Raw genomic sequence first — 229656 nt, 5'->3', positions numbered from 1 at the left:
TTCTTATGACACCGCGCAGGCCAGCTTTGAACTGCTTGCCCGCGAAGAGTTGGGCACGTTGCCTGATTTTTTTGAAGTGAAACGCTATCGCGTGACGATTGAGCGCCGCAAAAACAAGCGCGGCAAGATGGTATCGTTGTCAGAGGCGGTTGTCGTCACCAAGGTCAATGGCGAACGGTTCCTGAATGTATCCGAAAGCCAAGGCCCAGACGGTAGTGACCAAGGTCCGGTGAACGCGCTGTCGCGTGCATTGTCCAAAGATTTGGGCCCTTATCAGCAATATATCGAAGATATGCAGCTGGTTGATTTTAAGGTGCGTATCACGAATGGCGGCACTGAGGCTGTGACACGGGTTATTATCGATTCAGAAGATGGTCAGGGCAGACGCTGGTCAACGGTTGGTGTCAGCGCCAACATCGTAGATGCTTCGTTTGATGCGCTGGTTGATGCGATCAATTGGAAACTGATCCGTGATGGCGCAAAGGTCTGATTTTTGAGTATTTTTGGCAAGATGATAGTGCGATGAGCCTGAATGCTTGTGCCGCTTTAGTCGAGAAGGCTGACCCAGAACGTTTCCGCGCGACGATGGCGGCACCTGTTGCTGCGCGTCGTGTATTGTTTCCGCTGTACGCCTTTAACGTTGAGGTCGCGCGCGCCCCTTGGGTAACCGAAGAGCCGATGATCGCCGAGATGCGTCTGCAATGGTGGCGTGACGCGCTCGAGGAAATTGCGGGTGATGCGAAGCCGCGCAAGCATGAGGTTGTTGATGCCCTTGCTGAGGTTTTGGATGTCGAAGGTGCGACATTACTGGATGGTTTGATCGCCGCCCGTCGTTGGGACGTTTATAAAGACCCATTCGAGGATGCCGCCCATTTCGATAGCTATATCGATGCGACATCGGGACATTTGATGTGGACTGCAGCGCGGCTGCTGGGGCAGGGCGATGAAGCTGTTGTCCGGGATTTTGCCTATGGTGTGGGCGCCGCGAATATGTTCCGTGCAATTCCTGATCTCGAGGAACGCGAGCGCAAGCCGCTGTTGGACGGGTCCGAGGCTGGCGTCCTGTCCCTTGCTCAGCAGGCGGATGCGCGGTTGACGGCAGCAGTTAAAAAACGCAAGATAATTGTGGCTGATGCCGCACCCGTTTTGTACTCTGGGTATCTTGCTCGGCCAGTCCTGCGCCAAATTCACAAAGAACCCAGTAAAGTTGCCCGTGGCGCGCTTGGGCTGCCGCCGCTACGCGAACACTTGCGGTTCGCTAACGTCGCGTTGCGGGGATGGTGGCGCTAATCGGCGGCATGTTCTTTGATCGCGCGTTTTAACGCCTTTTGTCCGCGTGGGTTTAAGCGACGCAGCGCCTCTGCCGGATCAATGTCGTGCCGCGCGAGGAATTCTGCCAGCGCATAGGAACGCGATTCTTGTGTCATATAGCCAGACCACCCTATTTGCGCCGGCCCCTCGATTGCAAAGAGCCCAAAACCGTGCGTGATACAGTGTAAATCAGTCGAGAGTTCATGCATTGGTTCACCACCGGGCATCGCGTCAATGTGATTGGCGAGACGGCCATGCATTAATTCATGCGTCATGGTGTTAATAAAGCCAATCGGTTGGCGCAAAAGAGCAGGGTCATAGTTGATCATGGGCGCATCATCATCATGATGGTACAGGCCAGCTACTGCCGACAGATCTTGATAGTTGTGCCTATATTCAGGGTCGATTGATCCTAGTGGCAATACAGGAATAGATGGTAATGGGAGCAAACGCGCAATATCATCCGCGATTTGTTGTGCAACTTCTGGGCTGTCACCCGCCTTGGCAGTGAAGAACTCTTTGGTTGCCTTGATGAGTTGGCGCGAGCTGCTCCAGTCCGGCCCGAATGTGGTATCTGCCCAATCGAAGCTATCGAAGATCCATTCTTTCAGTTCGTCACTGATGCTTTGAGAACGACGCCAGAACATCTACTTTACGCCTCTTGGCTGTCGCGCGAGCCAGATCAGCGAACAGCCGGCAAGAACAAGAAATGGGATCATTGCAAGGTTTACTGCGGTCCAACCTTCGACTGCGGTCCCGCCTGAGCAGTTCATTAACCCGCCTGATGCAAGAGACGCGATGGTCACCATCCCGAAGACGATCATGTCGTTCATACCCTGAACGACGCCGCGTTCTTCGGGGCGGTGTGCACCCGCAAGCATAGTTGTTGCGCCAATAAATCCAAAGTTCCAGCCAAGCCCCAGCAAGATTAGTGCCGCGTAAAAGTTGGTAAGTGTCACGCCAGTCAGCGCGACGACACCAGCACCGGCAAGGATCACGAGGCCGGTTGCGACGATCCGTTCGACTCCAAAACGCGCGATAAGATGTCCGGTAAAGAACGAAGGGACGAACATGGCCAATACATGAGCAGATACAATGTCATTGGCGTTGTTTTTGTCAAAGCCACACCCCACAACGGCAAGTGGGGTTGATGTCATGACGAGGTTCATCAGCGCGTATGATACCATGCCGCAGATGATGGCGACCATCACACGGGGTTCGCGCAACAATGCCAATCTGCCGCGACCAACCGGAGTGTCGATTGCTTTTGGGGTGCCGTTTGTTCCTTTTGGTAGGTCTAAGAAGAAAAACAGCAGCATGCCGCCCAAGTTCAATCCCGCTACTGCGAGGTAAGAGCCGAGAAACGGCACTGCGTAGGCGTCTTGGACGACTTTGTTGAGCTGTGGTCCAATGATTGCGGAAAGCAGTCCGCCTGCCATGACATAAGAAATGGCTTTAGGTCGAAAAGCATCGGATGCCGTATCAGTCGCTGCAAATCTGAAAAAACCCTGTGCAGACATGTAGATACCGGTCAAATATGATCCAGATAAAAGAATGGGAAAGGATGCGATATATAAACCATACGCAGAAACGAGCGCTCCGACTGCACCCGCGAACGCGCCGATGAAAAATCCGAAACGGCGGCCGTTTCGCTGCATCAATGGGCTAAGCCATGGTGCGGTGGTCATCGAGCCAAAGACGATAAATGAAATAGGAAGCGTTGCAAGACAGGGGTTGCTAGACAGCATCCCACCGGCAAGACCGCCAATGACAAAAATCATCGGCATTTGGGCGCCTAGAATTGCTTGGGCCATGACCAGAACGGCAACGTTCCGTTTCGCGCGGGTATCGTCTGTGTAATCCATGTGCCTATCGGTAAGCACCGATTAGGGCAGTGGCAATGCCCTTTATGTCGCGTCGATTAAATGCGCGAAGGAACCCGATACGTTGTCGTTAATGAGCCCCATGGGGGGAAGGTTATTGCCTTCTGCGTCTTGGGCTTGGAATAGCGGTGTACCCTGCGCGCGTACTGTTGTTGCGTAGTGGAACTCGTGTCCGGCCCAGCGACCTTGGAGTGGTCCATCAGTCGCGTGCAATAGTCGGTAGCCCAGATGTAGTTTCCGTTTTGCAAAAGATGTTTCTAGCCGCAACAGTCCCGCCATTGAATGCCTGTTTCCGTCAGCGTCCGTTAGGCTGTCGCCTAAGACCATATAACCTCCGCATTCGCCGAAAATCTGCGCGTGCGTGGTTTTCAGGCTGCTAAGGAAACGGTGGTTACCAGAGAGACGCCCTGCGTGAAGTTCGGGGTAGCCGCCGGGTAAATAGATGAAATCAACATCTGGCGCAGGATCGTCGTTGAGCGGCGAGAAAAATGAAAGTGAAGCACCTGCAGAATGCCAATCGTTGATAAGGTGGGGGTAACAAAAAGCAAAGGCTTCGTCTTGGGCGATTGCGATGGTGTGGGCTGGTGGCTTGAGTGTCGTGGATTGACGCGCGGGAAGTGTCGCAGAGCGAAGGCCGATTAGCGCCTTAAGATCAACTGAATTTGAAATGAGATCAGCTGCGGCATTAAGATATGCGTCAAGGTCAGGGCGCTCTTGGGCTTGGACGAGGCCAAGGTGACGAGACGGTTGTGTCAATCCCGCTGTGCGCGGGACGGCACCAAAGACAGTAATCCCCACGAGTGCGCGTCTGAGCATGGCTTCGTGTCGGGGGGAGCCGACATTATTCAAGATGATCCCTGCAACGTGCAGTTTTGGGTCGTGGTTGATGAACCCTTGTGCAAGGGCTGCCACTGAACCGGCCATCCGCCCCGCGTCAATGACGAGCACCACCGGCAGATCCAGAATGCGTGCGACATCGGCTGTAGCACCTTTTCCATCCGGGCGCGCGCCGTCGAATAGACCCATCGCGCCTTCGACAATCAGTGGGGTTGTGCCTGCTGCCAAAGATTGAACGCGCGTCGGCGACATCGCCCAAGCGTCCAGATTCAGACAAGGTTGGCCGCAGGCGGCTTCGTGAAAACGGGGGTCGATGTAATCGGGACCGGATTTGGCGGCGCGTATGGGGGTGATCCGGCTGATTGCGCGGAGCAATCCAAGCGTTATTGTTGTTTTGCCGCTTCCCGATGATGGTGCGGCAATAACAAAGCTCATGTTTGGGCGAGGCGTTGCGCTGCCTCCGGCGGGAGTATTTTGACCAAAGCGAGGTACATTTATGCTGTTTCTGCGGGGCGGCCGCGCCCTAACGGGTCAAGGTTACGCGGTTTTTCCCCTAAGGCCATGCCCTGCCAATCGAGAACTTGGCGCATGAGAACGGATTTGCCGACACAGATGATTGCAGGTGGCTCTAGTCCGGATTTGGCGATGTCATCGACCATTTTTCCGAGTGTCGTTTCGAGCACCTGTTGATCGGATGTCGTAGCCGAGGTAACGACTGCCACGGGTTCATCCGATCCGCGTTCGGCATCCAGCAGCTTGGTCGCGATCTGGGCGATATGTTTCATACCCATATAGATCACGAGGACCTGAGAGCCTTTGGATATGCTATCCCAATCAAGCGATCCGGGGGTGTTCCCCGATTGATCATGCCCGGTCACAAACGTTACCGATTGGTTCACGTCGCGGTGCGTGACTGGGATGCCAGCATAAGCTAACCCGCCGATACCTGCCGATATACCCGGAATAATCCGCACAGGGACGTCGTGTTGGATGAGAGTTTGTGCCTCTTCTCCGCCGCGTCCAAAGACAAAGGGATCGCCGCCTTTGAGCCGGAGTACTTTTTTGCCTGCGCGTGCGAGATCAACCAGCTGTAGGGAAATATCGCGTTGTTTGGCCGACGGTTTGCCACCGCGTTTGCCCGCATAGACGTGCTCTGCCTGCGGTGCCCAATCTAAAATAGCCTCTTGGACGAGCGCATCATAGATGACCACGTCGGCTTGGCGTAAGGCGTTTGCCGCGTGCAGTGTCAAAAGCCCCGGATCGCCGGGGCCCGCGCCACAAAGCCAGACCCAGCCGGGTTCCATTTGGGGCCATGCGAAGGCGGGGAGGTCTAGTGTGTTTGTCATGTACCCTTTATGCCGCCGAACGCAGAGCTTGGAAAGGTGTCAAACGACCAACGATTGCGGATTGGCGGCATCGTTATGCCCGCTTATAGTCGCGTTAATGACAAGAAAGCCAACCGGAGAGTTGCGCCGTGGTTGGACCACAGGTGCTTGTGCGACCGCAGCTACAAAGGCTGCGTTGATCCGCCTTTGGGGTGGGGCGTTTCCGGGCGACGTTGGTATCGTTTTGCCAAGAGGGGAAACTCCGCAATTTCCGTTAGCATTGGCCGATGCCGGTGAGGGCTGGGCGCGCGTTGGGATTACGAAAGATGCGGGCGATGATCCCGACGTTACGCATGGCGCATTGATCATCGTAACGGTCCGTCGCTCTGAGGGAGGCGTACGGTTCAAAGCAGGTGCGGGTGTCGGTATTGTCACACGGGCAGGTTTGCCCATCGGAGTTGGGGAGCCAGCAATCAACCCAGTCCCGCGTCAGATGATGCAGGGCGTTGTTGCGGAGATCGCCGCCCAGTTTGGAGAGGCCGCCAATGTTGAAATTGAGATTTCTATTCCAGATGGAGAAGCGATCGCGCAAAAGACTTGGAATCCGCGGCTAGGGATACGGGGTGGCCTTTCTATCCTTGGGACGACAGGTGTTGTTCGCCCGTTTTCATGTGCGGCTTGGATCGCATCGATCCATCGCGGGGTTGACGTGGCGCGTGCAGACGGGCTGACGCATGTCGCTGGATGTACGGGCGCCACATCTGAAAAAACGGTACAGACCTTATTTGGCCTGCCGGATCACGCCATGTTGGATATGGGTGACTTTGCGGGCGGTTTGCTGAAGTATCTGCGTAAGCACCCGGTTGATCGCGTCACGATTGGCGGTGGGATCGGTAAGATGGCAAAGTTGGCGCAAGGGGCTATTGATTTGCATTCTTCGCGGTCGCAAGTCAATTTCTCGGCGCTGGCAGAATGGGTCAATACGCCAGAGGTGAATAGCGCAAATACCGCTCTGGAAGCTTTTGAAATATCAGGAGAAAAGCTTTCTTTAGAGATTGCGGATAGGGCCCGAGTTAAGGCTCAGTCGTTGGTTGGTGATCAGGCGATTATCGACACAATCGTCATTGATCGGGCGGGAAAAGTTATCGCAAGGTCTACGGCATGACTGTTTTAATTTTAGGGGGAACCAGTGACGCGCGCCGCCTTGCCGAGGCGTTGGTTGGGACCAATGCGATCATATCTTTGGCAGGCGCAACACGTGCACCAGAGCGGCTACCGTTACCAACGAGGGTTGGCGGTTTTGGTGGGAAGCAAGGGTTTCAAGAATACCTAGAACAATATTCCATTTCTGCCGTTTTAGATGCAACCCATCCTTTCGCGGATCAGATCACAACCCGTACTGCCCAGATTTGCAGCCAGTTAAATATGCCTTATCTTCAGCTTCTGCGTCCGGGGTGGTTAGCGGAACCGGGGGATCACTGGATTGAGATACGTTCAGAAAAAGACGCTGTCGATCATGTGCCAATCGGGTCTACCGTATTCTTAGGTACTGGTCGTCAAACGCTTGACCGGTTTGCAAATTTGAAAGGTAGGGAGCTTATCTGCCGTCAAATTGATCCGCCAAACGGTCCGTTTCCATTTTCAGGTGGCCGATTTTTAGTTGGTCGACCACCGTTTTCTGTCAACGATGAAGTATTGCTATTTTCGGAATTAGGGGTCGACTATTTGATCGTCAAGAATGCCGGTGGGGCGGCAAGCCGGACCAAGCTGACTGCGGCAAACCGTTTGGGAATTCCGGTATTGATGATCGCCCGACCGCCGCGCGGGAACTGGCAAATTGTCGAAACTGTTGATGCGGCCCTTGAATGGGTGCGAACGTTGTGAACGAACGGGTTATCATGTCTTTGGATTGCGTCGCAGAGGGCGCGGAGTGGCTGTGTCGGCATGAGCCACGTTTTAGACGCGCAATGCAGGGGTTGCCACCATTGCCGCTACGCCGAAAGCCAGATGGCTTTGCTGAATTGTTGAACGCTATTGTCAGCCAGCAGGTCAGCGTGGCGTCGGCGAATGCGATTTGGGATCGGCTTCGAGGTGAGGGGATGATTGCCCCGGATGTGATTGCACGCGCTTCCGATGATGATTTGCGGTCGTTAGGGCTCAGTCGTCAGAAAGCAAGATATGCTAAAGCCTTGGCAGATGCCGGAATTGATTTTGACGCGCTGCGGCTGCTGCCGACAGATGATGTGGTGGCGACACTGACTGCGGTCTCTGGCATTGGTGTTTGGACCGCTGAAATCTATGCGATGTTTTCACTGGGCCGCGCGGACGTGTTTGCGCCGGGTGATTTGGCACTTCAGGAAGCCGCGAGGCTTATATTTGAATTGGATGAACGCCCCAAAGACCGTGCGTTGCGGGACATGGCGCGCGATTGGTCGCCTTGGCGATCGGTTGCAGCGCGGATCATGTGGGCCTACTACAAGCAAAGTAAACAACGGGAAGGTATCAGATGACACGGGCACTCGATGCGCAGCGGCGCGAGCCAATTTCGGGCGAAATACGATCTTGTGTGGTGTTTTTGCATGGATATGGTGCGAACGCTGCTGATCTGATCGGCCTTGCCGATCCGCTAAGTGAACACATGCCCGATACTTTGTTTATCGCGCCAGATGCTCCAGAAGATTGTGCTGGGTCCCCAATGGGGTTTCAGTGGTTTCCAATCCCATGGATCGACGGGTCGTCCGAAGAAGAAAGCCGCGCAGGGCTAGAGCGTGCAGCCGCAGATTTGGATGCGTTCTTAGACGGTGTCATGGTCGACGAAGATCTGTTGCCCGAACAAGTAATCGTTCTGGGGTTTTCGCAAGGCACCATGATGGCATTGCACGTGGTGCCGCGCCGCGAAGATCCAGTTGCGGGAATCGTCGCGTTTTCAGGTCGATTGCTGGATCCTGAACTGCTCGAAGACGAAGCGAAGTGCCGTCCGCCCGTTTTGCTGATTCATGGCGACGAGGACGATGTCGTACCGCCGCAGTCGCTTCCTCAAGCTGCAGAAGCCTTGCAGGGCGCTGGTTGGAAAGAAGTTTTTGCCCATGTTATGAAGGGTACCGGTCACGGCATCGCGCCGGATGGTTTGCAAGTTGCGTTGGCATTTATGCGCGATCGGTTCGGAATGCGTTAGAAGACCTGTCCTGTTAACGAAGCCGTTACCGGTCATGTGCAACAAGATTGCATGTGACCGCGTCAAAAAGGCTTTGATATATGTTTCATCCGCAGGTGATTAACACGCTCGCCCCGAATTCGGTGCTTGGATGGGTATTGCGGATGCCAATATTTGCTGCGGTGTTTATCGGTTTGGCGATGTCGCAGCATGTGTTGCTTGGCAAGATTGGGCTAGAATCGTATGCCCAAGCAGTATTGATTTTAGCTGTTGTTGCATTGTTTGGGACGTTTTTCTTTGTCGTCTTGCGCAAGGTTAAGTCGCTTGAAAGCAAGGTGCAGGCCGTAGGTTCTGCCGACCCGTTGACAGGGGTTTGGAACCGAAAGGCATTTTGTGAGGCCGCTGGTCGCATCATTTCGCAAAATGGCGTGCTGCTTGTTCTTGATATTGATCATCTTGGCGCGATGAACAGTAATCATGGGCGCGGCGCGGGTAACGTTTGTCTCTTGGCGCTTGCGCAGCGATGTCGTGAATTGACGCGCGAAACAGATATTGTGGGCCGTCTTGATGGGGCGTCAATCGCAATTTACTTGCCGGGTGTACCCGCCGAGATCGCGAAGGAAATCGCGGACCGATTGAAAGACGGTATTCAGGTGTGCTCGGGTGGGCAGATTCTCGAAGCGACAATTTCTGTTGGTGCTGTTGTTGTCAGGGGTAAGCCTTCTATCGAAACGCTTTTGCGCTTTGCAGAACGCGCCTTGGATCGCGCCAAGTCAGAGGGCAGGGCACGTGTCATCATGCGAGGTTGGCCTAAAGCCGCCTGATTCGCCCATATTTTGTACAATTTCCGGTAGATGCTGGGGGTTGTCACATTTCTGACGCGATATATAGTCCTTAATTAAGAGGACTGCGGGAACGCCGCTTTGCACAGTTCCCGCACTTCGTGGTGTGGGAATTGAGATATGACGCAGGCAGAATTTCGAATTGACTTCGTACGGGAACCCGCAGCGCTAAAGCAATATCCAGCTTTGGTGTTGAACGCGGATTATCGTCCGTTGTCATACTATCCTTTGTCACTATGGCCGTGGCAAGACGCGATCAAGGCAGCATGGTTGGAGCGGGTGGATATCGTCAGCGAATACGACGAATACGTTCATAGCCCAACGACAAAAATACGAATCCCAAGCGTGGTCGTCCTGAAAGATTTTGTAAAACCGCGCAAACAGGTCGCGTTCACCCGCTTCAACTTGTTTTTAAGAGATTCGTTTTGCTGTCAGTATTGTGGTGCAAAAGGCGATTTGACGTTCGATCACGTCGTTCCGCGCGCTGCAGGTGGGGTGACAAGCTGGGAAAACGTTGTGGCCGCCTGTTCGCCATGTAATTTGCGCAAAGGGTCAAAGTCTCTCAAGCAATGTGGTATGAGTTTGCGAAAACCGCCGCGTCAGCCCGTAACTGAACAGCTTCATAATGTGGGGCGCAAGTTTCCGCCAAATCATTTGCATGAAAGTTGGGTCGATTTCCTTTATTGGGATGCAGAACTAGAAGCTTAGCGTTATCTGGTGCTAGACTTGCCTAGCTGCGCGGGTTAGATACGCGGCGTTAGCGCTAACGTACCTAAACTAAGCGGAGTAAGCTATGGTTTCTCGCGTCATTCCCGTCGAAACTTTTGATCTTGTCATTTTTGGCGGGACCGGTGACTTGGCTCGCCGTAAAATTCTACCCGGCCTGTTCCGTCGGTTCCGTTCGGGGCAAATGCCCGAAGGATCACGCATTATCGGCGCGGCGCGTTCTGATCTTGATCAAGCAGGATACCGCCAGATGATAGCAGATGCAGTTGCGGAATTCGGCGGTGAGGAAAAGAAAGATTCCAAGGGCTTGGATGCTTTCATCGAAACCCTAGATTATGTTGCAATTGATGCCAAGGGCGAAGGTGGCTGGGCGCAGCTTGCGCAAATCGTTCGAAAAGATGTTGTTCAGGCATTCTATTTCTCAGTCGCACCATCGCTCTTTGGTGATTTGGCCGAGCGTCTACACACAAATAACATTGCGAACGCGCAAAGCCGGATTGTTGTCGAGAAACCGTTCGGTCGCGATCTTGAAACAGCACGGGCACTGAACGAGACTTTGGCGACACATTTCGATGAAAGCCAAATCTACCGAATTGATCATTATCTAGGCAAAGAAACCGTTCAAAACCTGATGGCCGTGCGCTTTGGCAACATGCTGTTTGAGCCGCTTTGGAACAATCACTACGTTGATCATATCCAAGTCACAGTAGCTGAGACAGTGGGCGTCGGTGGCCGTGGCGCCTATTATGATAAATCAGGCGCGATGCGCGATATGGTACAGAACCACCTGATGCAGTTGCTATGCCTTATCGCGATGGAACCCCCCAGCCAATTTGGCGCGGATGAGGTTCGTGATGAAAAATTAAAAGTTATCCGCGCGTTACAGCCAGTTGAGCCGCACCATATCGTGCGTGGGCAATACGACGCCGGACCGAATGGTCCAAGCTATCGCGAAGACGCTGAAAATGCCCGTTCGTTCACCGAGAGCTTTATCGCGATGAAATGCGAAATCGCGAACTGGCGGTGGGCAGGCGTACCGTTTTACCTGCGGACCGGGAAGCGTATGAAAGCGCGATCTTCTGAAATTACAGTTGTTTTTAAGGATCTTGGGCATTCGATTTTCGAAGGCGACGAGGCCCGTCATCGTAACATTCTGTCGATCCGGTTGCAGCCAAATGAGGGTATGGATTTGCAGGTCACCATCAAAGAGCCCGGCCCCGGAGGCATGCGCTTGATTGACGTTCCGTTGGACATGACCTTTGCAGAAGCGCTTGGCCCGGATGCCGAAGAAGTGCCGGACGCTTACGAGCGTTTGATCATGGATGTCATTCGCGGAAACCAAACACTGTTTATGCGAGGTGATGAGGTCGAAGCGGCATGGCGTTGGACCGATCCGCTGATCAATGGTTGGGAAGCACGCAATGACGTACCAAAGCTTTATGATGCTGGCTCTGCCGGGCCGGAGGATGCATTAGCGATGATGCATCGTGACGGCAGAAGGTGGCGTGAAATCAAAGCGTAACGCCGCGATTTTAATCTAATAATTGATCACATGAAAGGCGCTGCCATATGAAGCTGCTTGAATATCCCGATGCGGAAATGATGATGATGAACTTGGCGGATACTTTGGCCGGAGAGCTGAAGAATGCGCTGCTGACACATGACACTGCATCGCTTGCGGTGCCGGGGGGAACAACGCCGGGGCCCATATTTGACAGCTTGTGCAGTGTTGATCTGGACTGGTCACGCGTGCATGTGATGCTGACAGACGAACGTTGGGTACCTGAAGATTCCGAACGATCGAACACACGCCTTTTGCGTCAGCGCCTGCTGGTCGATCGTGCGGCGGTGGCGCAGTATATGCCGCTTTATGCGAATGCAGAAACACCGGAAGAAAAGCTGCCTGAATTGGCTGCGGACTTAGATTCGGCGCTGCCGATTTCCGTTTGCCTGCTGGGTATGGGCGCGGATATGCACACGGCTTCGATCTTTCCGGGGGCGGATCAGCTTGATTTGGCATTGAACGGAGATGACCGTTTGGTCGCCATGCGCGCTCCGGGCGCGCCAGAGCCGCGCATTACATTATCTGCGGCGGTTTTGAACGCGGCGATCAGTCGGCACATTGTGATCGTTGGTACGGAAAAACGCGCGGCATTGGAACGTGCGCAGCAGTTGACATCAAGCGAGGCACCAGTTGCCGCGATCTTGAACGGCGCAACAGTACATTGGGCGGAGAAATAGCATGTGGAACGAACTTAAAGCGCATCACGATACCGTTGCAGATCGCCGGTTTGAAACCTTGGTCGACGCGTCGCGTGCCCGCGATTTTTCTGCTCAAGCCGGCGATATGCTGTTTGACTATGCCAAGACGAACATTGATGCGACGGGGCGCGCGCTGTTGGTCAAGCTGTTGGATGACGCCGGGGTCGCGGACAAACGCGACGCGATGTTTGCTGGCGCACCGATAAATGAAACCGAAGGCCGGGCGGTGTTGCATACAGCGCTGCGCAACCTTGATGGCGGGCCTGTCACCGTTGATGGCACCGATGTGATGCCCGAGATATTAAGTACGCTTGATCGTATGTCCGCATTTGCAACATCCGTGCGTGACGGTAGCTTTGCGGGGCAGGGTGGTAAGATCACGGATGTGATCAATATTGGTATCGGTGGCTCTGATCTGGGTCCTGCAATGGCGGTTAAGGCACTGGCGCCGTATCACGATGGGCCGCGTTGCCATTTTGTAAGCAATGTCGATCCGGCAGATATTGCGGGTGTTCTGCGCCAATGTGATCCGGCCACGACGCTCGTCATCGTTGCTTCTAAGACTTTTACGACCATTGAAACCATGACAAACGCGCGCACGGCGCAGGCATGGATGGGGCAATCTGTGACTGACACAGGCGCGCAGTTTGCTGCATTGTCCACGGCTGAAGACAAGACCGCCGCGTTTGGGATTGATCCAAGCCGCGTCTTTGGATTTGAGGATTGGGTCGGCGGCCGCTATTCAATGTGGGGGCCGATTGGTCTTTCGCTGATGATTGCGATTGGTGATGATGCCTTTCGGGCGTTTTTGCGCGGCGGTCAGGCGATGGATGTCCATTTCAAATCTGCTGCGTGGGATGAAAACGTACCCGCTTTGCTCGCGTTGGTTGGTATTTGGCACAATCAGATTTGCGGATACTCAACCCGTTCCGTCCTGCCTTATGATAATCTTCTCAGTCGATTGCCTGCCTACCTTCAACAGTTGGAAATGGAGAGTAACGGCAAAGGTGTCAGCATGGATGGTGCTGATTTGGATGTAAATTCAGGCCCCGTTGTGTGGGGGGAACCCGGCACGAATGGCCAGCACGCTTTCTATCAGTTGATCCACCAAGGCACGCGCGTCATACCTTGCGAGTTCCTTGTCGCGGCGCGTGGTCATGAGGATGATCTACATCATCAGCATCAGTTGCTTGTCGCAAACTGCTTGGCGCAGTCCGAGGCATTGATGCGTGGCCGTGATTTGGACGAAGCACGCGGTAAAGTCGCTGATAAGTTTGAGGGTGCCGAGCTCGAACGACAAGCGAAGCATCGCGTGTTCCCCGGCAACCGCCCGACTGTCACGATCGCTTATCCGCAGCTTGATCCGTTTATGTTGGGGCAGATTATCGCTCTCTATGAACACCGCGTATTCGTTGAAGGCGTGGTTTTGGGGATCAACTCTTATGATCAATGGGGCGTTGAGCTTGGTAAGGAACTTGCCACAGCGTTACAGCCTGTTGTTGAAGGGACACAGGGCACGGATGGTAAAGACGGATCAACGGCTGCGCTTGTGAGTTTCTTGCAAAAGAACGGGGTTTAGCGCAAAGCTGGGTAACCGAATAACGAAAGTAACACGATGATTACCCAATATATTCCGTATGCGATGTCGGCAATTTTGATTGTCGCAGTCATGATTGATTTGCGTACTGCCCGTATGCCAAATTGGCTGACGCTTTTGCCTATGGTGCTGTTCATCGTGCAAGTTGGGGCCGCAGGAACGCCGTCGGTATTTACATGGCAACTGGTGCAGGGGCTGATCGTTTTCATACTGGGTATTGGCCTTTTCGCAGCGGGCGGTATCGGTGCCGGTGCTGTTAAATTAATGGCTGGCACAGCCTTAATTGTACCAACGTCCAGCGCATTTTACGCGATCCTTGGATTTGTTGGGTCTGTTTTTGTGCTGTTCCCGATTGTCATCATAGTCCGTAAGGCAATTGGATCAGACGACAGTAAGTGGGCAGTGCTATCGCGGCAGATTTTGCCAATGAGCCTGCCAATCGCTGTGGCAGGCTTGCTGGGTATGTTTGCGGTATAGGTGGATCGGGATCCACCCTACGTTAAATCGCTGCAGTTACGATAATTTCAACGTTGTAGTCTGGCGTGGCAAGTTTTGCTTCGCCAGTCCAGCGGGCAGGGGCGTGTCCTTCGGGTACCCAAGCATCCCAAGCTGCGTTCATTTCCGCGAATTCATTGGCGATGTCTGACACCCATACTTGGGCTGTTAGGATGTTTGTTTTGTCAGTGCCAGCCTCGGCGAGGAGCGCGTCGATCTTGGACAGAATATCATTGGTTTGATCTGTGACAGATGCGCCGGCAATGCCGACCTGTCCGGCTAAATATGCAATTCCATTATGGATCACCATTTGGCTCATCCGGGCGTTTGTGTGCTTACGGGTAATTTCGGGCATCGGGGCCTCTTTGCTGTTGGAAAACATGGAGCGGGTAACGAGAATCGAACTCGTAACTGAAGCTTGGGAAGCTTTCGTGATACCTTTTCACCATACCCGCTCGTGCGCCATCGTCTAAGCCGCGGTGCGGCCTTCGTCAACGGCTATTACGTGGTTGCGCTTACGCGTAAATATCCTCGCGAGTGGCGGGTGGCCCTGTGACTCCGATACGTCGTTTCGACGACAGTGTTTGGTATAGGTTGACCACGTTACGTTGGAAACCAACCTCAAACAGCGCAAAGTAGGCCAACCAAAGACGAACGAGTTCATCCCCCACCAGTTCTTCGGCTTCGACGCGGTTTTCCCATAATTTATCGTGCCAAAGTTCGAGGGTAAGGCGGAAATGCTCGCGGAGCGATTCAGTGTCGTGTACTTCAAACCCGTGGCGTTCGAAGTCTGTGATTGTGCGACCGATATGGTCCAATTCACCGCCCGGGAAAATATATTTGGTGATGGTTTTTTGATAGCCTGTCGGGTGATCGAAGTCCGCCAAGTTGGGCGTGACCCGACGCGTGGATGCTTGGTGTAAGCACAATCCGCCGGGTTTTAGCATACGATGGATGTTCTTGTAGTAGCTGTCGTAGTTGTCGGCGCCAATATGTTCAAACATCTCGATCATCGAGATTTTATCAAAGTGGTTGCGCTCTTTAAGATCGCGGAAGTCGGTGAGTTCAACGGTAACTTTGTCTTCTAGGCCACGTTGTTTGATACGTTCATTGACCAACGCAAACTGCGTTTCAGACAGCGTTACGCCCTTGACGGTCACGCCGTAAAATTCTGCAGCATGGCAAGCAAGACTACCCCAGCCGCAACCGACATCAAGCATCTGTTCGCCTGGTTTCAGCCGAAGCTTGCGGCAAATATGGTCGAGCTTGTCGATTTGCGCTTGGTCAATATCGTTATCCCAATCCTTAAAGTACGCGCAGCTATAGACCATGCCGCTATCAAGGAAGAGTTTGTAGAAATCGTTAGAGACATCGTAATGAAATGCGATCATCGCCTTGTCGTCTCGTTTACCTTTTTGGAAACGATCTAAAAAGGCCCGCGGCGAAAACTTTGCGCGTTCTTTGAACACAAATGGTGCCAATGCCTTGGCCAATTTTGCCTTAGAATAAGACTTGAAAAACTTGATAATACTGACGTGATCAGTCGCCTTGAGTAGTTGCAGCGGGGACGCGTCGGTAATGCTGATGTCACCGCTTCCGTATAGCCCGAATAGTGTTGCGATATTTGGTTTGAGCAACATTTGGCGGATTGTATCCGAGGAATTGATGACCACTTCGATATTTGGTGCATCGGTACGGTTGTAATCTATCGTGGACCCATCCCAAAGTTTCACCGTCAGGTCGGCTTTGACCGAATCTTTTGCGGCGTTAAGGAGGGTGCTAATCGATTGAAGTTGAGCGCTCAAAATAAATACCTTCTGCTTTGTTGGCCCGAAGTTATCGACGTGGCGTAACCGCGTCCATAGCTTCGGTTCAAAAAACAAAAAATGGTGTTATCGGACTGAGAAACGTTGTTTTAGCTCGCGCTGGTGGGGCGTTTGCGTCGGCGTCGTGCTTGCCCGCTACCTTCGTTAAATTTCACATCGGGCAGGGGCACGATTGATCGCAATATTTCGAATGGATCAACGGCGTTCGGCATGGCTGACGCGTTTACGAAATGCTCTTGGAAGCGCGGTTCAATCGCTGTTTCGATTTTATGGATTTGTCGCACGGTTTCTTCGATTTCGCGACGCGCGTCGGTGTTTAGAAGCGCAATTCTAGCGCCTGTGCCTGCGGCGTTGCCGGCGCTCGTGACCTTATCTAGGGGCACATCGGGGATCATCCCAAGAACCATCGCGTGTTTTGGGCTGATATGTGCGCCGAAAGCACCGGCAAGAATAACCCGATCGACTTGATCGACGCCGAATTTGTCCATCAATAGCCGCGCGCCTGAATACAACGCTGCCTTTGCCATTTGGATTTGCCGGACATCATTATTGGTCACCGTGATTTTAGGGCCGTCGTTTTCAGTGCCGTCAAACAACAAATAGGAATTCGTCCGCCCATCGGTAAAGCAATTCGGTGACCCTGTTTGTTCTGCCGATCCGATAAGGCCGGGCGCATCGACGATGCCAGCCATGCGCATTTCGGCGACGACTTCGATAATCCCAGAGCCGCAGATGCCGGTAATTCCTGTTTGCGCGACAGCGGCGTCAAAGCCTGCGTCGTCAGACCAAAGATCAGAACCGATGACCTTGAAACGTGGCAGTTTGGAAATTGGATCGATTTCGACATGTTCGATTGCGCCAGGTGCTGCGCGCTGACCTGAACTGATTTGCGCACCTTCGAATGCAGGGCCTGTTGGTGAAGAACACGCGAGAACCTTTTCGCGGTTACCCAATAAAATTTCGGCGTTAGTCCCGACATCCACCACGAGCATGAGGTCATCGGATTTGCCCGGTGCCTCTGATAATGCCACGGCTGCGGCATCCGCACCAACGTGCCCGGCAATGCAAGGAAGAATGTAAACGCGCGCTGCAGGGTGCAGGTTTAGGTCAAGGTCGACGGCGCGAAGTGATAGGCTATCAGACGTCGCGAGCGCAAAGGGCGCTTGGCCAAGTTCATAGGCATCAATGCCGAGGAATAAGTGGTGCATGACGGGGTTACAAACGAACACCGCATCAACGATCAGCGTTTGATCGATGTCAGCTTCTTGCGCAATTTGGACAAATAGCGCGTTCATCCCTTCACGCACGGCCGCAGTCATTTCATTAGAACCCGTTGGGTTCATCATGCCATAGCTAACCCGGCTCATCAGATCCTCACCAAAGCGGATTTGAGGGTTCATGATACCAGATGATGCGACGACTTCTCCGGTGCGTAGATCGCACAAATGACCGGCAATGGTCGTTGATCCCAGATCAATCGCAAGCCCGTAAATCGCGCCATCGTAATAGCCGGGCCAGACGTTGATAATACGTGGGCTATAGCTGTCATCCCCAAGATGCACAGCGACGGTGACTTTCCATTCACCTTTTCTTAACGCGGGTTGAAGAGCCCTGAGCACGCCCAAATCCGCCTCAAGCGGGGGGAGTTCCCATTCGCGGCGCAGTGCATCAACAAGGCGTTCAAGATCGCCTGACGGATCGTGCATGTCGGGTTCTGCGACCTCGACATAATACAGCCGCGTTGATGGGTTCATGACGATATCACGCGCCTCGGCACGTTTGCGGACAACCTGTTTGTGAACTTGGCTTTCGGCAGGAACGTCGATCACGATGTCGCTTTGCACCGTTGCCTGACAGCCAAGGCGGCGACCCTTTTTCAGTCCACGAATAGTATCATAGCGTTCTTCGACACTGTTCCATTCAGATAACGCGTCAGGCGCAACGGTCACGCCGTGTTTGGAAAACTCACCATAGGACGGCGTAATTTGGCATTTCGAACAAATGCCGCGCCCGCCGCAGACACTATCAAGGTCAACGCCAAGCTGGCGTGCGGCCGTCAAAACAGGGGTGCCAACCGGAAAGCGCCCGCGCTTACCAGAGGGGGTAAAGATAACAAGTGGATCGGTGCTCATGAACGCGGCCTTGGATTGTTTGTGCCTAGATACCGTGGTGCGCGGCAAATGTAAGGTCAGAACCCGTCATAATCATTATGCGATGCGGCATTGAACGACATTCTATGACCGAATGGGGCATATGCCGGATGGATATTGGTTCTTAACGCAGGACAGAGTGGCCATAAAAATACTGAGGTGATTTTGATGAAACGTTCTGTCTTATTTGTTGGGCTTCTTGCTTTTGCGTTCTTGGTCGTGTGCGCGCTTGATGTCATGCATGAATCGCCGCCTTGGGACGTGGTCGATATTGCGCTCGATGTTGGGCAGACTGCAGTGCTTTTGCTGATGGTTATTGTTGTTGCGTGGTCGACTCAGAGCGTCGCGCAGATGCACGATGATCAGCAAGCATTTCGTGATTCCGTTTTGCGCAATAATGCGCAGGGTGACGATTGGCGGGCCGCCAGATCCCAAGAGATTGGAGCAATGAGCGATGCAATCGCGCTTGAGTTTCGTGCATGGGGCTTGAGCAGAGAGGAAATGGATGTTGCCGAGCTTTTGCTAAAGGGGGCGTCATTGAACGAAATCGCGTTGGATCAGCGAACATCGCTCACTGATATCCGCGACAGGGCGCAAGCGGTTTACCGCAAGGCAGGCATTTCTGACCGGGTCGCGCTGTCTGCATATTTTCTGGACAGTCTGTTTTCAAATGCCAATGCGCAGCCTGTTTAACGTAGATTTGCGCGTTCTCAACGCTTTGGGGCTTTTGCTGCTTGCCTATCCATGCGATAGCGCAGTGCCAACGATGCCACCCAAGGAGACGGTTGATGGAGATTCGCGAGGCGCTTACCTTTGATGATGTGTTGTTGGTGCCGGGGGCATCAAACGTGATGCCATCTACGGCTGACACACGCACACATGTAACCAATTCGATTGCTTTGAATATTCCGGTTTTGTCCAGTGCGATGGACACAGTAACCGAAGGACGGATGGCGATTGCCATGGCCCAAGCAGGCGGAATGGGTGTTATTCACAAGAACCTAAATGTTGAAGAGCAGTCCAAAGAAGTACGCCGTGTAAAGCGCTTCGTATCTGGGACCGTCTATAACCCGGTCACATTGCGCCCCGATCAGACATTGGCGGATGCCAAGGCCCTGATGGAACGTTACCGCATCACCGGTTTCCCGGTTGTAGGCGAGGGCGGCAAGATTGTTGGCATTGTGACAAACCGCGACATGCGCTTTGCCCAAGACGACAACACACCGATCAGCGTCATGATGACGACCAAAGACCTTGCGATTTTGCAGGAGCCTGCGGATCTGGACGAAGCCCGTTCACTGATGCAGGCCCGTCGGATCGAAAAGCTGCTGATCACGGATACGGCTGGTAAGCTGACAGGTCTGCTGACATTGAAAGACAGCGAACAGGCGGTCCTGAACCCCATTGCATGTAAAGATAGCCTTGGCCGTTTGCGTGTCGCTGCGGCGTCTGGCGTTGGCGATGCTGGGTTTGAACGCACACAGGCGTTGATCGAAGCGGGCGTTGACATGGTTGTGATCGACACCGCGCATGGCCATTCAGAAGGTGTGGCGCAGGCCGTAGAACGGGTAAAGGCACTGTCAACCGACGTGCAGATCGTTGCGGGTAACATCGCTACGGGCGAGGCGGCCAAAGCCTTAATCGGTTCGGGCGCAGATGCTGTTAAGGTCGGTATCGGCCCTGGGTCCATTTGTACGACGCGTATGGTTGCTGGTGTTGGCGTTCCTCAGTTGACTGCGATCATGGATTGCGCGGCGGCTGCGGGTGACGTTCCTGTCATCGCGGATGGCGGCATCAAATTCTCGGGCGATTTTGCAAAAGCAATCGCCGCGGGTGCGTCCTGTGCGATGGTCGGTTCAATGATCGCAGGCACAGACGAAAGCCCGGGCGAAGTTATTTTGTACCAAGGTCGGTCGTTCAAGTCATATCGTGGCATGGGCAGTCTTGGCGCAATGGCGCGTGGTTCTGCTGATCGGTATTTCCAGAAAGACGCGGCGAGTGATAAATTGGTGCCGGAAGGTATCGAGGGTCAAGTGCCTTACAAAGGTTCAGCAAGCGCGGTTGTTCATCAACTGGTTGGCGGTTTGCGTGCGGCGATGGGCTATACTGGCAACGCCACCATCCCTGAAATGCGCAAAAATTGCAATTTCGTGAAAATCACAGGCGCTGGTCTGAAAGAAAGCCACGTGCACGACGTGCAGATTACGCGCGAAAGCCCGAACTACCGGATTGGTTAATGGAACACATCGCACACCATAAGGTCGAAGGGGTAGACGTTTTCTGTCTGACCGATGGTGGGCTGGAGTTTCCGCCTAAAATATTTCCCGGCGTAGAAGAACAGCGCCGGGAAACGCTTTTGAAGGATGCAGGCCTAACCGGCGTGCAGACCGTATTCAACTGCTACGTGTTGCGGTTTTCTGACGGTCGCATCGCTATGGTGGATACTGGTTGCGGCGCGGAATTCGGCGAAAAGGGCGGGCGGATGCGTCGCCTTTTATCTTGGCTGGGTATTTTACCTGAATACGTGTCGCGGATTATCTTTACGCATTTGCACAGCGATCACTGTGGTGGCGCGGTGACTGGTGATGAATTGACCTTTCCAAATGCCGAGATCACGCTGCATGTCCGAGAAGCTTTGCACTGGAGCGGGAAAGCCTCTGTCGCTGGACGATTGTTGGATCGTGTTTCCTCTGTTCGTACAGTGCGCGGTGGTGACGATTTGGGGGATGGCATCACTGTGTGGTCATTGCCGGGTCACACGCCTGGCCATATAGGGCTGCGCTTGGGAGATTTGGCGCTTGTTGGGGACGTCGTGCACTCAGAGGCGCTTCAGTTGCCTGACCCAGCCACACGTCCAATCTATGATGAGGACCCGGACCTAGCGATCCAAAGCTGTAATCTTGCGCTGAACGCGATTGTTGATGACGGACTTGTGTGGTCAGGCTGTCATATGCTTGGCCCTGAAAAATTCGCGCGCCTCGAGCGGCAGGGACGGGGATTTACGCGGATGTCACTTTGATGCTGACGCATCAAGACGCCCGCCGATATGAATGTCAGCGTATAGGCTGATCGTGGAATGATTGCCGTTGTTTCGCGGCATTTGCATTGCGGCGCAGGACAAATTTTAGCGCTGCAAGTGCGATTAAGAGCAGCGCGATGCAATTGAGCATTTGCGAAAAGGTCATTTCTTGGGATGCGCGCGGTGCAAGTGCTGCGGCACGGCCACTGACCCAAGGCTCAATGTAAAAGAACCGAGACGCCCGCTGAAGGCCTTCTTTTTCAATCGCTTCAAGTGCGACATCGTCGTAGGAAACAGTACTTTGGTACGCTCCGTTAAAGTGAAATACTGGTCCGAGCTTTCCTTGATCATGGATATTTTTGAATATGCAGCCAAGAAATTCGTCAGCGTCTGAGTTAGGGGTAACGATTGCGGCTTTTACTTCGCGCTCTGATCCGTTGGCTTGTGGATCAAACAACAGCCACATTGCTCTTGCGTTGCTGTCCTCGCCCTCTCCTCTGTGTAGCCGATAGTTATAGTTGGTGTTGATCTGCGCTGCGATGTTGATCTCGTTTGCGAGCCCGATATCATCCCAAGTGAAGTCACCCAGCGCAATTGGTTTCGGGGGAGGCGCGGCAAGGGCCGCCGCACGCGTTTCTGCAGCGGCGATCTGCCCGTCGCGTGAATTCATTCCGAAGTAGATCGCTATGGCCGCCAACACGATGTAGCCTAGTGGTGGAAGTCTGAAAAATAGATGTAATAAAGGCTGCACGAATACGCTTTCTTGGATAGTAGATGGTTTTATGTTTCAGCTAAAACATGTCAAGAATTTGTCCCGCGTGGCGAATTTACGTATCGATCAAAAATTTCCCTGACGTATCTTTGAAAGTTGGGAAACCGTGGTTATACCGACCCTCTCGCTCTTGATCGTGAAGGTTTTTGATAATGTCTGCCCAACATCAGCTTTCGTCTAGGTCACAGCCATGACCCCCGGTGCACGTGTCGCTGCCGCAATAACTATTCTAGATGTGATACGCGAAGGCCAAGCGGCAGAGCAGGCGCTGACAAGTTGGGCGCGTGGAAGCCGATTTGCTGGATCCAAAGATCGGGCCGCTATCCGCGACCACGTATTTGATGTGCTGCGTGCACGGCGTTCGTTAGGTGACGGGACTGGGCGCGATCTGATGATACAGCTTGTTCAGCGTGATGGCTTATCAATAGACGCCCTATTCTCGGGTGAAGGGCATGCACCCGACCCGCTGACAGAGACAGAGCGCGCGAATCTAGATACGCCTGTGTCGTTGTCGCCGGCTGCGATATGTGATGTGGCTGACTGGCTCTGGCCGCATTGGAAAGACAGCCTTGGCCGAGCCTTTGAAAGCGCGGCTTTTGCCCAACAGGCCCGTGCGGACGTATTTTTGCGGGTGAACCAGCGCCGTGCGACCGTACAGGACGCAATGGATATGTTGTCAAAGGACGGTATATCGGTTGTGCCTCATCCCAACATCGACGGTTGCTTGCGCGTGACTGATAATCCGCGCCGCGTTAAAATCGCTGAGGCGTTTGTCGATGGCATTGTCGAATTGCAGGACGCGTCGTCGCAATTCGCGATCAACGCAGTGACCGTTTCCGAAGGGGCGCGGGTGCTAGACTATTGTGCGGGTGGCGGCGGTAAGGCGCTTGGCTTTGCTGACAGGTATAACGCTGCTGTGTTCGCACATGATATTGCGCCAGCACGTATGAAGGATTTATCGACGCGTGCTGCGCGGGCTAAGGTTGAAATTACGCAGGTGGCGACTGATAGTTTAACCAACCACGATAGATTCGACGTTGTGTTTTGTGACGCGCCATGTTCCGGCAGCGGGACGTGGCGGCGAACGCCTGATGCAAAGTGGCGACTTACCCAAGAGAGGCTTGATACTTTGAACGCGATGCAGGCCGAGGTTATCGCAAGCGCCGCTGAACTAGTCGCCGATGACGGCGTATTAGGCTACGCAACCTGTTCTGTTCTGTCTTCCGAGAATGATGGAATTGTTGATGCGTTTTGTGCGACGAACCCGGACTGGCAAAGTGTGCAACGCCATCAGCTGTTTCCAGGACCTGATGGAGATGGTTTCTATTTGAATTTATTGCGTAAATTCTAAGCAGCCTCTTTTCGCGGATGCGTCGTCACGGTACGCATTAAGGATTGGTTAAGCATTTCTAAGCTAAGCCAGTCCCGAGCGAGCAGTGAGGTTGATAGTGTCCGCAAATCAAATGGTTAATGTTCCGCGATTGTCGCCGATCATTCCAATATCGAGACGTCTTTTGTGGTGTGGTAGTGCCGGATTGTGCCTCGTTGCGTCAGTCTTAGCACCTGACATCGCGCTACGGCTTGGCTTGATCGCCTTAGGCGTCGGGCTTGGTTACATCGGTATGCGACCGTCTGGGATTGAACAACGTACTGCGCGGCTTATCGCGCATGACCCAGATCATGCCTTTATCACGGATAGGCTTGGGAAAGTTGGATACACCAATCATACTGCGGTCGGTCGCTTTGGCGATTGTCATGGGCGTAGGCTGTCTGATGTGTTTGAAAATCTGATTGCGGACCCCGTTTCGCTGCTCGACCGTATGCAGCGCGCAACAGAGCAACAGCATTCATGCAAAGAATACATCATTACCCGGCGGGCACATTTTCGGCTTCGCATATCTAAACTGGACCAAGAACAGTTCTTGTGGCGGCTAGATGAGCTGGGCGGTATTGACGCGATCCAAGGTGAAGGGCTGATGTTTCCGTTGGTCACGGCAGCCTCTGATGGTGTGATTTCGCATCAAAACAAAGCCTTCCGCGAACTTTATGGCGGATCTGTGAATCACCTGCGAGATGTGTTCGATGAACTGCCGCTAATGTCAGGCCAAACCGTATCAATGAAAACGCTTACTGGGCGTGTTTCCGTTGTCATCGCTGAAACCAAAGGTCAGGCAGGGCGTCGCGATATTATCGTTATGCCATCTGATAAACTGCCCAAAGTGCTGCCAACGCTTGGTGCGGGATGGGATGCAATCGAAGACTTGCCTGTTCCGCTTTTGAAAATCGGTGCAGAGGGCGCGATCCTTGCATCGAACCGCGAGGCGCGGCAGCTACTCGGGATGGAGCTTTCGCGAGAGCAGCGAATGGCTGACGTCCTAGACGGGCTAGGGCGTCCGATCAATGACTGGCTGCGTGAAGCTGCAGAGGGGCGCGGCGGACATGTATCACAGTTCTTACGGGGGCGCGCAGATCGCCAAGGTACTTTTGTTCAAGTGACGCTCAATATCGCGGGTAAGGCAAATGATCCTCATTTGATCGCTGTCTTAAACGATGTCACTGAACTAAAAACGCTAGAAGCCCAGTTTGTACAAAGCCAAAAAATGCAGGCAATTGGTCAGTTAGCTGGTGGTGTCGCACATGACTTTAACAATTTATTAACCGCAATTTCAGGGCATTGCGATTTGTTGTTGCTGCGCCATGATGAGGGCGATCAAAACTACGGCGACCTTATTCAGATTCACCAAAATGCTAATCGCGCGGCAAGCCTTGTCGGGCAGTTGCTTGCATTTTCACGAAAGCAAAACCTACAACCAGAGGTCATTGATCTGCGTGACACGCTGTCCGACCTGACCCATTTGTTGAACAGGCTTGTCGGTGAGAAGGTTACGCTGTCGCTGCACCACGATCCGGCATTGGCGCAGATCAAGGCGGATAAGCGCCAGCTTGAACAAGTGTTGATGAACCTCGTGGTGAACGCCCGGGACGCGATGAACGGTGCAGGTGAAATTCAGGTCGAAACTGAAAACCTTGTCCTGACAGAACCGATGATAAAAGACCGCGCAGTGGTGCCGCCCGGCGAATATGTATCGGTCAAAGTTATTGACGAAGGGCATGGGATCGCCCCAGAGAAGCTCCCTAAAATATTCGAGCCGTTCTACACCACCAAGCGTACAGGTGAGGGGACAGGGCTTGGGTTGTCGACGGCCTACGGCATCGTCAAGCAAACCGGCGGCTATATTTTCGCAGATAGCGAAGTTGATAGTGGGACTGAATTTTCCTTGCTGTTTCCAAGCTATGATCTGCCGGTGGCAGAGCCTTTGGCAACTGTCGTTGATACCGCTGAGCTGATGGCGCAGCCTGTTGATGGTGTTGTGCTCTTGGTCGAGGATGAAGCACCGGTGCGTGCGTTTGCATCACGCGCATTGCGTTTGCGTGGCTACACCGTGCTAGAGGCTGACTGTGCTGAAGCTGCGATTGATTTGCTCGCTGATCCTGAGCTGCATGTCGATCTGTTCGTCACGGATGTGATTATGCCCGGGATGGACGGCCCAACATGGGTGCGCCAAGCGTTACAGCAGCGTCCAAACACAAAGGTTGTCTTTGTTTCTGGATATGCAGAAGATGCATTTGGGGACGGCGAAACGCGTATCCCCAATTCTGTATTTCTGCCAAAGCCGTTCTCTCTCAATGCATTAACGCAAACAGTTCAAGCACAGCTAAATGACGCGGCTTAGGTAACTAGTGACCTTTAGAAAGGCTTACAAGGTGCGCAGCTGAGCCTGTTAAAGCGGCATAGTCATCGTGAACAACATGTACGCCAAAATTGGTCATAAAGCCTGCAAAGCGCCCCTTATCACGGAATGCGTCGCCAAACCCTAGCGCAGTCAAATGTGCTGAGATCGCACGTGCAACGCCACCAACCAAATATACCCCACCAAAGGGTAACTGGATCAGGGACAGGTTGCCGCAAACGGTCCCCAAAATACGGGTAAACAAACGTGCCGCTTCGATCGCGCGTGGGTCTGTTCCATTGTCACAGTGTTCCATGATGTCTTTGGCTGACAGTTCACGCGGATCGTCGGCCTCGACACCTAAGAAGGCATAAGCGCGTTCAAGCCCACGTCCAGAAAGAACGTCTTCGACGGCAGGAAAGCCATGTGCTGTGGAAACAAACTGGCAAAGACGCAGTTCCATTTCGTTGCGGATCGGTAAATTCGCATGTCCGCTCTCAGATGGGGGGACAACGCGTCCGTGTTCAAGATCAAACACAGGCGCTGCGTTAAAGCCTGTTCCGACACCGACAACCAGCTTTGCCGCGTTGTCGGGTACTTCAGGCCCTTCAAGCACGGTTTGGATGTTTTCTGGGTCAAGGTGCCCCAAGGCGTGTCCTTGCGCCTGAAGGTCATTCAGGATCGCCACAGTTTCAGCGCCAGTCGCACGCAAAAGCGTATCTTTGTCGATGGTCCAATCGAGGTTGGTCATCGTCGCCTCGCCGTCGCGTACAGGGCCTGCTACGGCCACACAGGTTGCGATTGGGTCAACGTCACCTTCGTCACTGATGTATTGACGCAATACAGATTCCAATCCGGGGAATTTGCTGTTGCTGTAGCGCCGGATTGTATGTGTTAGAACTTTCTTACCATCGGCAAGCGCGACACGGGTGTTTGTGCCACCAATATCAGCGACGAGTGAATAGATGTTGTCTGGGTGGCTCATGGGGGGACCTAACGCGCGATAGCTGTTTTAAGTGCGTGATAAGACGCTTTTGGCGTCCGCTTCAAGGTGTCAAAATCAACATGGATCATGCCGAAACGTTTCTCATATCCAAACGCCCATTCATAGTTGTCGAGAAGGGACCAATAGAAGAAACCTTTGACGTTTGCGCCTTCTGCGATGGCGTGCTTTGCGGCCATGATGTGGTCTGAAACATACTGCATCCGAACCGGATCAAATACAGCGCCATTTTCAACGCGGTCGTCCCAGGCCATCCCATTTTCGGTCACATAGATCGGCATATCACCCACATAATCCTGCGACATACGGGTTAGAACGTCTTGCAGCCCTTCTGGATAAATTTCCCATCCCATTTGCGTCAGATCTAATGTTGGCTCAGCCGCTTTTAAGCTTGGCCATACGGTATCGGGGTCGTGTACGATTTCATGCCGGGTGTAATAGTTTACACCAAGCCAGTCCATTTTTTGACTGATCTGGGTCATGTCGTCTTGCCAGCCAGCAGGCATATGATCGCCGAATCCATCAAGAACCTCTTGGGGGTAGGTACCTTTGGTCGCAGCTTCGATGAACCAGCGATTATAGATCGCGTCTTGTAGGTTTGCGGCGGCAATCGTGGCGGGTTCATCATTCGCAGGCGGGCTATGTTCAAAGTTCAGAACGATACCGCAATTATCCATTCCTTTGGCGCGCAGCCGTGTCATGGCCTCACCATGAGCAAGCATGATGTGATGCATCGCGCGCGCGGTCGCGCGTAAGTCGCGTAGTCCCGGCGCATGGTGGCCAAGGAAATGCGATAGGAATGACACGCACCATGGTTCGTTGATGGTTGCGATGGATGCCATTCGGTCGCCGATTTTGTCGGTGATGACATCCGTGTAATCGCCAAAGTACTTGGTCGTGTCCCGATTGGTCCAGCCGCCTTTATCAGCAAGCGCCGAGGGAAGTTCCCAATGATAAAGTGTTTGGAATGGCTTCAGCCCGCGTTCGAGGATCGCGTCGGTCAAGCGGTCGTAGAAATCTAACCCTTCGGGGTTCACTGTGCGCCCGTCCGGCATCACGCGCGCCCAAGATGTTGAAAACCGGTAGGCGTCCATCCCGGCATCTTTGAGCAGATCAAGATCCTCTGGGTAGCGGTGATAGTGGTCGCAGGCCAGCGCACCGTCTTCGGCGCGGATAACATTGCCCGGCGTGGCTGCAAACGTGTCCCAATGGGTTGAACCTGCACCACCAAATTTGTGACCTTCGATTTGATAGGCGGCCGTTGCAGCCCCAAAAAGAAAATCCTTTGGGAAATCAGAGCGTTTAAAGTCCATCTTAATCCTTTCGGGGGGCAGGGCCCGTTGACTGCCCAACCACAAATTCACATTCAAGAATGACGCGTTGTGGCGGTTGCATTGTGTGTTGGATTGTATTCAAAAGCACCTCTGCCAGTCGTCGTCCGGCGGTGCGCACGGATGATCGTGTCGCGGTGAAAATCGGGGTATCGCCCCCGTTTTGTAGGTATGACAGAACGTCATCGTGGGTGATGACCGATACGTCTTTGCCCATAGTCAATCCGTGATCTTCGATCGCTCGGCGCACACCAAGCGCGCTGATCAATGACGCACAAAGATAGGCTGTCGGGGGATTGGGCAGCGCAAGCTGCTTGTAAGCAGCCTCATATCCGATGATCTCGGTCATTTCGTTAGAACACATCAATGCGGTGTCAATCGGAATGCCATGAGAGCGTAACGAGGCTTCGTATCCGCGACGGCGCCGATGCGCAAAGTCCATGTTTTCAAGGCCGTTAACGAGCGCGATCCGGCGATGGCCCAGATCAAACAAATAATCCGTCGCTTGCTCGAAGGCTTCGTGGTTGTTCACGTCCAAAAACGTATATGGCAGGTCGCAATGTGTGACCTGGCCGTGTACAGCAAAGGGCAGCCCAAGGTCGTTTAACAAAGCAATGCGCGAATCGTCGATCCGTGGACCGTGCACGATGACACCATCAACCGCGCGCCGGGATTTTAGGCTGCGGTAAATTTGTTCCTCGTTTTGGTCGTCAACAATTGATAAGATCATTTCAAAACCGTTGCGCGCGTATGTTTCGCCCGCGCCGGCAATGAAATCACCGAATACGGGGTTCACCATCTCGTGCTGGGTGGATACGGGAATAACGTGGCCAATCGCCAAAGCACGGCCTGTTGCAAGGCCTTTGGCGCGCGTGCTTGGATGATAATTGAACTCTTTTGCGGCGCGTTCGACCCGATGACGGGTAGCCGCGCTCACCTCTGGATAGCCGTTTAGCGCGCGGCTAACCGTTGTTTGGCTCAAGCCAAGGTTCTTTGAGAGCTCTTTAAGGTTCATCGTTGTTCAGTGTGCCGTTTGCATAGTGTGTTTTTGCAATAATAGCCCAATTTTTGGGCGCAATATTGCGGCGTAATCGTTTCAGTAGTCAGCATTTTGTTAAATTCCAAGTACTTTTTCGATTGAGGCTCTTGTTGACTTTGGTTCGCTGTTGGCGGAGTGTAAACAAATCCAAAGCGCTTTGGGAAGCATTGATTCCCATCGTGTCCGGACGAAATGAATGCACGTCACGTGCTTTTTAGATTGCGTGCCGCTTTGGCGCGAATGGGAGGACAATCAATGAAAACGAAACTTTATGCAGGTGTTGCAGCTGTTGCTTTGTCAGCTGGCATGGCCCACGCAGGCAGCCACGTTGAACTAACACCGGGTGAGGGTGACTATACTTGGGATAGCTACAATGATTTCGCTGCTGCAAACGATTTTGCCGGTGAAAGCGTTACAGTGTCCGGCCCTTGGTTGGGCGCTGAAGCTGACAATTTCTCTAACATGACAGCCTTGTTCGAAGCCGCAACAGGCGCAAGCGTATCGTATGTCGGTTCTGACAGCTTTGAGCAGCAGATCGTTATCGACGCCGAAGCCGGTTCTGCGCCAAACGTTGCTGTGTTCCCGCAACCAGGTCTGGCGGCAACAATGGCTGCACGTGGTTTGCTGACACCGCTTCCCGCGGGCACAGGTGACTGGATTGCAGATAACTATGCTGCGGGTTCTTCTTGGGTTGATTTGGGCAGCTATGCAAACGCAGACGGCGCAACAGAAGCTTACGGCCTCTTCTTTAACGTCAATGTAAAATCACTGGTTTGGTACATCCCGGAAAACTTTGAAGATGCGGGTTATGAAGTTCCGACAACAATGGAAGAGCTGCTCGCCCTTTCTGACCAAATCGTTGCTGATGGTGGTACACCATGGTGCATCGGTCTGGGTTCGGGGGCTGCAACAGGTTGGCCCGCGACTGACTGGGTCGAAGACATCATGCTGCGCACTGCGTCATTGGAGACATATGACGGCTGGACAACAAACGAAGTTGCATTTGATGATCCTGCTGTAATCAACGCGATCGAAGTGTTCGGCAAATTCGCACGTAACGACGCATGGGTTGCTGGTGGCGCTGGCGCTGTTGCAACAACCGATTTCCGCGAAAGCCCAAAGGGCATGTTTGACAGCCCTCCACAGTGCTACATGCACCGTCAGGCGTCGTTCATTCCTGCGTTCTTCCCAGAAGGCACAGAGCTTGGCGAAGATGCTGACTTCTTCTACTTCCCATCTTTCGAAGCCGAAGATTTGGGTAACCCGGTTCTAGGTGGCGGTACATTGATGGCGATCACATCTGCATCTGATGCGACAAACGCATTCATGGAATTCATGAAACTGCCAGTCGCACACGAAGCAATGATGGCCCAAGGCGGCTTCTTGACGCCACACTCTGGCGTGAACACAGCAACCTATGCTGACGACACGCTACGTGGTCAGGGCGACATCCTGCTGAACGCGACATCTTTCCGCTTTGACGGTTCTGACCTGATGCCGGGCGCTGTTGGCGCAGGGTCTTTCTGGACTGGTATGGTTGACTACACAGGTGGCAAAGACGCCGCCGAAGTAGCCTCTGATATCCAAGCGTCTTGGGATGCGATCAAGTAAGTCATTCTTACTTGTGCGGTATGGGACAGCGCAGCACATGCTGCGCTGTCCTCCACAATTTTACCCGGGGGGGGACAGACGATGCATCCGGCGTTACAGGGTCTTCTGACTATTTTTCTAGGGGTAGGTGGCTGTATCGCCTATTTCTACTTTTCCAACCAATTCTTGGATAAAGTTCTGTTTCCTGCAAAAGGAGATAATGCTGGCCGGAACATCAACCGCGCCAACATGGTGCGTCCTTGGTTGTTTCTATTCCCCGCAATTTTTGCCCTTGGTCTTTACCTCGCTTATCCCGTCTTCGCGACGCTGTGGTATTCATTGACGGACCGTGATCAAGGCGGCGCATTTGTTGGGTTGGCCAACTATCGCCAGATGTTTGACGACCCCAAATTCTGGGAAGCTGTTCAAAACAATATGCTGTGGCTGCTTGTGGTGCCTGCTGCATCGACTGCGTTTGGTTTGCTTGCTGCGCAACTGACTGACCGGATCAAATGGGGCTCTATCGCGAAATCGCTCATCTTTATGCCGATGGCGATCTCCTTCGTTGGTGCTTCGGTGATTTTTAAACTGATCTATGACACGCGACCCGTTGCCCAAAGCCAGATTGGTGTGCTGAATGCAGTTTGGTTGCAATTTGATGGTGGTGTCGGGTCGTTCTTGATCCTGCGTTTGGTGCCAGGTCTGTTGATGATCTGTGCTGCCGCTGCTGCATTATTTGTCGCGTGGGGCATGATCCAAGCGGCCCGCACTGGCAAAGGCGGGAGCCTCGCAACTGTGATGCGTGCGATTGGCGCTTTGATCCTTACCGCTATTGGGTTTGTCGCGCTTTCATTGGCTTATGGGGCCTTTACCAAGACGTTTGATTACGGTGTGCCGCAGACGTGGCTGACAATTCCGGGCTGGAACTCGTTCTTCTTGATGATCGTACTGATCTGGATCCAAACCGGTTTCGCGATGGTGATCCTGTCCGCTGCGCTGCGCGGCATCCCCGAAGAAACAGTTGAGGCCGCAATCGTCGATGGCGCGAACCCGTTTCAGGTTTTCTTTAAAATCAAGATGCCACAGATTTCTGGGACGATTGTGGTCGTTTGGACCACGATTACACTGGTCGTTCTTAAGGTCTTTGACATCGTGTTCGCGATGACAAACGGTCAATGGGAAACCCAAGTTCTGGCCAACTACATGTACGACAAACTGTTCCGGGCAAATGACTGGGGCCTTGGATCAGCGAGCGCGATGGTCATCATGTTGCTTGTGTCACCCATTCTAATCTGGAACGTCTATAACGCCCGCAAGGAGATGCGCTGATGGATAATATTGCTGGCAGCAAGTCCTCTTTAACGTGGATCGTACACATCTCTGTGGCGCTTCTTGTGGCACTATGGTTGTTCCCAACCGTTGGTCTTTTGGTGTCGTCATTCCGGACGACTGATCAGATATCAAGCTCTGGTTGGTGGCAGTCACTGTTCCCGACGGAACAGAACGTCACACTGCGGACAACCGATCCCGACGACGAAGGTGTGCAGACACTTGTAGACGGCGTTTATACAATCACAGGCAATTTGTTTGAAGAAGCCGGCGCGGAAATCAGCGTCTGGGGGTCATCGTCACGTGCGATTGATGCCTATACGGCGGGCGAAACAGTTGACCTTGGTGATGGCGAAACGATTACGGTGCAAGCAAACGGCGATTACGTCTGGACCGGAACAGAAGAATTATCCGGTCGTGGGCAACGTGTTTTTGCAACAGCGGAAACACCGCCAGAGTTCACGTTAGATAACTATAAACGTGTGCTGTTCAGCGGGTCATCGACAGACAGCATGGCCAAAGCGTTTTTCAACACGCTAACCGTCACAATCCCTGCTACGATCATTCCTATCGTTATTGCGGCCTTTGCTGCCTATGCGCTGGCTTGGATGGATTTCCCAGGTCGTGCGATTCTTATCGCGCTGGTCGTTGGGTTGCTGGTTGTGCCGCTGCAACTTGCGCTGATCCCGCTGCTGCGCTTGCACCTGAACATCGGTATCGGCAAGGGGTATCTGGGGGTCTGGCTCGCGCATACTGGCTTTGGGCTTCCGCTCGCGATTTATTTGCTGCGGAACTATATGGTCGGATTGCCGCGTGACATCATCGAGAATGCCAAGGTTGATGGCGCGACTGACTTCCAGATATTCACCAAGATCATTCTGCCGCTGTCGTTTCCCGCCCTTGCGTCATTTGCGATTTTCCAATTCCTGTGGACTTGGAACGATCTACTGGTGGCCAAAGTATTCTTGATTGATTCAACCGGGCAAACGACGGTGATGACCAACCAAATTGTCGAATTGCTTGGGACGCGGGGTGGTAACTGGGAAATCCTTGCCACGGCGGCCTTTGTGTCCATCGCCGTGCCGCTGGCTGTGTTTTTTGCCATGCAAAAATATCTCGTGCGCGGTCTATTGGCCGGTTCGGTTAAGTAAACCTGTCTTGGGGCGGTCCCAAGGCTTTCATCAAATCCACCCAGTGGCTTCGCGGTCGATCGCGAGGCTGGGTGTAGTAGGAACGACACTATGACTACGGCTCTTGCCACAAAACCTGTAAACGCCAACGACAAAGATTGGTGGCGCGGTGCGGTGATCTATCAGATTTATCCGCGTAGCTATCAGGACAGTAACGGTGACGGCATTGGCGATCTTTTGGGTATCGTTCAACGGCTTCCGTACATCGCGTCGCTTGGCGTCGATGCGATCTGGATTTCACCATTCTTTATGTCGCCCATGAAGGACTTTGGCTATGATGTAAGCGACTATTGCGATGTTGATCCGATGTTTGGGTCCTTGGCGGATTTCGATGCGGTTATCGAAACGGCACATCGACTAGGCGTGAAGGTCATGATCGACCTTGTGCTAAGCCACACCAGCGACCAGCACCCGTGGTTCATCGAGAGCCGTGCGAACAAGACAAATGATAAATCCAATTGGTATGTGTGGGCAGACCCGAAACCAGATGGGACCGCTCCAAACAATTGGCTTTCGATCTTTGGTGGCTCTGGCTGGCAGTGGGATGCGCGCCGCGAACAGTATTACATGCACAACTTTCTTGTGTCGCAACCTGACCTGAATTTCCATGAACCCGAAGTTCAGGAGGCGTTGTTAGACGTGGGCCGTTTCTGGTTAAATCGCGGTGTTGATGGTTTCCGTCTGGATACGATCAATTTCTACATGCACGACGAACAGTTGCGCGATAATCCCGCGTTGCCGCCAGAACGCCGGAACGCAAACACTGCGCCAGCGGTGAACCCGTATAACCACCAAGAACACCTTTACGATAAAAACCACCCAAAGAACGTTGAGTTCCTGCGCCGTTTGCGTGCAGTAATGGAACCCTTTGGCGCGGCTGCGGTCGGAGAAGTCGGCGATAGCCAGCGTGGTTTGGAAATCTTGGGCGAATACACGCGCGGCGATGATCTCATGCAGATGTGCTACGCGTTTGAATTTCTTGCGGCGGATATTCCTACGGCTGATCGCATCGTTGAGGTGATGGAAGAAGTCGACACGGTGGCTGGCGAAGGCTGGGCATGTTGGGCGTTTTCCAACCACGATGTGGTGCGCCACGCGACACGGTGGAATCTTGCCCCCGGTGCGCAACGGATGTTCACAACATTGATCATGTGTTTGCGCGGTTCGGTTTGCATCTACCAAGGCGAAGAACTTGGCCTACCAGAGGCCGAAGTCGCATTTGAAGATCTGCAAGATCCATATGGCATCGAATTTTGGCCTGAATTCAAAGGTCGTGACGGGTGTCGTACCCCAATGGTTTGGACTCCTAACAGCCAAAACGGTGGCTTTTCGGATGCAAAACCTTGGCTTCCAGTCGCGTCCGAGCATTTGCCTCTTGCCGTGTCAGCACAAGAAGACGAGCCGGGCGCGCTTTTGCATCACTATCGCAAAGCAATTGCATTTCGCCGTGCCCATTCGGCGCTAAGCCAAGGTAGCCACGATAAATTGCGTGCCAAGGGTGACGTTATCTATTTCACCCGGACCGGCGGGGAGCAGACGATTTTCTGCGCATTCAATGTAAGTGAAACACCATCCGATTTTGATTTGCCAGACGGCAACTGGACCCCAATTGGGGCCGAGTTAGGAAGCGCACATGTTTCAGCGGATGGACGTTTACATCTTGGCCCATGGCAGGTTTGCCTTGCGCTGAAGACAGATATTTAAGGGAGTGAGACATGGCTGATTTAAAACTGACGGATATCGCCAAGACATATGGTGGCACTGTCGAGGTGCTGAAGCACATCGACCTTGATATCAAAGAAGGTGAGCTGATCGTTTTTGTCGGCCCGTCGGGCTGCGGTAAATCGACATTGCTGCGGATGATTGCAGGTCTTGAAAAGATCACCAGCGGCACGCTTGAGATCGACGGACAAGTCGTCAATGACGTGCCCCCGGCGCAGCGTGGTATTGCGATGGTGTTCCAGTCCTACGCGCTTTATCCACATATGACAGTTCGAGAGAACATGTCGTTTGCATTAAAGTTGGCCAAGAAATCTGCGTCCGAGATCGAAGAGGCCGTGAATAAGGCCGCACAAATTCTTCAGCTAGAAGAATACTTGGATCGGTTGCCAAAGGCGCTGTCGGGTGGTCAACGTCAACGTGTTGCTATTGGCCGGTCGATTGTACGCGACCCAAAGGTCTATCTGTTTGATGAGCCGCTTTCCAACCTTGATGCGGCGTTGCGCGTCGCCACCCGGATCGAGATTGCGCAGCTCAAGGAATCGATGCCCGAAAGCACGATGATCTATGTCACACACGATCAGGTCGAAGCGATGACGCTTGCGACACGTATCGTTGTTCTCGCGAACAAGGGTATCGCGCAAGTTGGTACGCCGCTTGAGCTGTACGAGCGGCCAGAAAACGAATTTGTGGCGCAGTTTATCGGATCACCTTCGATGAACCTATTGGCCGGCGAAATCATTGAAACAGGCACGCAAACGGTCGTGACGCTTGATGGCGGTGGCACAGTGACATCTGCCGTGCCGACACGCGATAACGAAAAGGGCCTTAGGGTAAACGTTGGTGTTCGCCCCGAGGATATGTTGGCGACGACCGGCGATGATTACTTGTTTGAAGGCAAGGTGAACTTTACCGAAGCTTTGGGCGAGGTGACATTGCTATATTTTAACAAAGTGGGCGACAACGATGCCGTGATTGGTAAACTGCCAGGTGTCCATGCCGGGTTGCGCGGCCAGTCTGTTCGCATGAAGGCGGAGCCTGAAAAAGTTCAGGTGTTCCATAACGGTAAGTCGCTTTATTATCGTTAAAGAATCGTAAAAACAAAAAAGGACCGCTGAAAAGATCAGCGGTCCTTTTGCATTGCCGAATTCCAATTGATTATCCGCGACGGCGACGTCCGGTGCGCGCGCGACCTTCGCCGGCTTTCACAGGGGCGCGGTTGAACTTGATCCAGTCCGACCCTGATGGATCGTTGTCTGTCAGAAAGTTCGCTGCGCGGATGGCTTCCATTTCAGAGCCTGCCTTGGCTTTGGTTGATCCCATGCCAAACAGCGTTACAAACAATTCATCATCGATGTCTTCGGGCAAGATGATCCCGGCGGCGGCGATTTCTGCTTTCTTTTCCGCGATCTTTTTTGGACCGACGGGCAGGGCGATTGGGTTCATGATCGCAGAAGTCATACCAGCTTCCATTGCCATTGGCAGGAATGCGTTGTTCACGCCGTGACGGTTTGGCAATCCAAAACTGATGTTGGACGCGCCGCATGTTGTGTTCACGCCTAATTCTTCGCGCAAGCGACGAACCAATGTGAACACCTGCAAACCAGCCGTGGCCATTGCGCCAATTGGCATCACAAGTGGATCAACCACGATGTCATGCGCGGGGATGCCGAAATCAGCGGCGCGTTCGACGATCTTTTTTGCGACAGCAAAGCGCACGTCGGGATCCTCGGAAATGCCTGTGTCATCATTAGAGATCGCGACGACAGGCACGTTGTATTTCTTAACCAGTGGCAGCACGAGCTCCAGCCGTTCTTCTTCGCCAGTGACCGAGTTCAGCAGCGGGCGGCCCTCGGCGGCGGCAAGACCGTTTTCCAACGCGCCTGGAACAGAGCTGTCGATGCACAATGGTGTGTCGACAACGGCTTGAACGCGTTCGATCAGTTCTTTCATCAACGGTGGTTCAACAAAATTGTTATCGGCGTAACGCGGATCTTCGGCCATTTTGTTCGAAAACACAGCGCCAGAGTTTACATCAAGAATGTTGGCGCCAGCGGCGGCTTGTGCAATTGCGTCGGCTTCGACGCGGCTGAAATCGCCTTGTTCGAGTTCAGCAGCCAAAATTTTGCGTCCCGTTGGGTTAATCCGTTCCCCGATCACACAAAAGGGTTGGTCGAACCCGATGATGGCAGTCTTTGTTTTAGATTCGACAATCGTGCGGGTCATAAGATTTCCTTGGTTTTATTTGCGGGGACAGCTGCGCTGCCGCCGTTATCAATTGCCCAATTTGCATTCGTCTTAATCCCGCCCAGAGGGAAGAAATGCACATTGGTGATATTGAACTCTGGGTTTGCCGCTTTGTGCAGGGCGAGTTCGGTTAACACATCTGTTGGCTCATATGGCAAAAGAAGCTTTGTCACATCCATAGCGCGCTTTTGCAGAACCTTCAGCGAGGGGCCAACACCGCATGCAATCGCAAATTTAATCAAGGTTTGCAACTTAGCCGGACCCGCGATCCCAATATGTACGGGGATTGTGATACCCGCATCACGCAAGGCATCGGTCCATGCGATGATTGGCTTCGCTTCAAACGCGAATTGTGTCGCTAGCGCCATTTTGGCGTCAGTCGTTTCCGAGAAGCGTTGCTTCCAATGCAGTGCTTCCATGACGTTTTTGTCGCTGCCATCTTTGTCGATGTCGCGGTTACCTTCGGGGTGACCGGCTACGTGCAGGCGTTTGAAATCGCCGAACAGCCCCGTTTCCAGCAGCTGCATTGAGCTGTGAAAATCACCCTTGGGTTCCGCAACACCACCGGCCAGCAACAAGGCCTGATCGACATCTGCTTCGCCTTGGTAACGGGCAATCCAATCAGCAAGCATTGCTTTGTCTTGAATGATCCGTGCAGGGAAATGCGGCATGACCTTGTAGCCATCGCTAGCTAGACGCTTTGCAGTCGCAACCATATCTTCAATCGGTGTGCCGTCGATATGCGCGATGTAGACACGTGTGCCAGCGGGCAATAGGTCTTTGAAGTCGTCAACCTTCTCGGCTGTCCGCGGCATTACCTCGATCGAATAATCTTGCAAAAATGCTGCAATTTCGGGAGTTTCCCCTGAAATCGTGGCATCTTTGCGTTTTAAAAAGGGAAGCAGGGACATGGCGACCTCCGTAATGCGCGCTGGTATTTTGACCGGTGTCTTCAATTCCAGCCATCGTTTGCAATAAGCGTTTTTAGGCGCTCTTGATCATATTCGGTTTCAATGCGCGCGGCCTCTGCTGTGGCGGCTTCAATATCTGTACCGTCAACGGGATAGGGGGCGGCTTTGCGGAACCCAGCCAGATAATCGTCAGACTCAGCTGCGCCAGATTTCATCGCAGCGCGGTCAATCGCCTGTTCGAACCGTTCCGGCAGTGGCATTTTAGTGCCTTTTCGCCCACGGCCGACGATGACTTGGGCGGGCATATCGCGCCAGTAGACAATTGTGACGTCGGGCATGCGGTGATTCCCCTCATTGCTGTTACTTCGGTTCTAACATTCGATTTTTGTCCCCGACGTCGGTTTTCGACATCACGGACGCAATCAGCGACCGAGACGTGCTAACGTGGTAGGCCTGCGCGGGCTAGGGCTGCGCAGGCTCATAATCCTCATGTTCCAGATGTGTCTTATTCAGATAGCGCCGGTGGCACGATATTGATCTGTCACAAAGGCGACGATCCCAAACCCGACCAGCACAACCGCCAGCGTGGCCAGCATTGCCCAGCCAAGCACCGCAAAAACGACACCCGACGCGAGCGACGCAACTGCTGCACATATGGCTAAGATCATATCGTTTATACCTTGAACCAAGGGGCGGTCTTCGGGGCGCAGTGCGGTTTGCAGCATATAGGTGCCGCCAACAAAACCGAAATTCCATCCGACGCCAAGCGCGATCAAAGCTGCATGGAATTGAAACGGTGTTTGCCCCGTCAGCGGGATCACAGCGGCGACAAGCAGCAGTATTAGCCCGCTTATGGCGATCTGCGTGCTTCCATATTTTTGGATAAGCTTCCCGGTAATAAGGCCGGGCGCAAACATAGCGACAACATGCCAACTGATCACGGATGCGGCTTGGTCTTCATCTAAGCCGCATCCGACCATTGCGAGCGGGGTAGGTATCATCAAAAATATCATGATTGCATGTGCAAATGCAGCCACTGCAATGGCTGTCACAACCTGCGGGTTCTCACGTAAAACTGCGACCGTATTACCGGTTGCTCGCGTGGGTTTTGAAAAGTCGTGCGGAATACGTAATGCGGCCACCGGGATGATCCCCAGCGCACCTAGCGCGGCGATCCCGATATATGCGCCCGCAAAGGGAACTGGCGCTAGCAGATCCTTTAAGCCGCTAAACAGTTGTGGCCCCACCAAGGCGGCCACAAGGCCGGATGCAATCGTCACTGACATTGCTTGCGCCTTGTGTTGATCATCAACAACGTCTGCCGCAGCGAACCGAAAATAGTTCACGCAGATCAACCCGGCACCCAAAATGATGTGACTGATGCATAGCAGTGAAAAGCTTTGTTGTACCAGCGCATAAGCCCCCAGGGCGCCACCTGCAATCGTCAGGCACGCGGCGATCAGGAACCCAGCCCTGCGACCATACCTGCCCATAAGCAGCGAAATCGGCGTGGCGACTGCAACGCCGACAATCAATTGCACGGTTGGCGGGAATGTTGCCATCCATTTCACCGGCGCAAGATAACCACCAGCCAGAGCCCCTAATATAATCAACATTGGCATCGCAGCCCCAAGCAGGATATTCCCGCATAAAATCAGTGAGAAATTTCGATTAAACATCACCTATGTCCTTTGATTAGTTTCAATGAACATTATTGATTGCCCGTGTTGTCTAAAATGACATAGTATCTTCAATTATGGACAATACTGATCGACGCATTGATGTGCTTTTATATGACGGTGTGAATGCGGTTGACGTCACAGGGGCAGCGCAGGTTTTTAGCTCTGCGACTGATCTGGCTGACGCTCGGTATGCAATCCGCTATGTATCGATGGCCGGGGATCCAGTGCAAAGCAGTTGCGGCCTAAGGTTAATGGCCGATGCGGCGTTTGATATAGGTTCAGATGCCGATGACCTGATTGTTCCCGGCGGGCAGGGTGTTGATCGTGCCTTGGAGTGTACACCGATATTAGATTTGATTGCGGGGTGGCAAAGCCGCGATGGTCGCAGGGTTATCTCGGTGTGTTCGGGGGCTTTGTTGCTTGCGAAGGCTGGGTTGCTGAATGGGCGTGTTGCGACGACTCATTGGCGACGAACCAGCTGTGCGGTGTCGCAGTTCCCAGATGTGGATTGGCAGATTGATCGGCTTTATTGCTGCGATGGAACCGTGATGACCGCTGCCGGGGTAACGTCAGGTATTGATTTGGCCCTTGCCATTTTACGTAAAGATCATGGTGATGATACTGCATTGCAGGTGGCACGTGAAATGGTGGTCTATCTGCATAGGCCGGGTGGGCAGCACCAGTTTGCCGACGTCCTAACGGCGCAGTTCGCACAAACTGAAGACCTGCGTGTGTTGGTCGATGCTATGGTTGATAATCCTCAGCACGAATGGACTTTGGACCAGATGGCGGACGTTGCTTTTATGACGCCGCGCACGCTCACACGGCGGTTTGCAGCAGGATATGGGCTTTCGCCGGTGAAATTTTTGGAACGTATTCGCGTGAAATTGGCCGAAGCTGCATTGGGGGCCGGTGCGCCCGTTGCACATGCATGCACTGTGGCTGGCTTTCGCGATTTTCAACAAATGCAGCGTGCGTTTAAACGTCACAACAACACAACCGTTGGTGAATATCGCAAGCGATTTGGACCAAATACGCGGGCTTAGATCGGTTATCTGGTCACGAAGTTGAGACGGCCCTTGCGCCACGACGCCCAGAGGCCTAGCTTGGGGATAACTCGAAAATGGAGGGCGTGACTATGGCGCCCAAGCGTCCCAAAGGTGCGGGCGCGTTCCCAAAAGCGGTCGATACCCCCGCGCCAAAACGACCTGATCCTGAATCGCTTTATGCGGCGCTGGATTTGGGTACAAATAGCTGTCGTATGTTGATTGCCCAACCAAAGGGCAGCCAATTTCATGTTGTCGACAGCTTTTCAAAATCTGTGCAACTTGGCCATGGCCTTGAAAGCACAGGACGGTTGTCGCGTGCGTCGATGAACCGAACAATTTCTGCTCTGCGGATTTGCCGGGAAAAGTTAAAACGCCACGGCGTAAAGCACATGCGTCTTGTCGCGACCGAAGCCTGCCGGCGCGCGCATAATGGTAGCAATTTCATTGCGCAGGTGCGGCGCGAAACGGGGATGGAGCTTGAGATCATCAAGCCCGAAGAAGAAGCCCGGCTTGCCGTGATTTCCTGTGCGCCTTTGGTCAGCGTGAACACGGAACAACTGCTTGTCGTGGATATTGGCGGTGGTTCGACCGAGCTAGTTTGGATTGATCTTACCAATGTTCCCAAACGCGAACGGCCGCGCGCCATTATGCGGCTACATGCGGGTTTTAAATCTGATCCCGGTCCTTTTGCTGCGGCGAAAGTGGTCGACTGGATTTCTGTTCCGTTGGGTGTCGCGACGCTGCGCGATCAATTTGCTGATGTCGAAGATGACGCCGCACGGTTTGCACTGATGAGCTGGTTCTTTGAGGAAAACCTAGAAGAGTTTTCACCCTATGCTGCGGCCCAAGCCCGCGAAGGATTTCAGATTATCGGTACAAGTGGAACGGTAACAACCGTCGCGGCGAGCTATTTAGGGTTGAGGCGCTATGATCGGACCAAGGTCGATGGGTTGCGCATGACGTCTGACCAGATTGATACCGTCATCCGAGACTATCTGACGCTTGGTCCCGCCGGTCGACGTGCTGACCCGCGCATTGGCAAAGATCGCCAAGCACTGATCATGTCAGGGTCTGCAATTTTGCAGGCGTTGATGCGCCTTTGGCCGACAGATCGACTGTCTGTGGCGGACCGTGGTTTACGCGAAGGGCTACTTTATGCGCAAATGTCCGTAGATGGGGTCTTGGAAGACGCGCCGTTTTAAGCGATAGGCAAGAGTATGGCCAAGAAAACAACAAAGAACTCATCCGGACGCGGACAACGCGATCTGACCGTTAAGGTAAAGACAGCGAAAGGGCGCAAGCTTAGCTCGACCCTTTGGTTGCAGCGGCAATTGAACGATCCTTACGTAAAGCGTGCGCAGACAGATGGGTACCGCGGGCGGGCGGCCTATAAGATTTTGGAACTTGATGACAAGTTTCGGTTTCTCGTCCCCGGTGCGCGCATTGTTGATCTGGGTTGTGCGCCCGGTGGTTGGCTGCAAGTCGCTGTTAAACGTGCCAACACCTTGGGCGAACGCAAGAGCAAGGCGCAAGGCTATGTTCTTGGCGTTGACCTGCAAGAGGTTGATCCGATTGCGGGTGCCGAAATCCATCAGTTGGATTTCCTAGAAGACGATGCGGATCAAAAGGTTATGGGCTGGCTTGGCGGTACGGCTGATGTTGTGATGTCTGATATGGCGGCCTCTGCGTCAGGCCATAAGCAGACGGATCACCTGCGGATCATGACGCTGTGCGAAGCTGCCGCCTATTTTGCGTTCGACGTTCTGACTGAAGGCGGCACGTTCGTTGCCAAAGTTTTAGCTGGTGGGGCAGAAGGCGATTTGCAAAAACTGCTCAAGTCGCGATTTACCAAAGTTGCAAACGTAAAACCGCCTGCGTCGCGGTCTGACAGCTCTGAAAAATTCGTTGTGGCGACAGGTTTCAAAGGTCGGGTTCACGACGAAGTCTAAGCTAAGACTGCGCTTGTTCCCAAATCGCGAATTCTTCGCCGCGCTTTTCGTGCAATCTTTGTTTGATGTCCGGTGATAGCTGTAGATCAAGGACCGGAGATACGTTCCTAATCGGTAGATTGATTTCAACATCAAGGCGTCGTTCAAGGAATTGAACGGCTTTGTTGAGGGCCTCGTATCGAAATAGGTGATCTACACCAAGATTATCATCATTCAGGCGCACGAATTTATTTTGCGATCCGATTTTCGCAAATTCGGCTGGCTTACCTTTGCAATATTCGAGCACAAAGTCGTCAAAGCTAATGTTGGCAGTACTATTTTCGTGGCCCAAAAGCGCATCACGCGTGCGGTAGCGATACCAGCTTCCCAACCAATCAATAGGGTGTCGAATGATTGCCATTACCTCGGGGTTGTTGCCCTGCGACTGGTTAATCAAAGGCCGTAAGAATCGCTGATAACGACGCATGTTTACATGTTTGATTGACGGTGGATTCCGTAAAACCATAGACGCGCGCGGTGCAAGTGCGGCAGACAAAGCGGATGTTCCGGTCTTTGGAACGGCAAGGACAACAAGTTGTTCTTTGGCAAAAACAAGCATTTACGAGGTAATTCTCCATCAGGTTGGGGCGGAGCATAAGTCATCAACATAATTTTAACCACTATCGAGAAAGCTGTGGATAGGAAATTTTTAGTTGCAATGTTCTTCTTTTGGTCTCATTGGTAGGGGAACATAAAAAGAACAAAGCAGTGATTGCCGCCTTGGCGGGCGCGTGAAATAAGGACTGGAAACATGGCAACGGCAGAGCTCCTCAAAATGGCTGACAAGAAAACGGCAGATAAAGAAAAAGCGCTAGAAAGCGCGTTGGCGCAGATCGAACGGCAGTTCGGTAAGGGCTCTATTATGAAGCTCGGCGGTGACAACAAGATGGCCGACATCGAGGCGACATCGACAGGTTCGTTGGGGCTTGATATCGCGCTTGGTATCGGTGGATTGCCCAAAGGGCGCGTTATCGAAATCTATGGCCCTGAATCGTCGGGTAAAACGACGCTGACTTTGCACGCGATTGCAGAAGAGCAGAAAAAGGGCGGCGTTTGTGCCTTTGTGGATGCGGAACATGCGCTTGATCCGTCGTATGCAAAGAAACTTGGCGTAAACCTTGATGAACTGCTGATCTCGCAGCCTGACACGGGCGAGCAAGCGCTTGAAATCGTTGATACGCTGGTGCGCTCCGGTGCCGTTAGTATGGTCATCGTCGACTCGGTCGCTGCACTTACGCCAAAATCAGAGCTAGAAGGTGACATGGGCGATAGCAGCGTCGGCGTGCACGCCCGCCTGATGTCGCAGGCGATGCGTAAACTGACCGGTTCGATAAACCGGTCTGGTTGTATGGTTATCTTTATCAACCAAATCCGGATGAAAATTGGCGTTATGTTTGGCTCGCCTGAAACAACAACAGGTGGTAACGCGTTGAAATTCTACGCGTCTGTCCGTTTGGATATTCGTCGGATCGGTGCAATCAAAGACCGTGATGAGGTTGTGGGTAACGCGACGCGGGTTAAAGTTGTCAAAAACAAGGTCGCACCTCCGTTCAAGCAGGTTGAATTTGACATCATGTATGGCGAAGGCATTTCCAAGATGGGTGAATTGCTTGATCTTGGCGTGAAAGCGGGTGTCGTCGAAAAATCAGGCGCTTGGTTTAGCTATGGCGACGAACGTATCGGGCAGGGCCGTGAAAATTCTAAGACGTTCTTGCGTGAAAACTCGGCCATCGCGATTGAGATCGAAGATAAGATTCGTGCCGCGCACGGTCTAGATTTTGACACTCCAGTGGGCGGTCCTGGCGACGACGATCTTGTCGAGGTCTAGTTCCGCGCGATGAATTGGACCGAAGGCGTCGCGGTTGCGGCGCCTTTTTCGTTGCTGAACCCGTTTTATCTATAGCAAGAATTGCCTGCGTACTGTGGACAGTGGGCCGGTGCATCGCTATTTCTGCGCAGGACTATGACGCATTTATGAAAGTCTGCCATGACAAGCCTTGCTGACATCCGATCCACCTTCCTGAATTATTTTGGTAAGCAGGATCACGAAGTTGTGGCCTCTAGCCCGCTGGTGCCGCGCAACGACCCAACCTTGATGTTTACGAACTCGGGTATGGTGCAGTTTAAAAACTGTTTTACCGGTGTCGAAACCCGCGACTACACGCGTGCGACGACCAGCCAGAAATGTGTGCGTGCTGGTGGTAAGCACAACGATCTTGATAATGTCGGGATGACCGCGCGCCATCTGACATTTTTTGAGATGCTCGGTAACTTTAGCTTTGGCGACTATTTCAAAGAACAAGCCATCCCATACGCATGGGAAATGGTGACCAAAGAATTGGACATACCTGCGGAAAAGCTGTTGGTCACCGTATACCATACGGACGACGAAGCCGCTGACCTTTGGAAAAAGGTTGCTGGTTTGCCGGATGAGCGGATTATCCGCATCCCGACAGATGATAACTTTTGGCGGATGGGGCCAACTGGACCGTGCGGTCCTTGTACTGAAATCTTCTTTGATCACGGGGATCACATTTGGGGCGGCCCTCCCGGTTCGCCTGAGGAAGATGGCGACCGGTTTATCGAAATCTGGAACCTTGTTTTCATGCAAAACGAGCAGTTCGAAGATGGATCGATGAAGCCATTACCCAAGCAGTCGATTGACACTGGCATGGGGCTAGAGCGTATTTCGTCGCTGCTACAGGGCACCAACAACGTCTTTGAAACTGACCTGATGAAGGCGCTGGTCGAAGCATCTGCAAATGCAACGTCCACTGGCACCGACGAAAGCATTGTAACGCACCACCGCGTGATTGCAGACCACCTGCGTTCCACGTCATTCTTGATTGCCGAAGGCGTGCTGCCATCAAGCGAGGGCCGTGGTTATGTGCTGCGTCGCATTATGCGCCGCGCCATGCGTCATGCGCATTTGTTGGGTGCAAAGGACCCAGTCATGCACCAGTTGGTTCCTGCATTGGTTCAGCAGATGGGCGCGGCTTATCCTGAGCTTGGTCAGGGTCAGCATTTGATCGAAGAGACACTGCTTAACGAAGAAGTCCGCTTTAAGCAGACCTTGGATCGCGGTCTGAAATTGCTGGATGATGAGGTGTCAAACCTAGCCGAGGGCGCTGCGTTGCCCGGTAAAGCGGCCTTCAAACTATACGATACGTATGGTTTCCCGCTGGATTTGACACAGGACGCGCTGCGTGATCGTGGGCTCTCTGTTGACACAGATGGTTTTGACACTGCGATGGCCGAACAAAAGGCTTTGGCGGGTGGAGCATGGTCTGGCACGGGCGACGCCGCCGACAGCACGATTTGGTTCGATGTTGCGGACCAGCATGGCACAACTGATTTTCTGGGCTACGATATGACTTCGGCCGAAGGTCAGGTTGTTGCGCTGATTGCCAATGGTGCACTGGCCGATAGCGCCGATGGCGATGTGCAAATTGTGCTGAACCAATCTCCTTTCTATGCGGAATCGGGTGGTCAGGTTGGCGACGCTGGTCTGTTGACGACTGAAACAGGTACTGCGCAAATATCAGATACGAAAAAGGTCGAAGGTGTTTACATTCACTTTGCAAAAGTGACTAAGGGCACGATTAGTAAAGGGCAGGGTGCGACGTTGGTCGTCGATCCTGCGCGTCGTGATGCCATTCAGGCGAACCACTCTGCGACGCACCTGTTGAACGAAGCCCTGCGTGAAGTACTGGGTGATCATATTGCACAGCGCGGGTCATTGAATGCGCCTGATCGCCTTCGTTTTGACTTTAGCCACACCAAGGCATTGTCAGCGGCTGAGCTGGCGCAGGTGGAGCGCGATGTGAACGCGGTGATCCGACAAAACACAAAGGTTGAGACCCGTATCATGACACCGGACGATGCACGCGCGATGGGGGCGCAGGCGTTGTTTGGTGAAAAATATGGCGACGAAGTTCGCGTGGTATCTATGGGCCGTCAGGCCGGGTCTGGAAAAGGCACGTCGGGTGATACCTATTCGCTTGAGCTTTGCGGTGGTACGCACGTTACTCAGCTTGGTGAGATCGGGGCGTTTGTTGCGCTTGGCGATAGTGCATCAAGCTCTGGTGTGCGCCGGATCGAGGCGCTGACTGGTCAGGCGGCGCTTGATTATCTACGTGGGCAAGACGAACGGTTGATGGCTGCGGCAGCGGTTCTAAAGGCACCTGCATCAGAACTTGCAGACCGCGTCAGAGCCCTGATGGATGAGCGCAAGGCGCTTGCTAACGAAGTGGCGCAGCTACGTCGCGAGGTCGCGATGGGTGGCGGCGCGAAAGAGGCCGCACCATCAGAGGTTATCAACGGCGTCGCGTTCCAAGCGCAGGTCTTGCAAGGCGTAACGGGCAAGGATTTGCCCGCGCTGATCGACGAAATGAAAACGGCCATGGGCAGCGGTGCTGTTCTGTTGATCGCTGACACGGGCGGCAAGGCTGCCGTTGCTGTTGGCGTGACCGAAGATTTGGTGGGACGTGTTTCTGCTGTCGACATTTTGCGTGCTGTCACGCCGGAGCTTGGCGGCAAAGGTGGCGGTGGCCGTCCGGATATGGCCCAAGGTGGCGGTGCTTCTGCTGAAAACGCCGAAGCTGCAATCGCTGCCGGTAAATCTGTCTTGGAGGGACTGAAATGAGCGCACTTTGGATTGCCCACGTTACTGTAACGGATGACGCGGCTTACAAAAAATATGCGGAGCTAGCAGGCCCTGCAATCGCAGACCACGGCGGGACATTCATTGCCCGCGGTGGTCGCTATGTGCAACTGGAAGGCAAAGAGCGTCCGCGCAATGTTGTGGCGCGTTTTCCATCCGTTGATGAGGCGGTGGCCTGCTACCATTCAGATGCCTACCAAAAAGCGCTGGATCACGCCCGTGGCGCATCCGAGCGCGAGTTAGTCATCGTCGAAATTTCGGAATAATAAAAAGCGCGGTACTGACCGCGCTTTTTTATTACTGCGATAGGCTAGGGGCGCTGTCAGCGACGAGAGCTTCGATCGCATCTGCCAGATGCACTTTGTCGATGTGATCATCACCTGCAGCGACACGGATCAAATGCGCACGGTGTAGTACATCTGTGTGCGTATACCCCTGCGGCGGTTCAAAGCGGTAGCTGGCCAATTCAATCAGCATCCCACATGGATCGCGGAAATAGATACTGTCCATAAATCCCCGGTCCTTTGGGCCCGAGTTTGGGATTTTGCGTTCTTTTAGCCGATCAACGGCCTGATCAAAGCTGACCTTTGAAACCGCAAAGGCCAAATGATGTAGATAACCTTGGCTTTGGTCAACGATCTGGCGTTTGGGTGTCCGGTCTTCGGAAGTGAAAACGGTGATTAGCCTGCCGTCGCCGGGATCGAAATAAAGATGCCCTTGGTTCGGGTCGTCCAAATTGGGCTGTTCGAACACGAACGGCATACCCAGAACGCCCTCCCAAAAGTCGATGGTAGACTGCCGGTCAGCACCGGTAATGGTGATGTGATGCACACCTTGGCTTTGTAGCTTTTGCATGGTCGTCTCCTGCGGTTTGTGCACAAGATAGCGGAGATCGCGCAAAGAAAAAGGGCGGCCCATGCGGACCGCCCTGTGCAAAAATGCAGTGTTGCCGCGAATTAGGCGGAGCGTGACTGACGCTTGCGCTCGTGCGGGTCAAGGTAACGCTTACGCAGACGGATCGCGTTTGGCGTGACTTCGACCAGTTCATCGTCATCAATATAAGCGATGGCTTGTTCCAGTGACATGGTCACAGGCGTTGTCAAACGAACTGCTTCATCCGTGCCAGAGGCACGCACGTTGGTCAGTTTCTTACCTTTTAGTGGGTTCACTTCGAGGTCGTTTTCACGGCTGTGTTCACCGATGATCATACCTTGGTACACAGGTTCTTGTGCGCCGATGAACATCTTACCGCGATCTTCGAGGTTCCACAGGGCAAACGCAACAGAGGTACCGTTTTCCATGGAAATCAGAACACCTTGACGGCGGCCATCAATCTTACCTTTGTAAGGCGTTGTTCCGTGGAAGATACGGTTCAACACGCCCGAACCGCGCGTGTCGGTCAGGAATTCGCCGTGGTAACCGATAAGACCACGTGACGGCACATAGGCGATGATGCGGGTTTTACCAGCACCGGCGGGCTTCATCTCGATCAGCTCGCCCTTGCGTGGGCCGGTTAGCTTTTCAACGACAACACCTGTGTATTCGTCATCCACGTCGATGGTGACTTCTTCAACAGGTTCCATGCGCTGGCCGTCTTCTTCGGTAAAGATAACCTGAGGACGTGAGATGGATAGCTCAAAGCCTTCACGACGCATGTTTTCGATCAAAACACCCATCTGCAATTCGCCACGACCGGATACTTCGAACGCGTCACCACCCGGAGTGTCAGCGATTTTGATCGCAACGTTGACTTCGCATTCTTTTTCAAGACGGTTGCGGATCACACGTGATTGCACGTGTTTGCCGTCACGGCCAGCAAGCGGGCTGTCGTTGATGCCAAATGTCACAGTGATGGTTGGCGGGTCAATCGGCTGGGCAGGGATCGGCTCGTCGATGCTGACGTCACATAGTGTGTCAGCAACGGTTGCTTTGGTCATACCTGCGACGGTTACGATGTCGCCAGCTTCGGCAACGTCGATTGGCTGCTGCTGCAGACCACGGAACGCTAGGATTTTTGAAACGCGGAACTGTTCGATCTTTTCGCCAGTACGTGACAGGGCTTTGATTGTGTCACCAGCTTTCAACGTACCAGTTTCAACACGGCCTGTCAGAATACGGCCGATGAATGGGTCCGCAGACAATGTTGTCGCGAGCATTTTGAACGGTTCGTCTTTGTGCTCAATCTGCTTTGGCGTTGGGACGTGTTCGACGATTTTGTCGAACAGCGCGTCCAGGTTCTCGCGTGGGCCGTCCAATTCATTATCACACCAGCCAGAACGGCCAGACGCAAACATCGTAGGGAAATCAAGCTGATCGTCGTCTGCTTCAAGTGCAGCAAACAGGTCGAATACGGAATCAACAGCCTGATCAGGTTCACCGTCTGGTTTGTCGACTTTGTTCACAACTACGATTGGGCGCAGACCCAGCGCAAGCGCCTTGGAGGTCACGAATTTAGTCTGTGGCATCGGGCCTTCGGCCGCATCAACCAGCAGCACAACACCATCAACCATCGACAGGATGCGTTCAACTTCGCCACCAAAGTCGGCGTGGCCAGGGGTGTCAACGATGTTGATACGTGTGCCTTTCCATTCGACAGACGTACATTTCGCCAAAATCGTGATGCCGCGCTCGCGTTCGATGTCATTGCTGTCCATCGCCCGTTCTTGGGTGGCTTCGTTTTCCCGGTATACGCCGGATTGTTTTAGAAGTTCATCAACAAGAGTAGTCTTGCCGTGGTCAACGTGCGCGATGATCGCGATATTGCGGATATCCATAGGTTTGCCTTTTGGGTAAGTTGTCGCGCGGATACCGTGCAATTGCAGCAAAAGCTACCCCTTATTCGCAAGACCGGGCGTTAGTGTGCCGAAGTGTTTGAAAATAGATGTATGATTATGATGCCAATCAGGATCAGCGCAATGCCAATGACGGCGGGTAGGTCAAGCTTTTGGTCAAACACGGCATATCCGATACCTGCGATTAATACGATCCCGAGGCCGGACCACATGGCATATAGGATGCCCACCGGCATGACCTTGAGCGCCAGCGCAAGTAGGTAAAACGACGCTGCATATGACACAACCACCAATACAGATGGCCAAAATCGCGTAAACTGCGCGCTGGCTTGCAAGGCTGATGTGCCAATCGTTTCTGTGATGATTGCAAGGATAAGGTGAATATAATGTGCTGGCATATGTCTGGCGTAGCTGAGTTGGTCGTTGCTGTCATTAAGCAATACGGCGACTTTGCGCATAAAATGACGCTGCAGTTCGATCATCTATAGTGGTCGCATGGTTTACCGTTATAGTATTCTAAAATTAGAAACAGCGCTCGTACGGTTGTGCGGCTTTGAGACGAAAGAATAGGACCTCTGGATGAAGCTTCACTTTGCTAAACCATTGATGACCACGTTATTTTTAATGACAACCGCTTGTGGTGGCGGAGGCGGTAGCGGCGAAGATGAGGACCCCATTGTTCCCGGCGATGATCCTACCCCGGGTTCAAACGGGTTAGATTATGCCGTGTCGCAAAATCTTACAGATGCAGAAGGCAATGAAATGACATTGACGTCTGCATCATTTGAAAATGGTGCAGGGGCATCAGCACAATCAGGCAGTGTTACCCTAGATGCTGGTTTTTTGTCCGGAGGCGCATTGAGCGGTAGCGTTGATGTGTTGGGCGAGACCGTAGCGATTACGAATGGCACTGGCAATCTGGCGAATGGTCAAGATGTGACGCTCATTTACGAAGCGGGCCGTTCAGGCGATTATGTTGGCGCTGTTGAGCTGGTTGCGTTTGAAACGGGTGGCGCTGTTGCGGGCGAAACACATTACGTATTCGGATTTGAAACTGATCCGGCAGAAATCACCTCTGGTACGGCGACTTATTCTGGGGGCTTTCAGGCGTCAGGGCTGCTGAATGGAACGACAGAGGCGGAATACGAAGGGGACGCAACTTTCGACGTGAATTTCGCAGGCCGTGTTGAGGGTGCTTTGGACGGGCGCTTGAATGACACAACCGATGTTGATCTGACGCTTGGTCAGACGTCCTTTGGCGGGAATAGTTTTGAAGGTGATCTTTCGTGCGCAAGTGGTTGTTCTGGCGCGGCGGGTAGCGTTGGCGGCACGTTTTATGGTCCAGATGCCGAAGAACTGGGTGGGGTTCTTGCGCTTGAGTTCGGTAACTTTGAAGGTGCAGGAACGCTTATTCTAACCGTGGACTAACCCTAGCGTGCAACATAGCGGTCGGGCCGGTGATTGACGGCGATACTTAAGTTGATGATCACCGCGCCCAGCAGCGACCAAATGACCAAGTGAAATGGCAATATGAAAAACGCGGCGCTAAATAAAATTGCGTCGACAATCAGTTGAAAGTAGCCAGCGCGAAATCCTGTCGCGTCCTGTATGATCAGGCCCAACACACCAAACCCGCCCAGCGATCCGTTATGGCGAAACATCACGATCAGCCCGACACCCGTGACGCAGCCCGCCACTACTGCGCCGAGCCACGGTGTAATTGTTCCCATCTGCCAGCCCATTGGAAGCAGTTCGGTCACGACTGACAGAAGGGTTACTGACACAAGTGATTTTATAGTGAACGCAACGCCCAGTCGTAGGTATGCGAGAATATAAAACGGAATGTTAACCACGAAAAACACAGCGCCGAATGACCAGCCGGTCAGATAGCTAATAATCACCGCGAGTCCGGCAGTTTGGCCAGTGATTAGGCCAACGTGGGTTAAAACATGTAGGCCAATGCCGCATAGAAACACGCCGAGGGCAAGGCCCTGTGCGTCATCAATGCGGCTGTGTTTTGGTGGGGTGGGGGAATCAGTCATAGGGTGATCTTAGGTCAATAGTGTTGACCCTCACAATCCAATTCTGATGGTGTGCCGGAGACAGTCAAAACTGCCCCCGACACAAATATTACATAGCGGCGTTTAGGTTTTCGTCGATCTTTTCGAGGAAGCCTTCGGTCGTCAGCCAGCTTTGATCTGGGCCAACCAGCAGCGCCAAGTCTTTGGTCATGTGTCCGCTTTCGACGGTATCGACGATGACTTTTTCCAAAGTCGACGCAAAACCCATCAATTGCGCATTGTCGTCGAGTTTCGCGCGGTGCTTTAAACCACCTGTCCAGGCAAAGATCGACGCGATAGAGTTCGTCGAAGTCGCTTGGCCAGCTTGGTGTTGGCGGTAGTGACGTGTCACTGTCCCATGTGCGGCTTCGGCTTCGACGATTTTCCCATCCGGGGTCATCAATTGTGATGTCATCAGGCCAAGTGAACCAAAGCCTTGCGCAACAGTGTCAGACTGCACATCGCCGTCATAGTTCTTGCATGCCCAGACGAATTTACCTGACCATTTCATCGCAGAAGCAACCATATCGTCGATCAAACGGTGCTCGTACCAGATACCCGCTTCTTTGAACTTGTCTGCAAATTCTTCTTCATAGACCTTTTGGAATAGGTCCTTAAAGCGGCCGTCATAGGCTTTTAGGATGGTGTTCTTGGTGGATAGATACACAGGCCACCCAACGTTTAGGCCGTAATTGAACGATGCGCGTGCAAAGTCGATGATTGACTGATCAAGGTTGTACATACCCATTGCGACACCAGCAGAAGGGGCGTCATAGACCTCTTTTTCGATCACAGTGCCGTCTTCGCCAACGAACTTCATTGTCAGCTTACCAGGGCCGGGCATCAGGAAATCTGTCGCTTTGTATTGGTCACCAAACGCATGACGGCCAATAACAATCGGGTCAGTCCAGCCAGGAACAAGGCGCGGGACGTTTTTACAGATGATCGGCGCACGGAAAACAACGCCACCAAGGATGTTGCGGATCGTACCGTTCGGGCTACGCCACATTTGTTTGAGGCCGAATTCTTCAACGCGTGCTTCGTCAGGTGTGATGGTCGCACATTTTACGCCAACGCCGTATTTCTTAATTGCTTCGGCCGCATCAATCGTGATTTGGTCGTTGGTCTCGTCACGAACCTCCATCCCAAGATCGTAATACTTTAAATCGAGGTCCAGATAAGGCAGGATCAGCTTTTTCTTGATGAAATCCCAAATGATACGAGTCATTTCATCGCCGTCTAATTCGACGATCGGGTTTTCTACCTTGATCTTAGTCATGTGTCTCTCCGTATAAGGATGGATTCTGTTTATCCCATAACGCATAATTATGGCCGCAGGAAGGCTGTATACATTGGTATACCTAATATTTTTAAGGCGATTTATACCCAAAGCGGCGTGCTGATATATTAGGCGAATTGGAATCACGGTGGGGTATAAGGTGGTAGGCCCGGCAGGACTTGAACCCGCAACCAAAGCGTTATGAGCGCTCTGCTCTAACCAGTTGAGCTACAGGCCCCCCGTGGCGCATGAAGTAACAGAACATGCAGAGGCGTCAAGCAGCAGTTACGCAATCTTTTCAATCTATAGGGAAGCGCGTGCTTTCAGATAAACGGCGGGAACTATTTGGTTTGAACCGTCAGTTTCCGCCGTTTCGTTTGTCTAGAGATACCATTGAAGTTGAGGAGGGCTTCGGTCTCTGGCAATGAATACGAGTGAAAGGGTTAATAAACCGTATGTGAAACGCATTTTATTGTGGTTTCAGCGCGCGAGTGCGTTGCGCAATCGCGGGGGTTCGGCTATCGCAGCTTCAACGTAAAGATGGGGTGTCACAATGACCAAAAACGGCCTGACCTACGCAGATGCTGGGGTAGATATCGATGCTGGCAATTCGCTGGTAGAGCGCATCAAACCAGCAGCAAAGCGCACGGCCCGTCCGGGTGTGATGGCCGGACTTGGCGGTTTTGGTGCTTTGTTTGATCTAAAAGGTGCGGGTTACACCGACCCCGTTCTGGTGGCCGCCACTGACGGCGTTGGCACCAAGCTGCGTATCGCGATTGACACAGGCAACGTTGATACCATCGGGATCGATCTGGTCGCGATGTGTGTGAATGATCTGGTGTGTCAGGGTGCAGAGCCACTGTTTTTCCTTGATTACTTTGCGACTGGTAAGCTCGAACTAGACGAGGCGACCCGCATTATCGAAGGTATCGCTGCTGGATGTGAAGCATCAGGTTGTGCGTTGATCGGCGGCGAAACTGCTGAAATGCCCGGCATGTATCACGAAGGTGATTTCGATCTGGCTGGTTTCGCTGTTGGTGCGATGGAACGTGGCGCTGAATTGCCAGCCGGTGTTTCCGAAGGCGACGTGCTGTTGGGGCTCGCATCTGATGGTGTGCACTCAAACGGTTATTCGCTGGTGCGCCGTGTTGTTGAGCTTTCTGGTTTGGCCTGGGCCGACGATGCGCCATTTGCTGATGGCGCATTGGGTGAGGCGCTGCTGGCGCCAACGCGTCTGTATGTAAAACAAGCACTTGCTGCAGTACGGGCAGGGGGCGTGCATGCGCTGGCCCATATCACTGGTGGTGGGCTGACTGAGAACCTGCCGCGTGTTCTGCCTGAAGGCTTGGGCGCGCAGATTGATCTGGGTTCATGGGAGCTTCCTCCGGTCTTCCGTTGGCTCGCTGAAACCGGCGGCATGGCCGAAGCAGAGCTGTTGAAAACGTTCAACGCGGGCATCGGCATGGTTCTGGCCGTGGATGCTGCAGAAGCTGAGGCATTGACTGTCTTGCTGGCCGAGGCCGGCGAAACTGTGCATCACCTTGGTACAGTGACCAAAGGCGAAGGCGTTTCCTATTCGGGTGCTCTTTTGTGACTAAACGCGTTGCGATCCTGATTTCAGGCGGTGGTTCTAATATGGTGTCGCTGGTCAATTCCATGACCGGCGATCATCCGGCGCGGCCCGTTCTGGTGCTTTCAAACGATCCAAATGCTGGTGGTCTTGCCAAAGCGCGTGCATTGAATGTGCCAACCTTTGCTGTCGATCACAAACCGTATGGCAAAGATCGCGCCGCGTTTGAGACCGCTTTGCAAAAGGCCTTAGAGATCGCAAAGCCTGACATTATTTGTCTTGCAGGGTTTATGCGTATTTTGACGCCAGAATTTACGCGCAACTGGGAAGGACGGATGTTGAACATCCACCCGTCACTGCTGCCGAAATACAAAGGTCTGCACACACATGCCCGCGCGTTAGAGGCAGGCGATACGGAACACGGCTGCAGCGTGCATGAAGTCACCGCGGAATTGGATGGTGGTCCGATTTTAGGGCAGGCGAAAATAGCGATCACCGCTGATGATACTGCCGAAACGTTGGCCGCCCGTTTGTTACCTTTTGAACACCAAATATACCCGCAAGTGTTGCAACGTTACGCTGCTGGGGACCGCACGCCGGTAATGATTAACGGCTAATGCACAGCCGACCTTTTCATTTTTGGGTCAATCGCTTATCAAACGTCACCACTGTGGCCTAGTATTGAACGATTGACGGACGACCTATGAAAAAGATCACTACGACCGAAGCTTTGGCAGACTTTTGTAAAGAGGCGGCAAAGCGGCCATATGTAACCGTAGACACTGAGTTTTTACGCGAGCGGACGTATTATTCTAAACTATGTCTCGTGCAGTTGGCCTATCAGGATGAAAATGGCGAAGATGCTGTTCTGGTTGACCCACTTGCTGATGGTCTGTCGCTAGAACCACTATATGATCTTTACCGTGACGTTGGGGTGGTCAAAGTATTCCATGCTGCCCGCCAAGATCTTGAGATTTTCTTTGTTGATGCAGGCGTTATCCCTGAACCGCTGTTTGACACGCAGGTCGCCGCAATGGTCTGTGGGTTTGGCGAACAAGTGGGCTATGAGACTTTGGTGCGCAAGATCGCAAAGTCGGATTTGGACAAATCGTCACGCTTTACTGATTGGTCGCGCCGCCCGTTGACAGATGCACAGGCCAAATATGCCTTGGCTGATGTGACACACTTGCGCGATATCTATGAGTTTCTATCGGCCCAGTTGGACAAATCGGGGCGCAAGAAATGGGTCGCCGAAGAAATGGCAGTTCTTAAGGATCCAGCGACGTATCAGGCCGACCCTGATGCTGCTTGGAAGCGTGTGAAAACCCGTACGCAGTCAGGTCGTTTTCTTGCAATCGTCCGTGAATTGGCTCGCTTTCGCGAAATTTACGCTCAAGAGCGCAACATCCCACGTAGCCGTGTGTATAAAGATGATGCCTTGGTCGAATTGGCGTCAACCAAACCACAAAATGAAGCAGATTTAGGCCGTTCGCGCCTGCTGCTGCGCGAGGCGCGCAGAGGCGATATTGCTCAGGGTATTCTGAAAGCTGTCCAAGATGGGGTGAACGTCAAACCCGAAGACATGCCAACTGTCGTAAATCCACGGGCGAAACTGCAAGTGAACCCTGCTTTGGCCGACATGTTGCGTGTTCTTCTGAAGGCGAAGACAGATCAGGAAGGCGTCGCGCAAAAGCTTGTCGCGACATCTGCTGATTTGGATGCTTTAGCGGGTGGTGAACGCGATGTTCCTGCACTTAAAGGATGGCGCCGCGAAGTGTTCGGTCATGAAGCTCTTCGTATGTGTGATGGGCTTGTTGGTCTGGCTGTAAAGGGACAGAAAGTCGTCACCGTCACGCTTTGATCTGGACCAGCGGGGGCCGGGCCCCTACATGGGTGACAGGCACGCAAAAGGTACTGCAATGGCAAACCCCGACTTTGAAGAACTTGTTGAAACCTTCGAATTTCTTGACGATTGGGAAGATCGCTATCGTCATGTGATTGACATGGGCAAAGCGATGGAGCCGCTTGAGGATGCATTGCGCGTTCCAGCGACCAAGGTGGACGGTTGCGCGAGTCAAGTTTGGCTTGTTCCGCAGATCAAAGATGATGTGTTTACCTTTCGCGGTGCAAGTGATGCGATGATCGTGCAGGGGCTGATTGCGATACTGCTGACGCTTTATAACGACCAACCAGTGGCAGACATTGCGCGCATTGATGCGCCAGCGGAATTGGCACGGCTTGGGTTGAACGACCACTTGTCAGCGCAGCGTTCGAATGGATTGCGTGCCATGGTTGAACGCATACGGGAAACCGCAGCGGCTGCCTAGGCAGATCGTAACGCGGCAGTCAGATCGCCGTAACCTGTAAATCTATATTCGAACTGAAGCCCCAAGCGATCAGCGCATGCGCGTGCTCTTTCTATCAGTTCTGGGTTTTTTGTTTGCCCCTGATAGACCAGCTTTTCGTAATTGCCAAAGTACATGTCGCGCAGCTCTGGGTGCTTGTCTAGGCCAAGTGGCTCCCAGACGAAGGCATCGAATTGGCGCACCAAAAAATCAGTGAGATAGAATGATGTGACTTCATCAAGCGCATCAAATGCCGCGTTGCCTTCAAAAAATGAATAGCAGTGGGGGCCAGCGATCATCTTGACGCCCAATTCAGAACAGGCGGCTTCCAATGCGCCGCCAGTGCCACAGTCAGCATAGACAACAAATATGCGGTCGTAATCCGAACGATGTTTTTCAACAGCGGCGCGGACAGCGGGAACAATTTTCTCGGGTCTGGCGTGATAGATGGCCGGCAGGCACTGCAGGTCCAGATGATCCCAGCCATTACCTGAACGCAGCGCGATAATCTCGCGGGCCAATGCACCGCAGGCGATTAGCAGAACCTGCCCACGCCCATCGGGCGCCAGTCCGTCACGGGTAAGGGTCGCGTCGCTGGTCATTGGTTTCTGGCGATGATGAAACGTGCACATAATGCGACGCTGATAATGACAAAGACGCTGACAGCACCAAAGGTCGCGCCAAAGGCGGTCGCGAGCCAAATTGTGAACGCGGCAAATGCGATGACGCAAAGCAAAAGCAAAGCAAAAGTCGTGCGCGGCATCTTAAGTCCTTATTCTTTCGAACGGATGCCGCGACCGAGTTGGGTTAGGCCGAGGCACCCTGATTATGTTTACGGGCAACAAGCGCTTTGGCCGTTTCAACGGCAACAGCCGCATCACGGCAATATGCGTCTGCGCCAATGGCTTTGCCGAACTCTTCGTTCAAGGGCGCACCACCAACAAGAACGATATAATCATCGCGCATGCCTTTTTCGACCATCGTGTCGATCACAACCTTCATATATGGCATTGTGGTCGTCAGTAGGGCGGACATCCCCAAGATATCAGCATCTTCGGCTTCGATGGCTTCGATATAGGCTTCGACGGCGTTGTTGATGCCAAGGTCGGTGACTTCGAAACCTGCGCCTTCCATCATCATCGCAACAAGGTTTTTGCCGATGTCGTGGATGTCGCCTTTGACCGTGCCAATGACCATTTTGCCCATGCGCGGCGCGCCAGTTGCAATCAGCAACGGTTTCAAGATGGACATGCCACCTTTCATCGCATTCGCTGCAAGTAGAACTTCGGGAACGAACAAGATGCCATCGCGGAAGTCATGGCCAACAATCGTCATGCCGCCAACCAAGGCTTCGGTCAGAACCTTATATGGGGCCCAGCCACGTTCGATCAGGATGTTCACACCCTCTTCGATCTCTTCTTTCATACCATCGTAAAGGTCGTCAAACATCTGTGCGACGAGATCCTCGTCATTCAGTTCGGACAGGATGATGTCATCTTCTTCGTCGGACATTTGGCACCTCTATTGCATTTCGTCCTTACGTAATGCGCCTTTATTGATTTGACCAGCCAGTGATTTGCGACATTCAAAAATTCAAGACCGACCAGCACTTGCTGATGTTCGTTATTTGTTCTAATTTGGCGGAATGAACAATGACCTAACCCAGCGACATAATCGGACGCCCGGTAGGGCAGCAGCGTCCAATCCTGACGTGCGTTATGACCGTTATACAACGCGGGCGGTGGATGATGGGTGGTATCAAGACGATGAGTTGCCTGTTCTACGGACAGAGGTAAGCGATGAAACAGCGCGCAAGGTCATCACGCGCAATACGTCGCCTGACTTATCATTCGACAGGTCAATCAATCCTTACCGGGGGTGCGAACATGGCTGCATCTATTGCTTTGCGCGGCCTAGCCATGCGTTTCTTGGGCTGTCACCGGGGCTTGATTTCGAAACGAAACTGATTGCGCGTCCCAATGCGGCCGAACAATTGCGCAAAGAGCTATCAAGCCCGCGATATGTCCCGGCAACGATCGCGATTGGGACAAATACCGATCCGTATCAACCCATCGAAAAAACGCGCGGCATTATGCGCGAGGTGTTAAGCGTCTTGTCGGATTTTAATCATCCCGTTGCGATTGTCACAAAGGGCACGTTAATTGAACGTGACATTGATATTCTAGCGCCGATGGCGGCGAAGGGGCTGCTGCGTGTCGGGGTTTCAGTGACCACGCTTGATCCCAAAACATCGCGGGCAATGGAACCGCGTGTACCGTCACCCGCTGCGCGCCTGCGCACGATATCAAGGTTAACCGAGGCTGGGGTGCCGATACGTGCAATGGTTTCACCCGTGGTTCCCGCGCTTACCGATCATGAGCTAGAGGCAATCCTAGAGGCCTGCGCAAAGGCTGGTGCCGTTGCGGCCTCTTCAATTGTGCTGCGGCTTCCCCGAGAGGTCGCTGGCCTGTTTCAGGATTGGCTACGTGATCAATACCCTGATCGGGCGGATCGCGTGATGGGCCGCGTGCGCGAATTGCACGGCGGAAAAGAATACGATCCAGACTTTGGAAAACGCATGACCGGGCAGGGGGAATGGGCTGTGATGATCAAGCAGCGGTTTAAGCTCGCGACGCGTAAGCTGGGGCTTGATCGGTCATTGCCCGCTTTGCGGACTGATCTATTCGCGCGGCCCCCACAGAGCGGGGACCAGCTTTCGCTTCTTTAAGCTTATTTGCGGCGACGACCGCGGCGTGGTGCGGCCTCTGGGCCTGCACCATCGGTGCCGTCAGATGCAGACGAAAAGCCGCCCAAGCTTTCTGAAATCTGTTCCAGTGTCGGGCGTTCACCGCGTGGCCGTGTTTCGAGCGCTTCGCGCATGGCGCGCAGGTGCTCTGGGGTTGTTCCGCAGCAGCCACCGATGATGGTCGCACCGCAATCGCGGGCCAATACAGCGTAATCACCCATTAGTTCAGGCGTGCCGTCATAGTGGATGTGACCGTCGTGGTACTTTGGAATGCCCGCGTTCCCTTTTGCGATGATCGGCGCAGTCGGGCCAGCAGCGGTAAAGCCCAAGACAGTCCGCAGCAGGTCAGAAGCGCCAACGCCACAGTTGGCACCAAATGCGAGCGGCTGATGCGCGATCTTGCCGACTTTTTTAACCATGTCAGCCGACGTGAGCCCCATCATGGTGCGCCCGGCGGTATCAAAGCTCATCGTGCCACACCAAGGCATACCGGCAAGCGCGAATGCTTCGGCGGCAGCATCAAATTCTTCGGCCGCACTGATGGTTTCAACCCAAAGCACGTCTGCGCCGCCTTCTTTTAGGCCCTCTGCTTGTTCGTGGAACATCTCAACGGCGCGTTCGTGAGTTAAGGTTCCCATAGGTGCCATGATCTCACCGGTTGGTCCAACAGAGCCGGCCACGACGATCTTGCGACCAGAGGCGTCAGCGACTTCGCGCCCCAGTTCAGCGGCGGCTTTGTTCAATTCGCGTACGCGGCTTTCTGCGCCGTGCAATTTTAGGCGTGATGCGTTCGCGCCAAAGCTGTTGGTCAGGAAGATATCACTACCCGCGTCGGCTGCACCGCTGTACAATGCTTTGATTTTGGCCGTTTCATCAACGTTCCACATTTCAGGCGCATCGCCGGACATAAGCCCCATGTTGAACAGGTTCGTTCCGGTCGCACCGTCGGCCATCAGCCAGTCGCGCGTTTCAAGCAGTTCTGAAAGGACGTTCGTCATGATCTCTCGGGGCTCCCGTTTTGTTTGAATAGTCGCTTGTCACGTCTTGGGGATAACTTCAATTCCAAAGCTGCTATTTTGATGAGGCGTAACGCTTTCCAAGGCAAGTTTTGCAATGGGCGGTGTATCGCGACAGCGATGGCCAGTCCGCTCATCCAAAACATCAGCTTATTGGGGGCAGCGTGGTAGCGCGGCAGCCAAACTGGTGAAAAACTCCGTTTGAATTGAATTAACCCACGTTTTCGATCCGACCAATATGACGGTGTGTGTCGTGGGTCTGGCACTGTCGCAAGCGATACAAGCGTGACGTTTTCCGTCGCCGCGGCGTCAATAGCGGCGACAATCGCGGCATGTATGGCCCCATCAGGAAGACGACCCCGGTGGCGGATTAGATCAAGGTGCCAGTTATCCTGGCTGACACAAGATGTAACAAAGCCAATAATTTTGCGGTCATTTTTAATTAAAAATACACGCTGTTTCGCGACCAGGTCGGTTGAAAACCGACCCATCGAGAACCCCATTTCACCGCCATGCTGAATTGCCCAGTGGCGCGCAATTTCCGCTAGAACCGGCATGGTGTGCGCATCATTGGCCTGTTGGATGTGAACGCCCGCCAATTCGGCACGGCGCAATTTGCGCCGTAAAGTTTGAAACCGGCGTCCTTCGAGTGTCCAGTGTTCGGGGCGAATGACAGCCTCCATCGCGATGCGACGCACGTACCAGCCTGCCCGATCTGCGACTGCGGCAAGTCGTGGTGAGCAATTATAAAAAACACCGCATTGGCCCCGGCGTCGTGCGACGCGGCCGATTTTTCGTACATCTACAGGGTCACCGTGCTGTTGATCATGTGCCCCAATGCTACAGTGAAAAAACGGCAACCGCCCGATGAACCAATCGCGCCCTGCGATGTGCCGCAGGGCGCCGGTTTGATGTGCAAGCATCCAAAATGCGGGGCCTTTGATGTCCGCAGTGGTCGGTCTTTTGCGTGACATGATGGCAATGAATGCGATTGCGGCTGGGATGATGTAATAGATCACCCGGAAAACGATAAGACCTGCGACCATATCTTCTTGGCCGGAGAGCAGTGTTAGTAGGGTAAGGTCAAATGCGCCGCGCCACCGGGACTGCTTGATAAAAGCCCTGCACCCAACGCGATAATGTAGGCCGCGAATAACATTGTGAACGGCGTTTCAGCACCGGCTGGTAGCAGAACGTAAAGCGCGGCCGCCGCGCATAACATGTCAAACCCGGTCCAGCCCAGAAGTTGAAAAAGCCGTGTCGTTGTAAGCGCTCCCTTAAACTTACGCCGTCCAAAAGCGACAGTTCCTAGCATGATGATAGATGTCAGTGCGATGAGTATGATCCAAATCTGCGTCGTTGCGCCGAGCCACCATGCTGCGACAAGCGCATAAAGCGCCCAACATGCCATAAATGTTAAGGATATAGCCGCCGAAAGCTGCGTCACCTGCCAGAGCGAAAGTTGCGGTAGCGAACGCAGCCGTGCCAAGCTGGCCGTTATTGCGCCAAACCCAAGTGTTTGAGCAATTGCAACCGATGTCGTGCCTGCGCGCACGGCAACATGAGATGCAATCCCCGTCCGCAGAATTTGATGCCAGATTGCGTCGTATTGTCCGACGGCCCGCAAGCTTAGCCAAGTCGCCAACGCTGCAATGGCGCACGATTTGAGATCGACAGCGATTAATGCGCTTTTAATAGCGCTGATGTCCATTGCGACGATTTTTTGCCAAAGCACAGTAACGCAAATCGCCAAAATAAGGGTGGGCAGGGCGATTTTTATCCCTTTCGCAAGAGCGAAACGTGAAGCTTTGTTCGGTGGTTTTTTCATGCTTGCTCCGGCTTACTAATTCCGGATTACGCATATGTGATGAATTGCAAATTAATGCGAGAGTTAAAAACGTAAAATGTGCAGTTACAGTGTAGCCGTGGCGTGGTTTTAGGTTTCTGACAGTATTTGTTCTTTTGCCTCAAGCAGCAATACGGCCATTTGCGCACGAATGGTCGTTTCATCCGCACGGTCGCCAAGGTCGGCAACCAGTTTATTGATCATGTCGGTGTCGTCAGGGTGTGTCATATCAGCTGCAACGATTTCACTTGCGTAAACCGCAGTTTCTTCGGCGGATTTATTCATGAGCGCGGCGGCCCAAAGGCCGAGTAGACGATTTCGCCGCGCAACGGCTTTAAACTGCATTTCGGCGTCATGTGCGAATTTGGCCTCGAAGGCGCGTTCGCGGTCTTGAAACGTGTTCATAATAACCTCATGGCTTTGTTGAACAGATATATAACATATGGTTTCGCAGGTGCTTGCTCGCAAGGTGTGCTTGCACTATGACGCGCGTATGACGCGGCCCAGGGCGGGCAGGCGCATGTAAAAAGAGGTGAGCATGGCACGCCGCAAGAAAATTTACGAAGGCAAAGCAAAGGTCTTGTACGAAGGTCCTGAGCCAGGGACGCTTGTCCAGTACTTTAAGGACGACGCGACCGCTTTTAACGCGGAGAAGAAGGCTGTAATCGACGGCAAAGGCGTGTTGAATAACCGTCTTTCAGAGTTCTTTATGACCGGCCTGAGCAATATCGGTATCCCGACGCATTTCATTAAACGTTTGAACATGCGCGAACAGCTAATTCGTCAAGTTGAGATCATCCCGCTTGAGGTGATCGTGCGCAATGTTGCTGCCGGCTCAATGGCGAAACGTCTTGGCATGGAAGAAGGTACCCCGTTGCCGCGTCCGATTGTCGAATTTTCGTACAAAGACGATGCTTTGGGTGATCCGTTGGTTCCAGAAGAATACATCGTTGCATTCGGTTGGGCGAGCCAGCAGGACTTGGATGATATTATCAGTCTTGCCCTGCGTGTGAATGACTGGATGTCCGGCGTCATGTTCGGTGTTGGTATCAAACTGGTTGATTTCAAAATTGAGATCGGTCGCGTTTGGGATAATGAATTTCCGCGTCTGCTTTTGGCCGATGAAATTAGCCCCGATAGCTGCCGGTTGTGGGATATCGAAACAGGTCAAAAGCTGGACAAAGACGTGTTTCGGCGCGATCTGGGCGATCTGGCCGATGCATACACCGAAGTTGCAAAGCGTTTGGGCGTTATGCCATCCAACGTGACTCATGCAACAAAGCCAACATTGATCAACTAACGTTGGTTTTTGACTACTTGAAACGAACCGAGACAAGGGAATGCCGCTGATGAAAGCCCGCGTATATGTAATGTTGAAAAACGGTGTACTTGACCCGCAGGGAGAGGCCGTGCGTCACGCGCTCGGGAGCCTTGGCTTTGATGGCGTCGAAGGTGTGCGTCAGGGTAAAGTGATTGAACTTGATCTCGCCGAAGGCACTACCGAAGCGACGATCGAACAGATGTGCGAAAAATTGCTCGCGAATACTGTGATCGAAAGCTACCGGATCGAGGTGCTTTGATGCGCGCTGCTGTCGTTGTTTTTCCCGGTTCCAACTGCGACCGCGACATGGCGGTCGCCTTAAAAGCGGCCGGCGCTGATGTAAGTATGGTATGGCACAAAGATGCAGCGTTGCCTGACAACGTTGACCTTGTTGCTGTTCCTGGCGGGTTTTCATTTGGCGACTACTTGCGCTGTGGTGCGATTGCTGCGCAGTCTCCGATTTGCAAGGCGATTGTGGATCACGCAAACCGTGGCGGTTACGTTCTTGGTGTCTGCAATGGATTTCAAGTCTTGACTGAAACGGGATTGCTTCCGGGCGCGTTGATGCGCAACGCGAACCTTAAGTTCATCTGTAAGTCCGTTGATCTGAAAGTAGAAAGTTCAAATTCTGAATTCACCTCGGGTTACGCGGTTGGTGATGTGGTTGACTATCCTGTTGCACACCATGATGGAAACTATTCCATTGACACCGACGGCCTGAAAAAGATCGAAGCAGAGGATCGCGTCGCGTTCCGGTATGTCGTAAATCCGAACGGGTCTGTTGCCGATATTGCGGGCGTCTTGTCTGAAAATCGTCGTGTTCTTGGTATGATGCCACACCCAGAACGTGCCGTTGACGAAGGTCACGGTGGCACGGATGGGCAGGCGCTTTTCCGCGGACTGATGGATCAATTGGTTTCCGCCTAAGTTGCGTCCTTGCTGTGGGGGTACCGTGGCCATAGAGTGCGTGCATGAGCACGACAAAGACAACGAACGGGCGGCACGGTCAGGGCAGATGGTTTCTGCGTCTTTCGATTTTGGTCGTCTGCCTGTTTGCACTGATTGTTATCTATGTTTCGAACCAGCTTTTAACAAAGCGGTTTACAGAATCGATTAGCGATAGCTCTGAGGTTAGGCTTGCGCTTTACGTGACGAACCTCACTAGTGAATTACAGCGAAATTCGGTCGTGCCGCAGCTTTTGGCGCGTGATCCAGAGCTGATCCGCGCGCTCGAAGATCGCGATTTTTCAGAATCGTCAGATCATCTACTATCTTTTGTGTCCGAAATTGGATCTGCTTCGCTGCTGCTACTTGATCGTATCGGAGAGACTGTTGCTGCTACGGCCCATGATGAAGTTGGCGTCCTGCACACGAATGAACCTTACTTTTTGAATGCACTGAACGGCGATCAAACTGTCTATGCAACGACGCGCAATGCGGATGGTGATTTTACTTACGTGTTTTCTCGTAAAATAGAAGTTTTTGGTCAGGTGCGTGGCGTGATTGCCGTAGAAGTGAATTCCGCGTTACTGCAAGCGGGCTGGGTCGGCGGCTCAGAAGCCGTTCTTGTTCTTGATAGCGAGGGCCAAATCATCATGGCCACAGAGCCACGCTGGCGCGGTTTGACAGAGAAAGAGGCGTTAAGCGATAGCCGTAATGTAACATTTTGGGACGTTATGCAGCGCAGTTTTCGCGCGCTTACAGGGCTTCCGGCTGATGCGTATTTGTCGGGCGAAGCTGTGCTACGCCGCGAGGCACGTGTTCCTCATGAAGGCTGGAAAATGGTCAGCTACACGGCTTATGCATCGGTGCGCGAGCGTGTGAACGGTATTCTTGCTATCGAAGGCATGGGATTTGCGATTCTCTTGGCTGTCATGTTTTGGTTCATGTCGCGCAAGACAGCATCACGGCTGGTGTTTTTTCAGCGTGAGTCAGCTGAACTTCGTGCGTTAAACCGCCGTTTGCAGCGGGAAATTGCCGAACGTGAGAAGGTTGAGCAGACGCTTCAGGTTGCAGAGCAAACGATTGCGCAGTCGTCGAAATTGGCAGCGTTGGGGGAAATGTCCGCGGCGGTAAGTCACGAGCTAAACCAACCCTTGGCTGCGATGAAAACATACCTAGCTGGTGCGCGGCTTTTGCTGCAACGTGAACGCCCAGAAGAAGCAATGTCATCCTTCCAGCGTATCGACGATCTGCTTGAACGCATGGGCGCAATTACTCGTCAGCTTAAGTCATACGCGCGAAAAGGTGCTGACGCATTTGAACCAATGGATATTCGCGCGGCGGTATCAACTGCGCTTGCGATGATGGAGCCTCAGTTAAAGATAAGAGACGTCAATATCATCAGGTCACTGCCAAATGAACCGGTGATGATTTTAGGTGATCGGTTGCGATTGGAACAGGTTATTGTGAACTTGCTTCGCAACGCATTGGACGCGACTAAGGGGGCAAGTAACCCAACGGTTGAAATTTTGCTCGCGGCTGGTGATACAATCAGTCTACAAATTCGAGATAACGGAGAAGGTATCGAAAACCTCGATCAGCTGTTTGAGCCGTTTTACACGACCAAACAGCCGGGGGATGGGACCGGATTAGGATTGGCGATTTCATCAGGGATCGTTGGCGACCTTGGCGGGCGACTGATGGCGCGGAATGCCGTAGATGGCGGGGCTATATTCGAGGTCCAGTTGCCGCGTTTGAAAGATCACGTCGCTGCGGCGGAGTAGGTAGGAAAGAAAATGAGCATGAACAAAGCCATGAAAATTGCAATCGTGGATGACGAAACGGATATGCGGCAGTCGATTAGTCAGTGGTTGACGCTATCTGGCTTTGAAACTGAAACATTCGCGTCAGCCGAGGATGCCCTAAAGGGTCTGGGGACGGATTATCCAGGTATCGTCGTTTCTGATGTGCGGATGCCCGGTATGGACGGCATGCAGTTTTTGAAAAAACTCAAAGGTGTCGATAGCACGCTGCCTGTGATCATGATCACAGGTCACGGTGATGTGCCGATGGCGGTTGAGGCAATGCGCGTTGGGGCTTTTGATTTCCTTGAAAAGCCGTTTAATCCGGATCGGATGACCGAACTTGCGAAAAAGGCAACGCATGCGCGGCGTTTGACACTGGATAACCGTGCGCTTCGTAAGGAACTGTCAGACGGGTCCGCGCTGATCAAAAAATTGATTGGTCAGTCGCCACCGATGGAGCGTTTGAAAGAAGACATTTTGGATCTGGGGCAGGCCGATGGTCATGTGCTGATCGAAGGTGAAACCGGTACAGGTAAAACGCTTGTCGCGCATGCTTTGCATGCCGTTGGTGCCCGCGCGTCTAAGAAATTCGTACTGCTAAGCTGTTCTGCGTACGATGAAGAGACACTTGGTCGTGTGATCTTTGGCCCCGCCCGCGATGATGAGCCGATCCCTGCGATCGAAGAAGCTCGAGGCGGCACATTGGTGCTTGAGGATATCGAGGCTCTCAGCCACGCATTGCAGGCGCGGTTGTTAACTGCGATCAATGAGCAGGGGACGCCTGCCGAAACGCGCATCGTTGCGATTTGTAACCTGCAAGAGCAGGATAAAACCTGCGAAAGCGTGCTGCGTCCTGATTTGTTTTACCGGTTGGCGGCGTTGCGCATCACTGTTCCGCCACTGCGGCAGCGCGGCGAAGATATCCTGACGCTATTCGCCCGCCTGAGCGAACAGTTCGCCGATGAATATGGGTGTGATGCCCCAGAGGTTAGCGCGCAAGAAGCCGCCCAGCTTTTGCAAGCCCCTTGGCCGGGTAACGTTCGGCAGCTTATCAATGTGGCAGAGCGTGCAGTTCTTCAAAACCGTCGCGGAACCGGGTCGATTGCGTCGCTACTGATGGCTGATACCGAAGAAATGAAGCCCGCAATTACGACTGAAGGGAAACCACTAAAGGAATTCGTTGAAGCCTTTGAACGGATGCTTATCGACAACACAATGCGCCGCCACCGCGGATCGATTGTTTCTGTCATGGATGAACTTTGTCTGCCGCGTCGCACGCTGAATGAAAAAATGGCTAAATATGGATTACAGCGGTCTGACTATCTTGGGGGTTGATGTCAGATCTCTACAGTAAATTTGGGTGGCAGGAATGATGATACATTCCTGCCATTTTTCTTTTGAGCCTCTGAATGTCGCTTTTGATGCACATTTTATGCTTATTTCAACGCTTTGCGTTTGGTCGTGAACGGAAAAGAAACAGTTTCCGATTGTAATCGGTCACTGTCCTCCCTTATGTATGAGGGACGGGTGACGTGGGAATGTCCTGCACCTTTGAAAGATTCTCTGCATCAATGGTGTTTCACACATGTTGATCGCAGCTGATTTGATCCCAAGGGGTCAGAAGAACGCTCTGGTCATGCGGTAAAGACGCTGACCGGGCCCTGAATGGGCCTTAGGCTTGACCTGAGGTCGGAGAAGAAACGCGATGCAACGCGCGACGTATATAGGCAAGGATGCAGTGGCCCTGAGGGGCCCCGTATTTGCCCGCGCGCAGATCGCCTTAATCAGACACGTAACACGAACAACTGCTCCCCCAGGGGGGGCTATCGGGTTATGTGCGAACGGACAATATGCCAAAGAAAATGTTAATCGATGCGACACACGCGGAAGAAACCCGCGTCGTTGTCGTCGACGGCAACAAGGTCGAAGAATTTGATTTTGAAAGCCAGTTCAAACGCCAGCTAGCTGGCAACATATACCTCGCTAAGGTTACGCGCGTTGAACCATCCCTGCAGGCTGCATTCGTAGACTACGGTGGAAATCGTCATGGGTTTTTGGCGTTTTCGGAAATTCATCCCGATTACTACCAGATCCCGGTCGCTGATCGCGAAGCGCTTATGGCCGAAGAAAAGGCCTATGCCGAAAGCCTAAAGGCTGAGGCAGAAGCAGAGGAAGAAAAGCCTAAACGCCGCCGCAGCCGCGCGAAACCAAAGCCAGCAGTTGTTGAAACTGAGGATGCCGTCGTAACAGCCGAAGCTGCACCTGCAGAGGATGCCGCCGACACTGAATCCCCGGCTGTCGCGGATGTTGAAACACCCAAAGTTGAAACGCCAGAAGAGCAAACCTCTGGCGATATTGCGGGTATGGAAACCATCGATCTTGGCGACGACGATGAAGGCAGCTCTCCTATGGTGCTGGTCTCTGACACACCGGTTGAAACGCCGTCTGCCGATGATGCGGATGACGAACAGCCGCAGTTGGATGCGCGCAGCAAAGATGACAGCATCGAAAGTGTCGCTGAAGAGGATGACACCGACGAAGTGCGCCCAGTGCGCAAGCCGCGCCCCAAGCGCTACAAAATCCAAGAGGTCATTAAGGTCCGTCAGGTTCTTTTGATCCAAGTTGTTAAAGAAGAACGTGGCAATAAAGGTGCTGCGCTTACGACCTATCTGTCGCTCGCTGGTCGCTATTGCGTTCTTATGCCAAACACGGCCCGCGGTGGCGGTATCAGCCGCAAGATCACAAATGCTGCTGACCGTAAGAAGCTAAAAGAAATTGCCGGCGAGATGACCGTGCCTGATGGCGCTGGTCTTATCATTCGCACGGCTGGCGCGCAGCGTACGAAGGCCGAGATCAAGCGCGATTATGAATACCTGCAGCGTATGTGGGAACAGATCCGCGAACTGACTTTGAAATCTGTCGCACCCGCGAAGATTTACGAAGAAGGCGATCTGATCAAACGCTCCATCCGCGATCTTTACTCAAAAGAGATCGACGAAGTGATTGTTGCAGGTGAGGCGGGTTACCGCACGGCAAAAGACTTCATGAAGATGATCATGCCGTCGCATGCTAAAAACGTGAAATTCTACACGGAACAGCTTCCGCTTTACGCGCGTTATCAGGTCGAAAGTTACTTGGGGGGGATGTTCAACCCCACCGTTCAACTGCCTTCGGGCGGTTACATCGTAATCGGCATCACAGAGGCGCTTGTCGCGATTGATGTGAACTCTGGCCGTGCCACGAAAGAGGGTTCTATTGAACAGACCGCGCTAAAGACTAACCTAGAGGCGGCTGATGAGGTCGCACGCCAATTGCGCCTGCGCGATTTGGCCGGTCTGATCGTGATCGACTTTATCGACATGGACGAACGCAAGAATAACAGCGCCGTTGAAAAGCGTTTCAAAGACAAGCTCAAGACTGATCGTGCCCGTATTCAGGTCGGCCGTATCTCGGGCTTTGGTCTGCTGGAAATGTCGCGTCAGCGTCTACGCCCCGGCATGCTTGAGGCAACGACACAGATGTGTTCGCATTGTCACGGCACGGGTCTGCTGCGGTCTGACGATAACGTGTCACTTTCGATCCTGCGCCAGTTGGAAGAAGAAGGCGTGCGTGGTCGTTCCAAAGAAGTACTGGTTAAGGCGCCCATCGCGATTGCCAACTTCTTGATGAACGGCAAGCGCGAGCACATCGGCGATATCGAAGCACGTTACGGACTGTCAGTGCGTATTGAGTGTGATCCAACGCTGGTGTCACCTGACTTTGCGATTGAGAAGTTCAAAACCGCAACACGCGTTGTCCCAGAGGCCGCACCTGTTGTTACGACCACTGTTATCATGGACGACGATGATGACATCGCAGTTGAGACCGAGGTCGAAGAAAACGAAGCGGTTGCTAACGATGAAAACGGTGAAGGTGAAGACAAGCCGAAGCGTAAACGCCGGCGTCGTCGCCGTCGTCGGGGGGGCAATGGAAATGGTGAAAACCAACAGACTGAAGGTGCCGAAGCAAACGACGTTTCTGAAACTACCCCAGCAGAAGCACCTGTTGACGCCACAGTTGAAGCAGATGCACCTGTAGTAGAAGCCGAGGCTGAAGCACCTGTCGCCGAAGAAAAGCCAAAGCGCACCCGTTCGCGGACACGTAAGGCAGCGCCCAAGGTTGAAGAGACTGTTGCGGCGGATGATGCAGCAGAAGCAGATAAAGCTGCTGCTCCAGAAGCCGAAGAGAAACCTGCGCCGAAAAAGCGGACTCGTACCCGTAAAAAGGCGGAACCGAAGGTAAAAGAAACCACAGAAGAGACACCGGTTGAGGCTGCTGCGACAGACGATACTGTTGTCGCTGAAAAGCCAAAGCCAAAGCGCCGCAGTCGTGCAAAGCCCAAAGCGGCCGTTGTGGCTGAGGATGCTGTTGTGGCTGAACCAGCGGCAGAGGTAGCGGCGACGCCAGCTTCATCAGATCCTGATGCAAAAGCACCAGCGGCTGATGTGAAGTCCGAGCCTGTTGCTGATGTGAAGTCCGAGCCTGTTGCTGAGGTGAAACCTGAGCCTGTTGCTGAGGTGAAACCTGAGCCTGTTGTCGAGGTTATACCGGATACTGTTCCGGTCGCTGAACCCGCTCCGGAACCGGTACCCGTTGTTGAAGCCACGCCTGTTGAAGCCACGCCTGCTGAAGTATCTGATGAACCTGCGAAGCCAAAGCGCAAAGGTTGGTGGTCATTGGGCCGCTAAGCTTCAATACCATCATGTAAAAAACAAACGCCGTCCCTTAGGGGGCGGCGTTTTGCGTTTAACCTTTTTGGATCAAATATATTTGGCCGTCTTTAGAATCTGCGGTGCTGATCAGGTTATGGCCCGCCTCGGTGCAAAAATGTGGCACATCTATAACCGCAGCGGGATCATCCGCAACCATTCGTAAAACCTGTCCGCTTTGTAGCGCTAGCAATCGCTTGCGCGCCTTTAGAACGGGAAGGGGGCACAGCAGGCCCCGTGCATCTAGATCAGCATCATGTGTCATATCTTTCGATTAGGGCCGATGTTTCAATATGTCCACTAAGATGTGACAAAACGGCAGGTGACCAATGCACCGACGTCGCTTAGGAAGGGACACAAGAGGTTACCTAATGTTCGAAACAACTACAATTTTTGATGCTGGCCTGCTGCCTGCGATGCTGGTCGCGCTTGCTGCTGGTGTGTTGTCATTTCTAAGCCCATGCGTGCTGCCCGTCGTGCCGCCCTATTTGGCTTACATGGGCGGCGTATCTGTCAGTGAGCTTGAGGAACAGCGCCACGCACGGCGCCGCGTTTTTGTTGCCGCGTGGTTTTTTGTACTTGGGCTGTCGACGATATTCATCCTGCTTGGCATCGCCTTTTCGACCATGGGCCGGGCATTGCTTCAGTATCAGGACTATTTTAGCACCGTCGCAGGCATTGTCGTTATGATCCTAGGCGCACATTTCTTGGGTGTATACCGGATCGGATTTCTTGACCGCGAGATGCGCTTGGATGCAGGTGACAAAGGCGGGTCGGCTTTTGGAGCTTATCTTTTGGGATTGGCGTTCGCGTTTGGATGGACGCCGTGCCTTGGCCCTATTCTTGGTGCAATCCTAAGTTTGGCAGCATCCGAAGCTAGTATCGGACGCGGAACGATATTGCTTGCAGTCTACGCGATTGGTCTTGGCATCCCGTTTTTATTGGTTGCTGCATTCTTTCCGCGTTTGAAGGGCGCAATGGGTTGGATGAAACGGCATATGGGGCGCATTGAACGTACTTCTGGCCTATTGCTCTGGACCGTTGGTCTGATGATGCTGACAGGACAGTTCGCAGCGATAAGCTATTGGCTGCTTGAGAATTTTCCAGCGTTAGCCGCAGTCGGATAAGACTTATGTTTTTGGTTTTGATCCGCTAACTTGTCCCAACAAAGGATCAATAGGGATCAACAATGACCGACCAAGCCATGCAGGTCAAACGACGCCGGGTGTTTCACATTCCGGGCTATGATCCCATTCCGCCAAGGCGTTACCGCGAACTTTACCGGACCGAAAGTGAAGCGCAGGCTGCGATCAGTGGCTACGAGATCGATGTGCAGGCGCGTTCATCTGATAAGACCTTTGGCTGGACTGTGAACGCACATATTGATGATCGAGATGTTGCTGCACGCGTCGATGTCTTGGTCTGGTCTGACATTGTACGTGACAGCATGGCGCAGTCTATTCCAGCGACCTATTGGCAGCTGTTTCAGACTGCGTGGATATATATCAGTACAGGAACATTGCGCCGACTAATGTGGATGCGCAAAGGGCCAGTGATAGCCGCACTGTATCCGGTTGGGATGCTTTTGCTACAGTTGTTCGCAGCAGTTTTCATCGGTCGCGTTATTGGGGGGGCCGTTCAAAGCGGATTGATGTGGATCGGCGCGCTGGCTGAAAGCGCGATTGTCGCAGATAGCGTCGGGTGGTTTGCTTGGGGGGTAAGATATATTTTATGGGCGGCCGTCGTGATCGTCCTACTTCGATGGTTTAAGTCAAAAGACGGCAGGCTTTTCGCCTATTATCTGATGCATGATTACGCATTTTCTGCGCGGTCCTATGGTGCAATTCCAGCAGCGTTGGATGAGCGTATGACAGAATTCGGGGACACCATCGCAGAGGCATTTTTAGGAAATGTTGATGAGGTGCTGATTGTCGGTCATTCGTCTGGGGCGCATCTGGCTGTGTCAATATTGGCCGATCTGATCCGTGCGGGCAGGGTCCCTGCCGATGGTCCAAAGCTGGCTTTTTTATCTTTGGGGCATGTGGTTCCGATGGTGTCGTTCCTTCCACGTGCGCGCAGATTGCGGACTGATCTTGCATACCTTTCGGCGCAAAACCAGCTGACTTGGGTTGATGTGACCGCGCCGGGCGATGGGTGTTGTTTTGCGCTATGCGATCCCGTTGGGGTGACCGGAGTGTCACCACCCGGTAAGCATTGGCCGCTTGTTATTTCTGCGGCCTTTACCCAAAGTCTAACACCGGCCCGTTGGAAGGCGCTTCGCTGGCGGTTTTTTCGGCTACATTTTCAATATTTATGCGCGTTTGATCAGCCAAAGGACTATGATTATTTTCAGATCACAGCTGGCCCGGTAACATTGCAGGACCGCTATGCTGGGCGGCCGCCTTCGAAATCGCGCATTGATGTGGCGGTTTCAAAGTACACATCGGTTATGCCTTCATGACCGCGATCCCGCCGAAACCAAAAGCGCGCCCTGAACGCGTGTCGCTTTTCCGGTATTTGCGTTTGTTTCGGCGCGATATCTTATCGGCGCAACCAGCAAAGCTATATCGTGCTTGGATGGCAGAATTTCGCACGCCGTTTTTTCGCAGTTACATGATTAACGACCCAAAGTTGATCCAAGAGGTACTAAAGGCCCGCCCGGACGAGTTTCCAAAGTCAGAGCGCATCGGTGCGGGATTGCGCCCGCTGTTGGGCGACAGTGTCTTTTTGACGAACGGCGAAACATGGAAACGCCAACGCCGTATCATTGATCCCGCGTTTGAAGGTGGGCGGCTGCGCGATACGTTTCCGGGTATAATGGCTGCAGGGGAGGCGGCAGCGCAGCGTCTTGAACCCATTGCTGACGGTTCACCGCAAGAAATCGAAGCACTGACCAGTCATGCCGCCGCTGACGTTATTTTCCGCACGCTGTTTTCACTACCCATCGAAGATAAGATCGCCCAACAAGTATTTCACGAATTCAGGGCATATCAACGGTCGCAACCCATTCTGAATCTAGCGGCATTTATACCGGGGCCGCGATGGATGCCGCGGTTCTTTAAATCAGAAACACGCCGGACTGCGCGGAAAATCCGTTCTTTGATTACACAGCTCACGCAGGATCGTTTAGCGTTAATTGCCGCTGGGACCGCGCCAGATGACCTTGCGACCAAGATAATGACGACACCTGATCCAAAGACAGGCGAAACATTCACCGTGTCAGAGATGGTCGATCAGGTCGCTATTTTCTTTTTGGCGGGGCATGAAACCAGTGCGTCTGCACTGGCATGGACGCTTTATTTATTGGCGCGATACCCTGACTGGCAGGAAAAAGTGGCCGCAGAGGTTTCAGGCTTTGATGGAAATTTTTCGGACCTTTCAAAGCTTAAGGTGACAAGAGACGTGTTTCGCGAAGCATTACGATTGTATCCGCCGGTGCCAATGATGGTCCGCGAAGCCACTAGCCGGTCTACATTTCGAAATCGGTTGATTCGACGTGGTGCACAGATCGTGCTGTCACCTTGGCACATGCATCGACATAATCGACTGTGGGATAACCCTGATGGTTTTGATCCAAGTCGTTGGGATACTGAAAATGGAAAATCCTGCGCCCGAGATGCGTACATGCCATTTTCAAGCGGTCCGCGCGTATGTTCTGGCGCAGGTTTTGCGATGATCGAAGGTGTGGTTTTATTGGCATCTGTGTTGCAAGATTTTGAGTTCAAGACAGTCGAGAATCGTGAACCAATACCGGTCGCATATCTTACGGTCCGTGCAAAGAATGGTATCTGGCTGAGAATCAACCGACGGTGATTTTGCTGATTCTGACTAAATGATCAAAAAATAGGCGGTGTCAGTTGAAGTGTGTCTGCATTGCGGCATAAGCGCGCTTTGATTGTGTTGGATTGTGCAACTTCCCGCTCACAGTTGCTTGAACGTGGCGTTTTTGTCGACACATGGCTGCATTTACATGTATCGTGAACATAGGAAGTTTGATTTTCATCTGAACATCAATCTGCCCTCGGGAATATCGAAACCACTCGCGAAACGAGGACAATCATGACTATCGCACTACCAGGTTCGTCCAAAAAAGGTATTGGCGGACTATTTGGACGTAAGTCTAAAGCTGAGAAAAAGTCACCTACTGCTGAAAAGCAACTGACGCCGCAAGAAGTTGCGAAAATGTTTAAGGGTCCAGCTGCTGTTAAAGCGGTGAAGCCAACCAAACTGAACGACGTTGAAAAGAAAGACGTTGAACGTTTGGGTAGCCTGCGCGGCGCGCTGTATTCAAAAGACTAATCGCGCGATAACGCGCGCTCTAATACATAGACACGCAAGGCTGACGCAAGACCGATGTCTTCGCGGCTTTCGTCTATTTCAGCGGCTAGGCCATTGATTGTTTTGCCATCTTGGTCCGCTATTTTCCGAAATTGATCCCAGAAAATATCTTCGAGCGACACGCTCGTTCGATGCCCACGTAGTGTGAGCGACCGTTTCACCGGGCGTGCATGCTCAGTCATCGTCGAATTTCAACTGGGATAACCGATCATTTGTCTGCTTATCGCGGGATGCCTCCAGCAGGCGTTCGGCCTTGGTACGGCCAAAGCGAACGGCATTTTCGTCCGCTTTGGCTTTGGCCTCGGCGCGGGTGCGCGCTTTGCGGGCCTGGTTTAGGTTGATCGGTTTCACTTAGGACCGATCATGTCTTCGGGGCGCACGACCTTGTCGAAGGTTGCTTCATCCACAAAGCCCAGTTTGATCGCTTCTTCTTTCAGGGTGGTCCCGTTTTTGTGCGCGGTCTTCGCGACGGTTGTCGCGTTGTCGTAACCAATGGTGGGGGCCAGCGCTGTGACGAGCATCAGGCTTTCGCGCATCAGCTTTTCGATACGTGTGCGATCCGCACGGACACCAACAACGCAGTTGTCTGTGAACGCGGATGATGCATCACCCAAAAGCTGCATAGATTGCAACACGTTATAGGCCATCATTGGCTTCATTACGTTCAGTTCAAAATGACCTTGTGAACCGGCAAAGCCGACAGCGGCGTCGTTACCCATGACATGCGCGCAGACCTGCGTGATCGCTTCGACCTGCGTTGGGTTAACTTTGCCGGGCATGATAGATGAACCCGGCTCGTTTTCTGGCAGCATTAATTCGCCTAGGCCGCAACGTGGGCCAGAGCCAAGCATGCGAATGTCACAGGCGATTTTGTAAAGGCTCGCAGCAACTGTTTTCAGCGCGCCGGACATTTCGACCAATGCGTCGTGTGCGGCCAGTGCTTCGAATTTATTAGGTGCTGTGACAAACGGTAGGCCAGTGATTTCTGCCATGTTCGCGGCAACTGTTTCGCCCCATCCTTTGGGCGTGTTCAGGCCAGTGCCCACGGCTGTGCCACCTTGTGCTAATTCATAGATCGCGGGCAGGGCGGCTTTGATGCGGCGCAGGCCCATCGCGACCTGATGGCTGTAACCGCTGAATTCTTGACCCAATGTGAGCGGCGTTGCGTCCATTGTGTGGGTGCGACCGATTTTGATGATGTCAGCGAATTCTTCTTGTTTCGCGGTCAGTGCTGCATGCAGTTTTTCAAGGCCGGGGATCAGAACGTCACGTGCAGTCGTCGCAACTGCGATGTGCATTGCCGTTGGGAAAGTGTCGTTAGAAGACTGGCCCATGTTGCAATGATCGTTGGGGTGGACCGGATCTTTGGATCCGATTACGCCGCCCATTATTTCGATTGCGCGGTTGCTGATCACTTCGTTGGCGTTCATGTTTGACTGGGTACCGGAACCTGTCTGCCATACGACGAGCGGGAAGTGATCGTCCAGTTTGCCCGCGACGACTTCGGCCGCTGCTGCGATCATTGCGTCTGCTTTATCAGCGTTCAATTTGCCGCGTTCTTTATTCGCCATAGCGCAGGCTTGTTTAATCACACCAAGCGCACGCACGATTGCAACTGGCTGCTTTTCCCAGCCAATCGGGAAGTTCATCAAAGAACGCTGGGTTTGCGCACCCCAATAGCGGTCCGCTTGGACCTCAAGTGGGCCAAAACTATCGGTTTCTGTGCGTGTCTCGGTCATGGATGAACCCCTTTTGAAATAATTTCAAAACAGGGTTTAAGCTGCAGCCCGCAGGATCGCAAGATCGCAGCGTTACTTACGGAACTGATCCAAGCTAACGACTTCCGCTTCTTGGCGTTCTTCAGGCTCTGCCGCGGGTTCGACCATCTCTTCCATCGGCGCTTCTTCGATATCAAGGATATTGGCGTCTTCTTCCTCGTCTTCGGGGCTCTCAAAGCGCAGGCCGAATTCGACAGAAGGGTCAACAAAGGTCCGAATGGCGTCGTAAGGGATATAAAGCCGTTCAGGGCTATCGCCAAAGTTCAGGGTGATTCCGAAACCTTCGTCAGTGACATCAAGGTCCGCAAACCAGTGCTGGATAACAACGGTCATGTCGCCGGGGTAACGGTCTGATAGCCAATCTGCGATCTCGACATCGGGATGCATTGTGTCAAAGGTCACAAAGAAATGGTGTTCGCCGGGTAGCCCATCTTTTGCGATATCAATCAGCACATTTTGGATAAGGCTCCGCATGGCGCGATGCATTAGATTTCCATAGTCGATTGTGCTGGTCACGGTGTTTTCCCCAAATATCTGTTGTGACCAGCATACGTGGTTTTTGTCGGGTGAAAAGGGGGCGCTGTCATAATGCGCCCAACATCAACCCCGCGATCGCTGAGATGAATAAAACAAGGGGTAATGACCAGTTTTTCCAAAGCAACAAGATGCCGGACATTGTGGCAAGCGTCACAGCGACGGGTTGAACCGTGGTTAGACTTGGCCAGATCACGGTCATTGCCCCCCAGTGCAGTGTCGTCGTTTTCGCAAAAATAACATGAAGCGCGAACCACAGCGATAGATTTGCAATAACCCCAACCACTGCTGCGGTGATGGCGGCAAGTGCGCCGCGCAAACGTGGCCGCCCATCCAGCCAGTCGATAAGTGGCGCACCTGCGAAAATCCAGATAAAGCACGGAACAAAGGTAACCCAAAGGGTCAGCACACCAGCAATAAGCGCGAGCCCTATGCCACCTTTCGCCATGCCAGCGACCATCCCAACAAATTGCGTCACAAGAATAAGTGGTCCGGGCGTCGTTTCCGCAAGGCCAAGCGCATCCATCATCTGCGCAGTCGTGAGCCATTGATAGGACACGACCACCTCTTGGGTCATATAGGCCAAAACCGCATAGGCCCCCCCAAATGTGACGACAGCAAGGGTCGAAAAAAATAGACCTATATCAAGTAAAAATTGATGATTTGTGAGCGCGATAACAACCAGCGGTGCAGCCCAAATTACGGCCCCAATCAAGACTGTCACAACAGTTTTGCGCAGGCTGGGCAGCTGTGCTGTTGTTGTGACTTGATTGGGTGATTTTGAAATCGCTCCGATAATGCCAGCCGTCAAGACAACAATCGGAAACGGTATCGCAAAAAAGAACAGTGCAATGAATGCCCCAACGGCGATGGCAATATGCGCCGACCGGACAAGAGCACGTTTTGCAATTTTGATGAGCGCTTGAATAACGATGACTACAACGCAAGCCTTCACGCCCATGAAGAATGACTGCACTAGCGGCAATTCTCCGTATGTCCCATAAGCGAGCGCAAGTAGAACAATAACTAGGGCGCCGGGAATGACGAATAACCCGCCCGCGATCAGCCCGCCGATGACGCCCATCCGTTTCCAGCCAGCATATGTGGCAAGCTGCATTGCCTCCGGGCCGGGAAGTATCATGCAAAATGACAACGCCTTAAGATATTCGTCTTCGCTCAGCCAAGGGCGGTCTTCGACCAATTCTTTGTGCATCAACGCGATTTGCGCTGCTGGCCCCCCAAACGACAGCAAACCTATGCGTCCAAAAACGCGAAAGAGTTCAAAGATCATGCGTTTCATCCTGCCGTCAGGTACCCAAAGTTAAAGCGCGTCGTGAATTACCATGCCTGAACAATGTTAGTTGTCGCCGTGATGACACACAGGTCGCAACCATAAAAGCTATTAGGTTGAAAAGAATAGCGCGCATAAACCGGCAATGGCACTGCGCACGATATTTTCAAAGAATAGCGGGATAAGATGAGGTGCAGGTTTCTGTTGCCAGGTACCTGCGGACCCCGCCATAGACTGCAAGCCTATGGACTTAAGGTTTCGATATTTCGCACAGCTTACGCTGCGAGAGCCATCGGTGCTTTGTTGTCATTTGCAACTAGCTTTGATGAACCGATAACGGTGGTGTCTCACCGAAACAAAGCAAACCCCTTTAGACGTTCGTCGATCCTATTTCGTCCCCATGGCTGCCAAATGAGCAGTTTTGGTGGAGACGCAGGGTACCGCCCCCTGGTCCGATCCGCTTATTACGAGCGCGTTTATGTTCATAGTCCCGAAGGACAAGACACAGATAGGTGTTCATGCGGGGTTGTGCAAGTGGGCGAATGCAGGTGGGTAGGATATCTAATGCGATCACATCTTAGTGCTTTTGACACTTTTGTGCTGGTTTTGCCCACGTCGGGGTGGTCATCTTTTTAATGAACCGCTACGCGTCCCGAAAAAATCGCGAGTGCTTAAGTTAGATGTTAAAAACCAACTCGGCTGTGACCTATGTCGCCGCAATCTTTGTCGTTGTTAGCCCCTTTGGGCAGGCGTTGGCAGAAGATACCAACCAAATTTCTTTGGGCCATTTAAAGACGGACACCTTTGACGGTGGATATTTTTTTGGCGATTTTAACCTATCGGTGGGCGAGGGGGCTTGGGGCGCCGAACTTGGTGTGTTTGGCGTTGTCGGACGCTTGCATGAAACATATGCCTCTGTGACATGGACTCAGGATGATCACAAAGTCGAACTAGGTTTTCCGCGACCCGCATATGACCGCTTTGCCGTTTCCGGACTGGCGCAGTTGATGCCGCGTCTCGCGCTTTTCAGTATTAGCACAACCCGTAGCCGGGCAACCGACGGGGTTATGACTGAATCTGAATTTCTCCCCTATGGCGCGGTCTACAGCCATCAGGCGCGTGACCTTAGCATCTCAGTGCATGGGGTGCCGGATACTGATATTACCATTTACGGAATTGGTACCAGCGTTGCGTCAGGCCGATGGGGTGTCGATTTGGCGGCCGAGGCTGTATCAGAGAATTCAGATTGGGATTGGAATGCAAAAACGCATTTGCGTTATGATGCTGGGCCTGCACGCTTAGGTTTCGGGCTGTATGCTGCCGAGGCAAATGATGCTGGACATACTGCTGAAATGTTTGCCGAATTTGACATTCATGATGATACAGAGCTCACCGCATTGCTGCGCCAAACCGAAGACGCAGACCCCGCGATTGGGGTAGGCGTTACATATGCGTTTGATCTTGGGATCAGCACTGATTTCACAATGGTCCATGCCGCAGATGCAGGGCTTGCTGTCGCTGCGGCTGTTTCTTACGGATTTTGATCAAGACGCCTGTGAATACTGTGCCGTTGTATCGTTAAAGCCGTCATAGCGTTGTGCGATGATACGGGTGAGTGGTCGGCCTTCGGGTGTGATCCGCAGAATAGTGCCATCACGCACAACAAGGTCCGCAAAATCGGCAAGCACCCTATCGTGGACCCGGGTAAGCGTATGTGCGTTGGGAAATTTATCTAACGCGCTCAGATCAATTTCGAATTGGCACATCAACATATTGATCGCCGCAGCGCGCGGTCTGTCTAATGCGGACAGGTGATAACCACGATGACCAGCAAGGTTTCCGCCGCTGATCCGCTGAATATAGGCCGCTGTCGCGGATGCGTTCTGCACATAACCTTGCGCGAATTGCGAGATTGACGAGGCGCCGATTCCAATCAGGCTTTGACTGGCGTCGTCGGTGTAGCCCTGAAAATTGCGGCGTAGTTGTCCGTGATTTCGCGCAATCGTGAGCGAATCTTCGGGCTTTGCAAAATGGTCGATACCGATGGCTTCGTATCCGCTTGCTCCAAACGCGCGGGCGGCTTGTTGGGCAAGGTGGTAGCGTGTTTCTTCGTTTGGTAATGCCGCGTTGGGAATAAGCTGTTGGCGTTTCGCGAAGTTTGGCACATGGGCATAGCCAAACAAGGCAATGCGGTCGGGATCCAGTTGCATGACTTTTGAGATCGTATCATCCAGCTTTTTAGCGTTTTGATGAGGTAACCCATAAACCAGATCGGCGTTTAATGATGTGATCCCTGCCGCACGTAGGCTTTCGACGCAGTCACGCGTGGTCTCAAAGCTTTGTTCGCGGCCGATAGCCGCTTGGACATCAGGTGCAAAATCTTGAATGCCAATGCTTGCCCGCGTCATACCCGTTGCTGAGAGTGACTCAATTTTGGCGTCATCGACAAGTGTAGGATCAATTTCAACTGAGAATTGAAAGTTTGCGGTAGGAGAGATGACATCCTTGATTGCGGTCGCGAGGTGCCGGATCATGTCTGGTGTCAAAATGGTTGGCGTGCCACCACCCCAATGCAGCTGCCCCATTTTCAAACCAGCGGGCAAAGTTTTGCGCAATAGTTCTAGTTCTGCTTTTAGGCATGTCAGGTAGGTTTCAACCGGTTTGAGTGTCGTTGTGCCTTGCGTGCGGCAGGCGCAGAACCAGCATAAGCGTTCACAAAATGGGATGTGAACGTAGACAGACACGGGGGTGTCGGTATCGAGGGTGCGCAAGCATTCAGACTGAAATGCGGCTCCGGTCTGTGCGGAAAACGCGGTTGCAGGCGGGTAGCTGGTATAGCGGGGCACACGGGCGTCAAATAATCCGTGCTGGCGAAGGCGTGACATATGATCCATGTCGTCTGAAATGGCATATCCCCGCGCCTGTGTATTTGCGCCAGATCAAATGGCGCGGGGAAAATTTCTAGACCTCTGTGTCCATAAAACATGCCGTGATTTCAGCGATTTGTTCGGGTGTGTGGTCGCGCTTAAAGAATGTCGCGAACCCGGTGTCAGGCATCATCAGATATGTCTGCGTTGAATGATCGACGAGGTAGTATTCGTCGTCACCATCTTGTTTACGGTAGTAAGTACGGTACGCCTTAGAGGCGACACTGACTTGCTCTGCCGATCCGGTGAGACCGATCATGTTTTCGTGAAAGTTTTCGGTGAAGTCACCAACGACCTGTGGCGTATCGCGGTCAGGATCAACCGATATGAACACAGTGCCGATGTCATACCCTTCATCTTCCAAAAGGTAAGCGGCTTGCGCGTTCCGTGCGCTATCAAGTGGGCAAACATCGGGGCAAAAAGTGTACCCAAAATAAACGAGCGTTGGTTTCGTGATAACGTCTGTATCTGTGACGGTTTCACCTGTTTCAGATACGAGTTCGAATGGTCCACCAATCGCTGAGGATGCGACTGCGGTATCACCGCAAGGGGTTTGCTTGGCGTTTTGCGATACATTCCAAGTGTATAGACCCAACCCCGCCGCCGCAATGAGGGTTGTTGTCCCGATAATGACAGCTTTCATTGCCGTCTCCTTTGGTTTGGCGCCTTCGTTAGGCCGAAGGCGCGTGTCGGGTTATCAGTGATTGTGTTCCATGGTGCGTTCGACCACTTCAAAAGTGATATCCACTTCGCCAGCATGTTCAAAAATCAGCGTTGCGGGAATGGTTTCACCGACCTCAAATGGGTCGCCCTGGAGCCCCATGAACATCACGTGATAGCCACCCGGTTCGAGCGCAACCATTCCGCCCGCCGGAACTGGGACACCTTCGACATGCATCATTTTTGCGACGCCATCGGTGAATTCTGTGGTGTGCAGTTCAACACGTGGAAAATCTGCTTCGACGCTCAGAAGGGTATCATCTGTGTCGCCATCGTTTGAAATATGCATGAAGCCACCGCCAGCCATCGCGGTTGGCGCTGTTTCAAAAGCGGTGGGATGCATCACTGTGATGTTGGATTCTGCCCATGCAGCTGGTGCGACGAGAATCAGAAATGCGCTTGCGATAAGGGTATTCAATTTCATGGTTCGACTTTCTTAAGGGTCCGCGCCAAAGGCCGGACGATAGCATTGATGTTGATTGTCGGCGTTATGCCAATGGAGGCGCACGTGCGGCGTAGGCCCAATCAAGAATAGAAAGACGTGAAATTGATGCGCTTTTCCCAATCCAAAGCGTGGATGTCGCAAGCTGAAGAGCAGGAAACTGTGCAGGAGTAGGCGTCAAACAGCCATGTGAAACAATGCATGCAAGGCATTGGTCTGCTCTGGCGTGACGCGGATCACCCGTTTGACCACAGATGTCGGCCCAGTCACCGCCAGCAAGAACGTAAACAGTCGCTTGGGCATCAACAGCAGGTGTAAGAGCGCGATGCCCAAAGCCAACAAAGGCAAGGGCGATTATAACGATACAAGAGATAAGGCCGCGTCTGGTCATGTCGCAAGAGTTAGGCGATATGATCGCAAGATACAAAGGTTAAACCGTCGCAGGTGCGGTCGATCAAGATCCACCCTACGCGGTAAAGGCGGCACTTAAGGCACCGCCTATGCGATAGCTATTTAGAAGCCAGCTTTGATGAGCTCAAACGTTTCTGCTTGGCGTTCGCGCATTGCGTTGCTCATTGGGAGTTGCGCCAAAACAGGAACATCTATTGTGCCAAGGCCGGATGCAATCAGGTCGTCCTCGCTAACTTGGGTCGAAAGCGCGACTGCGTTTGCAGAGCCGTAACCGGCGTCAAGCAGTGGCACCACCGATGCATCTGCAAGCATTGCATTCATATAGTCATAGGCTTTGTCTTCGACGCCGGGACTGTCAGCGAGGTTGACGTAGCCGCATAGCCAAAGAGATGAACCTTCTGTGGCCTCGCGTTGAAAGGCAATTGGTCGTTCTTCTTCGACCATGGCCGGATAGGTTTCGTTCCATGCCCAGCTAATTAAAATTTCGCCAGATGAAAGCAGCTGTGCCAGCTCTGCGGGGTCCGTCCAATAGGTGCGCAGGTTGGGGTGAACTTCACGCAACCAATTTGAAGCGGCTTCAAATTGTTCATCAGTTGCATCGGTCCAGTTATCGACCCCAGTTGCAAGGTAGGCCAGCGCGTAAGCATCATCGACGTTGTCTGGCAAGGTAAGTCGGCCAGCATAAGCGGGGTTTTTGAAAACTTGCAGTGTCGCAACGTCATCTGCTGGAACTTGTTCAGGGTTATAGGCAATGGCTGTTGAGCCAAAATCAGTTGGGATAAAATAGACTGCTTCAGCGGCGGCAACGTCTGTGCCGGTTAGATTGCTATCCAAATCACCATATGCGGTGATTTTATCGATATCCCATGCTTCGATTATACCGCTTTGTGTCCATTTGCTTACCGAGCCAGCGCAGATATGCGCGACATCTGCCTTAAAACCGGACCGAATTTTTTGAAATGCTTCGTCTTCGTCCCCAAAAAACGCGAAGGTTGGGGCGTCGCCGTGCTGTTCCACATATCCACTGTGGAAAGCTGGATCTTCAAAGCCGGAATAGTCAAAGACCAGTAGATCAGCGTCTTGCGCCGCGGCAGCGGATGTAAGCGCAACACATGAAACAGCGCTAAGAAGTGTTTTAGATTTCATAAACCGTACTCCCGATTAAATTCTGAAATACAGATTAGGTCTGCGCCAAGCGTGCGGCAAGAGGGATTTGATTGTCAGCTGATGCCATATTCGAAAGGCACAGCATTTGAGCGATTTAAGTGATATTGCGCCTTGAAATGCACGGCTGAGATTTCTTGACATAATTGCGAAACTTGCTTTTTCTAGCTTTGTCCCCCTGACCTGTGATTGATTTTAGCAAAAGGAATTTTCAAGGTGATTACTCCTGAGTACTGCCGCACGATGGCAGCTTATAACAAATGGCAAAACGATGGGTTACGTGAAATTGTTAAGAACATGGCCCCACAGGCGCTTGAGCAAGATCGGGGCGCGTTTTTTGGGTCAATCTTTGCGACACTGAACCATTTGCTTTGGGGTGATACGCTTTGGATGAGCCGATTTGACGGTGGTCCGGCGCCAGATCAAACCATTCGAGATAGCACCCGATTTATGCCGACGGGGGCGACTTGGGCGGCGGAGCGGTTTCGTATGGATGGACGGATTACACATTGGGCAGAACATTTGCATGCCGTTGATCTCACTGGCACCTTGCGTTGGTATTCTGGATCTTTGCAACGGGATTTTGAAAAACCGGTGAGCTTATGTGTGACGCAATTGTTTAACCATCAGACACATCATCGCGGACAGGTACATGCAATGTTAACGGCTGCTGGCGAAAAACCTAATGATACTGATCTTCCCTTTATGCCAGAAAACTGATCCTCTGACTGTATCGCAATGAGGGAGGTGCATATGTTCAATGCTTTGATCGTTGAAAAGGACGAGGATGGGAAAACTGCAGCGGGCGTGCAGAGAATTGAGATTGATCAATTGCCTGCTGGCGATGTGACCGTTGCAGTTGAATATTCAACTGTGAATTACAAAGATGGGCTTTGTATTGGTCCCGGTGGTGGGCTTGTTCGGAATTACCCGCATGTGCCCGGCATTGATTTTTCTGGCACAGTCGAGGCATCTGATGACCCGCGCTATGCACCGGGTGATAAGGTTGTTTTGACCGGATGGCGTGTCGGAGAGGTGCATTGGGGCGGCTATGCCCAAAAGGCCCGTGTGAATGCCGATTGGTTGGTGCCACTCCCCAATGGGATCGATACGCGTCATGCGATGGCCGTAGGGACAGCAGGTTTTACGGCGATGCTCGCGGTTATGGCGCTCGAAGATCATGGGATCAAAGATGGTCCGGTGCTTGTTACTGGGGCAGCTGGAGGGGTAGGGTCAGTTGCAACCGCAATTTTGGCAAACCTTGGCTATGATGTTGCAGCAGTGACGGGGCGTCCTGAAACTGCAGATTATCTAACATCGTTGGGTGCCACGCAGATCGTCGCACGTGAAGACATTAACGAAACGACCAAACGCCCGCTTGAGGCGGAAGCATGGGGTGGCTGTATCGACGCAGTCGGGAGCGCCATGCTCGCGCGCGTGCTAGGCCAGATGAAATATGGTGCGTCTGTCGCGGCTGTGGGTCTTGCGGGTGGGGCTGATTTACCTGCGACTGTGATTCCATTTTTGCTGCGCGGGGTGAATCTGCTGGGGATCGATAGTGTCATGCAACCTTATGAAAACCGTTTACGCGCTTGGGAAAGGATCGCAAAAGACCTTCCGATGGCGAAACTTGATGCCATGATCCAGCCTGCGATCCTGTCAGACCTACCGGATTTGGGACGCGATATTTTGCAAGGTAAAGTCAAGGGACGCATCGTTGTGGATGTAAACGGGTAGGCCGCGGCGCACGTCAGAAACGTTGACTGCGCGGAAATAGCCCCAAAACTGTTTGAATATAGGGTTTTGATGTATTTGCGTCAGGGCCCTTTTTATGACACGGGCTTGACCTGCGGCAATCGACGCTAAATCAGATGAAAACAGATTCAGGACGCAGCGCTGATATGAATAACTCACCCATTATAGTTTGGTTTCGGCGTGATTTACGCCTGCGCGATCACGAAGCATTGGCGGCGGCCTGTGCAACTGGGCGGCCGGTGATCCCTGTCTTTATCTTTGATGAGTTGGTCGAAAGTTTAGGTGCTGCGCCGAAAATGCGGCTGGGTCTTGCTGTGGATCATTTTGCACAGCTGCTGAAATCGCACTCAAGCAATCTGGTATTGCGAAAAGGTGATGCCTTAACCGTCTTAAGAGAGCTCATCGCCGAGACCGGGGCAGGGGCTGTGTATTGGTCACGCCTATATGACCCGCAGCATAAATCGCGTGATACCGTTGTTAAGTCCGCGCTTAAGCAAGACGGAGTAGATGTCCACAGTTTCACCGGGCATCTGTTGTTTGAGCCGTGGACAGTTGAAACGAAAACCGGCGGTTTCTACAAGGTATTTACGCCGATGTGGAAGTCTGTGCGTGATCGTAGCTTAGCGATTTCATTGCCTGCACCTGATGGGATTGCATCTCCGGAGCAGTGGCCACGATCGGAAAAGCTTGAAGATTGGCACATGAGTGCTGAGATGAAGCGCGGTGCGGATGTTTTGGCAACCTACTGTGTTGTCGGAGAGAGCGCTGCAATAGATCGCTTACGCCAGTTTTTAAGCGAAAAAATTGACCGTTATGTGGAAAACAGAAACATACCGGGCGTGGCTGGAACATCTGGGCTGTCGGAAAACCTAACCTATGGAGAGATCAGCCCGCGCCAATGTTGGCACGCAGGTTGGAAGGCGCTGCATGATGGACATGCGGGGGCGGAAACGTTTTTGCGCGAGCTAGTCTGGAGGGAGTTCGCATATCATTTGGCTCACCATACTCCGCAGTTATTGACCGGGAATTGGAAGCCCGAGTGGGATGCGTTTCCTTGGAATACCGATGAAACAGAACAGGTTATGGCGTGGAAGCAAGGTCGGACAGGTGTCCCGTTCGTGGACGCTGCAATGCGTGAAATGTACGTAACTGGCGTTATGCATAACCGTGGTCGTATGATTGTTGCATCATATCTAACAAAGCATCTGTTAAGTCATTGGAAAATAGGTCTGAACTGGTTTGCTGATTGCCTGATCGACTGGGACCCGTGTAGCAACGCAATGGGATGGCAATGGGCGGCGGGGTCTGGTCCCGATGCCGCGCCTTATTTTAGGGTTTTTAACCCTGTGACACAGCTCGATAAATTTGATCCGCAACGCGCATATGCGGATCGGTGGATCGCCGAGGGAAAAACCACCCCCAGTGCTACGGCACAATCTTATTTCGATATGGTGCCAAAGTCTTGGGGGATATCACAACAAGATCGGTATCCCTCACCGGTTGTCGATGTAAAGGCAGGGCGTGAGCGTGCGCTGGACACGTATAAAGCACGTTAATTGGGATCGATAACGGCAAACACGCAACACATTTGATGTTGGGATATCACATCATATGTGTCATTTAATTATCTGATAATGTTTGTTTATTTTTCAAATTGAAGTCAGATTCGAGGCCGTTATTTCGCATCTAGGCGCTTTTCTGCATGAACGATCCGATTGTTCATGTGTGCCTCTTGCATGGATTAAGATCATCGCTGAAAATAGGGATGAAAAATTTTGCCCGAGCCCTTGGTCTTTGGGCCGGAACGATAAGGACAAAGATTTATGCCTACTGCTGGACGGCTTGCCGGTGCCGTGTTTCTTGCTTTGTACGGTTGGTATATCGCGGGTATCGCAATTCCATATTTTCCAGAAGAAAACGCACCGGGATATCTAATACCTTTATGTGCTGCTTTAGGGGTGTTTTTTGGGTGGCGCATGTTGGGGCGTCATGCGGGGCTTGGGTATCAGGCTGCGATAGGACAGGGCTTAACGGTAGCGCTAGTTTTCGGTTTTAGCGTTTTGTTCGTTCTCGGCTTTCTCCAAATGATAAATAAGGCGATGCGGAATCACTATGATGGGCCAATGGAAGCATTACTTGGGTCTTTTAATGAGGCAGGTGAGATCGCGCTATATTTTGTGAATATCAATATGATTGCATCTATTTTGATTGGCGGCGTTCTATGTGCTTGGGGCACAGAGTATTTCGCGAAACGGTACCCGTAAACTCATGCATATTTTCGTGTACGGGACATTGATGTCCCCTGATTTGTTTTGTGCCGTATCTGGTGCGTCAGATCCATCAAATTTGTCGGCACGGTTGGATGGTTACACCCGTCTTATGGTCGATGGTGATGTTGTGCCATTTGTTGCGCCTGAGAAAACTGGGCAAGTTACAGGGCTTGTCTGGCTTGACGTGACAGAGGCACAGCTGGCCCGCCTTAGCCTGTATGAGGGGGCCTTTGGATATGAATTGCATCCTATGTCCGTGATCGGGCCCGACGGCGTACTTGAGGTAATGTGCTATATGCCACCTGCGGGGATCGCTGCTTCTCAAATACCTTGGTCGCTTGACGAATGGGAAAAAACCCATCTTGTGCCTGCGTTATTGGCTGCGGAAGAGCTTTACTCGCATGTTCCTTTGCCTAGACCTGACACGTTACGCCGGATGTGGCCGATGATTGAAACGCGTGCATGGGCCAAACATCGTGTGCAGGTCGCGCCCGCAACTGTACGGTATGACGCAAAGCCAAATGATGTTGCGCTGGTGTCAAAACGTCCTCCTATGGGCGAGTTTTTTCGGTTGCAGAATATCGATGTGCATCACCGGACCTTTGATGGCGGGCGGTCAGATACTTTGAACAGGGAAACGTTCCTCGTTGTCGATGCCGCTATGGTTCTGCCTTACGATGCCAAGCGTGATAAGGTGCTGTTGATTGAACAGTTTCGGGTTGGTCCCGCGATGCGCCATGATCCTAATCCATGGATGCTAGAGCCGATTGCGGGAATCATTGATGCGCGTGAAACGCCAGAGCAGGCGGCGCACCGCGAAGCCCAAGAGGAAGCTGGGCTTAAGATCGATCGTCTTGAACCCATCGGAGAGTTTTACGCCTCTCCCGGTGCGAACACCGATTATTTTTATACCTATGTTGGCTTGTGTGAACTATTGGTCGACGCGCCATATTTTGGCGGTTTAGCGGACGAAGGAGAAGACATTCGTCTGCATCCTATGCTTTTTGACGACGCTATGGCGCTTGCGGATAGTGGCGAAATTCAAGTTGGGCCACTTTTGCTAATGCTGAATTGGCTTGCACGCCATCGTGACCGACTTCGCAGCATGGCTTGAGTTCACGCGAGCGCGGTTCTACACAGGTAGAACGTAATGAAAGGCGCCGCTATGACCATCCGAAATGACCTTGCCGATGCAGTTGGCAACACGCCACTTATTAAACTTCGTGCTGCATCCGAGGCGACAGGGTGCACGATTTTAGGCAAGGCTGAATTTTTGAACCCCGGTCAATCCGTTAAGGACCGCGCGGCGCTTTATATGATCAAAGATGCAATCGCGCGTGGTGACCTAAAGCCGGGTGGTACAATCGTTGAAGGCACTGCCGGGAATACTGGTATTGGGCTTGCGCTTGTTGGTGCATCCATGGGGTTCAAAACTGTAATCGTGATTCCTGAAACGCAAAGTCAGGAAAAGAAAGATATGCTGCGCCTTGCAGGCGCGCAATTGGTCGAAGTACCAGCCGCACCGTATCGTAATCCGAACAATTTTGTTCGTTATTCCGAACGCTTGGCGATTGAACTTAATAAGGTTTTACCGAACGGGGCCGTTTGGGCGAACCAATTTGATAATGTCGCAAACCGCCAATCACACATCGAAACCACTGGGCCAGAGATTTGGGAGCAAACCGATGGTAAAGTGGATGGGTTCATCTGCGCTTGCGGATCTGGTGGCACGCTGACAGGTGTTGCTATGGCGTTGCAGCCGAAGGGTGTGAAAATTGGATTGGCTGATCCTGATGGCGCGGCGCTGTATTCCTTTTACACAACAGGCGAGCTGAAGATGGAAGGCGGTTCAATCTCGGAAGGGATTGGCCAAGGGCGCATCACCAAAAACCTTGAGGGTCTAAAGCCTGATTTTTGCTACAATATCAGTGATCAAGAGGCCGTTCCTATTGTTTTTGACCTACTGCAAGAGGAAGGCCTGTGTATGGGCGGGTCAACGGGTGTGAACATCGCGGGCGCGATCCGTATGGCACGCGATATGGGGCCGGGCCACACTATTGTGACCGTATTGTGTGACTATGGTACACGCTATCAATCAAAGTTGTATAACCCAGATTTCCTGCGGGAAAAGGGTCTTCCGGTTCCTGAATGGCTTGAGGCCGAAGTGAACCTTCCCTCTGTTTTTGAGACCACATGATCCGCAACTTCTTTATCGTCTTTTGCCTTGCTGTGATTTGGCCTTTGGCCGGGTTCACGCAAGATTTGCCCGAAGAGGCAGCTCAGACATGGGAACAAGTTGCGACACGTGCCGAAAGTGTTGCGCTACGCGATGACGTGTCGCAATTCGCTATGAAACGCTTACGTGCAGAGCTGGTCGTCTGGCGTGACCGGTTTCTTGAACGGACAACGCTTAATGCGGGCCGGGTGGCCACTGTTGATGCGCAGATCGCGGCGCTGGGGCCGGTACCCGAAGATGGCGAAGAAGCGGCTTCAATCAGTGACCGGCGTGCGGCACTCGCGGAACAAAGGCAGGCTCTGGTTGCGCCTCGAATTCTTGCTGAGGAATCCTATGCGCGGGCGAACGGGTTAATTGGTGAATTTGATGCTTATGTTTTACAGCAGCAAACTGATGTTTTGACGCAAAGGGGGGATGTTCCGCTGAACCCCGTTTATCTGGCGCCTGCAATCACTGCGGTTTGGACGATGTTTGAAAACTTGGTCGTTGAAACGCGTGCAGGTTTTTCTGTCCAGATTGAACAGGGTATGTTGTTTCCAAAACTTTCAAAGGCTGGTTTTTTTCTGCTCATTGCAATTACGTTAATCGGGGCAGGGCGTCGTCGCGTAACAGCATGGCGTGCTGCATTGACTGGAATTGACGGGCGGCTGATGCCGCTGTGGTTGTTTGGTCTCTCTCTTTTGCAGATATTGGTTCCGGTATTAGGTCTTGCGGCACTGACCGCAGGGCTAGAAACACTGGATGTGTTTGGTGTCACCAGCAGCGCCATTGTCGCGCGGATGCCTTGGGCCGGGTCTGTGGTTGTGTTCGCATGGTGGCTTAGCCGTCAAATTTTCCCCACCGGCCAGCGGTGCGGCTATTTGGGGTATGACGCGGACACCCGTGCGGCAGGGCGACGTTGTGGCCTGACTATCGCATGGGTCGTTGCAATCACCTCGTTGTTTGATGCTGGCATCAATACGATAGATGTGACCAGCGGTGTTGTTGGCGCGATCGAACTTCCGGCGATGATTATCGTTTCATTGTTACTATCGCGGCTGGGTGTCGCCGTTAAGGCCAAGCCAGTCGCAGTCGATGGACAAACTTTATCTCAGGGACGGGTCCGAGGTGTCGTTGGCAAGGTGTGCATCGTCTTTGCTGTTGTGACACCGATAATGGTGGCCATTGGATACGGTGCTGGTCGCAACTTAATTTTCTCTTGGCTTCTTACGCTGGGCGTTATCGGTGTTGTTCATATTCTACAGCGATTGGTGCACGATCTCAGCACGCCAGATGACGCGTCAGAAGAACAAGACACCGGGGTTCTTGCATTGGTGCCAGTGTTGATAAACTTGGCACTATATCTTGCAAGCCTTCCTGTTATTGCGCTGGTATGGGGCGCGCGTGTCGATGATCTGGTCGAAGTTTGGGCGCGCTTTCGCGAGGGGTTTGCTCTTGGTGATAGCCGCATTTCCCCGATGGATTTTGTAACCTTTGCGCTGGTTTTTGGACTGGGGTATCTGCTGACCCGCACGATACAAGGCACGTTACGCAAGACGGTTCTGCCGCGCACCAGGCTTGATCTTGGTGGACAAAATGCTGTCGTCGCTGGGTTTGGTTATGTCGGTATTATTCTGGCCGCGATTGTCGCGATCACGAGTGCTGGGATTGACCTGTCAAATCTTGCGATTGTTGCTGGTGCGCTATCTGTCGGTATTGGTTTTGGCCTTCAGAACATCGTTTCAAATTTTGTGTCTGGGATTATTTTGCTGATCGAACGACCCGTCAGCGAAGGTGATTGGATCGAAGTCGGTGGGCAGATGGGCTACGTCCGTTCTATCTCTGTCAGATCGACACGGATCGAAACTTTTGACCGAACAGATGTGATCGTTCCGAATGCTGATTTGGTTAGCGGTCAGGTGACAAACTGGACACATGGTAATTTGGTTGGTCGTGTCATCGTTCCAGTCGGCGTAGCCTACGGAACTGACGTTGAAAAGGTCGCGACGATCTTGCGTGAAATCGCAGAGGCGCATCCATTGGTAATCATGACGCCGCCGCCAAATGTATTGTTCACTGGTTTTGGTGCGGATTCGCTCGACTTTGAAATTCGTGCAATTTTACGCGATGTGAACTTTGTGCTGTCCACAAAGTCTGAGATTAACCACGCAATTGCGAAACGGTTCGCCCAAGAGGGTATCGAAATCCCATTTGCACAGCGCGATATTTGGTTGCGAAACCCTGAAGTCCTAAACGGAGGAAAAGAATGACCGACCTGCTATTTCGCGAAGATGCGTATTTGCGTGAAGCAAAGGGCAGGGTGGTCGCCATAACCTCTGAAGGGGGCATCGTGCTGGATCAAACCGTCTTTTATCCAACCTCGGGTGGGCAGCCGGGCGATAGCGGCGCGTTGATTTGGGATGGCGGTGCCATTGATATTGCGACCGCTGTGAAGGGGGAAGCCGACAGTGTCGTTCTGCTCCCTGCTGAACCCGCTGCATTGCCATCAGAAGGGATCGTTGTAACTCAAAGCATCAATTGGGATCGGCGTCATCGTTTGATGCGTGTTCATACGGCATTGCATCTCTTGTCGGTTGTTATTCCGTTGCCGGTGTCTGGTGGGGCGATTGCATCCGATAAGGGGCGTCTTGACTTTGATATGCCAGAATCGCCCGAAGATAAGGCGGCGCTTGAGGATGATTTAAACCGTCTTATTGCGTGTGACATGGATGTGAGCGCTGAGTGGATCACAGATGATGAACTTGATGCGCAGCCTGATTTGGTAAAGACCATGTCGGTCCAGCCCCCGCGTGGAAGCGGTAAAATCCGCTTAATCCGGATCGGGGTTGGGACTGAAACCGCAGATCTGCAGCCTTGTGGTGGTACTCATGTCGCCAACACGCAGGAAATCGGGCGTATTCGGCTGGGGAAGATTGAAAAGAAGGGTCGCCAGAACCGGCGCGTCTATCTACATCTGGAGTAAACGATGAAACCCTTTGGTATTGCTGTCATAGCGACGTTTTGTTCATTTCCGGCTTTCGCTGATGATTTTGTTGGCTGTAGCAAAGAAGAAGCGCTCTTCGTTGATGCGGCATTTCGCAACGCGAAGGCGTTGACCTTAAAGGCCGCAACAACGGTTGGTGACACGCCCGAATATGCGCGGTGGTTCGGCGAATATTCGGCAGTGAATGCAGAAAATGTACGTTCAAACCTTAAGGCCGTAGTGGGCGCGATCCGTTCCGGTAGTGTCACCGCGCAGTGTAACCAGCGTGCAGAGGATGGTTGTGATGCAGGTGAATATGCTTGGGTCTACCCGAACGAGGCTTATTTAATGCACCTATGTCCGCCCTTCTTTACGCTCCCGCAGTTGACGGCGTTAGAACCCGGTGCACATGAAAGCAATAGCGGGACGCAAGAGGGAACAATCGTTCATGAATTGTCTCATTTCCTGCGCGTTGCGGGAACGGATGACCATTGTTATTCGCGTAGCGCTTGCGCGGATATGGCGGAAATCGACACACAAAGGGCGATAGATAACGCCGATAGCTATCAGTATTTCACAGAAGATGTGACATACTACGCGCGTCAACCCATTTCTGGAAAACCTTCGCGGTAAGGCTCTGGTTACTGCGGTTTCATCGTCGGCGTTCGTGGCCGAATAAATCATGCTCGAGCGGTTGATCAAGCATCTGTTCTGTTTCGGCCAACCCTTCACGTGACAATAAAATCGCAAGGGGGCGCAAGCCAGGTACATAGCTGCAAACGACCAGCATCATAACCATGATGGGGACAGACAAAAACATCCCAGGCACGCCCCAAACAGCGCCCCAGAACGCCAGCGACAAAATAATCCCGAATGATGAAAGTCGCAGCGCACGCCCCATAAGCATCGGATCAATAATGCTGCCATTTACAAATTGAATAACCGCAGAGACCGAAAAAATAGCCAGCGTAACGGCTGAATCCCCAATTTGTACATGCGTGATAAGTGCAATTAGGAACGTTGCGATGATGGACCCGATGTTTGGGATAAAGTTCAAGACGAATGTGATGATCCCGATTGATGAGGCAAGCTCAAGTCCAAACGCCTTTGCCAGCAAATACACCATCCCACCCGTGATGGCGCTAATCAGCGTTTTGACAAGTAAATAGTAGTTCACGCGGTGAATGATAGATTGGATGATTTTGCCAATCCTTACCGCTTGGGCTTCGTTGCCGACGAAATTGTTCAGTTTGGTTTGAAACCAGATGCGTTCCGCGAATAGGAACCCGACAAACAAAATAACAAGCACGGTTGCTTGCATGATGCCACTGGCTTGGCTCGCGGCGGTGCGCGCATAGCTTTGTACGTCGATGGATCGGAGCGCATTTAGGACCGCGAGCTCACTATCCTCGCCCATCCAAGCAAATAAAGACGCGATCGCCGATGGCGCACGTTCTGTATACGATAGGGTTGTCACAAGGACGGTGTTCACCTGTGCCAATAGAACCGATGCAAGCATCAACAATGCGGTGGCAATCAGAACCATTGCGACAAGGCTCGCCAATGCATTGGGAATGCGAAATGGCCCGATACGCTGGCGTGCGATGAAAGTAATGACGTCGCTTGTTAGACTGAAAAGAATGATCGCCGTAGCAAGGGTGATAAGCATGAAACGCGCTTGCACAAGCAAAAACAGGACCACAGCAAAGGCAATGATTACAACAGCACCCGTCTGCAACCGGTTTGAATCACGCTTTTCACCAGCGCCTGTTACCTGAGGGTCATTGTGCATATGAGCATGCCATTGGTCATTTAAGTTACCTAAGTATATGGTTCAGATGATGGCAGGGTAAACACCTGCAAAAACATATCTATTTGGTCTTGCAAAGGGAGGGCAGATAAGGCTAAACCGCGCCTCACGGACAGGTGGCCGAGTGGTCGAAGGCGCACGCCTGGAAAGTGTGTAGGCGGGAGACCGTCTCCAGGGTTCGAATCCCTGTCTGTCCGCCATTACCATCTAGATCAGATAAATTCTTGTTGCCTTAGGCTGCTTTTTATCTTGATGTTTGGCACGGTCTTAGCTGGGTTTCATGGATCAGCAGACTGGTAACGCTTTCCATTTCTATAGGGCTTAGATCTTAGATATCTGGCGGCTATTTTCTGGTGTTCTTGCTAAGGATTGAGCAAAATAAATCGGGATCGCAAAGTACAGGTTTACGTGCGCATATATCGTGTGGGGCACGCGCATTCTGTTTTTATGGTGATTTTGGTAAGGTTATGGTGGTCCCAGCTGGATTCGAACCAGCGACCTCTCGCTTCGGAGGCGAGCACTCTATCCAGCTGAGCTATGGGACCATCTAAGTTGGTTCGTATCTGTTCGGTTTTCGCGAGGTTCCGACTTATACGATCCGATTTGTACTTTACCTTTCAATACGTTGCAACCAGGGTCGTTCGGCTTTCGACATTGACGTTTTATTTAGCTGAACGACCGATGATTGGGGTCGGGTTAACATTCTGCTTTCTGTCCTGCAATGGAGAAATTGGTGCATTGTAAACTTGGCGAGCGCGTCAGTTCGATAAACATCACAATATGTAATACCCAGCTAGGCAGAGGAAACAGGGTATACACGGATTTAATAGGGAAAATCCTAAGCGTAGTTGGCCAACATCACATGTGGTCATCGGCCAATCCTATCGCGCGATAACGAGTTCGGCCTTTAGGCCGCCTAGTTTCGTGCTTTTTCCAAGACGTAGAATGCCGCCATGTGTGCGGGCGATGTCGGCAACGATGGACAATCCAAGGCCAACGCCACTGCCTTTGTCTTGGTTGCGCGCGGGGTCTAGTCGGACAAAAGGGCTGATGGCATCATCATATTGTTCCGGGGGGATACCGGGCCCATCATCTTCGACCCAAAATCGCACGGCACGGTCGGTCACACTCACTCCGATTTCCGCGTGATTACCATAGCGCAATGCATTGCTCACAAGATTATCAAGCGCGCGCCGGATTGCAGTGGGGCGTAGCGGCACCAATTCATGTTCACCTTCGACACCAGACAAGCCTAAATCACGGTTCATCCGTTTGTTGTCTTCAATCACCGCATTGATGATGTCGCCTGGGGCAAGCGTTTCTATTTTGTCACCAGCGTCACTCCGGGCGAAATCTAGAAAGGCATCAACAAGCCTTTGCATCTCGTCAACGTCACTGATCAAGGGTGCCGCGTCTTCCTCATCGATAAATGACAATCCAAGGCGCATACGAGTCAGTGGAGTACGTAAATCATGGCTGACACCTGATAACATAAGGGTGCGGCTCTGGATCTGGCGCTCTAGCCGGTTGCGCATGTCTAGGAAAGCCATGCCTGCGGCGCGTACTTCGACGGCACCTGTCGGGGTGAAAGGTGTGATGCGCCCGCGTCCATAATCTGTTGCGGCTACTGCCATTCTTTTGATGGGGCGCAGTTGATTGCGCAGAAAAATAAAGGCAACAGCTGTCATCAATGCACCTGTCACAGCCATAATCACAAGGAGCTGATGCGGGTTCGAAGCAGATACGCGACGGCGGCTAAATTCCATCCGCAATGGGCCGTGATGGGTTTCAACCCAAACAACGACCAACCGGCGGTCCGCGAGCGAAATAGACAAAATGTCTGGAATACCTTTGCGAATTGTCTCGATCACCGTGCTCCCGGTGAAGTCGAGCAACGGCTTGGTATCGTTTGTCGGCACATCAGTTGCTGGCAGCGCTGTCCTGATCTGAAGCGGGATACCAATGTCCGACAGGGCATCTTGGGCATCTATAGTGTCGATTGCTCGGTTTGTATTCTCAATGAGATAACGTAAATCAATGTTTTCAGCGCTTGTCATCATGCGTGTCACACCGTCAAAATGGCGTTGAATGAATACGACAGAGATCAACAATTGCAGCAGCAACACCGGCAATATCAGGATCAAGGCGGCGCGCGCGTAGATGCCGCGCGGCATATAGTTTTTAAGCCAGCGAAAGAACATGGGCGTAGGCTAACCTTCACGTGGCAAAACGGAAAGCTAAGAAAGTGACCACAACGTCAGATGATATCCCGCTGGTCGGAAAAGCGATAGACTTGGCACCCGACCTTCAGCGAATTCTTGCGCCAAATGCGTCACCGATGACCGGCTGGGGGACGAACACGTATATAATAGGTGATCGTGAAGTGGTCATTATTGATCCCGGCCCCGATGATACTGCGCATCTTGCTGCAATTTTGTCTGCCCTGAAAGGGCGACATGTTAGCCGTATTCTTGTCACGCACAGTCATATCGACCATTCAGGCCTCGCGTCTACCCTTAGCGGCGCGACCAGTGCGCCAATCGCGGCCTTTGGCGATAGCCGGGCCGGCCGGAGCGAAGTCATGTCTGACTTAATCGCGCGTGGATTAGCGACTGGTGGTGAAGGTGTGGATCATGCGTTTACACCCGACCAAACACTTGCGGATGGTCAAATCATTGATGGCAGTTGGGGTAGGGTGACCGCGATTCACACGCCGGGGCATATGGCCAATCATATGTGTTTTCACTGGAACGAAATAATTTTCACAGGTGACCACGTTATGGGGTGGGCGAGTTCGGTGATTTCACCCCCTGATGGCGACCTAACCCAATTTATGCTGTCTTGTAAAAAACTTGCCGTAATACCATGCGCAGGATTTCTGCCTGCGCATGGCGCGCCGATCGAAACCCCCGCTGAGCGTCTTGAATGGTTGTTGGCGCATCGCTACGCGAGAGAATCGCAAATTCTTTCTCGGCTTGAGGAGGGCGCAGCAACCATTTCGGAGCTCACAGATTCGCTTTATTGCGATCTGTCGCCCGGGTTACGTGCGGTGGCGCAAAGAAATGTGTTCGCGCACGCAATTGATTTGACGGTCCGCGGTGAAATTGTTCCAAAACCAGATTTACGGTTCGACGCAAAGTACCAACTTTTTAAGGCCCAAGACGTTGAATGAAAATGAATGTAAAAAACTAGCGAAATGCCTCTAGACGCCACTGAATCACGTTGCTATACGGCCCACAGTTGTTCCGACGTAGCTCAGCGGTAGAGCAGTTGACTGTTAATCAATTGGTCGTAGGTTCGATCCCTACCGTCGGAGCCAATTACCTTCTAAGGTATTGGTATTATACGAAAAAGCGCCTCGGTTCGGGGCGCTTTTCGCGTTCTGGGCACATTCTCTGACACATCCGATGACACAAACCGCATGCGGGAGTCGGAGCATTGAGACGAACAACCAGCCATCTGCACTTAGAGCGCCGCACTTCGGCTTTCTATTGGCGCAGGCGCATCCCAAAACTTTTTTCAGAAAACGCCTCAAACCCGTTTTTCGTTTTTTCCTTGCAGACACATGTGGTCCGTGAGGCTGATGGGCTATCTCATGAAATGGAGCATGACGCTTGCTAAGCATATGTTGCGTTCCGACCTTTATGGTGTTGCAGAGGTCGCAACCCGTACTGGCTATGGTTCTGTAAGTGCTTTTAGCACAGCATTTGCACGCAATGTCGGCCAAGGGCCAAAGCAGTATGCAAGAGCCTGTCGTCGATCGTAAAAATTGCCGTGGTGCTTGGGTTGTATAGGTCAAAGTGCCAACATTATCGTATCAATACGCTATCGTTTACCGTGTGGTCATGATCTGCTATGTATCTTTGACTGACGTCGCATGACAACATACCTTGACCCTTCAGCGTATGATGTGACGCGCCGCACTGCGCTACTAGTGAAAGGAAAGTCTTTGACCGATAACTTGAACGCGCCTAGCTCTGACGTACCTCATCCCATCGATACTGAATATGAAATTGGACAGGACAACGTACAACGTTTTGGACTCGATATTCATAACCCCGTTTTCGCGATTTCGAGCATCGCCATCGTCGCTTTTGTAATCATAACGTTGATGTTCCAAGCTCAAGCAACTGAATTTTTTGGCTGGTTGCGTCCGTTTCTTACCAAGACATTTGACTGGTTTTTCCTCAGTGCAGGGAACGTCTTTGTGCTCTTTTGTCTCTTTCTTGTGTTGTCACCAATGGGCAAAATCCGCCTTGGCGGCAAGGAAGCACGACCCGATTATGGGTACCTAGGTTGGTTCGCGATGTTGTTCGCTGCGGGCATGGGTATTGGGCTTATGTTTTTTGGTGTTTCCGAGCCGATGTCGCATTTCGCCTCGTCGATTGGAGGTACGGCATTAGACGACGGTGTCCGGACAGATTGGGCTCCGCTCGGGGGTGCTGCTGGCGACGCTATCGCTGCGCGTGACCTTGGTATGGCTGCGACGATCTTTCATTGGGGGCTTCACCCTTGGGCGATCTATGCAGTCGTCGCTTTGTCGCTCGCCTTTTTTACCTTTAACAACGGATTGCCGTTGACCTTACGTTCGGCATTCTACCCGCTTTTGGGAGAGAAAGTTTGGGGCTGGCCTGGGCATGTCATAGATATACTTGCCGTGTTTTCAACGTTGTTCGGGCTTGCTACGTCACTTGGGTTTGGGACAGAGCAGGCACTTGCAGGTTTTAACTTTCTGTTTGGCTGGGGCACGGGTAATGGTGCAAAGGTTGTGCTTATCTCTGTGATCACTGGGCTCGCGACGATCTCGGTTATTCGCGGTCTTGATGGTGGTGTGAAGATTCTATCGGAGATTAATATCGGACTCGCGGTGTTGCTTTTGATCTTTATCATCGTGGTCGGCCCGACTGGTGTCATCTTTGACACGGTGGTGTCCGGCGGGGTCGCATACGCCCGCGATATTATCCCGCTTTCAAATCCGTTTGGCCGTGAAGATACGAATTTTTCACAAGGATGGACCGCATTTTATTGGGCGTGGTGGATTTCCTGGTCACCGTTCGTTGGTATGTTTATCGTGCGCGTTTCCCGCGGGCGTACGGTGCGAGAGTTTTTGATTTGCGTCATTCTGATCCCGATGTTGGTCAGCGTAATCTGGATGGGTGCTTTTGGCGGGACTGCGGTGTCGCAAGTTATGGCCGATGCAGAGGCTCCGGTCGTTAGCGCCGCACAAGAGTTAAAGCTTTTTGTGATGCTTGAGCAATTGCCACTGGCGGCGATTACCTCGTTTATTGGTATCGTACTTGTGCTGGTATTCTTTGTGACCTCTTCTGACTCGGGATCGCTGGTGATTGATACGATCACTGCGGGAGGAAAGGTTGATGCGCCAGTTCCACAGCGCGTATTTTGGTGCATCTTTGAAGGGGTGGTTGCCGCAACGCTTTTGTTGGTTGGGGGGAGCTCCGCGCTCACAGCGTTGCAGGCAATGGCGGTTTCAACGGGTTTCCCGTTTACGATTGTGCTGCTCGCAATGTGCGTCAGCCTTTATGTCGGAATGCGTCGCTATCTTATCGCGTTAAGGTGATTAATTCGTCTGGCCGCTATTTGCGGCGGCCAGACGCGGATGCGCATAGGCTCCAGAAAATGAAATCGTTTAAGGTCATGCAGGTTACTCAGTAGGTTGCGTATTTTCTGAGATACATTTTGAAAACGCATCGACTTCAGGGGCGCTCTGCCGTGCTTTTGGGGTAAGTATATAGTGACGCTCTCGCGGTGTGAGCCGCGCTATATCCAGTTTTACCAACCTGCCGTCAGCGAGCGGTCTTTCAAAAACATGCGTCCAGCCAATCGCTATTCATGGCTGCGTCAGTCGCGCCGCTATAATTGCTAAAATGCAGTTTTTTGGGGGCAAATTTTTCTTGCCATCCGACTTGATAAAACCAACCTAGAAATGGTGGAACTTGTAAAACGTTCAAGCACTCCGTCGAGGTCACAATGATACATCAAGCTGGCATTCGTCAGCGTGAAATTTATCGCGGGTTTATATTGCCTTGTGCTAGTCGGCCGCTCACAGACATCATTCTTGACTGTTAACAAAGCAGTGACGGTTTAGGAATTGTTCAACATCTGCGGTAAGCGGGGATAATCCGGAAAAGAGTTCGACGTAGTGGGGGACCCGTTTCAATCGGTCATTCCAATCTTCTTCGACATGCATAGAAATATAGCCGATTTGCGTGTAAACTACGGTAAGGCTGCGCACTTGCGCTTGTTCGCTTGAATAGCCAAAGCGGATGAACATATCCGCCAATGCTTGAATGCGAAGATCATCGGCTTGACTTAGCCTATGCTTGAGACCTGTATCGATCCGCGCCCAATTACGTATAGCCAGATCAAGCTTCGCATCAAACAACGCAGGATCAAGCCAGCAGTCCATCACATTGAACAGCGCATCGCCAATGTTTGCGGCAGCTAGATTACAACGCGCGACTAGGTTTCCTGTGTTCTTTTCTTCCCATCGTTCGATCATAGCACGGTGGAGCTCTGCTAAATCTTCGAAATACCAGTAAAAGCCTGTGCGTGACAGGTTCAGGCGTTTGGCAAGCGGCATGACCTTTACCGCATCAATGCCACCTTCAATCAATAGTTCATAGGCCGCATTTAGCCATACATCTTTGGACCCGCGGGGGCGTTTTACGTTTTTCATAGTGTTGTTCTAAATTACTTGACAGGTATGTCAATTGAGGTGATCAATGAGTAAATTGACATAGGTGTCAATTAAATCAGTGCATAGCCACAAAGGTTTCCCGATGTCCAAAGATCCCCTTTTGCAGCCATACCAGTTGAAACATCTGACGCTGAAAAATCGGATCATGACCACTAGTCATGAACCGGCGTACCCAGAAGACGGTATGCCAAAAGAGCGATATAGGGCCTATCACGAAGAGCGTGCGAGGGCAGGGGTGGCCCTTGCTATGACAGCGGGATCAGCGGCCGTATCTAAGGATAGCCCGCCCGTATTTAATAACATTCTGGCCTATAAAGACGAAGTCGTTCCGTGGATTAAAAATCTGTCAGATGGGTGTCACGAGCATGGTTGTGCGGTGATGATCCAACTGACCCACCTTGGTCGCCGCACAGCATGGAACAAGGGCGATTGGTTACCATCTGTATCGTCGTCTAAACACCGTGAGCCAGCGCATCGTGCGTTTCCAAAGCTCATAGAGGACTGGGACATTGAGCGCATTATAAGCGATTTCGCGGATGCGGCCGAACGCATGCAGGCAGGCGGCATGGATGGGATCGAATTGCAGGTCTACGGGCATCTGCTTGATCAGTTTTGGTCACCGCTTACGAATGATTTGGTTGGACCTTATGGTGCGGATACATTGGAAAACCGCATGCGGTTCCCGCTAGATGTCTTGGGCGCTATTCGTAAACGCGTTGGTGATGAATTTATTGTTGGTTTCAGGTATACAGCCGACGAAGCTCAAAAAGGGGGGATCACCGCCGAAGATGGTTTGCTGATATCGCAAAAGCTAGCACAAACGGGTCAGCTTGACTTTTTGAATGTCGTCCGCGGGCGGATTCATACGGACCCTGCAATGACGGACCTTATTCCAGTTCAAGGCATGGCCAACGCACCGCATTTAGATTTTGCAGGGAAAGTAAAAAAGTTGACCGGAATGCCAACATTTCATGCCGCCAAAATACCAGATGTTGCGACTGCACGGCACGCGATCGACGCTGGTTTGTTGGATATGGTTGGGATGACCCGTGCGCATATGGCTGACCCACATGTGGTGCGAAAAATCATCGAAGGTCGTGAAGACGATATTCGCCCTTGCGTTGGTGCAACCTATTGTCTTGATCGTATTTATCAGGCCGGGGACGCCTTGTGTATTCATAACGCTGCAACAGGGCGCGAGCTGACAATGCCGCATGACATTGCCCCAGCACAGGAAAAACGGAAGGTCGTGATTGTTGGCGCCGGACCTGCGGGTCTTGAGGCGGCACGCGTCGCGGCTGAACGCGGTCACGAGGTGATTGTATTCGAAGTGCAACCTGATCCTGGTGGCCAGATACGTCTTACTGCGCAAAATCCGCGTCGACGTGAAATGCTGTCGATCATCGATTGGCGCATGGCGCAATGCGCGGCGCGGGATGTCACCTTTCACTTTAATACATATGCTGAAGTATCTGATATTGCTATGTTAAATCCAGATGTTGTAGTCATTGCGACGGGCGGAATGCCAAACACGGAATTATTCGAAACAGGCGGTGATGTACCGCATGTTGTGACGTCGTGGGATATCATCGCTGGTGATGTTAAACCTGCTGACAATATACTAATCTATGATGAAAGTGGTGATCATCCTGCGTTACAAGCTGCGGAGGTTGCCGCAACTACTGGCGCCAAGATCGAGATAATGACGCCTGACCGAACGTTTGCGCCTGATATTATGGCGATGAATTTGGTGCCATATATGCGGTCACTACAAGAACACGATGTTACCTTTACAGTGACACGGCGGTTGCTTTCGGTCGAACCCAACGGCAACAAGCTTAGTGCAGTTATTGGCACTGACTATAGCGATCAGTCATATAAAAAGGACTACGATCAGATCGTCATTAATTACGGTACGATGCCGCTAGACGATCTTTATTTTGATCTTAAGGGGCAAAGCTCAAATGGTGGCGCAATAGATCAACAGGCATTGATTTCTGGCTTGCCGCAAAACGTTTTGCGTAACCCAAATGGAGCGTTTCAATTGTTTCGGATCGGGGATGCTGTTTCAGCGCGCAATACGCATGCGGCGATTTATGATGCGCTTAGGCTTGTTAAGGATATCTGAATCTGTTGCGGCTGGTGTAGAAATGAAAAAGAGGGCTCAAAGCCCCCTTGTGTGGTGTCGTTTGGTGCTTAGGTGTTATCCGCGCCAAGTCCGTATTGGGCCGCAATCCATGTGAACAAAGTTTGAACCATTATATCGGCCGACACCGCCAGCATGACAGGCAACAGCTGCGCTTGCCATTTGTGCGGTTGACCGGCTTTGCAGTCGTAGGTCAGCGGCTTGTCCGCGCATATGCAGGGAATTACGTGCAACGCCAGATGACTGGCCACGTAACATCGCGTTAGTTTGCGGCGATCTGTAACCCGACAAGAGTAGGTAAGGTTCATTCGCTTCCATCAGGTTGGAAGCTGCAGCCATAATATCAATGGTGCGTAAATCCATCTGGACTGCTTCGCCTGTCCGCCAGTCGCGCATGTGGATATTAATTTCGCGGACGGCTTCAGCGATATATTCGCCTTCGATCCAATAAATGGTGTCTAAACTTTCGCCAGTCCGACCCGAGTACATAGAAATGCGGCGAATGTCGCCTGCGCCGCGAAGAAATCCGGCTGCGTTCGCATATGTTGGAGTTGCCGCTACCGCCGTTGCCGCAAATGCACCAAGCAAACCGCGACGTGTGATCCCAGAGGAGTTTTTGTTCGTCATTGAATTGCGCCTGTCCCGTCGCTCAACTGTGCCGCTTTGCGGCTTTTTTCATCGTGTCCCCAGATGTGCACATTTTATGGCACATTTTGATTCGTTGACCAAGGGGTGTTTGGATCAATTTTATCGAATAAAGGGGAAATAAGCGAGAAATAGCGCAGAATATATGCTGGAACCTTACGGGCGCTTGAAAGTTAGGCTGTATTGGCGCAACACCGCATGCGTTGTGTCGGCGGCTCGCGGGATTATGAATGGACTTCCTCAAAGTATGGATATTCATACTCTTATTTAAGTATGTTGCCTAATAGACTAGGTTTAGAACGAGATTTTCTTAGGGGAATAGTAATGTTGATGAAGAGTATGCCTCGCGGCGCGCGCGTTTGGCTTTTCATGAGTGCGATTGCGGTGATGTTGTTTGCCGCTCAAACGGTACAGGCGCAGGTAACAGATTTTCGTCAAGCCGTTGCACAGGCTGCTGCATCTGATGATGATATTGCCGCATTCTATCGCGAGCGCAATTATGAAGGCATCTGGAGCACAAGCGGTGACCGTCGTCGCCGTAACGCGCTGATGACGGCATTTGCCTCTGCTGGTGATCATGGGTTGTCGTCTGACCAATATGACCCTCAGCCGCTGATGGCGCGCTTGCAAGCGGCATCAACTGCCGCCGAGCAAGGCAGCGTTGAGGTGGAACTCACTCGGATGTTTTTGCAGTATGCAAGGGACGTGCAGACCGGTATTCTTGTTCCTTCACGGGTTGATAGCAATATTCATCGCCAAGTGCCTTATCGTCCACCGCTTGCCACAGCGCGCGCGTTTGTGCAGTCCAATCCCGACGCATTCTTGCGTGCGCTTCCGCCGAGCTCGCCAGAGTATACCCGTTTGATGCGCGAAAAAATCGCGATGGAACGCCTACTTGCGGCCGGTGGCTGGGGGCCAACTGTCCCGGGCAGTAAGTTAGAGGCGGGAAGCAGTGGCGACCGTGTTGTCGCGCTTCGTAACCGTTTGATCGCGATGGGCTTTCTTGAGCGTACCAATACCCAGACATATGATGCATCTATCGTGGCCGCAGTGCAGCGGTTTCAGCAGGCTCATGGTCTTGCGATTGATGGCACTGCCGGTCAGGGCACTTTGCGTGAAATTAACGTGGCTCCAGAAAGCCGCTTGCAGTCGATCATCGTCGCAATGGAGCGCGAACGCTGGAATAACCGCCCGCGCGGCACACGTCATGTTTGGGTGAACCTCACTGATTTTACTGCTAAAATCGTAGATAACGATGTGGTAACGTTTGAAACGCGTTCTGTGATCGGTGCGAACCATCGTGATCGCGTCAGCCCTGAATTTTCTGATGTAATGGAGTTCATGGTCATCAACCCAAGTTGGTATGTGCCGCGTTCAATCATCACGAAAGAATACCTGCCACAGCTTCAGCAAAACCCAAATGCGGTTAGTCAGCTACAAATCACCGACTCGCGGGGGCGGACTGTCAACCGTGGTGCAGTTGATTTTACACAATATACCGAAGCAAATTTCCCTTTCTCTATGCGCCAGCCTCCGAGCCGGGGTAATGCTCTGGGTCTTGTGAAGTTTATGTTCCCGAACCGATACAATATCTATCTACATGATACGCCATCCAAAAGCCTGTTTGGTCGTGAAACACGTGCATTTAGCCACGGCTGTATTCGTCTGGCGGACCCGTTTGACTTTGCCTATGCGCTGTTGGCACGTCAGGTTTCTAACCCGGAGGAGTTCTTTCAAAGCCGCTTGCGGACGGGCACAGAGCAGCGTGTTAATTTGAACGATCCGGTTCCAGTACACTTGGTCTATCGGACAGCTTTCACAAAACCAGAAGGTCACATGCAATATCGCCGTGACGTCTATGGCCGTGATGCGCGTATTTGGAACGCACTTTCACGCGAAGGGGTGGCGGTTCGCGCCGTTCGCGGGTAAATCTGACCTCGGAATTTAATCCGAGGGTATGATGGCACATTCAATCAGAGACATCGCAGCGGCGCTCGGGGCTCAGGCCTTTGGCGCCGTTGACATTTTGGTCGATGGGGCGTCTGAACCCGGAACCGCAGGGCGCAGTGATTTGGCGCTAGCGATGACCCCAGCGTACGGTGACGCACTGTCCCACGGTCATGCGCGGGCTGCCGTTGTTTGGCCCGGGTCCGATTGGCAGGCATTGGGGCTGGAGGCTGCGATTTACGCGCCACGTGCCCGTTTGGCGATGGCCGGCCTGACGCAAATGTTAGACAAGCCGCTGTCTGGTGCGGGAATTAGCCCGCACGCGGTCATCGATCCTTCGGCGCAGATTGGCGAAGGTGTTGTCATCGGTGCATTTGCAGTCATCGGTGCTGATGCTGTGATCGGGGCAGGGACATGGATTTCCGATCATGTGAGCATAGGTTCCAACGTGGTTATTGGCAAAAACTGTCAGCTACATGCCGGCGTCCGGATACAGCGGAACGTGGTCTTGGGCGCACGCGTTATATTACAGCCAAACGTCGTGATCGGGGCTGACGGGTTTTCCTTTGTAAGCGTCGAACCATCAAATGTTGAGCTCGCCCGCGAAACACTAGGTAATGTTCCCATGACAGCGCCTGATGACCCGACATGGCACCGTATCCATTCTTTGGGGGGCGTTGAAATCGGGGATGATGTGGAAATTGGGGCAGGTTCCACTGTCGATGCCGGAACAATCCGGGCAACGCGTGTGGGCAAGGGCACAAAAATCGATAATCTGGTGCAGGTTGGCCACAATGTGATTGTTGGCGAACACTGTTTGCTATGCGCCCAAGCTGGCGTTGCAGGGTCCACGGTCGTCGGTGATCGCGTTGTCGTCGGGGGGAAGGCAGGCATCGCAGATAACGTTACAATTGGCGCTGATGTCGTATTGGGGGGCGGTTCTGTCGTGCTATCAAATGTACCGGCAGGAAGGGTCATGATGGGGTATCCGGCAACCAAAATGAATACGCACTTAGAAAGTTACAAAGCGCTACGTCGGTTGCCACGATTGTTGAACAGTTTGGCAAAGCGTTAAGAAACTGTTTCATTCTTAGGCAAAACGACCTAAATCGCATTAAACAATAACGGATCTCAGACCATGAGCATCAAAGAACAGGTGATCGCAATAATAGCAGAGCAGGCCATGCTTGAACCATCTGACGTTAAGATGGAGCACACGCTTGCAGATTTGGGTATCGATAGTCTTGGCTTAGTCGAAAGCATTTTTGCAATAGAGGAAAGCTTTGACATTACGGTTCCATTCAATGCGAACGATCCAACCGAAAGTGATTTCGATATATCGTCCATCGCGTCGATCGTGGATGCTGTCGATAAACTTAAGACCGAGCAATCCTCATAATGCGCCGTGTCGTTATTACTGGCGCAGGGACAATCAACCCGCTTGGTACAGATGTTGCCAGCACGTTCGAAGCATTCCGCGAAGGGCGCTGTGGCATTGGGCCGCTTGATATCAAGGATGTGGATCGGCTGTCTATCCAGATTGGCGGGCAGATCAAAGGCTATGAAGAAGCGAGCCACTTTAACCGCCAACAGCTTGCGCTTTACGATCGCTTTACGCAATTTGCATTGCTTGCCGCACGTCAGGCCATCAGCCAGTCCGGCTTAACGTTCTCTGGTGATTTGGCGGATAGATCTGGTGTAGTTTTGGGGACATCTGGTGGGGGGCTGACAACCCAAGATGAAAACTATCGCGCTGTTTATGAAGAAGGTAAAAATCGCGTACACCCGTTCATCGTGCCGCGGCTGATGAACAATGCGGCGGCCAGTCATGTTTCCATCGAATGGAATTTGCGCGGACCGACCTTCACAGTTGCGACGGCCTGTGCATCATCCAATCACGCGATGGGGCAGGCGTTCAACATGGTTCGCAGTGGTATGTCTAAAGTCATGATAACTGGCGGCTCAGAAGCGATGCTTTGTTTTGGCGGGATAAAAGCTTGGGAAGGTTTGCGCGTTATGTCCAAAGACGCCTGCCGTCCATTTTCGGCGACTCGGAACGGTATGGTCCAAGGTGAAGGCGCTGCGGTCTATGTTTTCGAAGATTATGAGCATGCGGTGGCGCGCGGTGCAGACATACTGTGCGAAGTTGCTGGCTTTGCAATGTCATCTGACGCGTCTGATATCGTGACCCCTTCAAAGCAAGGTGCCGCGCGGGCTATCGCGGGGGCGGTGAACGACGCGGGTGTCGCGCTGGACAGTGTGGGATATATTAATGCACACGGCACTGGCACGGCGGCAAACGACAAGACAGAATGCGCTGCCGTGGCTGACGTATTCGGCCATCACGCTGACCATCTCATGATGTCCTCGACGAAATCTATGCACGGTCATTTGATTGGCGGTACGGGCGCTGTGGAGCTACTTGCCTGTATCATGGCACTAAAGGACCGCGTGATTGCCCCAACAATTGGCTATGAAGAATCCGATCCAGAATGCGCAATGGATGTGGTGCCAAATGAGGCACGTGATGCAAAGGTTGACGTTGTGTTGTCCAACGCTTTTGCATTTGGCGGATTGAACGCAGTAATCGCTCTGCGCAACCTAAATTAGGGAATAGCACCCGACCTTGCGGTCAGGTGCAATCGATCTTATTCGCTTGGGCCAACTGACCCTTCGTATCCCGCGGTAAAGCCGGTCAGCGATAAATCGAGCATGATTTCTTGGTTTGGATTTGCAGCATGCACAAGGCGAATTGTAGCGCCGGCACCACGTTTAAACTGGTTTATCTCTGCTTCGGTAAAACCAAGTCGCGCGACACAGCCGCCTTGATTGCAAAAGCGAAACGGGTAACTGCGCGCATTTTGCCCATCAACCGCAAGAGTTAACTGTTGGGTCAGCAGTGTTTCAAGTGGAACAACAACTGTTGCGCCGGCTGCGGCGGTTGCTCCCTCTGGCAGGCGGAAGAAGTTGAACTCAGCGATGGCGTTGCCTTCGCTGTCACTTAGCAGTTGATACATATTGCAGGGGTCTGCTTCACCCTCAGGCGCACGCACACAGCGCATCGCCCAGTCGCCGAATTCTTGCAGAATGTAGGCTTGGCCGACCGCAGGGCCAGCAGGTTGACCAAGATCAAGGTCCGCTGCAGAATCAGTGACTTCTTCGGTGGGCGTTTCTACTTCGGCTTCTGTCGCGTCTTGGGCGAAAGCTGTTGTTCCTTGCATCAACAAGGCGGCAACAACGATTGATTTAAATGTACTGCGCATACGATAGGTCCTTTAGCTTTTGAACCTGCTTATCATGGGCGTTTAGGGCTGTCAGTGGGGGAATGGCCTGTCAAGGCTATGTTCCGCTCACAAATGCGCGTGCTGAAATAGAAAAAGGGTCCCCGAAGGAACCCTTTTCCATTTTTCCCTGCCGGACTTGGCCGACTAATTGTCATGAAAGTTACGCAATGTGACAGGGTGCGTCAACATTAAATAGGAATCGCACAGCCTGAAAAAAATCGACTGTATTGAACGTTGTAAGGTTTACGGGGAAAATTTAGGTGAGGCGACGCAGGGCTGCGTTTGTGCCATGCTTTAGGCTAGCATCAATTGGCCAACGATGTATTTTGATACAAACTTAAAATGAGGGACGGTAGCATGGCAGATCATATTTTTATCGGTGGCGGCGCGCAGGATTACGGCGTGGCGCAAACCATGCTGCTGGATAAAGCCAACCGTCACGGGCTGATTGCCGGAGCGACCGGTACAGGTAAAACGGTGACGTTACAGATCATGGCGGAAGAGTTCTCTGCCGCTGGTGTGCCGGTGTTTTTGTCAGACGTCAAAGGTGATCTATCAGGCCTTGCCGCGGCAGGCAGCCCAAATTTTAAATTGCACGAGGCATTTACAAAACGCGCCAAGACCATCGGCCTTGATCTGCAATACGACAGCTTTCCTGTAACGTTTTGGGACTTGTTCGGGGAAAAAGGTCACCCCATTCGTGCGACTGTGGCAGAGATGGGGCCATTGTTGTTGGCGCGTTTGATGGGCCTCACCGATGTTCAAGAAGGCGTATTGAACGTCGCATTCCGCGTAGCCGACGAAGAGGGTCTTCCTCTATTGGATCTAAAAGACCTGCAGGCGATGCTCGTGTGGGTCGGGCAAAATGCGAAAGAACTTTCGCTGCGCTACGGCAATGTTGCGTCATCTTCTGTCGGGGCAATTCAGCGCGAACTGCTTGTGCTCGAAAACCAAGGTGGGTCCGCGTTGTTCGGTGAGCCGGCTCTTGATTTGTCAGACATGATGCGCACCCGAGATGGTCGCGGAGAGATCAATATTCTTGCCGCAGACCAACTGATGGGTAGCCCGCGTTTGTATGCGACGTTCTTATTGTGGCTTTTGTCAGAGTTGTTCGAAGAACTGCCCGAAGTCGGTAACCCGGATAAACCCAAGCTTGTTTTCTTTTTTGATGAGGCGCATTTGCTGTTTGACGATGCACCGAAGGTTCTTGTTGATAAGGTCGAACAGGTCGCGCGTTTGATCCGGTCGAAAGGGGTTGGCGTCTATTTCGTCACGCAAAATCCGGGCGATATTCCTGATGATGTCCTGGGGCAGCTTGGTAATCGTGTGCAGCATGCGCTGCGGGCGTTTACGGCCAAAGACCGTAAAGAGCTAAAGACGGCAGCAGAAACTTATCGTGATAATTCTGCATTTGATACCGCCGAGGCGATCCAAGAAGTCGGCACAGGCGAGGCGGTCACGTCATTCCTTGACCGAAAAGGGATTCCGCAAGTTGTAGAACGTACCCTAATCCGTCCGCCGTCCTCACAGCTGGGCCCGATTGATGATGCGACCCGCAAGGCGGTAATGAATGCATCGGCAATGGCTGGTAAATACGATACGCCGCTTGATCGTGAAAGCGCACATGAGATGTTGGCGAAAAAGGCAGAAGCCGCAGCCAAAGAGGCCGAGGCAGCAGAGGCGGCCGAAGCTGAAGCGGATGAGAAAGAACGGGAATTTCGCAATGCGCGCCGTTATGATGGCGGGCGTAGCGAAGGCCGTCGCAGTTCGTCGTCGCGAAAATCGTCGGGTGGCGGTTTTGGTGGGGCATTAGCGTCTGTTGTCGCCAAAGAGCTGAAGGGCACGACAGGCCGTCGGATTGTTCGTGGGATTTTGGGCAGCCTGTTTAAGGCGCGGTAGTTGTTCGTAGGGTAGATTTCAATCCACCCTTCCTAAATCACAACTGTCGAATTTTCAGCGTCGCGATCCGGTTTTCTTCTTTCTTGAGAACCTCAAATCGGAAGCCATGGAACGAAAACACTTGCCCTTCGACGGGGATCATTTGCGCCTCGTGAATGACAAGGCCTGCGACTGTATTTGCTTCGTCGTCTGGCAGGCCCCAGTCATGCGCGCGGTTCAGATCACGGATCGTCATGCCCCCATCGACGATATAAGCGCCATCGGCGGTGGCTTCGATCATATCTTCTTCGTGATCGTCAAATTCGTCAGCGATTTCGCCGACAATTTCTTCAAGGATATCTTCAAGGGTAATCAACCCCTGCAATCCACCATATTCGTCCACAACCAACGCAAAATGGGTTTGGCGTTTCAAGAAGTTACGCATTTGGTCGTCTAGTGTCGTCGTTTCCGGCACAAAGTAGGGCGGCATGGCGACCTTCATCACATCAAACGCGGCAAGGCCTTGGGCGTCTGATCCAGCCAGTAACTTATGCATTGCGCGCAGCAAGTCTTTGGCGTGGATCACACCAACAATGTTTTCCTGATCACCGCGATAAAGCGGCAAACGCGTGTGCGGGCTATCTAGAATTTGCGTCAGCATATCTTGTGGGCTCTGGTCCGCATCGACCATTTGGATGCTAGAACGGTGCAACATGATTTCTTCGACTGCGCGTTCGTTCAGGTCTAGCGCACCCAAAATCCGGTCCCGATCTTCTTTTTCAACGATCCCTTCGGAATGGCCCAGTTGCAACGCGCCAGCAATTTCTTCGCGCACGGCAAGAATGTTACTGTCGGGGTCGGTTCTCACGCCAAAAAGATACAGCACGCCGCGTACGAGGTAACGTACGGCGGCCACCATCGGCGAAAACACCAAAACAACAAGCGCAATGGGTCCAGCCACCTTTGAGGCGACAGTTTCCGGGTAAGTTATGGCAAATGTTTTAGGCAACACCTCGGCAAAGATCAGCACCAGCAATGTCATAATCAGCGTTGCCGCTGCCACGCCGTTTTGACCAAATATTTTCGTTAGTAACGCAGTGGCAAGTGATGTCGCTAAGATATTCACAACGTTGTTGCCCAGCAAAACAGAACCGATCAGGCGTTCGCTGTCTTCGGTCACCTGAAGCGCAGTCTGTGCACCTTTCGAGCCCTTATCGGCCGCCGTGCGTAATTTGCCGCGTGATGCGGCAGTCAGCGCCGTTTCTGATCCCGAGAAAAAGCCGGATAGGATAAGTAAGATCAGGATTGCGCCAGCTGTTATCCAAAATGTGGCGTCAGAAGTCAGGGTGTCCATTACGGTCTTTCGGTTTTGCCGGCTTTTGCAAGCGGATGATGTTCGAGCACCAGCTCTTTTAGTCGTTCATCTAGAACATGTGTATAGATTTCTGTTGTCGCCACGTCCGCATGGCCCAACATTGTCTGAATAGACCGTAAATCGGCACCGCCAGCCAACAAATGCGTCGCAAATGCGTGGCGCAGCGTGTGCGGTGTGACCTTTTCAGGTGAAACACCACCAGCTACGGCGAATTCCTTGATCAATCCAAAAAAACGGTGCCGGGTCAGGTGGCCTAGTTTTCCGCGCGAGGGGAACAGAAATGATGAGGTTGGTTTGCCGTCTTTACGTCCTGCGTCTTCGGCGGCATCACGTGAAATCAGATAAGCCGCCAATGCGTCCCGGGCAGGGGGTGACAGCGGAACAAGACGTTCTTTGCCGCCCTTACCGCGGACCAACAGCATCCGTGGATCACCGCGCGCGGCTGAAACTGGCAGGCTGACTAATTCGGTTACGCGCATTCCCGTCGCATAGAGTAACTCCATCAGGCATGTGTTGCGCAATGCCTCGCGTGGGGTATTGCGTGCAGCGTCTAAAAGACGGTCGACCTCTACGATCTCAAGCGTTTTGGGGAGGCGTTTTGCACGCCCCGGTCCTTTGATTTGGATGGCAGGGTTGTCTTCACGCCATCCTTCTTCAAACGCGAACCTGTATAATTGTTTGATCGCTGATAACCGGCGCGCGCGCGTTGCTTTGGATAGCCCTTCGTTTTCGCAATCAATCAAATAACTTTCCACATGATCGCGAGTTGTAGTTGAAAAGTGCAAATTTTTATCGGCAAGCCATGCTGCCAAGTTTTGCAAGTCGCGTGCGTAGGCCAACTGAGTGTTCGTTGCCGCATCCAATTCAGCGGCTTGCGCCTCGAGAAAAACTTGAATCCAACGTGCCATTGATCGGTCTGTTGCTGTCACGTCGCACGTTCCAAAATCAATAATTGAAGAGCCGCCCTACGCGCAACGTCTTCTAAGCCAACGGTGCGCATCAATGACAATGCGTCAGTTAATGATCGAAAATCGCCTGCATAGCCTTGGTTAAAGATCGCAGTAGCACGCAACAGTGCCTCACCAAGCTTGCCATCGTCGACCAAAGTTTGCAGTACAGCAGGCGGTTGGGCACCGTTGAATGCCGCTTGAATAGCGAGCGCAGTTGGTGACGTAACGCGAACCTCTTGAGGGCGCCCACGCGCAAGGGCGATTAAGAATGGATCATATGACGTGGTCTCTGCGTTGATCGCGACTTCTTCATAGTTGGGGGATAAAAGCCCGATGGTGATCGCAATCAAACGTGCATCGCCTGACAACTCCGTATCTTGAAGCGCTAGGGTGTATAGTTTTGCAAATTGAATTTCTGTGCGCGCTTGCTTCATCGCGGCCCAAGCCGCAGGAAGTGTCAGCGCAATCGCATCGGCGTCTTGGTTTGTGACCGCACGGTCAAACCGCTGTACCGCCCGCGCACGGTCCCAAACACCTCCAGACGCGGCCGGCGTGTGTGCTGTGTAGAAATCCTGTAAGACATTCTCTGAGACTGCCCCATGTCGTGCTAAACGTTCGGCTGCCTCTATCTGAGATTTCCAACCCACCGTGGGCCGTAAATCTGCGTGCGAAAATGCCAGTGGTAAATCAGCGGTTATCAAGCCTTCCCCGATTGCTTCGTGCATGCGGAACATAAGTGGACTTATCCTGGCAGGTGGATCAAGCGGCGGTTCACCTTCGAATATATCAGGATCAAGAAAGCGAGTGAGTAGCATTTCTTCGGATGCTGTGATGTCGCCAAGGACCCGGTGTGTGTTCAGCGTCAACGCCGCGGTCGACCAGTCACCATTACGCGCGAGGCAGAAAATGCGTGCGGAATAGGTCGGTGCGATTGATGGTTTTTGTCCCATGACATCGCAGGCATCATTTTCGGTGCCAGTCAGTAGCGCGACGTCAAACCAGCGGCGAAACAGGTCGGCGGTATCCGGTTCGGCCTGTTCGATCAGCGCCTTGGCAGGTTCAATTGCGCCAAGGTCCAATAATTTATCAACGCGGGCCAAAAACAACGTGCCGCTGGGGCTGGCATTCAGTGGTGGGTCTGCCTCGGCGAGGATAAGTACCTTTACGAATTCTTGAATTGCGGGCAGCATTTCAATGCGTTCCGCCATCAACAGCGTGACAAGCGTATCTTCATTACTGGATGACCAGATGGTCGGGGGTAACCCCGTTACATCAGTCGGCAGCAGGCCAATGGGGTCCTTTGATGGGCGATCAAGCGGCGTCACGGTAACATGTGGCGATGTCGCACCGTGGCTAACGGGCGGTTCCATCACGACAATGTTTGGCTGGACGCTACGCGACAGCCAATCGATCGCCGACAAGGGTTCGTCTTGTGCAAAGACGGGCGTGCTAATGACGCAGCAAAGAAGCGCGGCGCGTTTAGTTTGTTTCCAGCGTAACAGGGCGTGTTACCTCGCTTGAAGGGGCCGCAAAATCAGCCGGAAAAAATATCGGTCCGATATAGGCAAACGCGATCAAACCGACGCCTGCCAAAACGAATAAAAACAAAAGTGCCTTGATGAGCCGCAACATTATCTGCCCCGTTCCTCTTTATATGCCTCATTATGTGGTCTTAATGCCAACTATTGAAGTGTTTATATATGGCCTTTTCCGCAAGATCACGGCATTCATTCATTAATTTTACGTGAGGCGGCAAAATGCCGAATGTCGGGGGGCAAAAACGAATGACAGACGGGCCGGAGTATCAGCTGCATCGCACAGTTGTGTTGGTGGGGATGATGGGGTCTGGCAAGTCGGCGATTGGTCGCGCGATGGCAGATCGGTTGCATGTTCCGTTCGTCGATAGTGACGCCGCAATCGAGGCCGCAGCCGCTCTGTCGATCGCTGAAATCTTTGAGCGCGACGGCGAGGCGTTTTTTCGCGAGCGCGAAGCCGAGGTGCTGCGTCGGCTGCTTTCTGGCCCTCCGGGTATTGTTTCAACGGGCGGCGGCGCGTTCTTGGCTGAAAGAAATCGGGCTGCGATTAGCGAAATGGGCGTTGCGCTTTGGCTTGATGCTGATCTTGAAACGCTTTGGGATCGCGTACGTCACAAAGACACCCGCCCCTTGCTGCGAACCCCGGATCCCAAGGGAACGCTGACAGCTATCTATAACGAACGTCGCCCCATCTATGAACATGCCGGTGTTCGTTTGCAGGTCGCACGCGACGCAACCATCGAAGACACAACACAAAGCGCGCTAGATGCTTTGACCTCACGACCCGACATCATGGAGATCACTTAATATGACCGCCACAGTACACGTTGATTTGCCCGGTCGCGAATATGACATTCATATTGGTCCGGGTCTTTTGGATCAGGCCGGCACCTATGTCGCGGCGTTTGGTGGAAGAAAACATGTTTGTATCCTGACAGATGAAACCGTTGCTGGTCTGCATCTGGCAGAGCTTCAGGCCGGATTAGAGCGGGCAGGGCTCACGTCCGAAGCGCTTGCCCTTCCGCCCGGAGAAACAACGAAATGTTGGGCGCAATTAGAACGTTCGGTTGAGTGGTTGCTCGCCCAAAAGGTCGAGCGCGGCGATATCGTCATCGCCTTTGGTGGTGGCGTCATCGGTGACTTAGCTGGCTTTGCGGCAGCGATCATGCGGCGCGGCGTGCGTTTCGTGCAAATTCCGACCACGCTTTTGGCGCAGGTGGATAGCTCGGTTGGCGGTAAGACAGGCATTAACTCTCCGCATGGGAAAAACCTGATTGGCGCGTTTCATCAGCCAAGTCTGGTTCTGGCTGACACAGCGCTATTGGGTACGCTGACCGCACGCGATTTTTTGGCTGGTTATGGCGAAGTCGTGAAATACGGCATGCTCGGCGATGCTGCGTTTTTTGACTGGCTCGAATCCCAAGGGCCAGCATTGGCTGCGGGCGACATGGATGCACGGATTCGTGCGGTGACACGATCATGCGAGCTGAAGGCCGACATTGTGCAACGTGACGAGACAGAGCAGGGCGACCGGGCGTTGTTGAACCTTGGGCACACGTTTGGGCACGCGCTCGAATCTGCGACAGGTTATTCTGACCGCTTGCTGCATGGCGAAGGCGTCGCGATCGGTTGTGCGATGGCGTTCGAACTGTCGGCACGTCTGGGGCTTTGCAGTCAAGAAGACCCAAGCCGCGTGCGTGCGCATTTACGTGATATGCGTATGAAAGTGGATGTCGCTGATATCGAGGGAGACCTGCCGGATGCCGAAGGGCTCTTGGCCCTGATGGGGCAAGATAAAAAGGTCATTGATGGCAAGCTGCGCTTTATCTTGGCACGTGGGATTGGCGACGCTTTTATCACCTCCGATGTCCCGTCAGATCAGGTTCTCGCAGTATTGAACGATGCGCTCGCGTTGAAGCGCGCTCGCACGTAACGGAAGGGCAGCGTTAACTTTAAACGCTGTTGCCTTCTTACGCCGCCTTGTCTAAACGGCGCCCCACCGGTCGCAGCCTACCCGGTCAACAAAACAAGGACTGAAAAATGAAGACGATTGTTATCTGCTCAGGCGGACTGGACTCCGTTTCGCTTGCGCATGTGGTTGCCAATGACGGCAATCTTTCTCGGCTGGTGTCCTTTGACTATGGACAGCGCCACCGCAAAGAGCTCGACTATGCGGCAGCATGTGCCGTTCGGCTGGGTGTGCCGCATCACATCATCGATATGCGCCAAATCGGTGCCGCACTTAGCGGTTCCGCACTGACGGATGATATCGATGTTCCCGACGGCCACTATGCCGAAGAGACCATGAAAATCACAGTGGTGCCGAATCGGAATGCGATTATGCTGACCATTGCCTATGGTATTGCCGCCGCGAACGGTGACGACGCGGTGGCGACAGCGGTGCATGGGGGCGATCACTTTATCTATCCCGATTGCCGACCTGCATTCACAGAAAGTTTTGACCGGATGCAGCGCGCAGCGCTGGACGGTTACGCAGATGTAACACTGTCGACCCCATTTGTGCACCGATCGAAGGCCGACATTGTGACCGAAGGTGCGCGCGTTGAGACGCCATTTGCCGAAACATGGTCGTGCTATAAGGGCGGCGAAAAACAGTGCGGACGCTGCGGAACCTGTGTTGAGCGTCGCGAGGCGTTCTATTTGGCAGGTGTCGAAGACCCGACGGATTACGAAGACCCAGATTTCTGGCAGGCCGCTATTGCGGCGCATGAGGGCAATTGATGTTTCGCATATCTAAAGAGTTTCACTTTTCGGCGTCGCATCAACTGTCGCATCTGCCACAGGATCACCAATGCGCGCGTTTGCATGGTCACAACTACATCGTGGTCGTTGAACTGGCCGCTGCGTCGCTTAACTCGGATGGTTTTGTGCGTGATTATCACGAATTAAAACCGCTGAAGGATTATATCGACGGGACCTTCGATCACCGGCACCTAAATGATGTTCTGGATGGACCATCAACGGCCGAAAACATGGCGCTTCATTTTTACGAATGGTGCAAAGCACGCTGGCCGGAAACGTCGGCGGTTAAGGTTTCTGAAACTCCGAAAACTTGGGCCGAGTATCGCCCATGACCTTACGAATTGCAGAAATATTCGGACCGACAATTCAGGGCGAGGGCGCGCTGATCGGTGAGCCGACCGTATTCATCCGCGCTGGCGGGTGTGATTATCGCTGCGTCTGGTGCGACTCGATGCATGCCGTGGACAGCGCTAATCGGCACGATTGGCACGTCATGGAACCGCAAGAGGTCTGGAAAGAAGTTGCCCGGCTTTCTGGTGGACGGCCACTGACTGTGTCGATTTCTGGCGGCAACCCTGCGATCCAAGACTTTGCGCCAGTGATCGCATTAGGTAAAGCCGACGGTTATAAATTCGCCTGCGAAACACAAGGCTCGATTGCCAAGCCATGGTTCGGCGATCTTGACACATTGGTGCTAAGTCCAAAGCCGCCTTCTAGCGAGGAAACCGTTGACTGGGCCGCATTCGACAAGTGCCTTGCTGCTGCAGAAGGTGGGCCCGAAATAGTGATGAAAATCGTGATCTTTGATGACGAAGATTACGCTTGGGCCAAAGCTGCATCCGAAAAATATCCGCATCTGCCGCTATACCTGCAACCGGGTAATTCAGAGGTCGACCCAAACGAGCCAGTGGACTTAACGGCCACAATCGACCGCCTACACTGGCTGATCGAAAAGGTGACGGCTGACTGTTGGTTCACCCCTCGGGTCTTGCCACAGTTGCATGTTCTGGTCTGGGGCAACAAACGCGGCGTTTAATCATTCCGATAGGAGAAATCGTATGAGTGACGATATCTATAGCAATCTAAAGCAACTGGGCGGCGCGACGGTTATGCCAGCCACCCCCGAAGAGGCCGAGTTGGAACGCGTTCCAAATCCACAGGCCGACGTTGCATATAACGTGCGCTTTACCGCGCCCGAGTTTACGTCGCTTTGCCCGATGACAGGTCAGCCGGATTTTGCCCATCTGGTGATCGACTATGTGCCCGCTGCGTGGTTGATCGAAAGCAAGTCACTCAAGCTGTTCTTAGGTTCGTTCCGGAATCATGGCGCGTTCCACGAAGATTGCACCGTTTCTATCGCCCGTCGTTTGGCAGAGTTTTTAGAGCCTCAATGGCTGCGCATTGGTGGATACTGGTATCCGCGCGGGGGCATTCCAATTGATGTGTTCTGGCAAACAGGTGCGATGCCCGAAGGCGTCTGGATACCCGACCAAGGGGTCCCACCTTATCGCGGTCGCGGATAATCCTGCCTGTGGTCTTAGTTATGAGAAAAAAATAAAGGCCGCGCACAATGCGCGGCCTTTATTTTATGATAAAATGCCTGAGACTTAAAACGGGATTTCGTCGTCCATGTCGCTACCGCCGCCACCCGCAGGGGCGCCACCGCCTTGACCGCCACCGTAGCCACCGTCGTTGCCGCCATAGCCTCCACCGCTACCGCCGCCATAACCGCCGCCGCTTTGACCGCCACCATAGTTGCCGCCGCCGCCACCTTGGCCGCCACCTTCGCCGCGTCCGTCCAGCATAGTAAGCGTACCGTCGAAACCTTGTAGAACGACTTCGGTGGAATAGCGGTCAGCACCTGACTGATCCTGCCACTTACGTGTTTGCAGTTTGCCTTCGATGTAAACCTTTGATCCTTTGCGTAGGAACTGTTCTGCAATGCGAACCAGACCTTCTTGGAAGATCGCAACAGAGTGCCACTCTGTTTTCTCACGGCGTTCGCCGGTGTTTTTATCTTTCCAAGTTTCAGATGTAGCGATGCGCAGGTTGCACACTTTGCCGCCGTTCTGAAAGTTGCGGACTTCAGGGTCGGCACCCAGATTGCCGATGAGAATAACTTTGTTCACTGATCCGGCCATAGCGGTATCTCCCACGATTCTTGTTTGCGCTTTTGTGACAGACTGGGGATGCCGCAACAAGGTTATCGAATGGTTACATTGCAAGCCTTGGCGGATTGATTAAAAATACCTAAATAGGGTCAACAGATTTTAAAGCGGTATAGGATCGTGCGGATGAAGACACCGATTGTTGGGGCCGTTTTTCTTTTGGTTGCTTGCCCACTGTGGGCGCAAGAACAAGTATCGACAATGAACCGGACGCGGTTGTTGCAAAGTCAAACGTCCGTTTTAGATAACCGCGCTGCAACACAATACTCAAATTCCGAAAGGCTCTTACCGCCAAGCGCAGAGGGCGTCGCGTTTATCGCGCCCTATAACGGATCGTATCGAGGGCCCTATCTTGCCATGGCGCGCGCTGCTGCCGTGCGTCACAATATACCCGCCGATCTATTTTTGCGCCTTGTTCAGCAAGAAAGCGGTTGGAACGCAAATGCGATTTCCGTCAAAGGTGCGTTAGGATTGGCCCAGCTCATGCCGCAGACGGCGGCAGTTCTGGGGGTGGATCCGGGTGATCCAGCCCAAAATCTGAACGGTGGCGCGCGTTATCTACGTCAGCAATATGAAAAATTTGGCGATTGGCGGCTTGCCTTAGCGGCTTATAATGCGGGGCCGGGGGCCGTTGACCGCTATCGCGATGTGCCACCCTATGCAGAAACCCAAAACTACGTTCGGGTAATCTGGGGGCGTTGATCCGCCCGAATTACAAAGCTTTGCGGAAGTGTGTCGGCGTCTCACCTGTTCGATCTTTGAATGTGCGCGTGAAATAGGCTGCAGACTGAAATCCAAGTCGATCGGCGATATCTTGTACGGAACTCCGGGTTTCGCTTAGCAGAATGCATGCTTCGAAGTGAATGCGTTCGTTTAACAGCTTCAACGCCGATCGGTTGCAGGTTTGCTGACAGCATCGTGTGAGATGCGTTGGCGTGACGCTTAAGTCAGCAGCATAATCTGCGACAGTCCGGTCTGACCTGAAATCATGTGCAATAAGCGCGGTGTAGCGTGCGACTAGTTTCGCCGAAGCAGAATTGCGTCGCGCGTCGCTGCTCGTGTCGTGATGATTGTTCAACTGGCGTTCAACGAAAATGCTGAGCAGTATTCGGTGGCAATTCACAGCGCGCGGATCACCGCTGGGGAGTAGTTCACGTTCAATAGCTTCGAACAGAGCTTGAAGCTCTTTTTGAGGCCCGACATCACGCAATCTCAGATGAAAGGGAGAGATCGGCATGCCGCCATCATCAGGTAAAGACATGATTTGTGCAAAGACCGTCGGCCCGACTTCCATACCGTACATTGTGTGCGGTGGGATATAGATCAGGTTATTGGGTCCGTACCCGTTTGTCAGGCCTGCAACCGTAATGCGGCCTTGTCCCTTAGTAATGTGAATGAGCCGCGGGGTTGCGTGGCTGCGCATGGCCTCTGTGCGCCAGCGGCCATTCATTCCGTAGTGCTTCATAGGCGCGAGTGTAAGCGCCGCTTTCACTTCCGACATCATAGTCATCAACGTTGTCCCAATGTTGACTCTTTCAATCAGTTTGACGGAAAATTGTTTTAAATCAACGCGTCTGTCATTTCGTAAATTCCACTGTTGCGGATATGTCGGCTTGATCAATCTCAAGTTGAAACCAGTTCCTGTGGCGTGAACGAAACCACGTTCTTTGGCGCTTTGCGTACTGTCTGGAACCAATAATCGCCGCGTCGCGTGCTTCTGAAAGTGTCATTTCATCCTTCAGGTGGGCGATAAGTTCTGGGGCGCCGATAGCCTTGGAGGATGCATGCGTCGGATTCCATATGTCCAGCATGGCACGCGCTTCGTGAATGGCTCCTTGATCAAGCATTTGGTCAAACCGGCGCGTGATCCGATCGTTCAGCCAATCGGTGTCGGCGTTTAGATTGATGCAGGCGGCTTGGTCAAAATTGAGCAGCGGCGGAGGCGTGTTGTCTTGCCATGTTGCTAGCGGACGTCCGGTTGCTTTTAAAACTTCCCATGCGCGTTGGACACGCATCCGATTGTTCAGATCAATGCGTTGCGCTGTTGCCGCGTCAAGTTCGTCGATAAGAGTATCAAGCGGTAGCTCATTTGCCTGCGCTCTGACTGATGCGGGTGTCTCAGGGATCTCGGCCAAGCCATTGAGTAAGGCATTAAAGTTTAACCCTGTACCGCCGACGATGATTGGGCGTTTTTCGCCGTGAATAAATGGGGTCACGTCGCGCAGCCAATGACCGACAGAATACGCTGCATCAAATGGAATATGGCCGTATAAGGCATGGTCTGCCAATGATAGGTCGTCATCATCAGGGCGGGCCGTAATAATCCGCCAGCCGTCGAAAACCTGTAATGCGTCTGCGTTTACAATAACGCCGCCTTGGCTTTGCGCGATATGCAGTGCAAGCGCAGATTTGCCCGAGGCCGTCGGCCCCGCAATAAGAACGGGTTGGTTGGGATGAATAGTGATCATAACTCTATTTGCGCAGCTTCGTGTTTTGTCGGCAAGGTGCCATTGAATTCGGTGTCGTTTTGCGACATTTTGCCCGACAGAACAACATAGAGCCGGGGGCCGCCATGAGTGACACTGAGAAGACAGCGTATAAGCGCGTAATGCTTAAGATCTCGGGTGAGGCGCTGATGGGCGATACCACCTTTGGTTTGCATCCCCCAACAGTGCAGCGCATCGCCAAAGAAGTGAAATCCGTCCACGATATGGGTGTTGAAATTTGCATGGTCATTGGTGGTGGTAACATCTTCCGCGGCCTTCAGGGGTCAGCGCAAGGGATGGAGCGGACCACCGCAGATTATATGGGGATGCTCGCGACAGTGATGAATGCGCTTGCTATGCAGTCTGCACTTGAAGAGTTGGGCATTCACACCCGCGTTATTTCCGCGATTACGATGAACGAGGTGGCCGAGCCCTATATTCGCCGCCGTGCCGTGCGTCACTTGGAAAAGAAACGCGTTTGCATCTTTGCTGCAGGCACGGGAAACCCTTATTTCACGACTGACACAGCCGCGACATTGCGTGCCAATGAGATGGCGTGTGAAGCGATCTTTAAGGGTACAAAGGTCGATGGGGTTTACGACAAAGATCCCGCGAAACATGACGATGCAGTTCGGTATGATGACGTGACATATGATGAAGTCCTGCAAAAGCATCTGGGCGTGATGGATGCCAGTGCCATTGCTTTGGCGCGTGATAACGCGCTGCCAATTATCGTGTTTTCCTTAGATGAACCCGGCGGGTTCCGCGGAATTTTGGCGGGTGAGGGGACCCATACTATCGTTCACGAGTAACGTATTGAGTAAGGTTGGTACCTGTTGCACCGTGGTGTGATCTGCACAAACGCTGCACATTTGCTAACCTATACAACCAGCACTGTTTCCCGTAAAACGATCAAAAGTCGGGCAATGCCCGCCAAGAAAGAGCAGTAAAAGATGTCAGAAGATTTTGAACTAGATACCGATGATTTGGCCCGCCGCATGGATGGTGCAATTGCGAACCTGCGGACAGAGCTTGCGTCACTCCGGACAGGTCGTGCGTCTGGTTCGATGCTCGAGCCGGTTATGGTTGATGCCTACGGGTCAATGACGCCTGTGAACCAAGTCGGCACAGTCAACGTACCAGAGCCGCGCATGGTGACGATCAATGTGTGGGATAAAGGGCTTGTCGGTAAAGTTGAAAAGGCCATTCGTGAAAGTGGTTTGGGTATTAATCCGCAACTGAATGGCACAATAATCATGTTGCCGATCCCTGAACTAAACGAAGAACGTCGCCGTGATTTGACCAAGGTCGCCGGTAACTATGCTGAAAGCGCGCGTGTTTCTATTCGTAACCTACGCCGCGACGGTATGGATCAGATCAAGAAAGCCAAAAACGATGGCATGTCAGAGGACGACCAGAAATTCTGGGAAGCCGAAGTGCAAAGCTTGACCGATGATCACATCAAAAAAGTTGATGAAACACTTGAGACCAAGCAAGAAGAGATCATGCAGGTTTAAGATTAACCAAGCCATCGTCGCTGCGTAGTGGGAAAGCCAGAATGCCTAAGGATCAAGACGACCCAAAGACAGGCCCTGACCATGTTGCGATTATCATGGATGGCAACGGACGGTGGGCGCAGCAACGCGGGCGCCCACGTCTTTTTGGCCATCATGCCGGCGCGCGCCGCGTTCGTGAAATTGTTGCAGCATGCCCTGAACAGGGCGTTAAATATCTGACGATTTTTGCTTTTTCGACGGAAAACTGGAAACGGACACAGTCCGAAGTGTCGGGCTTAATGACCTTGTTTCGCAAATACATCGAACGCGAAGCCAAGGCGCTATTGGCAAATGGCGTGCGCGTCCGATTCATCGGTGACCGCATCAGGCTCGATGATAAGCTTGTTCGGCTGATGGATGATCTTGAACTGCTGACCGCTGATAATGACTTGGTGCATCTGACTGTTGCGATCAATTATGGTGGTCGTGACGAAGTCACGCGCGCGGCGCAACGCTTGGCGTTTGAGGTCGAGCAGGGGCGCTTGTCGTACAAAGACGTTGATGCCGAAACACTGTCAGGTTTTCTAGATACCCATGTGCTACCCGATCCGGATTTAGTTATTCGAACCAGCGGCGAAGCACGCATTTCTAACTTTTTGCTATGGCAGTCGGCCTATTCTGAATACGAATTCATCGATACGCTTTGGCCTGACTTTACAGCAGACATATTCGCGAAAGTGCTTGCCAGTTACGGCAGCCGTGAACGGCGGTATGGTGGAGTAATTGCTTAAGATGACGACCCCTAAATCTTCGAATTGGGATGATCTGACCGTTCGGATCATGTCTAGTGTGGCGATGACCATGATTGGTGCCGCTGGGATCATTATGGGCGGTGTTTGGTTTCAGATGCTGGCTGTTTTTGTGACTGCGGTCATGGTTTGGGAACTGTGGATGATGATCCGCGGTGATGAACCCACAAAGGGTATGCTTTTGGCTGCACTCGTTGCATCAGTTTTGTCTGGCCAAATTGCTGACGGCACCTTGTTTGGTTTGCTTTTGTTTTTTGTCGTGCCTTTGATTGGTGTCACGCAGTTGAAAAACGAACGCGTGACATTCTTTGTATTCGCACTCGGAATACAAATTGCAGGTTGGGGGCTTGTTCATTTTCGGATGGACTACGGCTTTGTTTGGCTGCTTTGGTTAATGCTTGTCGTGATCATCACAGATGTGTTCGGCTATTTTGCGGGGCGGAGTTTTGGTGGTCCAAAGTTTTGGCCGAAAATCAGCCCTAAAAAAACATGGAGCGGCACAATAGCAGGCTGGATTGGCGCAGCGCTTGTTGGCTTTGTCTTTACCTTATTCACGAATGCAGGGCCTTGGATCATTGTGATTTCAATGGTGCTTAGTTTTGCTGGACAGATGGGTGATATTGCTGAAAGTGCTCTCAAGCGTCGCATGGGTGTCAAAGACAGCTCGACCTTAATCCCTGGGCATGGCGGGCTGTTCGATCGCTTTGATGCGCTATTGGGCGCTGCTTTGTTTATGTTGCTAGTCGCGACTGTATTTAATGTTCCAGGAGTAGCCTTTTGAGGCAAATAACGCTGTTCGGCGCGACAGGATCGGTTGGTCAAAGTGCCATCGACCTGATTGAACGCGATCTTGATAACTATGATGTTGTTGCCTTAACAGGTGGGCGCAATATTTCTAAATTGGCCGATGATGCAAAGCGCCTTGGCGCTGATGTGGCTGTCACTTGCTATGATGACTGCTATGCCGAGTTAAAGGATCTCCTTTCAGGCACAGGTATCGAAGTTGCATCAGGCGATGCTGCAATCGCCGAAGCAGCAGCGCGTCCTGTCGATTGGGCGCTGTCAGCGATTGTGGGCTCTGCCGGATTAGTACCGGGCCTCGAGGCGTTGGCGCATGGTACAACGCTTGCGCTTGCAAATAAGGAATCTTTGGTGACGGCGGGACCGTTGTTGCTTGGGCGGGCCAAGGCACACGGCGCGACAATTTTGCCTGTTGATAGTGAACACTCTGCTGTATTTCAGGCGCTTGTTGGTGAACATATGGCAGCGGTAGAGCGGGTCATTATCACAGCCAGCGGTGGCGCATTTCGGGATTGGCCGCTTGAAAAACTGGCGACCGCGACATTGGCGCAGGCCTCTAGCCACCCGAATTGGGACATGGGGCAGCGGATCACAATCGATAGCGCATCCATGTTTAATAAGGCGATGGAACTTATTGAAACAAAAGAGTTCTTTAGCGTAGATCACAAAATGATTGAGGTGCTTGTGCACCGTGAAAGCACAATTCACGCGATGGTTGGTTTCAATGACGGGGCGTTGATGGCACATGTCGGACCGCCGGATATGCGTCATGCGATTGGGTACGCATTGCATTGGCCTGAACGTCGCACGCTCCCGGTTGAACGGCTCGATTTTGCGAAATTAGGCAAACTCACCTTCGAAGCACCAGATACCCAGCGGTATCCGGCGCTCGATTTGGCGCATCAGGTTATGGAAACTGGCGGGTTGTCGGGGGCCGTGTTTAACGCAGCTAAGGAACGCGCGCTGGATGGGTTCATTGATGGGCAAATCGGGTTTTTAGACATGGCAAACGTGGTTGCCCAGACGTTAAACAAAATGTCATCTGAACAGGCGATCACTGCGGGTGCCATTACGCTTGATAATGTCTTAGAGACAGACAAACTGGCGCGAATTCATGCGGCCGAAGCCATTGCAAAGCTAGGATAAGATTTTGGATTTACTTAACCAGATTGTGCCGATTTTCGGTAACGCCGCATTTGCAATCGTTGCGTTTGTTGTCGCGCTGTCCGTGATCGTGACAGTCCACGAATACGGGCATTACATCGTCGGCCGTTGGAGCGGAATCCACGCTGAGGTGTTTTCCTTGGGCTTTGGCCCGCGTTTGTTCAGTTGGGTCGATAAGCACGGTACACGGTGGCAAGTCGCGGCGCTGCCTCTTGGTGGGTACGTGAAATTCTTGGGCGATGCGAATGCCGCTAGTGTTGGGGCCGAAGATGTTGCACCTGAAATCGACCCAAGGCGCACAATGCTAGGTGCTCCGCTTTGGGCGCGTACCGCAACTGTTGCGGCTGGTCCGTTTTTTAACTTTATTCTTGCGATATTGGTCTTTGCGGGATCAGCCATGGTACAAGGACAAGCGGTTGAACCGCTGACATACAGCGACGCAAAACCACTACCGCCAAGTTACGAAAATAATCTTGAATACGGTGATATTCTTATCGCGATTGAAGGCGTGAAATTCGACGATCCGACACGTACCGTCGGCATGATTGACCTTCTGCCTGATGAAAAACAGCTCGACTACACGATTGTCCGCGACGGTGAGGAAATGATCGTGAATGGGCCATTCCCAATGCCTTCGATGGTCGGGCAGGTCACACCACGATCAGCGGCTGATGAGGCGGGGCTAATTAAGGATGACGTGATTACGGCGATCGATGGATCGCCTGTATTTTCATTCAAGCAACTGCAAGAACGTGTTATTATCGCCGCGGGAACACCGGTGACTTTAGATTTATGGAACGCAGGTGCCACGCGCGAGGTGACGTTGACCGCGCGTCGCACTGACACACCCAAGGCCGAAGGTGGGTTTGAAACCCGATATTTGATCGGTGTGACGGGCGAATTTTTCTTTGAGCCTTTGACCCAGAACATAAGCCCATGGGCTGCGTTAAAATATGGCGCAAACGGTGTTTGGCTATCCACAACAACAACACTTTCCGCGATCAAGCACATGTTTTTGGGTAACATTTCGACCTGTAGCCTGTCTGGACCGGTCGGTATTGCCGAAACGAGCGCATCTATGGCGCGAAAAGGGGCCCATAGTTTTATCTGGTTGATCGGGGCATTGTCAGCCGCTGTAGGGCTGATGAATTTGTTGCCGATCCCGGTTCTGGATGGCGGTCACTTGGTTCTGTACGCCTATGAAGCTGTCGCACGGCGCAAGCCAAATGATAAGGCGATCAAAGTGTTCATGTTCATCGGTCTTGCATTTATTCTGACCATGATCCCATTCACGATCTTAAACGATACCGTGTTGTGCCCTTAAGGCGGGGTTTGGCCGTTTGTCATTTTGACATTGGGCCTTAATCCGGCTAGTTCCGTAGATAACTGGATATTAAAAACAGGCGAGCAAAATGCATAAAAATTGGGGGCGCGTTATTGCGCAGGGCGGGGCGACATTTCGCCAGATAAGCATCGGTGCGGTTGTCGCTGTTCTTGCCGCTGGCGCGGTATCCGCACAGGGCTTTGTTTTCAATAACGTATCCATCGAAGGTAACCAGCGTGTCGCCGATGGGACCATCCTTACGTATGCGGGTATTTCGCAAGGTGAATCGTTAAATACTGGCGCATTAAATGATGCGGCACAGAAAATCCGTGCGTCAGGTCTGTTTGAAACGGTCGAAGTCGTTCCAAGCGGGTCAACGTTGACGATACGCGTTACTGAATATCCAACCATCAACCGTATCAATATCGAAGGTAACGCACGCCTTCGCGATAGCGAGTTGCTGCAAATCGTCCAATCCGAAAGCCGCCGCGTTTATAACCCGACGCAGGCCGAAGCCGACACGGCTGCAATTACCCAAGCATACGCGCAGCAGGGTCGTATTAACGCTACCGTAACACCAAGCATTATCCCTCTTTCGGACAACCGCGTTGATCTGGTCTTTGTCGTGACCGAATCCGCTGTGACCGAAATTGAGCGGATATCTTTTCTTGGAAACCGGACCTATTCTGAGTCGCGCCTTCAACGGGTGCTGGACACGAAACAAGCGGGCCCTTTGCGCGCTTTGATCCGCCGCGACACATATTCACCTGATCGTGTTGCCGCTGACCGCGAGCTTCTTACTGATTTTTACCATTCGCGCGGATACCCAGATTTTGTTGTTCAAAATGTTGATGTCACGTTAACCCGTGAACGCGATGCCTATTTGGTGACATACAATCTGCGCGAAGGGCAAAAGTTCGAATTTGGCTCGGTTACGGTCTTAAGCGAAATCGAAGGTCTTGATCCGGCCCCTTATCAAGATGCAATCCGCGTGCGTGGTGGTGCGACCTATTCACCTGTTCCGATCGAAACTGATATTACGCGTATTGAGCGTTTGGCCGTCAATCGGGGTGTTAACTTTGTTCAAGTTGACACGCGGATCACACGGAACCCACGCGATTTGACGCTTGATCTTGCTTATGTGTTGGTGCCAGGTCCGCGTATTTTTGTCGAGCGTATCGACATTGAAGGCAACGGAACAACGCTTGACCGTGTTATTCGTAACCGCGTCGAAGTGGTCGAAGGTGATCCATTTAACCCTCGCGCCATTCGCGATAGTGCAAGCCGTATTCGTTCGCTCGGTTTTTTTCAAAACGTTGATGTAAACGCGCGCCAGGGTACTACTGAAAACCAGGTTATCGTTGATGTTGATGTGGTCGAAGGCCCGACTGGTAGCCTAAGCTTTGGTGCGAACTATAACAGTGATACTGGTGTTGGTTTGATCGCATCATACAAACAATCAAACTTTCAAGGACGCGGCCAGCGTTTGAATTTTGACCTGTCCACTGCTGAATCAAATCGCCGTTTGACCTTCGGTTTTACGGAACCACAGCTTTTGGGTCGTGATCTGCGTTTGGGTGTCGATCTATCCTATGCGACGACAAACAACGAAAACGCGCTTTATGATACAGAAAGCCTGCGGTTCAGCCCTTCACTTAGCTTTCCGGTAAGCGAAAATGGTCGGCTGACCGTACTATACGCGCTCGATTACAACGATCTGACTGATGTTGACGCAGATGCAAGCCAAATTATCCATAACGAATCTGCCGAAGGCGCTGTGACGACGAACTCGCTGGGTTATACGTACAGCTATGACACGCGTCGCACAGGGTTGAACCCAAATGCGGGTGTATTGTTACGCTTTGGGCAGGAATTCGGGTTTGGTGACACGCAATTTATCAAATCCACCGCTCTTGCTGGTGCAGAGGCAAAAGTTCTGAACGAAGAAGTCACGCTGCGCGCGACCTTAGAAGGTGGTTATCTTGAGTATCAAGACGGCAGCAGCCGCGTAACCGACCGTTTCTTTATGGGAAGCCGTGTGATGCGCGGGTTCGAAGCTGGCGGCATTGGTCCACGTGATGATGATACGGATGATGCGCTTGGTGGTAACGCCTACGCCGTTTTGCGGTTGGAAACTGAATTTCCACTTGGTTTACCGAGCGAATATGGCCTGACGGGCGGCGCGTTTGTTGACTACGGTTCCGTTTGGAATGTCGGTGAAACATATGGTGAAGACGTGATCTATGACGACTTTACCCCGCGTGCTGTTGCGGGGGTATCGGTCTTCTGGACGACGCCAATTGGCCCGCTGCGTTTTAACTTTACCGAAGATTTGGATTCGCAGGACCGCGATAATACCAAAGCGTTCGATGTGACCATTTCAACGAGCTTCTAATGAATCTGTGGCGTGCCATTCTTGCTTGGCTGTTGTTGGCAATACCTGCTGCTGCACAGGATGGCGCGCCACAAATCTTGATCATTGATAGTGATCGTATTTATTACGAAACCTTGTACGGTCGCCGTATTGCTGCGGACTTGAACGCGGCCATACAAGCGGTACAGGCGGAAAACGAACAAATTGTTGCAACGCTTACCGAAGAAGAACGCAGTCTGACTTTGCGTCGTCCAGACATGACACCAGAAGAGTTTCGCGCCGAAGCCGATGCTTTTGACGTGAAAGTCGAAGAGGTACGGCGTGTACGCGATGCAAAAAATATTGAACTGCAAACAGAAAACGCAGAACAGCGCACAGTATTCGAAGATCGCGTTCAAGGCGTGATCGCCAATCTTATGATTGAACGAGGGGCCGTGATTGTTATGGAACAGCGCAGCGTTGTCATGTCCGTACGCGAGGCTAACATCACGGATGACGTTATTGTCCGTGTTGATGCAGAATTGGGTGACGGAACACAATAAGCGCGTGCTTGCCCGCGCGGCATTCCCTTGGTACTCAGATCAGCAGCAATAACAAGGAATACCATCCGATGTCTGATCCCGTCACCGAAGCCGACATTCTTTTGATTCAAAAAATTCTACCGCATCGGTATCCATTTTTGTTGGTGGATAAGGTGCATAGCATCAATGGCACAACTTCGGCTGTCGGCATAAAAAACGTGACAATGAACGAGCCGCATTTTCAGGGCCATTTTCCGGGCAATCCAATTATGCCAGGTGTAACGATCGTTGAAGCGATGGCACAGACAACAGCCGTTATGGTTGGCGCGACTTTGGGGCTCACTGATGGCAACCTACTTGTCTATTTCATGGCAATTGATGGATGCAAATTCCGCCGCAAGGTTGTGCCGGGCGATGTGCTGGAAATGCATGTTGAAACAACACGGGGTAAACCGGGCGGTAAGGTTTGGAAGTTTAAAGGTGTTGCAACCGTTGACGGTGAAATGGCTGCCGAAGCAGAGTTTACCGCGATGATGGACATCCCAAAAGAATGAGCAATATTCACCCTTCCTCTGTGATCGCAGACGAGGCTGTGATCGGGGCAGACTGTACCATCGGTCCATTCTGCGTGGTTGGCCCTAACGTCGTGTTGGGCGAACGGGTAACGCTGAAAAGCCACGTTGTGATTGATGGCGACACACATGTTGGCGATGACACTGTCATTTTTTCGTTTGCGGTGATCGGTGAGATCCCTCAAGATTTGAAATTTGACGGCGAACAGACCCGCTTGCGTATCGGTGCGCGTAACCGCATTCGTGAACATGTGACAATGAACACTGGGACCGCACAAGGTGGTGGTGAAACGCGTGTTGGTGATGACGGGCTATTTATGGCCGGTTGTCACATTGCACATGACGCCAGAATTGGTGACCGTGTGATTGTCGTCAATTCATCGGCAGTTGCAGGGCATTGTGTGATCGAAGATGATGTGATCATCGGCGGGCTTTGTGGTGTGCATCAATGGGTGCGGATCGGTAAGGGCGCCATTATCGGCGCCGTTACTATGGTTACAAACGATGTTGTCCCACACGGGTTGGTCCAAGGCCCGCGTGGGGTGTTGGATGGGTTGAACCTTGTGGGATTAAAGCGCAAAGGCGTTGCGCGTTCCGACATTACGGCGCTACGGGCTGCATTTCAGATGCTGAAAGATGGCGAAGGCACCTTTCAGGAGCGCGCGAAACGTCTGGCGGCAGAAAGCGACAGCGACTATGTGCAGCAGATGGTTGCGTTCATTTTGGGTGATTCCGACCGCAATTTTTTGACGCCCGGCTGATGCTTGCGTTGATTGCAGGGACGGGGGATTTACCGCCCGCGTTGGTCGCACGGTTGCCCAATCGACCGCTTGTTTGTGCCATGCGAGGTTTTGAACCAAGCCTGACGCCTGATATTACATTCCGAATGGAGCATCTGGGCAGTTTCCTTGCCGATCTTAAGACGCGTGGCGTAACCCAAATTTGTATGGCTGGCGCAGTACGACGCCCGCAGATTGACCCCTCACAGATTGATGCCGCGACAATGCCGCTTGTGCCAAAGGTTCAAGCAGCCTTAACCCAAGGTGATGACGGGGCACTGCGCATCATCATCACAATCCTCGAAGAACACGGATTTAAGGTCATGGCAGCCCATGATGTTGCACGTGACCTTCTACCACGTTCCGGTGTGTTGACAAAAACTGGACCTGCGTCTGATCATACCGTCGACGCGTTTACAGGTGAGGCATGCGTTGCACAAATGGGACTCGCGGACACTGGTCAAGCCTGCGTCATTCGTTCCGCTGAAGTTATGTTACGCGAAGATGCGAACGGTACTGACGCGATGCTGGCCCGCGCGACCCGGAAAGGCGGTATTTTATTTAAGGCCCCAAAACCTAATCAGGACTGGCGTGCTGATTTACCGCTTATCGGGCCAGCGACAGCAAAAGCCGCGGATGGTTTAGATGGTATTGTGATCGAATTTGGGGGCGTTATGGTTCTTGATCTGCCTGCTGTCCGCCGTATCCTTGACGCACAGGGTATGTTTTTATGGGTGCGTCCCAGAGGTGGGGCATGAAGGTCTTTGTCATTGCTGGCGAACCTTCGGGTGACAAACTGGGCGGCGCGATGATGGCTGGCCTAAAGACATTGCGCCCTGATGTGACATTTGACGGTGTTGGGGGGGCTTTGATGCAGGCCGAGGGGCTGGTTTCGCGGTTTCCGATGGATGAGCTGAGCGTCATGGGCCTAGCTGAGATACTGCCAAAGTACCGTGCATTAAAAGCGCGTATTCGCGAAATGGCAGATGCTATTATTGCAACGCAACCTGATGTGTTAATCACAATTGATAGCCCTGATTTTTGTCTTCGGGTTGCCAAATTGGTGAAAGCAAAAAGCGATATTAGGACAGTGCACTATGTCGCTCCCACCGTATGGGCTTGGCGTGCTGGACGGGCTGCGAAAATGGCCCGTCACATCGATCATGTACTGGCGCTGTTCCCGTTTGAGCCAAAATATATGCAGGCCGCGGGCATGGATTGCGACTTTGTCGGTCATCCCGTTGTGGCTGAACCCATCGCGACGCAAGCTGTGGCCGACGCGTTGGGGCAGGGCACGGTGGTACTTGTTTTGCCCGGCAGTCGTAAAGGTGAGGTCGGACGGCTCGCTGAGCGCTTTGGTATAGCTGTTCAGCAGATTGCCGGGCAGGTACCTGACGCCATGTTTGTGATCCCGACAACAAGCGGTGTTTACGATCTTGTTCAGGAAAAAACTGCCGACTGGGAGGTGCCGGTTACCGTCTTACCGCCTGATAGCCCCGATAAAGCAGGTTGGTTCAAGCGGGCTGACGTTGCGCTTGCGGCTTCGGGTACTGTATCGCTCGAATTAGCAGCGAACGGTACACCAATGGTCATTGCCTACGATATGTCATGGCTTAGCCGGATCATTATCAGCCGTATGTTGTTGGTTGATACGGTCACGCTAGTTAACCTTGTTTCTGACACCCGCGTCATTCCAGAGTTTATCGGAAAAAACTGCGTCCCATCAAAGATCGCCGATGCTGTTATGTCTGTATTGGATGACCCAAGTCGGCAAAACCAAGCGATGACCGTCACGATGGAGCGGTTAGGGCGCGGTGGCGAAGCCCCCGGTTTGCGCGCGGCACGCGCCGTTTTGAAACGAATAGAACCGTAACGTTGTTACGGCGACTAAATCCCATAAGAGGTGTTTAGGTCTGATTAGTTCTCGCGCCAATTTCTGTGCGCCGTGGTTCGCCAGAAATTTGATCATGAGACCAAGGGAGCACAACCCAAGTATGCAAAAAGCCCCGCCTGATTAGGCGGGGCTATGTTCTAGAGTTATGTTTAGCGCTTAGAAGCTGTAACCGATCGTCAGGCCAACACCGACTGCTGAGTTGTCTTTGAACTCGACGCCAGATGCATCTGTTGCATCACCAAGCATTGCGTATTCAATACCACCAGTGAATTCGACGCCGTTCATTGTGTAGCTACCGCCCAAACCGATGCTTGTTGATCCATCAGTTGGTGAAAGACGTGATGCGTCACCGCCGCTCGCATCTTCGTATGTCACGCGACCGAATACGGACAAGTCATCATTGATGCGACGGCCAAGCCCGATGCGGTATGTGAATACATCGTCGTCAATACCTGTCACACGGTCGTTTGCTGCGCCTTGGTAATATGCGGGGCGCACTTCCCAAACTGACCACTCGGACCAACGAACCGAACCAAAGAGAAGCGTATCTTCAGCGATACCAGATTGGAAATCTAGCGTAACTGCTTGCGGCATTTCGATGTCAGTTGTGCTTTCGAGCACAGTGCTACCGTTTACGGCCTCTGTTGTTTCAAAGTCATGCGTCATTCCGCTTTCGTAGGTCAAAGCTACACGCAAAGCGATTTCAGGGCGTTCGTATGCAGCGCCAAGAATATATCCGACCTGTGTATTCTTTTCAGTCTCAGCTGAATACTCGGCTCCGCCAAAAAGCGCCGGTGGAATGGTAATTGTAGCCTCTGACTGAACCGCACGAATACCACCATAGACAGATACGGCGTCTGATGTTTGATATTTACCAACGACAGAAAGCTGCGTGCTGTTCCATTCCGCGGCTAAGCCCGTGTAAGGCCCACCGGTATAATTAGCATCGGCACCGTAGGGTTGGCTTAACATTACAGCGACATCGACATTATCGTTCACAGCGTATTTCAGTGCAACACCCGCGCTGAAATAGCTTTCCGCCATGTTTTCAGTGGAACCGCCACCGAAGCCTGCTGGGTAGTCGCCAGACACATCTGGCGTCGCAGAGCTAAACGATAGTTGCACATAGTTGCCATCCTCAAAAAGGATAGAATACGGGTTCCCCGACCGATCAATCCCTCCTGCGTTTGCGATGCTTGTTGTAAGCAGCAAAGCTGCCCCTGCTGTAAATACGTTTTTCATGTCCTCATCCCTGTCATGAATCTCCTCGTGGATCGACACTAAGGAGTGGGTTGCCTTTGCGTCAATTAATGACGCTGCGTCACCCGAGCCACGCCAACGTGGCGTCATAAAACGTCAATAAACTGAACAGTTTAGTTAATTTTATGCCTCGGTTTGTTCTGAGCAGACCCATAACTGATGTTCAAATAGTTTGCACCGAAGATTAGTGCTGCACCGACAAAAATTATGAGTTGGATGGGTTCATGATAGACAAGCATGCCGACCACAGCGATCGTCGGGAGCCGAATGAAGTCGATTGGCATGACGATGCTTGCTGGGGCAAGACTGAGCGCGCGCGTAAGACAAAAATGCGCGAATAGACCCGCGAAGCCAATCATAATGATAAGAGGGAGGGTTTGCATGGATGGCAACTGAATATCTCCGTCGTATCCGGCGCAAATCAGCCCAAATGCCGCTTGCAGTGTAGTAAGGTAAAACATGATAACGGTGATCGGCTCTGTCATGGTCAGTTTGCGTGTGAAAATTGCAGTGAGCGCAAAGAATATCGCACATATTGCAGCTGAAATCAGGCCCGGGCTCATTGTTGCTGCATCGGGCCGCGTGACAATAAGTACGCCGATAAACCCTAAAAACGCACTTAATAGCCCAATTGGAGTAAGGCGTTCACGCAGTACCAGCGGCGAAAGTAGGATCACCCAAATAGGCGTTGTGAACTCTAGCGCAAAGACTTGGGCAAGCGGAATTGTCGCGATTGCATAGAACCACAAGTTTTGCCCGGTGAAATGGAAGATATTTCTGATAAAATGCAGACCAAATCGTTGACGATTAATCTGTTTTGCAGTGCCGAATCCAAAGGCTAGTATCAGTACAACCACGATACCTGTAATGCTGCGAAACAGCATAATTTCAAAGGTATCTAGCTCAAAGCTAACCGCACGTCCGGCGATTGCCATGCTGGTAAACGATGCAATTGCGCCAAGCATCCAGAGCCCGGCCTTCAGGATATTATTCATCAGAGCAGTTGCACCTGACGCTAGGGAAATTGCAAGCCGCTACAATGTCTCTTTGTGGAAATCTCGGCTCAGGTTGGCGCTGGCAGGACCCCAGCGCCGCGCCGCGCCATTCTTTTGATGTGCGGCAAACGCGTTTTCACATGTGAACAGTTCGCTGACGTGGAACAGTTCGTGGGTTTCGGCGTCTTGCGTCACGTCGAAATGAAGGCAGCCCGGTTCCTTGCGTGTCAGCACGATATGTTCTTCCAGAAGCGGAACCAACTCTTCGAGTCGGTCCGCAGGAATCACTATCGTGCCAGTGAGGCGCACATTGCCGGGCTTACCCATTATTCCCATTCGATCGTTCCCGGAGGTTTTGATGTGATGTCATAGGTTACACGGTTGATACCTTGGACTTCGTTGATAATCCGCGTTGCGGTTTCACCTAGGAATTCGTGGGTAAATGGATAGTAATCCGCTGTCATGCCGTCCACGGATGTCACTGCACGCAATGCGCAGGCGAAATCATACGTACGCCCATCGCCCATAACGCCAACGGTACGTACCGGAAGGATCGCAACAAAGGCCTGCCAGATATCATCGTACAACCCGTGTTTGCGGATCTGGTCGATATAGACGGCGTCAGCTTTGCGCAGGATTTCCAGCTTTTCGCGTGTGATCTCACCGGGGCAGCGGATCGCAAGGCCCGGCCCAGGGAATGGGTGACGCCCGATAAAGCTGGGTGGAAGTCCCAGTTCTGCACCAAGTGCGCGAACTTCGTCCTTGAATAATTCGCGCAGCGGTTCGACGAGCTTAAGACCCATCTTTTCTGGAAGGCCACCGACATTGTGGTGCGATTTGATTGTGACCGACGGACCGCCAGAAAACGACACAGATTCAATCACATCGGGGTAGAGGGTACCTTGTGCAAGGAACTCAGCGCCTTCGATGTCGTTCGCGTATTTCTGGAACACGTCGATGAACAGTTTGCCGATGATTTTGCGCTTTGTTTCAGGGTCGTCTTGACCTTCAAGTTCGCCCAAGAATAATTCTTGTTCGTCAGCGTGGATCAGCTTCATGTTGTAGTTGTCGCGGAACATTGTCACGACTTCTTCGGCTTCGCCTTGGCGCAGCAACCCGTGGTCCACGAATACGCATGTCAGTTGATCGCCGATGGCTTCGTGAAGCAAAACAGCAGCAACAGATGAATCGACGCCGCCGGATAGGCCGCAAATAACTTGTTTATCACCAACCTGTTCTTTGATCGCAGCGATTGCCTGTTCGCGGTACAAACCCATTGTCCAATCACCAGAAAAACCAGCGATACGTACAAAGTTTTCATATAGCTTTGCGCCGTTGGGCGTGTGGTGGACTTCGGGGTGGAATTGCACAGCATAGAAGTTACGCGAAACATCGGCTGTGACGGCAAATGGTGCGTTTGGCGATGTGCCGTAAACATCAAAACCCGGTGCAATTTCAGAGACATGGTCGCCGTGGCTCATCCAGACCTGTTCTTTGTCGGTTAGGAACCAACCATCAAGAAGCGCCAGCTTTTCTTTGGGTGTCACATAGGCGCGGCCGAATTCGGCAGTGCCGTGACCCGATTCAACTTTGCCACCCAACTGGGTCATCATGGTTTGCTGACCATAACAAATGCCAAGGATCGGGACGCCAAGATCAAAGACAGACTGCGGCGCGCGCGGCGATCCTTCGCGGGTCACACTATCAGGACCACCGGACAGGATCACGGCCTTGGGTGCGAATTCCGTAAGGAATGCATCTGTGACCAACTGATAGGGGTGAATTTCACAGTAGACGTTTAACTCGCGCAGGCGACGCGCAATCAGCTGCGTGACCTGGCTGCCAAAATCAATAATGAGAAGGCGTTCGTGGGTGCTGTTTTCCATGGCGCTTCGGTAAAGCCAGTCACGGATTTGTGCAAGAGGCGTGCGGGCATTCTAACGTGGATGAGGAGGCTTTGTTCGTTTTTTATGCTTTGCGACGCATGATGTCGTTTTCGCGCCTGAAACGGCGCAAAAATGGCAGGTCTCACGGGGCGCGTTCTGTAATTGATGTGCAGGATAGCGTTAAAGGAATGTTTCATGTCAGATGCACCAGTCAGATCAGGACGCCGCGCACGCGGTGGTGGTGGCGCGGCCCGCCGGGCAGAGCGCACAGCCGTTAGCATCGAAACCGCTAAGTACATCGAGCGGAATATTCCTAATTACGAGGTGCTGAACGAAGAAGCGCTTCAGGTCATCGAGGCCAACGCTGAAACGGTACTTGCCGAGATCGGCGTGAACTTTGTTGATAACCCTGCAGCACTGGAACGTTGGAAAGCTGCCGGAGCAGACGTTGTCGGCGAACGTGTTCGTATTCCACGAGGTTTGGCACGAAAGCTATGTGAAACGGCCCCATCAACATTTACCCAGCACGCACGTAATCCCGAACGCAATGTTGTCGTTGGTGGAGATAACCTTGTGCTTGCGCCTGTCTATGGTCCGCCGTTTGTGCGCGATGCAGAAGGTGGTCGCCGCTATGCGACAATCGCGGATTTCGAAAAATTCGTGAAACTTGGTTATATGTCGAAATGGCTGCACCATTCAGGTGGGACAGTATGCGAGCCAACCGATATCGCTGTGAATAAACGCCACCTCGATATGCTTTTGGCGCATATGGTATATAGTGACAAACCATTCATGGGCGCGGTGACAGAACCTGTTCGCGCACAAGATTCGGTTGAGATGTGCGAAATCTTGTTCGGCAAAGAGTTCGTTCAAGAAAACACCGTCATGACATCCCTGATTAACATCAACTCTCCGTTGACGTTTGACAGCACAATGATGGGCGCACTTGAGATCTACGCCGCAAATAACCAAGCCTGCATCATTAGCCCGTTCATTGTTGGTGGGGCCATGGCGCCTGTTTCGGTCGCGGGGACATTGACGCAAACATTGGCCGAGGTGCTTGCTGGCGTCGCCTATTCACAGTTGGTGCGCCCGGGCGCGCCTGTGATTTTTGGGACGATGGTCACATCCATCGACATGAACTCTGGCGCGCCGACATTTGGCACACCAGAGGCAGAGCACATTACTTATGGGGCAGGGCAATTGGCCCGCCGTATGGGGCTGCCGTACCGTTCGGCCGGGTCATTCTGTGGTTCCAAATTACCCGATGCGCAGGCAGGTTATGAAACGGGCAGCAGCCTGAAGATGGGTTTGCTATCTGGGGTGAACTTTATGCTGCACGCTTGTGGTTGGCTCGAAGGTGGTATGGTCGCTTCATTCGAGAAATTCGTAATGGACGCGGATCAGCTGGGTACTTTGCACCACTTTGCACGCGGCGTGGATATGTCTGAAAATGGCCAAGCCATGGATGCCATCGCAGAGGTCGGCCCCGGTGGCCATTATTTGGGCTGCGCACACACGCAAGCGAACTTTAAGACTGCATTCTGGCGGACAGATTTGTTGGACTACAAACCGTTTGAAACATGGGACGAAGAGGGCGCACGCGATACACAAACGCTTGCCACTGCAAGGGTCAAAAAGATGCTTGATACGTACCAGCAGCCCGCGCTCGACCCTGAGATCGAGGCACGGTTGCGGGCCTACGTCGCTGAAAAAAAGGCAAGCATGCCTGACGCATTCGGTTAATCCGAAGGTTCAACAAGCCGCAGGCGGGTCGCACGCATCAACTGTGCCTCGCCTGCGATTGCGATCAGAACATCGACATGTCGGGCGACGCGATATTCGCCCGACTGTTGGATGCGCTGGGTGTTCATCTCCGCTTCGATGTCAAGCAAACGCATAATTGCTTCGGCATGGCGTGGAAGGCGATCTGCAGTAATTATGCGGCGCAAATGCACATCGCGACGATAGTCATCCATTCCAAACCGCGCGGCTCTTGCCAGTAAAGTTGGACGTTTGAGTGTGCGAATGCGTGTTTCCAGATCAAGCATAATCGTTCCCTTCTCGGTGTATTGCTGAGTCGGTGAAACATGCCACAGCCCCGATGGGTGTTGCGGGATGACGATTTGTTAAGAACGCATTGGTCAGACTTGTTTATCTTTTGGCAAGAATAGTTGACGGGCCAATATGGTCGTTAACACTTAGGTAACCAAGCACGCATAGGTTGATTTTTCTATGTGTCACCAGTGTTTAGGATCAAAGGTGGCACATTGAAACCTGCGAAGAGGACGCGTGACATGACATTACAGAAGGGACCGCTGCGGTCTGAACTGCTTCCGGTTTGGATACCGGATGCCGCGCGTAATTACCTAGCCCACACACAAAAAGGTCTATCGATACGTGCTGTTGCCCGCGCGAACGATTGCCATCCGTCAACAGTATTGCGGCAGGTCCGTCGTTTCGAAGGGCGTCGTGACGACCCCTTGATAGATGCGGCGCTTGATGCGTTATCCAATCAGGTTTCATCAGTTGATATTGCGAATAAACGGGGAAAAACTGCAATGATCGCTAAGTTACGATGTACACACGAGCGTCCTACCGAAGAGTTAACACAGCGCCGAATTGACCAAGAAGCAAAGCGTGTTTTACGTAGATTATGCGAGCCGGGCGCGATCCTTGCGGTGGCGCGGGACATGGAATCAGCCGTTGTTGTGCGTGAAGCCGGTAACGAAGATCAATTGCGAACAGCGGGCGTTGATCGCGAAATTGCGCAAGCCATGGCGTTGAAAGATTGGATTAGCTGCCCTGATCCCGAAAGTCGTGTCGCGCGATATTTTATCACCAATACAGGTCGTGCTGCGCTGCGCCGCCTGACCGCCGAAGATGAAAACCGTGCGCATGGTTTAGGTCACAACCGTGGTGACCCCGAGGCTGAAGCGGCGTGGGATTTAGATGTAATCGACGGCGGTTCGCGTCGGATTCGCAGGTATCATGGGACCGAAAGCCCCCTTGTTGGTCTTGCGCGGCGCAAAGACCGCGACGGAAGCCCCTTTTTGGATCGTGCGTTGGTCGCGGTCGGTGAACGCCTGCGTGAGGATTTCGAACTGGCCCAATTGGATGGCGCACATATCACAAGTTTAGACGATATTATGAATGACACGTGCCCGACTGATAATGCGCGGCAACGGGTGAAAGCCGCGTTATCTGACTTGGGTCCCGGACTGGGGGATATCGTATTGCGCTGTTGTTGCTTTCTTGAGGGGCTGGAACAGACAGAAAAATCTATGGGTTGGTCTGCGCGTTCTGGCAAAATCGTCCTGCGGATTGCGCTAGAGCGGTTGCAAAGGCATTATGAAATGACCAATGGAAAGTTCGCGCCGATGATCGGTTAGGGCGCGGTCCATGCGTTTTGCGCAGTGCTGGCATGTGCTGGGCCATCAGCGTTGGACAATTCCTCGTACCGACGCTAGGTAATCACCAAGAGCCATCGGAGACCGACATGCCAACACGCGATCTGAAAATTCCGGCGCAGCGTCACCCGGAAAAGCAGCGCCGCCCAGATGCGGCGCAGCCCAAAAAGCCAGACTGGATTCGTGTTAAGGCTCCCACGTCCGAGGGGTACAAACAAACCCGCGATATCATGCGTGAACATAAGCTGGTTACAGTGTGCGAAGAGGCGGGCTGCCCAAACGTGGGTGAATGCTGGTCGCAAGGTCACGCCACCATGATGATTATGGGCGAGGTTTGTACGCGTGCCTGCACATTCTGCAACATTGCTACGGGTAAACCGCCCGAAGCATTGGATGTCTTTGAACCGGGCCGCGTAGCCGACGCAGTCAAAAAGCTGGGCTTAAACCACGTCGTCATTACATCCGTCGACCGTGACGATGTTGAAGACGGCGGGGCCGAACATTTTGCCCAAACGATCCGGGCCGTTCGCCGACAGTCACCAAAAACGACAATTGAAATTCTGACGCCCGATTTTATTCGTTGTGAACCCGAAGTGCTTGAGATTGTGGTCAAAGCGCGTCCGGATGTGTTTAACCACAATTTGGAAACCGTGCCGGGCCTTTATCCAGAAGTACGCCCAGGTGCGCGTTACTTTCATTCGCTGCGGCTGTTGCAGCGCGTGAAAGAGCTCGACCCGACGATGTTCACAAAGTCCGGGATCATGGTTGGACTGGGCGAAGATCGCCAATCAGTCATTCAAGTGATGGAAGACATGCGTGCCGCCGACATCGATTTTGTCACAATCGGTCAGTATTTGCAGCCAACACCAAAGCATCACAAAGTGGATCGCTTTGTAACGCCTGAAGAATTTGCAGCCTATGAAAAGGCCGCATTCGGCAAGGGTTTCTTGATGGTTTCGGCTACACCGCTGACACGGTCATCCTATCACGCGGGCGATGATTTTGCGCGTCTACGCGACGCACGGATGAAAAAGCTGGGCATGGCTTAGTCCATAGGCTTGGGGCGTACCCGCTGTATCTCGTTAGGCGTTAACCATTCGGGCCAGCCGATAAAACGTTCGATCCCGTAAAGGATCGCACAGAACACGATAATCCCGACCACCATTTTAAACATGGCTTCAGATGGTGGTCGTGCGGCCAACCTTTTGGCGCGTAAAAGAAAGCGGATATTCATGGTTCGTCGATGAACCGCACCTTGCCAATAAAGGGCAAGTTGCGGTTACGTTGTGCAAAGTCGATACCATAACCGACAACAAATTCGTCCGGAATTTCAAAGCCAATCAGGTCAGCCTTAAAATCAACCTCGCGACGTGCGGGTTTGTCGAGCAGTGCAATCGTACGCAAGCGGGCAGGGTGACGGGTTTGCAGGTATTCGGTCACGTGCTTCAATGTGTGACCGGTATCAACGATGTCCTCAACGACCAGCACGTCGCGCCCTTCGATCTGGCCGCGTAGATCCTTAAGAATGCGCACTTCGCGGCTGCTTTCCATTCCGTCACCATAGGAAGAGGCCTCTAGGAAATCGACTTCGACGGGCAGATCAATTTCACGCACTAAATCTGCAATGAACACAAACGACCCGCGCAGTAGGCCCACTACAACCAATTTGTCAGTATCCGCGAATTCGCGTCCAATTTCGCGCGCAAGATCTTCGATCCGTGCTGCAATGGCCTTGGCGCTGATAAGTTCATCAATTTTGTAAGGGCGGTGCGGCATAGGGGACTCTGTAATAGACAAGGGTTGATTTTCCGGGCTCAGTTTACGACATCAGGGCGTGAAGTCACCCGTGAAAGACCCCATATGCCATCCCATTCGGAAACTAAGACGCTCCCTTATACGGCAAAGCAAATGTACGACCTTGTTGGTGATATAGGGAATTACCCCAAGTTCCTACCTTGGACGGCAGCAGCGCGCGTGCGCAGCGTCGATGATCAAGGTGAAAAGCAAGTGATGCTGGCGGATTTGGTTATTTCGTTCAAAGTATTCCGCGAGACTTTTGGTAGCCGGGTGACGCTTTGGTCTGAAGCAATGAAAATCGATACTGAATATTTGGACGGCCCCTTTCGTCATTTAGAAAGTCAGTGGAATTTCAAAGATATCGATGGCGGTTGCCAAGTTTCATTTGATGTGGATTTTGAGTTTAAGAATCGTCTACTGCAGGGCGCTGCTGGCGTGTTCTTTAACGAGGCAATGCAGCGTGTCGTACGCGCATTTGAACGCCGCGCTGCTGAGCTTTACGGCGCATAGGTAAGAGGCGCTGCGCTTTTTCGCGCAGCACCCCTGATTTTCTTAAGAGTCGAAGTGATAGGCGCGCTCACCATGAACGGTGATATCAAGGCCTTGAACTTCGGTGTCTTGGTCAACGCGCAGCGGTGTAATTGCTTTGCACACGTAGATCAGAATGATCGTGACGACTGTGGTAAAGACGCCAACGATCGCAAGCGAACCCAATTGTGCAGCCCATGTTCCCGCACCAAACAGCGCGATCATAAGTGTACCAAAGATCCCGCCGACACCGTGAACGGCGAATACATCCAGTGTATCGTCAATCTTGAACGTGTTGCGGATCAGGTTGACCATCTCTTGGCAAAGCACACCAGCAACAGCACCGATGATCAGCGCTTCGATAGGGCCGACGAAACCGGACGCTGGGGTGATGGATGCAAGACCAGCAATCGTACCAGTCACGATACCAACCAAGGATGCGCGACCGAACTTAATCCGCTCCCAAAGCGCCCAAGTCAGTGATGCCGTCGCAGCAGAGATATGTGTGACTGTCAGGGCCATAGCTGCGCCACCGTCTGCAGCAAGCTGTGAACCGCCGTTAAAGCCAAACCAGCCAACCCAAAGCATCGCCGCACCGATCATTACCATTCCGGGGTTATGCGGGGGCTTTGTACCTTCGCGACGTGCACCAAGGAAGATCGCAAGGATCAGGGCAGCAAGACCTGCCGTTTCGTGTACAACGAGACCACCGGCAAAGTCGCGCACGCCAGTTTCACCAAAGATGCCGCCATCAGACAAGAAGCCGCCGCCCCAGATCCAGTGGGTGACAGGTGCATAGCAAAGCAGCATCCAAAGCGCAGAGAAAAGCAGCACAAAGCCAAAGCCGATACGTTCAACATATGCACCAACGATCAGAGCGGGCGTAATGATGGCAAAGGTCATTTGGAAGGCAAAGAACAGCACTTCGGGAATTGAACCGCTAAGCGTGTCGGCATCGATCCCAGACAGGAACACTTTGTCCAGACCACCCCAGAAGGCGTTGCCTGAGCCGCCAAATGCGATGGAATAGCCCAGCGCGAGCCAAAGAATGCTCATTAAACATGCGATTGCATAGCAATGCATAAAGACGCTGAGAACATTGCGTGCGCGCACCAGCCCCCCGTAAAACAATGCCAGTCCTGGCAATGTCATAAATAGTACAAGCGCCGTGGCTACGATGACCCACGCTGTATCCGCTCCGTTCATAATGTCCCCTCCGTTTGGGTTTTCCCATTGAGGCGGCGTTAATGCGGATTCGGAACGCTAAGAAAAGTAGCAAATAAGCAAACTATATGCCTAAGTTTACATCGGTTCGCGCACTGCGGGAATTGTGTGCATAAAATAGGCGATTTGATTAAAATATATACTTAATGTGAATTAATTGTAGCCAGCAGTAACGCCAGTGCGTGATTGCGTGCAGCTAGCCTGACATTGTCGCGCCCCAGAGCGCCAAATTCCATGGTTTCAGTTTTGCAATTATCAGATGTTGCGATCCCAAAACAAACGCGCCCTTCGGGTTTGTGTTCTGATCCACCGGGGCCCGCGATGCCCGTGATCGACACCGCAATCTGTGCATCGGAATGCGCAATCGCACCGCGCGCCATTTCGTCTGCGACCTGTTCGGATACAGCGCCATAGACGGCAAGCGTCTTATCACTTACCTCCAACATCTGCATTTTCGCGGCGTTGGTGTAGGTCACGAACCCGCGGTCAAATATCGCAGAGCTTCCGGCTGTATCCGTGATTGCAGCCGCAACCATGCCGCCCGTGCAGCTTTCTGCGGTGGCGATCATCACGCCCTTGGCGCGGGCGGCGTCGATCAGCGTTTTCACATCAGTAACCCGTGTGACAGACCTGCAAGCACGATAACGACGATTGCGGCGAAAAGACCCGCGATCACGTCGTCCAGCATCACGCCAGTCGCGTCATTGCGGCGATCTGCCCAGCCAATCGGGCCCCACTTGGTGATGTCGAAAAGGCGAAACAGTAAGAATGCCGCGACCCAGCCGGGCCATAGTGCGGTGATGTCGGCTGACATCATATGTGCGCCGTAGGCGACAGGCAGCAATGCGATCCATTGACCGCAGACTTCATCGATAACAATTTCCGATGGATCGTGGTTTTCTTTTCCGCGGGTTTCTTCTTTGGTGGCCCAGGTGCCGACGAAATAGGAAATCACAGCGCCAGCCAACAGGCCCCATGGGCCGAGTAGCGTATAGATCAGCCAAGCAGCGGGCAGGGCGGCCAATGACCCCCACGTTCCGGGTGCAGGGCGCATGTGTCCGACATAAAAGAAGGTCGCGATTAAATGAGTCATGGTTTCACCAATGTTGCTGTTGCGAGTGCCGCGATACCTTCACCGCGCCCCGTAAATCCAAGGCGCTCTGACGTGGTTGCTTTGACGCTGATCCGGTCAGCAGCAAGCCCCATGATTTGCGCCATGGCTAATTTCATTGCGGGTTGATGTGGGCCGATTTTAGGGAATTCGCAAACAAGTGTGCAGTCGATGTTGCTGATGCGAAAGCCCTGTTCAATGGCAAGTCCAACGGCATGTTCAAGAAAGATATGACTCGCGGCACCTTTCCATTGCGGATCAGTTGGCGGAAAGTGCTGGCCAATGTCGCCCATCCCCAAGGCACCATAGATGGCGTCGGTCACTGCATGCATGCCAACGTCGGCGTCTGAATGCCCCTGAAGGCTACGATCAAAGGGAACTTTTACACCGCAAAGCCAAACGTGGTCGCCGGGACCAAAGCGGTGTACGTCGTAACCATTCCCACATCTGATACCCATCTCGCGCCTCATGAGTTTTTCCGCGCGCGCAAAGTCGCTCGGGGTCGTGATTTTGATGTTGTCTTCATCGCCTGCCACGATGGCCACGTCTAGTCCTGCGGCACGTGCGACTGAAACATCATCGGTTGCGGTAATGTCGCTTGTTTCATGTGCGGAAAGCAGCGGCCCGAGCGCAAAGCCTTGCGGAGTTTGTGCGCGGAAAAGGCCATTTCTGTCTTGTGTTCCAGTAACTTGCGTATCGGTACCATGCCATAATGTATCTGTCACTGCGACGGCGGGGGCTGCGCCCGGGTGGGTTTCTAGGGCATCGATTACACGGTCGATGATCCGTGATGTGACCATTGGGCGCGCTGCGTCATGAATAAGAACATGGGTCGCTTCCGTCACTGCCCGAAGCCCTGCAAGAACAGATTCTTGCCGGGTTGAACCGCCTTTCACAATCGTGGCTGGCGGCGTGTCGTCCCAAAGTGGGGTGTCGCGATCATCGGGATGCAGCACCAATACTATCTGTCCAACATTTGGATGGTCCGCGAATGGTTGCATTGCATGTGCGGCAATTGTTTTGCCGTGAAGTGATTGCCACTGTTTTGGCAGATCGCCACCTGCACGAGTTCCGCGCCCCGCTGCTACGATGATTGCGGCTGTTTTCATATTGCTGCATCCTTTGATCGGCACTGGTTTAGGCTTCTAGGGGCGAGGGTGCAATTCGACAATTTGCGTGGCTATTTGCACAATAATTAGGCGCTTGCTATTATATTTCGTGATTTTGGCAGGGGTTTCGTTGTGAAAACAGGCATTTCGACTTAGGTCATGCACGACGCACACCCTTTAAGCGAATGACTGTTCCTTTGGCAAATAACGAATCGATCACGCTCAATGATGTGGCTTTGCAGCCTCCCGTCGCGCTCGCGCCGTTGGCGGGAATCACGGATTTGCCGTTCCGGCAGTTGGTCGCGTCTTTTGGCGCGGGCTGGGTTGTTAGCGAAATGGTCGCCAGTCAGGAAATGGTGCAGGCCAAGCCGGGCGTGCGCGAACGCGCTGAACTTGGTTATGATCAAGAAGGTACGGCAGTACAGATCGCTGGGCGCGATGCCTATTGGATGGCCGAGGCCGCCCGTATGATCGAAGCCAATGGCGCGGCCATGATTGATATCAACATGGGTTGCCCTGCAAAAAAGGTGACAAACGGTTATTCAGGCTCTGCATTATTACGAACACCTGATCATGCCTTGTCGTTGATCGAGGCCGTCGTGAATGCCGTAAACGTACCCGTCACTTTAAAAACAAGGCTTGGTTGGGATGATGACAGTCTGAATGCCGCGGATGTGGCCAGACGTGCCGAAGGTGCTGGGGTCAAACTGGTCACGATCCACGGGCGTACGCGATGCCAGTTTTATAAGGGTGCAGCCGATTGGTCTGCTATAAGCGCGATCAAAGATGCGGTCACAATCCCAGTTATCGCGAACGGCGACATCATTGATGCAGTCACCGCACGTCAGGCGTTGGACCTGTCAGGTGCGGATGGTGTCATGATCGGGCGCGGTGCGCAGGGGCGACCTTGGGTCTTGGCGCAAGTGGCAACCGCACTTCATGGCGGGCCGGATGTGGAAGTCCCTCAAGGGGACGCTTTGATCAATCTGGTCAGCACGCATTACGAGGCAATGCTGTCGTTTTATGGAACAGAATTGGGGCGCAAAGTCTCTCGTAAGCATTTGGGGTGGTACATGGATGATACCCAAATCGACCCTGCTCTGCGCAAAGCTATTTTGACCCACGCGGACCCGCGCGATGTCTTACATGATCTTCCCGAAGCTCTTAGCCAAAAGGTACCCGCATGATACTTGATACTGCTCTTTGGTCCTCTTTGCCTGTGCCTGCATTGATGCTCGATGGAGATGATTTGATCATCTCGAGCAATCCAGCCGCGGAAAGTTTTTTAAATATGTCGAGCAAATCGCTGACAGGTCAGCGAATTTGGGAAAAGGTCATGATTGACGCACCACTAGAGGAACCGTTTGATCGTGCCCGCGAGAACCGGTCATCGCTGTTTGTAAACGACGTGAATGTCGGTAGCGGTGAACGTGCGCCGATGATGTGCAATCTTCAATTCTCACCATTGCAGGGCAGCGAAGAGGTCATGATCGTGATGATCAGTCCACGCGAAATCGCGAGCCGCGTGAACCAACACCATTCCTCTGAAAAAGCTGCGAAATCTGCGATTGGTATGGCGGAAATGCTTGCCCATGAAATCAAGAACCCGCTTGCGGGGATTACTGGTGCAGCTCAACTTCTTTCGATGGGACTCAGCACTGAAGATCAGGAAATGACAGATCTAATTGTCGAAGAAAGCCGCCGTATCGTGAAACTGCTTGAGCAGGTTGAGCAATTCGGCAATTTGCGCCCACCATTATTAAAACCGATCAATATTCACGATATCTTAGACCGTGCACGACAATCGGCGTCGGTTGGGTTTGGTGCGCATATGCTTTTCATCGAAGACTATGATCCATCATTGCCGCAGACTTTGGCTGATGGGGATCAGCTGCTGCAGGTCTTCTTGAATCTTTTGAAAAATGCATCTGAAGCGAGCAAAGAAGGTGGGACAATTCGATTGCACACCTTTTATGATACCTCACTGCGCGTGCGTCGTTCTGATGGTACGCAAGCGCGTCTGCCGCTTCAGATCGAAATCATCGACAATGGTCCCGGCTTACCGCCCGAGATTGCAAACGACATATTTGAACCATTTGTGTCTGGTAAGGAAAACGGCACCGGTCTTGGGTTGGCGCTTGTGTCCAAATTAATCAGCGATGGGGGCGGCTGGATTACAGTTGATAGCGTCCCTGGTCGCACTGTGTTCCGCATATCTTTACCACTGGCACCAAAAGAGACCGAAGTAGGAGAAAACTAATGGACGGTACCGTTCTTGTTGCAGATGATGACCGGACAATCCGGACCGTACTGACCCAAGCACTGACGCGGGCAGGGTGCAAAGTACACGCAACATCGTCACTTGTGACCTTGATGCGCTGGGTTGACGAAGGCAAAGGCGATCTTGTTATTTCGGATGTGGTGATGCCTGATGGAAATGGGCTGGATCAGCTTCCTAAAATCGCAGCGGCACGGCCGGGTTTGCCGGTCATTGTCATATCGGCGCAAAACACGATTATGACCGCAATTCAGGCCGCTGAGGCCGAAGCCTATGATTATTTGCCAAAACCGTTTGATTTGCCTGATCTTATGAAGCGCGCAGCGCGTGCATTGGAAGTAAAGCGTCGCGCGCCTAACACACGAAACGTTGATACGGTTGCGTCTGAACAAGCCGGTGATTTGCCATTGGTTGGCCGCACGCCAGTCATGCAGGCGCTGTACCGGCTTGTTGCGCGCGTGATGAATACGCAATTGCCAGTTTTGATTACTGGTGAAAGCGGTACAGGGAAATCGCTGATTGCGCGCGCCGTGCATGACTTTTCGGATCGTCGCAGCTTACCGTTCGTGGTGGTTTCCGCTGCTGACTTAGAGGGTATGGATGGCCCTTCTGCGGTTCTAAGCCGTGCAAAGGGCGGGTCGATCCTATTTGATGAAGTCAGCGACCTTTCAGATGATGCACAAGGGCGGATCGTACGGATGCTTGATGCGCTTGGCGACAACGCGCCGCGCATCATGGCGACGTCTCAGTCTGACCTGATGGTCCGTATGGAAGATGGAAAATTTCGTGAGGATCTGTTTTATCGCCTCGGGGGCGTGACGGTTGATGTGCCTTCGTTGCGTGAACGCGTGGATGATATTCCATTGCTGGCGGAACATTTCCTTGCCCGGTCTGAACGTGACGGAGCGCCGGTGCGTCGCTTTGGCGAATCTGCGCTAGAATTGGTTCGCGCCTACAGTTGGCCGGGCAACGTACGTCAGCTTGAAAATGCGGTGCGTCGTCTGGTCTTTACAGCCGCCGAGGAAGAGATCACCCGTGCCGAGGTCGAAATGGTTTTGGGCAACCAGCCCGCGATAGAACCACTGCGATCTGGCGGCGAGGGTGAAAAGCTTTCTGCAAGCGTCGGAAAACATCTACGTCGTTATTTTGATTTGCATGGCGGGGTGCTGCCGCCGCCGGGCCTTTACAATCGCATTTTGAAAGAGGTCGAAGGGCCGTTGATCGAAATTGCGCTGGATGCGACCGGCGGAAATCAGGCCAAATGTGCTGATTTACTTGGTATCAACCGTAATACTTTGCGCAAGAAGATCACCGATCTCGATATCCGCGTGACACGGCGCCGCAAATTGATGTAAAACCGCAACAGGACCGTGGCTGATGTACGTCAATGATGCACATCAGTCACGTGCACCGGCGGTAATGTGGGAAAACCCACCTAAATAAAATGAGACTGAGGCGTGCGGCGTACCTTTTGGGCCTCTTATATGATGCGGTTTGCGCGTTGGCAGCGCCAACGGCACGTGCAAAGCTTGTTCACCGGCGCATTGATTGTCGCGGGGCCTGTTCTTGCTGTTATTACATACGTCATCATCGGTCCTTGGGGGCAGGGCGCTTCCTCGCCGCAGTTGCGGCTGATTCTTTTATCCGACCTTGTGTATGTGTTGGTTGTTATGGCCGTCGTCATGCGCCAAGTCGCAAGGATGGTTGCCGCGCGACGGGCAAAATCGGCCGGATCGCGATTGCATTTGCGGCTGACTGGTGTGTTTGCGGTTTCCGCTCTGATCCCAACGGTCCTTGTTGCGGTGTTCTCAGTTCTACTGATTTCTGTCGCGCTTGATGGTCTGTTTTCCGAACCCGTTGGTAATGTTTTACGCACATCACTCACCACCGCGCAGGCCTATGAGGAGGAACATCGCCAAGAGTTGACGCGCGATGCAACAGGTCTGGCCGGGTTTCTTAATCGTGAACGACAAGCAAACCTGTTTATGGATGATGGAGAAGTGCGGCGCGCGCTTGGGGATGTGCAGCCGCAAATCGACAGATCACTGTCTGAAGCCTATGTCATTGACGGTGACGGCGAAATATCCGCACGCGGGTCGGGGTCATACGATTTTGATTATGAGCGACCAAGCGATGAGAATTTTACAGATGCCGATGCCCTTGGCCTAGCGATTATCGAAGACGTGGCAAATAACGAATTTCGTGCGCTAATGCCGCTAACTGCATTTCGTAATCGGTACCTTTACGTCACACGAAGTGTGGACGGTAACGTATTGTCTTTACTGAATGATACGACGCAAACGGTTGAGCAATACGAGTTGTTGGCGAATGAACGCGGTAAGATGTTGTTCCAGTTCGGCCTATTGTATCTTGGGTTTGCAGTCATTCTGATACTTGCAGCGATTTGGGGCGGGCTTTGGTTCGCAGAGCGCTTGTCACGGCCCATTGGTCGTTTGGTGTCAGCATCACAGCGCGTTGGTGCGGGTGATTTGGATGTTCGCGTTATCGAAGACGATGGCGACGATGAAATTTCGCAGCTCGGGCATTTCTTTAATTTGATGACAGGTCAGCTTAAGGGCCAGCGCGACGAGTTGTTAGAGACCAACCGCCTAACAGAACAACGCCGGCGGTTATTCGATTCCGTACTTAGTTCAGTGACGTCAGGTGTTGTCGGGTTGGATGCTGATGGTCGTGTTACGCTTGTGAACCCGTCAGCACAGCGGCTTCTGTCTGTGAACCCCGATCACGGCCCAACCGCGCTGCCGCTTGCGATCCCTGAATTTTCAGACCTATTTGGTCAAATGATTGCTGCTGGTGCGGATAATGTACAAGATCAAGTCAACCTGATCCGTAAAGGGCAGCAAGAAAGCCTATTGGTACGCATGTCGCCACGTCGAAACGCTGATGGGGCGCTTGAAGGGTATGTTGTGGCATTTGATGACGTGACCGACCTTGTAAGCGCGCAGCGCATGGCGGCCTGGGGTGATGTTGCACGTCGTATTGCGCATGAAATCAAAAACCCACTTACGCCAATCCAACTATCTGCTGAACGGATTAAACGTAAGTTTGCAAGTCAATTGGGCGATGATGCGAGCAAGCTTGAACAGATGACGGATGTCATCGTACGGCAAACGAATGATCTGCGTCGCATCGTCGATGATTTCTCAAAGTTTGCGCGTATGCCAGAGCCACAGATGGCTGTGGCCGATTTAACGCAGCTTGTCGCTGATGCAGTTGCTTTGCAAAAGGCCGGTCAACCAGATGTTAAGATCACAGCAACCCTTCCTGTTGAAACCATCTTGGCTGACATGGACGGTACAATGATTAGCCAAGCGCTGACAAACTTGATCAAGAACGCTGGCGAAGCTACTGAAACCTTTATGGAAAAAAATGAAGTTGGGGATTACAAGCCGCAAGTGCGTGTTGTGATGTCGCAGCATGACGGCCATGTGCGGATTTGTGTGTCCGACAACGGGATCGGGCTTCCAGAAGATCGGACGCGGTTGTTTGAACCATATGTGACAACTCGCGACAAGGGGACGGGGCTTGGGCTGCCAATCGTGAAGAAAATTATCGAAGAACACAGCGGGACACTGACCCTAACAGACGCTGAAATCTTCAAAGGACAGGACCATGCGGGAGCCTGTGCGATCATTCAACTACCATTAATGTCTGCCGACGCGCAGACTATAAAAATACCAGCATGAGGACGATGATGGGCGATATTTTAATTACCGATGATGAACGCGATATTCGAGAGCTCATTTCCGATATTCTAAAGGACGAAGGCTATACAACCCGGCTTGCGGGAACGTCTGACGAGTGTATGGCGCAGATTGCCAAGGCGCCTCCGGCGCTGATGATCCTAGATATTTGGCTGAAAGATAGCGGCATGGACGGGATCGATATCCTGAAATCCGTCAAAAGAGACCATCCTGACATCCCGGTCGTGATCATTTCGGGGCACGGCAATATCGAAATTGCGGTCGCTGCAATTAAGCAGGGGGCTTATGATTTTATTGAAAAGCCGTTTAACATCGACCAGCTGCTTGTTGTGATCCGTCGCGCGATGGAAACATCGCGTTTGCGGCGTGAGAACGTTGCGCTGAAACGTGGGGATGTCGCGAGCGCTGAGATGCTTGGAGATAGTGCTGCGTTCCGCACGTTGAAATCGCAGTTGGACAAGGTCACAAAGTCAAATGGCCGTGTGATGCTGACAGGCCCTGCTGGTGTCGGTAAGGAAATCGCGGCGCGTTACATTCATGCGAATTCAAACCGTTCAAGTGCACCATTCATCACGGTGAACTCGGCTTCGATCGAACCTGATCGCATGGAAGAAGTGCTATTTGGGCGCGAAGACAGTGGGCGCGGCGTTGAACCCGGTTTGCTTGAAGAGGCAAATGGTGGTGTGATCTATTTTGACGAAATCGCTGATATGCCACTGGGAACGCAGTCAAAGATATTGCGTGTTCTTGTAGATCAACGGTTCCAGCGGGTTGGCGGTACTGATAAAGTTCAGGTCGATTTGCGCGTCGTATCAAGTACGAACCGTGACCTGCCCATGGCAATTGAGGCAGGTACATTTCGCGAAGAACTGTACCACCGGCTGAATGTCGTGCCGATTGCAGTGCCTTCGCTTGAAGAACGTCGGGAAGATATTCCTGTGCTTGCAGAGCACTTTATCGAAGTCTTTAACAAAGCGCAGGGGTTGCCACTGCGCCAGCTTGCGGATGATGCGCGCGCGTTGCTGCAAACAATGCTGTGGCCGGGGAATGTGCGTCAGCTTAAGAACGTGGTTGAACGTGTTCTAATCCTTGGTGAAAACACCGGTGACATTGCTGCACGTGAACTGCCAACCGGTGAAGAAAGTGGTGGTAGTGACGAAGGGCGTATTGTGCTTGCTGGTGGTCTCGCGACTTTGCCGTTGCGCGAAGCGCGCGAGCTGTTCGAGCGGGAATACCTACTGACGCAAATCAACCGATTTGGTGGCAATATCAGCCGGACAGCGACCTTTGTGGGCATGGAACGGTCAGCGTTGCACCGCAAACTTAAGTCGCTTGGCGTAGTGACAAGCAATAAGGCCGGCGGGCGTGTCGCCTATGTCGAGGACGAAGCATAATGAAAGTCATTATCTGTGGTGCGGGGCAGGTTGGCTGGCAAATTGCGCGCCATTTGTCCGGGGAAAAGAACGACGTTACGGTCGTGGATAACAACCCCGAACTCGTCCGGCGTGCCACTGATACGTTAGATGTTCAAGGTATTGCCGGGCACGCAAGTTATCCAGATGTGCTTGACCGTGCGGGCGCGCGTGACGCTGACATGATTATTGCTGCGACCCATTCTGACGAAGTGAATATGGTGACCTGTCAGGTCGCGCATTCGGTATTTGCGGTCCAACGGAAAATTGCGCGGTTACGTGCCCAAAGCTATCTTGATGCGATCTATTCGGACTTGTATCGACGTGATCATTTGCCAATTGACGTTGTGATCTCTCCCGAAAAGGAAGTCGCGGAAGCGGCGCTGCAACGACTTGCTGCGCCTGCTGCTTTTGACACTGAGAGCTTTCTAGAAGGCCGCGGTCAGCTGCTTGGGATTACGATTGATGCAGACTGTCCTGTGATTAATACACCGCTGCGGCAGCTAACTGATTTGTTCTCAACGCTGCGAGCTATCGTTGTTGGCATTCGTCGCGATGGCGCATTATTTGTCCCGTCACCGGGCGATCAGATATTTGCGGGCGATGATGTCTATCTGTTTACCGTAACCGAAGACATGACGCGTACGCTCGAAATCTTCGGTAAAACCCATGCCAAGCAAGATCGTATTGTGATCATTGGCGGCGGTAATGTTGGTTTGGGCGTCGCGCAGTCATTAGAAGCACGGACCGAACGGGTCAGAGTTAAGGTGATTGAAAAAGATCGTACGATTGCTGAAAACGCCGCTGATGCACTGGATCGGACAATCGTGCTGCATGGTGATGGTTTGAATAGCAGCTTGCTAGAAGAGGCGAATATTTCAACAGCAGACGCTGTTCTGGCTGTAACTGACGACGATAAGACCAACATGCTTGTGTCGGTGCGCGCCAAAGAAATGGGTTGCTCTATGGCGATTTGTTTGATCAACGACCCAACATTAGTGCCGCTGATGGCACCGCTTGATATCGACGCCTATATCAACCCACGCGCAACCACTGTGAGCTCGATCCTTCGTCACATCCGGCATGGACGTGTGCGTGGGGTTTATTCTATTGGTGACGCAGAAGCCGAAGTGATTGAGGCGCAAGTGCTTGGCACATCGCCAATCGCAGGACAAAAAATTAAAGAGATTTCATTCCCTGAAGGTACCTTGATTGGTGGGCTTATGAAGCAGAACAAATTCATCAAACCAACAGGTGAGACACGTATCGAAGAAGGCGATGTCATTGCGATTTTCGCGATGAGCAGTGATGTGCCAGAGGTTGAGCGCCTCTTGCAGGTTTCGATCGATTTCTTCTAATGAATTGGATCGTTAAGCTCCCGTTTTTTGTGATCTTGATGGGGTTGGGTGCGATTGCCATGCTCGTTCCCGCTGCGCATGGCGCGATCATGGACGACTTTAACGCCATGCGCGTATTCTTTTATGGCTTTGTTTTGTTTTCGATCCTGACACTAATCGTTGGGCTGACGACTGCAGGATATGCCCCGACCAACGTTGCGCGCAGCCAATTGATTGGCCTGCTGTCTGCGTTTACGTTGTTGCCACTGATGTTTGCCGTTCCGTTTTACGAGGCTATCGGCAACACGACCTATCTGAACGCATGGTTCGAGATGGTGTCGAGTTTCACCACGACCGGCGCAACAGTTTACGACACCTCGGGGCGGTTAACGCCGTCATTGCATTTATGGCGCGCATTGGTCGGTTGGCTTGGTGGTTTGCTGATATGGGTGACTGCGGTTTCCATTTTTGCCCCGATGAACCTTGGCGGGTTTGAGGTGCGCGCGACCACAAATATTGGTAAAGGCGCCGCGGTAAGCCTGAGCCAGATTTCTCGTATCGCTGACCCGTCCGAGCGTCTGGTGCGCTACACGCTGTCCTTGACGCCGATTTATGTTGGCCTGACATTTATGCTTTGGATCGGTCTCGTGGTTGCTGGGGAATTCCCCTACATCGCTTTATGTCACGCAATGTCGACCCTTTCGACTTCGGGGATATCGCCGATTGATGGGCTGTATTATGCCGCATCTGGTTTTTGGGGCGAAGTGTTGATTTTCGCCTTTTTCATTTTTGCGCTGTCGCGATTGACGTTTAGTCGTGGTTTGATCGGGGAACGCGAACAGGGCCTGCTGCGCGATCCTGAATTCCGAACAGCTTTAGTTCTTATTGGGCTTGTGACGGCAGGGCTATTCCTGCGTCACTTCCTTGCGGCGACTGACCGGCAGACTGTGGTATCGTTTCAGGAATTTATTGGTGCGTTCTGGGGGACGTTGTTTACCGTTACTTCTTTTCTCACGACAACGGGCTTTGAATCGCATTTTTGGGATGGTGCTGCTTCGTGGTCGGGGTTGCAAACGCCTGGGTTGTTTTTGACTGGCATGGCACTGATTGGTGGTGGGGTCGCAACCACTGCTGGCGGTGTGAAACTGTTGCGAATTTATGCGCTTTATCGTCATGGTGAACGCGAACAAGAACGGCTGTTGCACCCGTCTTCTATCGGTGGTGGCGGTAAAGAAGCACGCCGTATTCGCAAACAGGGTGCCTATATTTCATGGATTTTCTTCATGCTGTTCGCGCTGAGTATTGCGGGCGTCATGACGTTGATGTCGTTGACTGGCGTCCAGTTCGAAACCTCTATGGTGCTTAGTGTTTCTGCTTTGTCAACAACCGGACCGTTGGCTGCAGTTGCAGCAGAGGTGCCGATCGCATATTCTGGCATTCCGGATGTCGCTAAGGTTGTTTTGGCCGCTGCTATGGTGCTTGGTCGTTTGGAAACACTGGCAATTATTGCGCTATTTAATCCTGAAATTTGGCGCGGTTAACACAGCTTGCGTTGATTTTCTTTTGGGGCTGGAAACTCTGTCAGGGTCGCGACATACTGCGGCTAACAGCGAGGGGCCGATGCGCGGCCGTAATAACAAAAAAAGGGTGTCACAATGGCCGCCGACAAAGCAAATTTACAAGATGCATTTCTTAACCACGTTCGTAAGACGAAAGTTCCGGTGACGATCTTTCTGGTGAATGGGGTGAAATTGCAGGGTGTAATCACATGGTTTGATAGTTTCTGCGTCCTCTTGCGTCGCGACGGGCAGGCCCAGCTTGTCTATAAAAGCGCGATTTCAACAATCATGCCGGCGCAGCCTATCAGCCTATATGAAGGCGAAGAATAAGATTGCTAGAACATGATCGGCCCGTAACGCGGGCCTGGGTATTGCACCCAGATCTAAAGACCGACCACACGCGCCGTGCCGCAGGCCCCGCGCTTGAAGAAGGCGTGTCGCTTGCGGCTGCCTTGCCTGATTTGCAGGTTGTTGGTTCAGACATTGTGCGATTGCCAAAAATCCATCCCGGTAAGCTGTTTGGTAAAGGTAAAATCGCCGAACTAAAATCAGTGTTCGAAACCAACGAAGTTGAACTCGTTCTGATCGATGGTCCGGTGACGCCGGTCCAGCAGCGCAACCTTGAAAAGGAATGGGGCGTTAAACTGCTCGACCGGACAGGGTTGATTTTGGAAATCTTTAGTGACCGCGCGCGGACCTCTGAAGGTGTGTTGCAGGTCGAAATGGCAGCGCTGTCCTACCAGCGCACGCGTCTGGTGCGGGCTTGGACCCACCTTGAACGCCAGCGTGGTGGGCTTGGCTTTGTTGGTGGTCCGGGTGAAACCCAGATCGAGGCTGACCGCCGTGCGATTGACGAACAGCTGGGGCGCTTGCGCCGCCAATTGGCAAAGGTCGTTAAGACACGCGAATTGCACCGTGCGTCTCGTGCTAAGGTGCCATTCCCGATCGTTGCTTTGGTTGGCTATACCAACGCGGGAAAATCGACGTTGTTTAACCGGCTGACCGGTGCCGAAGTTTTCGCTAAGGACATGCTATTCGCGACGCTTGACCCGACAATGCGCAAAATCGTTTTGCCAACGGGTGACGAAGTCATCATGTCAGATACTGTGGGATTTATCAGTGACTTGCCCACAGAACTTGTTGCGGCATTTCGTGCGACGCTTGAAGAAGTGCTTGATGCCGATCTGATCGTGCACGTCCGTGACATCAGCCACGAACAGTCCGAAGAACAGTCGCAAGACGTGATGACCATTCTGCAAAGCCTTGGCGTTGCTGAAGAAGCACCATTGATTGAAGTTTGGAACAAGATCGACCAGCTATCGCCGGAAGATCACGATGCAATGGTGACGCAGGCAGCGCGTACGGATGATCTATTCGCGGTGTCAGCGATCACCGGCGAAGGTATGGACGCGCTGCTGGCGGCGATCCCGGATAAGCTCAAAGACCCACGTACCGAAGGCAACATCCAGCTTAGCTTTGCGGATGGACGAAAACGCGCGTGGCTGTTTGACGCAGGTATCGTCACCAACGAAGAACAAACCGAAACAGGTTACGATTTGACCGTGTTCTGGACAGCGCTACAGCGCGAACGTTTCGCCCGGCTTTAAGGTTTGGGGGTCAGTACTGTGACCCCCACAGCCGCTGCCCGCGCCAAAGCAGGGTCGAGCGACATCGGTATGTATTCACCACGTCGCCACAGTTCACCCAGATTATCATAGTATCGCGATAGAGGATGGCCGGATTGGCCCGTGGCAGTGATAAAGACAGAACTGTCAGGATCCGCAAAATCGTAAACGCCCCGATAGCCGGCTGCATGGACGTTTTCAAATGGATCAGACCCAACGCCTGATGTTTTGCCGCGCTGCAGAGTATTGTCGCCACCACTGGTCGATTGACGAATGTTCACGAGCCAATGCAATAATGGCGTCTTGCCCAGAACTGGATGATCATGCGTGGCAACATGAGCGTCACCCCAGCGCACAGCCTCAATGGCGGTGCCGTGGTTTTCTGTGATCCAGATCAGCGCTTCGTCCAGCGCCTGTCGCGCAATATCTGTGCATGTTTCGACCGGGGCGGATTGGATGACGTCACACCAAACTGCCGCACCATCGATGTTGCGAAAAACGCGTTCAATAAACACGGGATCGACATGGGTAAATTCCGCCGCAAGCGGCCCGAGCTCATCACGGATCAGGCGTTGTTGTACAGCGCGCACCCATGCGGCATAGATTAAAGGCTCTGGCAGATGTTCGTTCATTTCGCCGTTCCAGGCGGACAGTAGGTCAAGCGCGATTTGACGCCGTCGCTCTGGCGTTCCCTCTGGGGCAGCATCTCCCGTGTACCAAAGATTCGCGCCCATCAGCGACGAAAGCGTGCGTGCCGTAAAGCTAACGGTATCAAGCTGCGCTTCGATAAAGCTGTCTCGCGTGTGCACTTCGCGTGCTTGCATCAGGCGACGCCAGCGGTTGATCCGTTGGGTATCGCCCCACAGGTAGGACACGTGGCGAGGGAATTCGCGATCAACCGTTTTGTTGTTGGTATTCCCGATGATCCCGCCTTCGGGGTTTAGAAAAATAGGGTTGTCGCTGTAGGGAAATCGGCCCTGCCATCGGTTTTCACTGAGATAACCAAACGATGGAAAACGACCGCGGCTTTGATGGTTCGGGTCACGTGCCGGGATTGCGCCAATCGTTTTCATTGCAATCCGATTGCGGTCTGCGAGCGTCAGGTTCAGTGCGGGTGCAATGTAGGTTTCGCCTGCGCGAATGGCTTCATTGACTGTCCGCGCACGCATGATGCCCATGGCAGCTGAAATCGATGTGTCGCGATCTGATAGCGCGCTCCACGCAATTGCAGTTACGTGATCAGGCGGGGTGATTGTTCCAAGGTTGAATTGATCGCCTGACATCACAGGACCATTTGCCGTCCACCGTAAGCGCAATGTGACGGCTGGTGCGTCCTTAATGTTGACGATGCTGTCACGTGTGCGGAAGGGCACCCAACCATCAGGTCCGCGATATTGGTCGCGGTTATCAGGGTTTACTTCTTCGATCATGATATCAAGATCGTCGACATAGGCCGCCGTAATACCCCAACCAAGGCTATCGCCGCGTCCCGACATGATGAGCGGCAGCCCAGGAATAGTTGCGCCAATAACGCCACCGCTTTCTAGCTCTAGCCGGGCAAGGTACCAGATGGTCGGCGCGGTCAGGCCCAGATGCGGATCATTGGCAAGCAGCGTTGACCCGGTCGCCGATCTGTCGGCATTTGCAGCCCACGCGTTTGATGCACCGGCAAGCTCTGGTGGATGAAATGGCGACAATGGATCGGACGCCAACTGTGTATCGGGTGTGAACGACAAGACGCCGGGCACAAGGCTCGCGTATGCGGGCAGGGCGGCGATGCCGCTTGTGGGATCATCTGGCATGATGTCATGCAGACGATCATTGTCGATCAAAAGCGAAGTCCGCGCGCGTAATACTTCATTCGCCAGATTTGGCGAAAGTTGCAGAGCCATAAGTTTTAAAATTGCGATGGAATCCGCTGGCTGCCAAGGTGAAACGGGATGGCTAAACATCCACATCTCTGGTGCGCCACGGCCACGCGCGCCTGCGTTCACCTCGTTCATCCAGGCATTTACACCAGCGGAATAAGCGTTGAGCGCTGCCGTCGTTTCCTCATCTTGCGCCTTCTCCGAAGCAACAGAGAGGTTGTAGATGTCATAGCGGCGCATCGCTTCGTCGATCTTTAGCGTACGTTCGCCGAATAGTTCAGACAGACGCCCCTGAACCGTACGGCGCAACATCGTCATCTGCCAAAGCCGGTCTTGGGCATGGGCATAGCCAAGCGCAAAGAACACGTCTTTGTCGTTGGCACCAAAGATATGCGGCACATTTGCATTGTCGCGAACGATCTCAATCGTTGCGCTAATTCCGACAACATCCGTTTGTGCATCATAGTCTGGCAAGGACCGCGACGCGAAGTAGTAGGCCAGTGTAACGGTCGCAACGCAAAGAACAATCAATGCAGTTGCGAGCCGGATAAGCCAACGGAAAATCAGCGCCATGAGAACCTCGGGGTTTTTTGTTGGCCCCGTTGTACCAATGCTATCAGGAAGAACAAGCTAGCGTTCGGGGATCAGGCCTTTTGGGCTAAAACGCAGTACCAATAACAAGACAAGCCCCATAGTCAGAAGGCGCATATGCGCTGCAGATTCAATCATCCGCTCCTTGAGTTCACTGCCGTCAGCCAAACCGCTGGACAGGATATTCATCAAGCCAAGGCCCATTGGTTCAACTTGAACCCATAGCCACCAGATCAGGATACCACCAAGAACAGCGCCAAAGTTATTGCCGGAACCACCAACGATCACCATGACCCAAATCAGGAAGGTAAAGCGTAGTGGCTGATAGGTGCCCGGTGTCAGCTGACCATCAAGCGTGGTCATCATCGCGCCGGCAATCCCGCAGATTGCGGAACCAAGGATGAAAATTTGCAGATGGCGCGCGGTTACGTCTTTGCCCATCGCCTCGGCTGCTGTCTCATTGTCGCGAATTGCGCGCATCATACGGCCCCATGGGCTGTTCAGTGCCTTTTGCGCCAACCAAAGCAATACCAGCAGCACAATCGCGAACAGGACTGTGTAGCACAATTTTGTATAGATCGTAGATGCAGTGAGAGGGTCCAAGCCAAAGCTAGCCGCGCGCGCGATAAAGCCCGGATCGCTTTGTAGCGTGACCTCATAGGGAACAGGACGGGGCAGGCCGTTCACGTTTTTCACGCCACGTGCCAACCAGTCTTCGTTTTTCATGACGGCGATGATGATCTCTGCAATGCCAAGTGTCGCAATCGCCAAGTAATCAGACCGCAGGCCAAGCGCAGTTTTCCCGATGATCCAAGCAGCACCAGCTGCCAGCAGACCACCCATCGGCCATGCAAGCAGGATGAAGTAGTCGGGCAGCAGCATGTCGTTGGCATTCCGGTGCGGACCAAAGATGTTCAGACCACCAAGATAACCTGTGGAAGCAGGATCAACCGCCTCAATCCCCGCGACGCCTGCATCATAGACAGCACGGTAGATCACGAAACCAACGATAAGCGCCGCAATCGTACCCAATGTACGCGCACGACCTGTTAGCTTTTTGCGAAGGAACACAACGGCCACGACCGTCGCAACACCCAGCAGTAGCCCTGCGATAACTTGCAAGCCGCCAGCTGACCATGCCTCGCCCACTGGGGGCATGCCGATCAGAACGGTGGCCAACCCGCCAAGCGCGACAAAGCCCATGACGCCGATGTTAAACAGCCCGGCAAATCCCCATTGCAGGTTTACGCCAAGCGCCATGATAGCCGATACAAGCCCCATGTTCAGGATGAACAGGGCAGAGTTCCAGCCTTGCACAAATCCTGTACCAACGAGTAGCAGGCCAACGAATGCGAAAAGCAGTGTGTTTTTTAATGCAGGGTTCATACGGATTGCCCCTTGAACAGGCCGGTCGGTTTAAACAGCAGCACGATAATCAAGATCGCAAAGCTGACGGCGAATTTATAATCGGTAGACATCAACTGGACGAGGCCATCAGGCTCGAGGCTGTCAGGCATCATATACACCAGCACCTTTTTCCATGCGTAGGTGATCGTGACTTCGCTGAATGCGATGACAAAACCACCTGCGATGGCGCCCAATGGATTGCCAAGGCCACCAACGATGGCAGCAGCAAAGATCGGCAGCAGCAGCTGGAAGTATGTGAAGGCTTTGAAAGACTTATCCAAGCCGTATAGGACGCCTGCTGTGGTCGCGAGTGCTGCAACAATCATCCAAGTGACCTTGACCACCCAATCAGGGTTAATGCCGGACAAAAGCGCGAGATCTTCGTTGTCTGAAAACGCACGCATGGATTTCCCGGTGCGCGTTTTGTTAAGGAACCAAAATAGCAGCGACACTGCGATAATCGCGACGACCACGGTGATTGCTTGCGTCGTTTTGATCGCAAGACCTTCGCGAAGGCCGGTCATTTCTTTGAAGTCACGCGCGGTGATCAGGAAACGTTCACCATCGGCAAAGCGGATATCGCGTACGCCAATGACAAAGCGCACAACGCCGTTCATCACAAACATCACGCCCATAGACACGATGACAAGGATGACAGGCTTGGCCTTTTGGTCACGGTAGAATTTGTAAACCAGCCAATCGGTGAGCAGCACCAAAAGGATCGTCGCACCAATGCCAAATGGCAACGCGAGAAGGGCGGTCGGCAGCGGCCCAAAGGTAATCCCAAGCGCAAGCAGCGCATTGGTCCCGATGATCGTCATCGCGGTCCCAAAGGCCATGGTATCGCCATGGGCAAAATTCGAGAACCGCAAGATGCCATAAATCAGTGTGACGCCAAGCGCACCAATGGCGAGCTGAGCACCATAGGCGAGGCCCGGTACGATGACAAAGTTAGCGAGGGCCACAAGGGCGTTTAAGAAGTCCATTAGTGTCCAGGTCCTCTGGTGCAGGTTCCGCTATATTGACGATAACCAGTTACGACTGGTTCGTTTGCAGTGTATTCGACGATCATCTCTTCGAACCGGGCTAAACCACTTTCATATACTGAAAGAGTATCACCGCGCCCGATATGTGACTGCCCATCATGATGGTATATTTCAGCACCATTGACCGATGACCTCGAATAGCATTTCATGGCGTCACCGATAAAAGAGCTTTCGCAGTACATTCCCGGACCGCTGGAATTTTCATTGTGGAGAAGAAGCGTCATGGCTTTATCGTCACCCTGTAAATCACAGCGATAGACCTTAGTATCAATGTGTTTTTCGCTTGTTAGAGATGCCGATCTGGCTGCACCGTTATTATAAACTGCATACGGTCGCTCCGAGATACATCCGGGCAGCATGAAAGCTACGGCACCTAATGTGGATAACTGCTTCATCCGCCCAAGAAACTCCGCCGTACATCTTCGTCCGCTAACAATTCTTTACCGGTACCAGTATGCGCGTTGCGCCCCTGCACCAGAACATATGCTTTATCCGCAATTTCAAGTGCTTGTCGGGCATTCTGTTCGACCATCAGGATTGGAATACCTGTGCGGGCAACCTCAATGATCCGGTCGAACAGCTCGTCCATCACGATGGGTGACACGCCAGCGGTGGGTTCGTCCAGCATCAGTACTTTGGGTTGTGTCATGAGTGCGCGACCGACGGCAACTTGCTGACGTTGACCGCCCGACAATTCGCCCGCGGCTTGGTTGCGCTTTTCTTTGAGGATCGGGAACAGGTCGTAAACCTGCGTCATTGTATCCTTGAAATCGTCGCGACGGATAAAGGCACCCATTTCTAGGTTTTCTTCAACCGTCATCGACGTGAAAATATTGTGGGTTTGGGGGACAAAGCCCATCCCCTTAACGACGCGTTCCTGCGGCGACAGTTTGGTAATGTCTTCACCATCCAGACGCACTGCGCCTGAATTGACGTTCAACATGCCAAAAATGGCTTTCATCGCGGTGGATTTGCCAGCCCCATTGGGGCCAACAATCACTGCGATCTCGCCTTTTTCGGCGGCAATCGTACAGCCATGCAAGATATCAGGACCTTTGCCATAACCACCGGTCATGGCGTCGCCGATCAGAAACGGTTCGCTCACTTGTTAATGTACTCCGACAAGAAGGGCAGATAGGTGGTTAGCGTGTTGCGCATCAGCGCCTGCTCGGATCCATCCGCGTGATAGAGGTAGATGTAGTAGAATGTGCCGGCTGCGCCCAATACGGCACCGAGCAACACAGTTAGTAAGAATTTCATGTCATAACCTTATCTTTGTTTTTTAAGCCGGTGCCGAGGTAAGCCTCGATCACCTGTTCGTTGGCTTTGATTTCGGCCAATGTTCCTTCGGCCAAAACGTGGCCCTCGGCCATACAAATAACTGGGTCACAAATGCGGCCAATAAAATCCATGTCGTGTTCAATGACGACGAATGTGTAATTACGTTCTTTGTTCAGGCGAATGATCGCGTCGCCAATGGTGTTCAAAAGGGTGCGGTTCACGCCTGCGCCGACCTCGTCCAGAAAGACGATCTTGGCGTCGACCATCATGGTCCGGCCAAGTTCGAGCAGCTTTTTCTGTCCGCCGGACAGGTTCCCTGCTTTTTCGTCTTTCAGGTGGTCGATTGTCAGGAATTCAAGAACTTCATCCGCTTTGGCAAGCAAAGCGCGTTCTTCGTTCGCGATCCGTTTGCGGCCAAACCATGCGTTCCACAGCGTTTCGCCAGATTGCGCGCCGGGTACCATCATCAGGTTTTCACGCACAGTCATAGACGAAAATTCATGCGCGATTTGGAAGGTGCGGAGCAGCCCCTTGTGAAATAATTCGTGCGGCGGCAGACCTGTGATGTCTTCGCCCATCATGGTCACACGGCCAGATGTCGGTTTAAGAACACCCGCTATCACATTGAAAAGTGTTGTTTTCCCGGCTCCGTTAGGTCCGATAAGGCCCGTAATTGATCCTTGTTCGATGCGTAGCGACGCACCGTCTACGGCGCGAAAACCACCAAAGGTTTTCACCAGATTTTCAACAACAATCATATCTTCCCCTCGCACGCCTTTTTGGCATGTCTATTGTGCAAAACGGCGCAGTTTCCCGCGCCGTTTTCCGTCGTCTACCGCGTTATTAGCGATATTTAACCGTGGAATATACACCATCAGTGAATTCGATTTCCTGAAAGTTTCCAGCAGATTCGCCGGGCCCGATCAATTCAACGGCAGATGCGCCGACATAGTCGATGTCTTCGCCAGCAGCGAGAAGCTCTAGACCTTTGGCAATTTCACCTGGGAAAATTTCAACACCTGGTGCGTTTGCAACGTCAAAGACGTGGTCTTTGAAGTCTGCTGATGCCGAAGAACCCGCTGCTTGCATTGCCAGCATGATCAGGGCTGCCGCATCATAAGATTCTGCGGCAAAGGTGCTTGTGCCGTCAAAGCCTGCGGCCTCGGCCATGTCAAAGAACGTCGCCGCGCCAGTGCTGTTTGTGCCGGGGTAGCTCCCGATTGATCCGTTCAGCTCATCACCGAAGTTTTCATTCAGCGCCGCGCCAACCATACCGTCTGGGAAGAAAAACGTATCAAATGCACCTGAATCAAGCGAGGAGCGCACAACACCAGAACCGCCTTGATCGACATAGCCCGCTACAACCAGAACTTCGCCACCAGCGGATGCTAGTGCGCCAACTTCAGCCGAATAATCTGCTTTGCCGTCTTCATGTGCAGCAGAGATGGTTACTGTTCCGCCAGCCGCTTCAAATGCCGCTTGGAACGCATCAGCAAGACCCTTACCGTAATCGTTGTTGGTATATGTCAGAGCAACCTCGGTGATGTCGCGATCACCCAGAATTTCTGTCATGATTTCCCCTTGGCGCGCATCAGATGGCGCAGTGCGGAAAAATAGGCCGTCATCTTCGGCTGTTGAAAGCCCCGGTGACGTTGCCGAAGGCGAGACCATTACTACACCGTTCGCACGCGCGACGTTTTGCAAAATCGCGCCTGTGACGCCTGAACAGTCAGCGCCCATAATCGCGTTCACATTGTCGGACGTGATCAGTCGCTCTGCCGCTGTGGTCGCCGCACTGCTGTCGATACATGTGCTGTCGCCACGGACAGGTGTCACGGTTGCGCCATCTAGCAGAGCACCTGCTTCGGTGACTTCTGCCATTGCAAGTTCAGCGCCAGCACCCATCGCAGGGGTGATCGATTCAAGCGGACCGGTAAAGCCAAGGATAACGCCGATTTTGACTTCTTCAGCGTGGCCAGCAGCCATTGCGCCACTCGCAATCATTGTCATGGCAGATGTCGCCATAAGTAATTTTTTCATTTTAGACTCCCCGTTGGTTTTTTGTATTCTGGGCGGCAGCTTATCAGCGTGTTTCCAAAAGGAAAGTCTGAACGAAAGGTCAATTTCTTCGAAATGGTAAAGTTATGCTGCGCACCACGGCTTTGATGCATGTTTTAGAACAATCAGATCAAGGATTTGGTTTTGTCCATGATTACGCGCGCGATGCGTGACTGCCACGTTCGCGGTAGGGTGTCGTATCATAATGCGACCGATAGCATTTTGAAAAATGCGATGGTGATGCGAAACCACAGGCCAAGGCGACATTAATGACGGTCATATCTGTTTGCATCAGCAGATTACGCGCCTTTTGTAGGCGTAGTTCCATATAATAGCGCTTTGGGCTTCTTGATAAATAACGTCGAAATAGCCGTTCTAACTGCCGTGTCGACATACCGACATCAGAAGCAAGCGTCGTCGGGCTGATCGGTTCTTCGATATTTTCTTCCATCATTTTAATAACGCTGGAAAGTTTCGGGTGTCGGACGCCAATTCGCGTCGGGATTGATAGCCGCTGTGTATCTTGGTCCGTTCGGATCGAAGAATAGATCAAAATATCGGCCACAGCATTGGCTAGATCCTCACCGTGATCGTCCGCGATGAGCTTAATCATCAAATCAAGCGATGCTGTGCCCCCGGCCGTTGTGATACGGTTACCGTCGACAACAAAGACTGATTTTGTGAGTGTAACATCTTCGAATTCTTCCAGAAAGCTGTCGTGATTCTCCCAATGGATTGTGGCGCGCTTTCCATCCAGCAGGCCAGCCTTTGCAATTGTGTAACCTGCGGTGCAAAGCCCTGCGATCGTCGCGCCGCGCCGCGCTTCGCGTCTTAGCCAGTTTAACAATCGTTTTGTCGTTGCGATTTTAACGCCGATACCCCCACACACCATAATCGTGTCGTCGCGATCTGTTTCGCCGAGGCTGTGTTCAACGCGAAATGCACAGCCGCTTGAACAAACGGTATCTTCTCCGTCTTCGCTGACAATTGTCCATGTATACAGGGGCTTACCTGCGGTGCGGTTCGCAATCCGCAAGCTCTCCAACGCCGCGGAAAAGCTAATCATCGTGAAATTGTTCAACAGAACAAACACAAAATGGCGTGGTTTGCCGCTGTGATCTACTTCAACGATTTGTGGGTCTGCATACATGGGCTTTGTCCGAAAAGAGTATCGAACGACCGAACCAGTTTTGACTTTGTCTATCAAGCCCCAAAGTGACGGAAAGGCAGTTTCCGGGGTGCATTGCACTTTCGTATTGGCCCTTAGGGCTGTGCGCGTTATACGGAGCACCTAAAATTAGTTCACTATGACTGCAAATGGAGCAATAAAATGACTAACTGGCAAAAATCTGACTGGCGCAACAAGCCCCGGGTACAGATGCCTGAGTATACCGACGCAGCCGCGCTTAGCGCTGTCGAAGGTCGTCTTGCCAGTTATCCACCATTGGTTTTTGCTGGTGAAGCGCGCAAACTGAAACAACAACTTGGCGCGGTAAGCCGTGGAGAAGCGTTTTTGCTGCAAGGCGGCGATTGTGCCGAAAGCTTTGCTGAATTTGGTGCCGACGCTATTCGCGACACATTCAAAGTGATGCTGCAGATGGCGATGGTTCTGACCTATGGCGCCAAGGTGCCAGTGGTTAAGGTTGGTCGTATGGCTGGTCAAATGGCGAAGCCACGTTCAGCGCCAACTGAAACTGTGAACGGTGTCGAACTGCCAAGCTACCGTGGTGACATTATCAACGGTTTCGATTTCACACCAGAATCACGTATTCCCGACCCAGAGCGTATGTCGCAAGCCTACATGCAGGCGGCTGCGACGTTGAACTTGCTGCGTGCGTTTTCAACAGGTGGTTTTGCGAATGTTCACGAAGTTCACAAGTGGACTTTGGGCTTTACCGACACCAACGAAGTCGCAAAATATAGCGATATGGCCGCCCGCATCACTGATACGCTTGATTTCATGGAAGCTGCTGGCCTGACCACAGATACCAACCATGAACTACAGACAGTTGATTTCTACACCAGCCACGAAGCGCTGTTGCTTGAGTATGAAGAGGCGCTTTGCCGTTTGGATTCGACGTCTGGTAAATGGCTTGCAGGTTCTGGCCACATGATTTGGATCGGTGACCGCACACGTCAGCCAGACGGGGCGCATGTTGAATTCTGCAAAGGTGTTCAAAACCCCATTGGTCTGAAATGTGGCCCATCTATGACTTCTGGCCATCTCAAGGCGTTGATGGCGTCGTTGAACCCTGAAAACGAAGCGGGTCGTCTGACGCTGATCGCGCGCTTTGGTGCGGGTTCAGTTGGTGAACATCTGCCGCGCCTGATCAAGGCCGTCGAAGAAGAAGGCGCAAACGTTGTTTGGACCTGCGACGCGATGCACGGCAACACGATCAAATCGACAACGGGCTATAAAACCCGTCCGTTCGATAGCGTGCTGCGCGAAGTCAAAGAATTCTTTGCTGTTCATAACGCAGAGGGCACGATCCCAGGTGGTGTGCACTTTGAGATGACGGGCAAAGACGTGACTGAATGCACCGGCGGTATCCGCGCTGTGACAGACGAAGACCTGTCTAGCCGTTACCACACAGCCTGTGATCCGCGCTTGAACGCGTCGCAGTCGCTTGAATTGGCGTTCCTTGTTTCCGAAGAACTGTCGGCACGCCGCAACAAGCTGGGCCAAGCTAAAGCTGGTTAATTAAGCGTTGTTTACAACCAAACGAAGGGCCGGATGCATCGCGTCTGGCCCTTTTTTGTTGAGCGTGAGTGGGTTCCTATGTGACCTCGCAAGCTTGATCCCCAATGTTTCGTGACGCATGGGCAGATCTTTGGCGATTTCAAACTTGCGGGAGCGATTGCCGCGATTCCCGTCAGTAACAATTGCCCCTAGAATACGGCTGGTTTGACCATTGTCATCGCGCAGCGGCAACATAAGCATCGTACCCGTCAAAGGCGCACGAACGATGTTGCCGGGTGCATACAGCGGTAAAGCAATAATCGCGGGTTCGGTGAAAGCGGTTTCTACTAGCTGTGTCAGTTCATCACGCGCCTCTGGGGCAAAGAACGTACCAATCGGCATGCCGCGCGCATCCATTTTCAATAGATCATGCAGTTTCTGACCCGCGACCCGCATCCGTGCAATTCCGGGCGCAATCCGTTGAAGGATGAACGTATGCGGCAGCGCATCGTCGATTTTCCGTGGCTGAATATCATTGCGTGACGGGATTTGACTAGCGTGGCGAAGCGCCTGCCAATATGCCTCAAGGCTTTGTAAAATGGGGTCATTCGCCCCTGGGAAATCTTGGTGGCGACGAAACGATATGTGACTAACTACTTCCATGTGATCCTCGGCGATCCTATAAATTCAAAATTCAGGACAATTATGTTTTCCTTTAAGTCGAATTTAACGCAGTTTTGTCATATGTTCACTTAACAAAGTGTTAAACGGTTAACGCACTCAGGCTTGCCCAATGGACCATTTATCCAATAGGACCAATGCAAACAGTAGCGTAGGCGGTGACACATGACCCAATCGATGACAGCATTTGCAAGCAGGACAGGCGCGCTTGGCCCTGTATCATGGAGCTGGGAAATGCGGGGCGTGAATGCACGGGGCTTTGATCTTCGTTTGCGTATGCCGGATGGTCTGGATGGTGTGGAACCTGCGCTGCGTTCAGCTGTCGGAGATGCAATCGCGCGCGGGAATGTGACTGTGAACCTGCGGTTAAATCGCGAAGAGACAGCCGGTCAGCTTGCGATTGATGAGGCCCGGTTAGACGCGGTACTTACCGCGCTTGATACCGTGCAAGAACGCGCATTTATAAAGGGTGTAACGCTCGCGCAGCCAACCGCAGCCGATGTTTTAGGCCAGCGCGGGGTTTTGGTCGCCGCACAGCCCCAAGACGACGCTGAACAGCTCGTCGCCGCGTTAAAATCTGACATACCTTCGCTTTTGGCCGATTTTTGTGAAATGCGTAGAATAGAAGGTGCAGCGTTGCATGATGTTGTTGCAGGGCAGTTAACCAAGATTGCGGAATTGACCGATGATGCCGCAAAGGCGGCGGCCGACCGTGCACCGCAAGTGCGTGATAACCTGACGGCCGCGCTTCGGCGTGTGCTGGAAGATGTCGCAGAAGTCGAAGACGGACGTATCGCCCAAGAGCTTGCTTTGCTAGCAATGAAAAGCGACGTGACCGAGGAAATCGATCGTCTAAAGTCGCATGTGCAAGCCGCCCGCGATTTGCTTGCCGATGATAAACCATCTGGCCGCAAATTTGACTTTCTCGCGCAGGAATTCAACCGCGAAGCTAATACACTTTGCGCCAAAGCGCAGTCCGCGCCGCTGACCGCAATCGGGCTTGACCTGAAAGCCGTGATCGACCAGATGCGCGAACAAATTCAGAATGTGGAGTAACTGATGTCCAGACGCGGCCTTTTGATCATTCTTTCGTCACCATCCGGGGCGGGAAAATCAACGCTCGCTGGGCGTTTGCGTAAGTGGGACGACAGTCTGCGCTTTTCTGTTTCGGCCACGACTCGCGAACCACGTGAAGGCGAGGAAAACGGCAAAGACTATTTCTTTGTGTCGGTGCCCGAATTTCAAGAACAGGTCGCGAGCGGTGAAATGCTTGAACACGCGCGGGTCTTTGGAAACTACTATGGATCGCCCAAGGCGCCCGTACAGGCCGCGATTGAGGCCGGGCGTGATGTCTTGTTTGATATCGACTGGCAGGGCGCACAGCAGATCAGTAATTCAGCATTACAGGAACACGTGCTGTCGATTTTCATTCTACCTCCGTCGATTACTGAACTGCACCGTCGTTTGGTTAGCCGCGGTCAGGATGCGCCCGAAGTTATTGAAAAACGGATGCAAAAAAGCTGGGATGAAATTAGCCACTGGGACGGGTACGATTATGTTCTGGTAAACGATGATTTGGACGCGACCGAAGAGCGCCTTAAGACAATCATCAGTGCAGAGCGTTTACGTCGTTCCCAACAGCCAGATTTGGTGAACCATGTCCGCGAGTTGCAAACTCAATTTGGAGAACGCGAATGACACTTTATGCGTTAGGAGATAGGCAACCTTCTGTTGCTGATGACGCGTGGATCGCGCCGGGCTGTCACATTGTCGGTAGTGTTACGTTATCTGAAAAGTCATCTGTATGGTTCGGCACCACGATGCGTGGTGATAATGAAATGATCACGATTGGTGCAGGAAGCAATGTACAGGAAAACTGTGTTTTTCACACAGATATGGGTTTCCCGCTGACAATTGGGGCAGGGTGCACGATTGGACACAAGGCTATGCTGCACGGCTGTACGATTGGGGATGACAGCCTTATTGGTATGGGCGCTACGGTTTTGAATGGCGCGGTGATTGGCAAAGGGTGCTTGATTGGCGCGGGTGCGCTGATCACAGAAGGCAAGGTCATTCCCGACGGGTCACTGGTGATGGGTGCGCCGGGTAAAATCATCCGCGAACTTGATGCTACAGCGCGCGCTGGTCTTAAGGCATCAGCCTTACATTATCAGGAAAACGCGGCAAAGTTCGCACGGGACTTAAAGCCGCTTTAGGCTGGCATCATCAGAATATCAAACCAAACACTCGGCGCATGAGAGTTTACCTCTTGAATGACAGCGTGTCGGTTGGGAAGAGTCTCTGACAGCGCACAATAGCGACCAAGATACCCAAAATCATGCAGTCTTTCTGCAACATCTAATGCGTCAAATGTGTCTGCGATCAGCGGGGACAAGATGGTCTCGGGGGCTATTTCAGCTATGGATTTCTGATCTAACGCCGAAATGGGTATGACTTTTACGCCGTCAATTGGCGGAATACTGCGTCCCTGTGCTTTCCATCTGACGACATCCCCAACAACAATTGTTTTTGGTTTCGCCCGACATGAAATGGGGAACGGTAAAATTTTGGCGGTGTTACCTTGGCTCGACATAAAACAAACAACTCTTGAATGGCATCACAAATTACAACCTGTGTGGCTTTTCTTAGCTTTGCTGAATAACTGGGTTGGCGCAATTGATTTTTCGCGTCAAAACGTCGGTGATAATAAATATTAGGAATAAATCATGGCCTACTACCATATTGGCGATGTCATTGCTGCTATACCGATGCCTATTCTCGTCATTGGACCTGACGACCGTGTACGTGCGGTTAATCCTGCGCTCGAAGTGATTTTTGGGTCTGGGTTGGTTGGTAACCATTATATATCTGCATTGCGCCAACCCAGCGTCCTCGAGGCGATCACCACATTGCGTGGCGGTGGCGGATCAGCAAATGTCCGGTTCATTAATCGTGATGGCGCAAAGGATACGGTGTACCAAGTTGCTGTTTCGCCCGCTGGTGCTGACATTGTCCTGAGCTTTGAAGATCAGACTGCATCGGAAGATGCTGGTAAAATGCGCCGCGATTTTGTCGCCAACGTGAGCCACGAGTTGCGCACGCCATTAACCGCGTTGATGGGCTTTATTGAAACATTAGGTGGCGCGGCTCGGAATGATGCAGCGGCACGGGATCGGTTTCTTGGGATCATGTCACATGAAGCAACCCGCATGACCCGTTTGGTTGACGACTTATTGTCGCTTTCGCGTGTCGAAGAGGATGAGCGTGTTCGGCCGCGCGAACATGTTGATCTACCGGCGTTACTTAGTTCCGTGATCAAAGGCCTAGAACCACAGGCCGCCGCCGCCGGTGTTACAGTGACCTTGGATAACGCTGGTGACGGGGACATGGTACCGGGCGATGCTGGGCAATTGGTGCAAGTCTTCACGAACTTGGTTGAGAATGGCATTAAATACGGCGCTAGCGGTCAGAGCGTAAATGTGACGATCCACGCATGCGCCATGGATCTGCGGCTACGTTCGCAAGCCGTTCAGATCAGCGTCGCTGACAAAGGCGAAGGAATCGCAAATCACCATATCGCGCGCCTGACTGAACGATTCTACCGCGTGGATAATCACAGGTCCCGCGAAATCGGGGGCACGGGGCTTGGGCTAGCTATTGTAAAGCACATCGTGAATCGGCACCGGGGGAGACTGTTGATCGACAGTGAGCTTGGGGCAGGAACCACAATTTCAGTTTTTTTGCCGATTTCGTAGGTCGTCATAAAACTTTTACACAAGTGTCACAAAAGCTTCGAGAGCGGCTTCTAGACGAAGCGCAATGGTTGCGCGGCTCGCGTGCAACTGATGTTTGACTGACTGGAGTGATTTGATGTCGATCATGAAACTGACTGCGACAACCGCAGTTCTTGCTGCCCTTACCGCAACTTCTGCTGCTGCACGTGACAACGTACAGGTTGCTGGTTCTTCTACCGTATTGCCTTACGCGTCTATCGTGGCTGAGGTCTTTGGCGAAAACTTTGATTTCCCAACACCTGTTGTTGAATCAGGTGGTTCTTCTGCAGGTCTTAAGCGTTTCTGCGAAGGCGTCGGTGAAAACACTATCGACATCGCAAACGCATCTCGTGCGATCAAATCATCAGAAATTGAAGCATGTGCTGCAGCTGGTGTAACTGACATCATCGAAGTCCGCATTGGTTATGATGGCATCGTTTTTGCATCTGACATCAATGGTAACGGTTTCGAATTCACACCCGAAGATTGGTACAAAGCTTTGGCTGCCGAAGTTGTCGTAGACGGCGCTTTGGTTACAAACACTGTTGAGACATGGGACCAAGTAAACCCAGCGTTCCCAGCGCAGCCGATCCAAGCCTTCATCCCGGGCACAAAGCACGGCACACGTGAAGTATTCGAAGAAAAAGTGATCCTTGCTGGCTGCGAAGAAAGCGGCGCAATGGAAGCAATCATGGGTCTAAACGGCGGCGACGAAGATGCAGCCGAAGGCACATGTATGGCGATCCGCACTGATGGTCTTTCTGTCGACATCGATGGCGACTACACAGAAACACTGGCCCGCATCGAAGCTGACAACAACGGCATCGGCGTATTTGGCCTCGCTTTCTATGAAAACAACACAGACAAACTGCAAGTTGCAACAATGTCTGACGTTGTTCCAACAACTGAAAGCATCGCTGCTGGTGACTACCCTGTGTCACGTCCACTGTACTTCTACATCAAGGCAGCACACATCGGTGTTGTTCCTGGTGTGAAAGAATTTGCAGAATTCTTCGTATCTGACGACATTGCTGGCCCAGATGGTCCATTGGCAGAATATGGTCTGGTTTCCGACCCAGAGCTGGCATCTGTTCAAGCGACTGTTGCTGATGAAGTGACTATGGGCAGCGGCTCTTAAGTTTACTATGAGTATGAGGCGCCACACCGGCGCCTCATGCGAACCCTTTATACGTTGGAAACGATCATGCAATCGCTGACCATTCCGCTTCTTGTGATTCTAGGCTTGACCATCACAGGTTACTTCCTAGCCAAGACGCGGGCATTGCAAGTCGCTGGCGGAGACATCCGCAAGTTGGTTTCACTGCCCAAGCAACATGCCCTCAATACCGTTCTTGCCACTGCGATACCGCCACTTGCGGCGATCGTTTTATTTTCGCTGTACCGTCGCCTCGCAGAGGCAGAAGGGTCTTGGCTGTTTACGCTTGTCGTAATTGCCTTGGCGGTGACGGGCTTTGCGCTTTCACTGATTGGCATTAAACAAGAAAGCCGTGCGCGCACATTCGCGGAACGTTGGATTATGGGGCTGCTTATCTTTGCTTCAACAATCGCGATCATGACGACTGTCGGCATCGTGTTTTCAATGTTGTTCGAGACGTTCAATTTCTTTGAGCAATACGATTGGCGCGACTTCTTTTTTTCCGCAAACTGGTCTCCTAACTTTCGTGGTAACTCTGATCTGGGTATTCTGCCACTGTTGTGGGGGACGTTATATATCAGTTTTATCGCGCTTCTTTTTGCCGTGCCTATTGGGTTGTTCGCCGCGATTTACCTGTCGGAATACGCAAGTAGCCGCATGCGGTCTGTTGCAAAGCCTGCGATTGAAATCTTGGCGGGTATCCCGACGATTGTATACGGTCTTTTTGCACTGGTTACGGTCGGCCCGTTTTTGCGCGATTACTTTGCTTCCCCAATGGGGCTGGGGCAAAGCGCATCATCCGTGATGACCGCTGGCCTCGTTATGGGGGTCATGCTGATCCCATTCGTCAGTTCACTTTCAGATGACATCATTAACGCTGTGCCGCAGGCGATGCGCGATGGGTCCTTTGGACTGGGTGCCACGAAATCTGAAACCATCCGTCAGGTGGTTATTCCTGCGGCGTTACCAGGTATCGTTGGTGCTGTCTTGCTTGCGGCGTCACGCGCCATCGGCGAGACCATGATCGTGGTGCTTGGCGCGGGGGCCGCGGCGCGGCTTTCACTTAATCCATTCGAAGCGATGACAACTGTCACCGTTAAAATCGTTAGTCAGCTGACTGGTGATACCGACTTTGCCAGCCCTGAGACGCTGGTAGCCTTTGCACTTGGTTTGACGCTGTTTGTCATCACCTTGGGCCTGAACGTCTTTGCGCTGTTTATCGTGCGTAAATACCGGGAGCAGTACGAATGACGACCTCTTTGCTAACAACGGACGCGCGCACCAAAAAGCGGAACGCGGCCGAGGCACGCTTTAAGGCCTACGGGCTGGGGGCGATTATCGTTGCCATGCTGGCGCTGGTGATCTTGCTGACTTCGGTCTTAGGTAACGGACTTAGCTCTTTTCAACAGACCTTTATCTCGTTGAACGTAGAGCTACCCGAAGACAAGCTGGATAAATCTGGTGTGCGCGACATTTCTGTGATGTCCAAGGTGACCACGATTGGTTACGCACCTATTTTGCGCAACGCGCTACTCGCGACTTTGGAAGAACAGGGGATCGAAACGGATCTGTCGAACAAAGAGATCAGCAACATGATCTCAAAAGAGGCAGCCGCGACCGTCCGTAACCGTGTACTGGGGAGCCCTGATTTGGTGGGTCAGACAGTGCAATTCGACGTTCTTGCATCAGGCCGTATCGATGGTTTTTTTAAAGGCCGCGTCACAATGGAAAGTGCGGCGCTTGATGGTAATACATCGCCGGAAGCATTGGAAATTGCCCAAGCCCTAGCCGATGCAGGCATCATGCAGACAAAGTTCAACTGGAATTTCTTTGTTTGGCCTGACGCATCGGACCAACGCCCAGAGGCAGCGGGGATCGGCGTCGCGATCCTTGGTTCACTATATATGATGCTTATTGTGTTATGCTTGGCTTTGCCGATTGGTGTTGCGTCATCGATCTACCTCGAAGAATTCGCGCCAAAGAACCGGTGGACTGACGTCATTGAGGTAAACATCTCAAACCTTGCTGCGGTGCCGTCGATTGTGTTCGGTATTCTTGGCCTTGCAATTTTCATCAACTTTATGGAGTTTAACCAATCATCGCCTCTTGTCGGTGGTTTGGTTCTGACGTTGATGACATTGCCAACCATTATCATCTCAACCCGTGCCGCGTTGAAATCTGTACCCCCGTCGATCCGCGATGCGGCATTGGGCGTCGGCGCATCAAAGATGCAGTCAGTGTTTCACCACGTCTTGCCATTAGCAGCACCGGGGATTTTGACAGGGACAATCATTGGTCTAGCCCAAGCCTTGGGTGAAACGGCACCTTTGTTGTTGATCGGTATGGTGGCTTTCGTTCGCGAATACCCGGCTGCCTTTACTCCAGAAAGCGGGCTGTTTGGCGAAGCCTCAACTGCGCTGCCTGTACAGGTTTACAACTGGACACAACGTGCTGACCCCGGCTTTGTTGAGCGTGCATCCGGTGCGATTATTACATTGCTGGTTTTTCTGCTAATTATGAATGCGGTCGCGATCTACCTGCGTCGCCGCTTTGAACGACGCTGGTAGAGGAGAGCGAAAATGGAAGATATGATTCAAATGGACCGCACAATGAGTACCCAGCAAGATATTAAGATCGAAGCGAAAAACGTTCAGGTCTATTACGGCGACAACCACGCGATCAAAGACGTTGACGTGCAGATTGCTGATAAAACAGTGACAGCCTTTATCGGGCCATCAGGCTGCGGTAAGTCAACTTTTTTACGTTGTATCAATCGGATGAATGACACAATTGATGTGTGTCGTGTCACCGGTGATATCTTGCTTGACGGCGAAGATATCTATGACCCCAAGGTCGATCCGGTGCAGTTGCGCGCCAAGGTTGGTATGGTGTTTCAAAAACCAAACCCATTTCCCAAGTCGATTTATGACAACGTCGCCTACGGCCCGAAAATTCATGGTCTCGCGCGTGACAAGACCGATCTTGATGAAATCGTTGAAAAGTCGCTGCGTAAAGCGGCCCTATGGAACGAGGTCAAAGACCGTCTTAACGCGCCCGGTACGGGGATGTCGGGTGGACAGCAGCAGCGTTTGTGTATCGCACGCGCAATTGCAACGGCCCCTGAGGTATTATTGATGGATGAACCTTGTTCGGCGCTTGATCCAATCGCGACAGCGCAAGTCGAAGAACTGATCGACGAATTGCGCCAAAGCTTCTCGGTTGTGATCGTGACCCACTCGATGCAACAGGCCGCGCGGGTTAGTCAGAAAACCGCGTTTTTCCACCTTGGGAACCTTGTGGAATTCGATGACACCGACAAAATTTTTACCAACCCACAAGACCCCCGCACGGAAAGCTATATTTCCGGCCGGATCGGTTAAGGAGCACATCTGATGAACGAACATATTTCATCCGCCTATGACCGCGATCTTGAAGGGATCACAACGCTAATCATGAAAATGGGTGGCTTGGTCGAGGAGGCAATCCTTCGCTCGGCGAATTCTCTTGCTAACCGCGATGTTGAATTGGCTGAAGCAGTCCGCAAAGCCGACAAAGCGATTGATGACCTAGAAGAGCAAATCAACGAAGAGGCCGCACGCACAATTGCGTTGCGTGCACCTGTTTCAAAAGATCTGCGCGCGATTTTGACCGTTCTACGCTTGTCTGCGTCCCTTGAACGGATCGGTGACTACGCCAAAAATATTGCCAAACGTACCAGCGTTTTGGTCGAAATGAGCCCGGTTAGCGGTGCCGATACCGCGTTGCGCCGTATGGCGCGCGAAGTCGAGCAAATGTTGAAAGACACGCTTGATGCATATGTTCGTGGCGATGCAGAACTGGCCGAAGTTGTACGTCAACGCGACCAAGAAGTTGACCAAATGTACAACGCGTTGTTCCGGGAATTCTTGACTTTCATGATGGAAGATCCGCGCAATATCACATCTTGCATGCATTTGCATTTCATGGCGAAAAACATCGAACGGATGGGCGACCTAACGACGAACATGGCAGAACAGGTTATCTATCTGGTCACTGGTGAAATGCCCGAAGAAGCACGCCCCAAAGGTGATAAAACGGCATTTGTTGCGGAGACAGGCTAATCCTATGGCACAGCAACCTCATGTTCTTGTCGTCGAAGACGAATCTGCACAACGCGAAGTTCTTGCTTACAATCTTGAGGCCGAAGGGTTCCGCGTAACCCGTGCTGAAAACGGTGAGGAAGGGTTGCTTTGCGTCGAGGAAGATACCCCAGATGTCATCATCTTGGACTGGATGATGCCGCATCTTTCTGGGATCGAGGTGTGCCGTCGGTTAAAGGTGAAACCTGAAACCCGCGGTATCCCAGTGATCATGCTGTCAGCCCGTTCCGAGGAAGTCGACAAGGTCCGTGGCCTTGAAACTGGCGCAGATGATTACGTGGTTAAGCCATACTCAGTTTCCGAATTGATGGCACGCGTTCGCACGCAGCTGCGTCGTGTTCGCCCTGCGACCGTGGGGCAGGTGCTTACTTACGAAGATATCGTACTCGACGCAGAGACACATCGGGTAACGCGCGACGAAAATCCACTTAAACTGGGTCCGACCGAATTTCGGCTACTGACCACATTTATGGAAAAACCGGGACGCGTTTGGTCACGCGATATGTTACTGGACCGTGTCTGGGGGCGGGATATTTATGTCGACACTCGGACTGTCGATGTGCACGTTGGTCGTCTACGCAAAGTGCTGACCCAACATGGTGGTGATGATCCTGTGCGCACTGTGCGCGGTGCTGGATATGCACTTGGCTAATGCCGTTGGCGTAAGGTGGGTTTAAACCCACCCTACGTTGCTTTTCTTTAGTTGTTGCCCCAAGGGCCGTGGTGCCCAGAGCCACCATCTGTGCGTGCAAAGCCGTGCGCACCAAAGAAGTCGCGCTGACCTTGAATCATGTTCGCCGTACCGCGCGCAGTACGCATCGCGTCAAAATATGTCAGACCTGAAGACAGGGCGGGTAGGGCGATGCCGTGCAGCGCACCTTGTGCTACGACCTGACGAAGTGCGTCTTGATTGCTTTTGAGTTTGTCCGCAAAAGTTGGCGCGAACATTAGGTTCCGGTTTTCATCCTCAGCCAAAGCTGTCGACATATCGTCTAACATCGCGGACCGAATGATACAGCCTTCGCGCCAGACTTGCGCAATCGCAGGAAGCGGAAGCGCCCAACCAAATTCTTCAGATGCTTTGGTGATCATATCGAACCCTTGTGCGTAGCACAGGATTTTACCAGCCATGAGCGCCTGCTCCAGTGTGCCCAATGACAGTGCATCATGTGGGATCTGTCGTGGCGCGGTCCCAAACAGGTCTTCGCCTGCGGCACGTGCCTCAAGTTGAGAAGAAAGGTTACGCGCTACAACTGCGGCTTCAATCGCAGGAATTGGGGCCGCTAAAAGCTGAGCTTCGATGACAGTCCAACGGCCAGTACCTTTTTGGCCAGCGGCGTCGACAATAATGTCAAGCATCGGCGCACCGGTTTTTGGATCAACGGCACCTGCAACCTTGCCCGAAATCTCAATCAGGTATGATTTCAGCGGGCCCTTGTCCCATGTGGCGAATGTGTCAGCGATGGCAGCGTTATTCATACCCAGACCATCACGCATGATACCGTATACTTCGGCAATCATTTGCATATCGGCGTATTCAATACCGTTGTGAACGGCTTTGACAAAGTGACCAGCGCCGCCTTCGCCCATCCACGTCGCGCATGCCGTATCTTCATGTTTTGCAGAAATCGCCGTCAAGATATGTGAAACGCGGTCCCAATATTCGCGTTTGCCGCCACCCATGATTGATGGGCCAAAACGCGCGCCTTCTTCGCCGCCAGACACTCCAATGCCAAGGAACGGCAGGTCGCCGGCTTCTTCTGCGCGGCGGTTGGTGTCATGGAAGTTCGCATTGCCAGCGTCGATAATCAGGTCGTTATCACCAAGAAGCGGACGCAGTGCGGCGATTTGATCATCGACTGGCTGACCAGCGGGGACCATCAGGATAATCGCGCGTGGTTCGGCGATTGCTGCAACCAGTTCTGCAAGCGTTTCGGTTGGCGTAATCTTATCGGCAAGTGCACCGGCGTTCGCGTGAAAATCTTTTGTCACCGTGCTCGTACGGTTCCAGACTGCAATATCAAAGCCGTTATCAGCGATGTTCAATGCTAGTGCGGCACCCATCGTGCCAAGGCCGATAAGGCCAATCTCTGCGTTGCTCATTTACGGGATCCCCGAGTAATACGATTTCGACAGTTGTATAGGCTGTCCAAACAGGGATTAAAACGGGGGATGGAAGGAAAACTATGCACTACGATAGCTTTCCTTCACCGTGGCTATGCAGCCGTTGGGATAATGTATTGAACCACGGTGAAAATTGCATAGGCGGCTACCATAGCAATGCCGACAGGTTTTGTGATTTTTCCAACAACTAGCATCCAGATTGCAAACCCAACAGCGATACCGACCGTCGCCCAAAGCTGCATTCCCATCAAAACAGGTGTCACTTCGAGCGGTTTAATGATCGCTGTCAGCGCCACAATTGACAGGATATTAAAGGTGTTAGAGCCGATGATGTTCCCTAAAATCAGGCCGACGGACTTTTTGCGGGCGGCTGCGATACAGGTTGAAAGCTCGGGCAATGATGTGCCAAACGCGACAACAGTCATACCGATGATCGCTTCTGGTACACCGATCAGCGTTCCAGTCACGACAGCGCCTTTGACCAGCATCTCTGATCCAATCGCAAGCGCAAACAAGCCACCAAGTAAGATCAACAGCGCGAACCCCATTGATGGAATGACGCATTCGTCGTCGGCATCTTCGATCTCAATATCAAGGCTGTCGGATTTGTACTGGTAGAAAACAAAGCAAGCGAGAATGCCAAACATGATCAACCCAAGTCCGGTCGAAAACACGCCCGCGAACATTCCGTAGGTCAGGATGCCCGTTGCAAGCAACATCATTGCCAAATCTTTGACTAGATCTTTTGCTTTACCTTCAATCTGAAATACGATCGCGGTCGCCCCGAGAACGAGCAAAATGTTTGCGATATTTGACCCAAGGACGTTGCCCAGCGCAATACCTGGAAAGCCTTGCAAGTTTGCGTTCACCGATGTGAAAAGCTCAGGCACCGACGTCCCGAATGAGATGATGGTGGCACCGATGAAAAGCGGCGACAAACCAGTGCGTTCCGCGATGAAAACAGCGGCGTCAATTGTCCAATCGCCCCCTTTGATCAGCAAAACAAGCCCGAACATAATCGCGCCAGCGGAAAGAACAAAAAGATCGTAATTTGGGAGTATCAACTTTGGGTGTCCTGTAACATCGGTTGTTGTCTGGGCACTTATGCATTGCATGCACCCGCGTGAATAGCCCTATCCCCAATTTTCATTCAGAGGGTACGGTTTTGTGCAAAAGATTGTTTGATGTGCAGCAATTAATGCTTTGGGACATAGCCCAATGATGTTGACGCCTCTTGGCCAAGTTCGATTATGGTTTTTAGAATTTCGGGTTTGCGGTCTTCGCTAAACCTGAATAGCGGAAAAGCGATCGACATTGCGGCAACCGGCCGGCCCAAATGATCGAATATAGGAACAGCAATGCATCGCACACCTGCTTCGCTTTCTTCGATCTCTTCTGCATAGCCGCGTTCTTTGGTTGCGATGAGATCGTTACGAAGGGTTTCTTTGTCGGTAATTGTGTTGGGTGCCGAAACTTCGAATATCATACGGGACATGCGGTCCTCGATCTCTTTTGGGTCGCGCCATGCCAACAGCGCTTTACCCAGTGACGTTGAATGCAGCGGATTGCGTTTGCCTAACGTCGACTGCATCGAAAGATTGTAATGGCTGTCATATTTATGCGTATAGACGACCTTTTCTTCGGTGTTATCCATGATCCCCAAATTGATGGATTCGCCGGTGAGGCGAGACAGCTTTGCCATAACGCGATCAGCGGCCCAAAGTAGATCAGATCGGTCTTGAATAGAGCGCGCCCCTAGGCTGAACAATTTGAGAGTAAGCCCGTAGCGTTCGGTGTCTTCGTCTTTTTCGACGTACCCAAGTTCAATCATCGTGTTCAAAAGGCGATGCGTTGTTGCTTTGGATGTCATGGCAAGGTTGGCTAAATCTGCCAACGTTGATTTGCGATTTTCAACCAATGACTCGAGTACAGAAAACACCTTGAGCACGGCTGCAACATTCTCGGTTTTTTGTTCTGGATTCGCCATTTTACGCACCTAAAAAATTGGAATGTGGTTTCATAAAAAATGCAATCACATCACGGACGATGAAAGTATTACGCGCAAAGCATTGAAAATTCAACGGAAAATACTTAACATACTAGATGATATTTTTGTTGATATTTGATGGCACTTATGTCCAAGATATTTTGAAATGACGTTTCAAAAAATTTAACTCCAAGGATACGGCCTACATGGATCCCCTCTTGCGACAGAAAGACCATTTTATGAGCCGTGCTGAGGCGTGCAGGCTAATCGATGTGTTAGCGGACAATTTGATCAATATTTCCGATGACACCGGAGAGTTCATTCTAAAGCTCGAGGATGGCCGGGAAATTGACACCAAAGGGTGGGCTGGTTGGGAATGGACGCATGGCATTGGCCTGTATGGTCTTTTGAAGTATTTCCAGCAGACCCGTAATCCAACTGCAAAATCTATCATCGATGGGTGGTTTTCGGACCGTTTGGCCGAGGGCACCCCCACAAAAAACATCAACACAGTTGCCCCCTTTCTAACGTTGGCCTGCCTTTACGAGGTCGAAGCGAACAGTGAGTGGCGCCCATATCTGGAACAGTGGGCCGATTGGATCATGTATGAAATGCCGCGCGTCCAAGAGGGCGGACTGCAGCATATTACCTACAACAGCGTGAACCCCGGCCAGATGTGGGATGACACCCTGATGATGAGCGTACTACCGCTGGCCAAAATTGGATTGGTGCTGGGGCGTCCTGAATATGTCGAGGAAGCAAAGTTCCAGTTTTTGACCCATATTCAATATCTGATGGATAGCAAAACCGGGCTTTGGTTCCACGGTTGGACATTTGAGGGCAACCACAACTTTGCGGATGCCCTTTGGGCGCGCGGAAATAGCTGGGCGACCATCGCGATCCCCGAATTCATCGACATGCTTGATTTAAAAAAAGGTGACCCGATCCGCGAGCATTTGCTTTCGACGCTGCGCCGTCAGGCTGCCGCGTTAAAGCATATGCAGGACGAAAAATCGGGCATGTGGCACACGTTGTTGGATGACCCATCAAGCTATGTTGAGGCGTCAGCAACTGCCGGATTTGCCTATGGTCTGCTAAAGGCAGTGCGACTGCGGTATCTAGACGAAAGCTATGCCGACGTTGCTGAAAACGCGGTAAAAGCTGTTGTTGAAAACATCAGCGACGATGGCGAATTGCTGAATGTTTCCTTTGGTACCGCGATGGGCCACGACATGGATTTTTACAAACAGATTCCGCTGACATCGATGCCATATGGTCAATCGATGGCGATGCTGTGCCTGTCCGAATACCTGCGAACATACATCTAAGAACGACATAATGACCCGGCGATTTAACGCAGGGCACGCGAAAAATGAATGGAGATATTCCGGCTTTTTCAGCCGGGCCCAAGGGAGGAAAACATGGGAAGAATGACAAGGCGCCAAGCGCTTGGAACAATAAGTGGTGCGGCAGCTGCAACTGCGTTGCCCGCACTACCTGCTATGGCTGCAGACCGTACGATCCGCCACTTTTGGTGGGGAAACCCCGAACGCGATCGCCGCACGTTTGAAGTGATCGATGTCTTTCAAAAGAACCACAGTGACGTTGAGGTCTCTGGCGAGACGATCGGCTGGGGGGATTACTGGACCAAGATGGCCACGCAGACTGCGGGCCGCAACATGGCCGACCTCGTGCAGATGGATTACCGTTTTTTGTTCGAATATGTCCGTCGTGGCGCATTGCAGCCGCTTGACGATCACATTGGTAACGGCCTTGATTTGTCGAACTTTGACGCTGGCCCACTGTCTGGTGGTATGGTCGACGGTAAGCTTTACGCGCTGAATATCGGCTCCAACTCTCAGGTTGTTCCATTTAACACCCGCCTGTTCGAAGAGGCCGGTATCGACGCCGATGTCATCAACTGGACCCGCGAAGAATTTGCCGCTGCTTGCGAACAGGTTGCGACCCAAACCAATGCCAAAGGCGCTGACGATTTCTCGCTTTTGATCGAATACATGGAGGCATGGGCCCGCCAAGAGGGACGTGATTTCTATGATGCCGATGGCAATGTGACTGCGACCGCCGAAGACGTCGCCGGTTACTGGGCTTATTGGGGCGAAATGCGTGATGCTGGCATCGTCATGGATAAAAACCACACTGTCATTCTGGACAAGCCAATGTCTGAATGGGGTATCGTGACTGGCGAAAGTGCAATGTCGCCTTGCTGGTCAAACCAGCTTGTCGCGGTGCAAGGGCTTGTCGGTGATGCGATCGGCGCCGCAATGGTTGCGCACAAAGAGGGCGGCGCCGGCTGGGGGCAATTTATTAAGCCATCAATGTTCATGTCGCTTACCCGTGACGCTGATGATGTCGAGGCCGCAATTATGTATATGAACGACTGGATCAACAACCCAGAGGCCACCGCGATCTTAGGTCTTGAACGCGGCATTCCTGCGAACCCAATGGTCCGCGAGGCGCTAGCACCGAGCTTTACACCACCTGAAAAGCTCTCGGTAGATTATTTTAACGCGATCCAAGACAAGGTTGGACCATTGCCGCTGCCAGCCCCCAAAGGTGCAGGCGAAGTGCGTGACGCATTCATGCGGATCGGTACTGATGTTGTGCTGGGCAATATGGATGCCGCCGAGGCAGCTGGTATCTTTATCGAAGATGCCCAATCTATCGTTGATCGCGCCCGGTAGTCACCTGCGTTCAAAACCGGCCCTGACCATGTTGGGGCCGGTATCCTCTGGCCCAAGAGCAACGAAATATGAAGAAATTCTTTAGGCGAAACGCGCCCGCGTATGTGTTTCTATCACCTTGGTTCGTGGGGTTCTTTTTGCTCGCGCTGGGGCCTATTCTGGCGTCTTTGTACCTGTCGTTCACGCGTTACGATATGGTCGGTGACCCGCGCTGGGTTGGGTTGGATAACTATGAATATATGTTCGAACGCGACCGGCGTTTTTGGAAAGCCTTAGAAGTCACATTCACCTATGTCGCGCTCGCGGTTCCCGCCCGGCTTGCGATGGCCTTGGGCGTTGCGATGCTGTTGGATAAGGGGCTGCGCACCATCGGGTTATATCGCGCGATTTTCTATCTTCCGTCGCTGTTGGGGTCGTCAATCGCAATCGCAATTTTGTGGCGGCAGCTGTTCTCTGTTGATGGTGTCGTCAATCAGGTCTTGGCGAAATTTGGGATCGAAGGGGCTGCATGGATCTCGGACCCGAATACCTCGCTCTATACGCTTGTTGTGCTTGCGATGTGGCAGTTCGGTTCGCCGATGCTGATTTTTCTGGCGGGTTTGCGGGGCATTCCGCGCGACCTGTATGAAGCAGCTGAAATCGATGGGACGTCAAAGCGACGTCAGTTTTTCCGAATTACGCTACCATTACTGGCACCTGTGATTTTCTTTAATCTGGTGCTGCAAACGATCGAAGCCTTTAAGACGTTTTCATCCGCGTTCATCATCTCGAATGGGACAGGCGCACCAGCTGACAGTCTGCTGTTCTATACCGTCTATCTGTTCAACGAAGCCTTCAAGTTCTTCCGCATGGGATATGCGTCTGCGCTGGCTTGGGTATTGTTGCTGATCATCGGCTTCTTCACGGCAATGACTTTCTTTACCTCTAAATATTGGGTGCACTATGAAAACGAACGCGACTGACATGACCGTTCGCGACAAGAACGCACAGATCGCCCATGAAATCCGATTGGGTCAGAAAAAACGGGCGCGCCGGGCGCGGATCTACAAGCACATCTTTCTGATCGGGATGTCGATTGTGATGCTTTATCCGTTGTTTTGGTTGCTCGCCTCATCTCTTAAACCCGAGAACGAGATTTTCAGCACGCTTACGCTTTGGCCGTCTGAATTCAACTGGAACAACTATACCGAAGGTTGGAACGCGCTGCCAAAGTCATTCACCGTATTTTATATGAATTCGGCCATTGTCACGGTGCTTTCGGTGATCGGTAACCTGCTGTCATGTTCGTTCGCGGCTTATGCGTTTGCGCGGCTTCAATTCAATGGCAAGAATCTGTTCTTTGCGTTGATGATGATGACGCTGATGATCCCGTATCACGTTGTTCTGATCCCGCAATATGTCTTGTTTTTGAACCTAGGTTGGGTGGATACCTATCTGCCGCTTGTCGTGCCACGGTTTTTGGCGTCCGACGCGTTCTTTATCTTTTTGATGGTGCAGTTCTTCCGGCAATTACCCCGCGAATTAGACGAGGCTGCGATGATCGACGGCTGTTCCCCTTACAAAATCTATTGGGCGATCATTTTACCATTGTCCTTGCCTGCCATGGGCACTGCTGCGATCTTTTCGCTTATCTGGGTGTGGGAGGATTTTCTTGCTCCACTGATCTACCTGAATGACATCAAATCATACACGGTGCCTCTGGCGCTGCGGCTGTTCCTTGACCAAGAAGGGCAATCGATTTTCGGACAGATGTTCGCAATGTCCGTTCTGTCGCTGGTGCCAGTCATCGTGTTTTTCATCGCTTTCCAGAAACTTATCGTGCGCGGCATTGCCACCTCGGGAATGAAATAAGGAGCCGCTACAAATGGCAGGTTTAACACTAAGAGATGTGGGTAAATCCTACGGTGGATTGTCGGTAATGTCCGGGCTTGATCTTGATATTCATGACGGGGAGTTCTTGGTGCTTGTTGGTCCGTCGGGCTGCGGAAAATCGACGCTACTGCGGATGATTGCCGGGCTTGAGGAAATCACTGACGGTACGATCGCGATCGAAGATACAATCGTTAATGATCTGCCTGCATCCAAACGCGAACTGTCGATGGTTTTTCAATCCTACGCGCTGTACCCACACATGTCGGTGCGCAAGAACCTCGCGTTTGGATTGCAGAACATGAAGATGACCAAGGCCGAGGTCGCCCGCCGTGTCGACGAAGCAGCCCGCGTCTTGCAAATCGAAGAACTGCTAGAACGCAAACCCCGTCAGCTTTCTGGCGGCCAAAAGCAACGCGTCGCCATTGGTCGTGCGATCGTCCGCGAACCCAAACTGTTCTTGTTCGATGAACCCCTATCGAACCTTGACGCCGAACTGCGTGTGCAAATGCGCGTCGAACTTGCGTCGCTATACGCCAAGCTGGGCACCACAATGATCTATGTGACGCACGATCAGGTCGAAGCCATGACCATGGCCAGTCGGATTGTAGTTCTACGCAAGGGGACTATCGAACAGGTCGGCACCCCGCAGGAACTGTATACGCGCCCAGCGAACCTATTTGTTGCCGGGTTCATCGGATCGCCCAAGATCAACATGTTCAAAGCCACCGCATCAAAAATCGCGGATGGCATCCACATATCCGCGCCCGAGTTTGAAGACTTCGAAGTTCGCGGATTGGAGCGCGCGGTTGACGACGTGACGATCTGCATTCGCCCCGAAGCATTGGTGCTTGGTGGTGGTTCAATACAAGTCACTGCGGAAATCATATTGGTTGAATATTTGGGAAGCGAAATTTTGTTGCATGCGAAACTACCATCGGGTGCGACGGTATTGCTTCAGACCAGCGGTAAGGAAAAATATGCCCGCGGGCAGAACATTACCTTTGGATTTGAAACGGCCGATGTGCATGTTTTCGACCATAACGGCGACCGTGTCGCATTCACACATGAGGGAGCATTCGCATGAAACTTGCCATTGTCGGTTGCGGGTCTAGGCACGCGATGTTTAGCGGCAGCGTTACCCAAGATTACCCTAACAAACATGAAATCGTGGCCGTGTGTGATAACAACCCTCATCGGCTTAGCCTTGCTGCGCAGGCCGCTTCGCGTGAAGGAACCAACGGTGTCGCGGCATATGATGCTGCTGACTTCGATACGATGATAGCGGAACAAAAGCCCGATACCGTCGTGGTCACCACCCCCGATTTCCTACACGCCAGCTATATCGTTCGCGCATTCGAGGCGGGCTGTGACGTCATTTGCGAAAAGCCCATGACGATTGATCTTGCCTCTCTGAAACAGATCACTGACGCCCAGAAACGCACAGGGCGTCAGGTTCGTGTTACCTTTAACTATCGCTATTCACCGGCGCGGACACAGGTCAAAGATATCATCGCATCAGGCCAAATTGGTGAGGTCACAGCCGTTGATTTCCGTTGGCACCTAGACCGTGTTCACGGTGCAGATTATTTTCGTCGCTGGCATCGCCAAAAGGAAAACTCTGGTGGGCTGCTGGTCCATAAATCGACGCACCATTTTGATCTGTTGAATTGGTGGTTAGGTGCAGTTCCGTCGCAGGTAACTGCCTCTGGGCGGCGGGCGTTTTACCGACCTGAAACCGCGCGCGACATGGGGCTTACACATCGTGGGCCGCGCTGCGCGACTTGCGAAGTTGCCAGTCAGTGCGATTTTGAACTTAACCTAGCTGAAGACGCCCAACTTCATGCGCTGTACCGCGAGGCCGAACACGAAGACGGGTATTACCGCGACCTATGCGTATTCGACGAAGATATCGGGATAGAAGACACGATGCAGGCTCATATCCGTTATGGATCAGGTGCCACGGTCAACTATACCCTGACGGCCTATTCCCCGTGGGAGGGGCTAGAGATCAAGTTCCAAGGGACCAAAGGCGATTTGACACATAAGCACGTCGAGGTTCACGGCGTTTTTGGTGGCGAACGCGCCCACGCAGGTAAAGAAGCGGTTTGGACCGAACTACACATCGCCGGTCAAGCACCGCAGCAGATAGATGTCCCAACAGCCGAAGGGCACCACGGCGGGGCCGATCCTGTCATGCTGGGGTATATTTTTGACCCAGATAACATGGAACCGGACCAATACAATCGGGCCTCGGATCATGTTGCAGGTGGTTGGTCAATCCTAACTGGGATCGCCGCGAACATGTCAATCGAGACCGGGAGCACTGTCGATATCCCGACAATGCTAAAGGCACGCGGCATTACGCTAAGCTGAACACAGGATGGCCCAGATGACTGCAAAGAAGAACGTCGTATTGATTGGCTGCGGCATGGTCGCCTCTGCCTATGTTGAGAGTTTTAGCAATCTTTCGGATCAAATGCAGTTGGTGGGGGTTCTGGCATCGACGGGCGACAGTGGCCGCGCGTTCTTAGAACGGCACGCCAAGCATTTCCCAAAAGCACGCGCCTATGAAAACATTGAAGAAGTCGTCGCAGCCAAGCCGGACATGGCGGTCGTCATTACCCCTCCAAATGTACGGGTTCCAATTGTGCAGTCGCTGGCAAGCGCGGGTATTCCTATTCTGATGGAAAAGCCAATCGAACGGACCCTCGCAAACGCCCAAGAGATCGTCGATATCTGCGCGGATATTCCGCTAGGTATCGTGCTGCAGCATCGCGTTCGCCCGTCGGCGAAAGCGCTGCAAGAATTGCGCGCGACGAAAGATCTTGGTGCGCTGCGGCTTGTAGAAATATATGTGCCGTGGTGGCGTGATCAAGGCTATTACGACGAACCGGGCAGGGGGTCGATTGCACGAGATGGCGGCGGGGTTTTGATCAGCCAAGCCATTCATACGCTTGATCTTGCGCTTCAATTCACGGGTCCGGTTACAGAAGTATGCGCGATGGCGCGAACGTCCGGTTTTCATACTATGGAATCCGAAGATTTCGTCAGCGCAGGCCTCGCGTTTGAAAATGGCGCAGTGGGTAGCCTTGTTGCATCAACCGCAACTTATCCCGGACGCACAGAGGAAGTTATTCTGCATTATGCCAATGCGTCGGTGACGCTGAAATCAGCAGAGCTATCTGTCGTTTGGCAAAATGGTGAACATCAGACAATTGGCACTGCGGTCGCCACCGGTGCAGGCGGGGATCCCATGGCATTTACCGCCGATTGGCACCAAGCGATCATCGCGGATTTCATTGATTGCATTGATAGCGGTGCCACACCCGCTGCAAGCGGCCAAAGCGCGCTTGCGGTCCATGCACTGATCGAGGCGATCATTACATCAAGTACATTGGGCCGCGTTGTCCCCGTCGAAAAGGTAGTGAGAACATGACTATTGAGAACGGAATTAAACTGGGTGCAATTGGGGTCGATCATGGGCACATTTTGGGGATGCTTGGGAACATGGTCGCCAATGGGTGCAGTATCACCCACTGGTGGAGTGAACGTGATTGGGCGCTGACTGAAAAGTTCCAAGAAACGTATCCCGACCTTGTTCGGGTTCCAGACCGCAACGCAATCCTAGATGACCCCGACGTCGATATGGTCCTCATTGCCGCAGTACCAGAAGACCGTGCCGCGCTCGCGATTGAGGCGATGAAAGCTGGCAAAGATGTCATGGTCGACAAACCCGGATGCACGACCTTGGCGCAACTGGCGGAAATTCAGAAAACAGTCGCCCAAACCGGACGCATCTGGACCGTGAACTTTTCGGAACGCTTTCAGGTACCATGTGTTGCAAAAGCCGAAGAGCTGGTTGCGCAGGGTGCCATTGGGAATGTGATCCAAACGATAGGCATGGGCCCGCACAAGCAAAACCTGCAAACTCGGCCTGATTGGTTTTTTGAACGCCCCCGCTATGGCGGAATTTTGACTGATATTGGTTCACACCAGATCGACCAGTTTTTGTTTTTTACCGGCTCAACCGAGGCTAAAATTAAGCACGCATTGGTCGCAAACAAAAGCCTGCCTCAACACCCCGGTTTTCAAGACTTCGGCGAAGTCTTGTTAGAGGGAAACAAGGGGCATGGTTACGTCCGTGTCGATTGGTTCACGCCCAAGGGGCTTCCTATGTGGGGCGATGGGCGTCTGACGATCCTTGGTGATGCGGGCTATATTGAGCTGCGCAAATACATTGACCTCGCGAATGGAAACCGGGGCGATCAGCTATTGCTTGCGAACCAAGACGGTGCCGAGGTGATTGATTGCCGTGAAGTGCCTTTATCCTATTTTCCACGCATTTGCGCAGACATCCAAAACCGCACCGAAACCGCAGTAAGTCAGGCGCATACCTTCCGTGTTATGGACTTAACAATCCGGGCGCAAATGCTAGCCGAAGGGGACGCGCCATGAAAAAGGTCAAGGTTGCGATCATCGGTGCCGGGATCGGGCAAAAACACTATATCGCCTATCAGCAGCTACTTGAAATGTACGACGTGGCCGCGATTTGCGACGTGGATATGGCGCGGGCCCAAGCCTTTGTCGATGACGCGCATTTGTCGCGTATCACCGATGATTTTGACGCGGTGCTTGCGAACCCAGAGATCGAACTCGTTGATATATGCCTGCCGCCGCATCTACACTTTGATTTCACTGCGCGGGCCATGCGTGCAGGCAAGGACGTGATCTGCGAAAAGCCGCTCGCGAACAGCGTTGCCGACGTTGACCGCCTGATCGCGATATCAACCGAAACGGGGCGCACCGTCTTTCCGGTATTTCAATATCGCTTTGGTAAAGGTATATCGCAGCTGCGTGCCCTGATCGATAGCGGATTGGCGGGGCGTCCTTTTGTTGCTTCGCTTGAAACACATTGGAACCGGGGCGCGGATTACTATGCCGTCGATTGGCGTGGAACATGGGCAGGGGAGCAAGGTGGTGCAATTTTGGGGCATGCCATCCACGCGCATGACCTATTGACCCATGTGCTTGGCCCTATTTCGTCTGTTTTTGCAAGGGTGGCAACAGGGGCGAATGACATCGAAGTCGAGGACTGCGCTGCGCTGTCAATCACGCTTGAAAACGGGGCGCTTGCGACAAGTTCTGTCACATTGGGCGGCGCTACGGATACCAGCCGTCTTAGGTTTTGTTTCGCAGGCGTTACCGCAGAAAGCGGGTCCGATCCATATCGGCCTGCTGAAGGGGAATGGGCCTTCACCGCCCGCGCGCCAGTAACCCAAGATCAAGTTGATGCTGTGGTCAATGCAGTCACTGACCCACCTGCGGGTCAGGTCGGATTTTCCGTCGAGGTATTCCGCGCGCTACGCGGTATTGAAGCGCATTATGTGAATATTCACGAAGCGCGTAGGTCGATCGAATTTGTCAGCGCGACATACCAATCGGCCCGGTCGGATATGCCCGTTTCATTACCGATAAAAGATGATGACGCCACCTATAATGGCTGGACGCCAAAGGCATAACGAACACCAGAGATGCTGGCATCCGTTATGTCAGGTTTCAAATGCTGCGTCATACGATTGACGCAATACATTCTTTTGCACCTTACCCATGGTATTGCGGGGGAGCTCTGGAATGATGACCAGCTTACGTGGTTGCTTAAATCGTGCGAGCGACTGCCCAATGGTTTCGGAAATCTGATCTAGGTTTGGTGTTTCGCCGCCTTTCGAGACGATCAGGCCAATCACGGTCTCACCAAAGTCAGGATGCGGGACCCCGATGACTGCGCTCTCAAGAACACCGGGCTGTTCGTCTAGAATAAGTTCAATTTCTTTGGGATAGATGTTGAAGCCACCAGAAATAATCAGATCCTTGTTCCGTCCGACAATCGTGACGTAACCGTCATCATCAATCATCCCAAGATCGCCGGTGATAAAGAAGCCATCGGCCTGCAGTTCTTCGGCTGTTTTCTCGGGCATTTGCCAGTAGCCCACAAATACGTTTTGTCCACGGACTTCGATCTGGCCAATCTCGCCGGTGGGAAGCGTTTTGCCAGTTGCTGGATCAGTGATTTTCAACTCGACCCCCGGTAGCGGAAAGCCCACGGTTCCGGCACGCCGATCCCCGTCATAGGGGTTTGACGTATTCATATTGGTTTCGGTCATCCCATAGCGTTCGAGGATGCGAAGACCTGTTCGGTTTTCAAAGGCCACATGGGTTTCGGCCAGCAAAGGCGCGCTGCCTGAGATAAACAACCGCATATGTTGTGCGATTTCTTTGGTGAAGCGCGGATCGTCAAGCAGGCGGGTATAAAAGGTAGGCACCCCCATCATCGTGGTCGCGCGGTGCATGTTCGTAATCATAAAGTCGAGATCGAATTTCGACATAAAGATCATCGAGCCACCAGCCATGAGCGTGACATTCACTGCAACAAACAGCCCGTGGGTGTGGAATATGGGGAGCGCATGCAAAAGCACGTCTTGATCCGTAAAGGCCCAGATATCCACGAGTGTCGTCGCGTTGGACAGCAGGTTGCCTTGCGTTAGCATCGCGCCCTTGGACCGTCCGGTGGTGCCTGACGTATATAGGAATGCCGCCAGATCATCGGCTGTACGTTCGACAGTTGCGAACACATCGGACTGGTCTTTCGCAAGATCGGCAAGGCTACCGCCACCTGTTGTGCCCAGCGTTTCTAACCGCGTGTTTGTTGCTTTGGCGAGGTCGGTCAATGTGTCACGCCGCTCTGGCTGACATACAAAAAGTGCAGCGCCGCTGTTTTCGATAAAGTAGCTGACTTCGTCAGGCGTATAGGCGGTGTTTAGCGGCAAAAAAACCACTCCCGATTGAACGCAGGCAGCATATAGCACCAGCCCATCGGCGGATTTATCGATTTGCGCGGCAAGACGGTCACCGGGCTTTAACCCCATCGCGGCAAGCGCGTTTGCAAATCGTGCGGTTCTTGCCAGAAAATCTGAATGCGAGATTGTCTGTCCGTCTTCGAGGTGCAGAAATGGGGTCGCTTTTCCGGCGTGGCGACCGAACAATGTATCATAGAGAGGGTTGACCATCGAAGGGTTCCTTATGTGTCGGACTTTTCTGCAGCGCGTGCCAGCGCCTTGACGTCGGGGGATGCGGCGACTTTGTTCGATGCCGCAAAGTGTTCATGGTTTTGCGCTATGGCGGACAGATCGTAAAGGTAATTGACCATCACACCCAACGATTGGGCCTGCCCGTTGGGCGACGTATCGGCATTTGCATGTACGGCGTGCACTTTCGCGCCATTCCCAAGGTGAAACCGTGCTACAGGATCAAGCGGCGCCCCGTTTGGCCGCTTGGCGTTTATCAGGTACCGCGCCGCAAGTCCGGGCAAGCGTTCAGGCGTGGCACTTTCATCTAAACCTTCGGCGGCGAGCCATTTGGTCAAGCCGGGAATGGGTGACAGAGTTACAAATGTTTTTAGCCCCGGCAGTTCCCGTGAAAGATCATCGACGACCTGTTTGATCAAAGAATTCCCAAACGAAATGCCCGCAAGCCCCGCCTGACAGTTTGATATCGAATAAAAGACGGCTGTGTCAGCCAATTCTGCATCCATAACATCGCGCCCATCAGCAAGAACGTCTTGGATTGATCCGGGCACACCTTTGGTCAATGCAACCTCGACAAAAATCAGGGGCTCATCCGGCATGGCCGGATGAAAGAAGGCAAAGCAACGACGGTCCGACGGCTGCATTCGTCTGCGCAGATCACCCCAACTGTCGATGGCGTGCACGGCTTCGTATGCGATGATTTTTTCAAGAATATACGCCGGGCTTGCCCAGTTGATTGGGCGAAGGACAAGAAACCCGCGATTAAACCAAGACAGAAACAAGTGCCGGAAATCTAGATCTAGTGCTGCAAGCGATGCGTCTTCTTTAACCATGCCAAGCAGGTCTTTTCGCATTTTCACCAGACTGCCTGTTGCGCCGGGTACCTGATTCAGGCGACGCACAAGTTCTTGCCGGGCTGGCTCTGCCGCAGTCATGAAACTGCGGTAGGTCGCTTTTGATGGCTCGGCCTCATAGGCATTTAGGGCCTCGCGCACGGTTTCAGGATTAATGTCTAACCCTGTTGCAAGGTGCAAAAAGAAATCACGCTTTTCGTCTGTCTCCATCGCCGCATAGCGGTCTAGGATTTGCCGCGCGAGCGTCATCCCTTTGATTTCACCATGGTTGCCGATCAGGTCGGCAACCAGTTCTTCGATAGGTCGATTATCCCACTGTGCAGCGGTGAAAGCCTTGGTCGATCGATCAAAGACCGAAGACAGAAGATCCGCGAGAAGACTCATCTTGCGGCCCCCATCACATAGTCGGGCAACCACGTCGCGATACTTGGAAACAGGCACAGCAGAAGGATAGCCAACACCATACAGGCCACATAAGGGAGTGAACCCAGCAGGATCGTCTTAAGCGGGATATCCGGTGCAATACCGTTGATCACATAAAGGTTCAGGCCAACGGGCGGCGAAATCAGCCCGATTTCCATATTGATGGTCAGAACAACCGCAAACCAAATCGGATCAAATCCAGCGGTAACGATGACCGGCAGCAAGATTGGTGCCGCCATCAGAATGACCGCGACGGGTGGCAAGAAGAACCCTGCGATCAGCAAGAACACGTTGATCGCGGCCATCAGCCACCAGCGGTTCACGTCAAGCTCTGCAATCCATGCCGCAATCGACTGCGTGATGAACAGGCTCGACAGCATATAGGAAAACACACCGGCCGCCGCGATGATAAATAGGATCATCACAGACTCTTTGGTGCTGTCCCGCAGCACGACCCACAGGTCACGCGGATTCCAAAGCTTGTAGATCACCATTGCGACAAGCAAGCATAGCAGAGCCCCCACCGCAGCTGTTTCCGAAGGCGTCGCAATGCCGCCGTACATGGAATATAGCACGCCGACAATGATCATTAAGAACGGGATCACGCGCGGTAAAATCTCAAACTTTTCGCGCCAAGTGTAAGCTCTTGTGTTTAGCAACGCTCGGTCACCTGACTTGGCCGTAGAATAAAGCGACCACACCATGAACAGGCCAACCAGCATCAGTCCCGGAAATACGCCAGCGAGGAAAAGGCGGCCAATCGAGCTTTCTGTGGCGATCCCATAGACGATCATGGTGACAGAAGGCGGGATGAGAATGCCCAACGTACCACCCGCCGCAATTGACCCTGCGGCAACGCCATCTGGGTAACCACGCTTGCGCATCTCAGGGATGCCCATTTTGCCGATAGCCGCACAGGTGGCAGGGCTTGACCCTGACATCGCGGCGAATAGTGCACATGCGCCAAGGTTGGAAATGACAAGCCCACCGGGTACGCGCGTCAACCACCGCTCAAGCGCTTCGTATAGGTCAGCGCCCGCACGGGTCGATGCAATCGACGACCCCATGATGATGAACATCGGAATGGATAATAGCGCAAAGTTATCCAGTTTTCCGAACAAGATTTCGGGCATCAGTTCCAGTGAACGGGTGCCATCAAAGACGATCAAAAATCCTGCCGATACGATCAAAAGGCCAATGGCCACCGAAACGCCAGAGAATAGTACGATGATAGTGAATAGGGCGACTAAGCCACTAAGGACGAGAGGGTCCATCAGTTATTCTCCAATCCGAATGGTTGATCGATTTTCAGGACAATTGCGACAAGGTCCGCGATGAGCTGCAATAGTAGCAGCCCTAATCCGACAGGCAGTGACAGATATGGGATCCAAAGGCGAACACCCCAAACAGTGTCAGATTTCCAGCCACGATCCCAAGCAAAATGCCAGAATTCATACCCGTACCAAAGCATGACAGCCATAATCGCGATCGACATCGAAAGCGTCAGAATTGATAGGTAAAACCGTGCGCGTTTTGGCAGCAGCAATGGGATCAGATCGACGTTCACATGCCCGCGCAGCCGCTGAACATAGGGCAGCCCGATCAATGTCGCCGCGATCACCAGGTAGATCACCATCTCGGTCTGCCAGATGGTCGATTGGTTCAAAACAAACCGCACAAAGATCATTTGGCATGTCACCCCGACCGCCACGACGATCATCGCTGACGATACCCAGCCTGCAACGGTCGATAGCGCGGCAACAGTTTTTAGAAAGGGGTTATTCCCCGTGTTGGATGCAACTGCATCGTGGTGGCCAGTCATGTGTCACCCTTTTTGCCCGTAAATTGTCGAATGAAGGGCGGTGATGCACACCGCCCCAGTTGCGGTCACTCGACAGCGAGCGCGAGATCAAGCAGCGCCTGACCGTCTGGTGTTTCTTCGACAAAACGCGCGTAAGAGGTTTCTTGCGCCAGTGCCCGCCATGCATCGAAATCCGCTTGGCTCATCTCGGCGATTTCAACGCCTGCGTCACGGAAAACGTCAGCAGATGCTGCGTCTTCTTTCTTTGCTTCTTCTAAATAGTAGGCTTGGGCATTTTCAGCAGCGGCAAGCAGGGCCGCCTGTTGATCTTCGTTTAGCGCTTCAAAGGTCGATTTGTTCATGAGCATCGGCTGATACATGAACCAAAGCGCAACATCACTCGCAGGTGTATAGCAAGCGACCTGTTCGTAGATGCGGTATGACACGAAGGACGAAGACGATGTGTTTGCAGCGTCAAGAACACCTGTCTGCATTGCGTTGTAGATCTCGGAGGAGGCCATAGATGCGATTGATGCGCCAGCACCGGCAAGCATCTGTTCGAATGCTTTGCCCGCCGCGCGGGTCTGAAGCCCATCAATGTCCGTTGGGTTCGTGATGCAACCTTCTTTCCCGGCAAATCCACCGGCAAGATAGCCGTGCACCAGAACCATCACATCATCTTCGGCCATCTTTTCCTCTAGGGCTGCCATAAACGGTGATTCATTCATGCGCGCGGCGTGATCGTGGTTTTTAACCAATCCCGGCATCAGCGTCAGGTTATAGGCTGGCTGTTGTCCACCCGCGTAGGATAGCGGCAACACGGTCATATCAAGCTGGCCACGGCTAAGCGGCGTGTATTGTTCGCGCGCCTTGAATAGTGATTGCGAGCCGAAAATCTTGATCTCAAGATCAACATCGGCCGCGGCAACTTCGTCAGCGACCATTTGTGCAACTTGATTACGAATGTCTTGGTTTGACCATTGGTGTGACAGGCGCAGTTCCTCGGCTGCAACAGTACTGGCAGCTAACGACACGGCGGCCGCAGCTGTAGATAGCTTAAACATATTCATTTTTGTTCCTCCCTGGAATACGGCACGACGCGAATCGCACAGTATTTCAGCAGATTTGAACATCGTGCATCACAAGTCAATATTCTTGTATACAAGAATAACATGATTGTACTTTTTTTGATCTGATCTATTATCAAGTTATGACAATACGAAGCGCAGATCGGATCACAAAAGAGCTCGAGCATCTCGTTTTTACGGGTGAGTTAGGTGATGGAGAGAGGCTTGACGAAATCAAGCTTGCAAAAAGGTTTGGTGTATCACGCACGCCGGTTCGCGAAGCGATACAAAAGCTCGCCACATCTGGGCTCGTGACCCAAGAACCGCGGCGTGGGGCGTTCGTGCGCCAACCCGGGCCTGTTGAGCTCATGGAAATGTTCGAAGCAATGGCGGAGCTTGAGGCATCATGCGGTCGACTTGCGGCATTTCGGGTGTCTGACGACGCGCTTGTTCTGCTTCAGACCGCGAACGACAAATGCCAAGCCGCTCTCGATCAAGGGGATCCTGATCTGTACTATCAGGAAAATGAACATTTTCATCATCTGATTTACAAGGCGTCGGGGAATGGGTTTCTGGAACAAGAGGCCCAAAAACTACACCGGCGATTAAAACCCTTTCGGCGTGTTCAATTGCATCTTCGTGGACGTATGAAGCAATCGATGTGTGAACATCGCGAAATTGTGGCGGCTCTAGTCGAAGGGGATGGGGACCGCGTGGCAAACACGCTGCGTGACCATATCGCGATTCAGGGTGAGAAGTTTCATCATCTGATGGCGAACCTCAAAAAAGGTACGTAGAAATTTAAATTGCTGGTCGACGTATACATGCGTATTGCGCGTAACCACGTAAAAGCGATTGGTGTTCAACTTCAACATCCGCTGAGAGAGCTTCAAGCACCGCCGCAAGATCATCGCGCGGGGTGACATGAAAGCGACCGAGCCAACTGCGCAGCCACCGTTTAAACCAGACAGGTAGGTGGCTTTGATCACCGAAATCCACGATATGAAGTTCGCCCCCGGGTGCCAAGTGGTTGATTGCCTCTGATATTGCGCCCTGCCATGCGGGGATCATCGATATGCAATATGACATGACGATACGGTCAAACTGTCGCTGCGAAAATAAATCCTCAGCATTGAAGTGTGTCGCGTCACCTTTGGCAAGCTGTACACGCTGACCAAGTTTATGCCGCGCCGTGCGCAGCATTTCCGATGATATATCAAGCCCATAAAGATGGCGGTTCGGATAGCGCTTATCAATTTGATCTAGGTTTCGGCCCGTACCACATGCAATTTCCAGAATGTGGGCTTTGTGCGAAGGGCGTAATGAGCGCAACGCATGATCACGGCCTAAAAGGTAATATTTGCGCGTTAAATCATAGATCCACCGCTGCCTGCGATAAACACTATCCATCAGGGCGCCGTGGGCGTCGGTCATCAGATTAACCTTTCATCTGATATAGGTGAAAGCCGCCGTAGATTGCGGAACGATCATTTTGAAAGCCGTGCGCAGATGCTTTGGGTTGATAGACCCAGCGCGAGAGCGTTTCATCGGAAACTCTGCCCGGCAGTATATCATCTGTCCCACCTGTGCGGAAAATCACGCGTGCACCCGGTGCCGCTGTGCGCGTGATCTGATCCCAAAGCGCATTCAGTTGCGTGTCATTCATCCAATCTTGGGCATCAAGCAATACATAACATTGCTTTGACCCGTTTGGTTGCCCAGCCAACACATCAGTGAGCGATCTGTTCAACACCTTTACGCGGGATGCATTCGCACGAACGATGTCAAAGTTCTGTGCTTCAAGGTAAGGTGGCACGGATGCGTTGGGCGCCTTTTGGTATCCGCGGTTCGCCGCCTGCCAAGCAAAGTAATTATCCTGAATAGGAAAGTCGCAAAACAATTTCCGTGTGCGTTCTTTTAAAACAGCGATGATATCACCGCCTGCATCCGCCGCGAGCTTGTCATACTGTGCTGGTGGAATACCAAGACCAAATAGTGATGCCCGCCGATTGGCAAGAAATCGTATAACGCGACTATCGTACAGCGGGGCGATTTGCGTATCAAAGAATGCCTTTTGTTCGCCCAAAGTATTAGCAGACAGCAGGGCATCAAAATCAACGCGCGCGACTTTTGCGACCAGATGGATAAGCCCAAGAAAACGCCCCAGAACTCCGTGGCGATATAGTCCGCGTGATAAAATGGCTTTGCGTCGCCCTGTGATGGTCCATCTATCCCAATAATCACGTGTTTCGTCATCAAGATGTGGCGCTACGTGTGTGTCGAATGTAGTCAGGTTTTTGCGCATGTCGGCATGACCAAGCACATCAAACAGTGTGGCGTGATCCGGTAGGTTTTCAACCGTGGCAAGCTTGAGCTTGTTCAGCATCACATGCGCCGGAGACAAGTCAACGCCGATGATCGAAGATGGGCTTTGGGTAAGGTAACTTAGGATGTTACAGCCGCCCGAAGCGATGCAGACTATATTATCATCAGGGCCGATATTTAACGCTTCCATATCGACACGCGGATCTTCCCAGATTTGGGCATAAACGAGGCCATGAAAAAGCCGCGCAAAAATACGTTCCAATAGACCTGCACGCGTCAGTTGGGCGTTTTGATTGACCGCAGAACTTAGTTGCTCGCTTACGGTCGGCATGGATGATGTCATTTCATTCTCCGGATTAGCTGTCTATTCTGGACAGCTCTTTGGCTTTTCGGCGGCGTGGCTTTTCAATTGCGGCAGCCCTTGCTTTTTCTTCCCAGTCAATCAGAACGATCTCGCCGGTTGGGGTTTCGATAACGGCTGTGCAGCTTTCAACCCAATCGCCTGTGTTGATGTACGTGATGTTTTTGATATTGCGGATATTTGCGTGGTGTATATGGCCGCAAATCACGCCATCATAACCGCCTCGCTTGGCTTCATCGGTCAGGACATCTTCGTATTGACCGATAAAACTCACCGCTGATTTCACCTGCCGCTTTGTCCATTTTGACAGCGACCAATACTGACCGCCCCAAAGCGATCGGAGCAGGTTGATCTTTGGGTTCATCCAAATCAAAAAGTCATAAGCAGCATCGCCAAAATGCGCTAACCATTTGGCGTTCATCACGACGGTATCGAATTGATCGCCATGTGTGACCAAATATCGTTTGCCATTCAATCCGACGAAATCCGCAGTTTGCACAACTTCGATCCCGCCAAAGTGGGTGCCCAGATAATTGCGCATAACCTCGTCGTGGTTGCCCGGAACAAAGAAAATTTGGCCACCATTACGCGCACGTTCCAACAATGCTTGAACAACGTCATTATGTGATTGCGGCCAATGCCACCCTCGGCGACTAATCGCCCACCCATCAAAGATATCGCCTATCAAATAAATAGTAGCCGCATCGTGGTCGGCCAAAAAATCAAGTAACAGATGGGCTTGGCACCCTCTGGTTCCAAGGTGAATGTCAGACAAGAATATTGTTCTGCAAAGCATCTAACGTGCCTCCGAAACGCATTTCAGGAACGAATAGCTTTGTGATGTGACAGTGACGTGAAGACACTGTTGCCAAGGATATCACTGGTTGAAAATCGCGCATGACTTGGCCTTGGCGAAGCGCGATGCCCACGTTATGACGGGCATCCGAACACATTGGAGACACCGCCATGACCGCCGTCGCAGATCGTATCGCCCGTAACATCGCAACCGAAATCGAGGCACGGCCTGAACAGGTTAATGCGACCGTTGCTTTGCTAGATGCAGGCGATACCGTTCCATTTGTGGCGCGCTACCGTAAAGAGGTGACAGGCGGATTGGATGACGCGCAACTGCGTAAACTTGCCGAACGGCTAAGCTATCTACGTGATCTTGAAAAACGCCGCGCGAGCATTCTTGGCGAAATCACGGGGCAGGGTAAGCTGACTGATGCGCTGGCCCGCTCTATTGCCGAGGCAGATACCAAGGCGGTGCTTGAGGACCTATATCTTCCATTTAAACCCAAAAGACGCACAAAAGCGATGATCGCACGTGAAAATGGGTTGGATGCGTTGCTTCGTGCGATTCTTGATGACAGGTCGGCGGATCCGGCCGTACTGTCACAGGCGTATCTGTCTAAGGCCGTATCATCGACCAAAGATGCATTGAACGGCGCGCGCGATATTTTGGCCGAAGAACTTGGTGAAAACGCTGCTTTGCTAGGCCGCTTGCGCGCGTTTATGCAGCAAGAGGCCGTTGTCACAGCAAGGGTCAATAAGGGCAAAGAAGAGGCCGGGGCGAAGTTCTCGGACTACTTTGCACATACAGAAAAATGGGCGTCCATCCCGTCACACCGCGCTCTTGCCATCTTACGTGCCGCCAAAGAAGAAATTGTTGCGATCAATATCTTGCCAGACGAAGAAACCGGATTGGACCGTGTGATCGGGATGATTGCAGCCGAGATTGGGATACAAGGGCAGGGGGCAGGTGATATCTGGCTTAAGGACGCTGCCGCGTGGACGTGGCGCGTGAAGCTAAGCCTTTCGATGTTCATGGACCTGCTGACAGACATGCGTCGTCGTGCACATGCGACTGCGATCGACGTGTTTGCACGTAATTTGAAAGACTTGCTCTTGGCTGCGCCTGCGGGTGCGCGTGCGACACTTGGTTTGGACCCTGGCATTCGAACGGGTTGTAAGATCGCGGTCGTCGATGAGACTGGTAAGCTGCTGGATACGGCCACGATCTATCCCTTCCAACCGCGCCAAGATTTACGGGGTGCTGAAGAAACACTGATTCACCTCATCCGCAAACACGGGGTTGCTTTGATTGCGATTGGCAACGGCACAGCCAGCCGCGAGTCCGAGAAATTGGTTGCAGATGTTCTTAAAAACCTGCCGGCAGGCGTTTCACGTCCAACCCCAGTGATTGTGTCTGAAGCAGGGGCGTCCGTCTATTCCGCATCAGAACTCGCATCACAGGAATTCCCAGATGTAGACGTGTCTATCCGCGGCGCTGTTTCGATTGCACGCCGCCTGCAAGATCCGCTCGCTGAACTGGTTAAAATTGAACCTCAGGCGATTGGTGTTGGGCAGTATCAACATGACGTGGATCAGCGCCAGTTGTCGCTATCGCTTGCGGCGGTGGTCGAGGATGCTGTGAACGCTGTTGGTGTAGATCTAAATATGGCGTCGGCACCTTTGCTGTCGCATATCGCAGGTCTTGGACCGTCACTTGCACAAAACATCGTGGCGCATCGGGATGCAAATGGTGCTTTCGCTTCTCGTAAGGCACTGCTGAAAGTCGCGGGCTTAGGGCCGAAGGCATTTGAACAATGTGCAGGATTTTTACGTATCACGGATGGTACAGAACCGCTTGATGCGTCTTCGGTTCACCCAGAAGCCTACGGCGTTGCACGTAAGATCGTGCAAGCCTGTGGTCGGGATGTTCGTGCAATCATGGGCGATAGTAGCGCGCTTGCCGGACTAAGAGCAGAGCAATTCGTGGATGATAGTTTTGGCCTTCCTACAGTGCGGGACATTTTAGCCGAATTGGACAAACCGGGGCGTGATCCGCGCCCTGCGTTTAAGACGGCAACATTTGCTGAGGGCGTGGATAGCATCACGGACCTTAAACCTGGAATGTCGCTTGAGGGGACAGTAACAAATGTCGCTGCTTTTGGCGCGTTTGTCGATGTGGGGGTGCATCAAGACGGGCTTGTTCATGTTAGTCAGCTTGCCGACAAATTCGTTAAAGACCCGCACGAGGTTGTCAAAGCTGGTGATGTTGTGCGGGTACGTGTCACCGAAGTTGACGTGGCACGCAAACGTATTGGGTTGTCGATGCGAAAGGACAATCATCACCAGTCGCAGCAGGCAATACAGCCAAAGGCAAAGCCACATTCAGGGCACAAAGGAAAGGCGACCGCCAAGCCAAAGTCAGCGACGAACAATACCGGCGCTTTGGGGGATGCGTTGGCACAAGCCTTAAGTGGATCACCAAACAAAAGCCGTTAGTCGCTATGTAGTTTTACTAACCTACCCAAATGAACGCACAGAGATCAAAGGCGTCTTGCTACATCAACGGGCGTCAGATTGAAGCCCGAAATTCGGGGCTAAATTGACTGTCTTTTTCAGTAGAATTTGCATTGAGTAGGTCAAGAATGTCTGTTTTGCGTAGTGGCTTTGACAAATAGCCATTCATTCCCGCCGCGAGGCAGCGCTCCATGTCTTCGGCCATCGCATTTGCTGTCAGGGCGATAATGGGTACTTCTTTTGCACCGTTTAGCTTTTCAAGCCTACGAATTTCTCGGGTCGCGGACAGACCATCAAGAACAGGCATCGATATATCCATGAAAACAAGGTCAGGCTTCCAGTCATCTATTGCATCAAGCGCAATTTGACCGTTTTCCCAAAGCACAAGATCGTCGACGAATGGCCCAATAATTTTTTCCATGAGGACACGATTGATTACATTGTCCTCTACAACAGCCACCCGCATTGGGAAATGGAATGTGTCTTTATTGTATTCCGTTGGTTTTACTTTGGTTTGCTTCATTTTGAGCGTAGCAGTCGATATTGCTGCCTTTAGGTCCGTCGTTTTGACGGGTTTATTTACCAAGATATCGATACCTAGATCGTCAGCACGATCTTTCAATTCTTCGAGATTTCCGGACGACAGGAAAATGATTGGAATATCTTCAGTTGCTGGCGAAGTGCGCATCGCTGTTGCCACATCTGCGCCAGATCGGATAGGCATGTGGTGGTCTAAAATTGCGATATCAAATTTGCTACTGCGCGGGTGTTGTGCGAGCACCTCAAGCGCAGAGTCATATGAATTTGCAGTATGAGACGTCATACCAAAGCTTTTTAAACGATCTGATAGTATGCGGCGGTTCACATCTAGATCATCAACGATTAACGCGTGAAGGCCTGAAAGCTCGACCTTTGTGGTTAATCGGGTTGAGGTTGCAGGTGCGGCGACTGGAAGAGATAGGGAGAAAAAGAACTCTGTTCCGACACCCAATTCACTTTCAAACTCAATGGTTCCGCCCATCAGTTCAATGAGCTTACGTGTGATAGCAAGGCCAAGACCGGTACCTTCAATCTCGCGTGTTTCGCTACTTTCGACCTGTTCAAAATCAGCAAATATTTTGTGCTCTTTGTCGGCTGGAATGCCGATTCCGGTATCCTTAACCGAAAAACGAATGCTATCGGGACCGTCCATCTCGACGTTGATTTCAATATATCCTGTTTTTGTAAATTTCACCGCGTTGCCGATCAAATTCAGCAAACACTGCCGCAATCTAGCATCGTCACCTTCGACCCAAACAGGGACTTCATCAGAAATATCAACGCAAAGTTCAAGATCTTTGCCTTCGGCCGCAGGGGCAAGCAACACAGCTGCATCTTGAATGCACGCATGAATATTAAACGGGTGCCTTGAAATTGAAATATGTCCGGAATCAATTTTAGAAAAGTCTAAGACATCGTTGATAATCGTTAATAGCGCTGCGGCCGATTGAACAATCGTTTCTGTTAACGACTTTTGTTCTTTATCCAAGTTCGTTTCGCTGAGCAATTCCGCCATTCCGATAACACCATTCATCGGAGTACGGATTTCATGACTCATATTCGCCAAGAACCTGCTTTTGGCTTGGGCCGCCGCTGCAGCGGCTTCTTTTGTTTCGGCTAACTGTTTATTCGAACGCTGTAGGTGCCTTACAAACCAAATAATAATGGCAATAGGAACAAGCGCAGAAAGCAGTAAGATGGAAACTAGAGAAAGTGACAGGTCTTTGAATGCCCCCAAGATAGTGTCGTGTGCTTCAGACACATCGACATACACCTCGGCAACGCCCACAACAGCGCCATCTTCGGTGAGCGGGAAATATGTCTCGGCATACCAGTCCGGTCGGTCTTCTTTTTCGCGACCATCATTGACGACGGTTACTTGCACCCCTGTCTGAATGGCACGCAGTGCGGTGCTGTTGGTTTCGTCATCTGTAATAAATGTCGCATCAACACGATCCACATTGTCAGAAAGAAGAATGAGATGCCCAGAGGCATCAAATATCTTAAATCGAAATACGTCAACAAAGCTCTGGGCATTATTAAGTACGCGTATCTGTTCACTGTCTGCCGCACCGTTGCGAATGATTTCGCTAAATCCACCAATCTGCGACGAAAAGTGAGCAACCCAAGTACTCGCACTTGCTTCTGATCGCGCAACCAAAGTTTGGTGCGCCATACTGGTTGTCTGTGATCTTATGGCAAATATGCTCACATAAATAGTGAACCCAATTGCAAGCACAAACAGTATGTTCTTTTTCAAGCCAAATCCCCCGATATTTCACAAAATAGCGCTGACTTTTGGTTAATGCGATTTACCCTATCCTACCTTAAGTTGTTATAAGTTCGCTAGCGTTTAAAACGATTTATTTCAATTATTTGTTTATATCGGCAAATATATCAATCCCGCCAAAGTGTTTCTTTGGCGGGGGAGGGCCACTATTGATGTCTAGGTGGCAGTCGAAATCGGTCGCCAATAACCTATTTGCATTGCTGGTGCAGGGCGTCTGATTGCGCTTGGTGCCAAGCCCGGTCGCCTTTGGCGTCTTTCACACGTGTTGGTAACCCGATGTCGTCTAGCAACGTGAAAAGCGGTTTTGGGTCTAGTTCCTCGACGTTCATCATCACGCCTTGGTCATAGGTGCCATCTGCGATTAGCATTGCGACTGCGACAGGGGGGACGCCAGCGGTGTAGGATATACCTTGGCTTCCGACTTCGTTGTAGGCGTCCTTGTGGTCGGCAACATTATAGACAAACACCTCGACCTCTTCGCCATCTTTGGTGCCCTTAACCAGATCACCGATGCAGGTCTTGCCGGTATAGTTGGGCGCAAGGCTTGACGGGTCAGGCAGGACAGCTTTGACCAACTTCAACGGAACAACTTCTAAACCTTCGGCGGTGACGACAGGTTGTTCTGACAGTAACCCAAGGTTCTGAAGCACTGAAAACACATTGATGTAATGGTCGCCAAAGCCCATCCAAAACCGGATATCAGCCTGCGGATAGTTTGCGGCAAGCGAATGAACCTCGTCATGGCCAGACATATAAGCCTTTTGTTTGCCAACGACGGGTAGGTCCCATTCACGGCCAACTTCGAACATTTTGTTCTGCTGCCATGCGCCTTGTTGCCAACTATAGACCGTGCCGGTGAATTCGCGGAAATTGATTTCGGGGTCAAAGTTCGTCGAGAAATATTTGCCGTGGTTGCCCGCGTTGATATCAACAATGTCGATAGATGTGACTTTATCCATGAATTCATCAATTGCGAACCGCGCAAACGCATTCACCATTCCCGGATCAAATCCAGCACCTAAGATCGCTGTGACGCCTGCTTTGGCGCAATCATCCCGGCGTTTCCATTCGTAGTTGCCGTACCACGGTGGGGTTTCACATATCTTGGATGGATCTTCGTGAATAGCGGTGTCGATATAGGCCGCTCCGGTTTGAATACAGGCCTCAAGAACGGTCATATTCACAAACGGAGAGCCCACGTTGATCACAATCTGTGCGCCGATTTCGGTGATCAATGCAGCAACAGCCGCGCTATCCATGCCATCCACGCTATGTGCTTGAAAAACGCCATCTTGTTTCATCGCGTTCTTATCATGCACGCTTGCGATTATTGCCTCGCACTTTGAAATAGTCCGGCTGGCAATGTGTAATTCGCCCAGCACATCGTTATTTTGCGCGCATTTATGCGCCACGACCTGTGCGACGCCACCAGCGCCAATGATAAGAACATTGCGTTTCATGTATCCAAGAGACCTCTTCTCAGTTTGTTAGGATAGAGCAGCAGCGAAATCGTCGTAGTCGAAATCGCGTACTAGTTTTACGGTTCCATCAAGTTCACGTATCGCGATGCTGGGCATCTTAACACCATTGAACCAATTTTTCTTAACCATTGTGTATCCGGCGGCATCGTGGAACGAAAGCCGATCACCAGACTTAAGCGGTGCATCAAAGCGAAATTCGCCAAAGATATCACCAGCAAGGCACGATTTGCCACAGATCATCCATTCATGATCACCTGTGTTGGGGCGCATCTTGGCGGGTTCACGGTAGATCAGCAAATCCAGCATATGCGCCTCGATTGAACTATCAACAATCGCAAGGTCTTTACCGTTGTGCATGGTGTCCAGAACGGTGACTTCTAGGGTGGCGGCACCAGTAATCGCAGCTTCTCCGGGTTCAAGATATACTTGTATATCATAGGTTTGCGCAAAGTTCTTTAACCGGTTTGCTAGTTGATCAAGCGGATAATCGTCGCCTGTAAAATGGATACCACCACCTAGGCTGACCCAATCCATCTTATGGATGATCGTACCAAACCGATCTTCGATCAGGGTAAGCATCGTATCAAAGCGTTCAAAGCTGTCGTTTTCGCAGTTATTGTGGAACATCAGACCGCTGATTTGATCCGCGACTGCAGTAATATCGGCCGGATCATGTTCGCCTAGACGGCTAAAGGGGCGGGCAGGGTCTGCAAGGTCAAATTCGGATGTCGATACCCCGGGATTCACACGTAACCCACGCACATGCCCCTGCGACGCTTTTGAAAACTTGGTAAGTTGTCCAATAGAATTGAAGATGATCTTGTTAGAATAAGCTAACACATCATCAATTTCGTAATCCGCGTAAGCAACCGAATAGGCGTGTGTTTCACCGCTGAATTTTTCATGCCCCAAGCGTACTTCGTATAAAGACGAAGATGTTGATCCGTCCATGTAATCGGCCATGAAGTCGAAGACAGACCATGTTGCAAAACATTTAAGAGCAAGCAAAGATTTTGCGCCGGATGCGTCGCGCAGCCATGCGATTTTTTCAAGGTTTTGCAACAAACGGGACTTGTCGATCAGATAATACGGTGTCTGCATCTGTGAACCTCTGCGGTGGTCAAGCATTGTAACTCTGCCATTAAATCTATCACGAGGCAGGCGCAAACAAATTGCGGTTTTTCTGCGCATCAAGCAGCACAACGAAGTGCCGCGATTATGATTTCTGCCTTTGCGAAGCACCTTACACGAAGGCAATTTACATTTTGCCAGCCTAAATAAGCGGCATAAGTTATTGAAGCGGCTTTTGTTCTGACGGCTTCTATTGCTGGATATAGCGGCGGGCGAACACAGTTATTCTGAAATTTGCGGAATAGGATCACGCTATGAATGTTTTTTCGAAGATTACACTGACGGCATGCGCAGCCATTTCATTTGCGGCGCATGCATCAGCCCAGACAACTTGGATTATGGCATCGGGCTATCCAGAGGATAGTTTTTTCACGCAAAACATCCGCATGTTCATCGAGGAAGTGGAAGAGGCCAGCAACGGTGAACTATCCATTGATCTGCGTTCAAATGGCGAATTGATCAAATTAGATGCAATCCGTCGCGCTGTTCAGGCCGGTCAGATCCAGTTGGGGGAAATTCGGTTTGGGGTCTACGGCAATGAAAGCCCGATGTATGTGCTTGATAGTCTTCCAAATGTTGCAGGCGACTATGAATCATCAGTAAGATTGATGGAGGCACAAAAACCCTGGTTTGATCGTGTTTTCGAAGACGACGGCATGAAGATCCTTGCTTATCAGCCTTGGCCGGGGCAGGGATTTTATACGAAATTTCCAATTGAATCAGTTGAGCAGTTCGATGGTGTGAAAATGCGTATTTACTCCACCTCGACCCAACGGATGGGCGAACTGCTTGGCTTTGACGCAACGATCCTGCCTTATGCAGAGGTGCCACAAGCGTTTTCAACCGGCCTCATTGATGCGCTATTTACATCGGGCCAGACAGGTAACGATATCCAAGCATGGGATTATGTTTCCGATTTCACCTACACTGGCTCGATGCACAACAAAAACGGCATCATCGTAAACCAACGTGCGCTCGGGGCGTTGCCCGAAGACCTGCAAGCCGCGATCATTGCCGCTGGCGAAGCCGCGACATTGCGCGGTTACGAGATGAGCCGCATCGCGGGCGAAAATAGCGTCGCAGTCTTGAAAGAACATGGCATGACGGTGGCAGATGCATCGCCAGAATTGCTACAGGCGCTTGAAGAAATCGGTGAAGTCATGATCGAAGAATGGAGCGCTGAAGCATCCGAGGACGAGCTTGCCGTTCTTGAAGCCTACCGTGCATCGAGCGAATAATTGACGGTTGGCCGGCGGTATTCCGTCGGCTAAATTTCAGGATCAATATATGCGAAAAAACCTCAATAGGCTGTACTCTGTTTGCGGGTTTGCCGCGGCATTCTTCTTGGCATCCATCGCTGTGGTTACGATTGTTCAGATCGTCGCACGGCAGTTTCATGTTGCAATAGAAACCACTGAAGTTGCAGGGTTTTGCCTTGCTGCGTCGACCTTTCTTGGACTTGCGTACACGTTTGCGAACGGGGGACATGTGCGTATTAGTCTTGTGTCGCAATTTTTGCCCAAAGGCGCACATCGGATCATTGAACTGTGGTGTTGTTCGATCGGGATCGCAATTTCAGGGTACGCTGCTTGGCAGATGACACTGTTCACAATTCAATCTTTTGATTTCGGCGATCTTAGTCCCGGAATGGTCGCCATGCCGTTGTGGATACCACAAAGCGGCGTCGCGTTTGGTTTGATCACGTTAACCATCGGTATCGCTGAACAGGCAACGCTTATTTTTTATGGAAAAACAGCGGGTTATGAGGTGAACATAGATGGAGCGGCAGAGTAACACTGATGGATAGCATCACAATAGCCACTATCGTTCTAATCATAAGCTTGCTTGTCTTACTGGGGACCGGCGTGTGGATCGCGTTGTCATTGCTGTCTACAGCTTTGATTATGTTTACCTTTTTTGCACCGCTTGATCCCGGTTCGATTATGTCAGCGACGATGTGGGACGCAAGCTGGGGCTGGGCTTTGACTGCGTTGCCGTTGTTTGTTTGGATGGGCGAAATTCTGATGCGTTCAGGGTTATCATCAAGCCTGTTTCGCGGTTTATCCCCTTGGGTTGCAGGGCTTCCGGGTGGGTTAATGCATGTCAATGTGATTGGTTGCGGTGTTATGGCGGCGGTATCTGGATCGTCAGCGGTCACATGTGCAACTGTTGGCCGAATGAGCATCCCAGAACTGAGCGCGCGTAACTATGATAGACGCATGATGATCGGGTCATTGGCTGGTGCGGGAACGTTTGGTCTGTTGATCCCACCGTCCATTATCATGATTGTCTATGGCGTGATTGCCCAGCAATCTGTCGCGCGGTTATTCATCGCTGGTATTGTCCCCGGGGTGATGTTGATCGTTCTCTTTTCTGGCTATATTGCGATTTGGTCGCGCCTGCACCCTGATAAGCAAGGCGATCAACCCCCGCGCATACCATTCACCGAAAAGCTACGCGCCTCAAAAGAACTGCTGCCTGTTGTCGCGCTGATCATTGCGATCATCGGGTCGATCTATGGTGGGATTGCGACACCAACCGAAGCGGCATCCATTGGTATCGTTGGCGCGCTTATTCTTGCGTTCGTGAATGGCACGATGAGCAAAACAATGTTCATGGAAAGCCTATTATCCGCTACACGGATTTCATGCATGATTTCATTTATTATCGCATGCGCTGCCTGTCTTTCGATTGCGGTTGGCTTTGCAGACCTTCCACGTGCGGCGGCCAATTGGGTAAATCAATTTGACCTTTCAGCCACAGTTCTGATCGTCGTTTTGACGTTTTTTTTCTTGATATTGGGCTGTTTTTTGGAAGGTATATCAATTCTCGTGCTGTCGAGCTCCGTCGTCCTACCAATGATAAAAGCTGCCGGCATCGACCCGATTTGGTTCGGTGTTTACGCTGTTATCGTGATCGAATGCGCGCAGATTACGCCACCAGTTGGTTTCAACCTGATCGTTCTAAAGTCGATGACGGGCAGGGGCATTGGGGAAATCGCACTGGCGACATTCCCATTTCTGTGCGTCTTGCTTTTGGCGATTGTTCTGATCGTTGTGTTTCCGCAAATTGTAACGTTTTTACCTGACTTGATGTTGGGTTGAACCCCACGCCGCCAGTTAAGCATTGTCCGCTGGGCATTATCCAAGCTCCATCGTCGCGATTGCGAAAAGTGTTGCATTCTTTTTGGGGGGCGTGCCGCGATACATGCGCGCTGTCTCAAATATGGGTTCAAACCCGAATGTGATCAGTTGATCTTTGAACTGCGGTTGCCCATCCGTCATATCGATAATGACTTGGTGCGCAGACATATGTTTTGCTGCTGCTGACAGTAATTTTAGTGCGATGTCCGAATTGGGTGCAATGACGGGGCCGACTTTATGTCCGCTTTTACAGCGGCGTATCGTGGCGAAGCCAGTCACAGTGCCGTTCGTTTCGTAAACCAAGGTCTTTCGTTCATCGGTGTCGTTGGTCCAACCCGAAAGGAATGCGTCACGTGCATACCCATTCGCCGCGCCATCCAGCTGCGTAATAACTTCGACGTCTAATTCATAGTTGATTGGCCGTATGTCGTCGGTAAGCACCTGCGGAATACAACCTTGCATTCTTGTACTCGCCCCAGCGAGAGTAAAGCCAGAACGGGCATAGTTCGCCTGCTGCTCTTTTACACCATCCAGCCCGACTGTGCGCGGTCCAGCATGCGCCAGCGCATATTTCCAAAGACCATAACCAATCCCTTTGCCACGATACATGGGACCACAAAGGTAAAGACCAAGAAATGCCATGTCGTCGTTGTGGTTTACGACTGAGATTGCGGCGACAATAGCGCCATCGAGTTCGGCAACGAAAAAACCGTGCATGTCAGTTTGAAAAAACACCGATGCGTCATCAATACCCGGATTCCACCCTTCTGCGGCAGCCCAATCGAGCATGGTATATATTTCTGCTTGGGTGGATGTCCGAAACATTGGTGTCATGACTTTAGCGCTTCATGTAACGAGGAGGGGGCCGATTTCCTTGAGCGGAGGTCAAGAGATGTGAGCAGATCAATGAGATGGCTTTTCATTAACGCTTCGGCTTGATCGCCGTCTTGATTTCGAAAGGCTTCGATCAAGGCGTGATGGGCATGACTTTCACACAGGGCAGCCCGACGTTCCCAGTATAGCGCAATGATTAAAGATGAACGCGAAATAAGTTGTGTAATAAATGCGGCGATTGTTTTTTGGTCTGCAATACGGGCAATCTCAATGTGAAAAAGCCCAGATAGATACAGCGCGCGCCCGCTTTCGCCATTGTCGATTGCAGTATGTTCAGCATCGATATGGTTTTGCAGTGATCTGATGTCTTGCTCTGTCATGCGTTCGGCGGCTGATCGCGCTGTGCGGGGCTCTAACAGCGATCGCGCTTCAAAGACTTCGATCGCCTCGGCGACGGATGGCTGCGCCACAAACGCACCGCGGTTTCGCTTAAGTTCGATCAGGCGGTCGTGCGATAGGCTTTGAAGCGCGGCGCGGATGATTGTCCGACTGACACCATAGACTTCGCTTAGTTCGTCCTCGCCCAGTTTCATACCCGGTATAAGGCGGTGTTCGTGGATCGCGAGTTCGATGGCCTCTGCAACATATTCGGCAGACCCGGATTTAACCTGAGTGTTTTTCATGACTGCATACTCCTCAATTTGATTCTGATCGGGTCTGGTTGGAAGGCCAAGGGAGGATCGTGAATATCTGTCATGATCTAAATTGTATACAATATTGTGATTAAAGTTGCGCACATGCTGATCGCAATTGCTGAAAATTTGCGCATCTCGATGATGAGGGGGTGTGAGCAGTAAAAAAACACTGCACAGCTTTGAATGTTTCGCTGAACGTGAGGATGCAAACATTTTGGAGCGGCAATGCGCACAGGATATGATCTCGAACTTGTCCATCTGACCAAACGCTATGGAGACACTGTGGCGGTGCGGGACTTGAACCACATTTTTAATGCGGGGCGTTACGTTTGTCTGTTGGGGCCGTCAGGGTGTGGAAAATCATCTACGTTGCGGATGATTGCGGGCCACGAAAGCGTTTCAGATGGGTCCATCGTGCTTGATGGCCTGGATGTGTCGCATCTCGCCCCAGCAAAGCGGGGGACGGCAATGATGTTCCAAAACTACGCGCTGTTTCCGCATTTGTCTGTACGTGACAACGTTGCGTTTTCCTTGCGGATGAAGGGTGTTGATAAGCCCACGCGCTATGGTCAAGCGAACGAATTACTCGAACTTGTCGATATGAATGACTATGCGGACCGTCTGCCGGATCAGCTTTCTGGCGGGCAGCAGCAACGGGTGGCGCTGGCGCGTGCATTGATAACCAAGCCGAAGGTGTTGTTGCTGGACGAACCGCTTTCTGCGCTTGATCCGTTTTTGCGGGTGCGTATGCGTGCAGAGCTGAAACGGATACAGCGCGAGCTTGGGATTACGTTTATTCACGTCACGCACGGACAGGACGAAGCGCTTGCATTGGCTGATGTGATGGTCGTTATGAATAACGCAGTCATCGAACAGGCGGGCTCTGCGCGTGATGTTTTCAACGCGCCTCGCACCGAATTTGTCGCCCGTTTCATGGGGGGGCACAACGTTATCTCATTGGATGGCAGCAAAGTCGCGTTGCGTGCCGACGCAGTCACCTTGGCCGACAACGGATTGCCAGCCACCGTTACCGGGGTAGAGTTCCAAGGCGCCCATGTTGCCATGACTGCCACCACAGAAGGCGGTGAGGAGATCCTCGCACTGCTGCCCGAAGAGACTTTTTATCACTCACCAAAAAATCCAGGCGATGCGGTCACGCTCGCTTGGGACGAGGGGCGGCTACACCGCCTCCAAGCATAAATCTAACAACAAGGGACAATAGATATGTCTAAAATGCGTTATAGCCGCCGTGCGGTGTTGAAAAACGGGGCGGCGGCCGTCGCTGCGTCAGCCTTGCCAGCCCCAATGGTTTGGGCCCAAGAAATCAAAGACATAACACTTCGCCAATTTGGCACCGGTGTGTCGAACCTGAATGACGTGGCCAATAAGGTGAAAGAAGACCTTGGTTTCACTCTTGCGATGACTGCGCTGGATAGTGACAGCGTGACCCAGCGCGCGGCGACGCAGCCAGACAGCTTTGATATTGCCGATATTGAATATTGGATTTGTAAAAAGGTCTGGCCGACAGGCAATCTGCAGGCGATGGATACATCAAAAATCGCGAACTACGATAAAATCGTTGGCATTTTTAAGTCCGGAAAACTGACTCCTGAAAGCGAAATCGCGCAGGGGACTGCACCGCATAGCGTTGGCTTTGTTGATGGTCCCGATGGTAACGCATTTGCCGATGAAGAAACGGGTTGGATGACGCTTATCCCGACGATCTATAACGCAGATACGCTGGGTATTCGCCCCGATCTGATCAACCGTCCGATCAACAACTGGTCTGAACTTTTGAACCCTGAATTCAAAGGCAAGGCTTCGATCCTTGATATTTCTTCAATCGGGATCATGGACATGGCCATGGTTTGTGAATCCATGGGCGAAATCCAGTACGCCGACAAAGGCAATATGACCCGTGAAGAAATTGACAAGACTTTTGCGATCTTCACGGAGGCCAAACAAAATGGGCAGTTCCGCGCGTTCTGGAAAACATTCGACGAAAGCGTGAACCTGATGGCGGCGGGCGAGGTCGTGATCCAGTCGATGTGGTCGCCAGCAATCACCGCCGTTAAATCGCGTGGTATTCCGTGCGTCTATCAACCGCTTGAAGAAGGGTATCGTAGTTGGGGTGGTGGTATCGGCCTGTCAAAATCTCTGTCCGGCATGGAGCTGGACGCTGCCTATGAATACATCAACTGGTACCTTGATGGCTGGGTCGGCGGTTACCTGATGCGTCAGGGCTATTATTCTGCCGTGCCTGAGACGTCGAAAAACCACATGTCCGAAAACGAGTGGGGCTATTGGTTCGAGGGCAAGCAAGCCACAGGCGATATTACGTCTCCGACAGGGGATGTGTTGGCTAAGGCTGGTGAAACCCGTGACGGTGGGTCGTTCTATGACCGGATGGGATCAGTCGCTTGTTGGAACGCCGTAATGGACGAAAACCAATACATGGTCCGCAAGTGGAACGAATTCATCGCGTCATAATATAACCGCTGCGGAGGGTGTTCGCCATTCTCCGCAGTAAACGCCCTGATCGAGAGCAACCATGCACCGAACACTTATAACCTGGCTCCAAGCCGCGCCGCTTACTGTGATCCTTTTGGGATTCCTTGTTGCGCCGATCATCATGATTGTCATTGTCAGCTTTTGGGGGGCAACAGAGTTCTCAATTTATCCTGATTTTCAGTTTGAGAATTATCAGTTTTTGTTCAATTCGCCAGTGACTTACAAGGTGTTCTTCGCGACATTTAAATACGCATTCATTACATGGGCCTTTACCTTAGCCATCGGCTTTACCGTCGCATATTTTTTGGCTTTTCATGTGCGCAGTCAAACCACACAAATCGCGCTGTTTTTGCTATGCACCATCCCATTTTGGACATCGAACATCATTCGCATGATTTCATGGATTCCGTTTTTGGGTCGAAATGGGATCGCGAACCAAACCCTGATGTCCTGGGGCGTGATCGATGCGCCGCTTGATTGGTTGTTGTACTCGGATTTCTCGGTGATCCTTGCGTTCGTTCATCTTTACACGCTGTTCATGGTTGTCCCGATATTCAACACTATGATGCGGATCGACAAATCATTGTTAGAGGCCGCGCGTGATGCTGGCGCCAGCGGGTTTCAGACACTGTGCCATCTAATCATTCCGCTGACGAAACCGGGCATTATGATTGGTACCATCTTTGTCGTCACATTGGTGATGGGTGATTTTATCACTGTGCGTTTCATGTCCGGATCGCAAAAGGCGAATGTCGGGCGGCTTATTTCAAATGACATTGCGCTTCTGCAGTATCCTTCCGCGGCTGCGACTGCCGTTGTTTTGTTGTGCACGGTGCTCATCATGATCGCGATCATGTTGCGGTTCGTGAATATCCGAAAGGAATTATAAGATGGAACAACGACCACGGTCTTTCTACGTTCTGGCCAGCTTTTTCGGCCTTTTCATATTGTTCCTTTACGGACCAACACTGACGATTGCCCTTCTATCGTTTCAGGGGCCGCAAGGCGGTCTGACATTTCCAATGAATGGTGTATCGCTATACTGGTTCCGTGACCTATTTGAACAGCAAGCTGTCGGCGATATTTGGGGGGCGTTCCGAAGGTCGCTGATCCTTGGATTTATGGTCATGATCACAACCGTCGTAGGTTCAGTCATGGCTGGTCTGGCTTTCCGCAAAAGGTTTGCGGGTTCTTCGGTGCTGTTTTATCTGGCAATCACGTCACTGGTGATCCCATCTATCTTAATATCCTTGGGCGTCGGTTTGATCTTTAACCAACTGGGGTTTCGGGTGCACTGGGCCACTTCAGGTTTCGGTAGCCAACTGACGTGGACATTGCCCTTTGGCCTGTTGATTATGTTTGCGGTATTTAACCGTTTCGACAAAAGCTATGAGGAAGCCGCACGCGATCAAGGGGCGTCAGCATGGCAAACGATCCGGTTCGTCGTCGTGCCAATCATCTCGCCGTCACTGATCGGGGTGGCGCTGTTTGGATTTACCTTATCCTATGATGAATTTGCGCGCACGTTGCTCACAGCGGGGTCATACAACACGCTACCTCTCGAAATATTCGGCATGACGACCAATGTGACCACTCCGGTTATCTACGCGCTGGGAACATTGACAACGCTATTCTCACTTTGTGTGATAGGCTTCTTTTTGTTTGTCGTTTGGATATTGGGAAAGCGGCGTTCGCGGTTTGGTTCTGATGCAGGGAAGGGGCTTTGATGAAAATTGTCCTGATGAACCCGAACGCCACGAACGCGATGACGCAAAGCATGTTGGCAGTAGCACGTGCAGCCGCACCCGCCGAAGTTCAGGTATCAGGCTGGACTAACAGCGATGGCCCAAAGGCGATACAAGGGCGCGAAGATGGAGAGGCCGCGACAAAGGGATTGCTCGCAGGTCTTATGTCCGAAGATGTTAAGAACGCTGACCTGATCATCATTGCTTGCTTTGACGATGTCGGGCTTCCAGAAATGCGGCACAGGGCCCATTGCCCGGTGATAGGCATTGGACAAGCCGCATATACCATGGCTGTACTTTTGGGGCAGGGCTTTTCAGTGGTCACATCCACGGATGTATCGATACCGGTCATCGAAGAAAACATAGAAGCCCTTGGATTTAGCAAAAACTGCAAGTCCATTCGCGCCAGTGGTCTTCCTGTACTGACAATCGAGGAAGCTTCCGAAGATACTTGCGATACGCTGTCCAAAGAAATCTTAGCCACGAAGCATGAAGACGGAAGCACGACCGTGATTTTAGGCTGTGCTGGCATGGCAGCATTACACAAAAAACTCGAAGCGAACACCGGAATGGTCCTGATCGACGGTGTCAGGGCTTCAGTCCTACTCAGTTTGGCTGTTGTGAGCGCTACGTGAAGTGCGACTCTTGTTGGTCTTATGGTAGGGTGCTCATCGCATTTCCTCCATCATCTTTTCGCGGAAGACTTCGGTCGGTGTTTTCCAACCGAGGCATTTGCGGGGGGTGTTGTTGAGGCGATCGGATATATCTTTGATGTCCTGATCCGTCATTGATCTGATGTCTCGTTTGCGCGGCAGCCAACGTCGGGCGCGGCGATTGGTGTTCTCGACGGTGCCTTTTTGCCAGGGTGAGGAGGGATCGCAGAACCATGTCTGTGTCCCAATCTCAGCTTGGAGACGCGGCCAGTTCATGAACTCTGATCCACGATCAAAGGTGATTGAACGGCGTGCTTGATAGGGCAAGTCTTTGATGGCCTCAACACGCGCGCCATTTCATCAACAGGGACCTTTGCGTGTCTCCAGCGTTCTATTCTGCGACGTTCTGTGATACTCAACTGCGTATAAGTCGTTCCCATATCGATTCCTCTCGTCAGATAACGTACTGTTTTCTAACAAGAGTCGCAGTTGAAGGTAGCGCGCACCTGCTACAGACCAAAAGTCGCATAATCAGTATTATGTTAAATACTTAAGCTGAACGAGAAGAGACTTTGGCATCTACAAAACAATCAGTTTAAATGTTCTTCTGAAAACGCTAGTACAAACCGCAGGTATAAAATCGGCCGAGGCAACATGACCGACGACAATAATAACGCATATACGGATGACACTCGCGTTGATGATAAAAAGCTTAAGGCTAATCAAATAACACAGCCTTTGTGGTTTGCAGAGCTTGCTCCTGGAGGAACAGGTGAAGGTTTTTTTGAAAAAGGAACGCGCCATTCCATCATGTTCGTGAAGCGCCTACGACCTGTCCTGCTGGTCAGCTTTGATAATCTTTCGAATGTTTCCGATGACAGCCCTGAACGTGTGCCTTGGGGTTTCAAGTACGCCCAAGACCAAAGCATATCTCATCTTGGGGTCTTTGCACACGGCAAGCTCTGGTATCGCGATCCGGCTTTGATCGCACGTATGCAAGAGCTCGCAGCCACCGGTTTTTTTGACGGATATGATCGTGTCGTGTTTGCCGGTGCATCAATGGGTGCATTCGCGGCGCTTGTGTTTGCGTCATTGGTTCCGGGCGCGCATGTATTGGCGTTCAACCCGCAATCTACGCTGGATGCAAAGTTGGTCCCTTGGGAAGAACGGTATTGGATCGGACGCCGCCAAGATTGGACGCTCCCGCTAAGCGATGCAAAGGGAATTCTAAACGAATGCGGCCCGATTAGCGTCTTTTATGATCCTTATTTCGCCCCCGATCACAAGCATTTTGAACGTATCGCAGGTCATAATGTCACGCCCTATAAATGCTGGTTTTCAAATCACAAGTCTGCAGTATTCCTTCGTAAAATCGACGCACTAAAGCCGTTAATGCATGCAGGACTATTTGGCGAAATCACACCGCAGATGTTCTATCAACTGTACCGTGGGCGGCGTAACCTTCCTTGGTACGCAGGATCACTTCAGAAATACTACGCTGAGAGCGGTCGCGAGCAGATGGCAAATTTGGTCCGATCAAGTTTCCGCCGATACAAACGATCATTGCAGTAACGGTAGGTGAATATGACCGAGCCTTACACAGTCCTTCATGGTGGGTTTCACAAAACAGCATCGACGTATCTGCAGCGGATTCTTCACCGAAACCAAGGCTTTATGGACAAACGCGGGGTTCACTATGTGCATCACCGCGTGATGCGAAAGCAGTTTACCGTACCCTGCCAAGAAAATAGTTATCTAAATCTTGGCATCAAACGCAATGACATCATCGAAGCCGCAGAGCTTCGCGATCTGACGTCAGCGTTCTTCGAACCTCTCAAAGAACGTAATCCCGAAAGGCTGATCCTAAGCGACGAGAACCTAGCCGGACACTGCGGACACTGCGCAAAACGCGGTGCACTTTATCGCTTCCGTGACGCATTCATGAGCGTCACCGCCCGTGAAATTCCATTTACCGTACGTGAAGTCCACCTCGCGGTAAGAAACTATCCCGATTTTTACGCCGCAGCCTATGTCGAATATATCAGGTCTTTACGAGCCATCAGCCCAACTGTGATTTTTCCAAATGTAATGGTTGATCGCGTCATGAATAACCTTTTGGGCTGGAACGGTGTGATCACGCAGGTTCAAAAGTACTTTCCCAAAGCCAAAATCTATATTTGGAAATTTGAAGATTTTCGCGATGATCCCAACATGGCCAATCAAATTATCAGAAATCTTGCAGGACCAACTATTGATATAACTAAGTTTAAAACACCCAAGGATGACCGAAGACGGCCATCTGCATCTGCTCGCGCAATGAATGAAATCCAAAAACTGATTTTATCGGTTGGTATTGCAGAAGCGGCTAGTCAAATTCGTAGCATCCAAGAACAGTTTCCACGTAATGCAGAGAACGCAGGATTTGACCCTTGGAGCGACTGGGAGCGCAAACATCTGTCTAATCTGTACGAAAATGACATCGCGCGTCTTGGCAATGACCCGGCTGTAACGATTGTTAAGTCCGACCCCCTATTTTCCTAGCTGTAGAAATAGTGGGAACTATTTGATATATTTCCCTTTTGACCAGTGGGTTAAAGGTGATAAAGGATGCTTATGAAACGCTCTTTTCTTATCCTGAATGGCCCGAATCTGAACCTGCTTGGCACACGCCAACCCGAAGTGTACGGTACGACGACACTAAAAGATGTCGAAGACCTGTGCGCAGTAAAGGCAGACACGCTTGGCGTCGACATCGCGTTCGAGCAAAGCAATCATGAAGGTGTCATGATTGATTTGATGCATGCTGCCCGCGGAAAACACGCTGGCATCATTTTGAATGCGGGCGCGTACACGCACTCTTCTGTCGCGCTCATGGATGCAATTTCAAGCATTATGCTGCCAGTGATAGAATTGCACTTATCAAACATTCACGCCCGTGAAGCGTTCAGGCAAACGTCATATATATCCAAGGTTTGCGTTGGCCAAATATGTGGATTTGGCGCTGCCGGCTATCCGCTGGCGATGCAAGCATTGAACGAATATTTGGGTGACTCTGCATGAGAAGCCTCGTTGATCAGCTATCCCGGTTGACCAACGCCCGCTCTGTCGAAGAGTTGTGGAAACTTCATACCGAACAAATGGAAAATTATGGGTTTGACCGATTAATGTATGGTTACACCCGTTACCGCACATCAAGTTCGCTAGGTGATCCGCAGGATTGGGTTCTCCTATCATCCCAAACACCTGAATATATGAAGGTCTTCTTTGACGAAGGCTATTACTATCATGCGCCTATGCTGAAGTGGGCGCTTGCCAATGACGGGGCTTGTAGCTGGCGCTGGATGATGGATATGGGCCGGATTGATAACCTCACGCCTAGCGAATTGCGCGTGATGGAATTCAATCGAAAAATGAAAGTGACGGCAGGTTACACTGTTAGCTTTCGATCTATTTCTGAACGGACCAAAGCAGCGATTGCGCTGACTGCAAGGCCAGGGATTACGCAAGATACCGTTGAGCAGACTTGGGCAAAACATGGCGACGAAATCATTGTCATGAACAATGTCATGCACTTAAAACTGCTGACCCTGCCCTACACTGGCGAACGGCACCTGACGAAACGGCAGCGCGAGGTGCTGCAGTGGGTTGGCGATGGTAAAACAACGCAAGACATCGCAGTTCTGCTTGAGCTAACGCCCGCAACAGTCGAAAAACACCTAAGGCTCGCAAGAGAGGCTTTGGATGTCGAAACGACGGCACAAGCCGTTCTTAAAGCAGCATTCTACAATCAGATGTTTGTAATGGACGTTGAACCGTAACAAGTTCGCCCGCCTCACCCACCAAAAATTTAAGACATTTTGTTGCTTTTGACCTTACGGCAAAAAATACAATACTACGCGAGGTCAGGTTTACCTGACTTTCGTAACGTAGCGTCATTTGACACACTATAGAGGTTCCGTGAGTGGTGGCCTTAGGCCTGGGAACAGCGAATTGGACCCTTGCGATTTCAAGGCCCTGCAGTTCGTGCCGGTTATCCGGACGCTGATGTCTTGGGTTTGCCTTTGGGCATCAGCACCCCCTGATGATTGCGCGTCTCGTCCCGAAATTGGACGTGCATTAATCATAGCGGCACCGTGTCTTTTCCCGAGCACGGTGCCGCGTCATCATTTACATTTAGTTACCCTAAATGCTGTAGGCATACATAGGCTCGAGATAGTCGGCGTAGACATCGGGAACTTCGTCAATAGTATCATAGGTTGTCACAACTGGCCCCGTCTCAGCATACTCAGTTACCTGGAATTGCCACGGATCGCTGCCATCAACGTCTTTTTCGATCCGTGCAGCCTTTTCATCCTCGTCAAAGAAGACGTAAATTTCGTCTCCATTGTCGAGCGCTGTAGCGGAAATCTCCAACGTTCCATCTGGCGCATAGGCGTACATCTTTGCAGCCCAGTCATATACCCCACCCATACCGTCGTCGGTGTCCATCCGAACAACTAGCGATAACGTACCGTCTTCATACTGTGCATTGCGTGATGAACCATCGTCATAAAGAGTAGTTGCTTGCGCGATGTTGCCATTTTCGTCGTAGTTGAAGACAATAGAATCCCAATTCATGCTATCTTCGAGATCCTGCTTTACGGTCTCCTGTCGAGCTCCTTCGGTATAGTATTCGTTTTTCACGACACCGTTATCATATACGGTCTCGCGATTCTCGACCTGACCTGACGCGTCGTAGTACGTCTCAATACTGTCCCAAACATACGCCCCTTCGTCACCCGTTGGTGCTTCCCATGGCCGGTAGCCATCGGTCTGAGACATGAACTGCCGGACACCATTTTCAAAGTCTTCGTATTTGAACTGGCCGTTGTCATATGTTGTCTCGCGATGCTCGACCTGACCTGACGCGTCGTAGTACGTCTCAATAGAACTGACTGAATTATGCCACCTGCGTAGGTATCAGTTTTCTGAATGCCGTTGTCGTAGTTCGTTATCATTTCTTGAATGATGCCGTTTTCGTCATAAGTCGTTTCAATACTATCCCAAGAATACTGGTCGTCTGTATCGGTAATGATTGTAGAGCTCATATTTGTATCCACTTTGAATGTACGCACAACGCATGATTGCACATCTATTTCTTAGCGAAACCCTTAAATAGATCATAAGACAAAAAAATGGGGCGCTCTGATCAGTTCAGAGAGCCCCATTAAAATACTAATTGGATTAGACTATTAGCTGTTCAGCTTTGCAACTTCTGCGGCGAAATCTTCTTCGACTTTTTCAACGCCTTCGCCAACTTCTAGGCGGGCGTAGCCTGTGATTTCAACGCCAGCTTCTTTGGCCGCATCCGCGACTGTCAGATCAGGGTTCACGACGAATTGCTGGTTCAACAAAGTGATTTCAGCCATGTATTTCTTCATACGGCCAACGATCATCTTTTCGATCACAGCTTCTGGCTTACCAGATTCACGTGCGATATCGATTTGAACTTGCTTTTCTTTTTCAACGACAGCTGGGTCAAGATCAGCTTCTGAAAGTGCCGCAGGGTTTGCAGCAGCGATGTGCATTGCGACCTGACGGCCGAATTCCGCGTTATCGCCGTTCAGTGCGACAAGAACACCAATGTTGCCCATGCCAGGCGCTGCGGCGTTGTGCACGTAGTTTACAACTGATGCACCTTCGAGAGCCGCCATGCGGCGCACAGACATGTTCTCACCGATCACAGCAACTGCATCGGTTACGGTCTGCTCAACGGATTTGCCGTCCATATCAGCAGCCTTCAGCGCGTCAACGTCAGACACACCCAAAGCAACGTTTGCGATGCCGGAAACCATTTTCTGGAAGTCAGCATTTTTACCAACAAAGTCGGTTTCAGAATTCACTTCGACAGCGATCCCTTTGCCTTCTTTGACGGCAACAGCCACAAGACCCTCAGCAGCCGTACGGCCGGATTTCTTAGCAGCTTTTGCAAGACCTTTAGTGCGCAGCCAATCAACCGCGGCTTCCATGTCGCCATCAGTTTCTGTCAGCGCTTTTTTCGCGTCCATCATGCCTGCGCCAGTGCTGTCGCGCAGTTCTTTCACCATTGCAGCGGTGATTGCCATGTTACTTCTCCTTAAACGGAATTCATTGATCTGCGGGAGGGGGGATACGCCCCCTACCCGACCGTTTTGTGACGCTTATTCAGCAGCGGCTTATTCAGCAGCGGCTTATTCAGCAGCGGCTTATTCAGCAGCGGCTTCTTCAGCAACGACTTCTTCTGCGAACTCTTCCATTGCGCCCATGTCAACGCCAGCTGCACCCAGCTGAGCGGACATACCGTCAAGCGCTGCACGTGCAGCCAGATCGGTGTAAAGCGCGATGGCACGTGCAGCGTCATCGTTACCTGGAATGACGTAGTCTACGCCGTCAGGTGAACAGTTGGTATCAACAATAGCTACAACTGGGATGCCCAGTTTCTTAGCTTCTGCGATGGCCAGATCTTCTTTGTTGACGTCGATGACGAAAATCAGGTCAGGAACGCCGCCCATTTCGCGGATACCGCCAAGTGATGCTTCTAGTTTGCCTTGCTCACGCTCCATGCCAAGACGTTCTTTCTTGGTCAGACCCGCAAATCCAGTTGCAGACGCTTCGTCGATGGCTTTCAGGCGGTTGATAGACTTTGAAACAGTCTGCCAGTTTGTCAGCGTGCCCCCCAACCAACGGTGGTTCATGTAGAACTGCGCAGATTTTTCAGCAGCGTCCATGATTGGCTTTGCAGCTTGACGCTTTGTGCCAACGAAAAGAACGCGGCCGCCCTTTGCGACAGTGTCACGGATAACTTGCAAAGCCTGGTCCAGCATTGGAACAGTCTGTGTCAGGTCCATGATGTGGATACCGTTAC

The 229656-nt window shown here is 52.3% G+C and carries 221 protein-coding genes, 5 tRNA genes, 1 other RNA gene and 1 pseudogene (2 of these 228 running past the window's edge); 133 read left to right on the top strand and 95 right to left on the bottom strand.

Translation table 11 applies throughout. The features are described from left to right. Together cimA and CYQ09_RS05695 are read left to right on the top strand one after the other, a co-directional pair. Positions 1-490: the 3' portion of a citramalate synthase gene (cimA, locus tag CYQ09_RS05700; RefSeq protein ID WP_106744405.1), read on the top strand. The gene continues 1130 nt to the left of window position 1, outside the view; the window shows 490 of its 1620 coding nt (coding positions 1131-1620); the start codon falls outside the window, past its left edge; the stop codon is at positions 488-490. 32 nt (positions 491-522) lie between these two features. After that, positions 523-1290, top strand: coding sequence for a squalene/phytoene synthase family protein (locus CYQ09_RS05695; protein WP_106744404.1), 768 nt, complete (start codon positions 523-525; stop codon positions 1288-1290). Here CYQ09_RS05695 and CYQ09_RS05690 read toward each other — a convergent pair. Genes CYQ09_RS05690 through cobA form a run of 4 tightly spaced genes read right to left on the bottom strand, consistent with a single transcriptional unit; the run spans position 1287 to position 5377 of the window. Further along, a complete protein-coding gene (locus CYQ09_RS05690) occupies positions 1287-1958 on the bottom strand; it encodes a hypothetical protein (RefSeq protein WP_106744403.1) in 672 nt (223 codons plus the stop codon). The two genes, CYQ09_RS05695 and CYQ09_RS05690, sit on opposite strands and share 4 nt — an antisense overlap. Next, positions 1959-3176: an MFS transporter gene (locus CYQ09_RS05685; protein WP_106744402.1), complete on the bottom strand. Its 1218-nt coding sequence runs from the start codon at positions 3174-3176 to the stop codon at positions 1959-1961. Positions 3177-3218: 42 nt separating this feature from the next. After that, positions 3219-4466, bottom strand: coding sequence for a cobyrinate a,c-diamide synthase (locus tag CYQ09_RS05680; RefSeq protein ID WP_106744401.1), 1248 nt, complete (start codon positions 4464-4466; stop codon positions 3219-3221). Positions 4467-4525: 59 nt separating this feature from the next. Next, positions 4526-5377 (bottom strand): uroporphyrinogen-III C-methyltransferase, encoded by an 852-nt coding sequence (cobA, locus tag CYQ09_RS05675; RefSeq protein WP_106744400.1) that lies wholly within the window; start codon positions 5375-5377, stop codon positions 4526-4528. Positions 5378-5474: 97 nt separating this feature from the next. Between cobA and CYQ09_RS05670 the strand changes: the two genes are divergently transcribed. The 10 genes from CYQ09_RS05670 to CYQ09_RS05625 all read left to right on the top strand — a co-directional run bounded on the left by CYQ09_RS05670 (position 5475) and on the right by CYQ09_RS05625 (position 14414). Beyond that, positions 5475-6521: a cobalt-precorrin-5B (C(1))-methyltransferase gene (locus tag CYQ09_RS05670; protein WP_106744399.1), complete on the top strand. Its 1047-nt coding sequence runs from the start codon at positions 5475-5477 to the stop codon at positions 6519-6521. Then, positions 6518-7240, top strand: coding sequence for a cobalt-precorrin-6A reductase (locus tag CYQ09_RS05665; protein WP_106744398.1), 723 nt, complete (start codon positions 6518-6520; stop codon positions 7238-7240). The genes CYQ09_RS05670 and CYQ09_RS05665 overlap by 4 nt, the downstream gene beginning before the upstream one ends. Further along, on the top strand, positions 7222-7866 hold the full coding sequence (locus tag CYQ09_RS05660; RefSeq protein WP_106744397.1) for a DNA-3-methyladenine glycosylase family protein: 645 nt from the start codon (positions 7222-7224) through the stop codon (positions 7864-7866). The genes CYQ09_RS05665 and CYQ09_RS05660 overlap by 19 nt, the downstream gene beginning before the upstream one ends. Further along, a complete protein-coding gene (locus tag CYQ09_RS05655) occupies positions 7863-8531 on the top strand; it encodes an alpha/beta hydrolase (RefSeq protein ID WP_106744396.1) in 669 nt (222 codons plus the stop codon). Before CYQ09_RS05660 ends, CYQ09_RS05655 begins: the two co-directional genes overlap by 4 nt. An 80-nt stretch (positions 8532-8611) precedes the next feature. Then, the gene (locus tag CYQ09_RS05650) at positions 8612-9334 is read left to right on the top strand and encodes a GGDEF domain-containing protein (RefSeq protein ID WP_106744395.1); all 723 of its coding nucleotides are present in this window, start codon (positions 8612-8614) and stop codon (positions 9332-9334) included. A 138-nt stretch (positions 9335-9472) separates the two neighbouring features. Further along, the gene (locus tag CYQ09_RS05645) at positions 9473-10060 is read left to right on the top strand and encodes an HNH endonuclease (RefSeq protein WP_106744394.1); all 588 of its coding nucleotides are present in this window, start codon (positions 9473-9475) and stop codon (positions 10058-10060) included. Positions 10061-10145: 85 nt separating this feature from the next. Further along, positions 10146-11600 carry a glucose-6-phosphate dehydrogenase gene (zwf, locus tag CYQ09_RS05640; protein WP_106744393.1) on the top strand — a complete coding sequence of 485 codons (1455 nt, stop codon included), beginning with the start codon at positions 10146-10148 and terminating at the stop codon, positions 11598-11600. Between the two features lie 47 nt (positions 11601-11647). Continuing rightward, positions 11648-12319 carry a 6-phosphogluconolactonase gene (gene pgl / locus CYQ09_RS05635; protein ID WP_106744392.1) on the top strand — a complete coding sequence of 224 codons (672 nt, stop codon included), beginning with the start codon at positions 11648-11650 and terminating at the stop codon, positions 12317-12319. Position 12320: 1 nt separating this feature from the next. After that, positions 12321-13919 (top strand): glucose-6-phosphate isomerase, encoded by a 1599-nt coding sequence (pgi, locus tag CYQ09_RS05630; RefSeq protein WP_106744391.1) that lies wholly within the window; start codon positions 12321-12323, stop codon positions 13917-13919. 36 nt (positions 13920-13955) lie between these two features. Beyond that, positions 13956-14414, top strand: coding sequence for a prepilin peptidase (locus CYQ09_RS05625; protein ID WP_106744390.1), 459 nt, complete (start codon positions 13956-13958; stop codon positions 14412-14414). 22 nt (positions 14415-14436) lie between these two features. On the opposite strand, the gene CYQ09_RS05620 is transcribed toward CYQ09_RS05625, so the two are convergent. From CYQ09_RS05620 to CYQ09_RS05605, 4 genes are all read right to left on the bottom strand, one after another. Further along, entirely contained in the window at positions 14437-14787 is a 351-nt protein-coding gene (locus CYQ09_RS05620; protein WP_106744611.1) for a RidA family protein, read from the bottom strand. Positions 14788-14813: 26 nt separating this feature from the next. After that, positions 14814-14887 (bottom strand) — tRNA-Gly (locus tag CYQ09_RS05615). Positions 14888-14947: 60 nt separating this feature from the next. After that, positions 14948-16237: an SAM-dependent methyltransferase gene (locus CYQ09_RS05610; protein WP_162617573.1), complete on the bottom strand. Its 1290-nt coding sequence runs from the start codon at positions 16235-16237 to the stop codon at positions 14948-14950. Between the two features lie 110 nt (positions 16238-16347). After that, positions 16348-18390, bottom strand: a complete 2043-nt coding sequence (locus CYQ09_RS05605) for an ASKHA domain-containing protein (protein WP_106744388.1) — start codon at positions 18388-18390, stop codon at positions 16348-16350. Between the two features lie 186 nt (positions 18391-18576). On the opposite strand from CYQ09_RS05605, the gene CYQ09_RS05600 reads away from it, so the two are divergent. From CYQ09_RS05600 to CYQ09_RS05590, 3 genes are all read left to right on the top strand, one after another. Next, positions 18577-19101: a helix-turn-helix transcriptional regulator gene (locus CYQ09_RS05600; RefSeq protein ID WP_106744387.1), complete on the top strand. Its 525-nt coding sequence runs from the start codon at positions 18577-18579 to the stop codon at positions 19099-19101. A gap of 95 nt (positions 19102-19196) precedes the next feature. Then, complete coding sequence (gene guaB, locus CYQ09_RS05595) at positions 19197-20645, top strand: IMP dehydrogenase (RefSeq protein WP_106744386.1); 1449 nt, start codon at positions 19197-19199, stop codon at positions 20643-20645. Beyond that, positions 20645-21427 carry an MBL fold metallo-hydrolase gene (locus CYQ09_RS05590; RefSeq protein ID WP_106744385.1) on the top strand — a complete coding sequence of 261 codons (783 nt, stop codon included), beginning with the start codon at positions 20645-20647 and terminating at the stop codon, positions 21425-21427. Before guaB ends, CYQ09_RS05590 begins: the two co-directional genes overlap by 1 nt. A gap of 34 nt (positions 21428-21461) precedes the next feature. On the opposite strand, the gene CYQ09_RS05585 is transcribed toward CYQ09_RS05590, so the two are convergent. Continuing rightward, positions 21462-22178: a hypothetical protein gene (locus CYQ09_RS05585; protein ID WP_162617572.1), complete on the bottom strand. Its 717-nt coding sequence runs from the start codon at positions 22176-22178 to the stop codon at positions 21462-21464. Positions 22179-22389: 211 nt separating this feature from the next. Between CYQ09_RS05585 and CYQ09_RS05580 the strand changes: the two genes are divergently transcribed. Together CYQ09_RS05580 and CYQ09_RS05575 are read left to right on the top strand one after the other, a co-directional pair. After that, positions 22390-23550, top strand: coding sequence for an RsmB/NOP family class I SAM-dependent RNA methyltransferase (locus CYQ09_RS05580; protein ID WP_106744383.1), 1161 nt, complete (start codon positions 22390-22392; stop codon positions 23548-23550). Between the two features lie 112 nt (positions 23551-23662). Beyond that, entirely contained in the window at positions 23663-25933 is a 2271-nt protein-coding gene (locus tag CYQ09_RS05575) for an ATP-binding protein (RefSeq protein ID WP_106744382.1), read from the top strand. Between the two features lie 4 nt (positions 25934-25937). On the opposite strand, the gene CYQ09_RS05570 is transcribed toward CYQ09_RS05575, so the two are convergent. Genes CYQ09_RS05570 through CYQ09_RS05560 form a run of 3 tightly spaced genes read right to left on the bottom strand, consistent with a single transcriptional unit; the run spans position 25938 to position 29279 of the window. Continuing rightward, positions 25938-26915 carry a glucokinase gene (locus tag CYQ09_RS05570; RefSeq protein WP_106744381.1) on the bottom strand — a complete coding sequence of 326 codons (978 nt, stop codon included), beginning with the start codon at positions 26913-26915 and terminating at the stop codon, positions 25938-25940. Between the two features lie 8 nt (positions 26916-26923). Beyond that, the gene (locus tag CYQ09_RS05565; protein WP_106744380.1) at positions 26924-28246 is read right to left on the bottom strand and encodes a GH1 family beta-glucosidase; all 1323 of its coding nucleotides are present in this window, start codon (positions 28244-28246) and stop codon (positions 26924-26926) included. Position 28247: 1 nt separating this feature from the next. Beyond that, the gene (locus CYQ09_RS05560) at positions 28248-29279 is read right to left on the bottom strand and encodes a LacI family DNA-binding transcriptional regulator (protein WP_106744379.1); all 1032 of its coding nucleotides are present in this window, start codon (positions 29277-29279) and stop codon (positions 28248-28250) included. Positions 29280-29558: 279 nt separating this feature from the next. Between CYQ09_RS05560 and CYQ09_RS05555 the strand changes: the two genes are divergently transcribed. From CYQ09_RS05555 to CYQ09_RS05535, 5 genes are all read left to right on the top strand, one after another. Beyond that, positions 29559-30914 carry an ABC transporter substrate-binding protein gene (locus tag CYQ09_RS05555; RefSeq protein ID WP_106744610.1) on the top strand — a complete coding sequence of 452 codons (1356 nt, stop codon included), beginning with the start codon at positions 29559-29561 and terminating at the stop codon, positions 30912-30914. An 81-nt stretch (positions 30915-30995) separates the two neighbouring features. Continuing rightward, positions 30996-32222 carry a carbohydrate ABC transporter permease gene (locus CYQ09_RS05550; RefSeq protein ID WP_106744378.1) on the top strand — a complete coding sequence of 409 codons (1227 nt, stop codon included), beginning with the start codon at positions 30996-30998 and terminating at the stop codon, positions 32220-32222. After that, positions 32222-33373: a carbohydrate ABC transporter permease gene (locus CYQ09_RS05545; protein ID WP_106744377.1), complete on the top strand. Its 1152-nt coding sequence runs from the start codon at positions 32222-32224 to the stop codon at positions 33371-33373. Before CYQ09_RS05550 ends, CYQ09_RS05545 begins: the two co-directional genes overlap by 1 nt. Positions 33374-33463: 90 nt before the next feature. Continuing rightward, positions 33464-35116: an alpha-glucosidase gene (locus CYQ09_RS05540; RefSeq protein ID WP_106744376.1), complete on the top strand. Its 1653-nt coding sequence runs from the start codon at positions 33464-33466 to the stop codon at positions 35114-35116. An 11-nt stretch (positions 35117-35127) separates the two neighbouring features. Then, on the top strand, positions 35128-36219 hold the full coding sequence (locus CYQ09_RS05535; RefSeq protein ID WP_106744375.1) for an ABC transporter ATP-binding protein: 1092 nt from the start codon (positions 35128-35130) through the stop codon (positions 36217-36219). Positions 36220-36289: 70 nt separating this feature from the next. Here the strand turns inward: CYQ09_RS05535 and CYQ09_RS05530 are convergent, their stop codons facing one another. The 4 genes from CYQ09_RS05530 to CYQ09_RS05515 form a co-directional block, all read right to left on the bottom strand. Beyond that, positions 36290-37357, bottom strand: a complete 1068-nt coding sequence (locus tag CYQ09_RS05530; RefSeq protein WP_106355505.1) for a dihydropteroate synthase — start codon at positions 37355-37357, stop codon at positions 36290-36292. Continuing rightward, positions 37354-38289 carry a 5,10-methylenetetrahydrofolate reductase gene (locus CYQ09_RS05525; protein WP_106744609.1) on the bottom strand — a complete coding sequence of 312 codons (936 nt, stop codon included), beginning with the start codon at positions 38287-38289 and terminating at the stop codon, positions 37354-37356. The genes CYQ09_RS05530 and CYQ09_RS05525 overlap by 4 nt, the downstream gene beginning before the upstream one ends. 41 nt (positions 38290-38330) lie before the next feature. After that, a complete protein-coding gene (locus tag CYQ09_RS05520; protein ID WP_106744374.1) occupies positions 38331-38627 on the bottom strand; it encodes a virulence factor in 297 nt (98 codons plus the stop codon). Positions 38628-38798: 171 nt separating this feature from the next. Then, positions 38799-39968: an MFS transporter gene (locus CYQ09_RS05515; protein WP_106744373.1), complete on the bottom strand. Its 1170-nt coding sequence runs from the start codon at positions 39966-39968 to the stop codon at positions 38799-38801. Positions 39969-40045: 77 nt separating this feature from the next. Here CYQ09_RS05515 and CYQ09_RS05510 point away from each other — a divergent pair, with 77 nt between their 5' ends. The 3 genes from CYQ09_RS05510 to CYQ09_RS05500 all read left to right on the top strand — a co-directional run bounded on the left by CYQ09_RS05510 (position 40046) and on the right by CYQ09_RS05500 (position 42969). Then, a complete protein-coding gene (locus tag CYQ09_RS05510; protein WP_106744372.1) occupies positions 40046-41017 on the top strand; it encodes a GlxA family transcriptional regulator in 972 nt (323 codons plus the stop codon). Between the two features lie 92 nt (positions 41018-41109). Beyond that, positions 41110-42222, top strand: coding sequence for a Ppx/GppA phosphatase family protein (locus CYQ09_RS05505; protein WP_106744608.1), 1113 nt, complete (start codon positions 41110-41112; stop codon positions 42220-42222). Between the two features lie 15 nt (positions 42223-42237). Then, entirely contained in the window at positions 42238-42969 is a 732-nt protein-coding gene (locus CYQ09_RS05500; protein WP_106744371.1) for an RlmE family RNA methyltransferase, read from the top strand. A 1-nt stretch (position 42970) separates the two neighbouring features. Here the strand turns inward: CYQ09_RS05500 and CYQ09_RS05495 are convergent, their stop codons facing one another. Next, entirely contained in the window at positions 42971-43567 is a 597-nt protein-coding gene (locus CYQ09_RS05495) for a sulfotransferase family 2 domain-containing protein (protein ID WP_106744370.1), read from the bottom strand. A gap of 192 nt (positions 43568-43759) precedes the next feature. On the opposite strand from CYQ09_RS05495, the gene recA reads away from it, so the two are divergent. The 3 genes from recA to CYQ09_RS05480 all read left to right on the top strand — a co-directional run bounded on the left by recA (position 43760) and on the right by CYQ09_RS05480 (position 47937). Continuing rightward, on the top strand, positions 43760-44836 hold the full coding sequence (gene recA, locus CYQ09_RS05490) for a recombinase RecA (protein ID WP_106744369.1): 1077 nt from the start codon (positions 43760-43762) through the stop codon (positions 44834-44836). A 159-nt stretch (positions 44837-44995) separates the two neighbouring features. Next, positions 44996-47653: an alanine--tRNA ligase gene (alaS, locus tag CYQ09_RS05485; protein ID WP_106744368.1), complete on the top strand. Its 2658-nt coding sequence runs from the start codon at positions 44996-44998 to the stop codon at positions 47651-47653. Further along, on the top strand, positions 47650-47937 hold the full coding sequence (locus tag CYQ09_RS05480; RefSeq protein ID WP_106744367.1) for a DUF1330 domain-containing protein: 288 nt from the start codon (positions 47650-47652) through the stop codon (positions 47935-47937). Before alaS ends, CYQ09_RS05480 begins: the two co-directional genes overlap by 4 nt. Before the next feature lie 31 nt (positions 47938-47968). On the opposite strand, the gene CYQ09_RS05475 is transcribed toward CYQ09_RS05480, so the two are convergent. The 3 genes from CYQ09_RS05475 to CYQ09_RS05465 all read right to left on the bottom strand — a co-directional run bounded on the left by CYQ09_RS05475 (position 47969) and on the right by CYQ09_RS05465 (position 50861). Beyond that, positions 47969-48526: a VOC family protein gene (locus CYQ09_RS05475; RefSeq protein WP_106744607.1), complete on the bottom strand. Its 558-nt coding sequence runs from the start codon at positions 48524-48526 to the stop codon at positions 47969-47971. A 101-nt stretch (positions 48527-48627) separates the two neighbouring features. Then, complete coding sequence (gene typA / locus CYQ09_RS05470) at positions 48628-50445, bottom strand: translational GTPase TypA (protein WP_106744606.1); 1818 nt, start codon at positions 50443-50445, stop codon at positions 48628-48630. Positions 50446-50525: 80 nt separating this feature from the next. Further along, positions 50526-50861, bottom strand: coding sequence for a DMT family transporter (locus tag CYQ09_RS05465; protein WP_106744605.1), 336 nt, complete (start codon positions 50859-50861; stop codon positions 50526-50528). Positions 50862-51042: 181 nt separating this feature from the next. Between CYQ09_RS05465 and CYQ09_RS05460 the strand changes: the two genes are divergently transcribed. Continuing rightward, on the top strand, positions 51043-51891 hold the full coding sequence (locus CYQ09_RS05460; protein ID WP_106744366.1) for a transferrin-binding protein-like solute binding protein: 849 nt from the start codon (positions 51043-51045) through the stop codon (positions 51889-51891). A 2-nt stretch (positions 51892-51893) separates the two neighbouring features. On the opposite strand, the gene CYQ09_RS05455 is transcribed toward CYQ09_RS05460, so the two are convergent. The 3 genes from CYQ09_RS05455 to CYQ09_RS05445 form a co-directional block, all read right to left on the bottom strand. Then, the gene (locus CYQ09_RS05455; RefSeq protein ID WP_106744365.1) at positions 51894-52505 is read right to left on the bottom strand and encodes a YitT family protein; all 612 of its coding nucleotides are present in this window, start codon (positions 52503-52505) and stop codon (positions 51894-51896) included. Positions 52506-52593: 88 nt separating this feature from the next. Further along, on the bottom strand, positions 52594-53802 hold the full coding sequence (locus CYQ09_RS05450) for an NADP-dependent isocitrate dehydrogenase (protein WP_106744364.1): 1209 nt from the start codon (positions 53800-53802) through the stop codon (positions 52594-52596). 161 nt (positions 53803-53963) lie between these two features. Beyond that, positions 53964-54040 (bottom strand) — tRNA-Ile (locus CYQ09_RS05445). Positions 54041-54355: 315 nt separating this feature from the next. Between CYQ09_RS05445 and purM the strand changes: the two genes are divergently transcribed. The 4 genes from purM to CYQ09_RS05425 all read left to right on the top strand — a co-directional run bounded on the left by purM (position 54356) and on the right by CYQ09_RS05425 (position 57699). Next, positions 54356-55396, top strand: a complete 1041-nt coding sequence (purM, locus tag CYQ09_RS05440; RefSeq protein WP_106744363.1) for a phosphoribosylformylglycinamidine cyclo-ligase — start codon at positions 54356-54358, stop codon at positions 55394-55396. Beyond that, positions 55393-55989, top strand: coding sequence for a phosphoribosylglycinamide formyltransferase (gene purN / locus CYQ09_RS05435; protein WP_106744362.1), 597 nt, complete (start codon positions 55393-55395; stop codon positions 55987-55989). Before purM ends, purN begins: the two co-directional genes overlap by 4 nt. 86 nt (positions 55990-56075) lie before the next feature. Beyond that, positions 56076-57233: a ribonuclease D gene (gene rnd, locus CYQ09_RS05430; RefSeq protein ID WP_106744361.1), complete on the top strand. Its 1158-nt coding sequence runs from the start codon at positions 56076-56078 to the stop codon at positions 57231-57233. A 58-nt stretch (positions 57234-57291) separates the two neighbouring features. Continuing rightward, positions 57292-57699 carry a SufE family protein gene (locus CYQ09_RS05425; protein ID WP_106744604.1) on the top strand — a complete coding sequence of 136 codons (408 nt, stop codon included), beginning with the start codon at positions 57292-57294 and terminating at the stop codon, positions 57697-57699. Here the strand turns inward: CYQ09_RS05425 and CYQ09_RS05420 are convergent. Genes CYQ09_RS05420 through CYQ09_RS05415 form a run of 3 tightly spaced genes read right to left on the bottom strand, consistent with a single transcriptional unit; the run spans position 57696 to position 59229 of the window. Then, complete coding sequence (locus CYQ09_RS05420; RefSeq protein ID WP_106744360.1) at positions 57696-58319, bottom strand: DUF1638 domain-containing protein; 624 nt, start codon at positions 58317-58319, stop codon at positions 57696-57698. The genes CYQ09_RS05425 and CYQ09_RS05420 overlap by 4 nt on opposite strands. Then, a complete protein-coding gene (locus CYQ09_RS18250) occupies positions 58316-58480 on the bottom strand; it encodes a hypothetical protein (RefSeq protein WP_162617571.1) in 165 nt (54 codons plus the stop codon). Before CYQ09_RS18250 ends, CYQ09_RS05420 begins: the two co-directional genes overlap by 4 nt. Positions 58481-58524: 44 nt before the next feature. Beyond that, on the bottom strand, positions 58525-59229 hold the full coding sequence (locus tag CYQ09_RS05415) for a corrinoid protein (protein ID WP_106355467.1): 705 nt from the start codon (positions 59227-59229) through the stop codon (positions 58525-58527). Positions 59230-59362: 133 nt separating this feature from the next. On the opposite strand from CYQ09_RS05415, the gene CYQ09_RS05410 reads away from it, so the two are divergent. Next, positions 59363-60445 carry a PA0069 family radical SAM protein gene (locus CYQ09_RS05410; RefSeq protein ID WP_106744359.1) on the top strand — a complete coding sequence of 361 codons (1083 nt, stop codon included), beginning with the start codon at positions 59363-59365 and terminating at the stop codon, positions 60443-60445. 2 nt (positions 60446-60447) lie between these two features. On the opposite strand, the gene bmt is transcribed toward CYQ09_RS05410, so the two are convergent. The 4 genes from bmt to CYQ09_RS05390 all read right to left on the bottom strand — a co-directional run bounded on the left by bmt (position 60448) and on the right by CYQ09_RS05390 (position 63730). Further along, positions 60448-61461, bottom strand: a complete 1014-nt coding sequence (gene bmt, locus CYQ09_RS05405) for a betaine--homocysteine S-methyltransferase (protein WP_106744358.1) — start codon at positions 61459-61461, stop codon at positions 60448-60450. Beyond that, positions 61458-62525: a DUF2156 domain-containing protein gene (locus CYQ09_RS05400; RefSeq protein ID WP_106744357.1), complete on the bottom strand. Its 1068-nt coding sequence runs from the start codon at positions 62523-62525 to the stop codon at positions 61458-61460. Before CYQ09_RS05400 ends, bmt begins: the two co-directional genes overlap by 4 nt. Before the next feature lie 23 nt (positions 62526-62548). Beyond that, complete coding sequence (locus CYQ09_RS05395) at positions 62549-63307, bottom strand: hypothetical protein (RefSeq protein ID WP_106744356.1); 759 nt, start codon at positions 63305-63307, stop codon at positions 62549-62551. A 108-nt stretch (positions 63308-63415) separates the two neighbouring features. Beyond that, complete coding sequence (locus CYQ09_RS05390) at positions 63416-63730, bottom strand: DUF1476 domain-containing protein (RefSeq protein WP_106744355.1); 315 nt, start codon at positions 63728-63730, stop codon at positions 63416-63418. A 133-nt stretch (positions 63731-63863) separates the two neighbouring features. Between CYQ09_RS05390 and purC the strand changes: the two genes are divergently transcribed. From purC to CYQ09_RS05360, 6 genes are all read left to right on the top strand, one after another. Further along, positions 63864-64625, top strand: a complete 762-nt coding sequence (gene purC / locus CYQ09_RS05385) for a phosphoribosylaminoimidazolesuccinocarboxamide synthase (protein WP_106355456.1) — start codon at positions 63864-63866, stop codon at positions 64623-64625. 49 nt (positions 64626-64674) lie between these two features. After that, a complete protein-coding gene (purS, locus tag CYQ09_RS05380; RefSeq protein WP_106744603.1) occupies positions 64675-64905 on the top strand; it encodes a phosphoribosylformylglycinamidine synthase subunit PurS in 231 nt (76 codons plus the stop codon). Beyond that, positions 64905-65573, top strand: coding sequence for a phosphoribosylformylglycinamidine synthase subunit PurQ (gene purQ, locus CYQ09_RS05375; RefSeq protein ID WP_106744354.1), 669 nt, complete (start codon positions 64905-64907; stop codon positions 65571-65573). Before purS ends, purQ begins: the two co-directional genes overlap by 1 nt. Before the next feature lie 44 nt (positions 65574-65617). Further along, on the top strand, positions 65618-67372 hold the full coding sequence (locus CYQ09_RS05370; RefSeq protein ID WP_106744353.1) for a sensor histidine kinase: 1755 nt from the start codon (positions 65618-65620) through the stop codon (positions 67370-67372). 18 nt (positions 67373-67390) lie between these two features. Then, a complete protein-coding gene (locus CYQ09_RS05365) occupies positions 67391-68728 on the top strand; it encodes a sigma-54-dependent transcriptional regulator (protein ID WP_106744352.1) in 1338 nt (445 codons plus the stop codon). A gap of 515 nt (positions 68729-69243) precedes the next feature. Further along, on the top strand, positions 69244-72120 hold the full coding sequence (locus CYQ09_RS05360; protein WP_106744351.1) for an Rne/Rng family ribonuclease: 2877 nt from the start codon (positions 69244-69246) through the stop codon (positions 72118-72120). 58 nt (positions 72121-72178) lie between these two features. Here CYQ09_RS05360 and CYQ09_RS05355 read toward each other — a convergent pair whose 3' ends face one another. After that, positions 72179-72406, bottom strand: a complete 228-nt coding sequence (locus tag CYQ09_RS05355) for a sulfurtransferase TusA family protein (protein WP_106744350.1) — start codon at positions 72404-72406, stop codon at positions 72179-72181. 106 nt (positions 72407-72512) lie between these two features. Here CYQ09_RS05355 and CYQ09_RS05350 point away from each other — a divergent pair, with 106 nt between their 5' ends. The 4 genes from CYQ09_RS05350 (at position 72513) to CYQ09_RS05335 (ending at position 76440) form a co-directional block, all read left to right on the top strand. Next, positions 72513-73268: a cytochrome c biogenesis CcdA family protein gene (locus CYQ09_RS05350; protein ID WP_106744349.1), complete on the top strand. Its 756-nt coding sequence runs from the start codon at positions 72513-72515 to the stop codon at positions 73266-73268. Between the two features lie 62 nt (positions 73269-73330). Further along, complete coding sequence (locus CYQ09_RS05345) at positions 73331-74602, top strand: hypothetical protein (RefSeq protein ID WP_106744348.1); 1272 nt, start codon at positions 73331-73333, stop codon at positions 74600-74602. Continuing rightward, a complete protein-coding gene (locus CYQ09_RS05340; protein WP_106744347.1) occupies positions 74599-75954 on the top strand; it encodes a cytochrome P450 in 1356 nt (451 codons plus the stop codon). The genes CYQ09_RS05345 and CYQ09_RS05340 overlap by 4 nt, the downstream gene beginning before the upstream one ends. A 246-nt stretch (positions 75955-76200) precedes the next feature. After that, positions 76201-76440, top strand: coding sequence for a hypothetical protein (locus CYQ09_RS05335; protein ID WP_106744346.1), 240 nt, complete (start codon positions 76201-76203; stop codon positions 76438-76440). Here CYQ09_RS05335 and CYQ09_RS05330 read toward each other — a convergent pair. The 6 genes from CYQ09_RS05330 to ssrA form a co-directional block, all read right to left on the bottom strand. Then, complete coding sequence (locus CYQ09_RS05330) at positions 76437-76661, bottom strand: ribbon-helix-helix domain-containing protein (protein WP_106744345.1); 225 nt, start codon at positions 76659-76661, stop codon at positions 76437-76439. The genes CYQ09_RS05335 and CYQ09_RS05330 overlap by 4 nt on opposite strands. Further along, positions 76654-76830, bottom strand: a complete 177-nt coding sequence (locus CYQ09_RS05325) for a DUF4169 family protein (protein WP_106744344.1) — start codon at positions 76828-76830, stop codon at positions 76654-76656. The genes CYQ09_RS05330 and CYQ09_RS05325 overlap by 8 nt, the downstream gene beginning before the upstream one ends. After that, on the bottom strand, positions 76827-78218 hold the full coding sequence (fumC, locus tag CYQ09_RS05320) for a class II fumarate hydratase (RefSeq protein WP_106744343.1): 1392 nt from the start codon (positions 78216-78218) through the stop codon (positions 76827-76829). The genes CYQ09_RS05325 and fumC overlap by 4 nt, the downstream gene beginning before the upstream one ends. 72 nt (positions 78219-78290) lie before the next feature. Next, positions 78291-78773, bottom strand: a complete 483-nt coding sequence (locus tag CYQ09_RS05315) for an SspB family protein (RefSeq protein ID WP_106744342.1) — start codon at positions 78771-78773, stop codon at positions 78291-78293. Positions 78774-78840: 67 nt separating this feature from the next. Further along, a complete protein-coding gene (gene chrA / locus CYQ09_RS05310) occupies positions 78841-80082 on the bottom strand; it encodes a chromate efflux transporter (RefSeq protein ID WP_106744602.1) in 1242 nt (413 codons plus the stop codon). Positions 80083-80272: 190 nt separating this feature from the next. Continuing rightward, positions 80273-80620: a transfer-messenger RNA gene (ssrA, locus tag CYQ09_RS05305) on the bottom strand. A gap of 142 nt (positions 80621-80762) precedes the next feature. Between ssrA and CYQ09_RS05300 the strand changes: the two genes are divergently transcribed. Continuing rightward, positions 80763-81626: a hypothetical protein gene (locus CYQ09_RS05300; protein ID WP_106744341.1), complete on the top strand. Its 864-nt coding sequence runs from the start codon at positions 80763-80765 to the stop codon at positions 81624-81626. On the opposite strand, the gene hemN is transcribed toward CYQ09_RS05300, so the two are convergent. The 5 genes from hemN to CYQ09_RS05275 all read right to left on the bottom strand — a co-directional run bounded on the left by hemN (position 81627) and on the right by CYQ09_RS05275 (position 85728). Continuing rightward, positions 81627-82976, bottom strand: a complete 1350-nt coding sequence (gene hemN, locus CYQ09_RS05295) for an oxygen-independent coproporphyrinogen III oxidase (protein WP_106744340.1) — start codon at positions 82974-82976, stop codon at positions 81627-81629. Positions 82977-83043: 67 nt separating this feature from the next. Beyond that, the gene (locus tag CYQ09_RS05290) at positions 83044-83652 is read right to left on the bottom strand and encodes an SCO family protein (RefSeq protein ID WP_106744339.1); all 609 of its coding nucleotides are present in this window, start codon (positions 83650-83652) and stop codon (positions 83044-83046) included. Positions 83653-83706: 54 nt separating this feature from the next. Then, positions 83707-84153, bottom strand: a complete 447-nt coding sequence (locus CYQ09_RS05285) for a copper chaperone PCu(A)C (protein WP_106744338.1) — start codon at positions 84151-84153, stop codon at positions 83707-83709. A 64-nt stretch (positions 84154-84217) separates the two neighbouring features. Further along, positions 84218-84562 (bottom strand): hypothetical protein, encoded by a 345-nt coding sequence (locus tag CYQ09_RS05280; RefSeq protein ID WP_106744337.1) that lies wholly within the window; start codon positions 84560-84562, stop codon positions 84218-84220. A 122-nt stretch (positions 84563-84684) separates the two neighbouring features. Further along, on the bottom strand, positions 84685-85728 hold the full coding sequence (locus tag CYQ09_RS05275) for an extracellular solute-binding protein (RefSeq protein ID WP_106744336.1): 1044 nt from the start codon (positions 85726-85728) through the stop codon (positions 84685-84687). 234 nt (positions 85729-85962) lie between these two features. On the opposite strand from CYQ09_RS05275, the gene CYQ09_RS05270 reads away from it, so the two are divergent. The 9 genes from CYQ09_RS05270 to CYQ09_RS05230 all read left to right on the top strand — a co-directional run bounded on the left by CYQ09_RS05270 (position 85963) and on the right by CYQ09_RS05230 (position 95602). Continuing rightward, positions 85963-86466, top strand: coding sequence for a DinB family protein (locus CYQ09_RS05270; protein ID WP_239495855.1), 504 nt, complete (start codon positions 85963-85965; stop codon positions 86464-86466). Positions 86467-86499: 33 nt separating this feature from the next. Beyond that, the gene (gene acuI, locus CYQ09_RS05265) at positions 86500-87483 is read left to right on the top strand and encodes an acryloyl-CoA reductase (RefSeq protein WP_106744334.1); all 984 of its coding nucleotides are present in this window, start codon (positions 86500-86502) and stop codon (positions 87481-87483) included. A 164-nt stretch (positions 87484-87647) separates the two neighbouring features. After that, positions 87648-89057 (top strand): cryptochrome/photolyase family protein, encoded by a 1410-nt coding sequence (locus CYQ09_RS05260; protein WP_106744601.1) that lies wholly within the window; start codon positions 87648-87650, stop codon positions 89055-89057. A 267-nt stretch (positions 89058-89324) separates the two neighbouring features. Further along, positions 89325-89765: a TrgA family protein gene (locus CYQ09_RS05255; RefSeq protein WP_106744333.1), complete on the top strand. Its 441-nt coding sequence runs from the start codon at positions 89325-89327 to the stop codon at positions 89763-89765. Positions 89766-89769: 4 nt separating this feature from the next. Continuing rightward, positions 89770-90885 carry an NUDIX domain-containing protein gene (locus CYQ09_RS05250; protein ID WP_106744332.1) on the top strand — a complete coding sequence of 372 codons (1116 nt, stop codon included), beginning with the start codon at positions 89770-89772 and terminating at the stop codon, positions 90883-90885. A 51-nt stretch (positions 90886-90936) separates the two neighbouring features. Next, entirely contained in the window at positions 90937-91968 is a 1032-nt protein-coding gene (locus tag CYQ09_RS05245; protein ID WP_106744600.1) for a cysteine synthase A, read from the top strand. Next, positions 91965-94256, top strand: coding sequence for a mechanosensitive ion channel family protein (locus CYQ09_RS05240; protein WP_106744331.1), 2292 nt, complete (start codon positions 91965-91967; stop codon positions 94254-94256). The genes CYQ09_RS05245 and CYQ09_RS05240 overlap by 4 nt, the downstream gene beginning before the upstream one ends. Further along, positions 94253-94969, top strand: a complete 717-nt coding sequence (locus CYQ09_RS05235) for an alanyl-tRNA editing protein (protein WP_106744330.1) — start codon at positions 94253-94255, stop codon at positions 94967-94969. Before CYQ09_RS05240 ends, CYQ09_RS05235 begins: the two co-directional genes overlap by 4 nt. 3 nt (positions 94970-94972) lie before the next feature. After that, entirely contained in the window at positions 94973-95602 is a 630-nt protein-coding gene (locus CYQ09_RS05230) for a M35 family metallo-endopeptidase (protein ID WP_106744329.1), read from the top strand. A 19-nt stretch (positions 95603-95621) separates the two neighbouring features. Here the strand turns inward: CYQ09_RS05230 and CYQ09_RS05225 are convergent, their stop codons facing one another. Then, a complete protein-coding gene (locus CYQ09_RS05225) occupies positions 95622-96761 on the bottom strand; it encodes an AI-2E family transporter (RefSeq protein ID WP_106744328.1) in 1140 nt (379 codons plus the stop codon). 128 nt (positions 96762-96889) lie between these two features. Between CYQ09_RS05225 and CYQ09_RS05220 the strand changes: the two genes are divergently transcribed. Next, positions 96890-96979: transfer RNA gene (locus tag CYQ09_RS05220), tRNA-Ser, on the top strand. A 268-nt stretch (positions 96980-97247) separates the two neighbouring features. Here the strand turns inward: CYQ09_RS05220 and CYQ09_RS05215 are convergent. Together CYQ09_RS05215 and CYQ09_RS05210 are read right to left on the bottom strand one after the other, a co-directional pair. Further along, positions 97248-97324: transfer RNA gene (locus CYQ09_RS05215), tRNA-Arg, on the bottom strand. Positions 97325-97660: 336 nt separating this feature from the next. After that, positions 97661-98980, bottom strand: a complete 1320-nt coding sequence (locus CYQ09_RS05210; protein WP_106744327.1) for an ATP-binding protein — start codon at positions 98978-98980, stop codon at positions 97661-97663. Between the two features lie 20 nt (positions 98981-99000). On the opposite strand from CYQ09_RS05210, the gene CYQ09_RS05205 reads away from it, so the two are divergent. The 5 genes from CYQ09_RS05205 to CYQ09_RS05190 all read left to right on the top strand — a co-directional run bounded on the left by CYQ09_RS05205 (position 99001) and on the right by CYQ09_RS05190 (position 102357). Beyond that, entirely contained in the window at positions 99001-99951 is a 951-nt protein-coding gene (locus CYQ09_RS05205; protein WP_239495854.1) for an MBL fold metallo-hydrolase, read from the top strand. Positions 99952-100023: 72 nt separating this feature from the next. Further along, a tRNA-Asn gene (locus CYQ09_RS05200) sits at positions 100024-100098 on the top strand. Positions 100099-100217: 119 nt separating this feature from the next. Then, on the top strand, positions 100218-100400 hold the full coding sequence (locus CYQ09_RS18625; RefSeq protein ID WP_430383324.1) for a DUF6538 domain-containing protein: 183 nt from the start codon (positions 100218-100220) through the stop codon (positions 100398-100400). Further along, on the top strand, positions 100345-100545 hold the full coding sequence (locus tag CYQ09_RS05195; protein ID WP_106744326.1) for a helix-turn-helix domain-containing protein: 201 nt from the start codon (positions 100345-100347) through the stop codon (positions 100543-100545). The genes CYQ09_RS18625 and CYQ09_RS05195 overlap by 56 nt, the downstream gene beginning before the upstream one ends. Positions 100546-100728: 183 nt before the next feature. Further along, on the top strand, positions 100729-102357 hold the full coding sequence (locus CYQ09_RS05190; RefSeq protein WP_239495852.1) for a BCCT family transporter: 1629 nt from the start codon (positions 100729-100731) through the stop codon (positions 102355-102357). Positions 102358-102849: 492 nt separating this feature from the next. Here CYQ09_RS05190 and CYQ09_RS05185 read toward each other — a convergent pair whose 3' ends face one another. Continuing rightward, on the bottom strand, positions 102850-103476 hold the full coding sequence (locus tag CYQ09_RS05185; RefSeq protein ID WP_106744324.1) for a TetR/AcrR family transcriptional regulator: 627 nt from the start codon (positions 103474-103476) through the stop codon (positions 102850-102852). A 103-nt stretch (positions 103477-103579) separates the two neighbouring features. Between CYQ09_RS05185 and CYQ09_RS05180 the strand changes: the two genes are divergently transcribed. Continuing rightward, the gene (locus CYQ09_RS05180; protein ID WP_106744323.1) at positions 103580-105625 is read left to right on the top strand and encodes an NADH:flavin oxidoreductase; all 2046 of its coding nucleotides are present in this window, start codon (positions 103580-103582) and stop codon (positions 105623-105625) included. Positions 105626-105700: 75 nt separating this feature from the next. Here CYQ09_RS05180 and CYQ09_RS05175 read toward each other — a convergent pair whose 3' ends face one another. Further along, the gene (locus CYQ09_RS05175; protein ID WP_106744322.1) at positions 105701-106270 is read right to left on the bottom strand and encodes a YcbK family protein; all 570 of its coding nucleotides are present in this window, start codon (positions 106268-106270) and stop codon (positions 105701-105703) included. A gap of 357 nt (positions 106271-106627) precedes the next feature. Between CYQ09_RS05175 and CYQ09_RS05170 the strand changes: the two genes are divergently transcribed. From CYQ09_RS05170 to CYQ09_RS05155, 4 genes are read left to right on the top strand one after another with little or no spacing between them, the layout of a single operon-like run. After that, entirely contained in the window at positions 106628-108217 is a 1590-nt protein-coding gene (locus CYQ09_RS05170) for a L,D-transpeptidase family protein (protein ID WP_239495870.1), read from the top strand. Between the two features lie 31 nt (positions 108218-108248). Beyond that, on the top strand, positions 108249-109310 hold the full coding sequence (locus CYQ09_RS05165; RefSeq protein ID WP_106744597.1) for a UDP-3-O-(3-hydroxymyristoyl)glucosamine N-acyltransferase: 1062 nt from the start codon (positions 108249-108251) through the stop codon (positions 109308-109310). 33 nt (positions 109311-109343) lie between these two features. After that, positions 109344-109634 (top strand): acyl carrier protein, encoded by a 291-nt coding sequence (locus tag CYQ09_RS05160; RefSeq protein ID WP_430383329.1) that lies wholly within the window; start codon positions 109344-109346, stop codon positions 109632-109634. Next, positions 109634-110845 (top strand): beta-ketoacyl-[acyl-carrier-protein] synthase family protein, encoded by a 1212-nt coding sequence (locus CYQ09_RS05155; protein ID WP_106744321.1) that lies wholly within the window; start codon positions 109634-109636, stop codon positions 110843-110845. The genes CYQ09_RS05160 and CYQ09_RS05155 overlap by 1 nt, the downstream gene beginning before the upstream one ends. Positions 110846-110883: 38 nt before the next feature. Here the strand turns inward: CYQ09_RS05155 and CYQ09_RS05150 are convergent, their stop codons facing one another. Then, a complete protein-coding gene (locus tag CYQ09_RS05150; protein ID WP_106744320.1) occupies positions 110884-111498 on the bottom strand; it encodes an invasion associated locus B family protein in 615 nt (204 codons plus the stop codon). Between the two features lie 378 nt (positions 111499-111876). Here CYQ09_RS05150 and CYQ09_RS05145 point away from each other — a divergent pair, with 378 nt between their 5' ends. Then, complete coding sequence (locus CYQ09_RS05145; RefSeq protein WP_106744319.1) at positions 111877-113418, top strand: helicase HerA-like domain-containing protein; 1542 nt, start codon at positions 111877-111879, stop codon at positions 113416-113418. Positions 113419-113455: 37 nt separating this feature from the next. On the opposite strand, the gene CYQ09_RS05140 is transcribed toward CYQ09_RS05145, so the two are convergent. From CYQ09_RS05140 to CYQ09_RS05130, 3 genes are read right to left on the bottom strand one after another with little or no spacing between them, the layout of a single operon-like run. Next, a complete protein-coding gene (locus tag CYQ09_RS05140; protein ID WP_106359330.1) occupies positions 113456-114751 on the bottom strand; it encodes an HlyC/CorC family transporter in 1296 nt (431 codons plus the stop codon). Next, positions 114751-115680, bottom strand: a complete 930-nt coding sequence (locus tag CYQ09_RS05135; RefSeq protein ID WP_106744318.1) for a site-specific tyrosine recombinase XerD — start codon at positions 115678-115680, stop codon at positions 114751-114753. The genes CYQ09_RS05140 and CYQ09_RS05135 overlap by 1 nt, the downstream gene beginning before the upstream one ends. 17 nt (positions 115681-115697) lie before the next feature. Next, positions 115698-117143, bottom strand: coding sequence for a hypothetical protein (locus tag CYQ09_RS05130; protein WP_239495851.1), 1446 nt, complete (start codon positions 117141-117143; stop codon positions 115698-115700). A 363-nt stretch (positions 117144-117506) separates the two neighbouring features. Between CYQ09_RS05130 and CYQ09_RS05125 the strand changes: the two genes are divergently transcribed. From CYQ09_RS05125 to queF, 6 genes are all read left to right on the top strand, one after another. After that, the gene (locus CYQ09_RS05125) at positions 117507-118064 is read left to right on the top strand and encodes a shikimate kinase (RefSeq protein WP_106744596.1); all 558 of its coding nucleotides are present in this window, start codon (positions 117507-117509) and stop codon (positions 118062-118064) included. A gap of 1 nt (position 118065) precedes the next feature. Then, positions 118066-119190: a 3-dehydroquinate synthase gene (gene aroB / locus CYQ09_RS05120; protein WP_106744316.1), complete on the top strand. Its 1125-nt coding sequence runs from the start codon at positions 118066-118068 to the stop codon at positions 119188-119190. A 107-nt stretch (positions 119191-119297) separates the two neighbouring features. Further along, complete coding sequence (gene queC, locus CYQ09_RS05115; protein ID WP_106744315.1) at positions 119298-119999, top strand: 7-cyano-7-deazaguanine synthase QueC; 702 nt, start codon at positions 119298-119300, stop codon at positions 119997-119999. After that, positions 119999-120352 (top strand): 6-carboxytetrahydropterin synthase QueD, encoded by a 354-nt coding sequence (gene queD / locus CYQ09_RS05110; protein ID WP_106744314.1) that lies wholly within the window; start codon positions 119999-120001, stop codon positions 120350-120352. Before queC ends, queD begins: the two co-directional genes overlap by 1 nt. Beyond that, the gene (gene queE, locus CYQ09_RS05105) at positions 120349-121056 is read left to right on the top strand and encodes a 7-carboxy-7-deazaguanine synthase QueE (RefSeq protein WP_106744313.1); all 708 of its coding nucleotides are present in this window, start codon (positions 120349-120351) and stop codon (positions 121054-121056) included. The genes queD and queE overlap by 4 nt, the downstream gene beginning before the upstream one ends. 22 nt (positions 121057-121078) lie before the next feature. Further along, positions 121079-121543, top strand: coding sequence for a preQ(1) synthase (gene queF / locus CYQ09_RS05100; RefSeq protein ID WP_106744312.1), 465 nt, complete (start codon positions 121079-121081; stop codon positions 121541-121543). An 84-nt stretch (positions 121544-121627) separates the two neighbouring features. On the opposite strand, the gene ssb is transcribed toward queF, so the two are convergent. Next, positions 121628-122161, bottom strand: a complete 534-nt coding sequence (ssb, locus tag CYQ09_RS05095; protein ID WP_106744311.1) for a single-stranded DNA-binding protein — start codon at positions 122159-122161, stop codon at positions 121628-121630. A gap of 153 nt (positions 122162-122314) precedes the next feature. On the opposite strand from ssb, the gene CYQ09_RS05090 reads away from it, so the two are divergent. Then, complete coding sequence (locus tag CYQ09_RS05090; protein ID WP_106744310.1) at positions 122315-122890, top strand: lytic transglycosylase domain-containing protein; 576 nt, start codon at positions 122315-122317, stop codon at positions 122888-122890. Between the two features lie 10 nt (positions 122891-122900). On the opposite strand, the gene CYQ09_RS05085 is transcribed toward CYQ09_RS05090, so the two are convergent. Both CYQ09_RS05085 and miaA read right to left on the bottom strand, forming a co-directional pair. Then, positions 122901-123698 (bottom strand): helix-turn-helix domain-containing protein, encoded by a 798-nt coding sequence (locus tag CYQ09_RS05085; RefSeq protein WP_106744309.1) that lies wholly within the window; start codon positions 123696-123698, stop codon positions 122901-122903. Between the two features lie 67 nt (positions 123699-123765). After that, entirely contained in the window at positions 123766-124656 is an 891-nt protein-coding gene (gene miaA, locus CYQ09_RS05080) for a tRNA (adenosine(37)-N6)-dimethylallyltransferase MiaA (RefSeq protein ID WP_106744308.1), read from the bottom strand. A 104-nt stretch (positions 124657-124760) separates the two neighbouring features. Here miaA and pyrH point away from each other — a divergent pair, with 104 nt between their 5' ends. The 12 genes from pyrH to lpxB all read left to right on the top strand — a co-directional run bounded on the left by pyrH (position 124761) and on the right by lpxB (position 136387). Next, on the top strand, positions 124761-125486 hold the full coding sequence (pyrH, locus tag CYQ09_RS05075) for a UMP kinase (RefSeq protein WP_106744307.1): 726 nt from the start codon (positions 124761-124763) through the stop codon (positions 125484-125486). 141 nt (positions 125487-125627) lie between these two features. Next, positions 125628-126191 (top strand): ribosome recycling factor, encoded by a 564-nt coding sequence (gene frr, locus CYQ09_RS05070; protein ID WP_106744306.1) that lies wholly within the window; start codon positions 125628-125630, stop codon positions 126189-126191. A gap of 41 nt (positions 126192-126232) precedes the next feature. Continuing rightward, positions 126233-126961, top strand: coding sequence for a polyprenyl diphosphate synthase (uppS, locus tag CYQ09_RS05065; protein ID WP_106744305.1), 729 nt, complete (start codon positions 126233-126235; stop codon positions 126959-126961). Between the two features lies 1 nt (position 126962). Further along, a complete protein-coding gene (locus CYQ09_RS05060) occupies positions 126963-127760 on the top strand; it encodes a phosphatidate cytidylyltransferase (RefSeq protein WP_106744304.1) in 798 nt (265 codons plus the stop codon). Further along, positions 127757-128926, top strand: coding sequence for a 1-deoxy-D-xylulose-5-phosphate reductoisomerase (gene dxr, locus CYQ09_RS05055; protein ID WP_106744303.1), 1170 nt, complete (start codon positions 127757-127759; stop codon positions 128924-128926). Before CYQ09_RS05060 ends, dxr begins: the two co-directional genes overlap by 4 nt. Before the next feature lie 4 nt (positions 128927-128930). Then, complete coding sequence (gene rseP / locus CYQ09_RS05050; protein ID WP_106744302.1) at positions 128931-130268, top strand: RIP metalloprotease RseP; 1338 nt, start codon at positions 128931-128933, stop codon at positions 130266-130268. Positions 130269-130356: 88 nt separating this feature from the next. After that, on the top strand, positions 130357-132663 hold the full coding sequence (bamA, locus tag CYQ09_RS05045; protein ID WP_106744301.1) for an outer membrane protein assembly factor BamA: 2307 nt from the start codon (positions 130357-130359) through the stop codon (positions 132661-132663). Next, positions 132663-133184, top strand: coding sequence for an OmpH family outer membrane protein (locus CYQ09_RS05040; protein WP_106744300.1), 522 nt, complete (start codon positions 132663-132665; stop codon positions 133182-133184). The genes bamA and CYQ09_RS05040 overlap by 1 nt, the downstream gene beginning before the upstream one ends. 68 nt (positions 133185-133252) lie before the next feature. Then, entirely contained in the window at positions 133253-133717 is a 465-nt protein-coding gene (fabZ, locus tag CYQ09_RS05035; RefSeq protein WP_106744595.1) for a 3-hydroxyacyl-ACP dehydratase FabZ, read from the top strand. Continuing rightward, positions 133714-134496, top strand: a complete 783-nt coding sequence (gene lpxA / locus CYQ09_RS05030; RefSeq protein ID WP_106744299.1) for an acyl-ACP--UDP-N-acetylglucosamine O-acyltransferase — start codon at positions 133714-133716, stop codon at positions 134494-134496. The genes fabZ and lpxA overlap by 4 nt, the downstream gene beginning before the upstream one ends. After that, the gene (locus tag CYQ09_RS05025) at positions 134496-135272 is read left to right on the top strand and encodes an LpxI family protein (RefSeq protein WP_106744298.1); all 777 of its coding nucleotides are present in this window, start codon (positions 134496-134498) and stop codon (positions 135270-135272) included. The genes lpxA and CYQ09_RS05025 overlap by 1 nt, the downstream gene beginning before the upstream one ends. After that, positions 135269-136387 (top strand): lipid-A-disaccharide synthase, encoded by a 1119-nt coding sequence (gene lpxB / locus CYQ09_RS05020; RefSeq protein ID WP_106744297.1) that lies wholly within the window; start codon positions 135269-135271, stop codon positions 136385-136387. The genes CYQ09_RS05025 and lpxB overlap by 4 nt, the downstream gene beginning before the upstream one ends. A gap of 177 nt (positions 136388-136564) precedes the next feature. Here lpxB and CYQ09_RS05015 read toward each other — a convergent pair whose 3' ends face one another. The 4 genes from CYQ09_RS05015 to guaA form a co-directional block, all read right to left on the bottom strand. Beyond that, a complete protein-coding gene (locus tag CYQ09_RS05015) occupies positions 136565-137650 on the bottom strand; it encodes an OmpP1/FadL family transporter (RefSeq protein ID WP_162617569.1) in 1086 nt (361 codons plus the stop codon). 131 nt (positions 137651-137781) lie between these two features. Continuing rightward, complete coding sequence (locus CYQ09_RS05010; RefSeq protein WP_106744295.1) at positions 137782-138663, bottom strand: DMT family transporter; 882 nt, start codon at positions 138661-138663, stop codon at positions 137782-137784. Between the two features lie 39 nt (positions 138664-138702). Then, the gene (locus tag CYQ09_RS05005; RefSeq protein WP_106744294.1) at positions 138703-138999 is read right to left on the bottom strand and encodes a putative quinol monooxygenase; all 297 of its coding nucleotides are present in this window, start codon (positions 138997-138999) and stop codon (positions 138703-138705) included. Continuing rightward, positions 138990-140549 (bottom strand): glutamine-hydrolyzing GMP synthase, encoded by a 1560-nt coding sequence (guaA, locus tag CYQ09_RS05000; RefSeq protein WP_106744293.1) that lies wholly within the window; start codon positions 140547-140549, stop codon positions 138990-138992. Before guaA ends, CYQ09_RS05005 begins: the two co-directional genes overlap by 10 nt. Positions 140550-140744: 195 nt before the next feature. Here guaA and CYQ09_RS04995 point away from each other — a divergent pair, with 195 nt between their 5' ends. Then, positions 140745-142295: a trimethylamine methyltransferase family protein gene (locus tag CYQ09_RS04995; RefSeq protein WP_106744292.1), complete on the top strand. Its 1551-nt coding sequence runs from the start codon at positions 140745-140747 to the stop codon at positions 142293-142295. On the opposite strand, the gene CYQ09_RS04990 is transcribed toward CYQ09_RS04995, so the two are convergent. Beyond that, positions 142292-142600 (bottom strand): DUF6477 family protein, encoded by a 309-nt coding sequence (locus CYQ09_RS04990; RefSeq protein ID WP_106744291.1) that lies wholly within the window; start codon positions 142598-142600, stop codon positions 142292-142294. The two genes, CYQ09_RS04995 and CYQ09_RS04990, sit on opposite strands and share 4 nt — an antisense overlap. A gap of 246 nt (positions 142601-142846) precedes the next feature. Between CYQ09_RS04990 and CYQ09_RS04985 the strand changes: the two genes are divergently transcribed. Further along, complete coding sequence (locus tag CYQ09_RS04985) at positions 142847-143941, top strand: DUF6456 domain-containing protein (RefSeq protein WP_106744290.1); 1095 nt, start codon at positions 142847-142849, stop codon at positions 143939-143941. Positions 143942-144048: 107 nt separating this feature from the next. Continuing rightward, a complete protein-coding gene (gene lipA, locus CYQ09_RS04980; RefSeq protein WP_106744594.1) occupies positions 144049-145008 on the top strand; it encodes a lipoyl synthase in 960 nt (319 codons plus the stop codon). On the opposite strand, the gene CYQ09_RS04975 is transcribed toward lipA, so the two are convergent. Together CYQ09_RS04975 and hpt are read right to left on the bottom strand one after the other, a co-directional pair. Beyond that, on the bottom strand, positions 145005-145193 hold the full coding sequence (locus CYQ09_RS04975) for a hypothetical protein (RefSeq protein ID WP_106744289.1): 189 nt from the start codon (positions 145191-145193) through the stop codon (positions 145005-145007). The genes lipA and CYQ09_RS04975 overlap by 4 nt on opposite strands. Further along, positions 145190-145735, bottom strand: coding sequence for a hypoxanthine phosphoribosyltransferase (hpt, locus tag CYQ09_RS04970; protein WP_106744288.1), 546 nt, complete (start codon positions 145733-145735; stop codon positions 145190-145192). The genes CYQ09_RS04975 and hpt overlap by 4 nt, the downstream gene beginning before the upstream one ends. Positions 145736-145819: 84 nt before the next feature. Here hpt and CYQ09_RS04965 point away from each other — a divergent pair, with 84 nt between their 5' ends. Then, positions 145820-146266: a type II toxin-antitoxin system RatA family toxin gene (locus CYQ09_RS04965; RefSeq protein ID WP_106744287.1), complete on the top strand. Its 447-nt coding sequence runs from the start codon at positions 145820-145822 to the stop codon at positions 146264-146266. Positions 146267-146308: 42 nt separating this feature from the next. Here the strand turns inward: CYQ09_RS04965 and CYQ09_RS04960 are convergent, their stop codons facing one another. The 4 genes from CYQ09_RS04960 to CYQ09_RS04945 all read right to left on the bottom strand — a co-directional run bounded on the left by CYQ09_RS04960 (position 146309) and on the right by CYQ09_RS04945 (position 149728). After that, positions 146309-147490, bottom strand: coding sequence for an ammonium transporter (locus CYQ09_RS04960; protein WP_106744286.1), 1182 nt, complete (start codon positions 147488-147490; stop codon positions 146309-146311). Between the two features lie 161 nt (positions 147491-147651). Then, positions 147652-148116 (bottom strand): CinA family protein, encoded by a 465-nt coding sequence (locus CYQ09_RS04955; protein ID WP_275425356.1) that lies wholly within the window; start codon positions 148114-148116, stop codon positions 147652-147654. Further along, entirely contained in the window at positions 148113-148601 is a 489-nt protein-coding gene (locus tag CYQ09_RS04950; protein ID WP_106744285.1) for a phosphatidylglycerophosphatase A family protein, read from the bottom strand. Before CYQ09_RS04950 ends, CYQ09_RS04955 begins: the two co-directional genes overlap by 4 nt. Next, positions 148598-149728 carry a bifunctional 2-C-methyl-D-erythritol 4-phosphate cytidylyltransferase/2-C-methyl-D-erythritol 2,4-cyclodiphosphate synthase gene (locus tag CYQ09_RS04945; protein ID WP_106744284.1) on the bottom strand — a complete coding sequence of 377 codons (1131 nt, stop codon included), beginning with the start codon at positions 149726-149728 and terminating at the stop codon, positions 148598-148600. Before CYQ09_RS04945 ends, CYQ09_RS04950 begins: the two co-directional genes overlap by 4 nt. 185 nt (positions 149729-149913) lie before the next feature. On the opposite strand from CYQ09_RS04945, the gene dusB reads away from it, so the two are divergent. The 9 genes from dusB (at position 149914) to hflX (ending at position 161646) form a co-directional block, all read left to right on the top strand. After that, positions 149914-150915: a tRNA dihydrouridine synthase DusB gene (dusB, locus tag CYQ09_RS04940; RefSeq protein WP_106744283.1), complete on the top strand. Its 1002-nt coding sequence runs from the start codon at positions 149914-149916 to the stop codon at positions 150913-150915. Beyond that, the gene (locus tag CYQ09_RS04935) at positions 150912-151988 is read left to right on the top strand and encodes a two-component system sensor histidine kinase NtrB (protein ID WP_106744282.1); all 1077 of its coding nucleotides are present in this window, start codon (positions 150912-150914) and stop codon (positions 151986-151988) included. Before dusB ends, CYQ09_RS04935 begins: the two co-directional genes overlap by 4 nt. Then, entirely contained in the window at positions 151988-153361 is a 1374-nt protein-coding gene (locus CYQ09_RS04930; protein ID WP_106744281.1) for a response regulator, read from the top strand. Before CYQ09_RS04935 ends, CYQ09_RS04930 begins: the two co-directional genes overlap by 1 nt. Before the next feature lie 129 nt (positions 153362-153490). Next, a complete protein-coding gene (locus tag CYQ09_RS04925) occupies positions 153491-155713 on the top strand; it encodes a sensor histidine kinase NtrY-like (protein ID WP_106744280.1) in 2223 nt (740 codons plus the stop codon). 8 nt (positions 155714-155721) lie between these two features. Beyond that, positions 155722-157125, top strand: coding sequence for a sigma-54-dependent transcriptional regulator (locus tag CYQ09_RS04920; protein ID WP_106744592.1), 1404 nt, complete (start codon positions 155722-155724; stop codon positions 157123-157125). Beyond that, a complete protein-coding gene (gene trkA, locus CYQ09_RS04915; RefSeq protein ID WP_106744279.1) occupies positions 157125-158501 on the top strand; it encodes a Trk system potassium transporter TrkA in 1377 nt (458 codons plus the stop codon). The genes CYQ09_RS04920 and trkA overlap by 1 nt, the downstream gene beginning before the upstream one ends. Beyond that, on the top strand, positions 158501-160021 hold the full coding sequence (locus CYQ09_RS04910; RefSeq protein WP_106744278.1) for a TrkH family potassium uptake protein: 1521 nt from the start codon (positions 158501-158503) through the stop codon (positions 160019-160021). Before trkA ends, CYQ09_RS04910 begins: the two co-directional genes overlap by 1 nt. 114 nt (positions 160022-160135) lie before the next feature. Next, on the top strand, positions 160136-160369 hold the full coding sequence (gene hfq, locus CYQ09_RS04905) for an RNA chaperone Hfq (RefSeq protein WP_045996137.1): 234 nt from the start codon (positions 160136-160138) through the stop codon (positions 160367-160369). Between the two features lie 2 nt (positions 160370-160371). Next, positions 160372-161646 (top strand): GTPase HflX, encoded by a 1275-nt coding sequence (gene hflX, locus CYQ09_RS04900; protein WP_106744277.1) that lies wholly within the window; start codon positions 160372-160374, stop codon positions 161644-161646. On the opposite strand, the gene CYQ09_RS04895 is transcribed toward hflX, so the two are convergent. The 9 genes from CYQ09_RS04895 to CYQ09_RS04865 all read right to left on the bottom strand — a co-directional run bounded on the left by CYQ09_RS04895 (position 161643) and on the right by CYQ09_RS04865 (position 171065). Further along, positions 161643-164105, bottom strand: coding sequence for a penicillin acylase family protein (locus CYQ09_RS04895; RefSeq protein ID WP_106744276.1), 2463 nt, complete (start codon positions 164103-164105; stop codon positions 161643-161645). The genes hflX and CYQ09_RS04895 overlap by 4 nt on opposite strands. 57 nt (positions 164106-164162) lie before the next feature. Continuing rightward, positions 164163-165509 carry a branched-chain amino acid ABC transporter permease gene (locus CYQ09_RS04890; protein WP_106744275.1) on the bottom strand — a complete coding sequence of 449 codons (1347 nt, stop codon included), beginning with the start codon at positions 165507-165509 and terminating at the stop codon, positions 164163-164165. Beyond that, positions 165506-166516, bottom strand: a complete 1011-nt coding sequence (locus CYQ09_RS04885) for a branched-chain amino acid ABC transporter permease (RefSeq protein WP_106744274.1) — start codon at positions 166514-166516, stop codon at positions 165506-165508. The genes CYQ09_RS04890 and CYQ09_RS04885 overlap by 4 nt, the downstream gene beginning before the upstream one ends. Continuing rightward, complete coding sequence (locus CYQ09_RS18245; protein ID WP_162617568.1) at positions 166516-166971, bottom strand: hypothetical protein; 456 nt, start codon at positions 166969-166971, stop codon at positions 166516-166518. The genes CYQ09_RS04885 and CYQ09_RS18245 overlap by 1 nt, the downstream gene beginning before the upstream one ends. Beyond that, positions 166968-167681 carry an ABC transporter ATP-binding protein gene (locus CYQ09_RS04880; protein ID WP_106744273.1) on the bottom strand — a complete coding sequence of 238 codons (714 nt, stop codon included), beginning with the start codon at positions 167679-167681 and terminating at the stop codon, positions 166968-166970. The genes CYQ09_RS18245 and CYQ09_RS04880 overlap by 4 nt, the downstream gene beginning before the upstream one ends. Then, complete coding sequence (locus CYQ09_RS18400; protein ID WP_204353901.1) at positions 167678-167836, bottom strand: hypothetical protein; 159 nt, start codon at positions 167834-167836, stop codon at positions 167678-167680. Before CYQ09_RS18400 ends, CYQ09_RS04880 begins: the two co-directional genes overlap by 4 nt. Then, positions 167833-168615 carry an ABC transporter ATP-binding protein gene (locus CYQ09_RS04875; RefSeq protein ID WP_106744272.1) on the bottom strand — a complete coding sequence of 261 codons (783 nt, stop codon included), beginning with the start codon at positions 168613-168615 and terminating at the stop codon, positions 167833-167835. The genes CYQ09_RS18400 and CYQ09_RS04875 overlap by 4 nt, the downstream gene beginning before the upstream one ends. 85 nt (positions 168616-168700) lie before the next feature. Further along, complete coding sequence (locus CYQ09_RS04870; RefSeq protein ID WP_106744271.1) at positions 168701-169897, bottom strand: ABC transporter substrate-binding protein; 1197 nt, start codon at positions 169895-169897, stop codon at positions 168701-168703. A 172-nt stretch (positions 169898-170069) separates the two neighbouring features. Beyond that, entirely contained in the window at positions 170070-171065 is a 996-nt protein-coding gene (locus CYQ09_RS04865; RefSeq protein WP_106744270.1) for a GlxA family transcriptional regulator, read from the bottom strand. Positions 171066-171245: 180 nt separating this feature from the next. On the opposite strand from CYQ09_RS04865, the gene CYQ09_RS04860 reads away from it, so the two are divergent. Further along, entirely contained in the window at positions 171246-172616 is a 1371-nt protein-coding gene (locus tag CYQ09_RS04860) for a class II 3-deoxy-7-phosphoheptulonate synthase (RefSeq protein ID WP_106744269.1), read from the top strand. On the opposite strand, the gene CYQ09_RS04855 is transcribed toward CYQ09_RS04860, so the two are convergent. Beyond that, on the bottom strand, positions 172617-173258 hold the full coding sequence (locus tag CYQ09_RS04855) for a PAS domain-containing protein (RefSeq protein ID WP_106744268.1): 642 nt from the start codon (positions 173256-173258) through the stop codon (positions 172617-172619). It lies immediately after the preceding gene. A 183-nt stretch (positions 173259-173441) separates the two neighbouring features. Between CYQ09_RS04855 and CYQ09_RS04850 the strand changes: the two genes are divergently transcribed. The 11 genes from CYQ09_RS04850 to phoB all read left to right on the top strand — a co-directional run bounded on the left by CYQ09_RS04850 (position 173442) and on the right by phoB (position 182996). Next, positions 173442-174332 (top strand): YicC/YloC family endoribonuclease, encoded by an 891-nt coding sequence (locus CYQ09_RS04850; protein ID WP_106744267.1) that lies wholly within the window; start codon positions 173442-173444, stop codon positions 174330-174332. Between the two features lie 3 nt (positions 174333-174335). Next, complete coding sequence (gene gmk, locus CYQ09_RS04845; RefSeq protein ID WP_106744266.1) at positions 174336-174974, top strand: guanylate kinase; 639 nt, start codon at positions 174336-174338, stop codon at positions 174972-174974. After that, positions 174971-175492, top strand: coding sequence for a gamma carbonic anhydrase family protein (locus tag CYQ09_RS04840; RefSeq protein ID WP_106744265.1), 522 nt, complete (start codon positions 174971-174973; stop codon positions 175490-175492). Before gmk ends, CYQ09_RS04840 begins: the two co-directional genes overlap by 4 nt. 234 nt (positions 175493-175726) lie before the next feature. Next, positions 175727-175993, top strand: coding sequence for a hypothetical protein (locus tag CYQ09_RS04830; protein WP_162617567.1), 267 nt, complete (start codon positions 175727-175729; stop codon positions 175991-175993). Positions 175994-176002: 9 nt separating this feature from the next. Continuing rightward, entirely contained in the window at positions 176003-177031 is a 1029-nt protein-coding gene (locus CYQ09_RS04825; protein WP_106744262.1) for a sensor histidine kinase, read from the top strand. 115 nt (positions 177032-177146) lie between these two features. Continuing rightward, a complete protein-coding gene (locus CYQ09_RS04820; protein ID WP_106744261.1) occupies positions 177147-178187 on the top strand; it encodes a substrate-binding domain-containing protein in 1041 nt (346 codons plus the stop codon). A gap of 66 nt (positions 178188-178253) precedes the next feature. After that, the gene (pstC, locus tag CYQ09_RS04815) at positions 178254-179456 is read left to right on the top strand and encodes a phosphate ABC transporter permease subunit PstC (protein ID WP_106744591.1); all 1203 of its coding nucleotides are present in this window, start codon (positions 178254-178256) and stop codon (positions 179454-179456) included. Further along, a complete protein-coding gene (gene pstA / locus CYQ09_RS04810; protein ID WP_106744260.1) occupies positions 179453-180772 on the top strand; it encodes a phosphate ABC transporter permease PstA in 1320 nt (439 codons plus the stop codon). Before pstC ends, pstA begins: the two co-directional genes overlap by 4 nt. A gap of 12 nt (positions 180773-180784) precedes the next feature. Then, the gene (gene pstB / locus CYQ09_RS04805) at positions 180785-181585 is read left to right on the top strand and encodes a phosphate ABC transporter ATP-binding protein PstB (RefSeq protein WP_106744259.1); all 801 of its coding nucleotides are present in this window, start codon (positions 180785-180787) and stop codon (positions 181583-181585) included. 12 nt (positions 181586-181597) lie between these two features. After that, positions 181598-182305 carry a phosphate signaling complex protein PhoU gene (gene phoU / locus CYQ09_RS04800; protein ID WP_106744258.1) on the top strand — a complete coding sequence of 236 codons (708 nt, stop codon included), beginning with the start codon at positions 181598-181600 and terminating at the stop codon, positions 182303-182305. Positions 182306-182309: 4 nt separating this feature from the next. Continuing rightward, positions 182310-182996 carry a phosphate regulon transcriptional regulator PhoB gene (phoB, locus tag CYQ09_RS04795; protein WP_106354339.1) on the top strand — a complete coding sequence of 229 codons (687 nt, stop codon included), beginning with the start codon at positions 182310-182312 and terminating at the stop codon, positions 182994-182996. Positions 182997-183043: 47 nt separating this feature from the next. On the opposite strand, the gene gndA is transcribed toward phoB, so the two are convergent. The 3 genes from gndA to CYQ09_RS04780 all read right to left on the bottom strand — a co-directional run bounded on the left by gndA (position 183044) and on the right by CYQ09_RS04780 (position 186455). After that, complete coding sequence (gndA, locus tag CYQ09_RS04790) at positions 183044-184447, bottom strand: NADP-dependent phosphogluconate dehydrogenase (RefSeq protein ID WP_106744257.1); 1404 nt, start codon at positions 184445-184447, stop codon at positions 183044-183046. Between the two features lie 113 nt (positions 184448-184560). Beyond that, the gene (locus CYQ09_RS04785) at positions 184561-185532 is read right to left on the bottom strand and encodes a calcium/sodium antiporter (RefSeq protein WP_239495850.1); all 972 of its coding nucleotides are present in this window, start codon (positions 185530-185532) and stop codon (positions 184561-184563) included. 131 nt (positions 185533-185663) lie between these two features. After that, positions 185664-186455, bottom strand: a complete 792-nt coding sequence (locus CYQ09_RS04780; protein WP_106744255.1) for an IclR family transcriptional regulator domain-containing protein — start codon at positions 186453-186455, stop codon at positions 185664-185666. 239 nt (positions 186456-186694) lie between these two features. On the opposite strand from CYQ09_RS04780, the gene CYQ09_RS04775 reads away from it, so the two are divergent. The 9 genes from CYQ09_RS04775 (at position 186695) to CYQ09_RS04735 (ending at position 196548) form a co-directional block, all read left to right on the top strand. Then, a complete protein-coding gene (locus CYQ09_RS04775; RefSeq protein WP_239495849.1) occupies positions 186695-187783 on the top strand; it encodes a glycoside hydrolase family 88/105 protein in 1089 nt (362 codons plus the stop codon). Positions 187784-187876: 93 nt separating this feature from the next. Then, complete coding sequence (locus CYQ09_RS04770) at positions 187877-189157, top strand: ABC transporter substrate-binding protein (protein ID WP_106744253.1); 1281 nt, start codon at positions 187877-187879, stop codon at positions 189155-189157. Positions 189158-189225: 68 nt separating this feature from the next. Next, positions 189226-190119, top strand: coding sequence for a carbohydrate ABC transporter permease (locus CYQ09_RS04765; protein WP_106744252.1), 894 nt, complete (start codon positions 189226-189228; stop codon positions 190117-190119). Further along, on the top strand, positions 190100-191008 hold the full coding sequence (locus CYQ09_RS04760; protein ID WP_106744251.1) for a carbohydrate ABC transporter permease: 909 nt from the start codon (positions 190100-190102) through the stop codon (positions 191006-191008). The genes CYQ09_RS04765 and CYQ09_RS04760 overlap by 20 nt, the downstream gene beginning before the upstream one ends. Before the next feature lie 13 nt (positions 191009-191021). Beyond that, on the top strand, positions 191022-192113 hold the full coding sequence (locus CYQ09_RS04755; protein ID WP_106744250.1) for an ABC transporter ATP-binding protein: 1092 nt from the start codon (positions 191022-191024) through the stop codon (positions 192111-192113). Then, positions 192110-193402, top strand: a complete 1293-nt coding sequence (locus CYQ09_RS04750; RefSeq protein ID WP_106744249.1) for a Gfo/Idh/MocA family protein — start codon at positions 192110-192112, stop codon at positions 193400-193402. The genes CYQ09_RS04755 and CYQ09_RS04750 overlap by 4 nt, the downstream gene beginning before the upstream one ends. Positions 193403-193418: 16 nt before the next feature. After that, positions 193419-194465, top strand: a complete 1047-nt coding sequence (locus CYQ09_RS04745; RefSeq protein WP_106744590.1) for a Gfo/Idh/MocA family protein — start codon at positions 193419-193421, stop codon at positions 194463-194465. Next, positions 194462-195484, top strand: a complete 1023-nt coding sequence (locus CYQ09_RS04740) for a Gfo/Idh/MocA family protein (RefSeq protein WP_162617566.1) — start codon at positions 194462-194464, stop codon at positions 195482-195484. Before CYQ09_RS04745 ends, CYQ09_RS04740 begins: the two co-directional genes overlap by 4 nt. Next, positions 195481-196548 carry a Gfo/Idh/MocA family protein gene (locus tag CYQ09_RS04735; RefSeq protein ID WP_106744248.1) on the top strand — a complete coding sequence of 356 codons (1068 nt, stop codon included), beginning with the start codon at positions 195481-195483 and terminating at the stop codon, positions 196546-196548. Before CYQ09_RS04740 ends, CYQ09_RS04735 begins: the two co-directional genes overlap by 4 nt. A 30-nt stretch (positions 196549-196578) precedes the next feature. Here CYQ09_RS04735 and CYQ09_RS04730 read toward each other — a convergent pair whose 3' ends face one another. The 5 genes from CYQ09_RS04730 to dctP all read right to left on the bottom strand — a co-directional run bounded on the left by CYQ09_RS04730 (position 196579) and on the right by dctP (position 202259). After that, positions 196579-198093, bottom strand: a complete 1515-nt coding sequence (locus CYQ09_RS04730; RefSeq protein WP_106744247.1) for a malonate--CoA ligase — start codon at positions 198091-198093, stop codon at positions 196579-196581. Positions 198094-198104: 11 nt separating this feature from the next. Further along, positions 198105-199349 carry a malonyl-CoA decarboxylase gene (locus CYQ09_RS04725; RefSeq protein ID WP_106744246.1) on the bottom strand — a complete coding sequence of 415 codons (1245 nt, stop codon included), beginning with the start codon at positions 199347-199349 and terminating at the stop codon, positions 198105-198107. Further along, positions 199346-200662, bottom strand: coding sequence for a TRAP transporter large permease (locus CYQ09_RS04720; protein WP_106744245.1), 1317 nt, complete (start codon positions 200660-200662; stop codon positions 199346-199348). Before CYQ09_RS04720 ends, CYQ09_RS04725 begins: the two co-directional genes overlap by 4 nt. Beyond that, positions 200662-201210: a TRAP transporter small permease gene (locus CYQ09_RS04715; protein ID WP_106744244.1), complete on the bottom strand. Its 549-nt coding sequence runs from the start codon at positions 201208-201210 to the stop codon at positions 200662-200664. The genes CYQ09_RS04720 and CYQ09_RS04715 overlap by 1 nt, the downstream gene beginning before the upstream one ends. Before the next feature lie 65 nt (positions 201211-201275). Next, positions 201276-202259: a TRAP transporter substrate-binding protein DctP gene (gene dctP, locus CYQ09_RS04710; protein ID WP_106744588.1), complete on the bottom strand. Its 984-nt coding sequence runs from the start codon at positions 202257-202259 to the stop codon at positions 201276-201278. Between the two features lie 140 nt (positions 202260-202399). On the opposite strand from dctP, the gene CYQ09_RS04705 reads away from it, so the two are divergent. Then, the gene (locus CYQ09_RS04705) at positions 202400-203053 is read left to right on the top strand and encodes a GntR family transcriptional regulator (protein WP_106744243.1); all 654 of its coding nucleotides are present in this window, start codon (positions 202400-202402) and stop codon (positions 203051-203053) included. Positions 203054-203057: 4 nt separating this feature from the next. On the opposite strand, the gene CYQ09_RS04700 is transcribed toward CYQ09_RS04705, so the two are convergent. The 3 genes from CYQ09_RS04700 to CYQ09_RS04690 are packed head-to-tail and all read right to left on the bottom strand — an operon-like array spanning position 203058 to position 205738. Beyond that, positions 203058-203690, bottom strand: a complete 633-nt coding sequence (locus CYQ09_RS04700; RefSeq protein ID WP_106744242.1) for a class I SAM-dependent methyltransferase — start codon at positions 203688-203690, stop codon at positions 203058-203060. A 4-nt stretch (positions 203691-203694) separates the two neighbouring features. Next, positions 203695-204924: a DUF3419 family protein gene (locus CYQ09_RS04695; RefSeq protein ID WP_106744241.1), complete on the bottom strand. Its 1230-nt coding sequence runs from the start codon at positions 204922-204924 to the stop codon at positions 203695-203697. Between the two features lie 13 nt (positions 204925-204937). Next, positions 204938-205738, bottom strand: a complete 801-nt coding sequence (locus CYQ09_RS04690; RefSeq protein WP_106744240.1) for a UDP-2,3-diacylglucosamine diphosphatase — start codon at positions 205736-205738, stop codon at positions 204938-204940. 170 nt (positions 205739-205908) lie between these two features. Between CYQ09_RS04690 and CYQ09_RS04685 the strand changes: the two genes are divergently transcribed. Then, positions 205909-208233, top strand: coding sequence for a Tex family protein (locus CYQ09_RS04685; RefSeq protein ID WP_106744239.1), 2325 nt, complete (start codon positions 205909-205911; stop codon positions 208231-208233). A gap of 73 nt (positions 208234-208306) precedes the next feature. On the opposite strand, the gene CYQ09_RS04680 is transcribed toward CYQ09_RS04685, so the two are convergent. From CYQ09_RS04680 to CYQ09_RS04670, 3 genes are all read right to left on the bottom strand, one after another. Beyond that, entirely contained in the window at positions 208307-210466 is a 2160-nt protein-coding gene (locus tag CYQ09_RS04680; RefSeq protein WP_106744238.1) for a response regulator, read from the bottom strand. A gap of 302 nt (positions 210467-210768) precedes the next feature. Beyond that, positions 210769-212040 (bottom strand): saccharopine dehydrogenase family protein, encoded by a 1272-nt coding sequence (locus tag CYQ09_RS04675; RefSeq protein ID WP_106744237.1) that lies wholly within the window; start codon positions 212038-212040, stop codon positions 210769-210771. Between the two features lie 27 nt (positions 212041-212067). Beyond that, on the bottom strand, positions 212068-213162 hold the full coding sequence (locus CYQ09_RS04670; RefSeq protein ID WP_106744587.1) for a carboxynorspermidine decarboxylase: 1095 nt from the start codon (positions 213160-213162) through the stop codon (positions 212068-212070). A gap of 284 nt (positions 213163-213446) precedes the next feature. Between CYQ09_RS04670 and CYQ09_RS04665 the strand changes: the two genes are divergently transcribed. The 3 genes from CYQ09_RS04665 to CYQ09_RS04655 are packed head-to-tail and all read left to right on the top strand — an operon-like array spanning position 213447 to position 216296. Next, positions 213447-214430 (top strand): TRAP transporter substrate-binding protein, encoded by a 984-nt coding sequence (locus CYQ09_RS04665; RefSeq protein ID WP_106744236.1) that lies wholly within the window; start codon positions 213447-213449, stop codon positions 214428-214430. Between the two features lie 49 nt (positions 214431-214479). Then, positions 214480-214986 (top strand): TRAP transporter small permease, encoded by a 507-nt coding sequence (locus CYQ09_RS04660; RefSeq protein ID WP_106744235.1) that lies wholly within the window; start codon positions 214480-214482, stop codon positions 214984-214986. A 5-nt stretch (positions 214987-214991) separates the two neighbouring features. Then, complete coding sequence (locus tag CYQ09_RS04655; protein WP_106744234.1) at positions 214992-216296, top strand: TRAP transporter large permease; 1305 nt, start codon at positions 214992-214994, stop codon at positions 216294-216296. A gap of 36 nt (positions 216297-216332) precedes the next feature. Here CYQ09_RS04655 and CYQ09_RS04650 read toward each other — a convergent pair whose 3' ends face one another. Continuing rightward, complete coding sequence (locus CYQ09_RS04650; RefSeq protein WP_239495848.1) at positions 216333-217169, bottom strand: GNAT family N-acetyltransferase; 837 nt, start codon at positions 217167-217169, stop codon at positions 216333-216335. Then, positions 217166-217852, bottom strand: a complete 687-nt coding sequence (locus tag CYQ09_RS04645) for a GntR family transcriptional regulator (protein ID WP_106744233.1) — start codon at positions 217850-217852, stop codon at positions 217166-217168. Before CYQ09_RS04645 ends, CYQ09_RS04650 begins: the two co-directional genes overlap by 4 nt. 237 nt (positions 217853-218089) lie before the next feature. Here CYQ09_RS04645 and CYQ09_RS04640 point away from each other — a divergent pair, with 237 nt between their 5' ends. From CYQ09_RS04640 to CYQ09_RS04620, 5 genes are all read left to right on the top strand, one after another. Beyond that, entirely contained in the window at positions 218090-219064 is a 975-nt protein-coding gene (locus tag CYQ09_RS04640) for an ABC transporter ATP-binding protein (RefSeq protein WP_106744232.1), read from the top strand. Positions 219065-219088: 24 nt separating this feature from the next. Continuing rightward, on the top strand, positions 219089-220354 hold the full coding sequence (locus CYQ09_RS04635; RefSeq protein ID WP_204353900.1) for an ABC transporter substrate-binding protein: 1266 nt from the start codon (positions 219089-219091) through the stop codon (positions 220352-220354). Between the two features lie 61 nt (positions 220355-220415). Continuing rightward, entirely contained in the window at positions 220416-221264 is an 849-nt protein-coding gene (locus tag CYQ09_RS04630; protein ID WP_106744230.1) for an ABC transporter permease, read from the top strand. Between the two features lies 1 nt (position 221265). Continuing rightward, positions 221266-222102 (top strand): ABC transporter permease, encoded by an 837-nt coding sequence (locus CYQ09_RS04625; RefSeq protein ID WP_106744229.1) that lies wholly within the window; start codon positions 221266-221268, stop codon positions 222100-222102. Further along, positions 222102-222755: an aspartate/glutamate racemase family protein gene (locus CYQ09_RS04620; RefSeq protein ID WP_106744228.1), complete on the top strand. Its 654-nt coding sequence runs from the start codon at positions 222102-222104 to the stop codon at positions 222753-222755. Before CYQ09_RS04625 ends, CYQ09_RS04620 begins: the two co-directional genes overlap by 1 nt. Before the next feature lie 33 nt (positions 222756-222788). Here the strand turns inward: CYQ09_RS04620 and CYQ09_RS04615 are convergent. Continuing rightward, a pseudogene (locus CYQ09_RS04615) lies at positions 222789-223109 on the bottom strand (IS30 family transposase); the annotation flags it as partial. Positions 223110-223427: 318 nt separating this feature from the next. Between CYQ09_RS04615 and CYQ09_RS04610 the strand changes: the two are divergent. From CYQ09_RS04610 to CYQ09_RS04595, 4 genes are all read left to right on the top strand, one after another. Further along, entirely contained in the window at positions 223428-224345 is a 918-nt protein-coding gene (locus tag CYQ09_RS04610; RefSeq protein WP_106744227.1) for a hypothetical protein, read from the top strand. A 12-nt stretch (positions 224346-224357) separates the two neighbouring features. Next, positions 224358-225314 carry a hypothetical protein gene (locus CYQ09_RS04605; RefSeq protein ID WP_106744226.1) on the top strand — a complete coding sequence of 319 codons (957 nt, stop codon included), beginning with the start codon at positions 224358-224360 and terminating at the stop codon, positions 225312-225314. A 72-nt stretch (positions 225315-225386) separates the two neighbouring features. Next, entirely contained in the window at positions 225387-225833 is a 447-nt protein-coding gene (aroQ, locus tag CYQ09_RS04600; RefSeq protein ID WP_106744585.1) for a type II 3-dehydroquinate dehydratase, read from the top strand. Continuing rightward, positions 225830-226591, top strand: a complete 762-nt coding sequence (locus tag CYQ09_RS04595) for a LuxR family transcriptional regulator (protein WP_106744225.1) — start codon at positions 225830-225832, stop codon at positions 226589-226591. The genes aroQ and CYQ09_RS04595 overlap by 4 nt, the downstream gene beginning before the upstream one ends. Before the next feature lie 364 nt (positions 226592-226955). Here CYQ09_RS04595 and CYQ09_RS04590 read toward each other — a convergent pair whose 3' ends face one another. The 3 genes from CYQ09_RS04590 to rpsB all read right to left on the bottom strand — a co-directional run. Next, the gene (locus tag CYQ09_RS04590) at positions 226956-227594 is read right to left on the bottom strand and encodes a hypothetical protein (RefSeq protein ID WP_106744224.1); all 639 of its coding nucleotides are present in this window, start codon (positions 227592-227594) and stop codon (positions 226956-226958) included. A 410-nt stretch (positions 227595-228004) separates the two neighbouring features. Then, complete coding sequence (gene tsf, locus CYQ09_RS04585) at positions 228005-228877, bottom strand: translation elongation factor Ts (RefSeq protein WP_106744223.1); 873 nt, start codon at positions 228875-228877, stop codon at positions 228005-228007. Positions 228878-228997: 120 nt separating this feature from the next. Continuing rightward, positions 228998-229656 carry the 3' portion of a 30S ribosomal protein S2 gene (gene rpsB / locus CYQ09_RS04580; protein ID WP_106744222.1) on the bottom strand. The gene runs 109 nt beyond the window's last position, so only the last 659 of its 768 coding nucleotides appear in the window; its start codon lies off the right edge, out of view; the stop codon is at positions 228998-229000.

It is taken from the genome of Yoonia maritima (assembly GCF_002933395.1).
GTDB classification, from domain to species: domain Bacteria; phylum Pseudomonadota; class Alphaproteobacteria; order Rhodobacterales; family Rhodobacteraceae; genus Yoonia; species Yoonia maritima_A.
The sequence above is the reverse complement of the archived record's forward strand: the minus strand, read 5'-3'. Positions and strand labels throughout refer to the sequence as shown.

Excerpts from the sequence above, each read along its gene's own strand:
- CYQ09_RS04930 (WP_106744281.1), top strand. The coding sequence starts at position 151,988 with ATGGACGGTACCGTTCTTGTTGCAGATGATGACCGGACAATCCGGACC.
- trkA (WP_106744279.1), top strand. The coding sequence starts at position 157,125 with ATGAAAGTCATTATCTGTGGTGCGGGGCAGGTTGGCTGGCAAATTGCG.
- CYQ09_RS04985 (WP_106744290.1), top strand. The coding sequence starts at position 142,847 with ATGACATTACAGAAGGGACCGCTGCGGTCTGAACTGCTTCCGGTTTGG.
- CYQ09_RS04640 (WP_106744232.1), top strand. The coding sequence starts at position 218,090 with ATGCGCACAGGATATGATCTCGAACTTGTCCATCTGACCAAACGCTAT.
- acuI (WP_106744334.1), top strand. The coding sequence starts at position 86,500 with ATGTTCAATGCTTTGATCGTTGAAAAGGACGAGGATGGGAAAACTGCA.
- lipA (WP_106744594.1), top strand. The coding sequence starts at position 144,049 with ATGCCAACACGCGATCTGAAAATTCCGGCGCAGCGTCACCCGGAAAAG.
- guaB (WP_106744386.1), top strand. The coding sequence starts at position 19,197 with ATGGAGATTCGCGAGGCGCTTACCTTTGATGATGTGTTGTTGGTGCCG.
- CYQ09_RS05285 (WP_106744338.1), bottom strand. The coding sequence starts at position 84,153 with ATGAAATTGAATACCCTTATCGCAAGCGCATTTCTGATTCTCGTCGCA.
- CYQ09_RS05155 (WP_106744321.1), top strand. The coding sequence starts at position 109,634 with ATGCGCCGTGTCGTTATTACTGGCGCAGGGACAATCAACCCGCTTGGT.
- CYQ09_RS04635 (WP_204353900.1), top strand. The coding sequence starts at position 219,089 with ATGTCTAAAATGCGTTATAGCCGCCGTGCGGTGTTGAAAAACGGGGCG.
- CYQ09_RS04745 (WP_106744590.1), top strand. The coding sequence starts at position 193,419 with ATGACTGCAAAGAAGAACGTCGTATTGATTGGCTGCGGCATGGTCGCC.
- CYQ09_RS04630 (WP_106744230.1), top strand. The coding sequence starts at position 220,416 with ATGCACCGAACACTTATAACCTGGCTCCAAGCCGCGCCGCTTACTGTG.
- dusB (WP_106744283.1), top strand. The coding sequence starts at position 149,914 with ATGACTGTTCCTTTGGCAAATAACGAATCGATCACGCTCAATGATGTG.
- CYQ09_RS05600 (WP_106744387.1), top strand. The coding sequence starts at position 18,577 with ATGAAACGTTCTGTCTTATTTGTTGGGCTTCTTGCTTTTGCGTTCTTG.
- CYQ09_RS05370 (WP_106744353.1), top strand. The coding sequence starts at position 65,618 with ATGAGCACGACAAAGACAACGAACGGGCGGCACGGTCAGGGCAGATGG.
- queE (WP_106744313.1), top strand. The coding sequence starts at position 120,349 with ATGACCTTACGAATTGCAGAAATATTCGGACCGACAATTCAGGGCGAG.
- CYQ09_RS05335 (WP_106744346.1), top strand. The coding sequence starts at position 76,201 with ATGACTATCGCACTACCAGGTTCGTCCAAAAAAGGTATTGGCGGACTA.
- CYQ09_RS04690 (WP_106744240.1), bottom strand. The coding sequence starts at position 205,738 with ATGCTTTGCAGAACAATATTCTTGTCTGACATTCACCTTGGAACCAGA.
- CYQ09_RS05550 (WP_106744378.1), top strand. The coding sequence starts at position 30,996 with ATGCATCCGGCGTTACAGGGTCTTCTGACTATTTTTCTAGGGGTAGGT.
- CYQ09_RS04730 (WP_106744247.1), bottom strand. The coding sequence starts at position 198,093 with ATGGTCAACCCTCTCTATGATACATTGTTCGGTCGCCACGCCGGAAAA.
- CYQ09_RS05500 (WP_106744371.1), top strand. The coding sequence starts at position 42,238 with ATGGCCAAGAAAACAACAAAGAACTCATCCGGACGCGGACAACGCGAT.
- CYQ09_RS04610 (WP_106744227.1), top strand. The coding sequence starts at position 223,428 with ATGACCGACGACAATAATAACGCATATACGGATGACACTCGCGTTGAT.
- CYQ09_RS05185 (WP_106744324.1), bottom strand. The coding sequence starts at position 103,476 with ATGAAAAACGTAAAACGCCCCCGCGGGTCCAAAGATGTATGGCTAAAT.
- queD (WP_106744314.1), top strand. The coding sequence starts at position 119,999 with ATGTTTCGCATATCTAAAGAGTTTCACTTTTCGGCGTCGCATCAACTG.
- CYQ09_RS05400 (WP_106744357.1), bottom strand. The coding sequence starts at position 62,525 with ATGGTCGCAGGTCTTATCGTTTTCCGGGTGATCTATTACATCATCCCA.
- guaA (WP_106744293.1), bottom strand. The coding sequence starts at position 140,549 with ATGGAAAACAGCACCCACGAACGCCTTCTCATTATTGATTTTGGCAGC.
- CYQ09_RS05340 (WP_106744347.1), top strand. The coding sequence starts at position 74,599 with ATGACCGCGATCCCGCCGAAACCAAAAGCGCGCCCTGAACGCGTGTCG.
- CYQ09_RS05170 (WP_239495870.1), top strand. The coding sequence starts at position 106,628 with ATGCCTCGCGGCGCGCGCGTTTGGCTTTTCATGAGTGCGATTGCGGTG.
- hpt (WP_106744288.1), bottom strand. The coding sequence starts at position 145,735 with ATGCCGCACCGCCCTTACAAAATTGATGAACTTATCAGCGCCAAGGCC.
- CYQ09_RS05645 (WP_106744394.1), top strand. The coding sequence starts at position 9,473 with ATGACGCAGGCAGAATTTCGAATTGACTTCGTACGGGAACCCGCAGCG.
- CYQ09_RS05670 (WP_106744399.1), top strand. The coding sequence starts at position 5,475 with ATGACAAGAAAGCCAACCGGAGAGTTGCGCCGTGGTTGGACCACAGGT.
- ssb (WP_106744311.1), bottom strand. The coding sequence starts at position 122,161 with ATGGCCGGATCAGTGAACAAAGTTATTCTCATCGGCAATCTGGGTGCC.
- CYQ09_RS05395 (WP_106744356.1), bottom strand. The coding sequence starts at position 63,307 with ATGAAAAAACCACCGAACAAAGCTTCACGTTTCGCTCTTGCGAAAGGG.
- CYQ09_RS04820 (WP_106744261.1), top strand. The coding sequence starts at position 177,147 with ATGTCGATCATGAAACTGACTGCGACAACCGCAGTTCTTGCTGCCCTT.
- CYQ09_RS05015 (WP_162617569.1), bottom strand. The coding sequence starts at position 137,650 with ATGAAAAACGTATTTACAGCAGGGGCAGCTTTGCTGCTTACAACAAGC.
- CYQ09_RS05255 (WP_106744333.1), top strand. The coding sequence starts at position 89,325 with ATGCCTACTGCTGGACGGCTTGCCGGTGCCGTGTTTCTTGCTTTGTAC.
- purC (WP_106355456.1), top strand. The coding sequence starts at position 63,864 with ATGGCACGCCGCAAGAAAATTTACGAAGGCAAAGCAAAGGTCTTGTAC.
- CYQ09_RS04655 (WP_106744234.1), top strand. The coding sequence starts at position 214,992 with ATGGATAGCATCACAATAGCCACTATCGTTCTAATCATAAGCTTGCTT.
- CYQ09_RS04850 (WP_106744267.1), top strand. The coding sequence starts at position 173,442 with ATGACCCAATCGATGACAGCATTTGCAAGCAGGACAGGCGCGCTTGGC.
- CYQ09_RS04675 (WP_106744237.1), bottom strand. The coding sequence starts at position 212,040 with ATGAAACGCAATGTTCTTATCATTGGCGCTGGTGGCGTCGCACAGGTC.
- CYQ09_RS05345 (WP_106744348.1), top strand. The coding sequence starts at position 73,331 with ATGACCGACCAAGCCATGCAGGTCAAACGACGCCGGGTGTTTCACATT.
- CYQ09_RS05365 (WP_106744352.1), top strand. The coding sequence starts at position 67,391 with ATGAACAAAGCCATGAAAATTGCAATCGTGGATGACGAAACGGATATG.
- purQ (WP_106744354.1), top strand. The coding sequence starts at position 64,905 with ATGCGCGCTGCTGTCGTTGTTTTTCCCGGTTCCAACTGCGACCGCGAC.
- CYQ09_RS04755 (WP_106744250.1), top strand. The coding sequence starts at position 191,022 with ATGGCAGGTTTAACACTAAGAGATGTGGGTAAATCCTACGGTGGATTG.
- CYQ09_RS05555 (WP_106744610.1), top strand. The coding sequence starts at position 29,559 with ATGAAAACGAAACTTTATGCAGGTGTTGCAGCTGTTGCTTTGTCAGCT.
- CYQ09_RS04960 (WP_106744286.1), bottom strand. The coding sequence starts at position 147,490 with ATGAACGGAGCGGATACAGCGTGGGTCATCGTAGCCACGGCGCTTGTA.
- CYQ09_RS05010 (WP_106744295.1), bottom strand. The coding sequence starts at position 138,663 with ATGAATAATATCCTGAAGGCCGGGCTCTGGATGCTTGGCGCAATTGCA.
- CYQ09_RS05660 (WP_106744397.1), top strand. The coding sequence starts at position 7,222 with ATGGGTGCGAACGTTGTGAACGAACGGGTTATCATGTCTTTGGATTGC.
- CYQ09_RS04760 (WP_106744251.1), top strand. The coding sequence starts at position 190,100 with ATGAAAACGAACGCGACTGACATGACCGTTCGCGACAAGAACGCACAG.
- CYQ09_RS04935 (WP_106744282.1), top strand. The coding sequence starts at position 150,912 with ATGATACTTGATACTGCTCTTTGGTCCTCTTTGCCTGTGCCTGCATTG.
- chrA (WP_106744602.1), bottom strand. The coding sequence starts at position 80,082 with ATGATCTTTGAACTCTTTCGCGTTTTTGGACGCATAGGTTTGCTGTCG.
- CYQ09_RS04700 (WP_106744242.1), bottom strand. The coding sequence starts at position 203,690 with ATGACCGACGCCCACGGCGCCCTGATGGATAGTGTTTATCGCAGGCAG.
- CYQ09_RS05420 (WP_106744360.1), bottom strand. The coding sequence starts at position 58,319 with ATGACCAGCGACGCGACCCTTACCCGTGACGGACTGGCGCCCGATGGG.
- CYQ09_RS05135 (WP_106744318.1), bottom strand. The coding sequence starts at position 115,680 with ATGGCACGTTGGATTCAAGTTTTTCTCGAGGCGCAAGCCGCTGAATTG.
- CYQ09_RS05685 (WP_106744402.1), bottom strand. The coding sequence starts at position 3,176 with ATGGATTACACAGACGATACCCGCGCGAAACGGAACGTTGCCGTTCTG.
- CYQ09_RS04885 (WP_106744274.1), bottom strand. The coding sequence starts at position 166,516 with ATGGACTTCTTAAACGCCCTTGTGGCCCTCGCTAACTTTGTCATCGTA.
- CYQ09_RS04590 (WP_106744224.1), bottom strand. The coding sequence starts at position 227,594 with ATGTCTCAGACCGATGGCTACCGGCCATGGGAAGCACCAACGGGTGAC.
- pgi (WP_106744391.1), top strand. The coding sequence starts at position 12,321 with ATGTGGAACGAACTTAAAGCGCATCACGATACCGTTGCAGATCGCCGG.
- frr (WP_106744306.1), top strand. The coding sequence starts at position 125,628 with ATGTCAGAAGATTTTGAACTAGATACCGATGATTTGGCCCGCCGCATG.
- CYQ09_RS05535 (WP_106744375.1), top strand. The coding sequence starts at position 35,128 with ATGGCTGATTTAAAACTGACGGATATCGCCAAGACATATGGTGGCACT.
- CYQ09_RS05455 (WP_106744365.1), bottom strand. The coding sequence starts at position 52,505 with ATGACTGATTCCCCCACCCCACCAAAACACAGCCGCATTGATGACGCA.
- phoU (WP_106744258.1), top strand. The coding sequence starts at position 181,598 with ATGAACGAACATATTTCATCCGCCTATGACCGCGATCTTGAAGGGATC.
- CYQ09_RS05515 (WP_106744373.1), bottom strand. The coding sequence starts at position 39,968 with ATGTTTAATCGAAATTTCTCACTGATTTTATGCGGGAATATCCTGCTT.
- CYQ09_RS05475 (WP_106744607.1), bottom strand. The coding sequence starts at position 48,526 with ATGCAAAAGCTACAAAGCCAAGGTGTGCATCACATCACCATTACCGGT.
- alaS (WP_106744368.1), top strand. The coding sequence starts at position 44,996 with ATGACAAGCCTTGCTGACATCCGATCCACCTTCCTGAATTATTTTGGT.
- CYQ09_RS18250 (WP_162617571.1), bottom strand. The coding sequence starts at position 58,480 with ATGCCGCGCACGACTTTTGCTTTGCTTTTGCTTTGCGTCATCGCATTT.
- CYQ09_RS05575 (WP_106744382.1), top strand. The coding sequence starts at position 23,663 with ATGGTTAATGTTCCGCGATTGTCGCCGATCATTCCAATATCGAGACGT.
- CYQ09_RS05655 (WP_106744396.1), top strand. The coding sequence starts at position 7,863 with ATGACACGGGCACTCGATGCGCAGCGGCGCGAGCCAATTTCGGGCGAA.
- CYQ09_RS05195 (WP_106744326.1), top strand. The coding sequence starts at position 100,345 with ATGTGGTCCGTGAGGCTGATGGGCTATCTCATGAAATGGAGCATGACG.
- CYQ09_RS04620 (WP_106744228.1), top strand. The coding sequence starts at position 222,102 with ATGAAAATTGTCCTGATGAACCCGAACGCCACGAACGCGATGACGCAA.
- CYQ09_RS04770 (WP_106744253.1), top strand. The coding sequence starts at position 187,877 with ATGGGAAGAATGACAAGGCGCCAAGCGCTTGGAACAATAAGTGGTGCG.
- CYQ09_RS05290 (WP_106744339.1), bottom strand. The coding sequence starts at position 83,652 with ATGAAAGCTGTCATTATCGGGACAACAACCCTCATTGCGGCGGCGGGG.
- CYQ09_RS05040 (WP_106744300.1), top strand. The coding sequence starts at position 132,663 with ATGAATCTGTGGCGTGCCATTCTTGCTTGGCTGTTGTTGGCAATACCT.
- CYQ09_RS05025 (WP_106744298.1), top strand. The coding sequence starts at position 134,496 with ATGCTTGCGTTGATTGCAGGGACGGGGGATTTACCGCCCGCGTTGGTC.
- CYQ09_RS04645 (WP_106744233.1), bottom strand. The coding sequence starts at position 217,852 with ATGAAAAACACTCAGGTTAAATCCGGGTCTGCCGAATATGTTGCAGAG.
- CYQ09_RS05235 (WP_106744330.1), top strand. The coding sequence starts at position 94,253 with ATGACCGACCTGCTATTTCGCGAAGATGCGTATTTGCGTGAAGCAAAG.
- CYQ09_RS04995 (WP_106744292.1), top strand. The coding sequence starts at position 140,745 with ATGTCAGATGCACCAGTCAGATCAGGACGCCGCGCACGCGGTGGTGGT.
- CYQ09_RS05085 (WP_106744309.1), bottom strand. The coding sequence starts at position 123,698 with ATGACTATGATGTCGGAAGTGAAAGCGGCGCTTACACTCGCGCCTATG.
- CYQ09_RS05620 (WP_106744611.1), bottom strand. The coding sequence starts at position 14,787 with ATGCCCGAAATTACCCGTAAGCACACAAACGCCCGGATGAGCCAAATG.
- phoB (WP_106354339.1), top strand. The coding sequence starts at position 182,310 with ATGGCACAGCAACCTCATGTTCTTGTCGTCGAAGACGAATCTGCACAA.
- CYQ09_RS05495 (WP_106744370.1), bottom strand. The coding sequence starts at position 43,567 with ATGCTTGTTTTTGCCAAAGAACAACTTGTTGTCCTTGCCGTTCCAAAG.
- CYQ09_RS04890 (WP_106744275.1), bottom strand. The coding sequence starts at position 165,509 with ATGAACCCTGCATTAAAAAACACACTGCTTTTCGCATTCGTTGGCCTG.
- CYQ09_RS04740 (WP_162617566.1), top strand. The coding sequence starts at position 194,462 with ATGACTATTGAGAACGGAATTAAACTGGGTGCAATTGGGGTCGATCAT.
- pstB (WP_106744259.1), top strand. The coding sequence starts at position 180,785 with ATGGAAGATATGATTCAAATGGACCGCACAATGAGTACCCAGCAAGAT.
- CYQ09_RS05280 (WP_106744337.1), bottom strand. The coding sequence starts at position 84,562 with ATGACCAGACGCGGCCTTATCTCTTGTATCGTTATAATCGCCCTTGCC.
- CYQ09_RS04605 (WP_106744226.1), top strand. The coding sequence starts at position 224,358 with ATGACCGAGCCTTACACAGTCCTTCATGGTGGGTTTCACAAAACAGCA.
- CYQ09_RS04975 (WP_106744289.1), bottom strand. The coding sequence starts at position 145,193 with ATGAATATCCGCTTTCTTTTACGCGCCAAAAGGTTGGCCGCACGACCA.
- CYQ09_RS04895 (WP_106744276.1), bottom strand. The coding sequence starts at position 164,105 with ATGGCGCTGATTTTCCGTTGGCTTATCCGGCTCGCAACTGCATTGATT.
- CYQ09_RS05525 (WP_106744609.1), bottom strand. The coding sequence starts at position 38,289 with ATGTCCCTGCTTCCCTTTTTAAAACGCAAAGATGCCACGATTTCAGGG.
- CYQ09_RS04870 (WP_106744271.1), bottom strand. The coding sequence starts at position 169,897 with ATGAAAAAATTACTTATGGCGACATCTGCCATGACAATGATTGCGAGT.
- CYQ09_RS04625 (WP_106744229.1), top strand. The coding sequence starts at position 221,266 with ATGGAACAACGACCACGGTCTTTCTACGTTCTGGCCAGCTTTTTCGGC.
- CYQ09_RS05540 (WP_106744376.1), top strand. The coding sequence starts at position 33,464 with ATGACTACGGCTCTTGCCACAAAACCTGTAAACGCCAACGACAAAGAT.
- CYQ09_RS04685 (WP_106744239.1), top strand. The coding sequence starts at position 205,909 with ATGACCGCCGTCGCAGATCGTATCGCCCGTAACATCGCAACCGAAATC.
- CYQ09_RS04780 (WP_106744255.1), bottom strand. The coding sequence starts at position 186,455 with ATGGCGAATCCAGAACAAAAAACCGAGAATGTTGCAGCCGTGCTCAAG.
- bmt (WP_106744358.1), bottom strand. The coding sequence starts at position 61,461 with ATGACGAACGTCCTTTCAGAACTGCTTGAAACGCGCGACTGGCTGATG.
- CYQ09_RS05460 (WP_106744366.1), top strand. The coding sequence starts at position 51,043 with ATGAAGCTTCACTTTGCTAAACCATTGATGACCACGTTATTTTTAATG.
- CYQ09_RS04950 (WP_106744285.1), bottom strand. The coding sequence starts at position 148,601 with ATGACTCATTTAATCGCGACCTTCTTTTATGTCGGACACATGCGCCCT.
- CYQ09_RS04830 (WP_162617567.1), top strand. The coding sequence starts at position 175,727 with ATGACTTTTACGCCGTCAATTGGCGGAATACTGCGTCCCTGTGCTTTC.
- CYQ09_RS04860 (WP_106744269.1), top strand. The coding sequence starts at position 171,246 with ATGACTAACTGGCAAAAATCTGACTGGCGCAACAAGCCCCGGGTACAG.
- CYQ09_RS05275 (WP_106744336.1), bottom strand. The coding sequence starts at position 85,728 with ATGAAATCTAAAACACTTCTTAGCGCTGTTTCATGTGTTGCGCTTACA.
- CYQ09_RS05695 (WP_106744404.1), top strand. The coding sequence starts at position 523 with ATGAGCCTGAATGCTTGTGCCGCTTTAGTCGAGAAGGCTGACCCAGAA.
- miaA (WP_106744308.1), bottom strand. The coding sequence starts at position 124,656 with ATGATCACTATTCATCCCAACCAACCCGTTCTTATTGCGGGGCCGACG.
- fabZ (WP_106744595.1), top strand. The coding sequence starts at position 133,253 with ATGTCTGATCCCGTCACCGAAGCCGACATTCTTTTGATTCAAAAAATT.
- CYQ09_RS05410 (WP_106744359.1), top strand. The coding sequence starts at position 59,363 with ATGAACAATGACCTAACCCAGCGACATAATCGGACGCCCGGTAGGGCA.
- CYQ09_RS04670 (WP_106744587.1), bottom strand. The coding sequence starts at position 213,162 with ATGCAGACACCGTATTATCTGATCGACAAGTCCCGTTTGTTGCAAAAC.
- CYQ09_RS05005 (WP_106744294.1), bottom strand. The coding sequence starts at position 138,999 with ATGGGAATAATGGGTAAGCCCGGCAATGTGCGCCTCACTGGCACGATA.
- CYQ09_RS04840 (WP_106744265.1), top strand. The coding sequence starts at position 174,971 with ATGACACTTTATGCGTTAGGAGATAGGCAACCTTCTGTTGCTGATGAC.
- gndA (WP_106744257.1), bottom strand. The coding sequence starts at position 184,447 with ATGAGCAACGCAGAGATTGGCCTTATCGGCCTTGGCACGATGGGTGCC.
- CYQ09_RS04595 (WP_106744225.1), top strand. The coding sequence starts at position 225,830 with ATGAGAAGCCTCGTTGATCAGCTATCCCGGTTGACCAACGCCCGCTCT.
- purS (WP_106744603.1), top strand. The coding sequence starts at position 64,675 with ATGAAAGCCCGCGTATATGTAATGTTGAAAAACGGTGTACTTGACCCG.
- CYQ09_RS05590 (WP_106744385.1), top strand. The coding sequence starts at position 20,645 with ATGGAACACATCGCACACCATAAGGTCGAAGGGGTAGACGTTTTCTGT.
- aroQ (WP_106744585.1), top strand. The coding sequence starts at position 225,387 with ATGAAACGCTCTTTTCTTATCCTGAATGGCCCGAATCTGAACCTGCTT.
- zwf (WP_106744393.1), top strand. The coding sequence starts at position 10,146 with ATGGTTTCTCGCGTCATTCCCGTCGAAACTTTTGATCTTGTCATTTTT.
- pyrH (WP_106744307.1), top strand. The coding sequence starts at position 124,761 with ATGAGTGACACTGAGAAGACAGCGTATAAGCGCGTAATGCTTAAGATC.
- CYQ09_RS04920 (WP_106744592.1), top strand. The coding sequence starts at position 155,722 with ATGGGCGATATTTTAATTACCGATGATGAACGCGATATTCGAGAGCTC.
- CYQ09_RS05125 (WP_106744596.1), top strand. The coding sequence starts at position 117,507 with ATGACAGACGGGCCGGAGTATCAGCTGCATCGCACAGTTGTGTTGGTG.
- CYQ09_RS04945 (WP_106744284.1), bottom strand. The coding sequence starts at position 149,728 with ATGAAAACAGCCGCAATCATCGTAGCAGCGGGGCGCGGAACTCGTGCA.
- CYQ09_RS05530 (WP_106355505.1), bottom strand. The coding sequence starts at position 37,357 with ATGACCCGCACGATTGTCGAATCTAAAACAAAGACTGCCATCATCGGG.
- CYQ09_RS05650 (WP_106744395.1), top strand. The coding sequence starts at position 8,612 with ATGTTTCATCCGCAGGTGATTAACACGCTCGCCCCGAATTCGGTGCTT.
- CYQ09_RS04680 (WP_106744238.1), bottom strand. The coding sequence starts at position 210,466 with ATGGCGCACCAAACTTTGGTTGCGCGATCAGAAGCAAGTGCGAGTACT.
- bamA (WP_106744301.1), top strand. The coding sequence starts at position 130,357 with ATGCATAAAAATTGGGGGCGCGTTATTGCGCAGGGCGGGGCGACATTT.
- hfq (WP_045996137.1), top strand. The coding sequence starts at position 160,136 with ATGGCCGCCGACAAAGCAAATTTACAAGATGCATTTCTTAACCACGTT.
- CYQ09_RS04705 (WP_106744243.1), top strand. The coding sequence starts at position 202,400 with ATGACAATACGAAGCGCAGATCGGATCACAAAAGAGCTCGAGCATCTC.
- lpxB (WP_106744297.1), top strand. The coding sequence starts at position 135,269 with ATGAAGGTCTTTGTCATTGCTGGCGAACCTTCGGGTGACAAACTGGGC.
- CYQ09_RS05390 (WP_106744355.1), bottom strand. The coding sequence starts at position 63,730 with ATGAACACGTTTCAAGACCGCGAACGCGCCTTCGAGGCCAAATTCGCA.
- CYQ09_RS05625 (WP_106744390.1), top strand. The coding sequence starts at position 13,956 with ATGATTACCCAATATATTCCGTATGCGATGTCGGCAATTTTGATTGTC.
- aroB (WP_106744316.1), top strand. The coding sequence starts at position 118,066 with ATGACCGCCACAGTACACGTTGATTTGCCCGGTCGCGAATATGACATT.
- CYQ09_RS05665 (WP_106744398.1), top strand. The coding sequence starts at position 6,518 with ATGACTGTTTTAATTTTAGGGGGAACCAGTGACGCGCGCCGCCTTGCC.
- CYQ09_RS05580 (WP_106744383.1), top strand. The coding sequence starts at position 22,390 with ATGACCCCCGGTGCACGTGTCGCTGCCGCAATAACTATTCTAGATGTG.
- CYQ09_RS05415 (WP_106355467.1), bottom strand. The coding sequence starts at position 59,229 with ATGTCCGACGAAGAAGATGACATCATCCTGTCCGAACTGAATGACGAG.
- CYQ09_RS05230 (WP_106744329.1), top strand. The coding sequence starts at position 94,973 with ATGAAACCCTTTGGTATTGCTGTCATAGCGACGTTTTGTTCATTTCCG.
- CYQ09_RS05480 (WP_106744367.1), top strand. The coding sequence starts at position 47,650 with ATGAGCGCACTTTGGATTGCCCACGTTACTGTAACGGATGACGCGGCT.
- CYQ09_RS04695 (WP_106744241.1), bottom strand. The coding sequence starts at position 204,924 with ATGACATCATCCATGCCGACCGTAAGCGAGCAACTAAGTTCTGCGGTC.
- CYQ09_RS04720 (WP_106744245.1), bottom strand. The coding sequence starts at position 200,662 with ATGGACCCTCTCGTCCTTAGTGGCTTAGTCGCCCTATTCACTATCATC.
- CYQ09_RS05690 (WP_106744403.1), bottom strand. The coding sequence starts at position 1,958 with ATGTTCTGGCGTCGTTCTCAAAGCATCAGTGACGAACTGAAAGAATGG.
- CYQ09_RS04875 (WP_106744272.1), bottom strand. The coding sequence starts at position 168,615 with ATGATTGTTGTTGAAAATCTGGTGAAAACCTTTGGTGGTTTTCGCGCC.
- CYQ09_RS04910 (WP_106744278.1), top strand. The coding sequence starts at position 158,501 with ATGAATTGGATCGTTAAGCTCCCGTTTTTTGTGATCTTGATGGGGTTG.
- CYQ09_RS04665 (WP_106744236.1), top strand. The coding sequence starts at position 213,447 with ATGAATGTTTTTTCGAAGATTACACTGACGGCATGCGCAGCCATTTCA.
- CYQ09_RS05565 (WP_106744380.1), bottom strand. The coding sequence starts at position 28,246 with ATGGACTTTAAACGCTCTGATTTCCCAAAGGATTTTCTTTTTGGGGCT.
- CYQ09_RS04965 (WP_106744287.1), top strand. The coding sequence starts at position 145,820 with ATGCCATCCCATTCGGAAACTAAGACGCTCCCTTATACGGCAAAGCAA.
- CYQ09_RS05165 (WP_106744597.1), top strand. The coding sequence starts at position 108,249 with ATGGCACATTCAATCAGAGACATCGCAGCGGCGCTCGGGGCTCAGGCC.
- CYQ09_RS05180 (WP_106744323.1), top strand. The coding sequence starts at position 103,580 with ATGTCCAAAGATCCCCTTTTGCAGCCATACCAGTTGAAACATCTGACG.
- CYQ09_RS05545 (WP_106744377.1), top strand. The coding sequence starts at position 32,222 with ATGGATAATATTGCTGGCAGCAAGTCCTCTTTAACGTGGATCGTACAC.
- CYQ09_RS05560 (WP_106744379.1), bottom strand. The coding sequence starts at position 29,279 with ATGAACCTTAAAGAGCTCTCAAAGAACCTTGGCTTGAGCCAAACAACG.
- CYQ09_RS05605 (WP_106744388.1), bottom strand. The coding sequence starts at position 18,390 with ATGAGCACCGATCCACTTGTTATCTTTACCCCCTCTGGTAAGCGCGGG.
- fumC (WP_106744343.1), bottom strand. The coding sequence starts at position 78,218 with ATGACCGAGACACGCACAGAAACCGATAGTTTTGGCCCACTTGAGGTC.
- pstA (WP_106744260.1), top strand. The coding sequence starts at position 179,453 with ATGACGACCTCTTTGCTAACAACGGACGCGCGCACCAAAAAGCGGAAC.
- rnd (WP_106744361.1), top strand. The coding sequence starts at position 56,076 with ATGAAAAAGATCACTACGACCGAAGCTTTGGCAGACTTTTGTAAAGAG.
- CYQ09_RS04855 (WP_106744268.1), bottom strand. The coding sequence starts at position 173,258 with ATGGAAGTAGTTAGTCACATATCGTTTCGTCGCCACCAAGATTTCCCA.
- queC (WP_106744315.1), top strand. The coding sequence starts at position 119,298 with ATGAAGACGATTGTTATCTGCTCAGGCGGACTGGACTCCGTTTCGCTT.
- CYQ09_RS05245 (WP_106744600.1), top strand. The coding sequence starts at position 90,937 with ATGACCATCCGAAATGACCTTGCCGATGCAGTTGGCAACACGCCACTT.
- CYQ09_RS05465 (WP_106744605.1), bottom strand. The coding sequence starts at position 50,861 with ATGCCAGCACATTATATTCACCTTATCCTTGCAATCATCACAGAAACG.
- CYQ09_RS05350 (WP_106744349.1), top strand. The coding sequence starts at position 72,513 with ATGTTCGAAACAACTACAATTTTTGATGCTGGCCTGCTGCCTGCGATG.
- dctP (WP_106744588.1), bottom strand. The coding sequence starts at position 202,259 with ATGAATATGTTTAAGCTATCTACAGCTGCGGCCGCCGTGTCGTTAGCT.
- CYQ09_RS05210 (WP_106744327.1), bottom strand. The coding sequence starts at position 98,980 with ATGTTCTTTCGCTGGCTTAAAAACTATATGCCGCGCGGCATCTACGCG.
- CYQ09_RS05510 (WP_106744372.1), top strand. The coding sequence starts at position 40,046 with ATGGACAATACTGATCGACGCATTGATGTGCTTTTATATGACGGTGTG.
- CYQ09_RS05260 (WP_106744601.1), top strand. The coding sequence starts at position 87,648 with ATGAATAACTCACCCATTATAGTTTGGTTTCGGCGTGATTTACGCCTG.
- tsf (WP_106744223.1), bottom strand. The coding sequence starts at position 228,877 with ATGGCAATCACCGCTGCAATGGTGAAAGAACTGCGCGACAGCACTGGC.
- CYQ09_RS05150 (WP_106744320.1), bottom strand. The coding sequence starts at position 111,498 with ATGCGCAGTACATTTAAATCAATCGTTGTTGCCGCCTTGTTGATGCAA.
- CYQ09_RS05520 (WP_106744374.1), bottom strand. The coding sequence starts at position 38,627 with ATGCCCGACGTCACAATTGTCTACTGGCGCGATATGCCCGCCCAAGTC.
- CYQ09_RS05425 (WP_106744604.1), top strand. The coding sequence starts at position 57,292 with ATGGCAAACCCCGACTTTGAAGAACTTGTTGAAACCTTCGAATTTCTT.
- CYQ09_RS05145 (WP_106744319.1), top strand. The coding sequence starts at position 111,877 with ATGGCAGATCATATTTTTATCGGTGGCGGCGCGCAGGATTACGGCGTG.
- CYQ09_RS04725 (WP_106744246.1), bottom strand. The coding sequence starts at position 199,349 with ATGAGTCTTCTCGCGGATCTTCTGTCTTCGGTCTTTGATCGATCGACC.
- cobA (WP_106744400.1), bottom strand. The coding sequence starts at position 5,377 with ATGACAAACACACTAGACCTCCCCGCCTTCGCATGGCCCCAAATGGAA.
- CYQ09_RS05240 (WP_106744331.1), top strand. The coding sequence starts at position 91,965 with ATGATCCGCAACTTCTTTATCGTCTTTTGCCTTGCTGTGATTTGGCCT.
- CYQ09_RS04660 (WP_106744235.1), top strand. The coding sequence starts at position 214,480 with ATGCGAAAAAACCTCAATAGGCTGTACTCTGTTTGCGGGTTTGCCGCG.
- queF (WP_106744312.1), top strand. The coding sequence starts at position 121,079 with ATGAGTGACGATATCTATAGCAATCTAAAGCAACTGGGCGGCGCGACG.
- CYQ09_RS05330 (WP_106744345.1), bottom strand. The coding sequence starts at position 76,661 with ATGACTGAGCATGCACGCCCGGTGAAACGGTCGCTCACACTACGTGGG.
- CYQ09_RS18245 (WP_162617568.1), bottom strand. The coding sequence starts at position 166,971 with ATGAAGCAGTTATCCACATTAGGTGCCGTAGCTTTCATGCTGCCCGGA.
- CYQ09_RS04715 (WP_106744244.1), bottom strand. The coding sequence starts at position 201,210 with ATGACTGGCCACCACGATGCAGTTGCATCCAACACGGGGAATAACCCC.
- CYQ09_RS18400 (WP_204353901.1), bottom strand. The coding sequence starts at position 167,836 with ATGAAATTCTTACTAACTGTGTTGCTCGGTGCCGTATTGGGCGCAGCC.
- pstC (WP_106744591.1), top strand. The coding sequence starts at position 178,254 with ATGCAATCGCTGACCATTCCGCTTCTTGTGATTCTAGGCTTGACCATC.
- gmk (WP_106744266.1), top strand. The coding sequence starts at position 174,336 with ATGTCCAGACGCGGCCTTTTGATCATTCTTTCGTCACCATCCGGGGCG.
- CYQ09_RS05060 (WP_106744304.1), top strand. The coding sequence starts at position 126,963 with ATGACGACCCCTAAATCTTCGAATTGGGATGATCTGACCGTTCGGATC.
- CYQ09_RS04990 (WP_106744291.1), bottom strand. The coding sequence starts at position 142,600 with ATGCTTGATCTGGAAACACGCATTCGCACACTCAAACGTCCAACTTTA.
- CYQ09_RS05250 (WP_106744332.1), top strand. The coding sequence starts at position 89,770 with ATGCATATTTTCGTGTACGGGACATTGATGTCCCCTGATTTGTTTTGT.
- lpxA (WP_106744299.1), top strand. The coding sequence starts at position 133,714 with ATGAGCAATATTCACCCTTCCTCTGTGATCGCAGACGAGGCTGTGATC.
- pgl (WP_106744392.1), top strand. The coding sequence starts at position 11,648 with ATGAAGCTGCTTGAATATCCCGATGCGGAAATGATGATGATGAACTTG.
- CYQ09_RS05140 (WP_106359330.1), bottom strand. The coding sequence starts at position 114,751 with ATGGACACCCTGACTTCTGACGCCACATTTTGGATAACAGCTGGCGCA.
- CYQ09_RS05450 (WP_106744364.1), bottom strand. The coding sequence starts at position 53,802 with ATGACTAAGATCAAGGTAGAAAACCCGATCGTCGAATTAGACGGCGAT.
- CYQ09_RS04925 (WP_106744280.1), top strand. The coding sequence starts at position 153,491 with ATGATGCGGTTTGCGCGTTGGCAGCGCCAACGGCACGTGCAAAGCTTG.
- CYQ09_RS04750 (WP_106744249.1), top strand. The coding sequence starts at position 192,110 with ATGAAACTTGCCATTGTCGGTTGCGGGTCTAGGCACGCGATGTTTAGC.
- CYQ09_RS05355 (WP_106744350.1), bottom strand. The coding sequence starts at position 72,406 with ATGACACATGATGCTGATCTAGATGCACGGGGCCTGCTGTGCCCCCTT.
- CYQ09_RS05300 (WP_106744341.1), top strand. The coding sequence starts at position 80,763 with ATGTTAAAAACCAACTCGGCTGTGACCTATGTCGCCGCAATCTTTGTC.
- CYQ09_RS04775 (WP_239495849.1), top strand. The coding sequence starts at position 186,695 with ATGAGCCGTGCTGAGGCGTGCAGGCTAATCGATGTGTTAGCGGACAAT.
- CYQ09_RS04825 (WP_106744262.1), top strand. The coding sequence starts at position 176,003 with ATGGCCTACTACCATATTGGCGATGTCATTGCTGCTATACCGATGCCT.
- CYQ09_RS05225 (WP_106744328.1), bottom strand. The coding sequence starts at position 96,761 with ATGCACAATGACCCTCAGGTAACAGGCGCTGGTGAAAAGCGTGATTCA.
- CYQ09_RS05360 (WP_106744351.1), top strand. The coding sequence starts at position 69,244 with ATGCCAAAGAAAATGTTAATCGATGCGACACACGCGGAAGAAACCCGC.
- CYQ09_RS04865 (WP_106744270.1), bottom strand. The coding sequence starts at position 171,065 with ATGTATGCAGACCCACAAATCGTTGAAGTAGATCACAGCGGCAAACCA.
- CYQ09_RS05570 (WP_106744381.1), bottom strand. The coding sequence starts at position 26,915 with ATGAGCCACCCAGACAACATCTATTCACTCGTCGCTGATATTGGTGGC.
- CYQ09_RS05175 (WP_106744322.1), bottom strand. The coding sequence starts at position 106,270 with ATGACGAACAAAAACTCCTCTGGGATCACACGTCGCGGTTTGCTTGGT.
- CYQ09_RS04765 (WP_106744252.1), top strand. The coding sequence starts at position 189,226 with ATGAAGAAATTCTTTAGGCGAAACGCGCCCGCGTATGTGTTTCTATCA.
- purM (WP_106744363.1), top strand. The coding sequence starts at position 54,356 with ATGACCAAAAACGGCCTGACCTACGCAGATGCTGGGGTAGATATCGAT.
- CYQ09_RS04650 (WP_239495848.1), bottom strand. The coding sequence starts at position 217,169 with ATGACACCAATGTTTCGGACATCCACCCAAGCAGAAATATATACCATG.
- recA (WP_106744369.1), top strand. The coding sequence starts at position 43,760 with ATGGCAACGGCAGAGCTCCTCAAAATGGCTGACAAGAAAACGGCAGAT.
- CYQ09_RS05680 (WP_106744401.1), bottom strand. The coding sequence starts at position 4,466 with ATGAGCTTTGTTATTGCCGCACCATCATCGGGAAGCGGCAAAACAACA.
- uppS (WP_106744305.1), top strand. The coding sequence starts at position 126,233 with ATGCCTAAGGATCAAGACGACCCAAAGACAGGCCCTGACCATGTTGCG.
- CYQ09_RS05090 (WP_106744310.1), top strand. The coding sequence starts at position 122,315 with ATGAAGACACCGATTGTTGGGGCCGTTTTTCTTTTGGTTGCTTGCCCA.
- typA (WP_106744606.1), bottom strand. The coding sequence starts at position 50,445 with ATGGATATCCGCAATATCGCGATCATCGCGCACGTTGACCACGGCAAG.
- CYQ09_RS05505 (WP_106744608.1), top strand. The coding sequence starts at position 41,110 with ATGGCGCCCAAGCGTCCCAAAGGTGCGGGCGCGTTCCCAAAAGCGGTC.
- hemN (WP_106744340.1), bottom strand. The coding sequence starts at position 82,976 with ATGGATCATATGTCACGCCTTCGCCAGCACGGATTATTTGACGCCCGT.
- CYQ09_RS04735 (WP_106744248.1), top strand. The coding sequence starts at position 195,481 with ATGAAAAAGGTCAAGGTTGCGATCATCGGTGCCGGGATCGGGCAAAAA.